General features: G+C 65.6%; 204 protein-coding genes, 4 tRNA genes, 2 other RNA genes, 5 pseudogenes and 1 riboswitch (2 of these 216 running past the window's edge). Of the genes and pseudogenes, 110 read left to right on the plus strand and 105 right to left on the minus strand.

Going from position 1 to position 229,762, the window contains the following annotated elements; translation table 11 throughout:
• Positions 1–152, plus strand: partial view of an MFS transporter gene (locus IGS74_RS08950; protein WP_192391120.1) — the end only. Its footprint begins 1,216 nt before the window's first position; only the last 152 of its 1,368 coding nucleotides appear in the window; its start codon lies beyond the left edge, outside the window; it ends in the stop codon at positions 150–152.
• 21 nt (positions 153–173) lie between these two features.
• Here the strand turns inward: IGS74_RS08950 and IGS74_RS20035 are convergent, their stop codons facing one another.
• Positions 174–704, minus strand: coding sequence for a response regulator transcription factor (locus IGS74_RS20035; RefSeq protein WP_280940203.1), 531 nt, complete (start codon positions 702–704; stop codon positions 174–176).
• A gap of 2 nt (positions 705–706) precedes the next feature.
• Positions 707–1,990, minus strand: a complete 1,284-nt coding sequence (locus tag IGS74_RS20040) for an ATP-binding protein (RefSeq protein WP_206688232.1) — start codon at positions 1,988–1,990, stop codon at positions 707–709.
• A gap of 237 nt (positions 1,991–2,227) precedes the next feature.
• On the opposite strand from IGS74_RS20040, the gene ssuD reads away from it, so the two are divergent.
• Both ssuD and IGS74_RS08965 read left to right on the plus strand, forming a co-directional pair.
• On the plus strand, positions 2,228–3,403 hold the full coding sequence (ssuD, locus tag IGS74_RS08960; protein ID WP_192391121.1) for an FMNH2-dependent alkanesulfonate monooxygenase: 1,176 nt from the start codon (positions 2,228–2,230) through the stop codon (positions 3,401–3,403).
• A gap of 2 nt (positions 3,404–3,405) precedes the next feature.
• The gene (locus IGS74_RS08965) at positions 3,406–4,836 is read left to right on the plus strand and encodes an FAD/NAD(P)-binding protein (RefSeq protein WP_192391122.1); all 1,431 of its coding nucleotides are present in this window, start codon (positions 3,406–3,408) and stop codon (positions 4,834–4,836) included.
• Here IGS74_RS08965 and IGS74_RS08970 read toward each other — a convergent pair.
• From IGS74_RS08970 to IGS74_RS09050, 17 genes are all read right to left on the minus strand, one after another.
• Positions 4,752–6,104, minus strand: a complete 1,353-nt coding sequence (locus tag IGS74_RS08970) for an LLM class flavin-dependent oxidoreductase (RefSeq protein WP_192391634.1) — start codon at positions 6,102–6,104, stop codon at positions 4,752–4,754. The two genes, IGS74_RS08965 and IGS74_RS08970, sit on opposite strands and share 85 nt — an antisense overlap.
• Before the next feature lie 9 nt (positions 6,105–6,113).
• Positions 6,114–7,334 (minus strand): SfnB family sulfur acquisition oxidoreductase, encoded by a 1,221-nt coding sequence (locus IGS74_RS08975; protein WP_206688233.1) that lies wholly within the window; start codon positions 7,332–7,334, stop codon positions 6,114–6,116.
• Between the two features lie 2 nt (positions 7,335–7,336).
• Positions 7,337–8,548 (minus strand): SfnB family sulfur acquisition oxidoreductase, encoded by a 1,212-nt coding sequence (locus tag IGS74_RS08980; protein WP_192391124.1) that lies wholly within the window; start codon positions 8,546–8,548, stop codon positions 7,337–7,339.
• A gap of 16 nt (positions 8,549–8,564) precedes the next feature.
• Entirely contained in the window at positions 8,565–9,218 is a 654-nt protein-coding gene (locus tag IGS74_RS08985) for a methionine ABC transporter permease (RefSeq protein WP_192391125.1), read from the minus strand.
• Complete coding sequence (locus tag IGS74_RS08990; protein WP_246723133.1) at positions 9,199–10,221, minus strand: ATP-binding cassette domain-containing protein; 1,023 nt, start codon at positions 10,219–10,221, stop codon at positions 9,199–9,201. The genes IGS74_RS08985 and IGS74_RS08990 overlap by 20 nt, the downstream gene beginning before the upstream one ends.
• A gap of 137 nt (positions 10,222–10,358) precedes the next feature.
• Positions 10,359–11,168 carry a MetQ/NlpA family ABC transporter substrate-binding protein gene (locus IGS74_RS08995; protein WP_192391126.1) on the minus strand — a complete coding sequence of 270 codons (810 nt, stop codon included), beginning with the start codon at positions 11,166–11,168 and terminating at the stop codon, positions 10,359–10,361.
• Positions 11,169–11,214: 46 nt separating this feature from the next.
• Positions 11,215–11,772 carry an FMN reductase gene (msuE, locus tag IGS74_RS09000; RefSeq protein WP_192391127.1) on the minus strand — a complete coding sequence of 186 codons (558 nt, stop codon included), beginning with the start codon at positions 11,770–11,772 and terminating at the stop codon, positions 11,215–11,217.
• A gap of 98 nt (positions 11,773–11,870) precedes the next feature.
• On the minus strand, positions 11,871–12,653 hold the full coding sequence (gene eutC, locus IGS74_RS09005) for an ethanolamine ammonia-lyase subunit EutC (protein ID WP_192391128.1): 783 nt from the start codon (positions 12,651–12,653) through the stop codon (positions 11,871–11,873).
• Entirely contained in the window at positions 12,650–14,044 is a 1,395-nt protein-coding gene (locus tag IGS74_RS09010; protein WP_192391129.1) for an ethanolamine ammonia-lyase subunit EutB, read from the minus strand. The genes eutC and IGS74_RS09010 overlap by 4 nt, the downstream gene beginning before the upstream one ends.
• Before the next feature lie 21 nt (positions 14,045–14,065).
• The gene (hisN, locus tag IGS74_RS09015; RefSeq protein ID WP_246723095.1) at positions 14,066–14,860 is read right to left on the minus strand and encodes a histidinol-phosphatase; all 795 of its coding nucleotides are present in this window, start codon (positions 14,858–14,860) and stop codon (positions 14,066–14,068) included.
• Positions 14,861–14,864: 4 nt separating this feature from the next.
• On the minus strand, positions 14,865–15,800 hold the full coding sequence (locus IGS74_RS09020; protein WP_192391130.1) for a phosphotransferase: 936 nt from the start codon (positions 15,798–15,800) through the stop codon (positions 14,865–14,867).
• Positions 15,797–16,768, minus strand: coding sequence for a phosphotransferase (locus tag IGS74_RS09025; protein ID WP_192391131.1), 972 nt, complete (start codon positions 16,766–16,768; stop codon positions 15,797–15,799). The genes IGS74_RS09020 and IGS74_RS09025 overlap by 4 nt, the downstream gene beginning before the upstream one ends.
• Complete coding sequence (locus tag IGS74_RS09030) at positions 16,765–18,057, minus strand: Zn-dependent hydrolase (protein WP_192391132.1); 1,293 nt, start codon at positions 18,055–18,057, stop codon at positions 16,765–16,767. The genes IGS74_RS09025 and IGS74_RS09030 overlap by 4 nt, the downstream gene beginning before the upstream one ends.
• Before the next feature lie 32 nt (positions 18,058–18,089).
• Positions 18,090–19,886 carry an ABC transporter ATP-binding protein gene (locus tag IGS74_RS09035; protein ID WP_246723134.1) on the minus strand — a complete coding sequence of 599 codons (1,797 nt, stop codon included), beginning with the start codon at positions 19,884–19,886 and terminating at the stop codon, positions 18,090–18,092.
• A 56-nt stretch (positions 19,887–19,942) separates the two neighbouring features.
• A complete protein-coding gene (locus IGS74_RS09040) occupies positions 19,943–20,863 on the minus strand; it encodes an ABC transporter permease (RefSeq protein WP_192391134.1) in 921 nt (306 codons plus the stop codon).
• A complete protein-coding gene (locus tag IGS74_RS09045; protein ID WP_039189509.1) occupies positions 20,863–21,843 on the minus strand; it encodes an ABC transporter permease in 981 nt (326 codons plus the stop codon). The genes IGS74_RS09040 and IGS74_RS09045 overlap by 1 nt, the downstream gene beginning before the upstream one ends.
• An 81-nt stretch (positions 21,844–21,924) precedes the next feature.
• Entirely contained in the window at positions 21,925–23,508 is a 1,584-nt protein-coding gene (locus IGS74_RS09050; RefSeq protein WP_192391135.1) for an ABC transporter substrate-binding protein, read from the minus strand.
• Between the two features lie 310 nt (positions 23,509–23,818).
• On the opposite strand from IGS74_RS09050, the gene IGS74_RS09055 reads away from it, so the two are divergent.
• Genes IGS74_RS09055 through IGS74_RS09065 form a run of 3 tightly spaced genes read left to right on the plus strand, consistent with a single transcriptional unit; the run spans position 23,819 to position 25,301 of the window.
• Positions 23,819–24,595 carry a DeoR/GlpR family DNA-binding transcription regulator gene (locus tag IGS74_RS09055; protein WP_206688234.1) on the plus strand — a complete coding sequence of 259 codons (777 nt, stop codon included), beginning with the start codon at positions 23,819–23,821 and terminating at the stop codon, positions 24,593–24,595.
• A gap of 11 nt (positions 24,596–24,606) precedes the next feature.
• Complete coding sequence (locus IGS74_RS09060) at positions 24,607–24,948, plus strand: hypothetical protein (protein ID WP_206688235.1); 342 nt, start codon at positions 24,607–24,609, stop codon at positions 24,946–24,948.
• A gap of 11 nt (positions 24,949–24,959) precedes the next feature.
• The gene (locus tag IGS74_RS09065) at positions 24,960–25,301 is read left to right on the plus strand and encodes a hypothetical protein (protein ID WP_192391136.1); all 342 of its coding nucleotides are present in this window, start codon (positions 24,960–24,962) and stop codon (positions 25,299–25,301) included.
• Positions 25,302–25,317: 16 nt separating this feature from the next.
• Here IGS74_RS09065 and IGS74_RS09070 read toward each other — a convergent pair whose 3' ends face one another.
• Entirely contained in the window at positions 25,318–26,973 is a 1,656-nt protein-coding gene (locus IGS74_RS09070; RefSeq protein ID WP_192391137.1) for an acetolactate synthase large subunit, read from the minus strand.
• A gap of 108 nt (positions 26,974–27,081) precedes the next feature.
• Positions 27,082–28,548, minus strand: coding sequence for a protein adenylyltransferase SelO (locus IGS74_RS09075; protein ID WP_192391138.1), 1,467 nt, complete (start codon positions 28,546–28,548; stop codon positions 27,082–27,084).
• Positions 28,549–28,771: 223 nt separating this feature from the next.
• Here IGS74_RS09075 and IGS74_RS09080 point away from each other — a divergent pair, with 223 nt between their 5' ends.
• A complete protein-coding gene (locus tag IGS74_RS09080) occupies positions 28,772–29,263 on the plus strand; it encodes a DUF6790 family protein (RefSeq protein ID WP_192391139.1) in 492 nt (163 codons plus the stop codon).
• 163 nt (positions 29,264–29,426) lie between these two features.
• On the opposite strand, the gene IGS74_RS09085 is transcribed toward IGS74_RS09080, so the two are convergent.
• Positions 29,427–29,501: transfer RNA gene (locus tag IGS74_RS09085), tRNA-Val, on the minus strand.
• An 80-nt stretch (positions 29,502–29,581) separates the two neighbouring features.
• Positions 29,582–29,947, minus strand: coding sequence for a response regulator (locus tag IGS74_RS09090; protein WP_039189534.1), 366 nt, complete (start codon positions 29,945–29,947; stop codon positions 29,582–29,584).
• 107 nt (positions 29,948–30,054) lie between these two features.
• Between IGS74_RS09090 and IGS74_RS09095 the strand changes: the two genes are divergently transcribed.
• Positions 30,055–30,966: an N-formylglutamate amidohydrolase gene (locus tag IGS74_RS09095; RefSeq protein WP_192391659.1), complete on the plus strand. Its 912-nt coding sequence runs from the start codon at positions 30,055–30,057 to the stop codon at positions 30,964–30,966.
• A 180-nt stretch (positions 30,967–31,146) separates the two neighbouring features.
• On the plus strand, positions 31,147–31,920 hold the full coding sequence (gene hisN, locus IGS74_RS09100) for a histidinol-phosphatase (protein WP_039190950.1): 774 nt from the start codon (positions 31,147–31,149) through the stop codon (positions 31,918–31,920).
• 4 nt (positions 31,921–31,924) lie between these two features.
• On the opposite strand, the gene IGS74_RS09105 is transcribed toward hisN (IGS74_RS09100), so the two are convergent.
• A complete protein-coding gene (locus tag IGS74_RS09105) occupies positions 31,925–32,908 on the minus strand; it encodes an alpha/beta hydrolase (RefSeq protein WP_192391140.1) in 984 nt (327 codons plus the stop codon).
• A gap of 378 nt (positions 32,909–33,286) precedes the next feature.
• On the opposite strand from IGS74_RS09105, the gene IGS74_RS09110 reads away from it, so the two are divergent.
• The 3 genes from IGS74_RS09110 to IGS74_RS09120 all read left to right on the plus strand — a co-directional run bounded on the left by IGS74_RS09110 (position 33,287) and on the right by IGS74_RS09120 (position 34,384).
• A complete protein-coding gene (locus IGS74_RS09110; protein ID WP_039190952.1) occupies positions 33,287–33,751 on the plus strand; it encodes an Hsp20 family protein in 465 nt (154 codons plus the stop codon).
• Positions 33,752–33,788: 37 nt separating this feature from the next.
• Positions 33,789–33,962, plus strand: a complete 174-nt coding sequence (locus IGS74_RS09115) for a hypothetical protein (RefSeq protein ID WP_192391141.1) — start codon at positions 33,789–33,791, stop codon at positions 33,960–33,962.
• Between the two features lie 284 nt (positions 33,963–34,246).
• Positions 34,247–34,384, plus strand: a complete 138-nt coding sequence (locus IGS74_RS09120) for a hypothetical protein (protein ID WP_192391142.1) — start codon at positions 34,247–34,249, stop codon at positions 34,382–34,384.
• Positions 34,385–34,455: 71 nt separating this feature from the next.
• Here the strand turns inward: IGS74_RS09120 and IGS74_RS09125 are convergent, their stop codons facing one another.
• Complete coding sequence (locus IGS74_RS09125; RefSeq protein WP_039189545.1) at positions 34,456–34,728, minus strand: Rmf/CrpP family protein; 273 nt, start codon at positions 34,726–34,728, stop codon at positions 34,456–34,458.
• Between the two features lie 68 nt (positions 34,729–34,796).
• Positions 34,797–35,834, minus strand: coding sequence for a low specificity L-threonine aldolase (locus IGS74_RS09130; protein ID WP_192391143.1), 1,038 nt, complete (start codon positions 35,832–35,834; stop codon positions 34,797–34,799).
• Between the two features lie 274 nt (positions 35,835–36,108).
• On the opposite strand from IGS74_RS09130, the pseudogene gltB reads away from it, so the two are divergent.
• A pseudogene (gene gltB / locus IGS74_RS09135) lies at positions 36,109–40,746 on the plus strand (glutamate synthase large subunit); the annotation flags it as partial.
• 41 nt (positions 40,747–40,787) lie between these two features.
• On the plus strand, positions 40,788–42,242 hold the full coding sequence (locus IGS74_RS09140; protein WP_192391145.1) for a glutamate synthase subunit beta: 1,455 nt from the start codon (positions 40,788–40,790) through the stop codon (positions 42,240–42,242).
• Between the two features lie 36 nt (positions 42,243–42,278).
• Here IGS74_RS09140 and IGS74_RS09145 read toward each other — a convergent pair whose 3' ends face one another.
• The 3 genes from IGS74_RS09145 to IGS74_RS09155 all read right to left on the minus strand — a co-directional run bounded on the left by IGS74_RS09145 (position 42,279) and on the right by IGS74_RS09155 (position 45,177).
• On the minus strand, positions 42,279–42,653 hold the full coding sequence (locus IGS74_RS09145) for a NirD/YgiW/YdeI family stress tolerance protein (RefSeq protein ID WP_039190954.1): 375 nt from the start codon (positions 42,651–42,653) through the stop codon (positions 42,279–42,281).
• 103 nt (positions 42,654–42,756) lie between these two features.
• Entirely contained in the window at positions 42,757–43,941 is a 1,185-nt protein-coding gene (locus IGS74_RS09150) for an SGNH family hydrolase (RefSeq protein ID WP_192391146.1), read from the minus strand.
• Between the two features lie 3 nt (positions 43,942–43,944).
• On the minus strand, positions 43,945–45,177 hold the full coding sequence (locus IGS74_RS09155) for a lytic murein transglycosylase (protein WP_192391147.1): 1,233 nt from the start codon (positions 45,175–45,177) through the stop codon (positions 43,945–43,947).
• A 239-nt stretch (positions 45,178–45,416) separates the two neighbouring features.
• On the opposite strand from IGS74_RS09155, the gene IGS74_RS09160 reads away from it, so the two are divergent.
• From IGS74_RS09160 to IGS74_RS09170, 3 genes are all read left to right on the plus strand, one after another.
• Entirely contained in the window at positions 45,417–46,514 is a 1,098-nt protein-coding gene (locus IGS74_RS09160; protein ID WP_192391148.1) for an enoyl-CoA hydratase/isomerase family protein, read from the plus strand.
• A 20-nt stretch (positions 46,515–46,534) separates the two neighbouring features.
• Positions 46,535–47,302: an enoyl-CoA hydratase-related protein gene (locus tag IGS74_RS09165; protein ID WP_192391149.1), complete on the plus strand. Its 768-nt coding sequence runs from the start codon at positions 46,535–46,537 to the stop codon at positions 47,300–47,302.
• 117 nt (positions 47,303–47,419) lie between these two features.
• The gene (locus IGS74_RS09170) at positions 47,420–48,358 is read left to right on the plus strand and encodes a ring-cleaving dioxygenase (protein WP_192391150.1); all 939 of its coding nucleotides are present in this window, start codon (positions 47,420–47,422) and stop codon (positions 48,356–48,358) included.
• A gap of 59 nt (positions 48,359–48,417) precedes the next feature.
• On the opposite strand, the gene IGS74_RS09175 is transcribed toward IGS74_RS09170, so the two are convergent.
• Genes IGS74_RS09175 through exbB form a run of 3 tightly spaced genes read right to left on the minus strand, consistent with a single transcriptional unit; the run spans position 48,418 to position 50,887 of the window.
• Entirely contained in the window at positions 48,418–49,380 is a 963-nt protein-coding gene (locus IGS74_RS09175; RefSeq protein ID WP_052194607.1) for an energy transducer TonB, read from the minus strand.
• Positions 49,377–49,832: a TonB system transport protein ExbD gene (gene exbD, locus IGS74_RS09180; RefSeq protein WP_192391151.1), complete on the minus strand. Its 456-nt coding sequence runs from the start codon at positions 49,830–49,832 to the stop codon at positions 49,377–49,379. The genes IGS74_RS09175 and exbD overlap by 4 nt, the downstream gene beginning before the upstream one ends.
• A gap of 5 nt (positions 49,833–49,837) precedes the next feature.
• On the minus strand, positions 49,838–50,887 hold the full coding sequence (gene exbB / locus IGS74_RS09185; protein WP_192391152.1) for a tonB-system energizer ExbB: 1,050 nt from the start codon (positions 50,885–50,887) through the stop codon (positions 49,838–49,840).
• Positions 50,888–51,139: 252 nt separating this feature from the next.
• Between exbB and IGS74_RS09190 the strand changes: the two genes are divergently transcribed.
• Positions 51,140–51,892, plus strand: a complete 753-nt coding sequence (locus tag IGS74_RS09190) for a cytochrome c oxidase assembly protein (protein ID WP_039189567.1) — start codon at positions 51,140–51,142, stop codon at positions 51,890–51,892.
• Positions 51,889–52,410, plus strand: coding sequence for a hypothetical protein (locus IGS74_RS09195; protein WP_192391153.1), 522 nt, complete (start codon positions 51,889–51,891; stop codon positions 52,408–52,410). Before IGS74_RS09190 ends, IGS74_RS09195 begins: the two co-directional genes overlap by 4 nt.
• On the opposite strand, the gene IGS74_RS09200 is transcribed toward IGS74_RS09195, so the two are convergent.
• Complete coding sequence (locus tag IGS74_RS09200) at positions 52,374–52,874, minus strand: DUF2231 domain-containing protein (protein WP_039189572.1); 501 nt, start codon at positions 52,872–52,874, stop codon at positions 52,374–52,376. The two genes, IGS74_RS09195 and IGS74_RS09200, sit on opposite strands and share 37 nt — an antisense overlap.
• A gap of 42 nt (positions 52,875–52,916) precedes the next feature.
• On the opposite strand from IGS74_RS09200, the gene coxB reads away from it, so the two are divergent.
• The 3 genes from coxB to IGS74_RS09215 are packed head-to-tail and all read left to right on the plus strand — an operon-like array spanning position 52,917 to position 56,481.
• Complete coding sequence (gene coxB / locus IGS74_RS09205; RefSeq protein ID WP_192391154.1) at positions 52,917–53,588, plus strand: cytochrome c oxidase subunit II; 672 nt, start codon at positions 52,917–52,919, stop codon at positions 53,586–53,588.
• The gene (gene ctaD / locus IGS74_RS09210; RefSeq protein ID WP_192391155.1) at positions 53,585–56,137 is read left to right on the plus strand and encodes a cytochrome c oxidase subunit I; all 2,553 of its coding nucleotides are present in this window, start codon (positions 53,585–53,587) and stop codon (positions 56,135–56,137) included. Before coxB ends, ctaD begins: the two co-directional genes overlap by 4 nt.
• Positions 56,134–56,481, plus strand: a complete 348-nt coding sequence (locus tag IGS74_RS09215) for a hypothetical protein (RefSeq protein WP_192391156.1) — start codon at positions 56,134–56,136, stop codon at positions 56,479–56,481. The genes ctaD and IGS74_RS09215 overlap by 4 nt, the downstream gene beginning before the upstream one ends.
• On the opposite strand, the gene IGS74_RS09220 is transcribed toward IGS74_RS09215, so the two are convergent.
• Entirely contained in the window at positions 56,482–57,438 is a 957-nt protein-coding gene (locus IGS74_RS09220) for a choline ABC transporter substrate-binding protein (protein WP_192391157.1), read from the minus strand.
• Between the two features lie 252 nt (positions 57,439–57,690).
• Here IGS74_RS09220 and betB point away from each other — a divergent pair, with 252 nt between their 5' ends.
• The 5 genes from betB (at position 57,691) to IGS74_RS09245 (ending at position 63,611) form a co-directional block, all read left to right on the plus strand.
• Positions 57,691–59,799, plus strand: a complete 2,109-nt coding sequence (gene betB / locus IGS74_RS09225; RefSeq protein ID WP_192391158.1) for a betaine-aldehyde dehydrogenase — start codon at positions 57,691–57,693, stop codon at positions 59,797–59,799.
• A gap of 10 nt (positions 59,800–59,809) precedes the next feature.
• Positions 59,810–61,471, plus strand: a complete 1,662-nt coding sequence (gene betA / locus IGS74_RS09230) for a choline dehydrogenase (protein ID WP_192391159.1) — start codon at positions 59,810–59,812, stop codon at positions 61,469–61,471.
• 158 nt (positions 61,472–61,629) lie between these two features.
• A complete protein-coding gene (locus IGS74_RS09235; protein ID WP_192391160.1) occupies positions 61,630–62,409 on the plus strand; it encodes a hypothetical protein in 780 nt (259 codons plus the stop codon).
• A gap of 82 nt (positions 62,410–62,491) precedes the next feature.
• On the plus strand, positions 62,492–62,722 hold the full coding sequence (locus tag IGS74_RS09240; RefSeq protein ID WP_039189602.1) for a DUF3072 domain-containing protein: 231 nt from the start codon (positions 62,492–62,494) through the stop codon (positions 62,720–62,722).
• 118 nt (positions 62,723–62,840) lie between these two features.
• Positions 62,841–63,611, plus strand: coding sequence for an alpha/beta hydrolase (locus IGS74_RS09245; protein WP_192391661.1), 771 nt, complete (start codon positions 62,841–62,843; stop codon positions 63,609–63,611).
• A 14-nt stretch (positions 63,612–63,625) separates the two neighbouring features.
• Here IGS74_RS09245 and IGS74_RS09250 read toward each other — a convergent pair whose 3' ends face one another.
• The 13 genes from IGS74_RS09250 to IGS74_RS09310 form a co-directional block, all read right to left on the minus strand.
• The gene (locus tag IGS74_RS09250; protein ID WP_192391161.1) at positions 63,626–64,393 is read right to left on the minus strand and encodes an electron transfer flavoprotein subunit beta; all 768 of its coding nucleotides are present in this window, start codon (positions 64,391–64,393) and stop codon (positions 63,626–63,628) included.
• The gene (locus tag IGS74_RS09255; protein ID WP_348641892.1) at positions 64,390–65,535 is read right to left on the minus strand and encodes an electron transfer flavoprotein subunit alpha/FixB family protein; all 1,146 of its coding nucleotides are present in this window, start codon (positions 65,533–65,535) and stop codon (positions 64,390–64,392) included. The genes IGS74_RS09250 and IGS74_RS09255 overlap by 4 nt, the downstream gene beginning before the upstream one ends.
• Positions 65,536–65,558: 23 nt before the next feature.
• Positions 65,559–67,451 (minus strand): DUF3483 domain-containing protein, encoded by a 1,893-nt coding sequence (locus tag IGS74_RS09260; RefSeq protein ID WP_192391163.1) that lies wholly within the window; start codon positions 67,449–67,451, stop codon positions 65,559–65,561.
• Positions 67,452–67,473: 22 nt separating this feature from the next.
• Entirely contained in the window at positions 67,474–69,513 is a 2,040-nt protein-coding gene (locus IGS74_RS09265; RefSeq protein WP_192391164.1) for an NADH:flavin oxidoreductase, read from the minus strand.
• Entirely contained in the window at positions 69,510–70,538 is a 1,029-nt protein-coding gene (locus tag IGS74_RS09270) for a GlxA family transcriptional regulator (RefSeq protein WP_192391165.1), read from the minus strand. The genes IGS74_RS09265 and IGS74_RS09270 overlap by 4 nt, the downstream gene beginning before the upstream one ends.
• A 10-nt stretch (positions 70,539–70,548) precedes the next feature.
• Positions 70,549–71,649, minus strand: a complete 1,101-nt coding sequence (locus IGS74_RS09275) for a hybrid-cluster NAD(P)-dependent oxidoreductase (protein ID WP_192391664.1) — start codon at positions 71,647–71,649, stop codon at positions 70,549–70,551.
• A 27-nt stretch (positions 71,650–71,676) separates the two neighbouring features.
• Entirely contained in the window at positions 71,677–72,969 is a 1,293-nt protein-coding gene (locus IGS74_RS09280; protein ID WP_039189619.1) for an aromatic ring-hydroxylating dioxygenase subunit alpha, read from the minus strand.
• Between the two features lie 146 nt (positions 72,970–73,115).
• Complete coding sequence (locus tag IGS74_RS09285; RefSeq protein ID WP_192391166.1) at positions 73,116–74,486, minus strand: L-serine ammonia-lyase; 1,371 nt, start codon at positions 74,484–74,486, stop codon at positions 73,116–73,118.
• 46 nt (positions 74,487–74,532) lie between these two features.
• The gene (locus tag IGS74_RS09290; RefSeq protein WP_192391167.1) at positions 74,533–75,099 is read right to left on the minus strand and encodes a sarcosine oxidase subunit gamma family protein; all 567 of its coding nucleotides are present in this window, start codon (positions 75,097–75,099) and stop codon (positions 74,533–74,535) included.
• Positions 75,092–78,073 (minus strand): sarcosine oxidase subunit alpha family protein, encoded by a 2,982-nt coding sequence (locus IGS74_RS09295; protein ID WP_192391168.1) that lies wholly within the window; start codon positions 78,071–78,073, stop codon positions 75,092–75,094. Before IGS74_RS09295 ends, IGS74_RS09290 begins: the two co-directional genes overlap by 8 nt.
• Positions 78,070–78,372, minus strand: coding sequence for a sarcosine oxidase subunit delta (locus IGS74_RS09300; protein WP_039189631.1), 303 nt, complete (start codon positions 78,370–78,372; stop codon positions 78,070–78,072). Before IGS74_RS09300 ends, IGS74_RS09295 begins: the two co-directional genes overlap by 4 nt.
• A 16-nt stretch (positions 78,373–78,388) precedes the next feature.
• Positions 78,389–79,645 carry a sarcosine oxidase subunit beta family protein gene (locus IGS74_RS09305; protein ID WP_192391169.1) on the minus strand — a complete coding sequence of 419 codons (1,257 nt, stop codon included), beginning with the start codon at positions 79,643–79,645 and terminating at the stop codon, positions 78,389–78,391.
• A gap of 123 nt (positions 79,646–79,768) precedes the next feature.
• Positions 79,769–81,733, minus strand: coding sequence for an acetoacetate--CoA ligase (locus IGS74_RS09310; protein WP_192391170.1), 1,965 nt, complete (start codon positions 81,731–81,733; stop codon positions 79,769–79,771).
• A 190-nt stretch (positions 81,734–81,923) separates the two neighbouring features.
• Between IGS74_RS09310 and IGS74_RS09315 the strand changes: the two genes are divergently transcribed.
• The 7 genes from IGS74_RS09315 (at position 81,924) to IGS74_RS09345 (ending at position 88,680) form a co-directional block, all read left to right on the plus strand.
• Positions 81,924–83,126 (plus strand): MFS transporter, encoded by a 1,203-nt coding sequence (locus IGS74_RS09315; RefSeq protein ID WP_192391171.1) that lies wholly within the window; start codon positions 81,924–81,926, stop codon positions 83,124–83,126.
• Between the two features lie 70 nt (positions 83,127–83,196).
• Positions 83,197–83,308, plus strand: a riboswitch (TPP riboswitch).
• A gap of 113 nt (positions 83,309–83,421) precedes the next feature.
• Positions 83,422–85,233 (plus strand): phosphomethylpyrimidine synthase ThiC, encoded by a 1,812-nt coding sequence (gene thiC, locus IGS74_RS09320; RefSeq protein WP_192391172.1) that lies wholly within the window; start codon positions 83,422–83,424, stop codon positions 85,231–85,233.
• Entirely contained in the window at positions 85,230–86,195 is a 966-nt protein-coding gene (locus IGS74_RS09325; RefSeq protein WP_192391173.1) for an FAD-dependent oxidoreductase, read from the plus strand. The genes thiC and IGS74_RS09325 overlap by 4 nt, the downstream gene beginning before the upstream one ends.
• Positions 86,192–86,389 (plus strand): sulfur carrier protein ThiS, encoded by a 198-nt coding sequence (gene thiS / locus IGS74_RS09330; protein ID WP_192391174.1) that lies wholly within the window; start codon positions 86,192–86,194, stop codon positions 86,387–86,389. Before IGS74_RS09325 ends, thiS begins: the two co-directional genes overlap by 4 nt.
• Positions 86,390–86,394: 5 nt before the next feature.
• The gene (locus tag IGS74_RS09335) at positions 86,395–87,162 is read left to right on the plus strand and encodes a thiazole synthase (protein WP_192391175.1); all 768 of its coding nucleotides are present in this window, start codon (positions 86,395–86,397) and stop codon (positions 87,160–87,162) included.
• Positions 87,162–87,767 carry a thiamine phosphate synthase gene (locus IGS74_RS09340; RefSeq protein WP_192391667.1) on the plus strand — a complete coding sequence of 202 codons (606 nt, stop codon included), beginning with the start codon at positions 87,162–87,164 and terminating at the stop codon, positions 87,765–87,767. Before IGS74_RS09335 ends, IGS74_RS09340 begins: the two co-directional genes overlap by 1 nt.
• 193 nt (positions 87,768–87,960) lie before the next feature.
• The gene (locus IGS74_RS09345) at positions 87,961–88,680 is read left to right on the plus strand and encodes a GntR family transcriptional regulator (RefSeq protein WP_192391176.1); all 720 of its coding nucleotides are present in this window, start codon (positions 87,961–87,963) and stop codon (positions 88,678–88,680) included.
• Between the two features lie 4 nt (positions 88,681–88,684).
• On the opposite strand, the gene IGS74_RS09350 is transcribed toward IGS74_RS09345, so the two are convergent.
• The gene (locus IGS74_RS09350; protein ID WP_192391177.1) at positions 88,685–89,632 is read right to left on the minus strand and encodes an alpha/beta hydrolase; all 948 of its coding nucleotides are present in this window, start codon (positions 89,630–89,632) and stop codon (positions 88,685–88,687) included.
• 52 nt (positions 89,633–89,684) lie between these two features.
• Between IGS74_RS09350 and IGS74_RS09355 the strand changes: the two genes are divergently transcribed.
• Positions 89,685–90,668, plus strand: coding sequence for a ribonuclease (locus IGS74_RS09355; protein WP_192391178.1), 984 nt, complete (start codon positions 89,685–89,687; stop codon positions 90,666–90,668).
• Positions 90,669–90,673: 5 nt separating this feature from the next.
• Here IGS74_RS09355 and IGS74_RS09360 read toward each other — a convergent pair whose 3' ends face one another.
• The gene (locus tag IGS74_RS09360; protein WP_039189655.1) at positions 90,674–90,958 is read right to left on the minus strand and encodes a Dabb family protein; all 285 of its coding nucleotides are present in this window, start codon (positions 90,956–90,958) and stop codon (positions 90,674–90,676) included.
• 136 nt (positions 90,959–91,094) lie between these two features.
• Between IGS74_RS09360 and ettA the strand changes: the two genes are divergently transcribed.
• The 4 genes from ettA to IGS74_RS09380 all read left to right on the plus strand — a co-directional run bounded on the left by ettA (position 91,095) and on the right by IGS74_RS09380 (position 98,281).
• Entirely contained in the window at positions 91,095–92,744 is a 1,650-nt protein-coding gene (gene ettA, locus IGS74_RS09365) for an energy-dependent translational throttle protein EttA (RefSeq protein ID WP_039189657.1), read from the plus strand.
• Between the two features lie 141 nt (positions 92,745–92,885).
• Positions 92,886–95,147: a hypothetical protein gene (locus IGS74_RS09370; protein WP_192391179.1), complete on the plus strand. Its 2,262-nt coding sequence runs from the start codon at positions 92,886–92,888 to the stop codon at positions 95,145–95,147.
• 108 nt (positions 95,148–95,255) lie between these two features.
• Entirely contained in the window at positions 95,256–97,481 is a 2,226-nt protein-coding gene (locus IGS74_RS09375; RefSeq protein WP_192391180.1) for a hypothetical protein, read from the plus strand.
• A gap of 176 nt (positions 97,482–97,657) precedes the next feature.
• The gene (locus tag IGS74_RS09380) at positions 97,658–98,281 is read left to right on the plus strand and encodes a DedA family protein (protein ID WP_192391181.1); all 624 of its coding nucleotides are present in this window, start codon (positions 97,658–97,660) and stop codon (positions 98,279–98,281) included.
• Here the strand turns inward: IGS74_RS09380 and IGS74_RS09385 are convergent.
• The gene (locus tag IGS74_RS09385) at positions 98,267–98,620 is read right to left on the minus strand and encodes a DUF2293 domain-containing protein (RefSeq protein WP_192391182.1); all 354 of its coding nucleotides are present in this window, start codon (positions 98,618–98,620) and stop codon (positions 98,267–98,269) included. The genes IGS74_RS09380 and IGS74_RS09385 overlap by 15 nt on opposite strands.
• Positions 98,621–98,745: 125 nt before the next feature.
• Between IGS74_RS09385 and IGS74_RS09390 the strand changes: the two genes are divergently transcribed.
• The 3 genes from IGS74_RS09390 to IGS74_RS09400 all read left to right on the plus strand — a co-directional run bounded on the left by IGS74_RS09390 (position 98,746) and on the right by IGS74_RS09400 (position 102,359).
• Entirely contained in the window at positions 98,746–99,741 is a 996-nt protein-coding gene (locus tag IGS74_RS09390; protein ID WP_246723097.1) for a metalloregulator ArsR/SmtB family transcription factor, read from the plus strand.
• 14 nt (positions 99,742–99,755) lie between these two features.
• Complete coding sequence (gene metF, locus IGS74_RS09395; RefSeq protein WP_039190975.1) at positions 99,756–100,670, plus strand: methylenetetrahydrofolate reductase [NAD(P)H]; 915 nt, start codon at positions 99,756–99,758, stop codon at positions 100,668–100,670.
• A gap of 468 nt (positions 100,671–101,138) precedes the next feature.
• The gene (locus tag IGS74_RS09400; RefSeq protein ID WP_192391183.1) at positions 101,139–102,359 is read left to right on the plus strand and encodes an ornithine decarboxylase; all 1,221 of its coding nucleotides are present in this window, start codon (positions 101,139–101,141) and stop codon (positions 102,357–102,359) included.
• A 3-nt stretch (positions 102,360–102,362) separates the two neighbouring features.
• Here the strand turns inward: IGS74_RS09400 and IGS74_RS09405 are convergent.
• The 6 genes and pseudogenes from IGS74_RS09405 to IGS74_RS09430 form a co-directional block, all read right to left on the minus strand.
• Positions 102,363–102,476 (minus strand): annotated as a pseudogene (locus IGS74_RS09405) (DUF4112 domain-containing protein); the annotation flags it as partial.
• Between the two features lie 39 nt (positions 102,477–102,515).
• Complete coding sequence (locus IGS74_RS09410) at positions 102,516–102,662, minus strand: DUF4112 domain-containing protein (RefSeq protein ID WP_192391680.1); 147 nt, start codon at positions 102,660–102,662, stop codon at positions 102,516–102,518.
• Positions 102,663–102,668: 6 nt separating this feature from the next.
• Positions 102,669–102,782, minus strand: a pseudogene (locus IGS74_RS09415) (DUF4112 domain-containing protein); the annotation flags it as partial.
• Positions 102,783–102,821: 39 nt separating this feature from the next.
• On the minus strand, positions 102,822–103,232 hold the full coding sequence (locus IGS74_RS09420) for a DUF4112 domain-containing protein (protein WP_245282956.1): 411 nt from the start codon (positions 103,230–103,232) through the stop codon (positions 102,822–102,824).
• 107 nt (positions 103,233–103,339) lie between these two features.
• Complete coding sequence (locus IGS74_RS09425) at positions 103,340–104,533, minus strand: lytic murein transglycosylase (protein WP_039190980.1); 1,194 nt, start codon at positions 104,531–104,533, stop codon at positions 103,340–103,342.
• Between the two features lie 87 nt (positions 104,534–104,620).
• Positions 104,621–105,391, minus strand: a complete 771-nt coding sequence (locus IGS74_RS09430; protein ID WP_192391184.1) for a GH25 family lysozyme — start codon at positions 105,389–105,391, stop codon at positions 104,621–104,623.
• 190 nt (positions 105,392–105,581) lie between these two features.
• Here IGS74_RS09430 and IGS74_RS09435 point away from each other — a divergent pair, with 190 nt between their 5' ends.
• From IGS74_RS09435 to IGS74_RS09565, 27 genes and pseudogenes are all read left to right on the plus strand, one after another.
• Positions 105,582–105,809: a hypothetical protein gene (locus IGS74_RS09435; protein ID WP_156122225.1), complete on the plus strand. Its 228-nt coding sequence runs from the start codon at positions 105,582–105,584 to the stop codon at positions 105,807–105,809.
• A gap of 162 nt (positions 105,810–105,971) precedes the next feature.
• On the plus strand, positions 105,972–106,682 hold the full coding sequence (locus IGS74_RS09440) for a DnaJ family molecular chaperone (RefSeq protein WP_192391686.1): 711 nt from the start codon (positions 105,972–105,974) through the stop codon (positions 106,680–106,682).
• Complete coding sequence (locus tag IGS74_RS09445) at positions 106,649–107,461, plus strand: N-acetylmuramoyl-L-alanine amidase (RefSeq protein ID WP_192391185.1); 813 nt, start codon at positions 106,649–106,651, stop codon at positions 107,459–107,461. Before IGS74_RS09440 ends, IGS74_RS09445 begins: the two co-directional genes overlap by 34 nt.
• Before the next feature lie 194 nt (positions 107,462–107,655).
• Positions 107,656–108,174, plus strand: a complete 519-nt coding sequence (locus tag IGS74_RS09450; RefSeq protein ID WP_192391689.1) for a transglycosylase SLT domain-containing protein — start codon at positions 107,656–107,658, stop codon at positions 108,172–108,174.
• Positions 108,175–108,223: 49 nt separating this feature from the next.
• An RNA gene (gene rnpB, locus IGS74_RS09455) (RNase P RNA component class A) lies at positions 108,224–108,616 on the plus strand.
• Between the two features lie 471 nt (positions 108,617–109,087).
• Positions 109,088–109,531, plus strand: coding sequence for a division/cell wall cluster transcriptional repressor MraZ (mraZ, locus tag IGS74_RS09460; RefSeq protein WP_192391186.1), 444 nt, complete (start codon positions 109,088–109,090; stop codon positions 109,529–109,531).
• Positions 109,528–110,520, plus strand: a complete 993-nt coding sequence (gene rsmH, locus IGS74_RS09465) for a 16S rRNA (cytosine(1402)-N(4))-methyltransferase RsmH (protein WP_192391187.1) — start codon at positions 109,528–109,530, stop codon at positions 110,518–110,520. Before mraZ ends, rsmH begins: the two co-directional genes overlap by 4 nt.
• On the plus strand, positions 110,520–110,876 hold the full coding sequence (locus tag IGS74_RS09470) for a hypothetical protein (RefSeq protein WP_192391188.1): 357 nt from the start codon (positions 110,520–110,522) through the stop codon (positions 110,874–110,876). Before rsmH ends, IGS74_RS09470 begins: the two co-directional genes overlap by 1 nt.
• On the plus strand, positions 110,873–112,519 hold the full coding sequence (locus tag IGS74_RS09475) for a penicillin-binding protein 2 (RefSeq protein ID WP_192391189.1): 1,647 nt from the start codon (positions 110,873–110,875) through the stop codon (positions 112,517–112,519). Before IGS74_RS09470 ends, IGS74_RS09475 begins: the two co-directional genes overlap by 4 nt.
• A gap of 83 nt (positions 112,520–112,602) precedes the next feature.
• Positions 112,603–114,054 carry a UDP-N-acetylmuramoyl-L-alanyl-D-glutamate--2,6-diaminopimelate ligase gene (locus IGS74_RS09480; protein WP_192391190.1) on the plus strand — a complete coding sequence of 484 codons (1,452 nt, stop codon included), beginning with the start codon at positions 112,603–112,605 and terminating at the stop codon, positions 114,052–114,054.
• Positions 114,051–115,511 (plus strand): UDP-N-acetylmuramoylalanyl-D-glutamyl-2,6-diaminopimelate--D-alanyl-D-alanine ligase, encoded by a 1,461-nt coding sequence (locus tag IGS74_RS09485; protein ID WP_192391191.1) that lies wholly within the window; start codon positions 114,051–114,053, stop codon positions 115,509–115,511. Before IGS74_RS09480 ends, IGS74_RS09485 begins: the two co-directional genes overlap by 4 nt.
• Before the next feature lie 2 nt (positions 115,512–115,513).
• Positions 115,514–116,596 (plus strand): phospho-N-acetylmuramoyl-pentapeptide-transferase, encoded by a 1,083-nt coding sequence (gene mraY, locus IGS74_RS09490; protein WP_192391192.1) that lies wholly within the window; start codon positions 115,514–115,516, stop codon positions 116,594–116,596.
• Positions 116,597–116,603: 7 nt separating this feature from the next.
• Positions 116,604–117,989, plus strand: coding sequence for a UDP-N-acetylmuramoyl-L-alanine--D-glutamate ligase (gene murD / locus IGS74_RS09495; protein ID WP_192391193.1), 1,386 nt, complete (start codon positions 116,604–116,606; stop codon positions 117,987–117,989).
• Between the two features lie 19 nt (positions 117,990–118,008).
• Positions 118,009–119,178, plus strand: coding sequence for a putative lipid II flippase FtsW (ftsW, locus tag IGS74_RS09500; protein WP_192391194.1), 1,170 nt, complete (start codon positions 118,009–118,011; stop codon positions 119,176–119,178).
• 14 nt (positions 119,179–119,192) lie between these two features.
• A complete protein-coding gene (gene murG / locus IGS74_RS09505) occupies positions 119,193–120,296 on the plus strand; it encodes an undecaprenyldiphospho-muramoylpentapeptide beta-N-acetylglucosaminyltransferase (RefSeq protein WP_192391195.1) in 1,104 nt (367 codons plus the stop codon).
• A 26-nt stretch (positions 120,297–120,322) separates the two neighbouring features.
• Positions 120,323–121,738: a UDP-N-acetylmuramate--L-alanine ligase gene (murC, locus tag IGS74_RS09510; RefSeq protein ID WP_192391196.1), complete on the plus strand. Its 1,416-nt coding sequence runs from the start codon at positions 120,323–120,325 to the stop codon at positions 121,736–121,738.
• On the plus strand, positions 121,735–122,685 hold the full coding sequence (murB, locus tag IGS74_RS09515; RefSeq protein ID WP_192391692.1) for a UDP-N-acetylmuramate dehydrogenase: 951 nt from the start codon (positions 121,735–121,737) through the stop codon (positions 122,683–122,685). The genes murC and murB overlap by 4 nt, the downstream gene beginning before the upstream one ends.
• 137 nt (positions 122,686–122,822) lie before the next feature.
• Entirely contained in the window at positions 122,823–123,746 is a 924-nt protein-coding gene (locus tag IGS74_RS09520; RefSeq protein ID WP_192391197.1) for a D-alanine--D-alanine ligase, read from the plus strand.
• The gene (locus IGS74_RS09525; RefSeq protein ID WP_192391198.1) at positions 123,734–124,642 is read left to right on the plus strand and encodes a cell division protein FtsQ/DivIB; all 909 of its coding nucleotides are present in this window, start codon (positions 123,734–123,736) and stop codon (positions 124,640–124,642) included. The genes IGS74_RS09520 and IGS74_RS09525 overlap by 13 nt, the downstream gene beginning before the upstream one ends.
• Positions 124,639–125,967, plus strand: coding sequence for a cell division protein FtsA (ftsA, locus tag IGS74_RS09530; protein ID WP_192391199.1), 1,329 nt, complete (start codon positions 124,639–124,641; stop codon positions 125,965–125,967). Before IGS74_RS09525 ends, ftsA begins: the two co-directional genes overlap by 4 nt.
• Positions 125,968–126,098: 131 nt before the next feature.
• Positions 126,099–127,628, plus strand: coding sequence for a cell division protein FtsZ (ftsZ, locus tag IGS74_RS09535; protein WP_192391200.1), 1,530 nt, complete (start codon positions 126,099–126,101; stop codon positions 127,626–127,628).
• A gap of 274 nt (positions 127,629–127,902) precedes the next feature.
• On the plus strand, positions 127,903–128,871 hold the full coding sequence (lpxC, locus tag IGS74_RS09540) for a UDP-3-O-acyl-N-acetylglucosamine deacetylase (RefSeq protein ID WP_192391201.1): 969 nt from the start codon (positions 127,903–127,905) through the stop codon (positions 128,869–128,871).
• Between the two features lie 141 nt (positions 128,872–129,012).
• Entirely contained in the window at positions 129,013–129,918 is a 906-nt protein-coding gene (locus IGS74_RS09545; protein ID WP_052194614.1) for an outer membrane protein assembly factor BamD, read from the plus strand.
• Positions 129,919–129,943: 25 nt separating this feature from the next.
• Positions 129,944–131,602 (plus strand): annotated as a pseudogene (gene recN, locus IGS74_RS09550) (DNA repair protein RecN); the annotation flags it as partial.
• A gap of 10 nt (positions 131,603–131,612) precedes the next feature.
• Complete coding sequence (ligA, locus tag IGS74_RS09555) at positions 131,613–133,769, plus strand: NAD-dependent DNA ligase LigA (RefSeq protein ID WP_192391203.1); 2,157 nt, start codon at positions 131,613–131,615, stop codon at positions 133,767–133,769.
• Between the two features lie 4 nt (positions 133,770–133,773).
• Entirely contained in the window at positions 133,774–134,463 is a 690-nt protein-coding gene (locus IGS74_RS09560) for an AzlC family ABC transporter permease (protein WP_039189701.1), read from the plus strand.
• On the plus strand, positions 134,460–134,756 hold the full coding sequence (locus IGS74_RS09565; protein WP_039189703.1) for an AzlD domain-containing protein: 297 nt from the start codon (positions 134,460–134,462) through the stop codon (positions 134,754–134,756). The genes IGS74_RS09560 and IGS74_RS09565 overlap by 4 nt, the downstream gene beginning before the upstream one ends.
• A gap of 55 nt (positions 134,757–134,811) precedes the next feature.
• On the opposite strand, the gene IGS74_RS09570 is transcribed toward IGS74_RS09565, so the two are convergent.
• Positions 134,812–135,825 carry a Tim44 domain-containing protein gene (locus tag IGS74_RS09570; RefSeq protein WP_192391204.1) on the minus strand — a complete coding sequence of 338 codons (1,014 nt, stop codon included), beginning with the start codon at positions 135,823–135,825 and terminating at the stop codon, positions 134,812–134,814.
• A gap of 252 nt (positions 135,826–136,077) precedes the next feature.
• On the opposite strand from IGS74_RS09570, the gene IGS74_RS09575 reads away from it, so the two are divergent.
• Positions 136,078–136,599 (plus strand): BA14K family protein, encoded by a 522-nt coding sequence (locus tag IGS74_RS09575; RefSeq protein ID WP_192391205.1) that lies wholly within the window; start codon positions 136,078–136,080, stop codon positions 136,597–136,599.
• A gap of 57 nt (positions 136,600–136,656) precedes the next feature.
• Here the strand turns inward: IGS74_RS09575 and IGS74_RS09580 are convergent, their stop codons facing one another.
• Positions 136,657–138,486, minus strand: a complete 1,830-nt coding sequence (locus IGS74_RS09580) for an aminopeptidase P family protein (protein WP_192391206.1) — start codon at positions 138,484–138,486, stop codon at positions 136,657–136,659.
• 167 nt (positions 138,487–138,653) lie between these two features.
• Here IGS74_RS09580 and IGS74_RS09585 point away from each other — a divergent pair, with 167 nt between their 5' ends.
• Entirely contained in the window at positions 138,654–138,857 is a 204-nt protein-coding gene (locus IGS74_RS09585) for a hypothetical protein (RefSeq protein ID WP_192391207.1), read from the plus strand.
• Between the two features lie 73 nt (positions 138,858–138,930).
• Here the strand turns inward: IGS74_RS09585 and IGS74_RS09590 are convergent, their stop codons facing one another.
• Positions 138,931–139,791, minus strand: coding sequence for a 50S ribosomal protein L11 methyltransferase (locus IGS74_RS09590; RefSeq protein WP_192391208.1), 861 nt, complete (start codon positions 139,789–139,791; stop codon positions 138,931–138,933).
• A gap of 22 nt (positions 139,792–139,813) precedes the next feature.
• Positions 139,814–140,440, minus strand: a complete 627-nt coding sequence (locus IGS74_RS09595) for an SCO family protein (RefSeq protein WP_246723099.1) — start codon at positions 140,438–140,440, stop codon at positions 139,814–139,816.
• A gap of 60 nt (positions 140,441–140,500) precedes the next feature.
• On the opposite strand from IGS74_RS09595, the gene IGS74_RS09600 reads away from it, so the two are divergent.
• The gene (locus IGS74_RS09600) at positions 140,501–141,163 is read left to right on the plus strand and encodes a DapH/DapD/GlmU-related protein (protein ID WP_192391209.1); all 663 of its coding nucleotides are present in this window, start codon (positions 140,501–140,503) and stop codon (positions 141,161–141,163) included.
• 10 nt (positions 141,164–141,173) lie between these two features.
• On the opposite strand, the gene IGS74_RS09605 is transcribed toward IGS74_RS09600, so the two are convergent.
• A complete protein-coding gene (locus IGS74_RS09605; protein WP_246723100.1) occupies positions 141,174–142,352 on the minus strand; it encodes an MFS transporter in 1,179 nt (392 codons plus the stop codon).
• Between the two features lie 84 nt (positions 142,353–142,436).
• Between IGS74_RS09605 and IGS74_RS09610 the strand changes: the two genes are divergently transcribed.
• Positions 142,437–143,240: a PhzF family phenazine biosynthesis protein gene (locus tag IGS74_RS09610; protein WP_192391210.1), complete on the plus strand. Its 804-nt coding sequence runs from the start codon at positions 142,437–142,439 to the stop codon at positions 143,238–143,240.
• 17 nt (positions 143,241–143,257) lie between these two features.
• On the opposite strand, the gene IGS74_RS09615 is transcribed toward IGS74_RS09610, so the two are convergent.
• The 3 genes from IGS74_RS09615 to IGS74_RS09625 all read right to left on the minus strand — a co-directional run bounded on the left by IGS74_RS09615 (position 143,258) and on the right by IGS74_RS09625 (position 146,349).
• A complete protein-coding gene (locus IGS74_RS09615) occupies positions 143,258–143,368 on the minus strand; it encodes a DUF3553 domain-containing protein (protein ID WP_192391211.1) in 111 nt (36 codons plus the stop codon).
• Positions 143,369–143,510: 142 nt separating this feature from the next.
• Positions 143,511–143,621, minus strand: coding sequence for a DUF3553 domain-containing protein (locus tag IGS74_RS09620; protein WP_192391211.1), 111 nt, complete (start codon positions 143,619–143,621; stop codon positions 143,511–143,513).
• Between the two features lie 139 nt (positions 143,622–143,760).
• The gene (locus IGS74_RS09625; RefSeq protein WP_192391212.1) at positions 143,761–146,349 is read right to left on the minus strand and encodes a UvrD-helicase domain-containing protein; all 2,589 of its coding nucleotides are present in this window, start codon (positions 146,347–146,349) and stop codon (positions 143,761–143,763) included.
• Positions 146,350–146,489: 140 nt separating this feature from the next.
• On the opposite strand from IGS74_RS09625, the gene IGS74_RS09630 reads away from it, so the two are divergent.
• Positions 146,490–150,170, plus strand: a complete 3,681-nt coding sequence (locus tag IGS74_RS09630; protein WP_192391213.1) for an AsmA-like C-terminal region-containing protein — start codon at positions 146,490–146,492, stop codon at positions 150,168–150,170.
• Between the two features lie 21 nt (positions 150,171–150,191).
• Here the strand turns inward: IGS74_RS09630 and IGS74_RS09635 are convergent, their stop codons facing one another.
• The 6 genes from IGS74_RS09635 to dgcA form a co-directional block, all read right to left on the minus strand.
• Positions 150,192–150,416 (minus strand): ribbon-helix-helix domain-containing protein, encoded by a 225-nt coding sequence (locus IGS74_RS09635; RefSeq protein WP_039189722.1) that lies wholly within the window; start codon positions 150,414–150,416, stop codon positions 150,192–150,194.
• Positions 150,413–150,604, minus strand: coding sequence for a DUF4169 family protein (locus IGS74_RS09640; protein ID WP_060606810.1), 192 nt, complete (start codon positions 150,602–150,604; stop codon positions 150,413–150,415). Before IGS74_RS09640 ends, IGS74_RS09635 begins: the two co-directional genes overlap by 4 nt.
• A gap of 14 nt (positions 150,605–150,618) precedes the next feature.
• Positions 150,619–151,200: an SspB family protein gene (locus IGS74_RS09645; protein WP_192391214.1), complete on the minus strand. Its 582-nt coding sequence runs from the start codon at positions 151,198–151,200 to the stop codon at positions 150,619–150,621.
• 167 nt (positions 151,201–151,367) lie between these two features.
• Positions 151,368–151,724: a transfer-messenger RNA gene (gene ssrA, locus IGS74_RS09650) on the minus strand.
• A 5-nt stretch (positions 151,725–151,729) separates the two neighbouring features.
• On the minus strand, positions 151,730–152,701 hold the full coding sequence (thyX, locus tag IGS74_RS09655) for an FAD-dependent thymidylate synthase (protein ID WP_246723101.1): 972 nt from the start codon (positions 152,699–152,701) through the stop codon (positions 151,730–151,732).
• 70 nt (positions 152,702–152,771) lie between these two features.
• On the minus strand, positions 152,772–153,755 hold the full coding sequence (dgcA, locus tag IGS74_RS09660; RefSeq protein WP_192391215.1) for an N-acetyl-D-Glu racemase DgcA: 984 nt from the start codon (positions 153,753–153,755) through the stop codon (positions 152,772–152,774).
• Positions 153,756–153,918: 163 nt separating this feature from the next.
• On the opposite strand from dgcA, the gene IGS74_RS09665 reads away from it, so the two are divergent.
• The 5 genes from IGS74_RS09665 to IGS74_RS09685 are packed head-to-tail and all read left to right on the plus strand — an operon-like array spanning position 153,919 to position 159,174.
• Complete coding sequence (locus tag IGS74_RS09665) at positions 153,919–155,085, plus strand: ABC transporter permease (protein WP_039191012.1); 1,167 nt, start codon at positions 153,919–153,921, stop codon at positions 155,083–155,085.
• Positions 155,066–155,950: an ABC transporter ATP-binding protein gene (locus IGS74_RS09670; RefSeq protein WP_192391216.1), complete on the plus strand. Its 885-nt coding sequence runs from the start codon at positions 155,066–155,068 to the stop codon at positions 155,948–155,950. The genes IGS74_RS09665 and IGS74_RS09670 overlap by 20 nt, the downstream gene beginning before the upstream one ends.
• A 5-nt stretch (positions 155,951–155,955) precedes the next feature.
• Positions 155,956–157,623 carry an MlaD family protein gene (locus IGS74_RS09675; protein ID WP_192391217.1) on the plus strand — a complete coding sequence of 556 codons (1,668 nt, stop codon included), beginning with the start codon at positions 155,956–155,958 and terminating at the stop codon, positions 157,621–157,623.
• A 20-nt stretch (positions 157,624–157,643) separates the two neighbouring features.
• Positions 157,644–158,237 carry an ABC-type transport auxiliary lipoprotein family protein gene (locus tag IGS74_RS09680; RefSeq protein ID WP_192391218.1) on the plus strand — a complete coding sequence of 198 codons (594 nt, stop codon included), beginning with the start codon at positions 157,644–157,646 and terminating at the stop codon, positions 158,235–158,237.
• 31 nt (positions 158,238–158,268) lie between these two features.
• A complete protein-coding gene (locus IGS74_RS09685) occupies positions 158,269–159,174 on the plus strand; it encodes an NAD(P)-dependent oxidoreductase (RefSeq protein ID WP_281413061.1) in 906 nt (301 codons plus the stop codon).
• A 75-nt stretch (positions 159,175–159,249) separates the two neighbouring features.
• Here the strand turns inward: IGS74_RS09685 and IGS74_RS09690 are convergent, their stop codons facing one another.
• Complete coding sequence (locus tag IGS74_RS09690) at positions 159,250–165,720, minus strand: hypothetical protein (RefSeq protein ID WP_192391219.1); 6,471 nt, start codon at positions 165,718–165,720, stop codon at positions 159,250–159,252.
• 411 nt (positions 165,721–166,131) lie between these two features.
• On the opposite strand from IGS74_RS09690, the gene IGS74_RS09695 reads away from it, so the two are divergent.
• Both IGS74_RS09695 and IGS74_RS09700 read left to right on the plus strand, forming a co-directional pair.
• Positions 166,132–166,515 (plus strand): hypothetical protein, encoded by a 384-nt coding sequence (locus IGS74_RS09695; protein ID WP_156122226.1) that lies wholly within the window; start codon positions 166,132–166,134, stop codon positions 166,513–166,515.
• A gap of 56 nt (positions 166,516–166,571) precedes the next feature.
• Positions 166,572–166,892 (plus strand): 2Fe-2S iron-sulfur cluster-binding protein, encoded by a 321-nt coding sequence (locus IGS74_RS09700; RefSeq protein WP_192391706.1) that lies wholly within the window; start codon positions 166,572–166,574, stop codon positions 166,890–166,892.
• A 12-nt stretch (positions 166,893–166,904) separates the two neighbouring features.
• Here the strand turns inward: IGS74_RS09700 and IGS74_RS09705 are convergent, their stop codons facing one another.
• Complete coding sequence (locus IGS74_RS09705; RefSeq protein ID WP_192391220.1) at positions 166,905–167,510, minus strand: DUF922 domain-containing protein; 606 nt, start codon at positions 167,508–167,510, stop codon at positions 166,905–166,907.
• A gap of 126 nt (positions 167,511–167,636) precedes the next feature.
• On the opposite strand from IGS74_RS09705, the gene folP reads away from it, so the two are divergent.
• Positions 167,637–168,521, plus strand: a complete 885-nt coding sequence (gene folP, locus IGS74_RS09710; RefSeq protein WP_192391221.1) for a dihydropteroate synthase — start codon at positions 167,637–167,639, stop codon at positions 168,519–168,521.
• Entirely contained in the window at positions 168,518–169,021 is a 504-nt protein-coding gene (gene folK / locus IGS74_RS09715; RefSeq protein ID WP_192391222.1) for a 2-amino-4-hydroxy-6-hydroxymethyldihydropteridine diphosphokinase, read from the plus strand. Before folP ends, folK begins: the two co-directional genes overlap by 4 nt.
• Positions 169,022–169,076: 55 nt before the next feature.
• On the opposite strand, the pseudogene IGS74_RS09720 reads toward folK, so the two are convergent.
• The 4 genes and pseudogenes from IGS74_RS09720 to IGS74_RS09735 all read right to left on the minus strand — a co-directional run.
• A pseudogene (locus tag IGS74_RS09720) lies at positions 169,077–169,526 on the minus strand (hypothetical protein); the annotation flags it as partial.
• A 129-nt stretch (positions 169,527–169,655) separates the two neighbouring features.
• Complete coding sequence (locus tag IGS74_RS09725; RefSeq protein WP_192391224.1) at positions 169,656–170,717, minus strand: TIGR01620 family protein; 1,062 nt, start codon at positions 170,715–170,717, stop codon at positions 169,656–169,658.
• Positions 170,714–172,162 (minus strand): YcjX family protein, encoded by a 1,449-nt coding sequence (locus tag IGS74_RS09730; RefSeq protein ID WP_192391225.1) that lies wholly within the window; start codon positions 172,160–172,162, stop codon positions 170,714–170,716. The genes IGS74_RS09725 and IGS74_RS09730 overlap by 4 nt, the downstream gene beginning before the upstream one ends.
• A 62-nt stretch (positions 172,163–172,224) precedes the next feature.
• Entirely contained in the window at positions 172,225–172,737 is a 513-nt protein-coding gene (locus tag IGS74_RS09735) for a histidine phosphatase family protein (RefSeq protein WP_192391226.1), read from the minus strand.
• 201 nt (positions 172,738–172,938) lie between these two features.
• On the opposite strand from IGS74_RS09735, the gene dksA reads away from it, so the two are divergent.
• Complete coding sequence (gene dksA, locus IGS74_RS09740; RefSeq protein WP_039189767.1) at positions 172,939–173,355, plus strand: RNA polymerase-binding protein DksA; 417 nt, start codon at positions 172,939–172,941, stop codon at positions 173,353–173,355.
• Positions 173,356–173,445: 90 nt separating this feature from the next.
• Here the strand turns inward: dksA and IGS74_RS09745 are convergent, their stop codons facing one another.
• The gene (locus tag IGS74_RS09745) at positions 173,446–174,768 is read right to left on the minus strand and encodes a hypothetical protein (protein WP_192391227.1); all 1,323 of its coding nucleotides are present in this window, start codon (positions 174,766–174,768) and stop codon (positions 173,446–173,448) included.
• A gap of 241 nt (positions 174,769–175,009) precedes the next feature.
• Here IGS74_RS09745 and IGS74_RS09750 point away from each other — a divergent pair, with 241 nt between their 5' ends.
• The 3 genes from IGS74_RS09750 to alaS all read left to right on the plus strand — a co-directional run bounded on the left by IGS74_RS09750 (position 175,010) and on the right by alaS (position 181,528).
• Positions 175,010–177,544 carry an ATP-binding protein gene (locus IGS74_RS09750; RefSeq protein ID WP_192391228.1) on the plus strand — a complete coding sequence of 845 codons (2,535 nt, stop codon included), beginning with the start codon at positions 175,010–175,012 and terminating at the stop codon, positions 177,542–177,544.
• Positions 177,545–177,689: 145 nt separating this feature from the next.
• Positions 177,690–178,754: a recombinase RecA gene (recA, locus tag IGS74_RS09755; protein WP_039189772.1), complete on the plus strand. Its 1,065-nt coding sequence runs from the start codon at positions 177,690–177,692 to the stop codon at positions 178,752–178,754.
• A 116-nt stretch (positions 178,755–178,870) separates the two neighbouring features.
• A complete protein-coding gene (gene alaS / locus IGS74_RS09760) occupies positions 178,871–181,528 on the plus strand; it encodes an alanine--tRNA ligase (RefSeq protein ID WP_192391229.1) in 2,658 nt (885 codons plus the stop codon).
• Between the two features lie 28 nt (positions 181,529–181,556).
• Here the strand turns inward: alaS and IGS74_RS09765 are convergent, their stop codons facing one another.
• Together IGS74_RS09765 and IGS74_RS09770 are read right to left on the minus strand one after the other, a co-directional pair.
• Positions 181,557–182,432 carry an NAD(P)-dependent oxidoreductase gene (locus IGS74_RS09765; RefSeq protein WP_192391230.1) on the minus strand — a complete coding sequence of 292 codons (876 nt, stop codon included), beginning with the start codon at positions 182,430–182,432 and terminating at the stop codon, positions 181,557–181,559.
• Positions 182,433–182,475: 43 nt separating this feature from the next.
• Positions 182,476–183,351 (minus strand): D-alanyl-D-alanine carboxypeptidase family protein, encoded by an 876-nt coding sequence (locus IGS74_RS09770; protein ID WP_192391231.1) that lies wholly within the window; start codon positions 183,349–183,351, stop codon positions 182,476–182,478.
• A gap of 179 nt (positions 183,352–183,530) precedes the next feature.
• Between IGS74_RS09770 and IGS74_RS09775 the strand changes: the two genes are divergently transcribed.
• Positions 183,531–184,277, plus strand: a complete 747-nt coding sequence (locus IGS74_RS09775) for a sulfite exporter TauE/SafE family protein (protein WP_246723136.1) — start codon at positions 183,531–183,533, stop codon at positions 184,275–184,277.
• On the opposite strand, the gene pta is transcribed toward IGS74_RS09775, so the two are convergent.
• The 4 genes from pta to IGS74_RS09795 form a co-directional block, all read right to left on the minus strand.
• Positions 184,187–185,254, minus strand: coding sequence for a phosphate acetyltransferase (pta, locus tag IGS74_RS09780; RefSeq protein WP_192391233.1), 1,068 nt, complete (start codon positions 185,252–185,254; stop codon positions 184,187–184,189). The two genes, IGS74_RS09775 and pta, sit on opposite strands and share 91 nt — an antisense overlap.
• A gap of 1 nt (position 185,255) precedes the next feature.
• Positions 185,256–187,031, minus strand: coding sequence for a sulfoacetaldehyde acetyltransferase (xsc, locus tag IGS74_RS09785; protein ID WP_192391234.1), 1,776 nt, complete (start codon positions 187,029–187,031; stop codon positions 185,256–185,258).
• A gap of 70 nt (positions 187,032–187,101) precedes the next feature.
• Positions 187,102–188,436, minus strand: a complete 1,335-nt coding sequence (locus IGS74_RS09790; RefSeq protein WP_192391235.1) for an MFS transporter — start codon at positions 188,434–188,436, stop codon at positions 187,102–187,104.
• The gene (locus tag IGS74_RS09795; protein WP_192391236.1) at positions 188,406–190,082 is read right to left on the minus strand and encodes a GMC family oxidoreductase N-terminal domain-containing protein; all 1,677 of its coding nucleotides are present in this window, start codon (positions 190,080–190,082) and stop codon (positions 188,406–188,408) included. The genes IGS74_RS09790 and IGS74_RS09795 overlap by 31 nt, the downstream gene beginning before the upstream one ends.
• Before the next feature lie 172 nt (positions 190,083–190,254).
• Here IGS74_RS09795 and IGS74_RS09800 point away from each other — a divergent pair, with 172 nt between their 5' ends.
• Complete coding sequence (locus tag IGS74_RS09800; protein WP_039189789.1) at positions 190,255–191,013, plus strand: IclR family transcriptional regulator; 759 nt, start codon at positions 190,255–190,257, stop codon at positions 191,011–191,013.
• Between the two features lie 101 nt (positions 191,014–191,114).
• On the opposite strand, the gene IGS74_RS09805 is transcribed toward IGS74_RS09800, so the two are convergent.
• The 4 genes from IGS74_RS09805 to IGS74_RS09820 form a co-directional block, all read right to left on the minus strand.
• On the minus strand, positions 191,115–194,105 hold the full coding sequence (locus tag IGS74_RS09805; protein WP_192391237.1) for an autotransporter domain-containing protein: 2,991 nt from the start codon (positions 194,103–194,105) through the stop codon (positions 191,115–191,117).
• A 109-nt stretch (positions 194,106–194,214) separates the two neighbouring features.
• Positions 194,215–195,954, minus strand: coding sequence for an ABC transporter ATP-binding protein (locus IGS74_RS09810; RefSeq protein ID WP_192391238.1), 1,740 nt, complete (start codon positions 195,952–195,954; stop codon positions 194,215–194,217).
• Between the two features lie 78 nt (positions 195,955–196,032).
• Complete coding sequence (locus tag IGS74_RS09815) at positions 196,033–197,133, minus strand: YihY/virulence factor BrkB family protein (protein WP_246723102.1); 1,101 nt, start codon at positions 197,131–197,133, stop codon at positions 196,033–196,035.
• Between the two features lie 33 nt (positions 197,134–197,166).
• Positions 197,167–198,081, minus strand: coding sequence for a LysR family transcriptional regulator (locus tag IGS74_RS09820; RefSeq protein ID WP_192391239.1), 915 nt, complete (start codon positions 198,079–198,081; stop codon positions 197,167–197,169).
• Between the two features lie 157 nt (positions 198,082–198,238).
• On the opposite strand from IGS74_RS09820, the gene IGS74_RS09825 reads away from it, so the two are divergent.
• The gene (locus IGS74_RS09825) at positions 198,239–199,255 is read left to right on the plus strand and encodes a YeiH family protein (RefSeq protein WP_246723103.1); all 1,017 of its coding nucleotides are present in this window, start codon (positions 198,239–198,241) and stop codon (positions 199,253–199,255) included.
• On the opposite strand, the gene IGS74_RS09830 is transcribed toward IGS74_RS09825, so the two are convergent.
• Both IGS74_RS09830 and IGS74_RS09835 read right to left on the minus strand, forming a co-directional pair.
• Positions 199,248–199,592 (minus strand): VanZ family protein, encoded by a 345-nt coding sequence (locus IGS74_RS09830; RefSeq protein ID WP_192391711.1) that lies wholly within the window; start codon positions 199,590–199,592, stop codon positions 199,248–199,250. The genes IGS74_RS09825 and IGS74_RS09830 overlap by 8 nt on opposite strands.
• Before the next feature lie 32 nt (positions 199,593–199,624).
• On the minus strand, positions 199,625–200,212 hold the full coding sequence (locus IGS74_RS09835; protein ID WP_039189797.1) for a transglycosylase SLT domain-containing protein: 588 nt from the start codon (positions 200,210–200,212) through the stop codon (positions 199,625–199,627).
• Between the two features lie 93 nt (positions 200,213–200,305).
• Between IGS74_RS09835 and IGS74_RS09840 the strand changes: the two genes are divergently transcribed.
• Positions 200,306–201,205 (plus strand): EamA family transporter, encoded by a 900-nt coding sequence (locus IGS74_RS09840; RefSeq protein WP_192391241.1) that lies wholly within the window; start codon positions 200,306–200,308, stop codon positions 201,203–201,205.
• Between the two features lie 310 nt (positions 201,206–201,515).
• On the opposite strand, the gene IGS74_RS09845 is transcribed toward IGS74_RS09840, so the two are convergent.
• The 3 genes from IGS74_RS09845 to IGS74_RS09855 form a co-directional block, all read right to left on the minus strand.
• Positions 201,516–201,590: transfer RNA gene (locus tag IGS74_RS09845), tRNA-Glu, on the minus strand.
• A 53-nt stretch (positions 201,591–201,643) separates the two neighbouring features.
• A complete protein-coding gene (locus IGS74_RS09850) occupies positions 201,644–202,129 on the minus strand; it encodes a DUF192 domain-containing protein (protein WP_192391242.1) in 486 nt (161 codons plus the stop codon).
• Positions 202,129–202,701: a cold shock domain-containing protein gene (locus IGS74_RS09855; RefSeq protein WP_192391243.1), complete on the minus strand. Its 573-nt coding sequence runs from the start codon at positions 202,699–202,701 to the stop codon at positions 202,129–202,131. The genes IGS74_RS09850 and IGS74_RS09855 overlap by 1 nt, the downstream gene beginning before the upstream one ends.
• A gap of 269 nt (positions 202,702–202,970) precedes the next feature.
• Between IGS74_RS09855 and IGS74_RS09860 the strand changes: the two genes are divergently transcribed.
• The 4 genes from IGS74_RS09860 (at position 202,971) to IGS74_RS09875 (ending at position 205,836) form a co-directional block, all read left to right on the plus strand.
• A complete protein-coding gene (locus tag IGS74_RS09860; RefSeq protein ID WP_192391244.1) occupies positions 202,971–203,411 on the plus strand; it encodes a VOC family protein in 441 nt (146 codons plus the stop codon).
• A 195-nt stretch (positions 203,412–203,606) separates the two neighbouring features.
• Complete coding sequence (locus IGS74_RS09865) at positions 203,607–204,599, plus strand: D-Ala-D-Ala carboxypeptidase family metallohydrolase (protein ID WP_192391245.1); 993 nt, start codon at positions 203,607–203,609, stop codon at positions 204,597–204,599.
• Between the two features lie 64 nt (positions 204,600–204,663).
• Positions 204,664–204,924: a hypothetical protein gene (locus IGS74_RS09870; protein ID WP_192391246.1), complete on the plus strand. Its 261-nt coding sequence runs from the start codon at positions 204,664–204,666 to the stop codon at positions 204,922–204,924.
• A 99-nt stretch (positions 204,925–205,023) separates the two neighbouring features.
• Positions 205,024–205,836 carry a serine/threonine protein phosphatase gene (locus IGS74_RS09875; RefSeq protein ID WP_192391247.1) on the plus strand — a complete coding sequence of 271 codons (813 nt, stop codon included), beginning with the start codon at positions 205,024–205,026 and terminating at the stop codon, positions 205,834–205,836.
• A 2-nt stretch (positions 205,837–205,838) separates the two neighbouring features.
• Here IGS74_RS09875 and IGS74_RS09880 read toward each other — a convergent pair whose 3' ends face one another.
• From IGS74_RS09880 to IGS74_RS09895, 4 genes are all read right to left on the minus strand, one after another.
• Positions 205,839–206,075: a hypothetical protein gene (locus IGS74_RS09880; RefSeq protein WP_192391248.1), complete on the minus strand. Its 237-nt coding sequence runs from the start codon at positions 206,073–206,075 to the stop codon at positions 205,839–205,841.
• 48 nt (positions 206,076–206,123) lie between these two features.
• Positions 206,124–206,405 (minus strand): hypothetical protein, encoded by a 282-nt coding sequence (locus IGS74_RS09885; RefSeq protein ID WP_192391249.1) that lies wholly within the window; start codon positions 206,403–206,405, stop codon positions 206,124–206,126.
• 174 nt (positions 206,406–206,579) lie between these two features.
• The gene (locus IGS74_RS09890) at positions 206,580–206,834 is read right to left on the minus strand and encodes a DUF2171 domain-containing protein (protein ID WP_039189817.1); all 255 of its coding nucleotides are present in this window, start codon (positions 206,832–206,834) and stop codon (positions 206,580–206,582) included.
• A 42-nt stretch (positions 206,835–206,876) separates the two neighbouring features.
• Positions 206,877–207,107, minus strand: coding sequence for a hypothetical protein (locus tag IGS74_RS09895; protein ID WP_039189820.1), 231 nt, complete (start codon positions 207,105–207,107; stop codon positions 206,877–206,879).
• Between the two features lie 125 nt (positions 207,108–207,232).
• Here IGS74_RS09895 and IGS74_RS09900 point away from each other — a divergent pair, with 125 nt between their 5' ends.
• Complete coding sequence (locus tag IGS74_RS09900; protein WP_192391250.1) at positions 207,233–208,291, plus strand: histone deacetylase family protein; 1,059 nt, start codon at positions 207,233–207,235, stop codon at positions 208,289–208,291.
• Positions 208,292–208,294: 3 nt separating this feature from the next.
• Here the strand turns inward: IGS74_RS09900 and IGS74_RS09905 are convergent, their stop codons facing one another.
• On the minus strand, positions 208,295–209,053 hold the full coding sequence (locus IGS74_RS09905) for a phosphatase PAP2 family protein (RefSeq protein ID WP_192391251.1): 759 nt from the start codon (positions 209,051–209,053) through the stop codon (positions 208,295–208,297).
• Between the two features lie 162 nt (positions 209,054–209,215).
• On the opposite strand from IGS74_RS09905, the gene IGS74_RS09910 reads away from it, so the two are divergent.
• From IGS74_RS09910 to IGS74_RS09920, 3 genes are all read left to right on the plus strand, one after another.
• Positions 209,216–209,292: transfer RNA gene (locus tag IGS74_RS09910), tRNA-Pro, on the plus strand.
• A gap of 44 nt (positions 209,293–209,336) precedes the next feature.
• On the plus strand, positions 209,337–209,642 hold the full coding sequence (locus tag IGS74_RS09915) for an ETC complex I subunit (RefSeq protein ID WP_039191043.1): 306 nt from the start codon (positions 209,337–209,339) through the stop codon (positions 209,640–209,642).
• Between the two features lie 25 nt (positions 209,643–209,667).
• Positions 209,668–209,743: transfer RNA gene (locus tag IGS74_RS09920), tRNA-Arg, on the plus strand.
• A 995-nt stretch (positions 209,744–210,738) separates the two neighbouring features.
• Here the strand turns inward: IGS74_RS09920 and IGS74_RS09925 are convergent.
• The 4 genes from IGS74_RS09925 to IGS74_RS20045 all read right to left on the minus strand — a co-directional run bounded on the left by IGS74_RS09925 (position 210,739) and on the right by IGS74_RS20045 (position 212,924).
• Positions 210,739–210,969 (minus strand): hypothetical protein, encoded by a 231-nt coding sequence (locus tag IGS74_RS09925; protein ID WP_192391252.1) that lies wholly within the window; start codon positions 210,967–210,969, stop codon positions 210,739–210,741.
• A gap of 40 nt (positions 210,970–211,009) precedes the next feature.
• Entirely contained in the window at positions 211,010–211,312 is a 303-nt protein-coding gene (locus IGS74_RS09930) for a hypothetical protein (protein WP_192391253.1), read from the minus strand.
• Between the two features lie 15 nt (positions 211,313–211,327).
• Positions 211,328–212,254, minus strand: coding sequence for a manganese catalase family protein (locus IGS74_RS09935; RefSeq protein WP_039189972.1), 927 nt, complete (start codon positions 212,252–212,254; stop codon positions 211,328–211,330).
• Positions 212,255–212,576: 322 nt separating this feature from the next.
• Entirely contained in the window at positions 212,577–212,924 is a 348-nt protein-coding gene (locus IGS74_RS20045; protein WP_206688236.1) for a hypothetical protein, read from the minus strand.
• Between the two features lie 55 nt (positions 212,925–212,979).
• On the opposite strand from IGS74_RS20045, the gene IGS74_RS09945 reads away from it, so the two are divergent.
• Positions 212,980–213,189 carry a cold-shock protein gene (locus IGS74_RS09945; protein ID WP_192391255.1) on the plus strand — a complete coding sequence of 70 codons (210 nt, stop codon included), beginning with the start codon at positions 212,980–212,982 and terminating at the stop codon, positions 213,187–213,189.
• A 241-nt stretch (positions 213,190–213,430) separates the two neighbouring features.
• Here IGS74_RS09945 and IGS74_RS09950 read toward each other — a convergent pair whose 3' ends face one another.
• Entirely contained in the window at positions 213,431–213,631 is a 201-nt protein-coding gene (locus IGS74_RS09950) for a BLUF domain-containing protein (RefSeq protein ID WP_192391256.1), read from the minus strand.
• Between the two features lie 146 nt (positions 213,632–213,777).
• Positions 213,778–215,376: an acyl-CoA dehydrogenase family protein gene (locus IGS74_RS09955; RefSeq protein WP_192391257.1), complete on the minus strand. Its 1,599-nt coding sequence runs from the start codon at positions 215,374–215,376 to the stop codon at positions 213,778–213,780.
• A gap of 211 nt (positions 215,377–215,587) precedes the next feature.
• Between IGS74_RS09955 and IGS74_RS09960 the strand changes: the two genes are divergently transcribed.
• From IGS74_RS09960 to IGS74_RS10005, 10 genes are all read left to right on the plus strand, one after another.
• Entirely contained in the window at positions 215,588–217,750 is a 2,163-nt protein-coding gene (locus IGS74_RS09960) for an autotransporter outer membrane beta-barrel domain-containing protein (RefSeq protein WP_192391258.1), read from the plus strand.
• A 99-nt stretch (positions 217,751–217,849) separates the two neighbouring features.
• Complete coding sequence (hemH, locus tag IGS74_RS09965; protein WP_192391259.1) at positions 217,850–218,923, plus strand: ferrochelatase; 1,074 nt, start codon at positions 217,850–217,852, stop codon at positions 218,921–218,923.
• 371 nt (positions 218,924–219,294) lie between these two features.
• Complete coding sequence (locus tag IGS74_RS09970; RefSeq protein ID WP_192391260.1) at positions 219,295–220,224, plus strand: helix-turn-helix domain-containing protein; 930 nt, start codon at positions 219,295–219,297, stop codon at positions 220,222–220,224.
• A 117-nt stretch (positions 220,225–220,341) separates the two neighbouring features.
• Complete coding sequence (locus IGS74_RS09975; protein ID WP_039189981.1) at positions 220,342–221,853, plus strand: alpha-N-arabinofuranosidase; 1,512 nt, start codon at positions 220,342–220,344, stop codon at positions 221,851–221,853.
• Between the two features lie 179 nt (positions 221,854–222,032).
• Positions 222,033–223,946, plus strand: coding sequence for an ABC transporter substrate-binding protein (locus IGS74_RS09980; RefSeq protein WP_052194646.1), 1,914 nt, complete (start codon positions 222,033–222,035; stop codon positions 223,944–223,946).
• A gap of 142 nt (positions 223,947–224,088) precedes the next feature.
• The gene (locus tag IGS74_RS09985; RefSeq protein WP_192391261.1) at positions 224,089–225,093 is read left to right on the plus strand and encodes an ABC transporter permease; all 1,005 of its coding nucleotides are present in this window, start codon (positions 224,089–224,091) and stop codon (positions 225,091–225,093) included.
• A gap of 5 nt (positions 225,094–225,098) precedes the next feature.
• On the plus strand, positions 225,099–225,956 hold the full coding sequence (locus IGS74_RS09990) for an ABC transporter permease (protein ID WP_039191092.1): 858 nt from the start codon (positions 225,099–225,101) through the stop codon (positions 225,954–225,956).
• 5 nt (positions 225,957–225,961) lie between these two features.
• Positions 225,962–226,990, plus strand: a complete 1,029-nt coding sequence (locus tag IGS74_RS09995) for an ABC transporter ATP-binding protein (RefSeq protein WP_192391262.1) — start codon at positions 225,962–225,964, stop codon at positions 226,988–226,990.
• On the plus strand, positions 226,987–227,913 hold the full coding sequence (locus IGS74_RS10000; RefSeq protein WP_192391263.1) for an ABC transporter ATP-binding protein: 927 nt from the start codon (positions 226,987–226,989) through the stop codon (positions 227,911–227,913). Before IGS74_RS09995 ends, IGS74_RS10000 begins: the two co-directional genes overlap by 4 nt.
• Positions 227,914–227,925: 12 nt before the next feature.
• The gene (locus IGS74_RS10005; RefSeq protein WP_192391264.1) at positions 227,926–228,873 is read left to right on the plus strand and encodes a family 43 glycosylhydrolase; all 948 of its coding nucleotides are present in this window, start codon (positions 227,926–227,928) and stop codon (positions 228,871–228,873) included.
• A 31-nt stretch (positions 228,874–228,904) separates the two neighbouring features.
• On the opposite strand, the gene IGS74_RS10010 is transcribed toward IGS74_RS10005, so the two are convergent.
• Together IGS74_RS10010 and IGS74_RS10015 are read right to left on the minus strand one after the other, a co-directional pair.
• Entirely contained in the window at positions 228,905–229,444 is a 540-nt protein-coding gene (locus tag IGS74_RS10010) for an enolase C-terminal domain-like protein (protein ID WP_192391265.1), read from the minus strand.
• 220 nt (positions 229,445–229,664) lie between these two features.
• On the minus strand, positions 229,665–229,762 hold the 3' portion of the coding sequence (locus tag IGS74_RS10015; RefSeq protein ID WP_192391266.1) for an ABC transporter ATP-binding protein. Its footprint extends 1,753 nt past the window's final position; only the last 98 of its 1,851 coding nucleotides appear in the window; the start codon falls outside the window, past its right edge — the gene reads right to left on this strand; it ends in the stop codon at positions 229,665–229,667.

The following is a 229,762-nucleotide window of genomic DNA, read 5'->3' on the forward strand; positions in this document are numbered from 1 at the left end:
CGCTCGTCGCGCTGCTTCTGACGTCACGGTTCGGCGTCGGCGCCATTGGCCTGTATCTGATGTCCGGCGCGATCTGTACGCTTGCAGCCCTGTGGTTCAACCGCAACCGCCGCGCCAACGAAATGTCCGGGCCTTCGCCCGACGGCGCCTGACCGGACATGCCGGGCGGCAGGTCAGCGGACCTGCCGCTTTTCCAGTTTGCGCGCCAGCGTGCGGCGATGCATGCCAAGGCGCCGCGCCGTTTCCGAGATGTTGAAATCGGCTTCCACCAGGGTCTGGTGGATGCGCTCCCATTCCAGGTTTTTCAACGATGTCGGGCGTCCGTCCACGGCAATGCTGGCATCGCCCTCGTCGCGGTCGAAGGCGAGCTCGATGTCGTCGGTATTCGCGGGCTTCGGCAGGTAATGGCTCGCGCCGAGCTTCACCGCCTCGACGGCGGTGGCGATGCTGGCAAAACCCGTCAGGACCACGATGCGCATATCGGGGTCGTGCGCATGCAGGCGCTTGACGCAATCGAGGCCGGACCGGCCGACGAGCTTCAGGTCGACGACCGCGAAATCGGGCGATGCCCCGGCCAGAAACTGCTCCATGGCATCATAATCGGCAACATGCGCCACCTGGTATTCCCGCCGCTCGAAAGAGCGTTTGAGCGCCTTTGCCAGCGCCATGTCATCCTCGACGATGAGTAATGAGCCCTTGGACACGTCTACTGCCCTTTCCCGATGGATGCCGACGGCAGGCGCAGCACCACGGTCGTACCGCCGCCATCGCCTGCGTTGCGTGCTTCGAGCGTTCCGCCCAGCTTGCGCACGACATTGCTGACGAGGAACAGCCCGAGGCCGGCGCCGGGCCGTCCCTTGGTGGAAACATAGGGACGGCCGAGCGATTCCAAAACCTCGGGCGAGAAGCCGGGCCCATCGTCCGAAACGGTTGCCAGCACATCGTCCCCGTCTCGTGACAGGGTGACCGTTATGGCGCGGCGCGACGCTTCGAGCGCGTTGTCGAGCAGGTTGAAGGCCACCTGGCGCAACGCAAGGTCGGCAACCATCGGCTGGTCCGGGGCGAAGTCGTTGAAATAGGTGAGCCGTCTTGCCGTCCCCACGCGGCTCCAGTCGGCGATCAGATCGTCGAAGAAGGTCCGCACGGTAGTCCGCACGGTGCCTTCGCCGCGCGTCTGTCCAGCCGAGGTCAGGATGCTGGATACGATGGTCTTGCACCTGTCCAGCTGGGCCTCCGCCTCTTCCAGCTCTTCCAGCAGCCCCGGGTCGGAGGAAAAACCGTCGGCCCGGCGCCAGTCGTTCATGATGACCGACAGCGTCGCCAGCGGGGTGCCGAGCTCGTGGGCGGCACCGGAGGCCAGCAGTCCGATCCGCACGATATGGTCCTCTTCCACCGCCTGCCGCCTCAGCTCCGCGACGCGGGCATCGCGGGCCGCGAGGTTGCCGTTGATGCGGATGATCAGATAGGTCAGGAGAACGGCGACCAGCAGGAAGCAGATGAACAGCCCCTGCACGTGCAGGCTTGCGATGGCGAGTTCGCCATCGTGGGGAATCTCGATCGGCCGGTAGAATATCGAAAGCGCGACGAAGCACCCGGTGGCGACCACCACGAGCGCCCAGGCGTATGACCCGGCCAGAAGCACCGCGCCGATGATGACCTGTAGCAGGAACAGGGAGATGAACGGATTGAGCGCCCCGCCGCTGAGATAGAGCTGGGCGCTGAGCGCCGTCACGTCGAGCAGCAATTGGGCGAACAGTTCGCGGTTGGATACGGCGGGGCTGCGCTGGTAGCGCAGGAAGCTGGCGATGTTCACCGCCGCCAGAAGCGCCAGCACCGAGGCCATCTCCCGCATGGGCAGGCCGATGCCGAGCCGGAAATGGACGAAGAGGATGGTGAACACCTGGCCGACGACGGCGATCCATCGCAACTGGATCAGCAGCAGGAGATTGCTGCGGTTGGCGACCTCCGTCGCGGAACTTTGGGGCCGCATGGCATCGCACCTCTGATATCTGCCGGCGGCCAGGGCATGGCGCAATTGCCGCCGCTTGTCAAAAATCGAGGCCGCCGGGAAACGCGACAAGAGGTCAGGCGCGACCGGCGGGCACAGCGACGCGCTGACGAGAAATAGTCTATTATTTTTGTGTACGATAACGGTAATTCTTGCCTCGCCGGCTCCCGGTCCCGGCCATTAGGCTTGCGGCATCGTCCAATATTCGGAAATGAGCTTATGTCGACTGCCGAGCCCGAGCGCATCAAGGTTCTATGGTTCTTGCCGACGCATGGCGACAGCCGCTACCTCGGCACATCCGAGGGCGGGCGGGCGGTTGACCTTCCGTATCTCTCGCAGGTCGCGCGCGCTGCGGACCAGCTTGGCTACTACGGCGTGCTGCTGCCGACCGGCCGCTCCTGCGAGGATAGCTGGGTGACGGCGTCGGCCCTGGTGCCCCTGACCGAGCGCCTTCGGTTTCTGGTGGCCGTCCGGCCGGGCCTGCAATCGCCCACCCTGGCTGCCCGCATGACGGCGACGCTGGACCGGTTTTCCGGCGGGCGATTGTTGATCAACGTGGTCACCGGCGGCGATCCTGTCGAGAATGGTGGTGACGGCATCTTCCAGTCGCATGCCGAGCGCTACGAGATCACCGAGGAGTTCCTGCAGATCTACAAGGCGGTGCTGGCCGGCGAGACCGTCGAGCATCAGGGCAAGCATTTCCGTATCGCGGATGGGCGGTTGCTGTTTCCGCCGCACCAGACGCCGCATCCTCCACTCTACTTCGGCGGCTCGTCCGACGCGGGTATCGACGTGGCCTCCCGCACGATCGATAAATACCTGACCTGGGGCGAGCCGCCGGAGGCGGTGGAGCGCAAGCTGGACACCGTCCGCGAAGCGGCGGCGAAGGCGGGCCGTGAGGTGACGTTCGGCATCCGGCTGCACGTCATCGTGCGCGATACGACGCAAAAGGCCTGGGCCGCCGCCAATGAGCTGATCAGCCGGCTGGATGACGCCACCATCGCCTCGGCACAGCAGATCTTCGCGCGGATGGACTCGGTCGGGCAGAGCCGCATGAGCGCCCTGCACAAGGGCGACCGCGCGCGGCTGGAGGTGAGCCCCAATCTCTGGGCGGGGGTCGGCCTGGTGCGCGGCGGCGCGGGCACGGCGCTGGTCGGCGATCCCGATACGGTGGCCGAGCGCATCGACGCCTACCGGCGGCTCGGGATCGACACGTTCATCATGTCCGGCTACCCTCATCTGGAAGAAGCCTACACGTTCGGAGAACTGGTCTTGCCCAGGCTGCCTCTCGACCACGCCATACCGGGGCGGGACCGGTCGGTGAACACCGGGCCCTTCGGCGAGACCATCGCCGGCTCCGAACGCCCGGCCGCCCGCAGCGCGAGCGCCTCCTGACCGTGGGCGGCGGCCATCGCGGTGTCATCATCGTCGGCGGCGGTTTCAGCGGAGCCGCCATCGCCTATCATTTGTGCCGCATGTCCCATCTGGCAGGGCTTCCGATCCGGATCGTCGAGCCAAGGGCCCGGCTGGGTTGCGGGCTGGCCTACTCGGCCACCGATCCTGCCCACCGCATCAACGTGCCGGCCGCGCGGATGAGCCTGCTGCCGGACGAGCCCGGCCATTTCCAGGCCTGGCTGGATGCCGGCGCCGCCTGCCGGGACGACCCGGCCGCATTCTGGCCGGCAACCGGCGCGCTCTTTCCGCAGCGCGGCCTTTTCGGGCGCTACGTGGCGGAACAGCTCGCCCCCTTCGTGGCGGATGGGCGTGTCCGGCACTTGCGGCAATGGGCGGTGCAGGCAGGCCGCGATTGCGACGGCTGGGACGTTACTTTGTCGGATGGATCGTCGGCCAAGGGGGAACTGCTGATCCTGGCCGCGACGCACCCGCGCCCCGGTACGCCCGCGCAACTGGCGACCATTGCCGGTTCGCCGTCCTATGTTGCTGATCCCTATGCGGTCGGCGCGCTCGATGCCATCGGAAGCGAGGCACGAATCCTAATCGTCGGATCGGGTTTGACGGCCGCCGACATGGTGGCGACCCTCGATGGGCGCGGCCATCGCGGAGAAATCCTGTGCCTGTCGCGCAATGGGCTGCGCTCCCGGGGGCACTGCGTCCAGACCGGTGCGTGGACGACCGATTTCCATGACGCGGCGGCACAGGGTGCGCGGCCGCTGGTCGGGGCGATCCGGCAGGAGATTTCCCGTGCGGCCCAGGCCGGCGCGCCTTGGCAATGGGTGATGGATCATATCCGCGACAGCGGGTCGGAGCTGTGGACCGCGCTGGCGCCGGCCGAGCGTATCCGGCTGGTGCGTCGGCTGCGCTCCTACTGGGATGTGCATCGCTTTCGCGTGGCGCCGCAAATAGAGGCGGTGCTGGACCGGCGCGAGCGGGCCGGGACGTTCCGCCATGTCGCCGCGCGCCTGGTTGCCAGCACCGAGCGAGACGGAAGGCTCGAGGTGCGCTACCGCCAGCGCGGCGAAGGCCAGGTACGGACAGGTCGTTTCGATGCCGTTATCAACACGACCGGTCCATCGCATGGCGATATCCTGTCCGGCGAAGGGCTGCCGGCCCGTATGGCGGCGGCGGGACTGCTGCGGCGGGATCCGACGGGCCTCGGTATCGAGACCGATCGCGCAGGACGGGCCATCGCGGCCGACGGACGCGGCCAGCCGGACCTTCTGGTCGGCGGTCCGCTGGCGCGCGGAACCTTCGGCGAACTGATGGGGCTTCCCGAAGTGTCGCGCTATGCGAAGGCGGTGGCGGACAGCGCGGCAGACCGCCTGTCGCCCTTGCCGAACAGTTTGTTGCGCAGCGTGCCGGGCGTATAGGCGGTCTTGTAGCGCCCACGCTCCTGCATCTGCGGCACCACATGGCGAACGAAGGTCTCGAAGCTTTCGGGGACGACGGTCCTGGTCAGGTTGAAGCCGTCGATCTCGCCTTCGTCGATCCACCTGGCCAACTCGTCGGCCACCTGTCCGCCATCGCCAACGATGGTCGCGTAGCGGCCGCCGAGCGCCAGCTCGGACAAAAGCTGGCTCTTGGTCAGTTGCCTGTCGCGGGCAAGGCTGGTGGCCGATTGGATGGCGTTCGAGCCGCCATAGGCAATGGGTTCGTCGAGGCCGAACCTGGAAAAGTCGATGCCGGTGCTGGCCGAGAAATGCGCCAGTCCCGCCTCTGGGCTGGCATAGGCAAGGTAGTCCGCGTGCCGTTCGCGGGCGAGCGCCTCCGTTTCGTCCGCAATGACACTGATGCCCACGAATATCTTCACATCGTCGGGATGCCGGCCCGCGTCCGCAACGGCGGCGCGAAGCTGTCGCGACAGGGATCGCGCCCGAGCCTTGTCGGACGCGGCGATGAAAACGCATTCCGCCTCGGCGGCCGCGAAGCGAAGGCCGCGCCCCGAGGAACCCGCCTGGTAGATGACCGGGGTGCGCTGCGGAGAGGGCTCGGACAAATGGTATCCCTGCGACCGATAGAACGGCCCGTCATGATGTACGCGATGCAGCTTTGCCGGATCGGCATAGACGCGGCCGGTGCGATCGCGGCGGACGGCGTCGTCTTCCCAACTGGTCTCCCACAGCTTGCGGGCCAGCGCCAGATAGTCTTCGGCCCGGTCGTAACGGCTGTCGTGCTCGGCCTGCGCATCCTGCCCGACGGCGCGCGCCGCACTGTCGAGATAGCCAGTCACGATGTTCCAGCCGATGCGGCCATCCGTCAGGTGGTCCAGCGTGGAAAGGCGGCGCGCGAACGTATAGGGATGCTCGACATTGACGTTGGCCGTGACGCCGAAACCGAGGTTTCGGGTTACCGCCGCCATAGCCGGAACCAGCAGGAGCGGGTCGTTGACGGGGAGCTGGATCGATTCCCGCGACGTCACGTCGATATTGCCGCCATACACGTCATAGACGCCGACGATGTCGGCCAGGAAAATGCCGTCGAACAGGCCGCGCTCCAGCGTCTGCGCCAGGTTCGTCCAGTATTGCAGCGAGGTGTAGTCGGTGGACCGGTCGCGCGGATGCGTCCAGAGCCCATGGTTGATATGGCCAACGCAGTTCATCGAGAAGGCGTTGAGCCTGATTTCCTTGGTGCCGGGCATCATGGCCTTTCAGATCGCGCCGTGGCGGGGTGGACGCCGGTTGTTGAGGTGGAATTGGCCGACGGCCTGGTACTTCCAGCGGACGGGGTCGTGCAGCGTATGGGTGCGGACGTTTCGCCAGTGGCGGTCGAGGCCGTCGGCCTCCATGCTGGCGGAGGTTCCGCCCAGCTCCAGCAGCCGGTTGGCCGCGTCCAGCCCGGCGCGGGTCGAATGGATGCGCGCTTCGGCCACCGCGATGGATGCGCGCGCGACGCTCTCGTCGTCCGGGGCAGCCTGCGCCTCGGCCACGATGCGCCCGGCACGCGCCAGCATCGCTTCCGCCGCCCTCAACCCCACGCGCACCGCACCGACCCGGTGGATCGTCAGCGGGTCTTCGGCCGCCGTCTCCACCTTTGCGTCCAGCCACGGGCGGGCCCGGTTGCGTATGAAGTCCAGCATGTCGCGGTAGGCGGCTTCGCCGATGCCGAGGTCTATGGCGGCGTGCATCAGCTGCGCGAAGGGGCCGATGGTCGTCGGCCGCTCGAACGACGCCTGGAAGGGCACGACCACCGCTTCGTCCACACTGACCTCGTCGAAGGTGACCGTGCCGCTGCCGGTGACCCGCTGCCCGAACCCATCCCAGTCGTCGACGATATCGACGCCCTTTGCGCTGCGCGGAACGAAGACCAGGTAGGATACGTCGCGTCCGTCCTCCTGTGCGACGGCAAGCGTGGGGATGGTCTGGGCGTAGAGCGCCCCGGTGCAGTAGAATTTGCGGCCCGATACGATTGCGCGTCCGGCCTCGCGCCGCAGGCGCGTGGTGCGCTTGAAATCGCGCCGGCCGATCTCGGCCAGCGCGTTGCCGAAGCGGTGCCCGGCCAGCGCCTTGGCATAGAGGTTTTCCTGCTGCTGCGGCGTACCGCCGACACGCAGCACCTCCAGCGCGTAGAAGTGGTTTTGCGGTATCTGCCCGATGGAGCCGTCGCCGCGCGACAGGATGGCGATGACGCGGGCAAGCGTTGCCGGCGAAACGGCCGCCCCGCCGTAGATGCGCGGTACCGTGATGCCGAAAAGGCCGGCCGCGCTCATCCGGTCCAGCTCCTGCCACGGCAGGCGCCTGTCCCTGTCGCGCTCCACCGCGCCGGCGGCGAACTCTTCGGAAAGCCGCGTCGCTACCGCGATGGCTTCCGCGTCGGTTGCGATGATGGCCGCGGCCCGCGTGGCGGAGGTCTGTTCATGCGCCAGCGACATGGTCAATTCCATTGGTGGCGCGCCGGCAACGCGCCGTTCAATTGATGATTGCCGATCAGATGGTATTTCCAGCGGACCGGATCGTGCAGCGTATGCACCCGGGCATTGCGCCAGTGTCTGTCCAGCGCATGGCCGGCCCGGGTCGAGGCTGCACCCGCAAGGTCGAACAGGGTTTCGGCGGCGGCGAGGGCGCTTTGCGTGGTCAGGATCTTGGCTTCCGCCACCGCCACGGATGCCGCCGCGCTGCTTTCCGCCGTCACGGGGCGGGAGCCGATGGCGTCGAGCGTCGCGGCCGCCTCGTACAGCACGGCCTGGGCGGCGTGATGATCGGCAATGAGGGCCCCGAAGCTGTGGATGATGGTGGGATCGTCCTGTGCGCTTTCCAGTCCGGAATCCATCCACGGCCTTGCCCGCGTACGGACGAAGGCGGCCGCATCGTCCAGCGCGGCTTTGGCGATGCCGCTGTCGATGGCGGCCTGGATCAGTTGCGAGATCGGACCGGCAAGCCCGGGACGGTCGGCGAATTTCCAGACGGGGATGATGTCGGCCGGCTCGACCGCGACATGGTCGAAAACCACGGTGCCGCTTGCGGTGGTGCGCTGGCCGAAGGAACGCCAGTCGTCTTCCACCCGCACACCGGGCGCGTCGTGGCGTACCCACACCTGCACGGGGCGGCCCTCCTCGTCGGCGGCGCGGGTGGGAATCCAATGGGCGAAGATGGCGCCGGTGGAGTAGAAGCGTTCGCCGGTCAGCACCAGCTTTCCGTCCAGCCGGCGCAACTGCGTCTTGTTGTGCGTCACGGCGCGGCGGCCTTTTTCCGGCCCGGCATTGCCGATGCGGTGGCCGGCCAGGATATCGGCGAAGAAGCGCCTCTGCTGCTCCGGGGTGCCGAAATCGCGCAGCAGCGCGACGACGCCGAACTGGTTTTGCGGGATCTGCCCCAGCGAGGCATCCGCCGCGGAGATGATCTCGAACACGTCCACCAGCGTCCTGAGGCCGAGTTCCGGCCCGCCATGCGCGCGTGGCACCGTCAGGGTGCCAAGGCCACTGGCCGTATAGGCGGCGATCTCATCGAAGGGGAGCCGCCGGTCGCGGTCGCGCTCGATAGCACCTTCGGAAAAGCTCGCCGCAAGCCGGCGGGCCGCCTCGATGGCGTCCAAATGGCTTTCGATGCGCTGCGGGCGCACCGGAGCCTCCGGGCGAGGTTGCGTCATGAGGGTCTCCTTCGGCTCAACGGTCGGACAGGGCGCGTACGGCGCGGTCGCCGATGAACTGCACGCTCATCACCATGGCGATCAGCACGGCGATGACGGCCAGCATCACCGTGGTATCGAAACGCTGGTATCCGTAGCGGATCGCCATGTCGCCGAGGCCGCCGGCGCCCACCGCGCCCGCCATGGCGGATGCGCCGATCATCGTGACGACCGTAATGGTGAAGCCGCCCACGATGCCGGGAAGCGCCTCCGGCAGCAGCACATGACGCACGATGTGCCGGCGTCGGCAGCCCATGGCCTCGGCCGCCTCGATCAGGCCGCGATCGACGCCCCGGATGCTGACTTCCGCGATGCGTGCGAAGAACGGTGTCGCGCTGATCGACAATGGCACGATGGCGGCCCAGACCCCGATGGTGGTGCCGGCGAGAAGCCGGGTCAACGGAATGAGGGCAACCAGCAGCACGATGAAGGGTGTTGCCCGGAACCCGTTCACGATGGCGCCAAGGACCGCGTTGAGGCGCGGCGCGGGGCGGATGCCGCCCGGCGCCGTCGCCACCAGCAGGACGGCCAGCGGAATACCGAACAGGACGGCCACCCCGGCCGACACGCCCACCATGAGGCTGGTATCCAGGAAAGCGTTCCAGAGGCGTTCAAGCATCGTCGCGGACATAGCCGATCACCTTTGTGGTTGGAGACAGGCGGGCAAGGGTTTCCGGTGCCGGCTCGCCGGAAACGGCCAGCAGCAGCCGGCCATGGGTATGACCCTGCGTCCGCTCCAGTGCCGCGTGCAGAAGGGTGACCGGGGCCTTCAGGGCTGCGGCGATGGCGGACAGGTCGGGCGTATCGTCGGCGCCGGTGTACTGCACCGCGATGAGCGCGCGGTCGCTCGGGTCGTCGCGCGTCTCATGCAGGCGGGCGGCGATGTCCTCGGGCAGGTCACGCGTCAGCGGCTGCAACAAAGCGCGCGTTGCATCGGCCCGCGGGTCGCCGAAAACCTGCCAGACAGGTCCGCTTTCGACGATACGCCCCTTTTCCAGCACCACGACGTCGTCGCAGATTTCGCGGATGACGCTCATCTCGTGCGTGATCAGGATGATCGTCAGGCCCAGGCGGCGGTTGATGTCCTTCAGCAGCGACAGGATCGACAGGGTCGTTTCCGGATCGAGGGCGGAGGTCGCCTCGTCGCACAACAGGATTTCCGGATCGGAGACGATGGCGCGGGCAATGCCGACGCGCTGCTTCTGCCCGCCGGATAGGCGCGATGGGTAGACACGGTGCTTTTCGGACAGGCCGACGAGGTCGAGCGCCCGCGTGACGCGCGGGCCGATGTCCGCCTTCGGCACGCCGGCGACGGAAAGGGGCAGGGCGACATTGTCCCATACCGTCTTGGCGGACAGAAGGTTGAAATGCTGGAAGATCATGCCGATCCGCCGACGCAGCGCCACCAGCCCCTCGGTATCGAGCCCGGAAATATCCGCACCGTTGACCAGAACGCGCCCGCTGCTGGGCGTCTCCAGCCGGTTGATCAGGCGGATCAGGCTGGATTTCCCGGCCCCGCTGCGGCCGATGATGCCGCAGATCGAGCCGGGATGCACCGTCAGGTCGATATCGGCGAGTGCGGCGACGTTGCCGGTCCTGGACGCATAGGTTTTGCCGACACCCGCCAGTGTCACGGAGCCGGCGGCGCGTGCCGCCGGGTCTGCAGACAGGCCTGCCGCCGCCGGGCGGACGACCGGCGGCTTGCGTTGGGGTAGCGTTTCGAGCGTATGCCGCTGCAGCGGCTCGAACAGGATGGTCAAGCGCCGCTCCCTCAATTCTTCCAGGCCAGGACGTAGAGCTGCGGATCCTTGGCAAAGGCGGTGTCGATCACCTCCGCCACCTCGGGCGATGACTGGTAGATCTCGATGAAGCGCTTGATATCGGCGCGCTCCACGTCCTCGCTGCGCGTCACGAAGCGGATGGCGAACTGGCGATCCTCGATGCCGGAATAGATCAGCCCTGCCGACGGATCGAACGTGCCCGACGCGACGATGAAATGCGGGTAGCCGACCGACAGGTCGACGTCGGGCGTCACCCGGACGAGCTGCGGTCCTTCCACCTCGTTGAAGGTCAGGTTGCGCGGATTATCGACGATGTCGTCGAGGCTGCCGAGGAAGCCGACACCCTCTTTCAGCTTGATCAGCCCGGCGCGCTCAAGCAGCAGCAGGCCGCGACCCTGATTGACCGGGTCATTGGGGATCGCGACGGTTCCGCCATCCGGGATCTCGTCGAAGCTCTTGTGACGCAGGGAATAGAGACCGATGTTGGACAGTGCACCGACACCGGCGATGGCAAAGTCGTAGCCGCGCTCCTCGATGGCGTTATCCAGAAAGGGCTTGTGCTGGAAGTAGTTGACATCGATGTCGCCCGATTGCAGCGCGACGTTGGGCGTCGTCCAATCGGTGAATTCGATCACCTCCACCTCGATGTTTTCGCCCCGCGCGATCTCGGCCGCCTTGGCGACGCTGTCTCCGTAGGCGCCGGGCACGACGCCGATGCGAAGATCCGCCGCCAGGGCCGGCTCGAGCGGTAGAATGGACATTCCGACTGCAAGGATTGTCCAGAGGGAGCGGTAGTTCATCGCGGTTGGCTTTCCTGCTTCGTGGGTGGGGGCGACGGTCGGCCGGTCATTCGGCGGCGATTGCCGTCGCCAGACGGGGAAAGAAGGCTCCGATATCGGCGACCGCTTCGTCGATCCGAGCCGACAGGGCCGGGGCGGATACGCGGTAATCCAGGAAGTCGGAGGTGGAGGCGTAGACGGCCGTCGGCAGGGTATGCGCCATGAAGAAGCCGAACAGCGGCCGCAGCTGATGCTCGACCATGAGGGCATGCCGGTCGCCGCCGCCGGTTGCCGCTATCAGCACCGGTTTTCCGCGGAGCGCCTCCGGCTCGATCAGGTCTATGAAGTGCTTGAAGAGGCCGGGGTAGGAGCCCTTGAAGGTCGGCGATCCGATCAGGAGCAGATCGGCCTGCGTTACCTGCGCAACGATGTCGGCGGCCTGCGCGTCGAGTTGCGAAGGCCACTGCGCCGCCCCGAGAGAGGGGCCGACATCGCCGAGGTCGTGGACGGTGCTCGAAAAGGCATAAGCGGACGACGCCCGACCCGCGATCTCCTCCAGAAGCGAAACCGTCCGGGATGGCCGGTTGTAGGAGCCGGCAAATGCCACGAGCCTTGGTTTCGTCATGTCGCCCTCTTCGTCCTCGTTCATGAAGACAGGCTAGGCGGCCGCGAAACCCAAGGAAAAGAAAAATCTATCGATTTTATGGATTAAAGGGAAAAGCGTTACCCCGGTCCGCCCTCGGACAGAAGGTCCTGGCGCTTGAGCTTAACGCCGCTGATCTTCTGGGCCATCATCAGGGCGATAAGCCCGACGATCTGCGCCGCCGCGGCATCCACGGGCAATCCGCCGCTGCGTATGTTGGAGACGCAGTTGCGGGCGGAGTCCGGCGTGCCGGGCCGGGCATCGAAGGTAACGTAGGCGCCAAGGCTGTCGGCCGCGGACAGGCCGGGCCGCTCTCCCACCAGAACGACGACAGAGCGCGCATCGAGTTCGGCGCAGATCCAGTCGCCCAGCGCAACGCGCGCCTGATGGGCGATCACCAGGGGCGCCACCGTCCAGCCGGCGGCGGCTGCCTTGTCGCCCAGCACCCTGGCCAGGGGCGCGGCGTTGAGCGCGACGGCGGTGGCCGAGAGCCCGTCCGCGACGACGAGGGCAATGTCGAAGCCGCCTTTGCCAGCCGCCGCACGCAGGGCCGCGCGGCTGTCCGCCGACAAGGTGCGTCCAAGGTCGGGCCGTCTCAAATACTCGGCCCGGTCGGACGCCGCCGAGTGCACTTCGATCGCACTGTCGCCGGCCGGCCCCAGTGCGGTGCGCAGGGCTGCCGCGTCCATGCCGGTCCACACGGCTTCGCGCGCGCGGGCATGGTCGAGGTTGAAGCGCAGCGCCGCGCGTGTGGGGATGCCGGAGCCGGCAGCGCCAAGCGAGATGCGTGCCTCGGTCCGGTCGCGCAGTTCGTCCAGCCGCGTCGGCGCAACGGCTTGCGGGTCTTCAGGCTCGATGGTCATGCGGCAAGGCCGATCATACGCGTGGCATCGCGCAGCGCCGGCGGTATCAGGGCGGGGTCGGCGGCCAGCCGGCCGTGCCGATCGACGATGCCGGTCTCGTGCAGCCAGGCCTCGAATTCCGGGGCAGGGCGGCGGTGAAGGCATTCCCGCGCGAAGACGGCGTCATGGTGGGACAGCGACTGATAGTTCAGCATGATGTCGTCGGCGCCCGGCACGGTGATCACGAAATGCACGTTGGCGGCGCACAGCATGGTCAGGAGAACGTCCATATCCTCGCCATCGGCATCGGCATGGTTGGTGTAGCAGACATCGACACCCATCGGCAGGCCGAGCAGCTTGCCGCAGAAATGGTCTTCGAGCCCGGCGCGCACGATCTGCTTGCCATTGTAAAGATATTCCGGACCGATGAACCCGACGACCGTGTTGACGAGCAGCGGAGAGAATTCGCGCGCGACCGCATAGGCGCGCGCTTCCATCGTCTGCTGGTCGATACCGAAATTGGCGTCGGCCGACAGGGCGGCGCCCTGGCCCGTTTCGAAATACATGAACTGTCCGTCGGCAGGGCAGCGTCCTAGCGTCCGCCCGGCGTCGAAGGCTTCCCGCAGGATGGCGAGATCGATGCCGAAGCCGGCATTGGCCTTCTGCGATCCCGCGATGGACTGGAAGACGAGATCGACGGGGGCGCCGCGCGCCATGGCCTCGATGGCGACGGTGACGTGGCCCAGGCAGCAGCTCTGCGTCGGAATGGCCAGGCGCAGCCGCAGCGCTTCCAGAAGCTCGACGATGCGGATGTAGTCTTCCAGCGTATCGGTGGCCGGGTTGACGCCGATCACCGCATCGCCTGACCCCATCAAAAGGCCGTCGAGCGCCGAGACCAGGATGCCATCGGACGCGTCGCGCGGATGGTTCGGCTGGTTGCGGGTGGACAGCCGTCCCGGCAGGCCGATCGTGCTGCGGAACCGCGTGACGACGCGGCGCTTGGCGGCGATGGCGACAAGGTCCTGCAGGCGGCAGAGCTTCGACACGGCCGCGACCATTTCCGGTGTCAGGCCCCATGTCAGTCTTTCCAGCGCATCGGCATCGGCGGCGGGGGACAGCAGCCACTCGCGAAACTCGCCCACCGTCAGGCCGGCGACGGGGGCGAAGGCCGCCGGATCGTGCTGCCGGGCTATGAGGTCGGAGACCTCGTCATCGTCGATCAGGGCCTCCCGCAGAAACGCGTCGAGCGGCAGGTCGGCAAGGCACATCTGCGCGGCAAGGCGTTCCACCGGGCCTTGCGCGGCAAGCCCGGCAAGCTGGTCGCCGGACCGTTCCGGCGTAGCCTTGGCCAACAGGTCGCGCAGGTCGGCGAAGGCGAAACGCGTTCCCTCGATCGTCGTGGCGTAACCCATGCGTCTCCCTTTCCGCGACCGTCAGCCCCGCAGCAAGGCCATCGCCGCGTCGTGCAGTTCGGGCGTCGCCGCCGCAAGGACGCGTCCGTCCGAATCCAGCCCCAGCGGAGCGCCGTTCCAATCCGTCACCACGCCGCCCGCGCCTTCGATGACGGGCACGAGCGCAAGGTAATCATAGGGCTGCAATCCGCATTCGGCTATCAGGTCGCAATGGCCGCACGCCAGGAGCGCGTAGGCATAGCAGTCGCCGCCGAAACGGCGCAGCCCGACGGCCGCCGAAAGCCGGCGATAGGCGGCCTCGTCCGGGCCATGGAACCCTTCCGGGGAGGTTGTCATGAAACGGGCCGACGCCAGCGCGCGGCAATCGCTGGCGCGGACCGGCGCGCCATTCAGCAATGCCGGCCCTTCGGCCTCGGCGGTCCACCTTTCGCCCAGCACGGGAATATCCACGACGCCGAGAATCGGCACGCCGTGGCGCAGATGTGCAAGCAGCGTCCCGAACAGGGGGATTCCCGTGACGAAGCTTTTGGTGCCGTCGATCGGGTCGATCACCCAGAGCGAACCGTCGCCCGGCGTTGCGCCTGTTTCCTCGCCGAGGATGCCGTGGCCCGGGTAGCGCTGCTCGATCATGGCGCGCAGGCGTGCCTCGATCGCGCGGTCGGCGATGGTGACGGGGCTGTCGTCCGCCTTGGATTCCACGTCGAGGCGCGTGCGGAAATGCGACAGCGCGATGGGCCGCGCCGCATCGGCAAGGCTTTCCGCGAAGGAGAGGAGGGTGCCCTGGGGCATGGCGGCGGGGGCCGGACGCAGGCTCATCGGATCACAGTGCTTTCAGGTAATGGGGCCAGCGCGGGTCGCTCATGATGGAGCGCGCGCGCATGTGCTTCCAGATGCCGTATTTGTAGAAATCGAATTCCAGGGTCGATAGCCGGTTCTGCACCATCGCCCAGGTCGACCACTTGATGTCGGCCAGGGCCTTGTGCACGACCAGCCGTGCATGGAGCGACTCGGTGCACTGCCCGAAATACAGTTCGATCAGCGACCGTTCCACGCTTTCGGGGAAGAACATCTCGCTGCTCCAGATGGCGAGATCGTACATCCGGTCGTTGTTGGAGGCATATTCGAAGTCGATCAGGAGGATCGTTCCGTCGTCGCCGATGAGGAAGTTGCCGGGCATCGGGTCGTTGAAGCAGGGCACGAGATCGAGACCCGAGGCTTCCAGCGCCTGCCGCGCGATCCGGTACTGCCGGCTCAGCCATGCGTGATCGGGGGGCAGGCGGGCGCCGAGGTCGGCTGCCTGCCGGTCGTGTTCGTCGATCATGTCGAAGACGGTCTTGGTCAGGGGCAGCAGCGGCGCCGCGTGGAACTGCCTGTAGACCCGCATCGCTTCGGCACGCATCGCCGGCGCGGCGAAGTCGCGATGGGTGGAGGGACGACGCCCTTCGACGAACTGCGCGATCTCGACATCCAGCCGGTCCAGATAGTCGAAGGTACGCGGGCCGAGGCCGATGTCCTCCGCCTGGCGGCTCGCCGCGCGGGCGGCGGCCCGGTCGATGAACATTTCCGTGCCGCGGCCCGGGATCTTCACGAAATAGTCGTGCGGCTCGCCGTCCACCGCCACCCGCCAGTTGACGTTGCTGATGCCACCGGTGACGGGGGCGTAGTGTATTGCCCGGTTGTGCCACGGGGCGACTTCCGCCACGGCGCCTTCGAGCATGCGTTCCGCCTCCGTGGCGGCATGGCCCACAGCGATCATCCAAGCCTCCTCAGCGTTTCCTCGAACCCTGGACGGTTGATACGCATCCGGCAGCGCAAAAGGCGCCAGGCCGCATATTTGCGGAACTCGAGCGAGGTTCGTGGCGAAAGGCGATCGAACAGAAGGGCTCTCAGTCCCCAGTAGAGATCGTCGGCTGCCGCATAGGCGAGGCAGCGATTGTACAGCGCCTCGCTCCACGCCCCGTTCCACATTTCGATGCCCGCCCGCATCTCGCTGTCGAACTGGCACGCCTCGTTGAGAAGCGCCGCGAGTTGATAATGGGGGTCCGTGTCGCACGCCATGTCGAGATCCACGAGGCGGACCGCGCCATCGGGGCCCAGCATGATGTTCGTGGCATGCGGGTCGCCATGGGCGGGCCGGCTGTCGGCGCCTGCCGCCGCCAGCGCCTCGGCAATGGCGGCAATGCCGTCGAACAGCCACCAGGCATCGTCCGGAAGCGTGTCCGCTTCCGGGCCGAGACGCTCACGCATGTCGGCAATACCGTCGAAGACCGTCCAGCGTTTCCCCATGGGAGGGCCTTCCGCGATGGTACGGAGCGTCGCGACCACGGTGGAAAGGCATGCCTCCTCTCCGAGCGCGTCCAGTGTCGCCGGCCGCCATTCCGGCCCCAGCAGGCGAAACAGGATCGCCCCCTGATCCGCCGCCAGATGCAGCGGCTCGGGCGTCAGGCCCAATTGCGCAAGCGCCTTCCCGGCCCCGAAAGTGCGGGCCGGGTCGAACAGCTCGGCGCATTCGGCCTGATGCACCTTCAGGAACAGGGATGGCTGTTCGCCCTCAGCCTGCGTGACGCGATAGAGCGTCGACTCGACCCCCTGGTAGGAGGGGGACGCGGCACCGGACAGGGCGGGCTCGTAGCGCAGTGCGCGCGCGTCCAGGAACGGCACCGACGACAGGGCAGCTTCCGCCAATCTTTCCTGGCCGTCCTTCGGTGCGCCGAGCGGCTTCATACAGGGGTTTCCTCCACGGCGATGGCGGCCATGCCCCTGGTGGCGAGGATTATCAGCATGTCGGCCAGGATCTGCGTGCCGAACGCCTGGTCCTCGGGCCGCGTATATTCCGTTGGATGGTGGATGACGCCGCCGACGCTGGGTACGGCCAGCACGATGGCCGGGCATACGGCCGAAAGGCTGACGGCATCATGCCCGCCGATCGTGTCGAGGTGGCGCGTCCCGGCGCCGCGCGCCTCTGCCGCGCGCTCGGCCAGCCGTATCAGGCCGGTGTCCATGCGGCCGGCGGCGCGCCTGTCGATGGAGCGGACCTCGTAAGAGATGCCGACCGCCTCCGCCGCATCGGCGATCATGGTCTTCAAACTGTCCTCGGCCGCTTCCAGCACCTCCGGCGAGCCGGAGCGCAGCTCGATGAACAGGACCGCCTCGCCGGGTACCGTGTTGGGTGAATTGGGGTAGACCTCCAGGCGGCCGACCGATGTATGCAGTTCCAGGCCATGCTCGCCCGCCAGCGCCTTCAGGCCGGTGATGACATGCGCGGCGGCCAGCAGCGCATCCTTGCGTTCCGCCATGGGCGTCGGCCCGGTGTGGGCCTGGCGGCCGATGAAGGCCAGCCGGTACTTGGTCGCGCCCCAGAACCGCGTGAAGGCGCCGAAACGCTCGCCGGCGCGATCCAGGAACGGCCCGCCCTCGATATGAAGCTCGATCAGCGCGTCCGGCACGCGCACTGTATCTGTGCCCGCATAGCCGATGTCGGCAAGGGCGTCCCGCACGGTGATGCCGTTGCCGTCGCGCCGGTCCAGCGCCCAGTCCAGTGCCGTGGCGCCGGTGAACACGCTGCTGCCGAGAAGGCTGGGCTGGAAGCGCGCGCCCTCTTCGTTGGTCCAGTTGGCCACCGCGAAGTTGCAGGCGGCGGCGCTTCCGTCTTGTGCCAGCGTGTCGCGGACGGCCCGGATGGCCTCGCAGGCGGACAGGACGCCGAGCGTCCCGTCGAAGCGGCCACCATTGGGCTGGCTGTCGAGATGCGAACCCACCATGACCAGCGGCGCGTCCCGGCCGGCAAGGTCGACAAGGCCGAACTGGTTGCCGATCGCGTCCACCTTCGGCGTAAATCCATTGGCGGAAAACCATGCTGCCAGCCAGTCGCGGGCCCTGCCATCCTCACGCGACAGGGTCAGGCGGGTCATCGCCCCGCCTTCGCCGCCGCCGAAGGGCTGCACGGCATCCATCATGGCCTGCAGCCGGTCTGCATCGATGTGGGCGGAATGTGTGGCGTGGCTGTCTGGCATCGGACGATCCGTTCTCGATATGGAATGCGTGGTCAGGCGGTGGCGGGAAGGTGGCGCGGCTCATCCCGCGGGAGAGGGCCCGAAACCAGGTGGCAGGCCGCGAAATCGCTGTCGCTGCGGGTGGTCAGATGGGGGCTCCGGCTTGCGCACGGGGCAAAGGCCTGCGGGCAGCGGGACCGGAACGAACACCCCTGCGGAAGGTCGATCGGGCTTGGCGGCTCGCCCTCCATCAGGCAGTCCTCCGGCCTGTAGCGCCGCCTCTCCAGCGTCGGCATCGCCGACAGGAGCGCCTTCGTGTAGGGGTGCCCCGGATCGAAGAAGAGCCGCTCGTTGTCGGCCAGCTCGACGACCTCTCCTAGGTACATGACCGCGATGCGGTTGCAGGCCTTCCGGACCATGCCGAGGTCGTGGGATATGAAAATGTAGGTGAGCGAATGTTCGCGCTGCAGCTTGTCGAACAGGGCCAGAAGGCGGAACTGCTCGGTCTGGTCCAGTGCGGACAAGGTCTCGTCCATCAGCAGGATTTCCGGGTCCAGCACCATGGCGCGCGCCACGTTGACGCGTTGCCGCTGGCCGGCCGACAGGCCGGTGGGCAACTCGTCGTACAGGGATACGGGCAACCCGACGTCGTCCATGACCTGCCGGACCTTATCGCGGATGCGCGCCGCCTCGCGCCAGCCATGCACGCGCAGCGGCGCCTCGATCATCGCGCCGATCGAGGTGCGTGGCGGAAGAGAGCCGAACGGATCCTGCAGCACGAGCTGCAGCTTCCGGCGGAAGCCCAGAAGCGCACGTCCGGTCAGGCGCGAGATGTCCTGGCCTTCGCACAGGATCTGCCCTCCTGACGGCTTTTCCAGCCGGCTCAGGAGCCGCATCAGCGTGGACTTGCCGCAACCCGATTCCCCCACCACGGCGAAGCTGTCTCCGCGATGCACGTCGAACGTCACGTTGCGGACGGCCCGCAGGGCATCCGTCTTGCCGAAGGAGCCGCGCCGCCGCACGTCGTAGGTCTGCGATACGTCGTTGAGACGGATGACCGGCTGGCGGTCGTTCGCCACGCTGGCCGGAGGGCGCGGAGCCCCCGCGCCCCAGATCACCGGTATCTGCGCCACCAGCTCGCGCGTGTAGGCATGGCGCGGCGCGGCCACGAGCGCCTCGCTCGGCTGTTCCTCCACGAGCCGTCCATCGTCCATGACGAGAATGCGGCCGGCGGCCTCCCGGGCGACGGGAAGGGAAGACGAGACGAACAGGACCGCGGTATCGAACGTATCGGACAACTCGCGCATCAGGCGTATCACCTGCGCCGCCACGGTGACGTCGAGCGGTTGGGTGACGTTGTCGGCCACCAGCAGGGTCGGGTTTGCCACCATGGCATCCACGATCAGGGCACGCTGCATCATGCCGCCCGAATATTGCGATGGATAATCGTGGAAGCGCGCGCGCGCCGAAGGGATGCGCACCGCTTCGAGCAGTTCGATCGCACGGGCCTGCGCATCCGTCTTCGAGATTTCGGGCGCGACCGCGCGCAGCTTCTCGACGATCTGGGCGCCGACCGGCAGCGTCGGGTCCAGCGCGCCCATCGGGTTGGCGCCGACATAGGCGATGTCGCGGCGCCGCCGCCGCATGTCGCCTCCCGAGAGCGCCAGTATATCGCGGCCCTTGAAGACGACCTTGCCCGACGAGATGCGAAGGGGACTGTCGATCCAGTTGACGATAGCCTTCGACAGGACTGTCTTGCCGGAGCCGGAGGCCCCGACGACGCCGACGATCTCGCGCGGGGCCACGGTAAAGGTGACATTCTTCAGGATCGCATGTTCGCGGCCGGGCATGGCCACGTCCACGCACAATCCCTCGACGGACAGGACGGGCTGGGCTGTCGCGTTCATCAGGCGCCTCCATGGATGGAGTTGCGGGCGCGCTCGAAGGCGGATCCCATCAGGTTGATGCTGGTCAAGGTGAGGCAGAGGAAGACGCCCGGCATCGTGGCGATCCACCATGCGTTCAGGAGGTACTTGCGGCCATCGGCAATGATGTTGCCGAAGGTCGGCGTCGGCGGCTGCACGCCGAGTCCCAGGAAGCCCAGGATGGATTCGAAGATCATCATGCGCGCCACGTCCAGGACGGAGGTAAACAGGATGGGCGGGATCAGCAGCGGCACGAGCAGCGTCAGCAGGATCCGCGCATGCGTGGCGCCCGATACCTGGGCCGCGCGCACATATTCCTGCCCGCGCTCGGCCATGACGACGGAGCGCATGATGCGGGCGTAGACCGGCCAGTTGGAAAGACCGAGGACCAGGACGATCGCGGGAATGGTCGGACGCGAGACGCCGAGGACGGCGATGGCCAGGATGATCATCGGAATGGCCAGTTGGGCATCCGTGATCCGCATGATGACGGTGTCGGAGCGCCCGCCGAAATATCCGGCCAGCGTGCCGAGGGTGCAGCCGATGGCAAGCGTTACGGCCACGGACGCCACCCCGATCAACAGGGAGTAGCGCAGGCCGACAAGGCTTCGCACCAGCATGTCGCGGCCGATCTGATCCGTGCCCAGCGGATGGGCCCAGCTCCATTTTTCTCCCAGGAAGATCGGCGGCAGCAGGCGGGCCCGCACGTTCATCGCCGTGGGATCGATCCCGCTGATGGCCGGATACAGGGCCGCGGCGAGGACGAGCACGAGAAAGACGGCGAAACCGATGCGGAATTCCGTGGAGCGCGCGGCCCGGCCCAGAATGCGCCGTGCCACGGAACGGCCGGCGGGGGCGGTGCGTGCCACGCCCGTTACCAGAGTGGGGTCGATGGCGCTCATCAGTATTCGAGCCTCGGGTCGATGGTGGTGGCAGCGAGATCGACGAGAATGTTGATGATCACGAAGATCGCGGCGGTGACGATGGCTATGCCCTGGATCAGTGGAAAGTCGCGTTGCAGGACGGCGTTGATCGTCAGCAGGCCGAGGCCGGGATAGTCGAAGATGTATTCGACGATGATCACGCCGCCGAGCAGCGAGGAAAACTGGACACCCAGCAAGTTGAGCAACGGCACGGCCGCGTTGCGCAACGCATGGTGCGCGACGATGCGGGGCCGCGACAGACCCCGGACATGGCCGACGCTGACATAGGAGGCGCTCATCTGCGCCGCGACGGCGCTGGACAGGGTGCGGATCAGCACCGGCGACAGTTCGACCGCCAGCACGATGGCCGGCAGGATCGTATAGGCGAAGCCGCGGTAGCCGATGGCGGGCAACCAGCCGAGATGTGCCGAGAACAAGAGCGCCAGGACGATGCCCAGCCAGAAGTTGGGGATGGAGATGAAGACCGACGAGATGGCGAAGGCCAGCTTGTCGGCGATGCCGCCGGGCCGCAACCCGGCCGCGATCCCGACGATGGACGAGAAGATCAGCGCGAATACCAGCGCCAGGGCCGCCAGTTGCAGCGTCATCGGCAACGCATCGAGGATGAGCGTCATGACGTCGGCCCGCTCCCCGCGCGTCGTGTCGCCGAAGCTGGCGCCGCCCGTTGCCGCGCCGCTGGCCGGCCGCACGAAGGATTGCCCGAGATTTCCCTGGACGACATCGCCCATGTAACGGCCGAACTGTACGATGATCGGGTCGCGGAGGCCCATTTCAGTCGCGATCTGCTCGATCAGGGCTTCCGGCGCCATGCCGCCCGCCATCAGGCGCACCGGATCGCCGGGCACGACGCGCAGCAGCGTGAAGATCAGCAGCGACACCAGGAAGATGATCAGCGCGCCTTGCGTCAGGCGACGCGCGAGGAAGCTGAGGACGAACATCGGGCGACAAGCTCCGGTCTTGCATTCGGGAACGATGCGAGGCCCGCCGCGATCCTGGCGGCGGGCTTCCCGGGGCCCTGGTCAGGCGACCTTGCCGGTGGCGTCGATGGAGCCGTCCGGGTAGATGTAGAGTCCGGTAAGCTCCTTGCGCATCGCGTGGATCATGACCGATGTGAACAGCGAGAGCGCAGGCATCTTCCGCGCCAGCAGAGGCATCGTCTCGGTCTGCAGGATCGCCTGGCGTTCTTCCAGCGTGGAAGCATTGCGCTCCTTGTCGAGGCTGGCATCGATTTCGGCGTCCTCGATGCCGGTGATGCGGTGCGAAGAGGAGTGGAAGTGCGTCCGCAGCACGAGGTCCGGCTCCGGCGAACCGGTCGACCAGCCGCAATCCACCATGTGGCCCGGGCCGCCGCCGGGGCGATGATACAGGCGCTCGTTCCATGCGGCCGGTTCCAGCACGGTCAGGCTGACGTTGAAGCCCTGTTCGTTCAGCATGGCCGTGATGACCTCGCCGTATTCCACCGTCTTCGGATAGAAGCCGACAGATGTGATGTATTCCAGCGGCGGCAGGCCTTCGCCGCCCGGGAAGCCGGCTTCCGCCAGCAATGCCTGGGCGCGCTCGGGGTCGTAGGCGGGATAATTCTCCAGCTCGATGTAGCCGAACTTGACCGGCGAGACGAAGTTGCTGGACGCGTGTCCGGCCGTCCCCAGAAGCTCCAGGATCAATTCGCGGTCGATGGAATGGCATGCCGCCATGCGGATGCGCGGATCGTCGAAGGGGGGCTTGGAGCACCGGAACCAGAGATATTTGTTTTCGACGGATACGACCTCGTTGATCGCAATGTCCGCATTGCCGGACACGGTGTCGACCTGCTCCGGCTCCAGCCGCTCGACGATGTTGGCCTGGCCGTTCATCAGGGACAGCATGCGCGTCGTGGAATCGCCGACGAAGGTGAAGTTGATCGACGGGATCGACGGCTTGCCCTTGAAGTAGCCGTCGAAGGCCTCGAGCACGGTATCGTTGCCGCGCTGCTCCACGAAGCGGAAGGGGCCCGTGCCGTTGAGCCGCTGGGACAGCGGGCCGCCGGGCCCCTCCGCGATATCCTTGGCGGACATCATCGGCAGGAAAGAAGCCAGGAACATGAACAGGTGGGCGGGATAGCCGCCCTTGCTCGTATCGACGATCACCGTGTGGTCGTCCGGGGTCTCGATGGTCAACGTCTCGGTGGGGCCCGGATACCACTGGGCCGGACGGTCGGGCTGCGACCCGTACTCAAATGTCGCCTTCACATCCTCGGCCAGGAAGGGCTTTCCGTCGTGAAACTGCACGTCATCGCGCAGCTTGATCTGCAGGCGATGCGGATCGAGCAGCTCGATGGAGGTGGCGAGCTCGTAGACGACCGCGCCCGGATCCTCCAACGTCATCGGGGTGCGCGTCAGGAAGCCCATGACGAAGCCCTCGATGTTCTTCTGGGACAGCGTCGTGTGCGCCGTCGGATCCCAGTTGCCGGTGATGTTCTCCGCCGACAGGAACACCATCGGCTGCGCCTCCTGGGCAAAAGCCGACGAAAGGAGGAAGTCGGGGTCGATCTGTGCGAAGCCGGCCATTCCGGCAAGCGCGGCACCACCCTGGAGAATGCGTCTGCGAGTGACGAAGCTGGTCATAGAAAGTCCCCTGACACCAAGACGAACGACGATCGCGAGCGGTGCGGCGCACGCTCGCGCGGCCGCTCGATCCATCCCGTCCCGATAGCGGCACGGGGCATGTCCTAAGAATGTCGCCGAGTGGCAATGTGTGGTGTTTTGCTATCGGCTGGGGTAAGTATGCACACCTTCGGTAGTGAATCCACACGAAAACAGAAGATACGGATAAAAAAAGCGCAGTGATTAATGTATGTGCAAAATGCGTGGGGTTGGGGCTGGCAATTGCACAGGCGACGTGCGTTTATCGGTGTGTCAGCAAGGGAGCGTCTGCGTGAGTGAGGGCGGGTTGATGTGGCCGCATGAGCGCCACTCGAAGATTCTGGAACTCCTGAACGAAGAGAAGCGCATCTCGACGCAACGGCTGGCCGGCGTTCTGGATGTCTCGCGGGAGACGGTCCGGCGCGACCTTGCCGAGCTGGAGCAGGAAGGGGTCCTGAGGCGGGTGCATGGCGGCGCCGTGGCGCCCGAGCGCACGGTGGAGCCGGAGCGCGTCTTTGCCGAACGCCTGCAGGCCCACGCGGAAGAAAAGCGTGCCATCGGCGAGGTCGCATGCGAGATCATCCCGCGCGGTGCGACATTGTTCATCGATGCCGGCACCACGACGCTGGCCTTCGCCACGCAGATCACGCGCCGCGGCGACGTCAACATCATCACCAACTCACTCGATATCGCACGGCTTGCGGAAAGGGGGCCGGGTTGCGACATCCTGCTGCTCGGCGGCCGTCCTCATATCACGGTTCCGGCGACATACGGCGAAACGACGGTTCTGGAGATCGGGCGCTATCTCGTGGATTACGCCGTGATTTCGCCCGTCGGCCTGCATCCGGTGCGCGGCGTGACCTACTATGAAATGCACGAAGCCGATGTCGCGCGCAGCATGATCCGGCAAGCACGCAAGGTGATGCTGCTCTGCCAGTCGGGCAAGGTTGGCGTGGAAAGCCGGGTCTCGGTCGGCCGGCTCGACGATATCGACCATCTCGTGACGGATGGCGGCAGCGAGCTCCAGATCGCGCTGGCGAACGGTCGCATCCATTCGTCCAGGCGCTGACCAGCCGTCGCGTGCTGCCCGGCGGCCGTCCTCATATCGCGGTTCCGGCGACATACGGCGAAACGACGGTTTTGGAGATCGGGCGCTATCTCGTGGATTACGCCGTGATTTCGCCCGTCGGCCTGCATCCGGTGCGTGGCGTGACCTACTATGAAATGCACGAGGCCGATGTCGCGCGCAGCATGATCCGGCAAGCACGCAAGGTGATGCTGCTCTGCCAGTCGGGCAAGGTTGGCGTGGAAAGCAGGGTCTCGGTCGGCCGGCTCGACGATATCGACCATCTCGTGACGGATGGCGGCAGCGAGCTCCAGATCGCGCTGACGAACGGTCGCATCCATTCGTCCAGGCGCTGACCAGGCGTCGCGTGCTGCCCGGCGGCCGTCCTCATATCACGGTTCCGGCGACATACGGCGAAACGACGGTTCTGGAGATCGGGCGCTATCTCGTGGATTACGCCGTGATTTCGCCCGTCGGCCTGCATCCGGCGCGTGGCGTGACCTACTATGAAATGCACGAGGCCGATGTCGCGCGCAGCATGATCCGGCAAGCACGCAAGGTGATGCTGCTCTGCCAGTCGGGCAAGGTTGGCGTGGAAAACCGGGTCTCGGTCGGCCGGCTCGACGATATCGACCCTCTCGTGACGGATGGCGGCAGCGAGCTCCAGATCGCGCTGGCGAACGGTCGCATCCATTCGTCCAGGCGCTGACGAGGCGTCGCGTGCCTCAGGTCAGTTCGATGTCGGGAACGCGGTTGCGCAATTCGTCGACCAGCACCCGGGTATTTTCGGAATAGTCGATCGGCACGTCGACGAGATGCACGCCGCCCCCGGCAAAGGCCGCCTCCAGGGTCGGCACCAGATCCTGCGCCGCGCCGACGCGCGAGCCTTTGGCGCCGTACGCTTCGGCATAGCGTACGAAGTCCGGATTGCCGAAGCTCATCCCGAAATCCGGGAACCCGTCGATGGCCTGCTTCCAGCGGATCATCCCGTAGGCGCTGTCGTTCAGGATGACGACGACGAGGTTGAGCCGAAGCCGAACCGCCGTCTCCAGTTCCTGCGAGTTCATCATGAAGCCGCCATCGCCGCAGACCGCCATGACGCGTCGACCGGGATGGAGCATGGCCGCCATCATGGCCGAAGGCAGTCCGGCCCCCATGGTGGCGAGCGCATTGTCCAGGAGCAGCGTGTTGGCGACATGGGTGCGGTAGTTCCGCGCGAACCAGATCTTGTACATGCCGTTGTCGAGGCACACGATGCCGTCTTCGGGCATCACGGCGCGGACGTCGTGGACGATGCGCTGCGGCGTGATCGGGAACCGGTCTTCCTCGGCGCGGTCGTTGATGCGGGCAAGGATGGTCTTGCGCAGGTCGAGCATGGCATCGTCCGGCCGCAACCGGCCTTCGAGCCGTTCGCCGAGCGCCGTGACGGTGGCCGCGATGTCGCCGATCACCTCGATGTCGGGATGATAGACCTGCTCCACCGTGGCGGACTGGTAACCGATATGGACGACCTTCGGCCCCCCGGCGCTCTTCATCAGGAAGGGCGGCTTTTCCACCGTATCGTGGCCGATGGCGATGATCAGGTCGGCGCGCTCGATGGCCTCGTGGACATAATCGCCCTCGGACAGCGCCGCGGTGCCCATATAGAGGTTGGAGCCGCCCGTCACCGCGCCCTTGCCCATCTGGGTGTTGAAGAAGGGCAGGCGGGTGCGGGCGACGAAATCGGACAGTGCGTCGACGAGCGAGGGCCGGTTGCCGGCGGCGCCGATCATGACCAGCGGGCGTTTTGCCGCCAGGATGGTCCCGGCGGCCGCATCCAGGACGCTGGCCCGTGCCACAGGCAGGACCAGTTCGTGCGGCGGAATCAGCGGAACGCTGTCCACCTCTGCGCCGGCGACATCTTCCGGCAGTTCCAGATGGACGGGGCCGGGCCGCTCTTCGGTGGCCACACGAAACGCGTCCCGCACGATGGCCGGGATGCTCGCCGGACTGACGATTTGACGCGTCATCTTGGTGAGGGGCTTCATCGAGCCGACGATATCGACGATCTGGAATCGCGCCTGCTTGGCGCTCATCACCGGCTTCTGGCCGGTGATGAGGATCATCGGCATCGCGCCGAGATGGGCGTAGGCGGCGCCGGTCGAGAAATTCAGCGCGCCGGGGCCGAGCGTGGCAAGGCAGACGCCGGGCTTGCCCGTCAGCCGTCCGTGCGTCGCCGCCATGAAGGCGGCTGCCTGCTCGTGACGCGTCAGCACCAGTTCGATGCGCGAGTTCCGCAGCGATTCCAGGACGTCGAGGTTCTCCTCTCCCGGTACGCCGAAGATCCGGTCGACGCCTTCGTTCTCCAGTGCCGCTACGAACAGGTCGGATCCCTTGGGCATGTTTGGTATCCTCTTTACTGTGGGTTGCGGCAGCTTAGGGAAATGTCTGCTCATGTTCGAGTGAAGATGCGTCCGCAACATCGTTTTGCTGTCAGGCGGCCGACGCCGCTATGTGCCGCAGAATGTCCGGTATGGCTGCGCGGGAGGCGGCGGGGCGGCCTCGTGATCGGGGCTTGCCTGGTAAGGCGCGGACAACGCGCGGGAGAGGTCTTCGAAGGGTTTGAGATCGCCTTCGCCTGCCGCGGCCAGGACGGTTTCCACAAGATGATTGCGTGGTATGATCGCCGGGTTCACGCGGTCCATTGCATGCCGGCGCGCTCCCGGCTCCATCGGCTCTTGATCGAGGCGCGCACGCCAACCCTCAGCCCAGTCGATGAAGACGGCGGGATCGTCGAACAGGGCGGCGACAGCTTCGAACGCGTCGGTGCTCTCGGCGGCGGGGCCGAGCCGCCGGAACGTCAGGGTGAAGTCCGCCCGCTGCTGCGCCATCCGCTCCAGAAGCGACTCGATCAGGGCCGCGTCACCGTCACGCTGGGTTTGCAGGCCCAGTTTCGCGCCGAAGCCTGAAAGATAGGCCGATTTGAACGTCTGCGTGAACCCGTCCAGAATGCGATAGGCCTCTTCGACGGCAGCATCCGGGCCGGCGTCGAACAGCGGAAGCAGGCATTCGGCCAGACGCGCCAGATTCCATTTCGCGATCATCGGCTGGTTGGCGTAGGCATAGCGTCCGGTGCGGTCGATGGATGAGAAGACCGTGGCCGGGTCGTAAGCATCCATGAACGCGCAAGGCCCGTAGTCGATGGTCTCGCCGGAGATCGACATGTTGTCGGTGTTCATGACGCCATGCACGAAGCCGACCTGCATCCACTGCGCCACCAGCCGGGCCTGACGCCGGCAGACGCCTTCCAGCAGGGCCTGATAGGGGTTCGTCGCCTCTGCCGCCCCGGGATCGTGGCGGGCAATGACGTAGTCCGCAAGGCGGCGAACGGACTCCTGGTCCCCACGGGCTGCGAAGAACTGGAACGTGCCGACGCGCACATGGCTGGATGCGACGCGTGTCAGCACCGCACCCGGCAGGACCTCGTCCCGGTACACGGCCTCCCCGGTGGCAACGGCCGCAAGGGCGCGGGTGGTCGGCACGTTGAGTGCGGCCATGGCCTCGCTGACGAGATACTCGCGCAAGACCGGGCCAAGGGCCGCGCGCCCGTCGCCGCTTCGCGAAAAGGGCGTGGGGCCGGATCCCTTCAGCTGGATGTCGCGGCGATGTCCGTTGCGATCGACAACTTCCCCGAGAAGGATCGCCCGCCCATCGCCGAGTTGCGGAACGAAATTGCCGAACTGGTGCCCCGCATAGGCTGCAGCAAGCGGTTCCGCGCCTTCGGGAATTTCGTTGCCGGCAAGGATGCGCGTGCCTTCGTCCGTCGCGAAGGCTTCGGGGTCCAGGCCCAGTTCTTCGGCAAGCGGGCGGTTCAACAGCAGGAGCCGGGGCCGGTCGACGACCGTCGGATGCGTCCGGCGGTGGAAGGAGGGCCCCAGCCGGGCATAGCTGTTATCGAAGGCAAAATGTCGGGTCATGGGTTGCGCACCGCTTTTCTGGCGTCGCCGGTCGGTATCGCCGGTCTCGACACCGCAGATGGCGTGCCGGATCCACATGTCGAGAAGATGGTCATGCCGCCCGGGAGTGCCCACCTGGGCGGGATCGGTCGAAAGCCGTTCTCACCCGTTGCCGCGCAAGGTTCCACTGCGACGTTGTAGCTTGCCCTTTCAGAAGGTAGCATAGCTGTCCTGGAGAGGCATCATGATCGCATCCGGTATCCAGCTTCTGTTGAAAAACATCCCTCTCGTGATGCTGGTCGCAGCGTTGGTGATTGCCAGCCTGCGCTCCGAGCCGGATCATGCGCCGACGCGCTTTCTGAACTGGCTTCTGCTGTTATCGATTGGTGTCGAGTCCACATGGGGCGGCTTCTTCCATGTGTTCTTCCCGCATATCGCCTCAGCCCAGATCGGCTGGGAACCGAGCCCGTTCGAGTTCGAGATCGGTATTTCCGACATGGCGCTCGGTCTGACCGCAATCGCTTCCTTCTGGAGGTCGCTGTCGTTCAAGAGCGCCGTCGTGGCGATGGCGACGCTTTCATATGCGGGTGTACTGATCGGCCATGTGCAGCAGGCAATGGCCGGCGACTTTGCGCCGGACAACATGGGCATCCTGCAGGCCATCACGCTCCTGCACGTGATCCTGATGCCGACGCTCCTGTATCTGTCGTGGAAAGCCCGCTCCGAGCACATTTAACTGCGGCATCGCCGTATGATCCCGCTCGGCTTGGGCTGGACGGGCCTTTGTCGTCCGGCATGCGCACACGGAGGCCGAAGCGCTCGCCTGGACGCGCCAAGGTCCGATGACCATGGCGGGAACTTCGTGTCTTGACATACACCGTACAAAGAAGGGGATCGAATGGTGGGCGTGACAGGGATTGAACCTGTGACCCCTACGATGTCAACGTAGTGCTCTCCCGCTGAGCTACACGCCCATTCGATGGAGCGGCATAGACCATAGGGTCGCCGTCCGGTCAAGTGATTCCAGGGCCACTTTTCGGCCCCGGACAAAAAATCATGCGGCGTCCTGCAGCAGCTTGCCGACCTCTTCAACCAGCTCGCGGAGATGGAACGGCTTGGACAGGATCTTGGCGTCCTTGGGAGCCTTGGAATCGGGGTTCAGGGCCACTGCCGCAAAGCCCGTGATGAACATGACCTTCAGGTCCGGGTCCAACTCCGTGGCCCGGCGGGCCAGCTCGATTCCGTCCATTTCCGGCATGACGATGTCGGTCAGCAGCAGGGAGAATGGCTCTTCCCGCAGGCGCTCATAGGCGCTGGCACCGTTGTCGTAAGACGTCACCTCGTACCCGGCCTTCTCCAGCGCCTTGGCGAGGAAACGCCGCATGTCGTTGTCGTCTTCGGCCAGCAGAATCTTCGACATTGCCTTTTCCCGTTGGGCCGGCCATCGGCCGGCAGATGACGGATTGTATAGCCTCCGTGCCTGACATTAGATAGACGATGTAGCCTGTGCGAAGCCAGTGGGTGAGTATGACGATCACGGCAAATGACGTGCCTTACTTCGAAACCTCTGCGGGGCCGTGCCCGGCGTTCGAGGTTCTTGGGCCGTCGCGCCAGACCGTGCCGCTTGTCTTCTGCTCGCCCCACAGCGGCAGGGCCTACCCCGCCGACTTCATCGCCCTGTCGCGGTTGAAGGGCGATGCCGTCCGCCGCTCCGAAGACCTTTTCGTCGACCGTCTCTTCGACTTCGTACCCGAGATCGGCGCGCCGCTGCTGGTGGCGCGGTTCCCGCGCGCCTACCTCGACCTCAACCGCGAGCCCTACGAGCTCGATCCGGCCATGTTCGACGGCGCGCTGCCGGCCCATGTCAACGCGGTGTCCCCCCGCGTCGCGGGTGGGCTCGGCACGATTCCGCGCATCGTCGCCGAGCGACAGGAAATCTACAATGGCCGCCTGTCGGCAGCCGAGGGTCTCGGCCGCATATCGCGGATCTACTTCCCCTTCCATCGCCAGCTCGAGCAGCTCGTGGAAGCGACGGTGCAGCGGTTCGGCATGGCGGTGCTGGTGGATTGTCATTCCATGCCATCCTCCGTCCGGCCGCTTCCCGGTAACCGCCGCCCGGACATGGTTGTCGGCGATCGCTTCGGCACCAGCGCCGATGCGCGCTACGTCGCCGCGGCCATCGCAGAGCTGCGTGGCCTCGGCTACGATGTCGTGCGTAACAAGCCCTATGCCGGCGGCTACATAACCGAGCATTACGGCAGGCCGCGCAACAACGTCCATGCCATCCAGATCGAGATCAGCCGCGGCCTCTACGCCGACGAGGCTGCCTTCGCGCCGTCGGACGGCTTTGCCCCCATGCACGAAAATCTCCGCCGCTTCGTGGAAGCCTTCGCCGGCGATCTTGCGGCCGAGGCGTCGCGGCCGGCCGCAGCGGAATAGGAAAAAAAATACCGCGCGACGCAAAGGCGTGGCGCGGTCAAGTCTAGGGAGGAACGCCCGAAAAGGGCGCCGACAAATCGCTTTGTCGCGTTGCAATATAATGATGCGATGCGACATGTGTCAAGAATCGTACTATTGACGCGCGAAGCATTCACGCATTCTTCGGGGCCGCCCATCATGATGACCATGCCAGACGCCGACTTCCTGTTCCGTATCGCCGATGCCGCCGCTGGCCAGACACTTCCGCGCTTCCGGCAGAAGCTGGCCATCGACAACAAGGTGCCCGGTGCGTTCGACCCCGTGACGGAAGCGGACCGGCAGGCCGAAAGGGCGATCACCGCTCTCATCGCCGCCGAGTTTCCGGACCACGCCATCCTGGGGGAGGAGTTCGGACGGCAGGGCGACGGTGATGCGCTTTGGGTCATCGATCCCATCGACGGGACGCGTCCCTTCATTTCGGGCGTGCCGGTTTGGGGAACGCTCGTCGGATTGACGGTCGGCGGCAAGGCGCGCGCCGGCATCATGAGCCAGCCCTATATCGGCGAACGGTTCTGGACGGTGGGTGACGGCGCCTTCATGGACGGCCCCGCAGGCCAGGCCACCCTGCATGTGCGCGATGTCGGCGCGCTGGAAAACGCGACGCTCACCACCACCAATCCCCGCATGTTCGACGGCCCGATGAAGGAGCGTTTCGCGGCGCTGGAGGACAAGGTCCGCCTGTCACGCTACGGCCTCGACTGCTATGCCTTCGCCATGCTGGCGGCCGGCCATATCGACCTGTGCGTGGAAACCGGCCTGCAGCCCTACGACATCGTCGCCCTGATCCCCATCATCGAGCAGGCCGGTGGTATCGTCACCACCTTCGACGGCGGCAGGGCCGAGGGTGGCGGCGATGTCATCGCGGCCGCGACGCCGCAATTGCACAAAGCGGCGCTTGCCCTGCTGAACGGCTGACGCCTCATACGGCAGGCTCGGGCAGAACGCCGTTCCGGTCGGGCATCGGCATGGAGCTTTCCACGAAGCCTTCGAAGGCCGCCAGGAAGGGCGCGCGGAAGAGGTCCTGCTCTTGGAGCAGCTCGTGCCGCGCATGCGGGATCGACAGGACATGGCCGGAGCGCATGCGCCAGGCCAGACGCTCCGCCGCGGCGGAATCCACAACCCTGTCGGCTCCGGCGGTGACGATCAGCGTCGGAACGTGCAGCCCTGCGATGAAATCGGCATTCTCCAGCCGACGCATCGCCCGGAAGGTGGCGTTGAGCCAGGCCGCCGTCAGCGCGTTCACGCTGAGATGCGGCGCCGCTTCGACGATGGCGCGGTTGCGCTGAAACCGGGCCGGATCGCTGGTCAGCGGGTTCGTGGCGATGTTCCAGTCCGGGCCGAGCCGCTTGAGCCGGCGCAGGGACAAGCGGCCCATTCCGGTCCATCGCATGGCGGCCGCCATCGCTCCGATGACGCTTCCGCGTGCCGGCAGGCCGACCAGCGGGGCCGAGCAGACGATGCGCTCGATGCGGTTGGCAAGGCGCGGCATGAAGCGCAACGCGATCAATCCACCGAGCGAATGGGCAAGGATCACGTAGGGCCCCGGGCAATCGGGCAGCGCGACGTTGCGGAAGATGAGCTCGAAATCGGCGTAATAATGGTCGAGCCGGCTGACATGGCCCTTCTGAGGGTTCTTCAGAAGGCGGTCCGAGCCACCCTGTCCGCGCCAGTCGAAAGTCAGCACGGTGAAGGCGCGCGCGGTAAGGTCGCCCAGCGTCTCGTAATATTTCTCGATGCACTCGTTGCGGCCGGGCAGAAGCAGAACGGTGCCACGGGAGGGCCCTTTCGGACGCGCCACGGCATAGCGCAGGCGGCGGCCGTTCGGGGCGGCGACATACCCGCCGGAAAGGCGATCGGGTGCCGGGTTGCCGGGCGTATCGAAGAATGTCGGGCGATCGTCCATTATCTACCTATGCCGGAAAGGCAGGGTGGAGAACTACCCTGGATTTGGTTTCCGCATGGTTTCCAGAAAAAAAGGCCGGAAACGCTCTTCGAACGTTTCCGGCCTGAACGATCGCAGCGGAAGGGACGGGACGCCGCGATCGGTTTTCCATTTCGGACCCGACCCTGCATCTCCGCGCCTGAACGAAACGGGAAGGGCGCGTTCATCTACCGTTCATCGCAAAAAGCGGGCCGCGGACCCTTGAAAGCCGATTTTACAGCCACCACCTCGATCATGCGGTCGCCGAAATGGGGCCGCTGGCCGGAAGGGCCCGCCGTTTCAGGGGGTTCGCACTCCGTCCATCACGCAAGTTGCTCGATGATCAAGAGGACACTCACCATGCGTAACGTTGATTTTGCCCCGCTGTATCGTTCCACCGTCGGCTTCGACCGCCTGTTCAAGATGCTGGACACTGCCGGAGGGGTCGATAATTCCCAAAGCTACCCGCCCTACAATATCGAGCGAACGGGCGACAACGCCTACCGCATCACCATGGCCGTCGCGGGCTTCGAGGACAGCGAACTGTCCATCGAATCGCGCGAGAACGTGCTGACCGTCCAGGGCGAGCGCAGCGAGCCGGAAGGCGAAGCGAACCGGTTCCTCCATCGCGGCATTGCAGGACGTGCTTTCGAGCGTCGTTTCCAGCTTGCCGAGCATGTCGAGGTCAAGGGCGCTACGCTGAAGAACGGGCTCCTTCATATCGACCTCGTCCGCATCATCCCCGAGGCCATGAAGCCCCGTCGCATCGAAATCGCAATCGCGGACAACGCGAATGCGAAGTCGCTCGAAGCGAATGCCGCCTAAGGTCGACACCAGGCGATAGATAGGATGACGGCGGCCGATGGGCCGCCGTTTCAGTGTCGGCCGGAAGCGGTCAATGCCGCCCGAAGGCGTCACGGACCTCGCCTTCGGTGATGCGGGCCGATTGGCCGCCCTTCTGGTTCAGGTTCTACTCTACAAAATCGGAATCGCGGATAACGCGAATGCGAAGTCGCTCGAAGCGAATGCCGCCTAAGGTCGACACCAGGCGACAGATACGATGACGGCGGCCCCGTGGGCCGCCGTTTCAGTGTCGGCCGGAAGGGTCAATGCCGCCCGAAGGCGTCGTGGACCTTGCCTTAGGTGATGCGGGCCGATGGGTGGCCCTTCTGGTTCAGGTTCTGCTCTTTAAAATCGCAATCGCGGACAACGCGAATGCAAAGTCGCTTGAAGCGAATGCCGCCTAAGGTCGACACCAGGCGATAGATAGGATGACGGCGGCCCCATGGGCCGCCTTTCAGTGTCTGCCGGAAGGGGTCAATGCCGCCCGAAGGCGTCACGGACCTCGCCTTCGGTGATGCGGGCCAATGGGCCGCCCTTCTGGTTCAGGTTCTGCTCTTCGAAATCGCAATCGCGGACAACGCGAATGCGAAACCGCCCGAAGCCGATGCCGCCTGAGGTCGACACCAGGCGACAGATACGATGACGGCGGCCCCATGGGCCGCCGTTTCAGTGTCGGCCGGAAGGGGTCAGTGCCGCCCGAAGGCGTCACGGACCTCGCCTTCGGTGATGCGGGCCGATGGGTCGCCCTTCTGGTTCAGGTTCTGCTCTTCGGTTCCGTCACCCATCATTCCAGGGTGCGGGTCCGCCTTTGCCGCGGATTTGCGCGAAAGATTGCTGGCTTCCGTCCAGCCGGACATCCAGTCGGCCCGCAGGCTGGATCCAACCGGGAACTCGCAGGACGACATGGGCAGGTTGTGCGCGAAGGCCAGCTTACCCTGGGCAAATGCATCCTTGGACATTGTAGAACCTCCTGATGAGATGGTGTCCACCAGGAAAAACCATCAAGTCCGGGCGAGGTTCCGGAACATCAGCCGATCAGGCGGATCAAGTTTTCGACCTCCTCCAGGCTCGTGCTCCAGCTTGCGACCAGCCGTACCAGGACCTCGTCGTCGCCCACTGGCGTATCCCCGCCGACATGCCAGTCGTAGAAGAGGGCGCCTTCGGCGCGCGCGCGGTCGGCGGCGTCGCGTTTCAGAACCGCAAAGACCTCGTTGGCGGCTGTCGGCCAGGCGGAACGGGCGTTGTCGGCCGTCTCGATACCCCGGCGAAGGCCATCAGCCATGGCATTGGCATGGCTGGCCAGCGAGAGCCATAGATCGTCGGTAAGATAGGCGTCGAACTGGGCGGATACGAAGCGCGACTTCGAGAAAAGCTGTCCCGCGCGCTTGTGATTGAAGGCGAAGTCGGCGGCTTTGTCCGGATCGAAGAACACGATCGCCTCGGCGCACCAGCAGCCATTCTTCGTGCCGCCGAACGACATCACGTCCACGCCGGCCTTCCAGCTGGCCTCGGCCGGCGATATCCCCAAGGCAGCCACCGCGTTGGCAAAGCGCGCGCCATCCATATGGACGGCAAGGCCGTGGCCGTTGGAGGCAATCTCCCCGACCGTCGCAGGCGCATAGAGCGCCCCGGATTCGGCCGACTGGCTGATCGATACGGCAACCGGCCTGCCGCCGTGGACGAAAGCAGGGTCGAAGCCTTCCAGGGCTCGCTTCAGGGCCGCCGGCTCCATCATTCCGCCCGGTCCGGCAACGGGCGCAAGCCGGGAGCCGTGGGCGAAGAACTCGGGCGCACCGCACTCGTCCACCATGATATGGGCCTCGCCGTGGCACAGCACCACGCCGCCAGGACGATTGAACGCCGATAGCGCGAGCGAATTGGCTGCCGTGCCGGTGCCGACGTAAAAGACAGCCACCTCGCGCTCGAAGAGGGCGTCGAAGCGGCGCGCCACCTCCGTATCGAGCGGACTGCTGCCATAGGCGGCTGCCATGCCCTCCGCATGACGCGCGAGGGAGGCGGAGATTGCCGGATGAGCACCGGACCAGTTGTCGGAAGAGAATATCATGGGTGGTGATTACTCCGGTCAATCCAGCGCGTAAAGCGCATTCTAATCGATTTAATTGCATTTTTAGAATGTATCTTTAATTTTTGAACCGTTTGAAGTAAGACATTGTCAGTCGCAATCGAAACCTGTAATAAGAGCGATAGGTCAGTGGTGCTGTCGTATCTGGCGGCGCTCGGTCATGCAAGCTTGCGCGGCGCCCGGCCGGGCGAGGGGAGAGAACGCCATGAAGAGATTGACGTCCAGCTTGAGCGGCAAGGCGCGGGGAGAGGGCTACGGCCTGCCCGCCGCAACCGGTCTCTACGACCCGGCGAACGAGCATGACGCCTGCGGCGTCGGCTTCATCGCCAGCATGAAGAACCAGCGGTCGCACGATGTCGTTCAGAAGGGGCTGAAGATCCTCGAGAACCTCACCCATCGCGGGGCGGTGGGCGCCGACCCGCTGGTCGGAGACGGCGCGGGTATCCTTGTTCAGCTGCCGCACGAATTCTTCAAGGCGGAGATGGCGGCCCAGGGCGTCGACCTGCCCGAGCCGGGGCATTACGGCGTCGGCTTCGTGTTCATGCCGCAGGACGAGGCACGCCGGCTGCACTTCAAGGAAGTCTTCGAGAAGGCCGCCGCCGAAGAGGGCCAGCAGGTCATCGGCTGGCGCGAGGTGCCGGTGGACAATTCATGCCTGTCGAAGGCGGAGGAGATCGTCGCGACCGAGCCGGTGCACCGGCAGGTCTTCATCCGCCGCTCGCCCGGTTGTGCCAGCGACGCGGAGTTCGAGCGCAAGCTCTTCATCATCCGCAAGGTGGTGTCCAACCGCGTCTATGACGAGATGAACGCCGTCGACACCGACTTCTATGTCGTGTCGCTGTCCTCGCGCACCATCGTCTACAAGGGCATGTTCCTGGCCTACCAGGTGGGCGCCTATTACACCGACCTTCGCGACGAGCGCTTCACCAGCGCGCTCGCGCTCGTGCACCAGCGTTTTTCCACCAACACCTTCCCGTCGTGGCGGCTGGCGCATCCCTATCGCATGGTCGCCCACAATGGTGAGATCAACACGCTGCGCGGCAACGTCAACTGGATGGCGGCGCGCCAGGCGTCGGTGGATTCGGAACTGTTCGGAAACGACATCTCCAAGCTCTGGCCCATCTCCTACGAGGGGCAGTCCGACACCGCCTGTTTCGACAACGCGCTCGAATTCCTGACACAGGGCGGCTACTCGCTTGCCCATGCCATGATGATGCTCATTCCCGAGGCGTGGGCCGGCAACAAGCAGATGTCGCCGGAGCGCAAGGCCTTCTACGAGTATCACGCGGCGCTGATGGAGCCATGGGACGGGCCGGCCGCCGTCTGCTTCACCGATGGACGGCAGATCGGCGCGACGCTCGACCGCAACGGCCTGCGCCCCGCGCGCTACGTGGTCACGGACGACGATTACGTCATCCTGGCGTCCGAGGCCGGGACGCTGGAAGTTGCCGAAGAACGTATCGTCAAGAAGTGGCGGCTGCAGCCCGGACGCATGCTGCTGATCGACCTGGAGAAGGGTCGGATCGTGTCGGACGAGGACGTGAAGTCCGAGATCGCCACGGCCAACCCCTATCGCGACTGGTTGAAGCAGACGCAGCTTATCCTGGAGGACCAGAAGCCCGTTGCGCCCCGCGCGTCGCGCTCCGACGTGTCGCTGCTCGATCGCCAGCAGGTGTTCGGCTACACGCAGGAAGACACGCGCATCCTGATGGCGCCGATGGCGACCACCGGCCAGGAGGCCATCGGCTCGATGGGCACCGATACGCCGATCTCGGCGATGTCGGAAAAGTCGAAGCTGCTCTATACCTATTTCAAGCAGAACTTCGCGCAGGTCACCAACCCGCCGATCGACCCGATCCGCGAAGAGCTGGTGATGAGCCTGGTCTCCTTCATCGGGCCGCGCCCCAACATCTTCGATCTGGAAGGCACGTCGCGCCGCAAGCGGCTGGAGGTGCGCCAGCCGATCCTGACCAATGGCGACCTGGAGAAGATCCGCAACATCGGCCATACGGAAGACCGGTTCGACACCAAGACGCTCGACATGACCTACCCGTCCGACCAGGGCGCGGATGGCATGGCGGGTGCGCTTGAGCGCCTGTGCGAGCGCGCCGAGGCGGCCGTCGTGGGCGGCTACAACATCATTATCCTGTCCGACCGGCAGGTCGGCCCGGACCGCATCCCCATTCCGGCGCTGCTGGCCTGTGCCGCCGTGCACCACCACCTCATCCGCAAGGGCCTGCGCACCGCGGCCGGGCTGGTGATCGAATCCGGCGAGCCGCGCGAGGTACATCACTTCGCCTGCCTGGCCGGCTATGGCGCAGAGGCGATCAACCCGTATCTGGCCTTCGACTCGCTGCTCGGCATGCATGCGCGCGGCGATTTCCCGCCCGAGGTGGACCAGAAGGAAATCGTCAACCGCTTCATCAAGTCGGTCGGCAAGGGCATGTTGAAGGTGATGTCCAAGATGGGCATCTCCACCTACCAGTCCTACTGCGGCGCGCAGATTTTCGATGCCATCGGCCTGAAGACCGAGTTCGTGCATCGCTATTTCGCCGGCACGGCCACGACCATCGAGGGCGTCGGCCTGGAAGAGATCGCCCGTGAGACGGCGGTGCGCCACGCGCTGGCTTTTTCAGCCGATCCGGTTCTGGCGCGCTCGCTGGAGGTGGGCGGCGAATATGCCTACCGCACGCGGGGCGAAGCGCATATCTGGTCGCCGGAAGCGGTCGCCACGCTGCAGCATGCAGTGCGGCTGGAAAGCTGGGAAAAGTACAAGGAATATGCCGCGCTGGTGAACCAGAGCGCGGTCGCCAACTCCACCATCCGTGGCCTGTTCCGCATCCGCATGGCCGAAGAGGCGGGCGTCAACCCGGTGCCGCTGGACGAGGTCGAGCCAGCCCGGGACATCGTCAAGCGCTTTTCGACCGGGGCGATGAGCTTCGGCTCGATCTCGCGCGAGGCGCATTCGACGCTGGCCATCGCCATGAACCGTATCGGCGGCAAGTCCAACACCGGCGAGGGCGGCGAAGAGCCGGATCGCTATCAGCCGCTGCCCGATGGCAGCATGAACCCCGAGCGGTCCGCCATCAAGCAGATCGCCTCGGGCCGCTTCGGCGTGACGACCGACTATCTCGTCAATGCCGACATGCTGCAGATCAAGGTTGCGCAGGGCGCCAAGCCCGGCGAGGGCGGACAGCTTCCCGGCCACAAGGTGGACGCGACCATTGCCAAGACACGGCATTCCACGCCGGGCGTCGGCCTGATCTCGCCGCCGCCGCACCACGACATCTATTCGATCGAGGATCTGGCCCAGCTCATCTACGATCTCAAGAACGTCAATCCGGAAGCGGACATATCGGTCAAGCTGGTATCCGAAGTGGGTGTCGGCACGGTTGCGGCGGGCGTCGCCAAGGCGCGCGCCGACCACATCATCGTATCGGGCTACGACGGCGGCACGGGCGCTTCGCCGCTGACCTCCATCAAGCATGCCGGCTCCCCCTGGGAGATGGGCCTTGCCGAAACCCAGCAGACGCTGGTGCTGAACGGGCTGCGTTCGCGCATCGCGCTACAGGTGGATGGCGGGCTGCGGTCCGGCCGAGACGTCGTCATCGGTGCGTTGCTGGGCGCCGACGAGTTCGGCTTTTCCACTGGGCCGCTGATCGCCGCCGGCTGCATCATGATGCGCAAGTGCCATTTGAACACCTGTCCGGTCGGCGTCGCCACGCAGGATCCCGTGTTGCGCAAGCGCTTCAAGGGCCTTCCCGAGCACGTCATCAACTTCTTCTTCTACGTGGCCGAGGAAGTGCGCGAGATCATGGCCGCAATGGGCGTGCGCACCGTTTCGGAGCTGATCGGACAATCCGACCGGCTCGACAAGAAGCCGATGATCGATCACTGGAAGGCAAAGGGCCTCGACTTCTCCAAGGTCTTCTTCAAGCCCGATGCGCCGCGTGAAGACCTGTTGTGGACGCGCCGGCAGGAGCATCCGATCGCCGATATCCTCGACCGCAAGCTGATTGCCGAGGCCGAGCCCGCTTTGTCGCGGCGTCAGCCGGTGGTGGTGGAAACGCCCATCACCAACGTCGACCGTTCGGCCGGGGCGATGCTGTCCGGCGCGGTTGCCAGGAAGTACGGCCTCAAGGGCCTGCCCGACGACACGATCAGGGTGTTGATGACGGGCACGGCCGGACAGAGCTTCGGTGCCTTCCTGATGCGCGGCGTCACCTTCGAGCTGGTCGGCGACGGCAACGACTATGTCGGCAAAGGGCTCTCCGGCGGGCGCATCATCGTGAAGCCGCGCGCCAACACCCGTATCGTACCCGAAGAGTCCATCATCATCGGCAACACCGTCCTCTACGGGGCGATCTCCGGTGAATGCTACTTCCGCGGCGTTGCCGGCGAGCGTTTCGCCGTTCGCAACTCCGGCGCCATCGCGGTGGTGGAAGGTGTCGGCGACCATGGCTGCGAGTACATGACCGGCGGCGTCGTCGTCATCCTCGGCCAGACCGGGCGCAACTTCGCGGCCGGCATGTCCGGCGGCGTCGCCTATGTCTACGACGAGGTCGGCGATTTCGCCGAGCGCTGCAACATGGCGATGGTGGACCTGGAGCCCGTGCCCGAAGAGGACGACCTGCTCGAAAAGCTGCACCATCATGGCGGCGACCTGCAGCACAAGGGGCGGGTCAACGTGTCGTCCGACATGACGGGCCACGACGACGAGCGGCTGTACCAGTTGATCTCCAATCATTTCCACTACACCGGCTCGTCGCGGGCCAGGGAGATGATGGCCAACTGGGAAAGCCACCGGCCGAAATTCGTGAAGGTCATGCCTGTCGAATACCGCCGCGCGCTGCAGGAAATGGAGCGCATGCGCATGGCCGTCGCGGCAGAATAACCCGGCGTTGTGGAACTGATTGAGACTGGACGGAGCAGGGCATGGGCAAGGTTACGGGTTTTCTGGAAATCGACCGGCAAACGGCGAAGTATCAGCCGGCGTCGGACCGCATCCGGCATTTCCGCGAGTTTACGCTGCCCATGTCCGACGAGGAGGTGGGCAAGCAGGCGGCGCGCTGCATGGATTGCGGCATACCGTTCTGCCATGGGCCGACCGGCTGCCCGATCCACAACCAGATCCCCGACTGGAACGATCTCGTCTATTCGGGCGACTGGGAAACGGCGATCCGCAACCTGCACTCCACCAACAATTTTCCGGAGTTCACCGGGCGCATCTGCCCGGCTCCCTGCGAGGAGGCCTGTACGCTCAACCTCGAGGACATGCCCGTCGCCATCAAGACGGTGGAGCAGGCCCTTGCCGACAAGGCCTACAAGCTGGGGCTGATCCAGCCTCAGCCGGCCCTGACGCAAAGCGGAAAGCGCGTTGCGATCATCGGGTCCGGGCCGGCCGGGCTGGCGGCTGCGCAACAGCTTGGCCGCGCGGGCCACGCCGTGGACGTCTACGAGCGCGAGTCCCGCCCGGGCGGCCTGCTGCGCTACGGCATCCCCGATTTCAAGATGGAGAAGCACTGGATCGACCGGCGTGTCGAGCAGATGAGCGGCGAGGGCGTCACCTTCCATTGCGGCGTCTGGATCGGCAGGGACAAGCCGCTGGAAGAGCTTCTGGCCACCTATGACGCGGTCCTGTACTGCGGCGGCGCCGAGCGCCCGCGCGAGGCCGGCATACCCTCCAACGGGCTCAACGGCATCTACGACGCCATGCCCTATCTGGTGCAGCAGAACCGCCGCGTCGGCGGCGAAAACATCGCGAGCAACTTGTGGGACGCGCCCGAAATCTGGGCCGCCGGCAAGCATGTCGTGGTGGTTGGCGGCGGCGACACCGCCTCCGATTGCGTCGGCACGGCCTTCCGGCAGGGCGCGGTCAAGGTGACGCAGCTGGATATCCGGCCCATGCCGCCGCAAAAGGAAGACAAGCTGGCGACCTGGCCCTACTGGGCCACCAAGATGCGCGTTTCGTCCAGCCAGGCCGAAGGTGCGGTGCGCGAGTTCCAGATTGCGACGCTGGACTTCGTTGGCGAGGATGGCCAGCTGACGGGCGTCCGCTGCGCACAGGTGGACGAGAAGCGGCGTCCGGTCGAGGGCACGGAATTCGTCATCCGCGCCGACCTCGCCTTTATCGCCATCGGCTTCGCCGGGCCCGATCCGGAGGGGCTGCTGGCCGAGATGGGAGAGCGGCTCGAAACCGTGGTGGATCGTCGGGGCAACGTATCTGTGAAAGCCAACGATACCGACTACGCTACGTCCGTCGAGAAGCTCTATACGGCGGGCGACGTCCGGCGTGGACAATCTCTGGTCGTGTGGGCCATCCGCGAGGGGCGGCAGGCCGCACGCGCGATCGATCTTGCACTGACGGGCATGACCACCCTGCCGCGCTGACCCGGAAAGGGGGGGCGGTGGCCACCCCGCTGCCCGTTACGGGAGGATCGTCATCCGGTCGACGTCGAAGTCCACCTCCTTGTAGCGGTGGGTGTCGACCTCACCTTCCAGCCTTACGCGCGTCGTCTCGGACACGGGCTGGCGCGGGAAGTCGTCATCGTCGATCTCGACGCGAATTTCCCCCGTGTCGTCGCTGAACAGATACTCTTCATCCGCGACCTTGCGCAGAATGCGCCCTTCCAGGGTTGCCTTCATCTCGTCCTTCGGGTCGGCCTTGATGTCCTGGACCGTGGTCGGGGGATATTGGCGGCTCTGCGCCTGCGCGACATCGGATGGGCCGGTAAACTGCGCCATTGCGCCCGTCGTCAGCAACAGTGCAATCGCGGCGGGCGTAAGAGTCTGTCGTAGCATCATCGGTTCCCTGCGGGTGGATCGTCCAAGCCAAATGCGTGCCGACGAACCCCGGTTCCGCTACCAAGCCAGACCGACGGCCGCGCGGACGGTTGGTCGAAATCTAACCACCGTCGCGCGGCCAGGCGAAGCTGTCGGCACGACCGGCTCCCGGCTCGGAAGTGACGCCCGAGCGCACCAGCCTCTCACGCGGGGAAGGCGTCTCGCTGGGGCCCGGTCGCTGGGCCGGTGCAGCCAGCAAATCGTCGGCGCCATCGAAGGCCGGGTCGCCGAAGGATACGGGCGCAACGCGCGTGGCGTTGGCCGGGTCGACCGTCGGCGCCGCTTCGAGAAGGCCCGGCGTATCGCCGGCTGCGGGTGCCAGCGCCGGGTCGGTCAGGCCGAGAATGCGCTGAACGGGCTTTTCCACGAAGAAGGCGAGCTTCGCCGCGCCGGCGGGCGTCATGGTGATGCCGTCGGAATTGCGCAGCCGGCGTTGCTGCCCCTCGACGTCCGGCCCGGACGAGATGTACGAGCCGGCGGCATCGGTGAAGCCGCCCCAGACATCGACGAACTCGCCGCCGGCCGCGGTCGCGGCCTTCTGGTAGATGCCGTTCAGGTAGACCATGTCCTCGGCCATCCTGTCGGACTGATAGGGCGGCTGGCCGATCCAGACGAGTGGGATGCCCGCCCCGGCGACCTGCTCGGCCAGCGCTCCGGCCCGTTTTTCGTATTCGGCGGTCCACTCCTGCGTGCGGACGGGGATGGAGCCCTGCGGCCCTCTGATCGCCTGCCTGTCGTTGCCGCCCAGCATGAGGACGACGAGCTGGGGCTTTTCGCCCTCGATCAACCGGGGAAGTTGCTCGTTCCAGTTGTAGAAGTCGTCACGCACCAGCCCGGAGGAGCCGTTGGCCTTGCCGATCACCAGGGCGTTCGGATCGTCGGCGAAGGCATCGGCAAGGCCGCGCGCCAGCGAGGCGGCCATGAAATCCCCGACGACGAGGATGCGACGGGCATCCTCGGCCTTGGCAACCGCGACCGGCGCCGGCGCAACCGGGCGGCTCGCCTGGCTGCGCGACGGCTGGGCCGGCCGCCGCTGGCGCGTCTGCTTGCGCGGGGCCTTCTGGCGGCGGATGGTCCTTGGAGGCTCTGCCTGCCGCGGCGCGCCAAACAGCATTTCCAGTATGTTGCGGGGGCGTTGCTCCTGTGCGGCCACCGGCGCGGGCAGCGCCACGCCGGTTATGAGGACGGCGGCGGCGAGCGCCAGGGACAGCCCGGTCTTCAGCCCGGCCGGCTTGGCGCGCCGCATGCCTCAGTGCCTCCGCAACAGGTCCAGCAGCGCGCGTGACGCGTTGCCGTCTTCCGCCACGCCACGCTGGCGCTGATAGGCGCTGATGGCCCCCCGCGATCCGGAGCCGATCTTGCCGTCGATCACACCATCGTAGAAGCCGTGCTGCGACAGGCGCTGCTGCAGTTCGTAACGCTCGGCGACGCTGAGCGGCGTATAGCCACGCGGCCAGCTCCGGGCAAACTCGCCGCCGCCGGCGATGCGATCCGCCAGATGGCCGACCGCCAGGGCGTACCGGTCGGCGTTGTTGTAGCGCTTGATGACGAAGAAATTGCGCGTCATCAGGAAGATCGGGCCGTTGGGGCCGCCCGGCATGAGAAGGTTGGCATTGTCGGAGGGCGCGGCGAAGGGCTGCCCGTTGACGCGGCGGAAGCCGAGTTGCTGCCATTGGGCCAGCGTCTTGTTGGCGCGCTCCAGACCGGCAAGGTTCGTGCCGCGCGGGGCCGCCACCTCGTATCCCCAGGTGCGCCCGGTGCGCCAGCCGTTCTTGGACAGAAGGTTGGCCGCCGTGCCGAGCGCATCGGGCACGGATGTCCAGATGTTGGGGTGCCCGTCGCCGTCCATGTCGACGGCATAGGCCAGGTAGCTGGTCGGGATGAACTGGGTATGCCCCATCGCCCCGGCCCACGAGCCGGTGAGCCCCTTCGGGGATACATGGCCCGCCTGCACGATCTTCAACGCGCCGATCAGCTGCTGGCGCGCGAAGCCGGCCCGCCGCTCGTCCAGATAGGCAAGGGTAGCCAGCGCCTGCGGCACGTGCTTCAGCGAGCCGGGCTTTTCCAGCGCCTTGCCGTAGCTGGATTCCATCGACCAGATGGCAAGGACGATGTAGCGGCTGACACCGAAACGCTGCTCGATCACGTCGAGAAGGCGCTTGTGCTGCTGCGCCAGGCGACGGCCGTCGGCGACGGTCTCCTCGTTGACGCGATTGTCCATGTAGTCCCACGCATTGTCGCGGAACTCGGGCTGGAAGCGGGCCGAGCGGATCACGTCGTGGTCGGGCTCGGTCACGCCGGCGAACACCGCGCGATAGGTCTGCCGGCTGATGCCGTTGGAGGTGGCCGTCTTCTCGAAGTTGGCGATCCAGCGTTGAAAGCCGGCATCCGCATAAGCCGGCATGCCGGTGCCGGCCAGAAGGGTCATGGACAAGAGCGCGGTCTTGATGAAGCCTCTTCTCGATGGTGCGATTCCCAGCATAGGTCTCCTCCGGTCGGGATCAGATCGTCAGCGAGGCTCCAGGGTAGGACGAGGTCGTAAAGGTTTCCTTTACCACAGATGAATTCAGTCGCACATTCTCTGACCGTAAGTAACTTTTCTGTGGGGCTTATGCGGCAAAATCGCGACGCCCGGCCAGGGTGCTCCCTCCGACTGTTGAAAAAGCGTGGTCATCCGGCTCTAAGCTTACGCTCCGGAGATCGAAACAGGGAGGAATGTCGATGACCGGACATGACGCGGAAGCGCCCGTTCTCGCCTTTGTCGAGGGTCGGGCCGGCGTTATCAGGCTCAATCGCCCGGCCGCCTTGAACGCGCTCAACATCGAGATGGTCGATGCCGCGCTGCGGGCGCTCGCCACCTTCCAGACCGACATGGAGGTGGAGCTGGTCCTGCTCGAGGGTGCCGGCGGGCGCGCATTCTGCGCGGGCGGCGACATCCGGTTCGTGGCGGCCAGCGCGCGCGCCGGCGACGGGCAGGCGGAGGAATTCTGGCGGCGTGAATATGCGTTGGTGCTGGCCCTGGCGCGATCGGCAAAGCCGGTCGTGGCGCTGATGGACGCCATCGTCATGGGCGGTGGCGCAGGGCTTGGCATCCATGTCCGGCATCGCATCGTCACCGATGCGACGCGCTTCGCCATGCCCGAAGTCGGCATCGGCTTCGTGCCGGACGTCGGCTCGACCTTCCTTCTGGCACGCTCGCCGGGGGAAACGGGACGTTACATAGCCCTGACGGGCGATACATTCGGCGCGGCGGACACGATCCATGCCGGGCTTGCCGATGTCCATGTGCCGGCCGAAAGCCTGCCCGCTTTGCGGCGGGCGCTCGTCCACGGCGAGGGCGGCCTCGACGAGACCATCCAGCAATTCGCCACCCGGCCGGAGCCGGGCCTGTTCGCCGAGGAGGAGGCCGCGATCGCGCGCATGTTCGGTCACGACGCCGTTGCGGACATCGTCGAGGCGCTCGGCAATCGCAGCACGGAATTCGCGCGGCGGACCCTGGATACCCTGAACAGGCGCTCGCCGCGCAGCCTGCTGGCGACGATGGACCTGTTGCGCCGTGCAAAGCGCGCGACGGATCTTCCGGAATGCCTGGTCAACGAATTCCATGCCGCGTGCCGCTGCCTGGCCGCCGCCGACTATCATGAGGGCGTCAGGGCGGCCGTCATCGACAAGGACCGGAACCCGAAATGGGCTTCCGAGGGGCTGGACGGTGCGCTGGAAGCCGATGGCCTCGACCCCGTACCCGGCGTCGCGGACCCGGACTTCGCACCCGGCCTCGGTCCGGTCGAACTGCCGGCAGCCCTGCGCGCGGCGCATTGAAAGCAGACGGAAAGAACGAGATGGCAACCATCAGGACTGAGACACAGGGCCGCGTGGCCATTATCCGCCTCGACCGGCCCGAAGCCTTGAACGCGTTGAACCGCGCCGCCGCCGAGGAGATCGCCGCCGCCGCCGAAGGCTTCGACCGCGACCCCGAGGTCGGCTGCATCGTCGTGACCGGAGCCGACAAGGCTTTTGCCGCAGGGGCCGACATCAAGGAAATGCAGGCAGCCGATTTCCGCGACATGATCCGCGAAAACTGGTTTGCCACCTGGGACCGTTTCACCGCCATACGCATCCCCACCATAGCGGCCGTAAACGGCTATGCGCTGGGCGGTGGCTGCGAACTGGCCATGATGTGCGACATCATCCTCGCCGGCGACAAGGCCCGCTTCGGCCAGCCGGAGATCCGCCTGGGGGTGATGCCCGGCATGGGCGGCACGCAGCGGCTGACCCGGCTTGTCGGCCGCTGCAAGGCGATGGAGCTGTGCCTGACCGGACGCATGATGGACGCCGCCGAGGCAGAACGCATCGGGCTGGTGGCCCGCGTCTTCCCTGCAGCGGACCTGGAGGCCGAGGCCGTTGCGATGGCCACCGAAATCGCCGAGCGGTCGCGCCTGGTAGCCATGATGCTGAAAGAGACCGTGCACCGCGCCGACGAGGTGTCGCTTTCGGAAGGGCTGCGTTTCGAACGCCGCCTGTTCCACGCGATGTTCGCGCTGGAGGACCAGAAAGAGGGCATGGCCGCCTATATCGAGAAACGCGCCCCCCAGTTCCGGCGCGATTGATCGGTTGCATTGAACAGTCTGTTGAGACGATGAACAATGTTAGGGTCCGGTCGCCGGGTCCATATGCCATCCAACAAGGACAGCGCGGTTTCGGCCGCCAGCAACGGAGGCAAACCCATGCAACTGACCGGAATTCATCATCTGACCGCCGTGACGGCGGATGCCAGCGGCAACCATGATTTCTACACGCGGGTCCTTGGCCTGCGCCTGGTGAAGAAGACGGTCAACCAGGACGATGTCAGCGCCTATCACCTTTTCTACGCCGATGGCGAGGCGAACCCCGGCACCGACATCACCTTCTTCGACTGGCCGGTCGAGCGGGAGCGGCGCGGTACCCACTCCATCAACCGCACCGGCCTGCGCGTCGCGGGGCGGAAGGCGCTGGAATACTGGGTCGCCCGTCTTGCGCAAGAGGGCATCGCCAATGGCGGCATCGTCCTGCGCGACGGCCGGTCGACGATCGACTTCGAAGACCCTGAGGGCCAGAGGCTGTCTCTTGTCGACGATGGCGGAGCGGGCCCGTCCACGCCATGGGATGCGTCCACCGTGCCGGCCGAGTTCCAGATCCGCGGCCTCGGGCCGATCACCATGAGCGTACCGGATGCAAGCCGGACGGAGCTGGTGGTCAAGGAGGTTCTCGGCATGCGCAAGGCGCGCGAATACGAGGGCATCGACGGCGCGCAGACGCTGGTCTTCGAGATGGGCGACGGCGGTCCCGCAGCGGAGCTGCACGTCGCCGTGGAGCCGAACCTGCCCGCGGCGCGGCCGGGGGCCGGCAGCGTGCATCACGTCGCCTTCCGCATTCCGGACGGGGATTATGATGCATGGACGCAGCGTCTGGCGCATCTGCGCCTGCCGCAAAGCGGGCCGGTGGACAGGTTCTACTTCAAGAGCCTCTACTTCCGCGAGCCGAACGGAATCCTGTTCGAGATCGCAACGGACGGGCCGGGCTTTGCGACAGACGAGCCGTTGGAAACCCTGGGGCAAAGCCTGTCCCTGCCGCCCTTCCTGGAGGGCCGGCGGGCCGAGATCGAAGCCGGCCTGAAGCCGCTTTGAACCCTTGAGACATTGAAAGCGCACGCCCGCCGCCGGACACGGCGGCGGGCCCTTTTCCGTCAGTCGAAGCGGATGGGCACTGTCAGGGATACAGGGTTGCCGCCCGGAGGCGCCGGATAGGGGCTGGCACGGCGCACAAGCTGCAACGCGGCCTGGTCGAGCACCGGGTTGCCCGCTGAGCGGGAAACACGCGCGCCCGTCAACCGGCCGCCGCCATCCATGCTGAACGCGATGGATACGGTGCCGCGGCCGCCGCCCGGCGGTGTCCGCTTGAAGCGGTTCAACCGTGCCTGGACCTGGGATTGCCACCGTGCCGGCGACACCGATGACGCGCGAGAGCCTTGGCTGGCCTCGCGGTTGCGCTGGCCCTGCGAGGCAGCCGACGCCTCCGACGCGGCCGGCCGCCGCTGCGGCTGCTGACGTTGCGGCTGCTCGCGCCGCGTTTCCCGGCGTGTTTCCTGGCGCGGACGCTCCCGTTGTGCCTGCCGCACCGGAGGGGGCGGCGTTGGGCGTGCCGTCGGCCGGGGCGCGTTCAGGATCGCGTCCGACTGGGTTTCCATCTCCGGCAATTCCGGCGGAACGACTTCCGGTTCCTCGACCGGCTCCGGCTCGGGTTCGGGCTCAGGCTCAGGCTCAGGCTCGGGTTCCGGCTCTGGTTCGGGTTCGGGTTCCGGCTCTGGTTCCGGTTCGGGTTGAGGTTCCGGTTCGGGCTGCGGCTCTTCCACCGGCTCGGGGGGTGTCGGTTCCGGAGGCTCGGGCAGGGGCTCGGCTTCGTTCGGCTGTTCCTCGACGTCCCCTTCGACGGCTGCCGATGCCTGCGAGGCCGCCGGCGGTGCGAGATCGATCAGCACGGCCGCTTCCGGAGCACCGGGCGGCGTGGCCGCTTCGGGCGGCCGGACCAGGCCGTACCAAGCGGCCGAGGAATGGAGCGCAAGCACGACGGCGCCGGCGGCACCCCAGCGCAGCGCCGACAGACGCCCATGGCTTTCGAGTGAGCGTGCGTGGAGGCCTTTGCGGGTCATTGCGGGGCGGGCTCTCCAGCGCCGGCCGCGGCGTTGGTATCTTCCAGCCCGACAAGCGCGATTTTCAGGTATCCCGCCGCGCGCAGCGCGTTCATGACTTCCATGAGGTCGCCATAGGCCACGGCCCCGTCCGCGCGCAGGAAGATGCGCTGCTCGCGGTTTCCTTCCGTACGCGCGTCGAGCCGGGCCTGCAGATCGGTTCTCTCCAGTTCCGACTCGCCCAGAATGAGCCGCAGATCGTCCTGCACGGTCAGGTAGACCGGCTCATCCGGCCTGTCCGCCGGACGGGCGTTGGATACCGGCAGGTCGACGGGAACGTCGACCGTGGACAGAGGTGCGGCCACCATGAAGATGATCAGCAGCACCAGCATCACGTCGATGAAGGGCGTCACGTTGATCTCGGCCATCTCGCCGATGTCGTCGCCGCCGGATTCCTTCAGGTTCACGCCCATGGAGCTTACTCCGCCGCCGCGTGGAACCGGTTGGGCGTCCCGGCGGCGTCGCGCCGGTCCAGCCCCCGCGACAGATGCTGCATGACCGCGGCGGACCCGTCGGCCAGGAGCGCGCGGTAGCCTGCGGTGGAGCGCGCGAAGCTGTTATAGATGATGACGGCCGGGATCGCCGCCACAAGGCCGATGGCCGTGGCCAGAAGCGCCTCGGCGATACCAGGGGCGACGACCGCAAGGTTGGTCGTGTTGGCCTGGCTGATGCCGATGAACGAGTTCATGATGCCCCAGACGGTGCCGAACAGCCCGACGAACGGGGCCGTTGCACCGATCGTGGCAAGTACACCCGTGCCCTTCGTCATCGAGCGGCCGGCGCGGGCCTCGATCCGGGAGACGGCGATGGCCACGCGTTCCTTGACGCCGTCGGCAGGCAGGCCGCCGGAGCGGGCAAGCTCGTCCTGCGCCGTCTGCAGGATGGCGGCAACCGGGCCGCGCCGCAGCGCGCCCGAGCGGCCGGCCTCCAGGCTGGAAAGCTCGGGCGCGGCCTCGATCTGGCGCACGCTGCGTGTTGCCTTGCGCATGGCCAGACGAAGCTCCAACGCCTTGGCCAGCCAGATGGTCCAGGTCACGAGAGAGGCGAAGGCCAGGCCGATCATCACGCCCTTCACCACCCAGTCGGCCGCCATGAACATGCCCCAGGGCGACAGATCGTGCGGCAGCGCGGGGTTCTGCTCTGCCACCGGCTCCAGCGGCGTCGCAGTAGTAGCGGTGGCCGGGGCCGGGGAAACCGTCGTTGCAGGTGCGGCGGACGACGGCGTCTGCTGTACGGGCTGCGCCTGCTGTACTGGCTGCGCCTGCTGTACTGGCTGCGCCTGCTGTACGGGCTGTACGGGCTGCGCAGGCTGCGTGGGCTGTACGGGCTGCGCGGGCGCGGTCTCGACGGATGCCGGAGCCTGCGGCGCAGCCGGCGGCGTCGGAGTACCGTCCTGCTGGGCGAATGCCGTGCCTGCGGCCAGGGTGAGGGACAGGGCAAGAGCGCCTGCGCGGATTCGTTCGATCATGATCCCGCATCCTTCGATGGGTCTGGAGTGGTCGGGCCGCAAGAGCCCCGGTAACCTCGTTGCCGGTGTTATGAAATCATGAATGGAAAAGTCAACTAATCCTCACGTTCAAATAGCGCTTAATGGCCATCTAACCGCCAGAACCCCACCGTTTTTTTATCGATTTGTTCCAGGTCTACATGGCGACGGACCGTGCCGCCGCTCTAGTTGTCCCTCTCGGAGAGGCAGAGGCAGCACGAGGGACACGCCCGCATGGAGACGACGATTTCGGTACCGTTCTGCGGCACACCGCCTGTTCCGGCAGAACTCCTGACGCGTTGGGCGCTGGACCCGGCCCTCCTGGCCGGCCTCGCCGCGTTGCCCGTCCTGTTCCTGTGGCTGCGGCGGTACAGCGGACGTCCCGGGTCCGTGCCTTTGTTCACTGCCGGCTGGGTGGTGCTGGTTGTGGCTTTCGTATCGCCGCTCTGCGCGCTCAGCGCAGCTCTTTTCTCGGCGCGGGTGGCCCATCACGTCCTGCTGGTGGCCGTCGCCGCGCCGCTGTTCGCGCTGGCCAACCCGCTGCGCGGCCGCATGCGCCTGTCCCATCCCGGCTTCTGGCTGCTCTTCCATGCGCTTCTTCTGTGGTTCTGGCATGCGCCGATGCCTTACGCCGCTGCCCTGGCCGATGACGGCCTCTACTGGCTCATGCAACTCAGCCTGATCGCCAGCGCGTTCCTGTTCTGGGCCGCCGTGCTGGAGCCGCGCAATGCCGGCCTCGAAGCCGGCCTCATGATGCTGGCCGCGATGATGCAGATGGGGCTTCTCGGCGCCCTCATCACCTTTGCGCCGCGCCCCCTGTATGCCGCGCATTTCCTGCCGCCGGAGGCTTTCGGCATGACGGCGCTGGCCGATCAGCAACTGGCGGGGCTCATCATGTGGGCCCCGGGCGCCTTGCCCTACCTGCTGGCGGCGTTGATCATCGTCGCACGGGCACTCGGCCGCGACGAAGCGGATGCCCGCCCGTGACGGTCGTCTGGCTCAAGGTCGCGCATATCATCGCCCTGTCGATCTGGTGTTCGGGGCTGATGGCCGCGCCCTTCATGCTGGCGCGGCGCGAGATCGGCGCGACAGGGGAGCCTTTGTTCCGCGTTCAGAAGGTGACGCGCTTCGTCTTCGTGTCCATCGTCTCGCCGGCCGCCTTCATCGCCATCGGCACCGGCACGGCCCTCATCTTCGCCATGGAGACGTTCACCGCGTGGTTCGCCATCAAGCTGGTGCTGGTGGGCCTGCTGGCCAAGCTGCACATCCGCGTCGGCAGCGCCGTCATCGAGGTCTTCAAGGAGGGCAATCACATGCCGGCCTGGAAGATGATCGCCATCGTGGCCATCGGTGTCCTGATCGTGACGGGCATCCTGACGGTCGTGCTGTGGAAACCCTCGCTGGCCGCCCTGTCGCTGCCGGAATGGCTGATGCGGCCGGGCGGCCTGGCCGAGCTGCTGGGCCTCGATCAGTGGTCGTCGGAAATGAGGATGCCGACGCCATGATCGAAGATCAGCTTGCCTCCGTACCATCCGGCAACGCCCGTGACGGCCGCGCCGACCACCGACAGGAACAGGCCCAGCGGCAGGACCGCATCCGGGTTGACGAGACGCAGGCCCCAATTGGTGCCGGCGATGGAAATCAGCGTCATGGCCGCAACGGCGTGCGACCAGCTTGCCGCGCGGATGCGGATGCCCTTCACCAGGATCAGTTCCGCCGTCCCGACGATGCCGGCGCCGACGCCCGTCAGGAAGGCGGCTCCGGCCGCCCATGTGCCGGCCCGCAGGAAGAACGGATCGGCGAAGAACCAGTAGAGCAGATCGAGGACCAGCGTGCCGATCACCAGGGCAATGGGGAAATGAACGCTCATCGCATGCAAAGGGTGGCCCGCCACCGCGATGGCGGATTGCAGATCGTGCTTCTTGACATCCGCAATGACCGGGTTTTCGGCTCTGGCTTCGTCGGACATATGCGGGCTCCTTCGTCTGATGGCCTGAACATAGGCCGCGCCATGCGCTTGGGGAGCCTTGCCGCACCGATGATGCTGGCCGGATGCGCCGGACCTTTGTCGACGCTCGATCCCGCCGGCCCGGCAGCCGGTACCATCGCAACCATCTGGTGGGTCATGCTGGCCGGGGCGACGGTGTTGATGGCGCTGGTGCTCGGTCTTTTCGCCTATGCGTTCCGGGGCACGGGCGCCGCCTGGGCGCGGGCCGGTCACACGCGTTTCATTTTGTGGGGCGGCCTCGTAATGCCGATGACGGTGCTGACGGCGCTGATGATCTACGCGCTGATCGCCGGCGAGCGCCTTCTGGCGCATCCCGCGCCGGACGTCTGGCGCGTCGAGGCACGGGGCGAGCGCTGGCAGTGGCGCTTCAGCTATCCCGACCGACCGGACCTTGCCGAGACGATCGACCTTGCAAGCATCCCGGCCGGGCGGCCGGTGGATGTCGAAATCGTATCGGAAGACGTCATCCACAGCTTCTGGGTGCCGCGGCTGGCGGGCAAGCTCGACGCGATCCCGGGCCACCGCAACATATTGCGCATCGAGGCGGACAGGCCGGGCCGTTTCAGCGGCGTCTGCGCCGAATATTGCGGGGTCGGACACGCCGGAATGACATTCACCATCGAGGCCCTGGCGCCCGAAGATTTCGCCGCCTTCGCGGGGGAGGCCGCCCGATGAGCGCCGAACGGGAAGACATCGTGCGGGCCGCGGCGCAGGCGCCGGTTGCCGGCAGCCCCATCCAGCTTCACAAGGCGCTGCATGCCATCTGGCGGACGCAGCATGGCTGGGGCCGCCTGGCTGCCGTCAACCACACCATCATCGGCCGACGCTTCATGGTGGCGGCGTTTATCTTCTTCGGTATCGGCGGCGTCCTGTCGATGATCATCCGCGCGCAGCTTGCTACGCCCGGAAGCGCATTCGTCGGGCCGGAGATCTACGGGCAGATCTTCACCATGCACGGCACGGTGATGATGTTCCTGTTCGCCATACCGATGTTCGAGGGCTTCGCCATCTACATGCTGCCCAAGATCCTCGGTGCGCGGGATCTCGCCTTTCCGCGCCTCGGCGCCTATGGCTTCTGGTGCTACGTGTTCGGCGGCTCCATCCTGATCGTGGCGATGCTGGCGGGCGTTGCCCCCGATACGGGCTGGTTCATGTATACGCCGCTGTCGTCCGGCGTCTACTCGCCCGGCATCAACGCCGATGTCTGGCTGCTTGGCATCACCTTCGTCGAGATTTCGGCCGTCGCCGCCGCGGTGGAAATCACCGTCAGCATCCTCACCATGCGTGCACCGGGCATGTCGCTGGTGAAGATGCCGCTGCTCGGCTGGTATCTGCTCGTCACCGCCGGCATGATGCTGGTCGGCTTTCCGCCGCTGATCCTCGGCTCGATCATGCTGGAAGTGGAGCGCGCCTTCGACATTCCGTTCTTCGACCCGACGCGTGGCGGCGACTCCCTCCTGTGGCAGCATCTGTTCTGGCTGTTTGGCCATCCGGAGGTCTACATAATCTTCCTGCCGGCAGCCGGCGCGATATCGACCATGCTGCCGGCGCTCGCCCGCCGGCCGATGGTGGGCTATAGCTGGATCGTCGTCGCCGTGGTGGCCGTGGGCTTCCTGTCGTTCGGCCTCTGGGTCCACCACATGTTCACCGTGGGTATCCCGCATCTGGCGCTGGCCTTCTTTTCGGCGGCGAGCGCGCTGGTGGCGGTGCCGACGGCGGTGCAGATATTCGCCTGGCTTGCGACGCTATTGTCGGGCAGGCCGCAATTCTCCCTTCCGATGCTGCATCTGTCCGGCTTCTTCTTCGTGTTCGTCTGCGGCGGCCTCACGGGCGTCATGGTGGCGGTGGTGCCCTTCGACTGGCAGGTGCACGACAGCCATTTCGTGGTAGCGCACCTGCACTACGTTCTGGTGGGCGGGTTCGTGTTCCCCATGCTCGCCGCGGTATATTACTGGCTGCCGCACGTAACCGGACGCACCACATCCTTCGGACTCGGCAAGGCGGCGTTCTGGCTGATCTTCATCGGATTCAACCTGACCTTCTTCCTGATGCACCTGACGGGCCTGCGGGGCATGCCCCGGCGCGTCGACACCTATCCGGACTCGGTCGGCTGGACGCTCTTGAACTTCCTGTCCTCGGTCGGCGGCTTCATCATGACGATGGGCTTTGCGCTGTTTCTGGTGGATGTCGTGACGCAGGTCGGCTTCGGCAGACGCACGCGGCGCAATCCATGGGGCGCGACCACGCTGGAATGGGCAACGCCGGTGCCGCCGCCTACCTATGCCTTCGCATCGCTTCCGCATGTGGACAGCCGGGATCCGCTGACACCGCAACTGGGGCCGGAACTGGCACGCGGCGAGGGATATCTCGGTTTCGCCCGCAACGGCTGGCAGGAAACGCTGGGCATCCACCCCGTGACCGGGGCGATCAAGAGCGTCATCATCCTGCCGCGACCCACATTCCTGCCGCTGTGGAGCGCGCTGGTCACGTCGACCATCTTCCTGTCCCTGCTGTTCGGCTTCTACTGGGTCACCCCTCTGGCCTTCGCCGCAACCATTGCCGTCCTGTTGCTCTGGACGCGCGGGCAGGGTGCCCGCGTGGATTACGGCCCGCTGCCCATCGGACGCGGAGAAACAGCGCCGACGGCCGGCGAAACCGCCGACCCGCCCAGCGTCTGGGCGATGGGCGCGACGCTGATCGCAAATCTGTCGCTGTTTTCCTCGCTCGCCTTCGGCGCTCTTTTCCTGTGGCTGGTCGCGCCCGGTTGGCCGCCACCGCAACTGATGCACAGCGGGTTCGGGCTCGTCGCTTTCGTCATCGTGTCGGCCGGCGCGGCCATGGTGGCAGTGCGCATGGCCGCAGCGGCAAACCGGGCGAAGCGCGATACGCGTCAGCTATGGCTGGCCGTCGGCTTCGGAAGCAATCTTGCGATGATCGCCATCCTGGTGGCGCTGATCCGCTATCATCTGCCCGATCCGTTCGTGCATGCCTATGCGGCCACCAATCTGGCACTGGTCTGCTATGGGCTGATGCAGGCTTTCGTCGGGGCGCTGCTCTGCGCCGTCGCCTTCTTCCGGGCGCGCTCGGGCCTGGTGTCTGCATCACGCGCGGCGCCGATCACCATCGCCAGGCTGTGGCAGGATTTCACCCTGTTGATCGCGATCCTGTCGAGCGTGCTGATCGCCGTCATCCCGATGCTGGTGGAAAGGGTGCCGCTGCCATGACCGGGCCGGAACGCAATTCCCGCGCTGTCTTCTGGATGCTGACCGGCGGTTTCGCCTGGTGGGCGGTGGTCTTCGTGGCGCTCTATGCGCTGTTGTCCGTCGGCTGCGCCTATGGCTGGGACATGAGGCCCTTTGCGGGCACCTCGCTGCAACGGGCGGTTCTGGTTGGCACCTGGCTGGCGTCGCTGGTGCCACTGGCGGCAATGCTGCTTTTGCAATATCGCCTCTGGGCGGCCCGGACCGCATCGACCCTCCTGATGGTCGGTGCGGTCCTGACGGCGCTGGCGCTTGCCACCACCGTCTGGAATTTCGGCATGGTCACATTTCTGTCGACCTGCCGCTGACTACGAGCCAAGCTTGGCCTTGACGGCTTCCAGCGCCGGCTCGCCGGAGAAGGTCGTCACGCCTTCCAGCCACGGGCCGAGCGTATCGGGATGGGCGGCCAGCCATTCGCGTGCCGCCTGCTCGGGCTCCTTGTTGTCGTCCAGGATGGAGCCCATGATCTCGTTTTCGAGCGGCAGCGTGAACTCCAGGTTCTTGAGGAACTGGCCAAGGTTCGGGCAGGCTTCCACAAGGCCCTTGCGGGTGTTGGTATCCACGGTCGCGCCACCGAAATTGGGGCCGAAGACGTCGTCGCCGCCCTCCAGATAGGCGAGCTCGAAATTCGAGTTCATCGGGTGCGGCTCCCAGCCAAGGAAGACGATCGGCTGTTCGCCCCGCGTCTGGCGCGATACCTGCGACAGCATGCCCTGCTCGGAGGATTCCACAAGCTCGAAGCCCGAAAGCCCGAACGTGTCCTTCTCGATCATTTCGAGGATCAGCCGGTTGCCGTCGTTTCCAGGCTCGATGCCGTAAATGCGATTATTGAGCTGTTCGCGGAACTTGGCGATATCGGCGAAACTCTTGAGGCCGGCGTCGTACAGATAGCGCGGTACGGCCAGCGTATATTTCGCGCCTTCGAGGTTGGTGCGCAGCACCTCGATCTCGCCCTTGTCGCGATAGGGGCCGATATCGGCTTCCATGGTGGGCATCCAGTTGCCCAGGAACACATCGATATTGCCGTTGGCGAGCGACGTGAAAGTGACGGGCAGGGCCAGGATGCTCGTCTGCGGCTGGTAGCCAAGCCCCTCCAGCACGACCGAGGCGGTGGCCGTCGTGGCGGTGATGTCGGTCCAGCCGACATCGGCCAGGCGCACCGTTCGGCAGGACTCCGGCTCGGCAGCCAGCGCCGCCGCCGGAAGGGCGGCGAGGGCCAGGGCGGCCAGAAGGGCAGGGGTGCGACGACGCGTTCCGAAATCCATTGTATCTCCTTCAGATCACTTGGTATGACGACGTGTCGACCCTTATGTCCGATCCGCCGGCAGGGTGCATTCATTGTTGCGGCAAGTCTGTCACGATCTTGCCATCTGTCAACCTCCTGAACGGCCGTTCAGGGGACTCAGCGGGCCAAAGGCAGCGAAATGACGGACATAACCGCGGCTTAGTAGCTGTGGGCAAGTTTTGTTGAATGATCGTTCAACGCCTGCTATCCTTGCCGGCAGCAAGGAGTTGTCATGAGCAGAGCATTGAACGCAGCGCGCTCCGGCGTCGAGGAAGAGCGCCGTCGCCAGTTGATCGAGGCCACGGTCGACGCGCTTGCGGCGGTAGGGTTTGCCGCTGCAAGCCTGTCGGAGATCGCGGGCCGGGCAGGTTTTGCCCCCAGCCTTGTCTCTCACTATTTCGGCGACAAGGACGGCCTGCTCGAGGCGACGTTGCGCCATCTGGCCAACCGCGTGTCCGATGCCGTTCTCATCCGCCTGCGCGATGCCGGCTCCCCACGGGAGCGTATCCAGGCGGTCATCGACGCCAATCTTGCGCCGGAAGAGTTCGACCAGCGTACCGGCAGCGTGTGGCTGGCCTTCTGGGGCCAGGTCCTGCATTCGGCCAAGCTGCGCCGGGTGCAGCGCATCTATCAGCAGCGGATGCTGTCCAATCTCCGGCATGATTTGCGCCAGCTCGTGTCGGGCGAGGATGCCGAGCGCGTGGCGCTGTCCATCGCGGCGGTCATCGACGGCCTGTGGCTACGCTCCACCCTGTCGCAGACGGTGGAGACCGATAGCGAGGCGGCGCGCCGCATGGCCAGCGACTTCGTCGACCGCGAGATCGCGGCGGCGCGTCCGGCGGCTCCGCAGCCGGAACTGGCACGGCCGCATATCGGCGAAAGCCTGCCGCTGGTATCCAGCCATATCGCAGGGCGCTCCGTGCGCGCCACGCGCGGGCGCAGCTTCGCGAACGTCAATCCGGCAACCGGCGAGGCCATCGCCGAGGTGGCCATCGCCGGCGCGGACGAGGTGGATGCCGCCGTATCCGCCGCCCGCAAGGGCCAGGCGGTCTGGGGCGCCATGACGGGGGCGGAGCGTGGCCGCGTGCTCAACCGCGCCGTTGCCCTGCTGCGCGAGCGCAATGACGAACTGGCCGAGCTGGAGACACTGGATACCGGCAAGCCGGTGCAGGAAACGCGCGCCGTGGACATTGCCTCCGGCGCGGACTGCCTGGAGTATTTCGCCGGGCTGGCCGCCGGCCTCGCGGGCGAGCATGTCGATCTTGGGCCCACGGCCTTTGGCTACACGCGGCGCGAGCCTCTGGGTATCGTGGCCGGTATCGGCGCGTGGAACTATCCGATGCAGATCGCCTGCTGGAAGGCGGCGCCGGCGCTGGCGGCCGGCAACGCGATGATCTTCAAACCGGCAGAGCTGACGCCGACGACGGCGGTGCGTCTTGCCGAGATCCTGACCGAGGCCGGCCTGCCGCACGGCGTCTTCAACGTGCTGCAGGGTGACGGCTCGACCGGGCGTCTTTTGACGCGCCATCCCGATATCGCCAAGATTTCGCTGACCGGCGAGGTCGGCACCGGCAAGAAGGTCATGGCCGATGCAGCCGCGACGTTGAAGCAGGTCACGCTGGAACTCGGCGGCAAATCGCCGCTCGTCATCTTCGACGATGCCAGCCTGGACGATGCGGTATCGGCGGCCATGCTGGCCAACTTCTATTCCGCCGGGGAGGTCTGTTCCAACGGAACGCGAGTCTTCGTGCAGGAGGGGGTGCACGCCGAATTCCTGAAGCGCCTGAAAGAGCGGACGGAGCGGCTGGTGGTCGGCGATCCGCTGGACCCGGCCACGCAGATCGGCGCGCTGATCTCGCACCAGCACATGCAGAAGGTCTTGTCCTACATCGATATCGGCCGGCGCGAGGGCGCCCGTGCGATTGCCGGCGGCAGCCGCGTAACGGAGGGTGCGCTGGCCGCGGGGGCCTTCGTTGCGCCCACCGTCTTCGACGCATGCCGCGACGACATGCGCATCGTGCAGGACGAGATTTTCGGACCGGTCATGGCGGTGCTACCGTTCCGCGAGGAGGACGAGGTCGTCGCGCGCGCCAACGACACGGATTACGGGCTGGCGGCAGGCGTATTCTCGCGCGACATCTCGCGCGCCCACCGTGTCATCGCGCGGCTCGATGCCGGCACGACCTGGATCAACCATTACAATATCACGCCCATCGAACTGCCCTTCGGCGGCGTCAAGCGCTCCGGCCTCGGCCGGGAAAACGGGCGCGCTGCGCTGGATGCGCATACCCGCGTGAAGAGCGTCTACGTCAATCTCGGTTCGGTCGAGTCACCTTATTGAGGTCTTCCCCATGGCTGTCGAACATTTCGATTACGTCATCATCGGCGCGGGCTCGGCGGGCTCGGTGCTGGCGGCGCGGCTGAGCGAGGATCCGTCCACGCGCGTTCTGCTGCTGGAGTTCGGCGGTTCGGACCGCTCGGTGCTGATCCAGATGCCGAGCGCCCTGTCCATCCCGATGAACATGGACAAGTACAATTGGGGCTACGAAAGCGAACCGGAGCCCGGCCTTGGCGGGCGGCGGATGAACCTGCCGCGCGGCAAGGTGCTGGGCGGCTCTTCCTCCATCAACGGCATGGTCTATGTGCGCGGCGCCCCACAGGATTTCGACCGCTGGCAGGCCGAGGGCGCGGACGGCTGGTCCTATGCCGACGTCCTGCCCTATTTCCGCCGGGCGGAAGCGCGGGAGGACGGCGGCGACACCTATCGCGGCGGCGAGGGAGCGTTGCATACCAGCTATGGCCGCATGACCAACCCGCTTTACACCGCTTTCGTGGAGGCGGGGCGGCAGGCCGGCTATCCGGTGACGGACGATTACAATGGCGCGCGCTTCGAGGGGTTCGGGCGCATGGATATGACGGTCCATAATGGCCGCCGCTGGTCCACCGCCAACGCTTATCTGAAGCCGGCGATGTCGCGCGCCAACCTGAAGGTCGAAACGCACGCCTTTGTCGAGCGTATCCTCTTCGAAGGGCGGCGCGCGGTGGGGGTCTCGTGGCGGCGCGACGGCACCAGCCATGTGGCGAAAGCCGACCGGGAGGTGATCCTGTCGGCCGGTTCGATCAACTCACCCAAGCTGTTGAAACTGTCGGGCGTTGGCCCGGCGGCCGAGCTTGCCAGCCACGGCATCGAGGTTGTGGCCGACAGGCCGGGTGTCGGCGAAAACCTGCAGGATCACCTGGAATTCTACTTCCAGATCGCCTCGAAGGAGCCGATCACGCTCTATTCGGCGCAGGGGCTGGTTGCCAAGGGGCGTATCGGCGCGCAGTGGCTGCTGATGAAGAACGGTCTGGGCGCGACCAACCATTTCGAAAGCTGCGGTTTCATCCGCTCGCGGCCGGGGATCGATTATCCCGACATCCAGTTTCACTTCCTGCCGCTGGCCGTCACCTATGACGGCAAGGGCCTGGCGTCCGAGCACGGGTTCCAGGCGCATGTCGGGCCGATGCGCTCCAAATCGCGCGGGGCCGTGCGGCTGGCCTCGGCCGACCCTGCCGCCAAGCCATCGGTCCGGTTCAACTACATGAGCCACCCGGACGACTGGGTGGAGATGCGCGCCTGTGTGCGGCTGACACGGGAAATCTTCGCGCAGGCGGCCTTCGACCCCTATCGCGGCCGCGAGATATCGCCCGGCGCGCATGTGCAGAGCGACGCCGAGATCGATGCTTTCGTGCGCGAGCATGTCGAAAGCGCCTATCATCCGTCTTGCAGCAACCGCATGGGCCGCGCCGACGACCCGATGGCGGTGGTGGACGAAACGACACGGGCGATCGGCCTGGACGGGCTGCGCATCGTTGACTCGTCCATCATGCCGTCGATCACGACCGGCAATCTGAACGCACCGACGATCATGCTGGCCGAAAAGGCCGCCGACCATATCCGCGGTGTTCCCATGCTGCCACGGATGGAAGTGGACTACGAGCGGGCCGAAAACTGGCAGACTGCGCAGAGGTAGTCGCGAGAAAAAGTTGCGTCCGCAACGAACGGGCGATGACGACCCGCGCTTCGGCATGTTAATCCACATCCAACAGATGTGGATGTTATATGATATATTATATTTTAATTGCGCCGAACGGGTGTCTTGGTATGGTATTCGGCGCGATGGTTGCGGGCTTGGCCAGCGTGATCGTTGCGGCAATGGCCCGCTTTGGCTTCAAGACGGTACGCTACGCTGCGATCATGCCGGTAATCATGGGCGCAACGGTCGTCGGCAGCGGCCACATCGGCGGATTTCTGCAATGGCAGCTGCTGACGCCTGAAATTGCCGGCCAGTTCCTGAAGGATCAGAGCCCGGAATTCATCGATCTGCTGGAGACGGAGTTTCCTCAGGATTACGCGTCGATGATGCAGCAGATGACCGAGCTGATAGCATCCGGCGCGACCATCGACGAGCTTATGCAGCAGTCGGCATCCGTAACGCAGCAGATGCGGCACAAATATGCTCCGATGGTCAGGCTGGCCAGCGATGCGGACCAGGCCGCCCTTCTCGATACGCAAATCCGCACATACCAGGCCGTGTTGGGCGCCGACCCGGACAAATGCTCGGCCTTCGCAACCGCGGGGCCATCGGCGCTTGCCGCATGGGTGCAGAAGGGGCCGATCATGGATAGTTTTAACGATCAAGCGCTTTCGCTCTTCCGTGCCATCGCAGGTGCGAAGCGCGTGCCGACCCATCGTCGCGATCCGACCGACGACGATTTCAGGCAAATCATCGCCCTGATGCTTGCGCGCGGCGCGACCGCAGCCCAGCTTGGCGCCCTGACAAGTCCGCAACCGGATTCACCGGATTTGTGTCCGGCGATGATCATGATGATGAAGACGATGAACGAGGACGACAGCGAAGGCGTCAAGGCCGTACGCGCGCAATTTCTGGCGGATGTCGCAGCCGACTGAATGTCGCGAGGGGTTGTCTACCGTCAGCACGGGGAACGGAATTCGCAGGTGAACATTAGGGGAACAACAAAGGAGTTTCCCGATGTCTGCCAACGACAATCCCAAGGTCGAGCCCGGCCCGAATTCCAACCTTGAAAAAGACCCGTCCGACTGGACGACCGGCGACGATCCGATGACGGACGCCCAGGCGTCCTATCTCAAGACGCTGTCCGAGCAGGCGCATGCGCCGGATCAATTCGATGCCGACATCAACAAGGCCGAGGCATCCAAGCGCATCGACGCGCTTCGCCAACAGCTCAAGCTGGACTCCTGATCTCAGGACGGATCCACCAAGGAACGTCATCCTCCATTGACAGTTGTTGTCACTCAACGAGGAGTTCTTTCATGGCATTCATAGAGGCAAAAGCGGCACGAACCTGCATGTGAAGGACATGGGGCAGGGCCGGCCCGTGGTTTTGATCCACGGCTGGCCGTTGACGGGCGACATGTTTGAATACCAGTCGCTTGCCCTGCTGGAAGCGGGTTTTCGGGTGATCACCTATGATCGCCGCGGCTTCGGCCAATCCGGCCACCCGTCCACGGGCTACGACTACAATACGTTTGCGGACGACCTGGCGGCGGTTCTGGAGGGTCTGGACCTCAACGACGTATCGTTGGTCGGCTTTTCCATGGGCGGCGGCGAGATTGCACGATATCTCAGCCGCCGTGGCGCATCGAGGGTCGGCAAGGTGGTGTTGATCGCCTCGGTGGCAGGTTATCTCCTGAAGGACGACACCAACCCCGATGGCGTCGATGCCAGCGTCTTCGAAGACATGAAAAGCCAGATCCGCAAGGACAGGTTCGCCTTCCTGCAAAGCTTCGCCAAGCAGTTCTACGGCGTCGGGCTGGTCAGCCGGCCGGTCAGCCAGGGCATTCTGGACTGGTCCTTCGTGCTGGGTGTCATGGCAAGCCCGAAGGCGACGATCGATTGCGTCGACGCGTTCAGCCGGACGGATTTCCGCCCCGACTTCGCCTCCTTCACGGTGCCGACACTGGTGATCCACGGAACGGGAGACGACACGGTGCCGATCGACCTGACGGGCCGGGCTGCGGCCGGCGCGATTTCGGGCGCGCGGCTCATCGAATATGACGGCGAGCCGCATGGCCTGTTCGCCACGGTTCCGGACCGCCTGAACGCCGATCTGATCGAGTTTCTACGCTAGGGGCGCGCGCCCCCTCAAGGCGGCGGCAGTGCGCCGATGCGCCGAAGATGGCTCAGGATAGCGCGTGCGGCGGTTTCCGGATCGGGGTCCACTAACAGGTCTCCGCCGCCGCCGGCGGCGGACGCTGTCGCCGCCTTGAGCCGGTCGGCCGCACTGCCGCCGCTGACCGCGCCGCGCATGATGCGGGCGCGGGGCCGGTGCGGCCGCATCCCCAGATCGTCTTCGACTTCGGTCGGAACAGGTGAGGCAGCCACCGTTTCGATACGCCCGCGCCGGGCCTGCCCGAAGGCATAGGGCAGGGCGGCCGGCGCCGAAGGGTGCACCGTCACGACCATCGGAAACCTTTGATGGACGCGCCGCCGCATTCCCTTCGGCAATGCCTGTTCCACCGTTAACGCCCCGTCGCCTGCCTGGGAAAGGCGCACGGCATCCGAAAGGATCGGCCAGCCCAGCGCCTTGGCCAGAAGATAGGGCAGAAGGCCCGTGTCGCCGCTGCCCGTGGCGCGGTTGCCCGCCAGCACGAGATCGGGTCCGATGCGTAAAATCATGTCTGCAAGAACGGGCAGGACGTCCGCCTGCGCCGGCACCATCAGATGCCGGATTGTACTTAAGCCATGGCCAAGCGCCGGCCGCACGGCATCGGCGTGCGGGCCGGCATGAAGCCCGGTCGTTTCCGCACCCAGATCGGACGCAAGTCGTATGGCGCAAAGCTCTGCCATCGGTGGAGCGGGGTTGCCGGTGGTTGGGCTATGCCCGGCGGATAGCAGCACCAGTGCCTTCATGACTGCCGCTCCGCTTCCAGCAGGCGCTTCAGCGCCTCCATTACCGGCTGGGCATCGGCAACGATGGCAAGTCCGGCCCGCTCGATCATGGCTGCGTGCAGGTCGGTATTGACCGCCACGACATGCTCGCAACCGGCGATGCCCTGGAGATGCTGGGGTGCGCCGGCGATACCGAGCGCCAGGTAGCAATCCGCCGCCAGCACGGTGCCGGAGGCGCCCACTTGCGCCGCGCGTGGCATGAGGCCGGCATCGCAGACGACGCGGCTCGCGCCCGGCGTCGCCCCCAGCAAGGCGGCAACCTCTCGGAACAGGTCGAAATCATGGATTCCGTTGCCGGCCGAAACCACGAAGCCGGCCTCGCCCAACGGCAGCGAGCCCGCTTGCGGACGGATCACCTCTGCCATCCGCTTTCCCCCCGGAAGATCGCCGATGACCATCGACCGCGCCTCGCGGCGGTCGGCGCCATGCGGCAGGATCATCTCTGGCGCGATCGTCATGACCGGCGTGGCTTCGGCCACCTGGTCGAGGCCCCGGCCGGGCAGGGCGCGGACGACGCCGCGCGCCGATATCTGCTCGACGCCCGCAAACAGCGCCTGCCCCCGCTCCACGGCGATGCGGCGGGCAAGGTCCCCGCCATCGCCGGTTTCCGCCGCCAGCACATGACGGGGCCGGAGGGCCTCGATGAGGGCGAGCGCAAGCTGCGCCCTGTCTTCCGGATGGGCTGCTTTTGGCAGCGCGATCACCCTGTCCGCGCCCGCACTTCCAGCGTCAGCGGGCGGCCCTTCCGCCGCCAGGACGACGCCGCCCCCGGTGCCGGCCAGTTGCCGCGCCGCGCCGAGCACCTGCCGGTCGACGGGCGACAGCCGTCCATCCCCGGGATCGGCGAAAACGAGAACCCAGAATGCGGGGTCTTCGACGCTCACCACGCGATCGGTGCCGGGGCTGGTGGCCTGCGTTGGCGCCATGCCGGTCACCGGGCCTGCGCGCTGGCCACGATCCAGCCGCAACCGTGGGCCGGCCGCAACCATCTGGGCAATTATCCCGGCCCTCGGGTCCACCCGTCGTCGCGGGGCCGCTTCGCCGCCACGCCGGTCGTAGCGCGGCCGCGCCGTACCCGGCACCAGCAGCCGCGCAAGCTCCAATCTCGGATCTTTCCGCTGCCGGGTCATGCGGGCACCGGCATGCGGTTTTCGGCGCGCTCCGCTGCGCGCAGCACCAGCTCCGCTATGTCGAGGACATCGGGCCGGTCGCCGACGACGCCTTCCAGCATGGCCGTGCATTGCGGGCAGGCCACGGCCACCACCGCCGCGCCCGTACCGCGCGCCTGCTCCATGCGGATATCGGGGATGCGGCGGTCTCCCTCCACATCCGCCAGCGGCGCACCGCCGCCGCCGCCGCAGCACATGGAGCGGCGTCCGTGCCGGCCCATTTCCTTCAGTTCGATACCAAGGCGGGAAAGCAGCCGGCGCGGCGCTTCCACCTCCCCGTTGTAGCGGCCGAGATAGCACGGGTCGTGGTAGGTGACGGCCTGCCCCAACAGGTCGGACAGGGACAGGGCGCCACTTTCGGCCAGCGCGTCCAGGAAGGCGGTGTGGTGGATGACCTCGTAATGTCCGCCGAAGGCGGGGTATTCGTTGCGAAGCACGTGCAACGCATGGGGATCGGCGGTCAGGATGCGGCCGAACCGATAGCGCGACAGCGTTTCGACGTTCAGAAGCGCCAGTCGCTGGAACGTCGCCTCGTCACCCAGCCGACGCGCCGTATCGCCGCAGTCGCGCTCTTCCGTGCCGAGCACGGCGAAATCGACGCCGGCGCGGTGCATCAGCCGCACCAGCGCGCGCAGGGTGCGCTGGTAGCGCAGGTCGTAGGCGCCTTCGCCAAGCCACAGCAGGATATGGGCCTCTTTCTTTTCGGCCATGAGAGGCAATGCCAGCCCCCCGGCAAAGTCGCCGCGCGCCGAAAGCGGCCGGCCGCCGATTTCGTCGGCGGTGCGCAGGCGAGCCAGAGTTTCCTCCGCCTTGGGCGGCACGGCGCCGAGTTCCAACGTCTGGAAGCGCCGCAGACCCACGATGGCGTCGACATGCTCGATCATCATCGGGCATTCCTCCACGCAGGCGCGGCATGTCGTGCAGGACCACAGCGTATCCGGATGGACCAGGCCCTCCGCACCGACGATGGGCGCGTGCATGCCGCTGATGCCGGCCACGGGGCGCGCATTGGGGTAGGGGCTGCCGGCATAGGCAGGGTCGCCGCCCGGGGTCGATGCGGCGGCCAGGTCCTGAATGAAGCGCTTCGGATTCAGCGGCTGGCCCGCCGCGAAGGCCGGGCAGGCCGTTTCGCACCGGCCGCACTGTATGCAGGCATCGAAGGACAGGAGCCGGTTCCACGCCATATCGGCCGGCGTTTCGATGCCGAGCCTGTCATCGGCCAGATCCAGCACCGGAAGGGCGGTGGATAATCCGCCGTCGAAACGCCCCGGCCTTGGATGGGCGGCAAGGTGCAGCGCACCGGCAACGGCATGCCGCATCGGGCCGGCGCCCGTCTGGTAGGCAAGGCCGAGCCCGCCGGCCAGCGCCAGCGCAAAACCGAATAGGTTGACTGCCGGGGACAGCGGCAGCGCCGCCATCGTCCCACCCGCCGCATAGGCCAGCAACAGAACAGGCAAAAGCTGGAACGCCCCTTTGGACAGGCGCTTCGGTGTGGGCGGACGACGCCGCAGGCCCACCATCACCGCGCCCGCCAGCATGGCGGCGAAGACGAGGGCGGTCAGCCAGCTAAACTCCGGCAGCGCACCCAGCGGCGTCGCAAGGCCGACAAGGGCGAGGGCGGAGCCGGCCAGCAACCCACCCGCCACCAATGCGTGCATCCGCGCGGTGAACGGGTCGCGGGCAACCACGGCATGGACGTCGTGCAGGTAGCGGCGCGGCATCGCCGCAAGGCCGGAAGCCCACGCCACCCCGGCCGGAGCCCCCCGACGCCAGATGGCGATGCGCGGCGCCAGCCGCAGCGCGGCGACGATGAGCATGGCGATGACGGCGATGCCGAGGGCGGAGGTCATTCGGTGCGCCCCCGGTCCATGGTCAGATATCCTTGCAGAGGCGCAGCGCGTCGTAGATGGCGGCGTGGATGTTGCGGCCGGCTACGGCATCGCCGATGCGATAGAGCGCGAACCCTTCGCCGTCACCCGGTTGCGCCCGGCCGGCCACCAGCGCCTCCTGGTCGGTCTGGCCGTGGTTGCGGGATTTTGCCTTCAGGCCGAAATAGAGCTGGTCCACCGGCAGGCTGCCATAGTCGACCACGACGCGGTCCACGACCCGCTCTTCTTCCGCATCGGTATAGGTGTTGCGCAGTGCCGCAACCAAACGGTTGCCCTCGGGATAGATCTCGATCAGCTCCATGTTGGGCGACATCACCACGCCGAGCTTGTAAAGCTCGCGGAGATGGATCGGCTGGTTGGTCGTGCCGATTTCCTCTCCCACCATCCGGTCATGCGTGGCGATCTCCACCAGGCAGCCGCGCTTTGCCAGATGCTCGGCGGTCGAGGACGCGTTGTGCTGGCCCTGCTCGTCGTAGACGAGGACGGAGCCGGTCGGCTCAACGGCCCCGGTGAGCACATCCCAGGTGGACACGGCGAAACTGTCGGCGCCCTTGGCATGGCCCAGATTGGGCCTGCCGCCGGTAGCCACGATGACGATGTCGGGCTTTTCCGCAAGGACCGCTTCCTCGGTCGCTTCCTGCCCGATCCGCATATCGACGCCCAGCTTCACCACCTGGGCATTCAGCCATCGCGAAATGCCGGACAGGGCCTCCCGCCACGTGGCCTTGGCGGCAATGGAAATCTGCCCTCCGGTGGCGGCCTGCTTCTCGAACAGGACGACGGAGTGGCCGCGCAGCGCCAGAACACGGGCGGCCTCCAGCCCGGCCGGGCCGCCGCCGATCACCACGGCCTTCTTGCGCGTCGTGCCGGGGGCCACGTCATGCGGCATCGTCGCCTCGCGCCCGGTGGCGGCGTTCTGGATGCAGAGGGCATCGCCACCGACATAGATTCGGTCGATGCAGTAGCCGGCCCCGACGCATTGCCGGATATCGTCGGCACGGCCCTCCTGCAGCTTGCGGATCAAATGCGGGTCGGCGATATGGGCGCGCGTCATTGCCACCATGTCGACATGGCCCTCGGCGACGGCACGGGCCGCGCTGGCAAGATCGGTCACGCGCTGGGCGTGGAACACCGGTATGTCCACCTCGCGCTTGATGGCGCTCGGCAGGTACAGGAAGGGTGCGACCGGAAAGCTCATGTTCGGCAGGGATACGGCGTGGGCGATATGGTCGCGTGCCTGCCCGCCGATGATGTTGAGAAAATCCACCAGGCCGCGCCGCGCATAGTCCGTGGCGATCGCCATCAGGGCGTCCTGCGACAGGCCGTCGCCAACCATTTCGTCGCCGGACATGCGGATGCCGATGACGAAGTCGTCGCCGGCCGCCATGCGCATCGCTTCCAGGACCTCGATGCCGAAGCGCATCCGGTTTTCCAGGCTGCCGCCATAGGCGTCGGTGCGCTGGTTCGAGGAGGGGCTCCAGAACTGGTCCACCAGATGCCCATGCGCCGCCGAAATCTCGCAGCCGTCCAGCCCGCCCTCGCGGCAGCGACGCGCCGCCTCTGCAAAGGCCCGCACCACACGGTCGATATCCTCCTGCTCCATTTCCTTCGGAACGGAGCGCGACGCCGGTTCGCGGCGGATGGATGGCGCGATGGTGGGCATCCAGTTGTCCGTATCGGACTTTGTCCGCCGTCCCATATGGGTCAGCTGGATCATCAGCCTGGCGCCGTGCCGGTGGATGCGGTCGGAAAATTCCCGGAAGAACGGGATGACGGCGTCGTCCGCCACCGAAACCTGCGCCCAGGGCGTTGCCGGACTATCGATGGCAACCGAGGACGAGCCGCCGAACATCGTAAGGCCGATGCCGCCCTTGGCCTTTTCCTCGTGGTAGAGCTGGTAACGCTCCTGCGGCTTGCCGTCCTTGCCGTAGCCGGGCGCATGGCTGGTGGACATGACGCGGTTGCGGATGGTGAGGCCCTTGATCGTCAGCGGCTTCAGGAGCGCGTCGGCATTGGCGATCATGACAGGACATCCTCGGTTGGGCGCGCCGCCCCGTGGGCCGGGCGCGCCCGCTTGTCGGGCTGCGGGGGCAGGGCCCGTTCGCTGCGCGGCGCGTGGCCGAAGCGCCGCCGGTAGGCCGCCGAGAAATGGGCGGGCGAAACGAAACCGCAGGCAATGCCGACCGCCGTGACGCTCATGTCGGACTGACGCAGGAGATCGCGCGCATGGGACAGGCGAAGCGACAGGTAGTATTCTGCCGGGCCGACGCCGGTATGCTGGCGGAACAGGCGCTCCAGCTGGCGCGAAGACAGGTTGACGCGCGCGGCGATGGCCGTGACGGCCAGCGGCGCATCCATCGTGCGCCGCATCAGCATGGCGGCGTAGTCGAGGGCAGGGTGGGCAGGGCCGTGGCGCGCAACCGGGGGCTGCTGGCTTTCGCCTTCGCCGCGCAGCCTCTCCAGGATGAACTGTTCCGCCAGCCGCTGCTTGACGCCGCGTCCCAGCCGCGCCTCCACCAGCGCCGCCATCATGTCCATGGGGGCGGTGCCGCCGGTGCAGGTGAAGCGGTCCCCGTCGATGACGAAGATATCCTCCACGAACTCGACATCGGCGAATTCCTCGCGGATGGCCGACAGGTTCTCCCAATGGATGGCGCAACGATATCCGTCCATCACGCCGGCTTCCGCCAGGGCGAAGCTACCAGTGCACAAGGCGCCCAGCGGCTGGCCGCGACGCGCCATGCGGCGCAGCTCCTCCAGCGTCCGGCGGTCGACCGACGAGCGGATATCCACGCCGCCGCAGACGAAGAGGATGTCCGGGCGGAACGGTCCGGATAGCGCGCCGGTGCGCGCCAGCGACAGGCCGTTGGACGCTTCCACCGGCTCGCCGGACAGGCTCAGGACCTGCCAGCGATAGATGTCGCCGCCGGCCACGTAATTGGCGATACGGCAGGCCTCGATGGCCGAACTGGCGGCGATCATCGAATAGTTCGGCAATGTCAGGAAGCCGAAGCTCGTCAGGGATGCGATGTCGGGCGGGGCTCCCATGCGATATCCCCTACCGGTCTATGACGACGTCGGAGCGCGGCTTGGAGCAGCAGATCAGCACCATGCCCTGGTCGATCTCGCGCTGGCGGATGCCGCCCTGATGCGTCATGTCAACCTCGCCGGAAAGCTTCTTCGACTTGCAGGTTCCGCACAGGCCCTTGGCGCAGCTCGATGGCAGGCGCATGCCGGCCCGCCGCGCCGCATCGAGGATGGTCAGGTTTTCCGGGCATTCGACGACGCGGCGCGTCTTGGCAAATTCCACCCGGTAGGTGACCACCTGGGTCGACAGCTCTTCGGCGGCTTCCTCCACCGCCTCCCGGTCCTGCGTCGGCAGCTCCTCGAAGTTGAAGCTCTCTTCGAAGTGGCGGGTCATGTCGAAGCCCACCGCCTTCAGCATATCCCGGACGGCGGCCATGAAGGGTGCAGGGCCGCAGACGAAGACGATGCGCTCCATGAAATCGGGCGCGACCGCCTCCAGCATCGGGCGCGTCAACCGGCCGCGCAGGCCGCTCCATGCTTCATGCGGGCTGTCTTCCTCGCAGATATGGGCGACGCGGATGGAGCGGTTGCGGCGCGACATGAAGTCCAGCTCGTCGCGGAAGATAATGTCGGCCGGCGAGCGGGCGGCATGGACGAACAGGGTATCGCGGATCTCGGCGAGATCGTATGCGCTGCGCGCCATGGACATCATCGGCGTAACGCCGCTGCCGCCGGACAGGAGAAGATATTTCGGCTGCGAGGGCGCCTCCGACCAGGAGAAGTCCCCCATCGGGCCCGTTGCCCGCAGCATCATGCCGGGCCGGAAATGGTCGTGCAGCCAGTTGGAGACGGGGCCGCCGGATACGCGCTTGACGGTGATGGAAACCGTATCCGGCCGGGTTGGCGACGATGAGATCGTATAGCAGCGATAGATCGCTTCGCCGTCGATCTCGAACTCGAAGGTCAGGAACTGGCCCGGCCTGTAGGTGAAATGCCGCCCCTTGCGCGGCGCGAAGACGAAGGTCTTCACGTCGTGCGTCTCGGCGCGCACGGCGCGGCAGATGAGGACGTCGTCCTCGTTCGGGTCCCACTCGTAATAGCCGGTGGGGGCGGGCAGGAGGGCGGTATCCATGGCGCTCAACTCAAGGCCCTTCCCGTCTCAGGCCGCGCGCGGCGCGTCGATGCCGGCGCGGCCCGGCGTGAAATGGGCCTTCATGCGCTGGATGTACCAGTTGCAGAACTTCTCCACGAGCATCTCGGTATGCGGGGAGTAGGGGCCGGGCTGGTAGGCAGCCGACATCGCGCCCTGCTGGCAATAGCCGACCAGGTCCGAATCCTGCTGGTTGGTCGCCATCCAGACGCCGATGAGGTTGTCCAGATCGTAGTCCACCCCTTCGACCGCATCCTTGTGCACCAGCCATTTGGTGCGCAGAAGCGAGCGATGGGCATCGAGCGGGATGACCGAGAAGACGACCGCGTGATCGCCCATGAAATGGTGCCAGCTATTGGGCTGCGTCCAGAAATGCAGCGCGCCCATCTTGTCGCTCGGCATGGTGCCGAGGCGCTTGCGGCATGCCGCCTTGGTATCCATCGTGTGGCTTTCGCCCGCACCGTCGAGAGGCAGGCGCTCGGTGCGATAGCCCGTCACCATGTCGTCCAGATGCTCCACGCAGGCGGAGGGCACGCCCGCCGCCTCCCATTCGCCGTGGCTGTCGCTGACCATGCACCCATAGCGTTCGGCCTGGGCGCGTTCCACCTCGTCGAGCTCTTCCGGGGCGAAGCCGAAGCCGTAGGCGAACAGCGGAACCGTCAGTTCCGGATGGTTGGCCCCGCAGTGATAGCACTCGCGGTTGTTCTCCATCGTCAGCTTCCAGTTGCCCGGCTCGATCAGATCGTGCTGGTAGGCAATCCGCGTATCGCGCAGGTTGTGCGGGGCAAGATAGGGTCCCATCACGGCGGCCATGGCATCGAAATCGGCCGGCGGCTCGTCCGCGAGGCAGATGAAGATCAGCCCCTCCAGCGAGCGGATATGAACCGGCTTCAGGCCATGGCAGGAGCGGTCGAAGCCTTCGCCCATATGCTCGGCATGGATGAGATCGCCATCCAGGTTGTAGGTCCAGGAATGGTAGCGGCAGACGAGGTTTCCGACCGTCGCCTTTTCTTCCAGCACCAGCCGCGCGCCGCGATGGCGGCAGACATTATGGTAGGCGCGGACGTTCATGTCGTCGTCGCGCACGATCAGGATGGAGTTGCGGCCGATATCGACCGTCATCACATCGCCAGGCTCGGGCACGTCGGGCTCTACCCCGACGAACAGCCATGTCGTTTCGAACACGGCCTCCATGTCGGCCGCGAAGACCTCTTCACTGGTGTAGAAGGGCGCTTCCAGCGAGTAGCCCGGAACGCGCCGGGCGATGAGGGCGGCAAGGGATGTGTCGCTGCGGTCTAGCATGGGCTTCGCCTCCAGAAAGCGCCCGGCGGATCGGCTCAATCTGGAGCCATTCTTATCCGGTTACTTTACTGCAAGCGACGAATATTGGCGCTTTCGCGACATGCCCTAAACTTGGGCAGAATGGAGGTGCCTGGATTGCGGCTCCATCAGCATTCCGGATGGTTGACGGCAAGGCCGCCTTGCGAGGTTTCCTTGTACTTCGAGGCCATGTCGCGCCCCGTCTCGCGCATGGTCACGATGACCTTGTCCAGCGACACGATGTGCTGCCCGTCGCCGCGCATGGCCAGCGAGGCGGCCTGTACGGCGGCCACGGCACCGAAGGCGTTGCGCTCGATGCAGGGAACCTGCACGAGGCCGCCGATCGGATCGCAGGTCATGCCCAGATGGTGCTCCATGCCGATCTCGGCCGCGTTCTCGATCTGCTCGTTGGTCGCGCCCAGCGCTGCAGCCAGCCCGGCCGCCGCCATCGAGCAGGCAACGCCCACTTCGCCCTGGCAGCCGACCTCCGCGCCGGAGATCGAGGCATTCTGCTTGAAGAGCGCGCCCACCGCGGTCGCCGTCAACAGGAAGGTTTCCATGCCGGCATGGGAGGCCCCGGCACAATGATCGCGGTAATAGCGCAGGACCGCGGGCACCACTCCGGCCGCGCCGTTAGTCGGCGCGGTCACCACACGCCCTCCGGAGGCATTCTCCTCGTTGACGGCGATGGCATAGAGGCTCACCCAATCCATGATCTCGTGGGGGTGGCGGGCATTGCGCAGGTGGTCGGCCTCCAGCTTGGCCTTCAACGCCTTGGCGCGCCGCCGCACGAACAGGCCGCCGGGCAACTCTCCATCGGTGGAAAGCCCCCTGTCGATGCAGGCCATCATGACATCCACGATACGGGCCAGATGGGCGGAAACGGCCTCCGGGTCGCGCAGGGCATGCTCGTTGGCGCGGACGATCTCGGCGATGGACAGGCCGGTGCGACGGCCGACGTCGAGGAGGATCCGGCCGCTGGCAAAGCCGAAGGGCACCGAAGCCGCGTCCTCCGACGGCAGGCCGACATCGGCCTCCGGCACTACGAAGCCGCCGCCGATGGAGCACCATCGTTCCGCGGCGACAGGGGCGCCGGCGGCGTCGAAGGCGGCGAAGCTCAACGTATTGGGGTGCACCGGCGCCTCGGTGACGAAATCGAAGAGAAGGTCTCTTTCTTCGTCGAAATCGATGGTGGCGCCGCCGGGCAGGGTGAGCCGCTTTCGCTCGCGGATCTCAGCCACGAGCCCATGGACCGCGTCCGGGTCCACGCTTTCCGGATGCTCGCCGCACAGGCCCAGCAGCACCGCCTCCGCCGTCCCATGGCCGCGCCCCGTCCAGGCGAGGGACCCATAGAGAACGACTTCCACCCGGGCCGGTTCGTTATTGCCTGGCCGCTCGCCGAGCCGCTGGACGAACTGCGCGGCCGCCCGCATCGGCCCGACCGTGTGCGACGAGGACGGGCCGATGCCGACCTTGAAGAGTTCGAACAGAGACACCATCGCGCACCGACCTCGAGCAATCCGGATTTTCGCCGGCGCGGAACGATCAGACGAACTCGCGCCGCGCTTCTTCCAGCCACGACCAGGCGTAGGGCGCAAAGGAGCGCCAGACATCCACCAGGAAGCGGTCTTCCGCGGTGCGTAGCAGAATTATCTCCGTCTTCGCCAGCACCGTGCGCGTACACATGCCGACCGGAAACGCGTCCGCCGACAGATCGAGTGGGCAGCCGGAATTGAGGATCGCCGCGGCCTGCGGTCCGGCTACCGTAAAGGCGAGCGAGCGGTGGCTGACATCCACCAGCGAACAGGGCTTGCCGGCAAGTGCCTTTTCCAGCGCTTCCAGATGGCGCGGGCCGTCCGCCAGCGGCATCGTGAGCAGCCACTCGTCCGGCCCGAGCCACAAGGCGCGCTTGTTGTCGGCTTCCTCGAAGCGGCAGGACTGACGGGGCAGGGCAACGCCGAAGGCCGCACCGGCGGCGTCCACGGCGGCGCCGGCGCGCGCCCTGAAGCTGAAGCGCGCACGCGCCTGGACGAGGTCCAGCGATACGGCAGGGGAGCGGCGGCTGGTCGCGGCGAGCGCGTCGAGCGGGTTCTGCAAACGGGACTCAGGCATTCAGTCGCTCATTGGCTGCGTCGTAGAAGACGGGGTCCACGATGGTGACGCCGATTCGTCCGGAGGGCATCGGCACGTCCAGCCGCTGGCCGAGGCGCGCGCGCCCGCCCTTGACCAGCGCCAGCGCGATGGATCGGCCCATGCTGGCCGATGGATAGGAGGACGTGACATGGCCGAGGGAGCGGCCGAGAGACGATATGCGCGCCGGTTCGGCCGGGTCGTCTGCATGCTCGACGAGTTGCGCGCCTTCCTCCAGCACGATGTTCGGATTGTCGGTCAGAAGGCCGACGAGCTGCTTGCGGTCGGCGGCCTGGAGGGCCGGTCGCATCAGCGACCGCATGCCGACGAAGTCGTCCTTCTTCTTGGCGACGGCCCAGCCGAGGTTGACGTCGTCGGGAACGGCGGTGCCGTCCGTCTCCTGCCCGATGATGATGTAGCCCTTCTCGGCCCGCAGGACGTGCATCGTTTCGGTGCCGTAGGGCGTGATGCCATAGGGTTGTCCCGCCGCGTGGACGGCTTCCCAGACGGCCCGGCCATAGCCGGCCGGCACGTTGATCTCGAAGCCGAGCTCGCCGGTGAAGGAGACGCGCCAGAGCCGCGCGGGGACGCCCGCCACCGTGCCTTCCCGCCAGCTCATGTGCGGCATCGCCCCGAACGAGATGTCGATGCCTTCCACCAGCGGCTCCAGCACCTTGCGCGCATCCGGACCCTGAACCGCGATGGTTGCCCATTGCTCGGTGATCGAGGTGAGCCAGACGTCCAGATCCGGCCATTCCGTCTGCAGATAGTCTTCCATGACATGCAGCACGCGGGGAGCGCCCCCCGTCGTCGTGGTGACGTGGAACCTGTCCTCCGCCATGCGGGCGATGACGCCGTCATCCATGACGAAACCGTCTTCGCGCAGCATCACGCCATAGCGCAACTGCCCGGTGGCGAGCTTGGCGAAGGGGTTGGTGTACATGCGGTTGACGAATTCGGCCGCGTCCGGACCGACGACCTCGATCTTGCCGAGGGTGGATGCGTCGAACAGGCCCACCTTGCCACGGACGGCGCGGCATTCGCGGGCGACGGCGGCATGCATGTCCTCACCGGCGTGGGGGAAGTAATGCGCCCGCTTCCAGATGCCGACATCCTCGAAGACCGCGCCATGCTCTGCCGCCCAGTCGTGGATCGGTGTGCAGCGGACAGGATCGAACAGCGCGCCGCGTGACTGCCCGGCGAAACTGCCGAACGTGGTCGGCGTGTAGGGCGGACGGAAGGTGGTGAGGCCGATGGCCGGTTCCGGCCGCTTCAGTTCGTCGGCCACGATGGCCAGCGCGTTGATGTTGGACAGGCGGCCCTGGTCCGTCGCCATGCCGGTCGTGGTGTAGCGCTTCACGTGCTCGATCGAGTGGAAGCCCTCCTGCGTGGCCAGCTTGATATCCTTGGATGTCACGTCGTTCTGGAAGTCCACGAAGGCCTTGACGGAAGACGGCTTGCGCCGGTGCGGCGTCGCGCCCCGGAAGCCGTCTTCGCCGACCGGGTCGGCCTCGACGGAAAACGCGCGCGTCGCGCCGCCACCGGCGGCCCAGCCCTCGGCGAGGGCGGCGGCAAGGCCGAACGTGCCGCGGCACGCCCCGACGGAGCTGTCCCCTTCGACGGAATGGGCGGGCAGGTAGGCGCCGAGCGTCTCGCTCCATTTCAGCTTGCCGCGCGTCTGCGAGAACAGCGACACCGTGGGGGTGAAGCCCGCCGACATGATCAGCGTATCGCAGGGCACCGTCTCTCCGCTTCGCCAGCCGACCCGTCCGAGGATGGCGCTGCCGAGGCGCAGCCGGCCGCGCGTGCCGACAACGGCCGTCTCCGCATAGACCGGGATACCGGCCGCCCGGATACGCTCGACCCACAAGCCGGCCGGATTGGCGCGCAGATCGGCGACGGCGGCGATCTCCATTCCCGCCTGCTTCAGGTCCCATGCCGCGCGGTAGGCGCTGTCATTGGCGGCGAAGACGGTGGCCGTCTCTCCCGGAATGGCTCCGTAGCGGTTGAGATAAAGCCTTGCGGCCTCGGCCATCATGATGCCGGGCCGGTCGTTTTCCGGGAAGGTAAGCGGGCGCTCGATGCTGCCGGTGGCGAAGATCACGTGGCCGGCCCGCACCTGCCACAGGCGCTCGCGCGGCTGGTTGGAGGCCGGGTTTGCCAGATGGTCGGTCACACGCTCGTTCAGGCCGACGAAATTGTGGGGGTAGAAGCCGAAGGCGGTCGTGCGCGGCAGAAGCGTGACGTTGCCGCGCCCCGTCAGTTCGCGCAGGGATTCCGCCAGCCAAGCATTGGCGGCCATGCCGTCGATGACGGCGGCGTTTTCATGCAGGAGGCTGCCGCCGGGCTCGGCCTGCTCGTCGCACAGGATCACGCGCTTGCCCTGTTCCGCGGCGGCCAGCGCCGCCGCCAGCCCGGCGGGGCCGGCCCCCACGACGAGCACGTCGCAATGAGCATAGCGTTGCGCGTAGCGGTCCGCGTCGGGCGCCCGCGCCACGCGTCCAAGTCCCGCCGCCTTGCGGATGATGGGCTCGTACAGCTTGTCCCAGGCGGCACGCGGCCACATGAATGTCTTGTAGTAGAAGCCCGCCGCGAAAAAGCGTCCGAGCGCGTCGTTGACCTCTCCCGCATCCCATTCCAGGGATGGCCAGCAGTTCTGGCTTTCGGCCTTCAGCCCCTCATAGAGCTCGACCTGCGTCGCGCGCAGGTTGGGCGTGTAGCGGGTCTCGTCCCGGCCGACGCCGACAAGTGCGTTCGGCTCTTCGCTGCCGGCGGTCAGGATGCCGCGCGGGCGATGATACTTGAACGAGCGGCCCACGAGATGCGTGCCGGAGGCGATCAGCGCCGACGCCAGCGTATCGCCCGCGAAGCCCGACAGGGGCTTGCCGTCGAAGGTAAAGGACACCGGCTTGTCCCGGTCTATGCGGCCGCCATGCGGGGTGCGGAACGTGCTCATCGGCCATCGCCTCCGTCACCGGTGGGTCGGTCGGGCCTCGGCTCGCCGGTCTTGTATGTGGCGGTGAAAAAGTCGGTCTGGGTGTCGCGCAAGGCGTTGAAGAAGCGCCCGCAGCCGTGGATATGCCGCCAGCGCTCCGCGTGCAGCCCGCGCTCGTTGCTGCGCTGGTAGAGATAGTCTCCCCATTCGTCCGTGGACGTGGCGGAGGGCCGGGCCGGGCGGGCGATATGCGCTTCGCCGGCATGGCGGAATTCGAGTTCCGGGCGCGGGCCGCAATAGGGGCAGTTTATCAGAAGCATGGATCGGCCCGTCCTGTCAGTGCGCCACGGCCGCTGCGGCGGCCTCGTCGATAAGGTGTCCGTCGCGGAAGCGCTCGATGGTGAAGGGCGCATTGATCGGATGCGGCTCGCCGCGCGCCATCGTATACGCCATGAGGTGCCCGGCGCCCGGCGTCGCCTTGAAGCCGCCCGTGCCCCAGCCGCAATTGACTGTCAGCCCCGGCACCGGCGTCTTCGCGATGATGGGGGAGCGGTCCGGCGTCACGTCCACGATGCCGCCCCAATTGCGCAGCATCCGCAGCCGGCGATACTGCGGGAAGAGTTCGCAGATGGCGTCCAGCGTATGGTTGGCGATGTGCAGTCCGCCGCGCTGCGTATAGGAGGTATAGGCATCGGTGCCGGCGCCGATCACCATCTCGCCCTTGTCCGACTGGCTGATATAGGCATGGATGGTGTTGGACATGACGACGCAGGGGAAGTCCGGTTTCACGGGCTCGGACACCAGGGCCTGAAGCGGGAAGCTTTCCAGCGGCATGCGCACGCCGGCCATGGCCATGAGCACCGACGAGTTGCCGGCGGCGGATACCCCGATGCGCCGCGTGCGGATGGCGCCGCGCGTGGTTTCAAGGCCCGTCACGCCGCCATCCGGCCCCCGCGTGATGCCGGTGACCTCGCAATTCTGGATAATGTCGACGCCGCGCGCCGACGCTGCGCGGGCATAGCCCCAGGCCACGGCATCGTGCCGCGCCGTGCCGCCGCGTCGCTGCAGCGCGCCGCCCAGCACCGGATAGCGCATGGTCGCGGCATCGATGTTGAGCGGCGGGCAATACTCCTTGCACTGCTGCGGATCGAGCCACTCATTGTCCACGCCGGCCAGCCTGTTGGCATGGACATGCCGCTTGAAGACCTGGATGTCGTGAATGTTATGGGCCAGCATGAGCACGCCGCGCGCCGAATACATCACATTGTAGTTCAGGTCCTGCGACAGGCCCTCCCACAGCTTCAGGGCGTGGTCGTAGAGCGCGGCCGATTCCTCGAACAGATAGTTGGAGCGGATGATGGTGGTGTTGCGGCCGGTGTTGCCGCCGCCGATCCAGCCCTTTTCCAGGACGGCGACATTGGTGATCCCGTGCTCTTTCGCCAGATAGTACGCGCAGGCCAGCCCGTGGCCGCCGCCGCCGACGACGACGGCGTCGTATTCCGGCTTCGGCTGCGGGGAGCGCCATTGCGGCCCCCAGCCCTTGTTGCCCGACAGGCCCTTGGCGAAAATCTTGAAGCCGGAAAATCTCTGCATGTCAGCCGTACCCGTTCCTGTGTGCCGAGCATGGCATCGTTGCATCCCATGCGGCGATGATGAAAGCGGCTTGCCATTTGTATAAATGCGACATCGCCGTCTTCCGCCGCGCTCGGCGTCCGCTCAGCTTGCCAGTTCCGGCAGGTCGCGGAACAGCTCCAGCGCCTCGGGGTTGGCCAGCGCCTCCTGGTTGCGCACCGGCCGCCCATGCACGATGTCGCGCACAGCCAGTTCCACGATCTTGCCACTCCTGGTTCGTGGGATATCCGCCACCTGCACGATACGGGCCGGCACATGGCGGGGCGAGGCGCCGCTGCGGACCTCCTGGCGAATCCGCTTTTCGATCTCGGGCGTGAAGGCGGCACCCTCGCGCATTCGGACAAACAGGACGACGCGCACGTCGCCGTCGAAATCCTGGCCGATCGCGATGCACTCCATGATGTCGGGTATCTTCTCAACCTGCGCGTAGATCTCGGCGGTGCCGATGCGGACGCCGCCGGGATTCAGCGTCGCATCGGAGCGGCCATGGATGATGAAACCGCCACTCTCCGTCAGCTCGGCGAAGTCGCCATGGCACCAGACGCCCTCGAACCGCTCGAAATAGGCGCTTTTATATTTCACGTCGCCGGGGTCGTTCCAGAATTGCAGCGGCATCGCCGTGAAAGGCTTGGTGCAGACGAGTTCACCCTTCTCGCCGGTCGGCGCCTTCTTTGCGTCCTCTGTCCACACCTCGACGGACAGGCCAAGGCCAGGGCCCTGGATTTCGCCGCGGCGGACGGGCCGCGTGGGATCGCCCAGCACGAAACAGGAGACGATATCGGTGCCCCCGGAGATGGAGGCCAGATGCAGGTCCGACGCTATGGAGCGATAGACGAAGTCGAAGCTTTCGGCGACCAGCGGCGAGCCGGTGGACATCATGGCGCGCAGGCTGGACAGATCATGCGTCATGCACGGGGTCAGGCCGGCCTTCTTCACGGCGTCGATATATTTCGCCGAGGTGCCGAAATGCGTCATGCGCTCCTTTTCGGCGTAGTCGAACAGCACCGCCGGCCCCGGATGGAAGGGCGATCCGTCGTAGAGCAGAAGGGTCGCGCCCGTTGCAAGGCCCGAGGCCAGCCAGTTCCACATCATCCAGCCAAGCGTGGTGAAATAGAACAGCCGGTCGCCGGCCCGCAGGTCCGCATGCAGTGCATGCTCCTTGAGATGCTGCAGCAGTACGCCGCCGGCACGATGGACGATGCATTTGGGCACGCCGGTCGTCCCGGACGAGAAGAGGATATAGACCGGATGGTCGAAGGGCAGCCGCTCGAATGTCGGCTGGCCAGCCTTGAACGGCGCAGTATACGCCTCGAGAGTTGCGCCATTGGGCAGGCTTTCGGCTACCTTTGCGGCGTCGCCGCACAGATCCGCCACGACCACCTGGCCGACGCTCGGCAGCGCCGCCACGATCTCCGCCAGGCGATCGCCCAAGGGGTTCTTTTTGCCGGCATACCAGTAGGCATCGACGGTAATGAGCACTTTGGGCTCGATCTGCCCGAATCGATCGAGAACGCCGCGCGGTCCGAAATCGGGCGAGGCGGAACACCAGACGGCACCGAGGGATGTCGCGGCCAGCATTGCGGCGATGGCTATGGGCATGTTCGGCAGGTAGGCGGCAACCCTGTCGCCCGGCCCGATGCCGGAAGCCGCGAAAGCCTGTTGAAGCCTCGACATCTCGGAAACGAGTTTGGACCAGCTCCAGCGGTCGGCCGCCTTGTCTTCGGCGATGAAGACGAGCGCATCCTCGCCGTCCTGGCCGCGCCGTGCGAGGAGGTTTTCCGCAAAGTTCAGGCGCGCTTCCGGAAAGAAACGCGCGCCGGGCATCCGTGCGCCATCGGCGAGGATGGTTGCGCCCTTGTGGCCGATCACGCCGAAATAGTCCCAGATCGCGCTCCAGAACGCGTCCGGCTTGTCGACGGACCAGCGGTGCAACTCGGGCGTTTCGCCGAAGACCTGGCCGGTCCGTTCCCCGATGAAGCGCCGAAAATCCGCCATCGCGGTCTTGGCCGCGCGCTCAGGCGTGGGTTGCCAGAGTAGTTCGCCGTTCATCGATGCCCTCCCAGCCGATCGGTGGGCGCAAACTAGAACATCGCACCGCCGGATGGAAACAGTTCCGGCTGCCGCGGAGGCGCCACTGCCACGACATTTCAGGCTGAAACCATAAGTAATTGCGGGTCGGCTTGAATGGCGTCCGGGTTGCTGACACTGGAGCGGCATCCACAAGGCGGGAGGGCAGGGAATGGATGGTCGCGAACAGGTGTCGGCGAAGGCGCCGGCCGTCGGCATGTTCATGCTGCTCCTCCTGTATCTCGGCTTCGTTTCCATCGGCCTTCCGGATGCGGCATTCGGCGTGGCGTGGCCTTCGCTGCGCGATGCATTCGCGCTGCAGCAGTCGCAGTTCGGCGTGGCGCTTGCCTTCATCGGTACGGGCTTCCTGGTCGCCAGCAGCTTCGCGGGCCGGTTTCTGGCGGCAATGGGCGTCGGACGCCTGCTGGCTCTGGCGACGACAATCACCGGCATCGGCCTTGCCGGATTTGCCCTGGCACCCGGCTGGCCCGTCTTCCTGGCCTTCGGCCTGCTGGTCGGTTTCGGTGGCGGAGCCATCGATTCGGGGCTCAACGCCTACGCCGCCAGCCGCCTGTCGGCCCGGCACATGAACTGGCTTCATGCTGCCTTCGGCCTTGGAGCCGGGCTCGGCCCCTTTGCCATGACGGCGGCCGTGGGGCTTGCATCCTGGCGGTTCGGCTACGGTGCACTGGCCCTTGTGATGCTGGCGCTTGCGACGCTTTTCGTGGTGACACGCGGTGTCTGGGGCGCGGCCGTCGGCCATGACACTGCCGACGACGAAGCCAGCATCTCGGCCGGGCAGGCGATGCGGATCGGCCTGGTCTGGCTGCAGGTCCTCGCCTTCTTCACCTATGTCGGGGCAGAGATATCGCTTGGACAGTGGACCTACGCGATCCTGACCGAATCGCGCGGCTATTCCATCGAGATGGCCGGCTTCTGGGCCGGAGCTTTCTGGCTGGCCCTGTTTGCGGGCCGCATCGTCCTCGGTGCGCTGGCGGAAAGGATCGGCCCCGAGAGGTTGCTGCGGATCGCGGTGCTGGGCGCCTTCGTCGGCTATGTGCTGTTTGCCGTGGACCCCGCCGGACTCGGACCGGCGGGCCTGGTGATCGCAGGGTTCATGCTGGCGCCGATCTTTCCGCTGCTGATGCATCGCACGCCCCGGATGCTCGGGCTGGCGGCGCCGCACGCCATCGGCTTCCAGGTGTCCGCCGCCATGCTGGGCGGCATCGTGACCCCGGCCGTGGCCGGCATCATCGCCGACTATGCGGGACTTTCCGCGATACCCTACTTCCTGCTGGGCGTCGTCGTCATCAACGGCATTCTGATCGTGGCCTGCCTGAGCATGCCGCCATGGAAGGCCGCACGGGAAGGCTGACCCGGCTGGGCCAGGGGCACGGGCATCGGCGCTCAACCACCTTGACTTAGGTGCCCCAATGGTTAGCGTAGCCGCGTCCAAGGGGAGTTCCGGCAAGGAACTGAGAGGCCGACATCAGCGCGCGGCGACCCTACGAACCTGATCCAGTTGACACTGGCGTAGGGATGGAGTGAGCCGCTCTTCCGTGCATCGTGTCGCCGTACATCGGGCCTTTGGCCGATGCAGCGGCGTGCGCTCGGCCCGGCGGCCCCTTTCGATCGCTGCCCACGGCTGGATCTCCAATAGGGAGATTCACATGGATGCCATCACCCCCACCGTCACCTGCGGGCCGCTGCCCGCATCCACCAAGGTTCACCGGCCCGGCACGCTGAACCCGGAAATCCGCGTGCCGCTGCGGCAGATCGCCGTGCATCCGACGGCGGACGAGCCGCCCGTCACCGTCTACGACGCGTCCGGCCCCTATACCGACCCGTCCGTCACCACCGATATCGCGGCCGGCCTGCCGCGGCTTCGCCATGGCTGGCGCGGGCTCGAGGGCCGCGTCGAGCAGTATGAGGGCCGGCATGTGAAGCCGGAGGACAACGGCTTCGTTTCCGCCGCCAAGGCGACACCCGTCTTTCCGCTGGTGCACCGGCCGTATCGTGCCTTGCCCGGCAAGGCGGTGACGCAACTGGCGCTTGCGCGTCAGGGCATCGTCACGCCGGAGATGGAATTTGTCGCGATCCGCGAAAATCTCGGCCGGGAGCGCATGCGGGGCGCAGCGACGCGGGACGGCAATCCCTTCAGCGCCACGATCCCGGATTTCATCACGCCGGAATGGGTGCGCGACGAGGTGGCGTCCGGCCGTGCGATCATTCCAGCCAACATCAATCATCCCGAGCTGGAACCGATGGCCATCGGCCGCAACTTCCTGGTGAAGATCAACGCCAATATCGGCAATTCGGCGGTGACTTCCTCCATGGCGGAAGAAGTCGAGAAGATGGTGTGGGCCATCCGCTGGGGCGCCGATACGGTGATGGACCTGTCCACCGGCCGCAACATCCACAATATCCGGGAATGGATCATCCGCAACGCACCCGTGCCCATCGGCACCGTGCCTCTGTACCAGGCGTTGGAAAAGGTCGATGGCATCGCCGAGAACCTCACCTGGGAGGTCTATCGCGATACGCTGATCGAGCAGGCGGAGCAGGGAGTGGACTATTTCACCGTCCATGCCGGCGTCAGGCTGCAGCATATTCCGCTGACCGTCGACCGCGTGACCGGCATCGTCTCGCGCGGGGGGTCCATCATGGCGAAATGGTGCCTGCATCATCACCGCGAAAGCTTCCTCTACGAACATTTCGAGGAAATCTGCGAAATCTGCCGCGCCTACGATGTGTCGTTCTCGCTCGGCGACGGGCTTCGGCCCGGCTCGATCGCCGATGCCAATGACGCCGCCCAGTTCGCCGAGCTGGATACGCTGGGTGAACTGACGCAGATCGCCTGGGCGCACGACTGCCAGGTCATGATCGAGGGTCCGGGCCACGTGCCCATGCACAAGATCAAGGAGAACGTCGACAAGCAGATGGCCACCTGCGGCGAGGCGCCCTTCTATACGCTTGGACCCCTCGTCACCGACATCGCGCCCGGATACGACCACATCACCTCCGGCATCGGCGCGGCGATGATCGGCTGGTTCGGCACCGCCATGCTCTGCTACGTGACGCCGAAGGAGCATCTGGGCCTGCCGGATCGCGACGACGTCAAGGTCGGTGTCATCACCTACAAGATCGCGGCCCACGCAGCCGACCTCGCCAAGGGGCATCCGGCGTCGCGCCTACGCGACGATGCCCTGTCGCGCGCGCGCTTCGAATTTCGATGGGAAGACCAGTTCAACCTGTCGCTCGATCCGGAAACGGCACGCGCCTACCACGACGAGACGTTGCCGAAGGAGGCGCACAAGCTGGCGCATTTCTGCTCCATGTGCGGTCCGAAATTCTGCTCCATGCGCATCAGCCACGACATCAAGGCCGAGGCGCGCGCCGCAGGCATGGCCGCGATGGCGGAACGCTATCGGGACGGCGGCGATCTTTATATCGAGGCGCGGCCGGGAGAGGCTGCCGAGTGAGCGAGGTTACCGTCGTCGGCGCCGGTGTGTGCGGCCTCGTCGCCGCGACGGCCTTTGCCGAGGCCGGCTTTCGCGTGCGCCTGTGCGAAGCGACGGCGGAGCTGGGGGGCGACGCCGCCTCCTGGCTGGCCGGCGGGATGCTCGCCCCCCATTGCGAGGCCGAGTCGGCGTCCAGCGCCATCGTCGCGCCCGGGCTGAAGGCGATCGACTGGTGGCACGATCATGCAAGCTCGGTATCGCGCAATGGCACGCTCGTCGTCGATCCGGGGCGCGGCGGCGCCGAGTTGCGGCGCTTCGCGGCCCGCACGCAAGGGCATGAAACGCTCGATGCAGAGGCCGTCGCTTCCCTGGAACCGGCCCTCGATGGCCGGTTCCGGCACGCGCTGTTTTTTCCGGATGAAGCGCATTTGCAACCTCGGGTCGCTTTGACGGAGCTTGAATCCCGGCTGCGCCGGCACGGGGCGTCGATGGAGTTCGGCACGGTGGCCGATCCCCGGCAGATGGACGGCATGGTGCTGGATTGTCGCGGCGCGCGGGCCGATGCGCCGGGACTGCGTTGCGTGCGCGGCGAAATGCTGCTGTTGCGCTGCCCGGACGTTTCGCTAACGAGGCCGGTGCGGATATTGCATCCGCGCTGGCCCGTCTACGTCGTGCCGCACGGCGACGACAGGGTCATGGTGGGAGCCAGCATGATCGAAAGCGATGACAGACGCGGCATTACCCTGCGCTCCACGGTGGAATTGATGAATGCCGCCTACGCGCTGCATCCGGCCTTCGCCGACGCCGAGCTGCTGGAGGCCCGGTCCGGCCTGCGGCCGGCCTTTGCCGACAACATGCCCAGACTCGTCAGGAACGGGCCGGTACTGGCGCTGGCCGGCGCTTATCGCCACGGATTTCTGCTTGCCCCGGACCTTGCCGGGCAGGCGGTCCGCATGGCGCTTCAGGAAGGAATCGTAGCATGAGACTGATTATCAACGGAGAATATAAGGACTGCACCGCGACGGACATCGCCGGCCTCTTGCAGGAACTCGGGCATGACGAGGCCGTCGTCGCCACGGCGCTCAACGAGGATTTCGTACCGCGCGCGGCGCGCGGCCACACCCGGCTCAACGAGAATGACGCGGTCGAAATCGTGTCTCCGATGCAGGGAGGCTGAGGCCGATGCGCATCTACGGAACCGAGTTCGCATCCCGGATGATGTTGGGCACGGCGGCTTATCCGTCCCCGGCGGTCATGGTCGAGGCCCTCGAGGCCGCGCAACCGGCGATGGTGACGGTGAGCCTTCGGCGCGAGGCAGCCGGGGGCAAGGCCGGCGCGGCCTTCTGGGCCCTTGTGCGGGAGGCGGGGTTTCCCGTCCTGCCCAATACGGCGGGGTGCTTCGGCGTGCGGGAGGCGGTCACCACCGCGCAGATGGCGCGCGAGGTTTTCGCCACCGACCTCGTCAAGCTGGAGGTGATCTGTGATGCGCAGACATTGCAGCCCGATGTGTTCGGACTGGTGGAGGCTGCGCGAATCCTGGTTTCGGAGGGCTTCAAGGTGCTGCCCTACACCACCGAAGATCTCGGTGTCTGCGACAGGCTGGCCGCGGCCGGGTGCGAGGTGTTGATGCCGTGGGGCGCGCCGATCGGCTCCGGGCTGGGATTGAACAATCTGCACGGCCTGCGCAGCCTGCGGGCACATTTTCCAGACCATTGCCTGATCGTGGATGCCGGGCTGGGTGTCCCCTCGCATGCGGCGCAGGCAATGGAGATCGGCTATGACGGGGTGCTGCTCAACTCTGCGGTTGCGCGGGCACGGGAGCCGGCCGCCATGGCGCGCGCCTTCGCCAGGGCTGTCGAGGCCGGGCGCCTGGCCTTCGAGGCCGGCGCGATGGAGCCCCAAGACATCGGAGTGCCGTCGACACCGGTATTGGGAAGGGCTTTTTCATGATCCGGTTGCCGCGTTTCTACCTGATCGTCGATAGCGCCGACTGGTGCGAGCGCCTGGTGCCGCACGGGCTCGAGCTCGTGCAACTGCGCATCAAGGACATGGACGAGCAGGCGTTGCGGGCCGAGGCGCGCCGCGCGCGGGACGTCTGTGCCCGCCACGGAACGATACTCGTCATCAACGACTATTGGCGGATCGCGATGGATGAGGGCTGCGACTTCGTCCACCTCGGGCAGGAGGATCTGGCTGAGGCCGACATACCGGCAATCCGGCGCGCCGGCATGCGGCTCGGCATTTCCACGCATGACCGGGCCGAGCTCGAGGCGGCGCTGGCCGCCCGGCCGGATTACGTGGCGCTGGGCCCGATCTGGCCGACGATCCTCAAGGCCATGACGTGGAATCCCCAGACCCCGCAGCGCCTGCGCGACTGGAAGAATGCGATCGGAGGACTACCATTGGTAGCAATCGGTGGCCTGACGGTCGAACGCGCCGATGCGGTCTTCGACAATGGTGCGGATTGCGCAGCAGTCGTGACGGACGTGCTGCGGGCGGCAAGCCCCGAAGCGCGCCTGGCGCAATGGCTGCAGAAAACGCATACGCCTCAATAAAAAATACGATAAAAGATAGGTGTATCCCAGCTTTCGCGTCGCAGCGGCGCGGACAGGGCGGCGCGCGCATCGACGGTTGTATAGACTGCCAATTCATAGCTATGACTATTGTCAACATACAATTAGACGTTGATTTTCTAACCTATAGGTATATTCTTGGTCGCATTCAGAGTGATTGAGAGGGAAAGAGGCGATGCCCGCACTTAAGCAATTCAACGTCAAGCCGCTGTACCAGCAGGTGGCGGACGAGTTCATTTCGCGGATCGTGTCGCGCCAGTGGGTGCCGGGGCAGATTATTGAAAACGAATCCGACATAGCACGTTCTCTTGGTATCAGCATCGGCACCGTGCGCAAGGCATTCGATGTGCTGGCCGATTATGCCGTTCTGGAGCGCCAGCAGGGTCGTGGGACGATCGTTGCCGACCTGAGTTCGGAGAGCATGCAGTCCAAGTTCTGCAATGTCGTGACGGCCGATGGAGAGCGCATTCTTTTTGCAAGCGAGGTTTCGGAGCCGGAGATCGTCAAGGTCGAAGGCGAGGTGGCCGCGGCGCTCGAGGTTCCTGAACAGAGCAGCGCGCTGCGCTTCCGTCGCATGCGCAGCCATGAAGGCAGGCCCGTCCTGTCCGAAATCGTCTATATGCGTTACGAGCAGGGCAAGAAGGCCCTGTCGGAGGACAAGCTGATGGCCCTCGCCGAAGTGGGGTGGACGGCAACCGGCCTGGCGACCCGCAAGCGCGAGCGCGTGTCTTCGGGCAAGGCGACGGCGGACGATGCCAAGCGGCTCAAGATTTCCGCCGGCACCCCTGTCCTGATGCTGGAGCGGGTCATCTACTCTTACGAGAACACGCCGCTGGAGCTGCGTTACGCCGTATGCCATCTCGGCGACGACCTGATCTACTCCGCCAGCGTGTAACGGCTTATCGGCGGGGCTCGACGTCGATGATGGCGTCGAGCCAGGATAGAAGGGCGGCCATGGCCGGGGCGCGGTAGGGCCCGGTTTCGTTCAGCGTTTCGTGTCGTGCGCCGTCGATGATCGACAGGGTCGCATTGCGGCGGCCTGAACGCCCGATCCTGTCGTGCAACGCGGCAAGCGCTTTGCCGCCCCTTGTGGCCGGGTCGGCAGAGCCGGCAAGAAGATGAACCGGCATCTGTTTGGGCCAGGCAGACAGCGCAGATGGCGCGCAGGCGCTGCGGATCAGGTCCAGAATATCGACGGCCATGGAATTTGTCGGTGTCCAGCCGCAGAGCGGGTCGGCGCAATAGGCGTCCACGACCGCCGGATCGTGCGTCAGCCAGTCGAAATCCGTTCGCCTGTCCGGAACCGACCGTTTCCAGACGTCGAATGTCGCGCGACGGAAGGCCATGCTGGCCGTGTCGGAGCCCTTGAGCGCCCGTTCCGCTTTCAAAAGAATACGCCCCGTCGCAAGACGCAGATCGTCGACAAGATCGCTGTTCCAGATTGCGACGCCCGCGAAAGCGTGCTCCCGGCGCGCTGCCAGATTGGCCGCGACCAACCCACCCATCGAGTGGCCGAAAACCACTTGCGGTAACGGCCCGAAACGCGCGCGCGCCCATTGCCCGACGAACGCGCTGTCCGCGACGACGCAGGCCGCGCCCTTCCGGGCGGCAAAGCGGCGCGGCGGCGCATCCGGTGCCGTCGTTGCGCCGTGGCCCCGGTGATCGTGGGCTACGACATGGAGGCCCCGCGCCGCCAGCTCCACGGCGAACCGGCCATATCGGCCGGAGTGCTCCGCAAGCCCGTGCTGTATCAGAAGGATGCCGCGCGGGCGGCCCGATGCTTCCAGGCTGCGGATCGCCAGATGTGCGCCGCTTGGGCTCTTCGTCGTCTCGATGTCGTCGAACATCGCCGCTCTCCAGGTATGGCGGCGTCCGGCGCGGTCGCCTATGATCTGCGCCATGCGTATCACAGGACTTGCCATCGCCATCTGGATAATTGCGCTTGCCGGCGCCTCGGCGCAGCAGCCGATGACGGGCAGCTTCCGGGCGGAGGCCACATGCGCCGCGCCCCCCTCGATCCGCACGCCGGACGACAATCCGGGCAATGTCCGGGTGGTTGCGGGAGAAAGCTACGAACTTCTCGGGCGCAATGCGACGCCGGGCAGCCATTACCTGATCCGCGTTCCCGGCGCGGTGCCCGAGCGTCGATGGGTCGCCTATGGCTGCGGGCGGGTCGGCGACTCTGCGCAGCAGGTGGCCGACGCGGGCGGCGGCTCCGCGCGGCAGGAGGCGGACGCGGTCGAAGGCTATGTGCTCGCGGCAAGCTGGCCCTCCGCCTTCTGCGAAGAGCAGCCGAATGCGCGGGAATGCCGTGCCGGCCGCTCTTTCAGCCGGTTCGCCCTGCATGGCCTGTGGCCGCAGACCGCAGACGGGCGGGCCTATTGCGACCTGCCGCGCGCGGCGGCCGACCGGATGGAAGAGACACGCTGGCGCGACCTGCCGGCGATCCCGGTCGGCAACCGGACCGAAAGCGAACTGGCGCGCGTCATGCCGGGGGTTCAGTCGGGCCTCGACCGGCACCAGTGGGCCAAGCACGGGACGTGCTCGGGCATGGCCGCCGACGCCTATTTCAGCGAGGCTGTCCGGCTGATCGACGCGCTCAACGCATCGCCGGTCCGACGCCTGTTTGCCGGCGCGATCGGGGACGATCTTTCAGCCGCGCTGATCCGCGACACCTTCGACGAGGCGTTCGGGGCGGGGGCGGGGCAGCGCGTGCTGGTGGACTGTAACGAGGTGCGCGGCCGCAGGCTCATACGCGAATTGCGTATATCCCTGGGGCCACTGTCCGATGAGCCGCTGGAGCGGTTGATCGCTAAGGGCGAGCGCCAGCCGCCGGGCTGCCGCGGCGGCGCTGTGGACGCACCCGGCCCCGAGCGCGACTGAAACGGTCAGGCTTCGAAATCGGCAGAGTAGCGAATGTCGCGCAGGGGGCGCACGGTCCGGGTCGATTCGGCGTAGATCGGGTCGGCCTTGTACGCGGCAAGGGCCTCTGCATCGTCGAACTCGGCATAGACGATGACGTCCACATCATTGCCCATCGGGTCGACCTTGCCGTTCAGGCGCACCTCGAAATGGCGGGAATGGGGGATGTCTCCCAGTTTGCTCAAGCCGGATACGATGGCCGGTATGTCGGCCTTGTCCCGGGCACTGAAGAAGACGATGTGACGTATCATTCAACCATTCCGCTTCGAACTGTCATGCATCAAGGGCCTCGTGTAGCGCCCGACACGCAGCTTTTGCAATCCGCCGCGGGCTCCTCCATATAGGGCGCAACCCAACGAACCGATTTTCAGGATTGCGGAACGGCCCATGGCTCGTCAGTTCATCTATCACATGTCCGACCTTTCGAAGGCCTATGGCAACAAGAAGGTCCTCGAGAATATCAACCTGTCCTTCTACCCCAACGCCAAGATCGGCATTCTCGGTCCCAACGGCGCGGGTAAGTCCACCCTCCTGAAGATCATGGCGGGCACCGACACCGAATTTACCGGAGAGGCGTGGGCCGCCGAGGGGGCCACGGTCGGCTACCTCGCGCAGGAGCCGAAGCTGGACGAGACGAAGACCGTCTTCGAGAACGTCATGGAAGGCGTTGCCGACAAGAAGGCCATCCTCGACCGCTATAACGAGTTGATGATGAACTATTCCGACGAAACGGCGGAAGAGGGGGCAAAGCTTCAGGACGTCATCGACAGCCAGAACCTGTGGGACCTCGAGAACCAGGTCGAAATGGCGATGGACGCGCTGCGTTGCCCGCCGGGCGAGGCCAATGTTTCCGCCTTGTCGGGCGGCGAGAAGCGGCGCGTGGCGCTGTGCAAGCTGCTCCTGTCGAAGCCGGACATCCTGCTTCTGGACGAGCCGACCAACCATCTCGACGCCGAGACCATCTCCTGGCTCGAAAAGCACCTTCGCGAATACGAAGGCGCCGTGCTGATGATTACCCACGATCGCTACTTCCTCGACAACGTGACGGGCTGGATCCTGGAACTCGATCGCGGCCGCGGCGTGCCCTACGAAGGCAACTACTCGACCTATCTCGAGAAGAAGTCGAAGCGCATGGAGCAGGAGGGCCGCGAGTCCGACAGCCGCATGCGGGCCCTGTCGCGCGAGCGCGAATGGATGCTGCAGGGCGCCAAGGCCCGGCAGACCAAGTCGAAGGCGCGTATCCGCGCCTACCACGAGCTGGTCGAGCTGGCCGAGAACCGCAAGCCGGCGGACGGCAAGATCGTCATTCCGACCGGCGAGCGTTTGGGCAACCGGGTGATCGAGGTCGAAAACCTGACCAAGAGCTACGGCGACCGCGTCCTGATCGAGAACCTGACCTTCAAGCTGCCGCCGGGCGGCATCGTCGGCATCATCGGTCCCAACGGCGCCGGCAAGACCACGCTGTTCCGCATGCTGACCGGCAAGGAGCAGCCGGACTCCGGCACGATCTCGATCGGCGAGACGGTCGATATCGGCTATGTCGACCAGAGCCGCGACGATCTGGACCCCTCCAAGAACGTCTGGGAGGAGATCACCGGCGGCGTCGATATCATGAAGCTCGGCAAGTACGAGATGAACTCGCGCGCCTATGTCGGCAACTTCAACTTCAAGGGCCCGGACCAGCAGCAGAAGGTCGGCACGCTTTCGGGCGGTCAGCGCAACCGCGTGCACCTTGCCAAGATGCTGAAGTCCGGCGCCAACGTGATCCTGCTGGACGAGCCGACCAACGACCTCGACACCGAGACGCTGGCCGCGCTTGAGGACGCGCTCGAGGAATATGCCGGCTGCGCGGTGGTCATCAGCCACGACCGCATGTTCCTGGACCGGCTTGCGACGCATATCCTGGCCTTCGAGGACGACAGCCACGTCGAATGGTTCGAGGGCAACTTCGAGGATTACGAGAAGGACAAGATCCGCCGGCTCGGGCCGGATTCGGTCAATCCCAAGCGGCCGACCTACAAGCGGCTCACGCGCTGATGGGCCTGGGCCCGGCCGTATGGACCGGGCCATGCAACCTGTACGTGCGGCGGGGGGCCGAGTGTCGGCCACCCCCTTGACGGTGCCCGGAATATCGCATCCCTTCATGTGAAATCATATTCACTATGAAGGAATATTGTCATGTCATCAGAATATAATCCTATTGCGCCGGCCGGTTTTGCGGACGATGCCGGGCATCTCGCCGCCGCGGCGGATGCCGCGGCCCGGTCGGGCGACTGGCGCGCCGCCGCGCGCCTGTACGAAAGATCGTTCAGGGCCGACCGACGCCTCGAGACCGCGGCGATATCCGCGTGCCGATGCTCCATGCGCGACGGGGACGCGCCATCCGCGATCTCCATCCTGTCGGAGCTTCTGGCCGCCGCGCCCCGGCACTACATGGCACTGATGGAGCGCGGCCGGCTGTATGCGGCAGCGGGCCGGCAGCAGGATGCCCTGATCGATTTCCGCAACGCCGGCGCCGCAGCATCGTACAAATTCGAGCCGATGCTGGAACTCGGCCTGTTGCTGGAGGACATGCAGGACGATGAGGGGCCGGCTGCGCTGCGCACGGCTGTCGCCCAGGCCGGCCGGCAGAGCGCGGCAGCCCTGTCGGAGGTGCTTCGCCTCGTCGCGACACGCAGGCTGGCGCGGCGTGACGGTGCCGGCGCGCTCGAGGCATCGGACATGGGCCTTCAACACGCCACGACGATCAGGTCCGACGAGAACGAGATCTGCCGATGGTTGATCCGGCGGGGCGAGGCGCTTCTGATGCTCGGTCGCTCCGAAGAGGCGTGGAGCGCGTTCTCGGCCGCTTCGGCCGCCACCGCGCAGGATGTCCTCGCCCGGCTTGGGGACGTGTCCTACCAGCACGGCCTGATGGAAGAAGCGGAAGAGGTGTTCCGCCGGGCCTGGCTTCTGCATCCGGACAGCGCGCATGCGGCCTTCAATCTCGGCAAGATCCTGTCCACGCGGTGGAAGGTGGTGGAGGCCCAGGCGGCACTCGACCGCGCGGAGCAACTTTACCGGGCTGCCGGCAATCAGCCGATGCTGGCCGAGATCGGAATCACGAAGGCGGCGATGCACTGGCGAAGCGGCAACGCCGACGCGGCCTTCAACGCATACTCGGCACTGCGCAAGGGGCTCGTCGGCCACGCGGAGGTACCGGCAAGCATTGCAATGACCAGCCTCTACCGCGACCGGCTGTCGGCGGCCGAAATCCGTGACACCCACAAGGTGCTGTTCGCCGAGATGGGAAGCGGCGCCCGCAAGGCCGGCTCGTTCGTCCGTCCGCCACTGGATGGCCGGCGGCTGAGGGTGGGCATGCTCGGCGCCGACATGAAGCGCTTCCACCCCGTCAACATTTTCATGCAACCGGTTCTGCGGGAACTCGACCGGAGCCGGATCGAGGTGTTCTTCTATCATTGCAGTACAGGCTACGACGACCAGACGCATCTGGCCCGCCAGCGTGTCGAGCACTGGCTCGAAGTGGCCGAATGGTCCGACGAACGGCTTGCCGTGCAGATGGACAGGGACGGACTGGACCTCTTGATCGACCTCGTTGGTCACACCAGCACAAACCGCGCCCAGGTGCTGGCCCGGCGCGCCGCCCCGGTGCAGGCGATGTATCTGGGCTATCCCGGCACCACCGGGCTTCCCAATATCGACTGGATCATCGGTGACGATGTCGTCACGCCGCCGGAACTGGAGCACCTCTATACCGAACGGGTGTTCCGTCTTCCGGGAACGGTCTTCTGCTTCGCGCCGGAGACCGATTTTCCTCCGCTTCCCGCCGGCAAGCGTACGGGGCCGATCGTGTTCGGCTCGATCAACAACGCGCCGAAACTGAACACCCGGACCCTCAAATGCTACGCGGGCGTGCTTTCGGCCGTTCCGCAGTCCAGGCTTTCGCTCCGCGCGCCCAGTTTCGTCGACGCGGCCGCGGTCGATCATTTCCGCGCCGGCCTGCGGGCGGCCGGGGCCGATCTCGACCGGGTCGAGTTTCATCCGCCGCTGCCTCTGCCGGACATGATGGCCGCCTTTGCCGACATCGACATCGTCCTGGATTCGGTGCCCTATTGCGGCGGCACGACGACACATCAGGCATTGTGGATGGGCGTGCCGGTGGTCAGCATGATGGGTGAGGGCTTCGCCGCCCGAATGGGGGCGAGCTTCCTTTCGGCCGCCGGCCTATCGGACCTTATCGCACGCGACGACGCCGAATATCGGGCCGTGGCCGAAACCCTGGCCAAGGATCGCACCCGCCTTGCCGAACTTCGGCGGAACCTGCGCTCACGGCTGATCGGGCACGATGCATGGAACGCGGTTCGACATACGCGCGCCCTCGAGGGCGCGATGTTCGCCATGGCGCAGGGCGGAGCACATCGCGATGCCAACGATCAATAACTCCAGGGTTACTATGTCGGATAAAATGCAATCAGAGATAGCGGGACAGAAAAGTCATGGATACTGTAACCTGCATCGTATGTTTAATGTGACGGTACGATAATCATTATGTCGCAGAGTTCAGAAGCCGGACAGGAAATCGCGGCACGCTTCAACGGCGCGAACGCGGCCTTCAGGGAGGGTCGATGGGCCGTTGCCCTCGAAGGGTTCGAAGCGGCGCTCGTCCTGGACGAGCAACTCGAGCCGGCCGGCATCCAGGCTGCCCGCTGTCATGCCAATCTCGGAAACTGGGCTGCGGCGCGCGATGCCTTCGCGCGTGTGCTCATGATCAACCCGGCAAGCTACACCGCGTGGCTGGAAAGCGGCCACGCCTGCCGCCGCCTGGGCCTGTTCGACGACGCGGAATCGGCGTATCGCCGTGCGGCCGGGCTGGCGCCGAACCGGCACGAGGCGTTCGTTTCGCTTGCGCGTCTGCAGGAAGAGTTCGGGCATTTCGACGCATCCGACGAAACGCTCGCCAAGGCGCTGGAATCGGCCCGTGCGACATCCATGCAAACCGTTGCGCTTGTGCATCGGATGATGGCCCGATACCGGATCGAGCAGAAGATGCCCGAGCGGGCGCTCGCCTCCCTGGAGGTGGGTATCCGCATCGCCGCCGACGCTGGCGCCGATGTCAACGAATTGTGCGAATGGCAGCTCGACCGCGGTAACGCGCTCATGCTGATGGGCGATAAGGAACGCGCCTACAAGGCTTTCGGTGCGGCGTCGGCCTCGACCGCGGAAGCGACATTGCAGCGTCTTGCCCAGGTATCCTACGCGCATAATCTGTGGGTCGAGGCGGGCGACGTCCTGCGGCGCAGCGCCGAGCTCAACCCGACCAGTTCGCACTCGCTGCTGGCGCTTGCCAAGCATCTGGCCGAGTGCTGGAACATAACCGAGGCCGAGCAACTGCTGGACAAGGTCGATACGTTCGGTCCCAACGCGGAATCCGCAGGTATCCGGGCCAACATGGATATCCGCCGGGGGGATGCGGAAGCCGCCGTCAAGATCCTGATCGAGGAGGCAAAGGCACATCATACGGGTGGGCGCGAGTGCTCGCGTGTCGCGATGACGTCCCTTTATTGCGACACCTACGACGCCAAGGGCATTCTCGATCTGCACCAATGGCTTTTCGAGCCGCTTGCCGCACAGGCCCGCGACCGTTCGTCGCTGCGCCGAAAGCCGTTGAAGGGGCGTCGCATACGCCTGGGCTTCATTGCCGCCGACCTTCATTACCAGCATCCCGTCAACATCTTCATGCAGCCGATCCTGCGCGAGCTCGATCGTGAAAAGTTCGAGTGCTTCGTCTATGCGTGCGGCGGTCTCTTCGACGACCAGACACGGCTGGCGCGCGAGCGGGCCGAACACTGGCTCGAGGTCGAGGCCTGGTCCGACACCCAGCTTGCCGCCCGTATCGAGCAGGATCAGATCGACATACTGGTCGATCTTCTGGGCCATACCGCCCATTCTCGCGGGGCGATGCTGGCACGCCGGGCTGCGCCCTATCAGGTCAACTATCTCGGCTATCCCGGCACCACGGGCTTGCCGAACATGGACTGGCTCATCAGCGACGGCGTCGTCACGCCGGATGGCGCCGAAGAGTTCTACTCCGAAAAGATCGCGCGACTGCCCGGAACGGTGTTCTGCTACGCGCCCGAGGAAGAGTATCCGCTTCCCACCTTCAATTCCGAAATGGAATCCCGGCAGCTCACGTTCGGCGCCGTCAACAACGCCGCGAAGTTCAGCCGCAAGACGCTGGCGCTGTATGCGCGCGTGCTGGAGGCGGTACCCGGTTCCCGGATGGTCATCCGGGCTCCGAGCTTCGGCGACAAGCAGGCTGTCGCCCTGTTCCGGCAGCGTTTCGAGGAGTTGGGAACCGACCTTTCGCGGCTGACCTTCCTGCCGCCCGTCGCCATGCCGGAGATGATGGCCGCTTACGCCGATATCGATATCGTCCTGGACCCGCATCCATACAATGGCGGCACCACCACCATGCAGGCGCTGTGGATGGGCGTGCCCGTCATTACCCTGGAGGGCCGCCAGTTCGTGTCGCGGATGGGCGCCAGCTTCGTCCGCGCCGCCGGCCTGGAAGATTGGGTGGCAGCCAATGAAGATGCCTATGTGGCGATTGCCGTTGCCAAGACAAAGAACCGCAAGCAGTTGCTGAATCTCAAGAAGGGCATGCGCAAGAAGCTTCAGGCTCGCCCTGCCTGGGATCCCGTTGCGCACACGCGCAATTTCGAGAAGGCGCTTATCGACATCATCGCCAGCGAAAACGTGATCCCCGCCGAATAACAGGCGTTCCCACGTCTTTCATCCACTGATCCAAAAGGGCCGACCGGCCTTGTCCGGTTGGCCCTTTTCCTGTCCGGAAGGGCGATCTCGCCCCCTGGATGCCGGAAGGCGGTTTCAACTCGTGCCGCATTGCACTACAGGCTGCAACTCCAAACAACGCGTGGCGAGGAAGATCCGTGGACGAGTTCGTCAAAAGCCTGATGGAAAATTACGGGGCCTTCGGTATCGGACTGCTCATGTTCCTGGAGAACATCTTTCCGCCCATACCCTCGGAAATCATCATGCCGCTGGCAGGCTATCAGGCCGCCCAGGGGCAGATGTCCATCTACACGGTCATCCTGTCCGGCACGATCGGCACGGTGCTCGGCATCATGCCCTGGTACTATCTCGGCTATTTCTTCGGCGAGCATCGTATCATCCGCCTGTCGGAGCGCTTCGGCCGCTGGATGACACTGGCACCGTCCGATGTCCGTGCCGCCGACCGCTGGTTCCGCAAATACGGTTACCTCGCCGTGTTCCTTGGCCGTCTGGTGCCCACCGTGCGCACGCTGATCTCCATTCCGGCTGGCCTTGCGGAAATGCCGCTCCCGGCCTTCCTGCTGTTTTCCACGATCGGCAGCCTGATCTGGACTTCGTTCCTGGCGCTGTCGGGATATCTCCTGGGACAGAGCTACGAACTGATAGACCAGTATGTCGGCCCGGTGTCGAACCTCATCGTCCTCTCGATCGTGGTCCTTTATGTCTACCGCGTCATCACCTTCAAGCCGGAAAGCCGGCGGACATCGTCACGCTCCGAGTGACCGGACGGAAGGCTGCGGCGCGCCGTCTTCGGACTCCGCCTCCGGGTAGGAGTCCAGCCTGCGGGTGGAGCCCCAGCGGTCGAGCACGTCGTTGATGGCATCCAGTATGAAGTACAACGCCGCATCGCGGTCGTAGCCTTCATCGCGAAGCTGGTCGTAATCGGTGTAGCTGTGGCGGATATGGGCGATGGCCGCCAGCCAGAACGCCTGGTCCGGCCCGACGGTGCGCAGGTGCCGCGAGCGCGCGGCGGAGCGGACCGTCTCGGCATCCAGATAGGGAATGCGCGGTGTCGTCGCCCGCATGGCCCTGTCGATCGCCCGCTGACGTTCCGTCGCCATATCGCTCTCCACCGCTCGAGTTCTTCAGGCATGATGGCACGGGGCCGGGGCTGCTTGAAACAGGCTTGCGCGTTCACGACAGGAGATATAAGGATTTCCTTATATCATAATGCAACGGAGATGTCGTGGCATCCTCACTGCCATTCGACGAAACGGTCAGCATGCTGAAGGCGGTCGCCGAGCCGACCCGGCTGCGGCTTGCCCTTCTGTTGCTGCAGGGTGACCTGACGGTCAGCGATCTGGTGACGATCCTGGGGCAATCGCAGCCCCGCATCTCCCGTCATCTCAAGCTGATGGTGGATGCCGGCGTCGTCTCGCGCTACCAGGAAGGGGCCTGGGCCTATTTCCGGCTGAGCGGAGACGACAGTGCCGAGCTCGTGCGGCGGATGCTGCCGCTGGTCGGCGCAGCGGATGGCCCTCCCGCCCATGACAGGGACAGGCTGGCCCTCGTACGTGCGCGGCGCGCCGAAAGGGCGGCGGCCTACTTTGCCGACAACGCCGCCGAATGGGACCGTATCCGCGCCCTGCATGTACCCGATGCCCTTATGGAAGCGGCGTTGCTGGAGGTTCTGGGCGACGATCCGGTGGACAGGTTTCTGGATATCGGCACGGGCACCGGCCGGATGCTCGAGCTTATCGGCCCGCGCGCCCGTCAGGCAGTCGGTGTCGACGCCTCGCGCGAGATGCTGGCCATCGCCAGAGCCAAGCTGGATGGGGCGGCGCTATCCCATGTCTCGGTCCGGCTGGGTGATGCCTATAATCTGCCGGTCGAGCCGCTCAGCCACGATCTGATCGTCCTGCATCATGTGTTGCACTTCCTGGACGAGCCGGCCGCGGCGTTGCAGGAAGCGGCCAAGGCATTGCGCCCCGGCGGCCGCCTGGTCGTTGTGGATTTCGACGCGCATGACTGTGAATTCCTGCGTGAGGACCATGCCCACGCGCGGCTGGGCTTCAGCCAGACGATGCTGGCCGGCTACTTCGAAGCGGCCGGCCTGGAGGCGACGGACGTCCGGGCGCTGCATCCCGGAGAGCGCGGACAGCTGACCGTACTGATATCCACCGCCTGCAAACCCGCCCGCTCCAACCAGGTCGACGCGGCGCTGCCGGCTCGATTCGCATGACAGGAACGAACCTCATGTCCGCTACGTCATCGGCCCAACGGTCGAACCTTCGTGTTTCCTTCGAGTTCTTTCCGCCGAAGACTCCGGCGATGGAGGAGACGCTCTGGTCTTCCGTCCAGCGCCTTGCGCCGCTGGAGCCGAGCTTCGTTTCCGTCACCTATGGTGCGGGAGGATCGACCCGCGAGCGCACCCACCAGACGGTGAAGCGCATCCTGGAAGAGACCCATCTCGCGCCGGCCGCGCACCTGACCTGCGTGGACGCCTCGAAGGACGAGGTGGACGAGGTCGTCCGACAGTACCGGAATACCGGCGTGCGCCACTTCGTGGCGCTGCGGGGCGACAGCCAGGCAGGGGCGGGGGCCGCATTCGTGGCGCGCCCGGATGGCTACCGGAATGGCGCGGAGCTGACGGCGGGCCTCAAGGCGATCGACCCCTCTTTCGAGATATCGGTTTCCGCCTACCCGGAGAAGCACCCCGAAAGCCCGGATTTCGCAACCGACATCGACCTGTTGAAGCGCAAGGTCGACAATGGAGCCAGCCGGGCCATCACGCAGTTCTTCTTCGATAACGATACCTATGAGCGGTACGTCGAGCGCGTGCGCCGGGCCGGCATATACGTTCCCATCGTGCCGGGGATCGTCCCCATCCACGACTTCACCAAGATCCGGCGTTTCTGTTCCGCCATCGGGGCCAGCATTCCGACCTGGCTTGCCGAGCGGTTCGAAGGGCTCGAAAACGATCCGCAGACACGGGCGCACGTCGCCGCGGCCGTGTGCGCCGAACAGGTGCTCGACCTGACGCGGCGGGGCATTTCGGATTTCCACTTCTACACGATGAACCGCGCCGACCTCGTCTACTCGATCTGCCATATCCTCGGCATGCGCCCCAGATCGGAAGCCGCGCCGGCGTCGGGCGAAGCTGCGGCCTGACGGGCAAGGACCCGGAAGCCATCCGGGCATCAAAAAACCGGGGCCAGTACATGACCCCGGTTTCTCATCGTTAATCGTCAGGAGCAGCGGCAATAGCCGAAAGGGGTATCAGGAGATGACCCCGGTGACCAACGCACCGATAAAAATGAATGCGGCCCCAATCATAACCATATTGAGCGATCGCGTGATTTCCATCGGATGTAACTCCCTTCTCACGGTGTGTTACAGTGTTAATCAATCCTGAATGACGGTAAAGGGCAAAACGTTGCGGCAGGGCGGCATCGATGGGCGCAAATGTCGCAATAGCCTAATTTAAAACGATAATATCGGACGATATTTTTCCGTGACCGACATGGGTGGACGGCGTGTTTTGCGGTGCGAAAGCACTGCGTCGGTCACGCAATCGGCTTCATCATGTCGCAGTATGCATCATCTAGGGTGACAGGATTCGCATGAGAGAGGGTCGCGTTGCAGAAGTTCGATACAGCCATCGAGGCCGTCCACACCTTGCGTCCGGACGTACCCGTCTACTGCTTTAGGCCAGAGGTCCTGGCGCAGGATGCCCGCTCGTTCCTGGAGGCGTTCCCCGGCGAAACGGCCTATGCGGTGAAAACCAACGGCGAACCGATGGTTCTGGAGACGCTGGCGAAGGCGGGCGTAAAGCTGTTCGACGTCGCTTCGCCGGGAGAGTTTGCCGCGGTGCGTGCCGTGGCCCCCGATGCCGGCATGCTATACATGCACCCCATCAAGGCGCAGTCCGACATCAGGCTGGCGCTGGAGACCTATGGTATCCGGGTCATGTCCCTCGACCATGAGGACGAGGTGGCGAAGATACTGCGCGTCGTGCGCGCGCTGGACATGGATCCCGGAACGATCACCCTGTTCGTCAGGCTACAGACGAAGGGTCATGCCGCCTACGAACTGTCGAAAAAATTTGGCGCCGCGCCCGCCCACGCGGTCGAGCTGCTGCAACGTTGCCACCGGATCGGCTTTCGAACCGGCTTGTGCTTTCATGTCGGCTCGCAGATCGAAGACCCTGAGACCTACGAGCGCGCTCTCGCCTCGGCCGACTGGGTGCGCAACCGGGCCGATGTGCCCTTGGCCGGGCTGGATGTCGGTGGCGGCTTCCCGGCCGAGTATGGATACGATCCGAAGAGGCGCAAGCCGGACATGCCGGGCTTTCCGGAGATCATGGCGCGGTTGCGTGCCGACCTCGACGAATGGGGATTTGCGGATGTCCCCCTGGTGGCGGAACCGGGAAGGGTCATCGTTGCCAGGGCCTTTTCGCTGATCGTGCGCGTGCTGCTGCGCAAGGGGCGCCGGCTCTACATCAACGACGGCATCTGGGCGTCGCTGTCGGATTCCTGGACGGGCAAGATCACCCTGCCGGCGCGCTTCATCCCCGATCCGGCGCGCAAGAGGCGCAATGGCGATCCGGGCAACATCGCCGCCTTCAAGGTATGCGGGGCAACCTGCGATAGCGTCGATATCCTGTCCCGGCCGTTCTGGCTGCCCGAGACGGTGGACACCGGCGACTGGATCGAGATCGGCCACATCGGCGCCTATTCGCTGTCGCTGCGCACACGCTTCAACGGCTTCTATCCCGATACGTTCGTCCATGTGACGACGCCGTTCGGTGCGGGCGATGCCGCCGAAGGCTATGCCAGCCTGGAGACGATGGCTGATTGAGCGTCAGCGCCGGACGTCGCCATCGTCCAGGCCATGGTGATCCAGGATGATCTGGATATTGCGGCGATGCGCCTTGAAGTAGACGTCGAATGCATCGCCCACGAAGGGGACCGCGCCGAAGGCGATGCCGGCCTGGAGACGATGGCTGATTGAGCGTCAGCGCCGGACGTCGCCATCGTCCAGGCCATGGTGATCCAGGATGATCTGGATATTGCGGCGATGCGCCTTGAAGTAGACGTCGAATGCATCGCCCACGAAGGGGACCGCGCCGAAGGCTATGCCAGCCTGGAGACGACGGCCGATTGAGCGTCAGCGCCGGACGTCGCCATCGTCCAGGCCATGGTGATCCAGGATGATCTGGATATTGCGGCGATGCGCCTTGAAGTAGACGTCGAATGCATCGCCCACGAGGGGGACCGCGCCGAAGGCTATGCCAGCCTGGAGCCGATGGCCGATTGAGCGTCAGCGCCGGACGTCGCCATCGTCCAGGCCATGGTGATCCAGGATGATCTGGATATTGCGGCGATGCGCCTTGAAGTAGACGTCGAATGCATCGCCCACGAGGGGGACCGCGCCGAAGGCGGTGTCCACGCCGATATTGTACAGCATGGACATCAGCTTGCGCTTCGGCAGGCCAAGCTGCCGCGCCTCGTTGACGATCAGCAGGCCGACAAGGGCGCCTGCGGCGTCGCCGAAAATCGGCACCATGCCCATCAGCGCATCCGCGCCAAAACGGATGTTGGTGCCAGGCAGGCGCAACGCTGTGTCCATGACGCGCGCCAGCATCGCCAGGCGGCGGATGCGACGCAGCTTCTCGTCACGGCTCATGCCGCGGACGGCTTCACCCGGAAGAATATATTCGACAGTGGCCATTCGGCGCTCCCATCCTCAACTGGACGTCGAAGATGTGGGCATTGCAACCAGGGGTAAAAAGGGGGCGGCGACCGGATTTCGGTTCCGGTCGCCGGTCGGGCCTCATCTCAGAGTGCGGACAGCAACTGGCGCGTCGGCCAGCCATCGGCCGGCATGCCCAGCCGGATCTGCTCCTGCCGTATGGCGGCGCGCGTGTTGGCGCCGAGGATGCCATCCACCTTGCCGACATCGTACCCGCGCGCCACCAGGCGCTGCTGAAGCTGCTTCATCTGGTCGCCGTCCAGGCCCGGCTGGGGGTTGCCCTCATGCACGGCGGGCGCCCCGGCAAGGCGTGTGCCGAAATAGCCGGCCGTCAGGGCATAGACGAGCGAGTTGTTCCACGTCAGGTAAACGTCGAAATTGGGGAAGGCCAGGAAGGCCGGCCCGCCGCGTCCCTGCGGCAGCACAATGGAGGCGGGGACGTTGTCGCGCTCCAGCGGCGTACCGTCCGCCTTGGTGACGCCCAGTGCCGCGAAATTGCTGCGTGGCTCCTTGGAGACAAGGGCGGCCCGGTCGAAGGGGAAGTCGGCGGGCAGGCGCACTTCCTCCAGCCAGGGCTGGCCCCGCTGCCAGCCCAGATGCTGGATGAACTTGCCGGTCGTCATCAACACATCCGGCACGTCGGTCAGCAGGTTGATACGGCCGTTGCCGTCGGCATCGGTTCCGAAGGCCAGGTAATCCTCCGGAAGCATCTGCGTCTGCCCGAGCTCTCCTGCCCAGGCGCCGCGCATCTCCGAAGGCCGCAGATAGCCGCGGTCAACCAGCGCGATCGCGCCCATCAGGTGCGGACGGAACAGGTCCGGCCGGCGGCAATCGTGCGACAGGGTGGCCAGCGCGTTCAGCGTGTCGAAATCGCCCAGCACTGCGCCGTAATCTGTTTCAAGGCCCCAGAAACTGGTGATGACGGCCGCGGGAACGCCGGTCTGCGCCTCCACCTCGCGGAAGACGGAGGCATATTGCTGCATGCGCTGCTTGCCGTTGGCCAGACGGTTCTTGTTCACCATGCGGCCCTGAAACTGCAGCCACGCCTGCTGGAACACGCCCTGGGCCCTGTCCCGCTGCAGGACCTTGGGGTCCTGCCGCACCGAAGCCAGCGCCCTGTCGACACCCGCCTCTGAAAGCCCGCGGCCGATGGCCTCGCTGCGCACACCCTGGATAAAGGCGCTGAAGTCGCCGCCGCACGCGGCGCCCTGCGCCATGGCGATCGAGGAACTGGCCCCAAGAAGTAGAAGCGCGGCGCCGAGCCGCTTGACGGTGTTCATGATTTCCGTTCCCGACATGTCGAATTCACCCGCCTGAACGCCGCGATCATGGCCGTTTGAAGATGGCCATTGGATTGCCGGCCCGGTTTATCGCCTTGTGTGTGACGACAGCCACTTCTGCCATTCCTGGCGCGATCCGGAAAATGCATTGCGGTCGACGTCTCCGTCGATACCGGCCACGGTGCCAGTTGCCGTATACTGCCAGAAGTGGAAATCACGCGCTTCGTAGACGTTGTCCGGGTGGTCTGCCACGGCCCGCAGCCAGAAGCGGTGATTGGGATAGGTCCCCACCAGCCGATCGCGATGGATATCGATCGGCGCGTAGATAATGGGGCGCATTCCGTAATGGCGCTCCAGCGCGTCCATGAAGGCGCTCATTTCACGCAGCATTTCGGCCCTGTCGGGCCTGCGGGTGCAGGTGGGCGAATGGGGCGTCCACTCCACGTCGAGGACCGGCGGCAGGGACAGCGCGTCCTGCGGCACGTTCTTTATGAACCACCGCGCCTGTTCGATGCCCGGCCGGCACCAGTAGAAGAAATGGTACGCGCCATGCGGAATACCGGCGTCGCGTGCGCCACGCCAGTTTTCATGGAAGCGCTCGTCGAGGCGGTCGCCGCCTTCGGTGGCCTTTATATAGACGAACTCGACGCCGCCGGCCTTTGCGGCACGCCAGTCCACGGTGCCCTGGTATTTGGAGATGTCGATACCGTGGACGGGGTAGTGATCCGGCCGCTCTCCGGCGATGCGGGTAAGGCCCAGCTCGACCGGGTCGAGGCTCGCCGTGCGGCATCCCGTGATGCCGAGCGCGCCCACCAGAGCCAGGATTGCGAAGGCGATGACGCGCCGGTTGAGTGTCATGCGGTATCCCGATCCTGCCCGATACCCCGGAAAATGGCCAAGCAGCCTTTCGTCAGCCTTGAGCCGATTTTGCGGCCTCCGCGATCACGATTGTAAGATTGTGCAACATGCTTTGATCTATGGGCTGCAACTTGAGCCTGTCCGCCGCGGTTCTGTTGCTGAAGGACGAACTGAACAGGACAAGAAAATCATGAGGACACCCCTTATCGCTCTTGGCGCAGCTGCGCTGCTTGGCCTTGCAGCGTGCTCCGACAACAATTCGGCTGAGCAGCCCGCACCGCCCGCCGGCGGCACGACTCCCCCCGCGGCGACGACGACCACCCCGCCAGCCACGACGGCTCCGCCTGCGGCCGAGCCGGCGCCGGGCGGGACGACCGGTGGCACCATGGGTGGGTCCACCGGCACGACCAACCAGTAATCGAATCCGTCTGCACACGTAATGGAACCGGCAGCGGCATCGCTGCCGGTTCTTTGCTATCGGTGGTAGGTTTCAATCCAAGGCGCCAACCGTTTATGATGGGCCTCGACGATTCCGGGCCGGCCTATCCGGCGTAAGGGTGCAAACTGCCGCATGTCGATACTGTCCACTCTTGGCGCCCTGATGCGGGATATTGCCATTCAGGGTCTGTCGGCGCTGGAGGCAATTTTCGAACGGCTGCGCGCTTTGTACGAGCGCGACGCGGAAACGCGCCGCCGCGTGGCCTTCTCGGTTGCGATGATCGCCCTTGCCGCCAAGATGGCCAAGGCGGATGGCGTCGTCACCCAGAACGAGATTTCCGCCTTTCGCCGTATCTTTGCGATACCCGCCGAGGAAGAGCGGAACGTCTTCCGGCTCTACGATCTTGCGAGGCAGGATACGGCGGGCTTCGAGCTTTATGCCGCCAAGCTTCGCGGCCTTTGCAGCAATTCCTGCGACGGCGAGTGCGCCATGCTGACGGATGTCCTGGACGGGCTCTTCTTCATCGCCGGCTCCGACGGGATCGTGCACGAGCGGGAGCTGGCGTTTCTGGAGCGGGTCGCCCAGATCTTCGGCCTGAGCGAGGCGGAGTTTGCCCGCATCAAGGCGTTGCATGTCCATGAGGGCGAGGGCAGCTCCTATGCGGTGCTGGGCGTTTCCCCCACCGACCCGATGCCCGTGATCCGCCGCCGCTATCTCGAACTGGTGCGCGAGAACCACCCGGACAGACTGGCGGGCAGGGGTGTGCCGCAGGAGTTTATGGCCATCGCAGTGGAGCGGATGAAAGCCATCAACGCCGCATGGGACAGCATCTCGCGGGTGCCGGCCGCGTGATCTTTGCAAGCGACAGCGCGCATGTCGACCGGGTCGTGCCGTCTCCCAATCACGGGGAGCGTCGCGGGGGCCAAAAGCCCGATATCCTGGTGCTGCATTACACCGGCATGCGGCCGGACGATCCTCCCTTGGACCGCCTGACCGACCCGCGAAGCGAGGTATCGGCCCATTACCTGGTGATGGAGGATGGCGAGATCGTCCAGATGGTGCCGGAGGCGCGCCGGGCCTGGCACGCGGGGGAGAGCTTCTGGCGCGGCGAGCGTGACGTCAATTCCAGGTCCATCGGAATCGAGATCGTCAATCCGGGCCATAATCATGGCCTGCGGCCGTTTCCCGCGGTGCAGATCGACCGCCTGATCGAATTGTGCAGGGATTGTGTCGCCAAATGGGCGATCCCTGCCGCAAACGTGGTGGGGCATTCCGACATCGCCCCCTCCCGCAAGGAAGATCCGGGCGAATTGTTCCCCTGGGATCAACTCTCGGCAGCCGGTATCGGCATGACCGTGGAGCCCGTTCCGATATCCGGCGGGCGGTTCCTTTCGCCCGGTGACAAGGGAGACCCCGTCGCCGCCTGGCAGGCCATGCTGGCCGCCTACGGTTTCGATGTGACGGCAGACGGAAACTACTGCGATACAACGCGTCTGGCTACATTGGCCTTCCAGCGCCATCATCGCCCGTCGCTGCTGGACGGCATCGCCGATACGAGCACGGTGGGCACCATGCACCGGCTTTTGTCGCGGCGGATTTCGGAAGAACAGGGCCGTCACCTCGCGCCGTAACTGTAACAGGCATTAATATTCCGTGAACGCGCCGACACATTGCCGTTTCTTTTCCTGACGAGAAACTGCCCTAACGGCACCGGCGTCGCCTGCGACGCCGATGCCGCTCGGCGTCGCAGCGTTTCTTGCCGCCGCAACAACCAGTGTGCCGGCATAATGCGTGTTCTGCAGCCGGCGATATCGACAGGACGATGATGAACAGACTGCCCCTTTTGGCTGGGGTCGTGATGATGTCGCTTGCCCTCATCCCAGCCGCTCGTGCCGATACCGCCTCTTCCACGTCCACCGCACCGGTGGAAACCGGAAAGCCGGAAAGAACCGTGGAAACCCCCTTCACCGACATGCCCTATGCGGAACTGATCGCCACCGAGGCCGAACGTGCCGGCGTGCGACTGGAACTGGCCCATGCGGTGATCTTCGTGGAAAGCAATTACCGGCCCGACGTGACCGGTTCCGCCGGCGAAGTCGGCCTGATGCAGATCAAGCTCGCCACTGCCCGCGACATGGGCTTCAAGGGCACCCGCAAGCAATTGTACGATCCGGCAACCAACCTTCGCTACGGCATGCGCTATCTGGCGGGTGCGAAGGAAAAGGGCGGGGGCACGCTGTGCGGCACGATCCTGAAATACAATGCCGGGCACTATGCGAAGCGTTCCAACCCGACCTCCCGCCAGTACTGCCGCAAGGTGCAGGTGCAGATGGCAAGCTATTGAGCGTCCCGCTCGCTTGACATTGAAGGCGCGCGGGCACAGGTTCCGCGCGCCAGCCGGCCGGGCGACCGCTGCCGCAAGGGCCGAAAGGCCGCGGGAGAGGAAAGTCCGGGCTTCACGGAGAAACGGTGCCGGGTAACGCCCGGCGAGGGTGACCTCAGGGAAAGTGCCACAGAAAGCAAACCGCCGGCGCGCCGCATGGCAGGCCGGTAAGGGTGAAAGGGTGGGGTAAGAGCCCACCGCGCGCCTGGCAACAGGCGTGGCTAGGTAAACCCCACCGGAAGCAAAACCGAATAGGAACGACACGGCGTTCGCGCCAGCCTTCTCCGGGCCCGTCGTTCGGGTAGGTTGCTTGAGGCGCGGTGCGAGCCGCGTCCCAGATGAATGGTCGCCGCCCGGCCGCAGGGCCGGTGCACAGAACCCGGCTTACAGGCCGGCTGGCTCCTCGACCCCCAATTCCCGGTCCGTCCGTCACCATGCGGCCCACGCTCAAGGTGGGCGGCCATGGGACGGCTGCAGCCGCCAGCCCCAGGCACATGAAATATTTCAGTTTTTTACAATGTCCGGAATGCAGCCAAGCGTGCGCGCGATCCTGACGTTCGCCGCCTATCAGTAGTTTTAAGTATCTGTTTTTACGGCATTTACCTTGGATTGAACGGTGATCCTGATCCGTGGACACACCGGTTTGTGGGGGCAAATCCCATTGACGCCCACGTGATCCCATGGTAAACCAAATGACAATTCGGGGTGCCTGCTTTGGCGGGCAAATATCAGTTCGAAATTTCGGCATTCGGGCGCGGACGGCGCGGGGTGCGGTGCGTTCATGCGTGCCGCTGCCGGAGGTGCTTTGCCGGATTTTCGCTGAAGCGGGGGTGGCATGAGATGCAACCGGTCGGAAAGGCAAGTGTGACGCTTGATGAACCGGTTTCTCTCCAATGCGGTCAACAACATCGACTCCAAGGGGCGGGTCTCCGTGCCGGCGATGTTCCGCCAGGTTCTGGCGGCAAAGGGCTTTTCCGATCTCTATGCGCTGCAGTCCATTGCCCATCCCGCCATCGACGTCGGGGGCATGGACCTTCTGGAGCGCTACGAATCCAGGATGGCCCGGGAGGACCCCTTCGGCGAAACCTTCGCCGACATGTCGCTCTTCGCTTATGGCGACGGGGCGTTTCTGAAATTCGATGCCGAGGGGCGGATCACGGTGACGGACTTCATTCGCGCCCATACGGGGATAACGGACAAGGTCGTCTTCGTTGGGCGCAACGATTTCTTCCAGCTCTGGGAGCCGGAGCGGTTCGAGGCGCATCGCTCCGAGGCGCGTCGGCGCCTGCAGGCCCTGCGGCCGGGGGCTGCGCAATGAGCGGGCCCCGCCATCTCCCCGTATTGCTGAACGAGGTGCGTGCGGCCGTGGCCGCGGCGCCCGGCGACGTCATCGTAGACGGAACATTCGGGGCCGGCGGCTACAGCCGGGCCCTTCTGGATGCCGGCGCGACGGTGATCGGCATCGACCGCGACCCGACCGCCATAGCCGCCGCCAGCGCCATGCGCGCGGAATTCGGCGCCCGCCTGCGACTGGTGGAGGGACGCTTCTCCCGCATGGGAGAGTATGTCGAGGGGCCCGTCGACGGCGTCGTGCTGGATATCGGCGTCTCTTCGATGCAGATCGATACGGCCGAGCGTGGCTTCTCCTTCCAGAAGGACGGCCCGCTGGACATGCGGATGGAAACGGCCGGCCCCTCCGCGGCCGATGTCGTCAACCGTCTCAAGCCGGGCGACCTTGCCCGGGTGCTGTCCTTTCTGGGCGAAGAGCGTCAGGCCGGTCGCATCGCCCGCGCCATCGAGGCGCGCCGCGCCGAGCGACCCTTCGAGACCACCGCGGACCTCGCCGGGCTGGTGGGCAAGGTGCTGGGCCGCCGCCCGCAGGACAAGATCGATCCGGCCACCCGGACGTTTCAGGCGCTGCGCATCTACGTCAACGACGAGCTGGGAGAGTTGATGAACGCGCTGGTTGCTGCCGAGGCCATCCTGAAGCCGGGCGGGCGACTTGTGGTCGTGACCTTCCATTCGCTGGAAGACAGGATCGTAAAGCGGTTTCTGCGCGATCGCTCGCAAGCTGCTTCACAGTCAAGGCATTTACCCGATCTTAGCCATGAGGATGCGACATTCGCGACGCGCAACAAGGCTGAAGGCGGCACGGCGGAAGAGATCGCGGAAAACCCGCGTGCCCGCTCCGCCAAGCTTCGTTCCGCGGTGCGCACCTCCGTGCCGGCGCGGCAGGGGCCGCATGCCTACCGGTTTTTCGATCTACCCGCGCTGGCGGCACTGCCGCAATCCGGAGCACAACGCTGATGCTGAAGACGCTCGATATCATCCTCGTCGCCATCATGCTCTGCGCGGCCACATGGACGTTCAGCGTCAAGCACGAGGCGGAATCCATCGAGGAGCGTTTGCGCAAGGTCGATGCCGAGATCGCCATGGAGCGCGAGACCATCTCCCTGCTGGAGGCCGACTGGAGCCTGCTCAACCAGCCCTACCGGCTGCAGCGGCTGGCCGACGTCTTCGCCGCCGACCTGAACCTGAAGACCATTTCGCCGACGCAGATCGTCGGTCCTGAAGATCTGCCGTCCGAGCCGGTGCCGGCAGCCCTGGAGCCGAGCGCCCTGGAAGGCGGCCTGGCGGCCAATCAGCGAGGTGTCCTTCGATGAAGCTGCGGCGCCGCCTTCGCGATGAGCCACCGTTGAACAAGTCGCGGCTCGCCATTGCCATGATCGTCTTCTGCGGCGTCTACGCGGTGATCGGCGGGCGGCTGATGGCATGGGGCACGATGCCGGAGGCCGAGGCGTCGGCACAGAGCCGGACGGAGCCGGCACCGCGTCCGAACCTTCTGGATCGCAACGGCGAAGTGCTGGCAACCGATATCCGCAGCGCATCGGTCTTCGCGGAGCCGAGCCGCATACGCGACATGGACGTGGCAACCGAGCGCCTTGCCGCCGTGTTGCCCGGTCTGGACGGAGAAGCCGTGCGCAAGCGGCTGTCCGAGGGCGGCGGCATTGCGTGGATCAAGCGGAACGTGACCCCGGCGGAAGCACAGGCCGTGTCGAAGCTGGGCCTCGCCGGCATCGGCCTTCGAACGGAAAAGCGACGCTACTACCCCGGCGGCAGCACGGCATCCCATGTGGTCGGCCACGTCGATGCCGACAATCGCGGCGTCGCGGGCATGGAAAAGTTCGTCGACCTGGAGGCCCGCAAGGGGCGGCGCACGAATGCAGCCGGCCAGCCGGAACCGGTGCGCCTGTCGGTCGACCTGCGGGTGCAGCATGTCCTGCGCGACGAACTCGCCTCCGCGATGAAGAAATACCAGGCCACGGCCGCCGGTGGTGTCGTCCTCGATGTCGAGACGGGAGAGGTCGTCGCCATGGCTTCGCTGCCGGACTACGATCCGAACAACCCGGACGGCGCCATGGCCGACGGCGGCATCAACCGCATGTCGGCGGCGACCTACGAGATGGGGTCCACCTTCAAGACGTTCACCACGGCGATGGCGCTGGAAAGCGGCAAGGTGGACCTGACCGATACGTTCGACGCACGCGCGCCGATCCGTATCGACGGCTTCACCATTTCCGACACGGGCGGACAGAAGCGTTCGCTGACCGTGCCCGAGATCTTCATGTACTCGTCCAATATCGGTGCCGCGCGCGAGGCCGAGGCCGTCGGCGTCGCGGGGCATCGTGCCTTCCTGTCGCGCATCGGCCTCCTGGCGCGCCTGGAAACGGAACTGCCCGAGACGGCGACGCCCGTGCAGCCGCGCCAGTGGCAGGCGGTCCATTCGATCACCGCCTCCTTCGGGCATGGCGTGGCCACGACCCCGCTGCAGACCGCGGCGGCCGGTGCCGCGCTGATGAATGGCGGCTATCTGGTCCGACCGACCTTCCTGGCCCGCTCCCGGGCGGAGGCGGAAGCCGTCCGCGTTCCCGTGGTCAGCAGCCGGACATCCGACGAAATGCGCTATCTGTTCCGGCTCAATGGCGAGCAGGGCTCCGGCAAGTCGGCCCGGGTGGAGGGTTTCGACGTCGGCGGCAAGACCGGAACGGCCGAGAAGATGATCGATGGACGCTATCGCGCGGACAAGCGGTTGAACGCCTACATGGCCGCATTCCCGATGGCGAGCCCGCGCTACGTCGTCTTCGTCATGATCGACGAGCCGCAGCGCGCCGCAGGAGATCCCTACGCCACGGCCGGCTGGAACGCCGCGCCGACGACGGCCAATATCATTCGCCGTGCCGCCGCCTTTCTGGATATCCGTCCCGATTTCGGCAATGCCGGACGACAGCTTCTGGTGAGCTACTGATTCTATGCTATCGGGCGAATCGTTTGCCGGCAGCCGCATGTCGGAGCCCGGCATGAGAGAAGAGAACGCCCGAGATGCCAGACATGACGCTATCTGACCTCGCTCAAGGCCTCGCCGATCTGCCGCCGGATGCCGGGGGCATCGCGGTGGCCGGGATCTCGGCCGATTCGCGCAAGGTAGAGCCGGGTTTCCTGTTTGCGGCCTTGTCCGGAACGCGCCTCGACGGCTCGGTCTTTGTTGCCGAGGCGCGGCGCAAGGGCGCCGTGGCGGTGCTGGTGGATGCCGATGTGCACGTGGCCGAGGGGCTGCCGGTGCTGCGGTCGGCGGATGCGCGCCACGCGCTGGCCGTCATGGCTGCCCGCTTCCATCGGCGCCAGCCCGCCACCCTTGTCGCCGTGACCGGCACGAGCGGCAAGACGTCCATCGCCGCTTTTACCCGGCAGATCTGGGCGCGCTGCGGACAGGCCGCCGCCTCGATCGGGACGACGGGGGTCGTCAGCCCGACGCGGGACGAATACGGAACCTTGACGACGCCCGACCCGGTCGATCTGGCTAGGCTTCTTGCGGAACTGGCCGACGAAGGCGTCACGCATGCCGCCATGGAGGCATCCAGCCATGGGCTGACCCAGCGTCGGCTGGACGGCGTGCGGCTGTCCGCCGGCGGTTTCAGCAACCTCGGCCGCGACCACATGGATTACCACCCGACGGTCGAGCATTACTTCCAGTCCAAGATGCGGCTTTTCGATACGCTGCTGCCCCGGGGTGCCCCCGCCGTGATCTTCGCCGACGACGCCTTCTCCGAGCCGGCGACGCGGGCAGCGCGCGAGGCCGGGCTGACGGTGCATCTGGTGGGACGCGGCGGAGACCTCCTCCGCCTGAAGCGGCTGGAGCTCGAGCGCGCACGGCAGATCGCCGAGATCGATGCCGGCGGCGCCATCCATCGGGTCGTGCTGCCGCTGGCCGGCGAGTTCCAGATGTCGAATGCCCTCGTGGCCGCGGGGCTTGCCATCGCGACCGGGACGCCGATCGGCCAGGCGCTGGCCGCACTGGAGCATATCCAGGGTGCGCCGGGCCGCCTCGATCTTGCCGGCACCAAGCCGGGCGGCATCCCGATCTTCGTCGACTATGCGCACAAGCCGGAGGCGCTCGAGAACGTCCTTTCGTCGGTGCGCCCCTTCACAACCGGCAAGGTCATCGTGGTGTTCGGCTGCGGGGGCGACCGGGACAGGCTGAAGCGGCCCATCATGGGCGAGATCGCCACGCGTCTGGCCGATACGGTCATCGTCACCGACGACAATCCACGATCCGAACATGCCGATGCCATACGGGCCGAGATACTGGCCGCCGCACCGGGCGCCATCGAGATCGGCGACCGCAGGGCCGCCATCGGGGAAGCGGTGCGGCTGGCGGTACCCGGCGATACGGTCGTCGTTGCCGGCAAGGGGCACGAGGTGGGGCAGACGGTTGGCGAAACGACCCACCATTTCAGCGACCACGAGGAAGTGGCGCGGGCTATTGCGGAGAACAGCCGATGACGGAGCCGCTCTGGACAGGCGAGGCGCTGCTGGCGGCCACGGGTGGCCGCCCCATCGGCAGCCTGCCGCCCTCGGTAACGGGCATTTCCATCGATTCGCGCAGCGTCGGGCCGGGCGAAGCCTTCTTCGCGATCAAGGGCGACCGCTTCGACGGCCATGATTTCCTGAGTTCGGCCGCGGCCGCCGGGGCGAGCCTGCTCGTCGTGTCCGAGCGCAAGCTGCCGGCCCTGCAGCGGCTGACGACCCCGCTGCTGGTGGTGGACGACGTGTTGAAGGCGCTGGAGCGGCTTGCCGCTGTCGCGCGGATGCGCGCGACAGGGCAGGTGATCGCCGTAACCGGCAGCGTCGGAAAGACGACGACAAAGGAGGCGCTGCGCCATGCGCTGGGGGCCTGCGGCACGGTGCATGCCTCCGCCGCCTCGTTCAACAATCATTGGGGCGTGCCGCTGTCGCTGGCGCGGCTGCCGCAGGATACCGACTATGCCGTCTTCGAGATCGGCATGAACCATCCCGGCGAAATCCGCCCGCTGGTCAAGCTCGTGCAGCCGCACGTGGCCATCGTGACGCTGATCGCGCCGGCGCATCTTGGCCATTTCCGCGACCTCGAAGAGATTGCCGACGCCAAGGGCGAGATCTTCGAAGGCGTCGTGCCGGGCGGCAGTGCGATCATCAATGCGGACGACCCTTATGGGCCGCATCTGGCCGACCTGGCCCGGACGGCGGGCGTGACGCGGATCGCCCGGTTCGGCGAGGCCGGCACCGCCGATTTCCGCCTGGTCCGCTTCCAGAAGCTGGATGACGGAGCCAACATGGAGGCGCGGATCGACGGCACCAATGTCGATGTGCGCATCGCCTCGTCCGGGCGCCATATCGCGCAGAACATGCTGGCCGTGCTGGGCGCGGTCGACCTTGTGGGGGCCGATCTCGGCAAGGCGGCCGAGGCGCTGTCGGGCTGGCGCACGGGCAAGGGGCGCGGCGCGCGCCACGACGTGCCGGCCGGTAGCGGCATCATCCGCGTCATCGATGAAAGCTACAACGCCAATCCCGCCTCCATGCGCGCGGCGATCGCCGTCCTGGCGGGGGCGGAACCGCGCGCCGACGGACGGCGCGTCGCGGTCCTTGGCGACATGCTGGAGCTGGGTGGCGAAAGCGCGCGCCTGCACGCAGAGCTGGCGGAGCCGCTGCTGGCGGCGGCGGTGGATGCTGTCTTTCTGACGGGGCCTGAGATCCGCCCGCTGCTGGATACCATCGCGGGCCAGGCCGACGCGCAATGGCTGCCCGACCTGGATGCGCTGGGCAGGGCGCTGGCCGTCTACCTGCGCCCCGGCGACGTGGTGATGTTCAAGGCATCCAACGGCATCGGCCTTTCCAGGCTGGTCGACGCGATGGTAGAGCCCCGGACCGATAGTTCGAAAAGACAGGAAGCGGCGCCGCGCGTGTCCGCGCCGGAGGCCTGAGCGTGCTGACATACCTTGCCCATTTTGCGGAAGACGCGCAGATCTTCAACGTCTTCCGCTACATCACCTTCCGCACCGGCGCGGCGATGATCACCTCGTTCATCGTCGTCTTCCTGTTCGGCCCGTCCATCATCGCCACGCTGCGCATCAGGCAGGGGCGGGGGCAGCCGATCCGCGCCGACGGTCCGCAGACACATTTCAAGAAGGCCGGCACCCCCACCATGGGCGGGCTGATGATCCTGTCGGGCGTGATCGCGGCAACGCTGATCTGGGCCGACCTGCGCAACCTCTATGTCTGGGCGGTGCTGCTGGTGACGGTCGGCTTCGGGGCGATCGGCTTCTACGACGATTATCTCAAGGTGACCAAGCAGAGCCACAAAGGCTTTTCGGGCAAGGCGCGCCTGGCGCTCGAATTCCTGATCGCGGGCATCGCCTCGGCCATCATCGTCTATGCCGGGTCCGATGATCTGGCGACGTCCATTCCGGTGCCCTTCTTCAAGCAGTTCCTGCTGGATATCGGCATCTTCTACATCGGTTTCGCCGCCTTCGTGATGGTCGGCGCGGGCAATGCCGTCAACCTGACGGACGGGCTGGACGGGTTGGCCATCGTGCCGATCATGATCGCCGCCGCCGCGCTGGGCCTGATCGCCTACCTGGCCGGGAACGTCAATTTCGCCAACTATCTGCAGATCCACTTCGTGCTCGGCACGGGCGAGCTGGCCGTGCTCTGCGGCGCGGTCCTGGGCGCCGGGCTTGGCTTCCTGTGGTTCAACGCGCCGCCGGCCGCCATCTTCATGGGCGATACGGGCTCGCTGGCGCTCGGCGGGCTGACCGGCGCCGTCGCCGTCGCCACCAAGCACGAGCTGGTGCTGGCCATCATCGGCGGCCTGTTCGTCATCGAGGCGCTATCGGTCATCATCCAGGTCGCCAGCTTCAAGCTGACGGGCAAGCGCGTCTTCCTGATGGCGCCGATCCACCATCATTTCGAAAAGCTCGGCTGGACGGAAAGCCAGGTCGTGGTGCGGTTCTGGATCATCGCCTTCATGCTGGCCTTCGTCGGCCTGTCCACGCTCAAGCTGCGGTGAGGCGGGTATGATCGCGGCACACAGCTTCAAGGACCGCACCATCGCCCTGTTCGGCCTCGGCGGCTCCGGCATCGCCACGGCGCGTGCGCTGGCAGAAGGGGGCGCGCTGCTGACCGCCTTCGACGACAATCCCGCGGCGGTGGCCGCCGCCGAGACTGCCGGCCTGCCGGTCGGCGACCTGCACGACCTGGACTGGAACAGGATCGACGCGCTGGTTCTGGCGCCGGGCGTGCCGCTGACGCATCCGCGCCCGCACTGGAGCGCGGAGCTTGCCCATAAGGCGGGTGTCGAGATCATTGGCGACGTGGAAATCTTCTCGCGCGAGCGGGCCGCCATGGCCCCCGAAGCCCCCTTCATCGCCATCACCGGCACGAACGGCAAGTCCACGACCACGGCGCTGATCGCCCACTGCGTGGCGGCCAGCGGCCGGGATGCGCAGCTCGGCGGCAATATCGGCGTGCCGGTGCTGACGCTTGCCCCGCCGGAAGGCGGCCGGTGCTACGTGGTCGAATGCTCGTCGTACCAGATCGACCTTGCGCCTTCGCTGCGCCCGACCGTGGGCATCCTCATCAACCTGTCGCCCGATCATCTGGACAGACACGGGACGATGGAAAACTACGGGGCCATCAAGGAACGGCTTGTCGCGGGCGCGCAGACCGCCGTCATCGGCATCGACGACCCCTATTGCGCCGCCATCGCCGACAGGCTTGAGGCTGCCGGCCATGCCGTGCTGCGCATTTCGCGCGATCTTGCGCCGGCCGATGGATACGGCTTCGACGGAACCGATGTCGTGCGCCGGAGCGGCGGCGCAGAATCGGGGCGTTTCCGCATTGCCGGCATCGGCTCGCTGCGCGGGCGCCACAATGGGCAGAACGCCGCCGCCGCCATTGCCGCGTTGTCGGCCATCGGCCTTTCGGACGCGGAAATCGCCGCCGGGCTGGCCGGCTTTCCGGGGCTTGCCCACCGGATGGAACAGGTGGGCCATGTCGGGCAGGTGCTATTCATCAACGATTCGAAGGCAACCAATGCCGATGCCGCAGCGCCGGCTCTTGCCAGCTTCGACAGGATCCACTGGATCGCCGGAGGCCTGCCTAAAGAGGGCGGTATCGGTCCGCTGGAGCCGCTCTTCGATCATGTGGCGAAGGCCTACCTGATCGGCGAGGCGGCTCCGGCCTTCGCCGCCACTCTTGGTAAACGAATTCCTTACGAAATATCCGGTACGCTGGATCAAGCGGTGGCAAGCGCCGCGCGTGATGCGTCGGGCACGGGCGGGGAGGAAGTCGTTCTTCTGTCTCCGGCCTGTGCGAGTTTCGATCAGTTCCGCAATTTCGAGGTTCGTGGCGCGGCCTTTCGCGATGCGGTTTCCGCATTGCCGGGTTTTCGGCCCATCTGACACGACAAGGGGGTGTGGCATGGCCGTGAGCCGCGCGAAAAAAGGCCTGATTGCCGATTGGTGGTGGTCCATCGACCGCTGGCTTCTGGCCGCCTTCCTGATCCTGATGCTGGGCGGCATGATGCTGTCCTTCGCGGCCAGCCCACCCGTTGCGGAACGAATCGGGCTGGAGCCGTTCCACTTCGTCAAACGGCATGCCCTGTTCCTCTTCCCCTCGATCGCGGTGATGCTGGCCACGTCGCTTCTGACGCCGCACGGCATCCGCCGCATGTCGCTCATCATGCTGTGCGTGGCGCTGGTGACGATGGTGCTGGCATTGTTCTTCGGCATGGAGGTCAAGGGCGCCCGGCGCTGGATGTCGTTCGGCCCGTTCAGCGTCCAGCCGTCCGAATTCATGAAGCCGGCCTTCGTGATCGTCTGCGCCTGGCTGTTCGCCGAGCGTGCGCGGCGGCCCGACGTGCCGGGAAACCTCTTGTCCCTGATGCTGCTGATCGTCGTGGCGGCGCTGCTGGTGGCGCAACCGGATCTTGGCCAGACGATCCTCACGGCGGGCGCCTGGGGTGGCCTTTTCTTCATGGCGGGCATGCCGTGGCTGTGGATCATGGTGCTGGGCGGTATCGGCGGGGTCGGCTTCTTCGGAGCCTATGTCGCATTTCCGCACGTCGCCAGCCGCATCGACCGCTTCCTGACGGGAGAGGGCGACACCTTCCAGACCGACACCGCGCGCGAGGCGATCATGCGCGGCGGCTGGCTTGGGCAAGGCCCGGGCGAGGGAACCGTCAAGCGCATCCTGCCTGACAGCCATACTGACTTCGCCTTTTCCGTCATCGCGGAAGAATTCGGCATCATCACCTGCATGCTTCTGGCGGCGGTGTTCTGCTTCGTCGTCATCCGCGGCCTGCAGGTGGCCTTCCAGCAGCGCGACACCTTCGCCAGGCTGGCCATATCCGGCCTCGTCATGCTGTTCGGCATGCAGTCGATCATCAACATGGCGGTGAACCTGCAATTGATGCCCGCCAAGGGCATGACGCTGCCCTTCATTTCCTATGGCGGCTCGTCGATGCTGGCGGTGGCCATCTCGGCCGGCTTCGTTCTGGCGCTGACGCGCAAGCGCGCCGAAAACTCATCGCAGATCGACAGGCTGATGACACGCACGCTGGCCCTCGGCGCCACGTTGCAGCCGCGTTGACTACAGGCTCGTCCATGACAAAACGCATCCTTCTGGCCGCTGGGGGAACCGGCGGCCATCTCTTCCCCGCGGAGGCGCTGGCGCACGAACTGGCCCGGCGTGGACACGAGGTGCATCTGGCGACGGACGAACGCGCCGGGCGGTTTTCCGGCCGTTTTCCGGCAGCGGAAACACATGTCGTACCCTCGGCCACCTTCGGATCGCGCAATCCCCTGGCCGTCGCGCGCTCGCTGCTGAAGCTGTGGACGGGCCTGCGTACGGCCAGCGCCCTGCTGCGCCGACTGAAGCCGGATGTAACGATCGGCTTCGGCGGATATCCGTCCGTTCCGCCCGTGCTTGCCGCCACGCAGGCCGGATGGCCGAGCATGATCCACGAGCAGAACGCCGTGATGGGCCGTGCCAACCGCTTCCTGGCCCGGCGGGTGGGGCGCATCGCCGCCGGTATCCCGCAGGACGAGGCGCCGCAGGACCTGCGCGACAAGATCGTCGTAACCGGCAACCCGGTGCGACCGGCCGTGCTGGAGGCAGCAAAAACACCATACCGGCCAAGCGGTTCGGGTGAAGCGTTCAACCTCGTCGTGTTTGGTGGAAGCCAGGGCGCCGCGTTCTTCTCACAAATTCTGCCGGAGGCGATCTCGCTTCTCGAACCGTCCGTGCGCGAGCGCCTGCGGGTGACGCAGCAGGCGCGCACCGACGACGAAGCGCGCGTACGGACGTATTATGCCGACGCCGGTATCCCGGCGGAGGTCTCGCCTTTCTTTGCCGATATGGCCGACCGGTTGGCCGCCGCCCACCTCGTCATCAGCCGCTCCGGGGCGTCCACCGTCTCGGAACTGGCCGTCATCGGCCGCCCGTCCATCCTGGTGCCGTATCCCTATGCGCTCGATCATGACCAGGCCGCCAACGCGGCACGGCTGGAATCGCAGGGCGGCACCATCGTCGCGCGGCAGGTCGACCTTACGGCCGAGCGGCTGGCCACGATGCTGGCGCGGTTGGCCGAAGCGCCGGACGAGGCCGCCCGCATGGCCGAGGCGGCACGCGCGACCGGCATTCCCAATGCGGCGGAGTTGCTCGCCGATCTCGTAGAAGCTATGCCGCCGCGAACTGCCCGCACATAGATCGAACGCTTGGAAAGGAAATTCCCATGAAGATGCCGCGCAATATCGGCCCGGTGCATTTCATCGGCATTGGCGGCATCGGCATGAGCGGCATTGCCGAGGTGCTGGTAAATCTCGGCTATACGGTGCAGGGATCGGACCAGAGCGAAAACGCCAATGTGCAGCGTTTGCGCGCCAAGGGCGTGACCGTGCATGTCGGCCACGACGCGGCCAATCTCGGCCAGGCGGAAGTTGTGGTCGTGTCGACGGCGATCCGCCGCGACAACCCGGAATTGGCCGCCGCGCGCGAGCGCCTCCTGCCCATCGTCCGCCGTGCCGAGATGCTGGCCGAGCTGATGCGCTTCCGGCAGGCCATCGCCATCGGCGGTACGCATGGCAAGACGACCACGACATCGCTGGTCGCGACGCTGCTGGATGCCGGCGGAATGGACCCGACCGTCGTCAATGGCGGCATCATCAATGCCTATGGCACCAACGCCCGCATGGGTGGCGGCGACTGGATGGTGGTGGAAGCCGATGAATCGGACGGCACCTTCCTGAAGCTGCCCGCGGACGTGGCCGTCGTCACCAATATCGACCCGGAGCATCTCGATCACTACGGCACCTTCGACAAGGTACGCGAAGCCTTCCGCGCCTTTGTCGAGAACGTGCCCTTCTACGGTTTCGCCGTCATGTGCCTCGACCATCCGGAGGTGCAGAAGCTGGTGGCCCAGATCGAGGACCGGCGCGTCATCACCTACGGTGAGAACCTGCAGGCGGATGCGCGTTTTCACAATGTCCGTGCCTCCGGGGCGCGCTCGACCTTCGATGTCGTCATCCGCGACCGCATCACCGGCGAGGCCATCGAGATGCGCGATCTGGTGCTGCCGATGCCGGGCCGGCACAACGTGTCCAATGCCACCGCCGCCATCGTGACGGCGCATCGCATCGGCATGTCGGAGGCCGATATCCGCAGGGGCCTCGGGCAGTTCGGTGGCGTCAAGCGCCGCTTCACCCACACCGGGACGGCCAACGGCATCGAGGTGTTCGACGATTACGGGCACCATCCGGTCGAGATCCGCGCCGTGCTGTCGGCCGCGCGTTCGGCGGCCAAGGGGCGGGTGATCGCGGTCATGCAGCCGCACCGCTTTTCACGCCTGCAGAGCCTGTTCGACGATTTCGCCGCATGCTTCAACGATGCCGATACGGTCCTCCTCGCACCGGTTTACGCCGCAGGCGAGGAGCCGATCCCCGGTGTGGATTCGCGCGCGCTGCTGGAAACGCTGAAACTCGGCGGCCACCGCGACGCACGGCTGATCGACGGTCCGGCCGAGTTGGCGCCCCTCGTGGCCAGCATCGCGACGCCGGGCGATATGGTCGTCTTCCTCGGTGCCGGCTCCGTCACGCAATGGGCCTATGCGCTTCCGAAGGAACTTGAGGCGCTGGCTTCGGAACCGGCCTGATGGATGGCGCCAGCCTCGAGGCGCGCCTGCGCCTGCCGCCGCCTCGCGGGCGGCTGACGCCGGACGCATCCATGGAAAAGGTCACGTGGTTCCGGACGGGCGGTCCGGCCGAGCTCCTGTTCCAGCCCGCCGACGAAGAGGATCTGGCGCAATTTCTGGCGCTCGTCCCGGTCGACATTCCCGTCACCGTGGTCGGCATCGGCTCCAATCTCATGGTCCGGGATGGCGGCATCGGCGGCGTCGTGATCCGCCTGCCGCCGAAGGGGTTCGGAAAGGTCGAGGCCGCCGGTGAAGGCCGGCTGCGGGCCGGTGCCGGCGCATCCGACAAGCGGGTTGCCGCCGTTGCGCTGGACCTGGGGCTTGGCGGCTTTCACTTTCTGCACGGCATACCCGGCTCCATCGGCGGCGCCTTGCGCATGAATGCGGGGGCCAACGGCGTCGAGACATCCGAGCGGTTCGTTTCCGCAACCGCCGTCGACAGGCGGGGGCGGCTGGTGGACCTGTCGCCGGGCGACATGGCGTTCCGCTACCGGCATTCCGGCGCGGATGATGGGCTGATCTTTACCTCGGCTCTTCTGGCGGGTCCGTCCGACGGGGCCGATTCCATCCGCGCGGCGATGGAGGCGGTCCAGCATCACCGCGAGACGACCCAGCCCGTACGGGAAAAGACGGGAGGCTCCACCTTCAAGAACCCGCCGGGCACCTCGGCCTGGAAGGAGATCGACCGGGCCGGATGCCGGGGGCTGCGGATCGGCGATGCGCAGATGTCCGAGATGCACTGCAACTTCATGATCAATGCCGGCTCGGCAACCGCCCACGACCTGGAGCTTCTGGGAGAAACGGTGCGCCGCCGGGTATTCGAAACGTCCGGCATCCTGCTGGAATGGGAAATCCAGCGCGTCGGCCTGTTTCGGCCGGGGCAAGAGGTTACACCGTTCGAGCCTTGAGCGACGCGCACGGCCGGCGCTTCCACGCAATTGGCTTACGATTTTATTGCCGACGCCGCGCCGGATTAACCACCGCTTAACCATCCGCACAGCATGAATGGGGGTGCGTAACCTTCTGTTGATGGAGTGCGGAGTCGATGCAGCGGCACGTGGCGGTTCTGATGGGCGGCCTTTCCAGTGAAAGACCCGTCAGCCTTTCCTCTGGCAAGGCATGTGCCGATGCCCTCGAGGCAGAGGGCTACCGTGTCACGCGCATCGATGTCGGGCGCGATGTCGCTTCCGTCCTGTCCGAGCTGCGTCCTGACGTCGCCTTCAACGCGCTGCACGGCCCGTTCGGCGAGGACGGCACCATACAGGGCATCCTCGAATATCTGGAAATTCCCTATACGCATTCTGGCGTTCTCGCCTCGGCCCTTGCGATGAACAAGGAGAAGGCGAAGGCAGTCGTGGCGGGCTTCGGCGTCAAGGTGGCCGCGTCCATCCTTGTCGATCGAATGGAGATCGCCAGGCAGCATGCGATGCCCACGCCCTACGTGGTGAAGCCGGTGGCGGAGGGCTCCAGCTTCGGTGTCGTCATCGTGCGCGAGGGCGAGGCCCATCCGCCGCAGCATCTGTCGGCCGTGGACTGGACCTTCGGCGATACGGTGATGGTGGAGCGCTACGTGCCAGGCCGGGAGCTGACCTGCGCCGTCATGGGCGACGAGGTTCTCGGCGTCTGCGAGATCGTCTCCAATGACCATGCCTTCTACGATTTCGACGCCAAATATGCGCCGGGCGGCTCTTCCCACATCGTGCCGGCCGAGCTGCCGGACGAAATCACCGCGACGGTGGCCGAATTTTCCCTTGCCGCGCACCGCGCCGTCGGCTGCCGGGGCGTTTCGCGATCCGACTTCCGTTACGACGACCGCAACGGTGCGGCGGGCGAAGTCGTGTGGCTGGAGGTGAATACCCAGCCCGGCATGACGCCGACATCGCTGGTGCCCGATATCGCCCGCGCCCGCGGCCTCGAATTCGGAAAGCTGCTCGACTGGATGGTGAGGGACGCGTCATGCCGCCGGTAAGACAGCGCCCCGACCATTCCGACATGCGGCCCGCCGGCCGCATCGCGATGCGCGTCCAGATCGCGCTGCGCCGGGTTTCCGGCTATGCGCGCCGCCTGCAGGCGCTGCCGCTGCCGAGCTTTTCCGTGCTGGCAACCGTGGTGCTGGGCTCCAGCGCGCTTTACGGCATGTCGAGTGGCGGGCACACGACCAAGGTTATCGACACGCTGGCCGAGCCCGTCGGCTTCGCCATCGACAGGGTCGATGTGACCGGCGCGTCGGAAACCTCGCAGATCGACATATTGCAGACCGTGTACGGCGTGGGCGCCCAGACGCTGCCGGCGCTCGACGTGGATGCAGCCCGCACCGCGCTGGAAGCGATGCCGTGGATCGAGACGGCATCCATTTCCAAGGTGTATCCCGGGCAATTGCGGGTCGAGGTGGTCGAGAAGCAGCCTTTCGCCATCTGGCAGCGCGGGCAGGACCTGACCATCATCGACCGCCATGGCGTGCCGATCGTGCCGTTTGCAACGACGCGCTACACCGAATTGCCGCTGGTCGTTGGCGCCGGGGCGGATACCGCCGCGGCCGACCTTCTGGACGAGATCGAGCTGGTGCCGGAATTGAAGCCGCGTATCCGCGCCTATGTCCGCATCGGCGAGCGGCGCTGGGACCTTCGGCTCGACAATGGCGTCACCGTGCGCCTGCCGGAAGACCATCCCGTGGAGGCGGCCGCCGAAGTGGTGCGCATGGACCGCAGCTACGGGCTTCTTGCCCGTGATATCGCGGCGGTCGATATGCGTCTTCCCGACCGCATCACCATCAAGCTGACGCCGGAGGCGAAGCAGCGGCGCGACGACGCGGCCGCCGAGCGCGCAAAGCTCGCACGCCAGGCCAAGAGGGGGAATCCGGCATGAGCCTGTTTTTGGGCGGAAAGGGTGCGCTGCCGCGCATCGAAAAGCTTTCGCAGCGGCGGACGCACCTGTTCTCCATCCTCGACGTCGGATCGTCGAAGGTTACCTGTCTCATTGCGCGGTTGCGTCCACGGCCCGAAAGCGAAGTCCTGCCGAACCGTACGCATGTGGCCGAGGTCATCGGCATCGGGCATCAGCGCTCGCGCGGGATCAAGTCCGGCGTCGTGGTGGACATTGCAGCGGCGGAACAGTCCATTCGCGCCTGCGTCGATACGGCGGAGCGCCAGGCCGGCCTGACCATCGAAAGCCTGATCGTGTCGGTAACCGCGGGCCGGCTCAAGAGTCTGCGCGGCAAAGCCGAGCTGACCGTAGCGGGAGCCGAGGTCAGCCCGGCCGATCTGCGCCGCGTTCTCAACCAGGCGGCGCGCACGCAGATGTCGCAGGGCCGCGTCGCCCTGCACTCCGTGCCTTTCGATCTTTCGCTCGACGGCGAGGGTGGACTGGACGATCCCATCGGCATGGTGGGCGAGGTACTGGGCGCCGAGCTGCATGTGCTGACGGCGGAAGAAACGCCCCTGCGCAATCTGGAGGCCGCCATCAACCGCGCCCATCTGGTGGTCGAGGCCTTCGTGGCCGCTCCCTATGCCTCGGGCCTTGCGACCCTGGTGGACGATGAGGCGCGGATGGGATCGGCATGCATCGACATGGGTGCCGGCACCACCACCATCTCCATCTTCCAGAACGGGCACTTCGCCTATGCCGACGCCATCGCCATGGGCGGCCAGCATATCACCATGGATCTGGCGCGCGGCCTGTCGATCCGTCCCGAGCAGGCCGAGCGGCTGAAGGTGATGCACGGTAACGCGCTGACCCAGCTGATGGACGATGGCGAGCCGGTCACGGTGGAGCCGCTGGCCGAGGATGACGGCGAGGGGGAGGTGCATGTGTCGCGGTCTCTCATCGCCCGCATCGTCCGTCCGCGCGTGGAAGAAACGCTCGAACTGATCCGGGACCGCATGGCCAGCTCCGGCCTCGGCCACGTCATCGGCAAGCGCGTCGTCCTGACCGGTGGGGCCAGCCAGTTGGCGGGCATGGCCGGTGCCGCCCACGACATCTTGCAGCGGAACGTGCGGTTGGGGCGCCCCGTCGGGGTGGCCGGGCTGAGCACTACCAACAAGAGCCCGATCTTCGCAGCGTCGGTCGGGCTGCTGATCTACCCTCAGATCGCGTGGCAGGAATATGTCGCCGAATCGTCCCCGCTGGATTTCGCCTTTGACGAAACCACGCGGGTCGGTCGGATCGGCTCCTGGCTCCGGCGCAGTTTTTGAGGCTCGCGTAACCGGTCCGCAAGTTTCAGGCGGGCCACCGATTGTACGGTGCACCCATACGCACTGGCAAAACTTTGAAACGAACTGAGGCGCGCGCCGAGGCGGCCAACTGCGAAAAGGAAACCTTTGACATGAGCATCAACCTGCAGAAGCCGGACATCACGGAACTCAAGCCCCGCATCACCGTGTTCGGCGTTGGCGGCGGTGGCTGCAATGCCGTCAACAACATGATCAACGCCGGCCTCGAAGGCGTCGAGTTCGTCATTGCAAACACCGATGCGCAGGCGCTGCGCTCGTCGCGCGCCGAGCGCGTGATCCAGATGGGCGTCGCCGTCACCGAGGGACTTGGCGCGGGTTCGCAGCCGGAAGTCGGTCGCGCCGCAGCGGAAGAATCCCTCGACGAGATCTGCGATCACCTGCTTGGCTCTCACATGTGCTTCGTGACGGCCGGCATGGGTGGCGGCACCGGCACCGGCGCCGCGCCGGTGGTCGCCAGGGCCGCGCGTGAAAAAGGAATCCTCACCGTCGGCGTCGTGACCAAGCCCTTCCACTTCGAAGGCCAGCGCCGCCTGCGCATCGCCGAGCTGGGCATCGAGGAACTGCAGAAGAACGTCGATACGCTGATCGTCATTCCGAACCAGAACCTGTTCCGCATCGCCAACGACAAGACCACCTTCGCCGATGCCTTCGGCATGGCCGACCAGGTGCTCTACTCGGGCGTCGCCTGCATCACCGACCTGATGGTCAAGGAAGGCCTCATCAACCTCGACTTCGCGGACGTGCGCTCCGTCATGCGCGAGATGGGCAAGGCCATGATGGGCACCGGCGAAGCCTCGGGCGAAGGCCGTGCCATGGCTGCCGCCGAGGCGGCCATCGCCAACCCGCTCCTGGACGAGACGTCCATGAAGGGCGCCAAGGGCCTGCTCATCTCCATCACCGGTGGCCGTGACCTGACCCTCTTCGAAGTGGACGAGGCGGCAACCCGCATCCGCGAAGAAGTCGACCAGGACGCCAACATCATCCTGGGCGCGACCTTCGACGAAAGCCTGGAAGGCGTCATCCGCGTGTCGGTCGTGGCGACCGGCATCGACAAGACGGCAGCCGAAGCTTTCGACCGTCAGCCGGAAACGCGTCCGGCCGCCGTCGCCCGCCAGGCCGCGGCAGCCGCGGCCCCGGCCGCTCGCCCGACGCAGGAGGCTCCGGCCTACCCGCAGCCGGCCGCCCCGGCGCCGCAGCCCGCTGCGTCCAACTTCGACCTGGACGATGATTTCAGCCGCATGCTGACCGAGGAGATCTCGGAAGTCGCACCGCAGGTCCCGGCCCGTCAGGCCGTTCCGCAGCAGACCCGCATGCCTCGCGTGGACGAGTTCCCGCCGGTCGTGCAGTCGGAGATGGACCGTCGCGGCGGCCACGATCACGATAATGCGGAAGAGCGCGGTGCACTCGGCCTCATCCGCAAGCTGACCAGCGGCCTTTCCCGCCGCGAGGTGGAAGATGTGGAAGCCCATCACGGCGAGCGTCGTCAGCAGCCGGAACACAGCCCCTATGCGCCGCGGCGCGTTGCGGCGGACTCGGCCGCGCGCCCCGTCAGCCAGGTGCGGCCGCAGTCGGAAGACGAACAACTGGAGATTCCGGCTTTCCTGCGCCGTCAATCGAGCTGAGGTTTTTCAGCGGTCTTCACAAAATAGTCGCATGAGATGACCGGGTCCGCCCTGAAAGGGGCGGGCCCTTTCTTTTAACGGTTTGAAAATATTGGATTTTACACTCGGTTAAGCTTGTCGCCGGTAACATGGGGAAAAGAAGCGTGATTTGGCCCGAAAGGCCGTAACTCCTAGTTTCCCGGCAACAAATCGGTTTCGGCTGCGCGTATATGGCGGCCGGCGCCCGGGCCACAGCCCGACATGCTTTTCACTAAATGCATGCCATTGGCGGACCATGGGCGATTTCAAGGATACGAGTGTGGCGAAGCAGCAGCAAACGATTGGAGCCAGCATCGGTTTTCGCGGTGTCGGCGTTCACTCCGGTTCAGCCGTGGAAATGACGCTTCATCCGGCCGATGCCAATACGGGTATCGTCTTCCATCTCGGCAACGGGTCTGGGCGCGTTCGTGAGATCGCCGCCGTTTCCGCCAACGTTTCCTCTACCGACCTCGCCACCGTGGTCGGAGAGCCGGGCGGACCGCACGTCGCCACGATCGAGCATCTTATGGCCGCGCTGTACGCCATGGATGTCGACAACGTCATCGTCGAGATGGATGGCGGCGAAATTCCCATCATGGACGGCTGTTCGACAGCTTTCGTGGAAGCCATCGACGAGGCGGGCCTCGTGTCCCAACTGGCGGCGCGGCGTCATATCCGCGTGCTGAAACCCGTTCGGGTCGAGATGGGCGGCGCCTTCGGCGAGTATCGGCCGCATGACGGCACGCGATTCGAAATCGATATCGATTTTGCTTCCGGCGCCATCGGGCGGCAGAGCTTCGCGGGCGACCTGACCCCTTCGCTGTTCCGCGACGAAATCTCCCGGGCGCGCACCTTCGGTTTCATGAAGGACGTCGAGCGCCTGTGGGCATCGGGCTATGCGCTCGGCTCCTCGCTCGAGAACTCGGTCGTCATCGGCGACGACGACAAGGTCATCAATCCGGGCGGACTGCGTTACGTCGACGAGTTCGTGCGCCACAAGACGCTGGACGCGATCGGCGACCAGGCGCTTGCCGGTGCCCGTATCCTGGGGTGCTACCGGTCCTATCGGGGTGGCCACCGCCTCAACGCCATGGCGCTGCAGGCGCTCCTGTCCGATCCGGCGGCGTTCGAGATCGTCGAGGTGCCGGTGCGCTCCGGCGGCCGCACCCGCGCGGAGCCGGCCGTGGCCGTCGCCGTGCCGGCTTTCGAAGCCCAGAAAATCTAGTCCTCTCATGGATGGCTATGGGGGCCGCCTCAAAAAAGGCGCGTTGAACGGCCTTGAAACATTGTCGGCTCCCTTCGCTGCAAGTAGAAGGGCGTCAGGGCGGGCGATCCGCCGCCGGGGATGCAGCAGGGGAACGTTCTAATGCGCCAATTCTTGCCCACAATCGGCCGGTCGAGCATCGTCAGGCCGCTCGCCGTCGTTCTACTGGCGGGCGCCGTGTCCGGACTCGCCGGCTGCATGTCCGGCAAGGACAACGACATCGACGCGCTGGCCCTCGCTTCGCAGACCGAGCCGGCCGACGTCCTCTACAATCAGGGGCTTGCCAATCTGGAAGCCGGACGCCTGGGCGAGGCTGCCGCCAAGTTCGAGGCGATCGACCGTCAGCACCCCTATTCGGAGTGGGCGCGCAAGGCGCTGGTGATGCGCGCCTTCACCTCCTACCGCAACGGCGACTACGACGAGGCCGTGTCCTCGGCGCGGCGGTATCTGTCGCTCTATCCCGGTTCGGAGGAAGCGGCCTACGCCCAGTACATCATCGGCCTTTCCTACTTCCGCCAGATGCCCGAGGTCACGCGCGACCAGACCGATACCGCCCGTGCGGCGCTGGCCATGCAGGAGGTGGTCGACCGCTACCCCGATTCCGAGTACGCCGAAGATGCGCGCACCAAGCTGCGTCAGGCGCGCGACCAGCTTGCCGGCAAGGAAATGCAGGTCGGCCGCTATTACCTGGAGCGGCGCAACTACATCGGCGCGGTGAACCGCTTCAAGAACGTCGTCGACAACTACAGCCAGACACGTCACGTCGAAGAGGCGCTCTACCGCCTGGTAGAGGCAAACCTGGCCATGGGCATCCGTCCGGAAGCGCAGGCCGCGGCGTCCGTGCTGGGCCAGAACTTCCCCGAATCCGAATGGTACAAGGATGCCTATGCCCTGCTGCAGCGTGACGGCCTCTCGCCGCAGGCGGGTAGCGCCGGCTCCTGGTTCAGCAACGCCTCGCGCCGGCTCGTCGGCGGTGGTGCACAGGCCCCGGCCGCGCCACAGGGCTGACGGTTCGGCGGGCATGGCGCGATAGATGCTCGTACACCTGGCGATCCGTGACATCGTCCTGATCGAAAAGCTGGATCTCTCCCTAGCGGGCGGCCTGTCCGTCCTCACGGGGGAGACCGGCGCCGGAAAATCCATTCTTCTCGATGCCCTGTCGCTGGCCCTCGGCGGGCGCGGCGACGGCACTCTCGTCAGGCATGGTGCCCAGCAGGGCGAGGTGACGGCCGTCTTCGACGTTCCGGCAGGCCATGCCGCCCGGCTCCTGCTGGCCAGCAACGGGCTGGACGACGATGGCGACATCATCCTGCGCCGGGTGCAGAATGCCGACGGCCGCACCCGGGTTTTCGTCAACGATCGTCCTTCCAGCGTCGCCCTCATGCGGGCCTTCGGCGAGACGTTGGTGGAAATCCACGGCCAGCACGACGACCGGGCGCTCGTGGATACCGGCGCGCACCGCCTTCTGCTGGATGCCTTCGGTGGCCTGACACCCAGGGCCGAATCCGTTGCCGCCGCCTTCGAGGCATGGCGCGGCGCGCAAGCGGCCTTGCGGCACCAGCGCGAGCGCATCGACGCCGCCGCACGCGAGGCGGACTACCTGCGCGCCGCGGTCGAGGAACTGTCCGACCTGGCTGTCGAGGCGGGCGAGGAGGAAAACCTTGCCGAGCGGCGGCAGACGATGATGCGCTCCGAGAAAATCGCCGGCGACGTCAACGAGGCCAACGAAGAGTTGTCCGGGGCAGGCTCGCCCATTCCAGGGCTTGCCAGCCTGCTGCGCCGGCTGGACCGGCGGCGCGACGAGGTGCCGGGCCTTCTGGACGGCGCCATCGAACGGCTGGATGTCGCACTGGACGCGCTTTCGGATGCGCAGACCGCACTGGACGAGGCGCTGCGCCGGATCGAGTTCGATCCACGTGCGCTCGAGGCCACGGAAGAGCGGCTGTTCGCGCTGCGCGCCGCCGGACGCAAGCATTCCGTGCCGGTGGACGAGCTTCCCGCCCTGTGCGCGCGGATGACGGCGGAGCTGGCCGAGCTCGACGCCGGGGAAGAGCGGTTGGCCGCCCTGGAGCGCGAAGCCGCGGAAGCGCTCGATGCCTATCGCGCGCTTGCGTCGGACCTGTCGGAACGGCGGACGGAAGTGGCGGCCGACCTGGAGCGCGCCGTAATGGCCGAACTGCCCGATCTCAAGCTCGAGCGGGCGGCCTTCATCGTGAACATCGCCACGGACACCCAAACACCGTCGCCCTTCGGCTTCGATACGGTGGAGTTCTGGGTGCGGACCAACCCGGGCTCGCGCGCGGGACCGATGATGAAGGTTGCGTCCGGAGGCGAGTTGTCGCGCTTTCTGCTGGCGCTCAAGGTGGCGCTGGCCGACAGGGGCTCCGCGCCGACACTGGTCTTCGACGAGATCGACACGGGCGTCGGCGGCGCCGTTGCCGATGCCATCGGCCGCAGGCTTGCCCGCCTGGCGCAAGGGGTGCAGGTTCTATCCGTTACCCATGCGCCGCAGGTTGCGGCGCGCGCCGACACGCATCTGTTGATTTCCAAATCCGGAGAAGAACGCGTGTCGACACGCGTCGCGGAAATGGACATGGATGCGCGGCGGGAGGAAATCGCCCGCATGCTGGCTGGCGAGCGCATCACCGAGGCTGCGCGCGCTGCTGCCGCGCAATTGATGGGCGAAGGAGGCGGGGGCGGTGATGCTGCGGGACAAGCCGGTGGAAAACCTGACGCTGGAGGAAGCGGCCGAGGAACTCGCCGCGCTGGCCGGTGAAATCCGGCATCACGACCAGCTTTACTATCTGCAGGACAGCCCGCAGGTATCCGACGCGGCTTACGACGCCCTGCGTCAGCGCAATCTGGCAATCGAGGCGCGATATCCGGAGCTGAAGCGCGCGGATACGCCGTCCGAAACGGTCGGCGCGCAGGTGTCCGAGAAATTCGGCAAGATTACCCATTCGGTGCCGATGCTGTCGCTCGACAATGCCTTCTCCGACGAAGACGTCGCCGCCTTCGCAAAGCGCGCGCGCCGCTTTCTGAAGCTTGCGGACGATGCACCCCTGGCCATTACCGCCGAGCCGAAGATCGACGGCCTTTCCTTGTCGCTGCGCTACGAGGGCGGCGCGCTGGTCAGCGCGGCAACGCGCGGCGACGGCAATGTCGGCGAGGACGTGACCGCCAACGCACGTACCGTGGAGGACATTCCGGAAAAGTTGAAAGGCAAGGTCCCGGACATCCTGGAAGTGCGTGGAGAAGTCTATATGAGCCACGCGGACTTCGCCCGGCTCAACGAAGGACGCGCGGAGGCTGGGCTTCCCCTGTTCGCCAATCCGCGCAATGCCGCTGCCGGTTCTCTCCGGCAACTCGACCCGTCCGTCACCAAGGCGCGTCCGCTGCGGTTCTTCGCCTATGCCTGGGGCGAATGCAGCGCCGTCCCCGGCGATACGCAGACCGAGGTGGTCGCCACATTGGGCCGCATGGGCTTTCCGATCAACCCGCTGATGCAACGCTTCGATGGCATCGACGGGCTGATCGGGCAGTACCATGCCATCGAGGAGCAGCGCGCCGCGCTCGGCTACGATATCGATGGCGTGGTCTACAAGGTGGACGACCTTGCGCTGCAGAAGCGGCTGGGTTTCGTATCCCGCTTTCCGCGCTGGGCCATCGCCCACAAGTTCGCGGCGGAGAAGGCGATGACCGTGCTGCGCGCCATCGACATCCAGGTCGGGCGCACGGGCGCGCTGACGCCGGTTGCCAAGCTGGATCCCGTCACCGTGGGTGGCGTCGTCGTTTCCAATGCCACCCTGCACAACGCGGATTACATCAAGGGTACTGGGCAGGGCGGCCAGAGCCTGCGCGAGGGGCGAGATATCCGCGTCGGCGATACGGTGGTGGTGCAGCGGGCCGGCGACGTGATCCCGCAGGTGCTGGACGTCGTCCTGGAAAAGCGCCCGACGGACTCCGCCCCCTTCGTCTTTCCGGATCGTTGCCCTGCCTGCGGCAGCCACGCCGCGCGCGAGGAGGGCGAGGTGGTGACACGCTGTACGGGCGGCCTGATCTGCCCGGCGCAGGCGGTGGAGCGCATCCGCCACTTCGTGTCGCGCAACGCCATGGACATCGAGGGGCTTGGCGACAGGCAGGTGGAGTTCTTCTATGGGCTGGAAGACCCTGCGCTGTGGATACGCTCTCCGGCCGATATCTTCACGCTGGAGAAGCGGCAGGAAAAATCGCTGACCCGGCTGGAGAATTTCGAGGGGTTCGGTGCGCGCTCGGTGCGAAATCTCTTCGAGGCCATCAATGCGCGGCGCAATCCGCCGCTGCCGCGCTTCCTCTACGCGCTCGGCATCCGCCATGTGGGTGAAACCAACGCAAAGCGCTTCGCCCGCCATTACGGCAGCCTGGAGGCGTTTCGTGCCGGCGCCGAGGCCGCGATCATACCCGACGATCGAAAGGACCCCGGCAACGACGCCTGGCAGGAGTTGAACGGCGTGGAGGGCATCGGCTCCATCGTCGCCGGCGCCGTGGTCGAGTTTTTCCACGAAGCGCATAACAGGGACGCAATCGACGCGCTGCTTGAGGCCGGGGTACGGCCGCAGGACGAGGCGCGGCCGGCGGCTTCGATCGTGTCTCCGGTTGCCGGAAAGACGATTGTCTTCACCGGCGCATTGGAGCGCATGTCGCGGGAGGAGGCGAAGGCGATGGCGGACGAGCTTGGAGCCAAGGCGGTGGAATCCGTCTCGAAGAAAACGGACCTCGTCGTGGCCGGACCGGGGGCCGGCTCCAAGCTCAAGAAAGCAGGTGAGCTCGGCATCGAGATTATCGACGAGGATGGCTGGTTTACCCTTATCGGGCGCTGAGGGGATGCTGGACACCCGTGAATTGCGTGCGGCGCTCCGCGACGTGGCGCCCGTGCTGGTGCCCATGCTGCCCTTCGGGGCGCTGTACGGCACGCTGGCCATGGATGGCGGCTTCACCGCGGCAGAGGCCATCGGCATGTCGGCCTTCGTTTATGCAGGCGCCTCGCAACTCGTGGCACTGCAACTGCTGGCGATCGAATCCCCGCTTTGGGCGGTGGTCCTGTCGATGTTCATCCTCAATTTTCGCCATGTGCTGTATTCGGCGTCCATCGGCCGGCACCTTGGCGCCTTCGGTCCGATCCAGAAGACGATCGGCTTTTTCTTTCTGGTCGATCCGTCCTATGCGTCAGCGGAGGCCCGCGCCCTGCGCGGCCGGCTCACGAAAACCTATTATTTCGGCTATGCGCTGGCGCTCTATGTCGTGTGGCAATTGTCCACCGCCATCGGCGTCGTCTTTGGCGGATTGATCGAAGATCCGCGCGTCTTCGCACTGGATTTCGTGCTGCCGGTCTACTTCCTGGCGCAAACCATGGCCTTCCAGAAGCGGGATGGCTTCTTTCCGGTGGCCGGAGCAAGCTTCGCTGCCTCCGCACTTGTCTATATGACGCTGGGCGCGCCCTGGCATGTGACGCTGGGCGGGCTGGCAGGCCTGGTCGTGGCGGCGGTCCGGCCCCTGCCGGGAGACCGGGAATGAGCGAGATCTGGCTTCTGGTGATACTGGCGGCGGTGACGACCTACGCGACGCGCGTGGGCGGCTATCTCGTGCTGCAGCGGATGGGGCGCATATCGCCGCGCCTCGACGCCGTGCTGAACGCCGTTCCGGCAGCGGTACTGCCCACCATCTTCGTACCGGCTTTCGTGGATGGCGGGTGGCTGGAGCGCAGCGTGCTCATCCTGTGCGGCGTGCTGGCGCTTCGCCTGTCGCTTCTGTCCACCGTCGCCATCGGAACCGCCATCGTGATCGTCGCGCGGCTCGCCGGGATATGAGAAAAGGGCCGGTCGATGGCGACCGGCCCTTCTGTCTCAAGCGTCCGGATGAGCCTCAGGCTTCCTGGATCGCGGTCAACTTCCATTCGTCGTGGTGGTCGCGCAGGAACGTCCAGACTTCCGTCGATTCCACCGGCTCGCTGTCCGAGCCCTCGACGATGCTGCCGCTCTGCCTGTCCCGCAGGAACTGGATCATCGAATAGCGCATCGCGACGGTGGCGAACTCGCGCGAGCCTTCCTTCCAGCTTTCGGCGATGTCGCCCTGCAGAAGCTTGACGTCGCGTACCTCGCTTTTCACACCGCGCGTGGCGTTCTGCGACAGCTCTTCCGACAGATAGGACATGATCTCCGGCGTCGTGATTTCCCGGATCGCGGCATAGTCTTCGCGGCCGAAGGCATCCTGCAACTGGTACAGGCGCTGCTCGAAGATGCCGAGATCGTCCGGGGTGATGCCAAGCTCGTCCGGGTTGCCGCCGCGCGCCGCCGCCTGTGCTGCCGCGCCGGTAGCCGCTGCGCCGCCGCCGCCGCCGAGGCCCGCACCGAGATGACGGAAATCGCGCCCGCCGCCGGCAGCGGGATCCTGCCCCTGATAGTTCATCCTGGAGGCGGCGCGCTGGTTGCCGGCCGCCGCTGTCTGCGGCCGCGAGCGGAACAGACGCATCGCCAGCCAGATGACGCCGGCGATCAGTGCGATCTGGACCAGAAGCGCCATGAAGCCGCCAAAGCCGCCGAAACCGGCGCCCATCAGGAGGCCGAAGAGGCCACCCAGCATCAGGCCGCGCATCAGCGGGCTGCCGAGCAGGCCGCGATTGGCCGCGGCGCCGGCGGCGGCACCGGTGGCAGCGCGGCCGGCATTGGGCTGCGCCGCGGTGCCGGGCGTGATCGAGCGCTGCACGGGTGCGGCCGAAGGCGCCGTATTGGTGGCGGGCGCCGACTGGAACGTCCGTGCCCCACGGCTACCGAAGCTCCCGCCCCGGCGTGCCTCCGCATAGTCCACCGCCACGACCGAAAAGACGAGCGTGAAGATCGCGAGCAAGGCTCCGAAACGATATTTGTGCAGTGCAGCCATGCTGCGGCCTCCGATTCTTGTAACTGCTTGTCGGGATATAGGATCGAGCCGGCCTCCACTTGAAGGGCCGGGGGGAAAGTTCCGGGGCGATGGCGATCAATTTATCGCTAGCCGAGATCCATTTGGCCGCTGGCGCGTTAACCAGCATCGGGATCTGCGTCGGTGCCTCTTGGCGGGTCCGGTGTCCGCATTCAGCGGCCATTCAGGTGACGGATGGTTAATAGGGGCGAACGATCTCCAAGGAGACACGCCATGTCATTGGTTAAGAAGTTGAGTGGAAAAGCCCTGATCGTCGCGGTGGCCATGGCGATGTTGCCGGCCAGCGTGGCCGTGCCGCAAAACGTCAACGGCGCGATGGGCAACGTCGTCGCCAGCCTGTTCGGGGCGACCGAGGCCAAGGCCGATCCCTGGCGGCATCGCCACTGGGACCGTGGCGGCTATCGTGGCGGCGGATATTATGGGCGTCGCGACTGGCGCGATTCCCGTCGCTGGGATCGTGGCCCGCGCTACTATCGCCGCGACCGTGGCAACGCCGCAGGCGCCGCGATCATCGGCGGTATCGTCGGGCTTGGGGTGGGCGCGGCAATCGCCAGCGCCAACCAACCGCGCTATGTGGAGCCGGCGCCGCGCCGATATGTGGAGCCGGGATATTCCTATGCGCCGCAGCCCTGGACGCGCGAGTGGTATCAATACTGTTCGCAGCGCTACCGGAGCTTCGATCCCGGCAGCGGGACGTTCCAGCCATATAACGGGCCGCGCCGCATGTGCCGCTAACACCCGGGTACAGTGAAAGAGGCCCGCCGTCCGGACAGGACGGCGGGTCTTTTCGTGTCAACTGCCCAGCGGCGCCGTCGCGCCGGCCAGCCATGCGCGGTCGGCCTCGTCCGGCAGCAGCGGAGCCAGCCTGCCACGCACCTCGGTGTGATAGTGGTCGAGCCAGGCCCGCTCATGCTCGTCCAGCAGATCGGCCATGACCAGCCGACGGTCGATCGGGGCGAAGGTCAGCGTCTCGAAGCCATGCATGGGCATGTCACCGCCTTCGATCGGGGCCGGCGGCGTTACGAGAATCAGATTCTCGATCCGGATGCCGAAATGCCCCTCGCGGTAATAGCCTGGCTCGTTCGAAAGGATCATGCCGCTTTCGAGCACGCTCGCGCCGCGCTTGGATATGGATTGCGGCCCCTCGTGAACGGCGAGATACGAGCCGATCCCGTGCCCCGTGCCATGCGCATAATCGCAACCGGCCTTCCACAGGGCCACGCGGGCAAGCGGATCGAGGTCCATGCCTCGCGTACCGACCGGAAAGCGGATCGTCGATATGGCGATCATGCCCTTGAGGACCAGGGTGAACTTGCGGCGGCGCTCCGCATCGACCGAGCCGATGGCGACGGTGCGGGTAATGTCCGTGGTTCCGTCCCGGTACTGCGCCCCGGAATCGATCAGGAACAGTTCGCCATCGCCAAGTGTCCGGTTGGACCGCGTATTGACCCGGTAGTGCGGCAGCGCGGCGTTGGGCCCGGCCCCGGCGATGCTGTCGAAGGAGATGTCCAGCAGCGGCATGCCGTCGTTGGCCGCCGTCTCCGCGCGGAACGCTTCCAGGCGCCGGGCCGCGTCGATTTCGGTGACGGTGCCGCCGGGCTGAAGGTCGAGCCAATGCAGGAAGCGCACCATGGCCGCGCCGTCCCGCAGATGCGCCGCGCGGCTGCCGGCAATCTCGATGTCGTTCTTGCGGGCCCGGGGCAGGCGTGCCGGGTCGGGCTTCAGCACGACGCTCGCGCCGCCTTCCTCGATCAGTTCGACGATGCGTTCGGCCGCAAGGGCAGGGTCCACGAGAACCCTTTCGCCGGCCCGGAAGCCGCGCAATGCCGCCTCGAAGGCTTCCGGTGCGGCAAGGTCGGCAAGGGCGGAAAGATAATCCCTGACCGAGCCGTCGAGCTTGTCCGCATCGATGAACAGGGTTGGCCTGCCATCGCTCTTGAGAAGCGCGAAGGACAGGGGCAGCGGCGTGTGCGGCACGTCCTGGCCACGAATGTTGAACACCCAGGCGATCGAGGACGGGTCCGTCAGGACTGCCGCCGTGCCGCCGGCCGCGCGCATGGTTTCTGCCATCTCTTCCAGCTTGGCGGCGGCGCTTCGACCGGCGAGCGTTTCGGGGTGCTGCACCACCTTGCCCTTCGGCGGCAGCGGCCGGTCCTGCCAGATGCGGTCGATGGGGTTGTGCGGCAGGGGCACCAGCTTGAAACCGGTTTCCTCGGCCGCCTTGCGCAGCGCCGCCGCCTCCGCCTGCGTATGCAGCCAGGGGTCGAAGCCGATCGTCAGTCCGGCAGCGACGCCGGACAGGTATTTGGCCAGCGGCGTATCGATGGAACTGGCAGTCCGCACCACCGCGGGGTCCACCTGATCGCGCGCCTGCGTCGTGTATCGGCCATCCACGAACAGCGTGGCCGAATCGGGCAGGACCACGGCGTAGCCCGCCGAACCCGAAAATCCTGTCAGCCATGCAAGGCGTGCCGCCGCATCCGGGATGTATTCGCCCTGATGTTCGTCGGCGCGCGGAACGATGAAACCGTCGACGCCAAGATGGGAAAGCTCTGCGCGGAGAAGTTCGAGGCGGTTGGCGCTGGCGGCCGAGCTTGCGCTCTCTTCGAAGGACTGGAACACCGCTGATGGCCTTTCGAAATTTATGAACAATTGATGAAGACGATGCGAGAATCGCCTTGCGGTTTGCGAAACGGACCTATGCAACGGGTGATATAGCTCAATCCGGCGCGATGACGCATATAGGGTGCATGAGAGGTTACGAAGACCTTTCCGCAGAGGCTTCAGACATGTTGACGACCCAGACCCACCGCCCCACGCCCGTTTCCCCGCGCCTTGTCTTCACGTCGCGTCGGATCGCCAGCGCGGAAGGCCGCCGGATCCCGTCTCGTCTGCAGGTTACCGGCGGACGCGGCCTCCAGATGGACGAAATGGTGAGTCTTCTGGGCCGCCGCGGTTCCTTCTTCGAGGTTGCCGCTCCCGAACGGCACTAGCCCTCAGGGGCCACCGTATCGAGCCGAATCGATTTCGCGCCGCGTCGCCCCGTGCAACGCGGCGCCTTTCGTTTCAGCGGCTAAGGTGCAGCGTCACCCAATCACCGATGCGGATCGTGCGCCGGTGATAGAGCGCCTGGTCCCGGTAGGCGGCCAGCACGGCCTGGCGCTGCCGGGCGAGTATGCCCGACAGGACGATATCGCCGCCCCGCTCCAGCCGCCGCTCCATGGCAGGGGCCAGCCGCATCAGCGGGCCGGCAAGTATGTTGGCGACGATCAGGTCGAAACGCGTTCCATCGGCAAACGCCGGACCGTTGAAACCGATCGCAACGGCGGTTCGTACGAGCGCCGAAACGCCGTTGGCCCGCACATTGCCGCGCGCCACATCCACGGCCACGGGGTCGATGTCCGTCGCCAGCACGGGAATGCGCGCAAGGCGCGCCACCGCGATGGCGAGCACGGCACTGCCGGTTCCAAGGTCCAGCGCATTGCGCGGCGCCTTGCGGCGCAGGATATCGCCGATCATCGTCAGGCATCCGGCCGTGGTGCCGTGATGGCCGGTTCCGAAAGCCTGCCCCGCCTCGATCAGGATGCCGATATCGTTGGCCCCGACGCGCGCCCGGTCATGCGCGCCATGCACGAGAAAGCGGCCGGCCCGCACCGGCTTGAGGTCGGCCAGCACGCTCTGCATCCAGTCGATGGAGGCGTCGATATGCTCCGTCTCCGGCGACAAGGGCTCGAAAAGCGCGAGGACGTCCGCCGCCTGGGCCGGCGCCTCCTCGAAGTAGATCGACACTTCGAAGATCTGTTCTTCTTCGTCGGCCTCGTAGATGGAGACCGGCGCACCGAACGCCTCGAAAGCGGCGTCCAGCCGGGCATAGGCCGCTTCGGCGGCTGCACGCGGGCCGCGCGCGAAATATCGTAACTGGCTCAAGCGCCGCTCCGCATTCAAATCGTTAAAGGGTCGTCAGGCGGTCCAGCTTCTGGAGCGCCGTTTCAGGGTTCTCCTGATAGGCGATGGTGCCGACGAACTGGCCTTGCGTTCCCAGCATGATGACGCTGGCCGTGTGGTCCATCGTGTAGGTGCTGCCGCTTTCGACCCTGGCATGGTGAATTCCCCAGCCGTCGAGCATCGCGTTCACCGCCGCCGGATCGCCGGTTACGCCGGTTATGTCGGCGTCCATCGCTTCCACGTAGCGCTTCAAGACGTCCGGCGTGTCGCGCTCCGGGTCGACGGTCACGAAGACGACCTTCAGCTCCTTGCCTTCGTCGGCCAGCTGGCGCTGATAGCCCGCCAGCTCGTACAGCGTGGTCGGACACACGTCAGGACAGTGCGTGAATCCGAAGAAGACAGCGGTGGCGCTGCCCTTCAGGATGCTTTCGGTAACGGGCTGCCCGTCCTGATCGATAAGCTGGAACGGCGTTCCGTAGGGTTCCGCCGCCTGCTCGGCGGTGGAAAACTGGCGTATTCCGACCGCCCAGACAAGGACCAGCAGGGCGGCGACGAGGCCGACCAGAACCCAGAGGCCCATGCGCAGGGCGGCCATACGGCGCGGGCGGGGCCTGGGCGGATCTTGGGACATGAGGCTTCTCCAATCTTGTCCATCGCGATACATGAAGCCAGCGCGGACGGGAAGGCGGGCATGACGAAAACGGAATGGGACGCGACGGATATCCGCTTCCGCTCGGAGACGGCGCGGATCCACGGCAGCGCCGAGGTAAAGCAATGCACCATCGGGCGCTATTGCGAGATCGGTCCGCGCTGTGTGCTGCGCGAAACGGCACTTGGGGATTTCAGCTATTTCGAGCGCGGCGGCGAAGCCATCTATGCCCGTATCGGGCGTTTCTCGTCCATTGCCGCGAACGTGCGGATCAACGCGCTGGACCATCCGATGGAGCGCCTGACGACCCACAAGATCAGCTATCGCCCGAACGAATATTTCCGCTTCCTGCCCGTGGACGGCGCATTCCGCGAGCGTCGGCGCGGCCGCGCCGTCATCGTGGGGCACGATGTCTGGATCGGGCACGGTGCCGTCATCATGCCGGGCGTCACCATCGGCAACGGCGCGGTCGTCGGCGCCAACGCGGTCGTGACACGGGATGTGGCCGCCTACACCATCGTAGCGGGCGTGCCGGCCAAGGTCCTGCGGCGGCGCTTCCAGCAGCCGGTAGCGGCCCGCATCGAGGCGCTCGGCTGGTGGGACTGGCCGCCGGAGCGCCTGTTCGAGGCGATCCCGGATATGCAGGATCTGCCGATCGAATCCTTTCTCGACAAGTGGGAGGCGGCCGCCGCCGCAACGCGCTGACCGGCCCCGGTCAGCGGCTGTGTTTCTCGGTCATTACGAAAGCCAGCGCCGTTGCGGGAAAGGCCGCTCCCATCAGGGCGACGGCCGGCCAGCCGAAGGCCTCCAGCACCGGGCTGGTGAGCGCCGACCCGACAGCGCCCCCCAGAAAGAAGATCGCCATGTAGACGGCGTTCAGCCGGCTTCGGATACTGTCGTCGAGCGCGAAGATCTCGCGCTGTCCGATGACCAGATTGGCCTGCACGCCAAGATCGACGAGGATACCCGCCAGGATGAACAGCGCCATGGAGCCGCTGGCCACCGAGGCTGCCAGCAGCGCGGCGACGGCCAGCGACATGGCTGCGATGGTGCCGGTACGGATATATCCGCGGTCGGCGAGGCGGCCGGCAACCGGTGCGGCACACACGCCGAATACGCCGCTGAGAGTGAACAGCGCTACGGCGTGGCCGCTGTAGTTGTAAGGCGGGCTCATCAGGACGATGGGCGCGCCCGTCCAGAAGATCGCGAAGGATGCAAACATCGCCGCATGGTACAGGGCGCGCCGCCGCAGCACGGGCTGGCTGCGGAACAGATGCCCGAGAGACCGGATAAGCGCGGGATAGGACTGCCGCGCCGGAGGCACGCGGCGCGGCAACGCCAGCGCACAGAGGATGGCGAGAGCCAGCATGAGGCCGGCGGAAACGAGGAACACCCCGCGCCAACCGAGATATTCGGCGGCGAGGCTGGAAACGGGCCGCGCCAGAAGGATGCCGCCGAGCAGGCCGGCCATGACGTTGCCGACGACGGCGCCGCGCCGCTCCGGCGGAGCCAGGTGGGCGGCCAGGGGTACGATCATCTGGGCGGCACAGGCCGTGACGCCGACGACGGCCATGGACAGGAACAGGGTCGGCAAAGACCCGGCTGCCAGGAGGCCGAAGCAGCCGATGACACAACAACCCATCGTGGTCAGGATAAGCCGTCGATTCTCCACGACATCGCCCAGCGGGACGAGCAGGACGAGGCCGAGCGCGTAGCCGAGCTGCGATGCCGTGACCACGCCGCTTTCCAGGGCGGGCGGCATGGAGACATCGGCGCCGATCAGCGACAGCACGGGCTGCGCATAATAGAGGTTGGCGACTAGGACCCCGCAGGTCACCGCCATCAGGATGGTCAAGGCACGGCTGATGCCGACGGTGGTGGACAAGTCGATCACGGCCTATGTTGCGTCGCGCGATGCTTACTGGATCTCGGTCCGGAAGACGATAGGCGCCTGGCAGGCAGAGAGGGAAACGACGGCATGGCCGAATTTCGGATGTTTCAGGTGGACGCCTTCACGCGAACCCGGTTCGCCGGCAATCCGGCGGCTGTCGTCCTTCTGGATTCATGGCTGCCCGATTCCGTTCTGACGGCGATCGCCGCCGAGAACAACCTTGCCGAGACGGCCTTCCTGGTTTCCGCGGCCGAAGACGGGCACGAGCTTCGCTGGTTCACGCCGACGACCGAGGTTCCGCTGTGCGGCCATGCAACGCTTGCCAGTGCGCTCGTGCTGGCGGACGAGATCGGACTTTCCCCGCCCTTCCGGTTCCACACCCGCAAATCGGGCACGCTGCGGGTGGACCGTTCGGAGGCGGGGTTCTCCATGCGTCTGCCGCGTCGCAGGGTGGATCCCGGCGGCGATCCGGCCGAAATCGCCGCGGTACTTGGCATACCGGTTCTGGAAACGCGTTTCGTGCCGGTGGATGGCGACGATACGGTGCTGGCACTGGTTGCCGACGAAGGCGCCCTGATGACCATGCGGCCGGATATCCGCGCCATCGCGGCACTGGATGCGCGCAGCCTGCTGGTGACGGCGAAGGGCGATAGCGTGGACTTCGTATCGCGCTATTTCGCGCCGCGCTTCGGGATAGACGAAGACCCTGTCACCGGTTCGGCGCATTGTGCGCTTGCCCCGTTCTGGGCGGCGAAACTGGGCGGGACGACGTTCACCGCGCGCCAGCTGTCCCGACGCGGTGGCAGCCTGACCTGCCGGCTCGAAGACGATGCCGTCATCATCGGCGGTCAGGCCGTGCTTTATCTGCGCGGTACGATCATCGTCGAATAGGGCAGGCGGCTCCCGCCTCAGACCGGTTGAACGAAGCCGTCCAGCACCCGCTTCTGGCCGGCTTTGTCGAAATCGATGGTCAGCTTGTTGCCTTCGACCGAAGCCACCGTCCCGTTGCCGAACTTCATATGGAAGACCCGGTCGCCGGTTGTCCCGACGTGGCGGCAGCCTGACCTGCCGGCTCGAAGACGATGCCGTCATCTTCGGCGGTCAGGCCGTGCTTTATCTGCGCGGTACGATCATCGTCGAATAGGGCAGGCGGCTCCCGCCTCAGACCGGTTGAACGAAGCCGTCCAGCACCCGCTTCTGGCCGGCTTTGTCGAAATCGATGGTCAGCTTGTTGCCTTCGACCGAAGCCACCGTCCCGTTGCCGAACTTCATATGGAAGACCCGGTCGCCGGTTGTCCCGACGTGGCGGCAGCCTGACCTGCCGGCTCGAAGACGATGCCGTCATCATCGGCGGTCAGGCCGTGCTTTATCTGCGCGGTACGATCATCGTCGAATAGGGCGGCGGCCCGCCTCAGACCGGTTGAACGAAGCCGTCCAGCACCCGCTTCTGGCCGGCTTTGTCGAAATCGATGGTCAGCTTGTTGCCTTCGACCGAAGCCACCGTCCCGTTGCCGAACTTCATGTGGAAGACCCGGTCGCCGGCCGCAAAGGCGCTTGCCACCTCGGCCACCGATTTGGCCACCAGTTCTCCCGAGATTTCCCGGGGGCCGCCGTCGCGGGCGGACGAGTACAGGCCCGCGCCCTTGCGCGGCGGCTGGTTGGAGCCGCGCGACGGGCGCATGGAATGGGCCTCCGTCATGCGGCCGGCAAAACCGGGCGTGCCATCGTCACGCAGGGTTCCGTCGCGGTTGATGTAACGGTCGGCCTGCGCGGCGGCACGGTCCTGGGCGCTGGTCGGGCCCTTGTCGGCATAGGCGATGCCGCCGCCGCGTCCGCCGGAATAGCCACCCGCACCGCCTGCCGCCTGGGCGCGCCGCCAGCCCGGCGTCTGGTAGCTCGTCGTCGAGAAGCTGGACTGGTCCCATCGGCTGGCGCCGTAGCCGCCATAGGTGGACGGCGCCTCGACGACTTCGACATGCTCTTCCGGCAACTCGTCGAGGAAGCGCGACGGGATGGTGCTCTGCCACAGGCCGTGAATACGCCGGTTGGAGACGAACCAGATCTTCACGCGTTTCTTGCCGCGCGTGAGGCCGACATAGGCCAGCCGCCGCTCTTCCTCGAGGCCGGAGCGCCCGCCCTCGTCCAGGGCGCGCTGGTGGGGGAACAAGCCTTCCTCCCAGCCGGGCAGGAATACCGTTTCGAACTCCAGCCCCTTGGCCGAATGCAGAGTCATGATGGAGATCGCGTCCATCTGCTCGTTCTGCTCGGAATCCATGACGAGCGCGATATGCTCCAGAAAGCCCGGAAGGCTTTCGTAGTCGTCCATGGAGCGGATCAGCTCCTTCAGATTTTCCAGCCGCCCGGGCGCTTCCGCCGACCTGTCGTTCTGCCACATGGCGGTATAGCCGGACTCGTCCAGGATCATCTCGGCCAGGTCGGTATGGCGCATGGTGGCCACGAGGTCGCGCCAGCGATGGAAGTTCGCCACCACCTCGGCCAGCGCGGCACGGGGGCGCGGCTTCAGTTCGTCGCCTTCCAACAGCTCCGCGGCGGCGGCAAGAAGCGGCACCTGCTTGGCGCGCGCATATTCGTGGATCAGCCGGATCGCAGCTTCGCCGAGGCCGCGCTTCGGCGTGTTGACGATGCGCTCGAAGGCAAGGTCGTCGGCCGGCTGCACGGTGGCGCGAAAATAGGCCAGCGCATCCCGGATCTCCAGCCGCTCGTAGAAGCGCGGGCCGCCGATGACGCGATAATTGACGCCGAGTGTCACGAACCGGTCTTCGAACTCGCGCATCTGGAACGAGGCGCGTACAAGGATCGCCATGTCGTTCAGCGCATGGCCCTTGCGCTGCAACTGCTCGACTTCCTCGCCGACGGCGCGCGCCTCCTCTTCCGAATCCCAGCCGGCGTTGACGCTGACGAGTTCGTCCTCGGGGTCGGCCCGCTCGGTGAAGAGGGTCTTGCCGAGCCTGTCCTCATTATGGGCGATCAGGTGGCCGGCCGCTCCCAGAATATGGGCCGTGGAGCGGTAGTTGCGCTCCAGCCGGATCACGACCGCGCCCGGAAAATCTTTCTCGAAGCGCAGGATGTTATCCACTTCGGCGCCGCGCCAGCCATAGATGGACTGGTCGTCGTCGCCCACGCAGCACACGTTGCGCGCGCCGTCCTGCCCGGTGCGCTGGGCCAGCAGGCGCAGCCACAGATACTGGGCGACATTGGTATCCTGGTATTCGTCGACGAGGATGTAGCGAAAGCGCCGGTGATACTCGTCCAGCACGCTCGCATTGTTCTTGAAGATCTCGATCGGGTGCATCAGCAGGTCGCCGAAATCCGCCGCATTCAACTGGCGGAGCCGCTCCTGGTAGGCCTGGTAGAGCAGGCGCCCCTTGCCATCGCCGAAGGCGCGGGCGTCACCCTCGGGTATCCGGTCCGGCGTCAGTGCCTTGTTCTTCCAGCCATCCATGAGGTTGGCGAAGGTGCGCGCCGGCCAGCGCTTGTCGTCGAGGTTTTCGGCCTGGATGAGCTGCTTGATCAGCCGGACCTGGTCGTCCGTATCGAGGATGGTGAAATTCGGCTTCAACCCCACAAGCTCGGCGTGGCGGCGCAGAATGCGTACGCCAATGGAGTGGAAGGTGCCCAGCCACGGCATGCCTTCGACTTCTTCGCCGACGAGCAGGCCGATGCGCGTCTTCATCTCGCGCGCGGCCTTGTTGGTGAAGGTGACGGCCAGGATCTGCGAGGGGTAGGCGCGCCCGGTCGCCAGGATATGGGCGATCCGCGTCGTCAGCACGCGCGTCTTGCCGGTTCCGGCGCCGGCCAGCACCAGAACGGGGCCTTCCGTCGTTTCCACGGCTGCGCGCTGCTCGGGATTGAGCCCGGCCATATAGGCCGCTTCCTGCGCGGCGGGCGTGCGCGAGCGCATGCCGGCAAGGGCCCGCGCGGCGATCCCCGCCTTGGGTGATGCGGGCGGCGCGCCCGGATTGTCTGAGGAATCGGTCATCGCACCATATCTAATGAAATTTGCCGCCAACACTAGGTGAGAACACGGGGAAAGCCCTTTGGCGACCCTCGACAATGTCGCATTCTCGTGGCCTATCTGCCTTCTGCCGGCAACGCCAAGAGGGAAGGAGGCTGCAAGGGGTGCGACTGTTCATCGCCATAGGCGGCCTCGTCGTCGCACTGCTGATCGCGGCCCTCGTCGCACCGCTGTTCATCGACTGGACATCGTGGCGCACCTCCTTCGAGGCGGAGGCCAGCCGCCTCCTCGGGCAGAAGGTGGAGGTTCGGGGCGAAGCCCATGCACGCCTGCTGCCGTTTCCCAGCCTGACATTCACCGATGTGACGGTGGGCGAGCCGGGTCGCGGCGAAGCGTCGATGACGCTCGACAGCTTCCGGATGGATGCGGAACTGGCGCCCTATATTTCGGGCGAGATCCGCATCTTCCAGATGGAGCTCGGGCGGCCGCATCTGACGGTGCCCTACGGAGCGGGCTCGCGGCCGCCGCGCCTGGCCGAGGGGCTTGGCGCCGGCGGGGCGAACGTCGTTCTGGAAAACGTCGTGATCACGGATGGCACGTTGAGCCTCAACAATGGCAGCAACGGCCAGCGGCGCGAATTCGGCGATATCGATGCAAGCTTTTCGGCGCGCACGCTGCGCGGTCCCTTCCGTGGCGGCGGCACGCTGACCAACCGGGGCGAGCGGCTGGAGTTCACCCTCAGCTCCGGCGCCATCGAGGATGGCGGCCACTGGCCCTTCCGGATCGCCATCCTGTCGCAGCGGCTGGCAAGCTCCTTTACCCTGGATGGCGCGACGCAACTGGGCGACGGCGTCGCCGATTTTGCCGGCGCCGTCGAGATCGCCTCTCCGGCGCAGGGGTTGGAGCCGGTGGCCGACATGCCGGTTCTGCGTGCGACGGGCCAGGTCACGTCGCAGAACGGCGGTGCGGCATTCCAGAAGATCCGGGTGGAAGTGGGGGAAGGCGAAGCCCCGTATGTTCTGACCGGCGAAGGCACGCTCGCCTCCGGCCCCATTCCGCATTTCAGCCTGAAGCTCGCCGGCGAGCAGATCGATATGGACCGGCTGACGCAGGAAACCCTGGAAAAATCCGGTGGATTGACACTGGCGGACCGCGTGGAGGCGGTACGGCGCACGCTCCGTGCGGTGCCCGTCCTGCCGGTGGCTGGCGAGCTGGAACTGAACCTTCCGGTCTTCACCGTCGGCGATACGACCGTGCGCGGCCTGTCCCTGACGGCATCGCCCAGTACGGATGGCTGGGCGCTGCGCCGCCTGAACGCGGAATTGCCCGGGCGCACGCTGGTGGAGGCCTCGGGGCTGGTCACCGTCGGCGATACGCTGGCCTTCCGTGGGCCGCTCCTGTTCGCCTCGCGGCAACCCGCCGGGCTGGTCGCATGGCTCGGGGGTGAAGGCGGACAAAGCCTCGCGCAGATCCAGCGCGCCGGTTTCTCGGCCGACGTCCAGCTTTCGCCGACGCGCCAGGTCTTCGAAAATCTGGAAGCGGACGTCGCCGGGCAGAGCCTGCGCGGGCGGCTCGAACGCGCCACGGCGGGCGACGGGGTCGCCGTGTCCGCCGACCTGGCCGGCGATGCCGTCAACCTCGACAATTTCTCCGCTTTCGCGGAGCTGCTTGCCGGCGAGGACGTGTTCGCCTCCGGTGTCGACAGCATCGATCTGCGACTTTCTGCCGGGCCTTTGCAGCTATCCGGTCTCGCCGCCGAAACGGGCGAGGTGGACCTGACCTATTCCGGTAACGTGCTCGACCTGCGCAACCTGTCGCTTGGCGGCTTTGCCGGCGGCAACCTTGAGGCTAGGGGCACCATCGGCCGCCCGGACAGTGGCCTCGTGCCCGACCTCGCCTATGAAGTGGCTTTGAGCGATCCTGCGCGGCTGGCAGCCATCGTCCGCACCAACCGGGCGATGGTCGCCCCGCGTCTGGGTGGCGCCCTTGCCGACTTTCTCGCGCGGTCCGGCCAGGTGACGGGCAGCGGGCGCGTGGCTCCCGGCAGCGAAGACGACAGGCTTGCCCTGACGTTCAACGGCACGGCGGGCCCCAGCGAGATAACCGCCAGCGTGGCGCTTCCGGCATCGATCGAGGAGGCGCGGGCCGACTGGCCGACCGACGTTTCGCTGCTCCTGGCCAGCGACCGCCCGGTCGAGATGCTCAGCCAACTGGGTGCCGCGGGTATCGACCTTGGCGTCACCGCGCCCCTGGAGCTGCGCGCCCGCATGTCGGGCCCGGCGGACAGGGTTGCCACAAGCCTCGGCGCCCACGCACCCGGCCTCGACCTGACCGTCGAGGGCACGACGACCTGGAGCGCCGACAGCCTGTCCGGGGCCGATGCGACGGCCACCCTGCAGTCCGGCGATCTTGGCCCCTGGCTCTCGGCGCTCGGCATTGCCGCGGGGCAGGGCATCGACCGCCTGCCGGCCGATGGCAGGATGCATGTCGCCTGGCGTCCCGATGGCTGGACCGTGGATGAAATGTCCGGCTCCATCGCCGATACGGCGATCGAGGCGGCGGAATTGACGCGAAGCGGCAATGGCCCCGTCACCGGTGCCGCAACCATCGGCGCGATATCGCTGCCCTGGCTGGCGACAACCGTCCTCGGCGTTGCGCCGGAGGCTGTCGACGGGGCGGGCGGCTGGCCGGACACGGCCTTTGGCGGCTCCTTCACCGCGCAATTGCCGCCATTCGAACTGGCGATGACCGTTCCACGTATCGACCTGTTCGACGGGGCGGTTCTGCGCGATACGCGCTTCGGACTGCAGGGAAGTGCGGAGGGCCTGGCCGCCGACGGGCTGGAAGGCACGATGGGCGATGGATCGCTGACCGGGCGCGCAAGCCTTGCCAATAATGGCGGCTTCGCCCGCGCACAAGTGGACCTCTCTTTGGATAGGATTTTACTCGATCCTGCCATCGTGCCGCTTCGAGGCAAGGCTGCGGGCCGGCTCGCGGTGGAGGCTGCGGGGCAATCCTGGTCCGAACTGTTCGCCTCGGCGGATGGCGGCGGCTCGATGAGCATCATGGACGCCGTGCTTGCCGGCGTTTCCGTCCCAGCCCTCGGCGCGGTCCTCGATGCGGCGGACAGCCAAGGGTTCGAGGCGACGTCCGAACAGGTGTCGCTGCTGCTCCGCGACCTGCCTTCGCAACCGTTTCAGGTGGACCGGCTGGATGCGCCCGTGGACATTGCACTCGGCTCCATACGGGTCGGCCCCATCACTGCTACTGCGCCCGGCGCCCGCCTGTCCGGGGAGGGCACGTTCAGCCTCGGCTCGCGGCGCGGAGAGGCGCGGGCCACCATCGTCTATGCGCCGGCGGCGGAAGAGGAGATCAAGGATACGGCTCCTTCGGTGTCCTACGTCGCCGCCTTGCCGGGAAGTGCGGCGTTCAGCCTTGCAGGCGCCGACCCTTTGACGAGCTATCTGTCGATCCGCGCCTACCGTGCCGAACAGGCGCGCCTGCAGGCCATGCGTGACGACCTTCAGGAGACGCTGCGCCTGCGCCGCGAGGCGCGTTACTTCAACCACCTGGCGCGGCTGCGCACCGAGCGTGCGCAAGCCGCTGCGGCGGAAGCGGAGCGCCAGCGGGCCGAGGAAGCGCGTCAACGGCAGGAGGAGGCTGCCCGCGCGGCGGAAGAGGCGCGGCGCACAACCCCCGCACCGGCGCTTCCAATGCCGGATTTGCGGGTGCCGCCACCGTCGCCCCGGGCTCCGGGAGAGGTCGTACCGCCATTCGAATATGAGCTGGCGCCGGGCCAGGCACCGCTTTCAGACCTGCCGGGCGTCGATCCCAGCCTCCGCTGAGACGGCCGGACGAAGACATGTTCAGGCCTGGTCGCGGTCCTTGTTCAGGGCATAATCCAGGACCGCAAGGCGCAGGCTGGAGGACAGGTTCTGCTCCGGCTCCCGCGCCGTGTCGATGTCGGCGACAAGCCGCGCCAATGGCAGGCCGCGGCGCTCGGCCATCTCGCGTAGCAGCGTCCAGAAGGCATCTTCAAGGCTGATGGAGGTGCGGTGTCCGCGTATGGACAGGGACCGTTTGACGATCATTCGTCAGGCCCGGGCTTCTGGAGCCGGGCGCCATCCAGCTCTTTCAGGATTTTCTCCCGCTCGCTGCCGGCCTTCGCCTTGTCCTTGCGGGACATCCCGAAGGTCACGCGGTTTTCCGCCGACGCCTTTTCCGCCTTTTCGCGTGCAATGCGTTTGCGGGCCTGTCGCAGATTGACGATTTCGGCCATGGGCAATGCGCTCGTCAGGGTTTCTTGCGGAAGGCATCCAGTGAAACGACATCGGCGGATGGCTTGTTGCCTTCGTCGCCTTCGGCCTCGGCATCGCCGGTTGCGTCATCCTCGGAAGCCCTGGCATCGGCCTTGGCGCGCGCGGGCTCGGCGGTCGGGCGGCGAAGCGGTACCTCGGTCACGGAGGCGAGCGGCGCCTCCGACCCGGTTGCCTCGGGCTGGCCGTTGGCCGCCTCCACCTCGCGTACGTCGAACTCCAGTTCGAAATTGACCGCCGGATCGTAGAAGCCGCGAATGGCGCTGAATGGGATCAGAAGCCTTTCGGGAATGTCGGAGAAGGAAAGACCGATCTCGAATGCGGTATCGGTTACCGAAAGGTCCCAGTACTGGTGCTGGATCACGATCGTCATCAGCTCCGGATACTTTTCGCGGAGGCGGGATGAGATTCGCACGCCCGGCGCAGACGTGAGGAACGTGATGAAGAAATGGTGCTCCCCTGGAAGACCCGTCTTCACGACTTCGGATAGAACCTTCCGGATCACGCCGCGTAGCGCGTCCTGCGCCAGAATGTCATAGCGGATAAGATCCTGACCCATTGGCCACCTGTGTTCGAACCGACATGCCCGATAATTCGGGCTGATTTGTATGGCCGGGGTGGTGCCCCCAGCCTGGACAAACGTTTCATAGCCGGAGTTTGCAGCGCATGAAAGTCCTGTCGCGGGCGCAAGCGACACAATGAGCGAACGGTGCGTGAGGGAATTAAAGTGGAGGCTTCTGTTGCCAGGCGCCTCCGGGCCCCGCCTGAAGGTGCGAACCCCCAGGGCTTAATTGAAGCTATCGCACCGCGTTAAGCGGCGAGACGTGCTTCCGCATAGTTGTCGTTGGCAACTATTTTAACAGCCCGATAACGGCGGTACCATGCCGAGCAAAAGTCCGATCTTTACACCCTCGTCGATCCTATTTCGCCCCCGCCTCAGCCCCTGCGGGGGCAGGGGTTCAGGTGGAGGCGCCGGGTACCGCCCCCGGGTCCGAATGGTTTATTTCATCGGCAGTTTATCGCCATAGTCGGGTCAAGCCCGACGCCGCGAATATAGGCATGTACGCGCCAAATGAAAAGGGCTCGCCTCAGGCATCCCGCTCCAGGACGGCGCAGAGTTCGCTCCATTCGCGCTTCGTCAGGCCGCTCGTCTCGGCGGTGACGGCCTCGCCGTCGATCATGCGGCGTATGACCTTGACGGCGGTTGCGGAAAGCTGGGCAGCGCCCATGCGATGCTCCAGGAACGCTTCGTGCGTTACCGGCACCCAGCGCTTCAGAATGTCGATCATCACGTCGGCATAGGCCCGGATTTCGTACTGCGCATGCGGATCGGCCCGCAGGCGCAGGAAGCCCATGAAATTATGCAGGTCGGCCTTCCAATACCACTGCGTGTAGAAGTTCAGGGGCAGGTTCATGCGCGCCAGCTCCCGGGCAAGACCCTGCCTGTCCTCGCGCTTCGCCTCGCCGTCGCCTTCGTTCAGCATCAGGGCGTAATGATCGTAGGCCTGCATCGCATCGTTGCGCAGAAGGTCGAGGACTTCCTCCGCCTCGGCGCCCTCGAGGATCTCGCCACGACCCTGTCGGTTGGACGCCGACTGCGCAGCAAGGTGGTTCGGCTGCGGAATGTAGAATTCGCGGTCCAGGACGGAGTAGCGTGCCGAGTACTCGTTGACGCTGGCCATGCGATGGCGGATCCATTGGCGGGCGACGAAGATGGGCAGCTTCACGTGCAGCTTGATCTCGGCCATCTCGAATGGCGTCGTATGCCAGTGGCGCAGCAGGTAGTTTATGAGGCCGCGATCCTCCTGCACGCGCTTGGTGCCCCGCCCGTAGGAAACACGCGCCGCCTGCACGACGGCATCGTCGGTGCCCATGTAGTCGATGACGCGCACGAAGCCGTGGTCCAGAACCGGCAGGGGCTTGTAGAGGATCTCTTCGAGCCCGGGCGCGACGGGCCTTGCCGTTTCAGCCCGTTGGTCGCGCAGCGCGGCGATCTCGGCTTCCTGTTCTGCCGTCAGACGAGACTTACCCGAGGCTTCCATAGCCGCCACCCTGTTCATGATCCAAATGCCATCTGCCTTAAAACGGATCGCATGGCCTGAGAACCCTCGCCGGGGAAACACAGTCCCCTTATCCCCATAAGGTGCGATCGGGCGGCGAGACGAGGGAGGGGCCATAGACCAGCCCGTTCGGCCTGTCGCGCGCCAAGAGCAGCGGCCCGTCCAGATCGACCAGGTCGGCCGTCTGGGCCAGCAGCACGGCAGGGGCCATGGCAAGCGACGTGCCCACCATGCAGCCGACCATGACGCCGAAACCCAGGCGCCGCGCCTCCCGCACGAAGGCGACCCCTTCGGTAAGGCCGCCGGTCTTGTCGAGCTTGACGTTGACGTAGTCGTAGCGGCCGCAGATGCCCTGCAGGTCGATCGTGGAATGGACGGATTCGTCCGCGCAGATGGGCACGGGGTGCGGAATGCGCGTCAGGATTTCGTCGGCACCGGCCGGCATGGGCTGTTCCACCACCGTCGCGCCGATGGAGGCGGCGACCAGAAGGTTCTGGCGCACCGTTTCTTCCGTCCACCCCTCGTTGGCGTCGATGATGAGGCGGGCGTTGCGTGCGGCACTGCGCACCGCGCGCATGCGGTCGGCATCGCCTTCGCCGCCCACCTTGATCTTCAGGAGGCTGCGATGCGAGACGCGCGCCGCGGCAGCCGCCATGGCCGACGGCGTGTCCAGTGAAATCGTATAGGCCGTCTCCAGCGGGCGCGCCGGCAGGCGGCAGATCGCTTCCTCGACCAGCGTGCCGGTGGATTTGGCCTCGAGATCCCAGAGGGCGCAATCAAGTGCGTTGCGCGCGGCGCCGGCCGGAAGCCGCGTCGACAGCGTCCGCCGCGACATGCCGGACTCGATCGCGTCGCGGACCGTCTCCATGGCTTCCACGACCGATTCCGGTGTTTCGCCATAGCGTGCATAGGGCACGCATTCGCCGCGGCCCGTGCCGAACTCGTCGGATATGGTCGCCACTACGACGATGGCTTCCGTCTTGGAGCCGCGCGAAATGGTGAAGGCCGCAGCCAGTGGAAAACGCTCTACTGTGACCGAAAGACGACGCGCCATGAAAACCTCTGCGGATTAAGATCGGTGTGATTGAAGCTTCGGTGACAAGCTCTATTGCTATCGGTAGCGTCACGACGACGAAGAATCGGTTTGCGCTGCCCCGGGGGGCGCCGCTTCCCGGCAGGTGAAGCAGATAGCCCATGGCAGGATTTTCCGCGACGGCATGTTGGACGAAGAGACCGATCAGCGCAGCATAAGTAAGCCGGAAATCTCCGCCGAGAAGGCGGAGGGCGGCGTTGCGGTGACCCTGTCGGGCGACTGGATCGCCCGCACGGTCGGGCCCGTCGAGGACGCCGTCTACAAGACGCTTGGGTCCGATCTCGGCAAGTCCATCACGCTGAAGTGCGACCGCGTCGACCGCATGGATACCGCCGGTGCGCTGCTGATCGAAAAACTGGAGCGCGGCTTCGCCGAAAAGGGTGTCGAGGTCAATGTCCAGGGCCTTCGGCAGGGCAATGGCGCGCTGTTCGACGCGGTGCGCCGCTCGCTCGACATGGAGCGGCCCGTCCCCGAAAAGAGACGCGGCAATGTCGTGCTCAACGGGCTCGAAGGGCTCGGCCGCTGGGTGGTCGGCATGGCGGGCGAATTCGTCGACGGCCTCAACATCCTCGGCGCATCCCTGTACGGCGCCGGCCGGCGGCTGACCGGCAAGACGCAGTTTCGGCCCGCGGCCATCGTTGCCCAGATGGACCACATGGGCGTGCGCGCCCTGCCCATCATCACGTTGATGAGCTTCCTGATCGGTGGCGTCATCGCCCAGCAGGGCGCGTTCCAGTTGCGCTACTTCGGCGCCGAGATCTTCGTGGTGGACCTTGTCGGCATCCTGCAGCTCCGCGAGATCGGCGTGCTGCTGACGGCGATCATGATCGCCGGCCGCTCGGGCAGCGCCATCACCGCCGAAATCGGCTCCATGAAAATGCGCGAAGAGGTCGACGCCCTGCAGGTGATCGGCCTCAATCCCATCGGCGTCCTCGTCTTTCCGCGCCTCGTGGCCCTCGTCATCGTGCTGCCCCTTCTGGCCGTCGTCGCCGACCTTGCGGGCATAGCGGGCGCCATGGTGGTGACGTTCTTCTATTCGGGCATCACGCCGGAAGCCTTCCTGATGCGCCTGCGCGGCGCGATCGACGTGGCCACAATCTTCGCCGGCCTCATAAAAGCGCCCTTCATGGCCATGGTGATCGGCGTCGTCGCCGCATCGGAGGGGTTGAAGGTGGGCGGAAGCGCCGAAAGCCTGGGCCTTCACGTGACAGCCTCGGTCGTCAAGTCCATCTTCCTCGTCATCCTGATGGATGCCATGTTCGCGATCTTCTATGCCGCAATCGGATACTGACCTTCCCCGCCCGGACGAGACGCGGGCCGGCCATAAGGCCAGCGAGCCGGAGGTGATCATCACCTGCCGGGACGTCACCGTGCGCTTCGGCGCCAAGACGATCCTGGACGGGCTGTCGATGGATGTCCGGCGGGGCGAGATCCTCGGTTTCGTCGGTGCATCCGGCACAGGCAAGTCGGTCCTGCTGCGCACCATCCTCGGCCTCAACGCCAAGCAGGCCGGTACGATCGAGGTGTTCGGCATCGACTACGAGCGCGCCAGCGACGCCGAGCGCCTGTCCGTGGAGCAGCGTTGGGGTGTCCTTTTCCAGCAGGGCGCACTGTTCTCCTCGCTGACGGTGCTGGAAAACATCCAGGTGCCGATGCGCGAATACCTCGACATGTCGCCCAGGATGATGGAAGAGCTGGCCCGGCTGAAGATCGACCTCGTCGGCCTGGCGGCCGACGCCGCCGGTAAATACCCGTCGGAGCTTTCGGGCGGCATGATAAAGCGCGCCGCCCTGGCGCGCGCTCTTGCGCTGGACCCGGACATCGTCTTCCTCGACGAGCCGACCTCCGGCCTCGATCCGATCGGTGCGGCCGAATTCGACGAACTCATCATGACCCTGCGCGATACGCTCGGCCTGACCGTCTACATGGTGACGCACGATCTCGACAGCCTTTTCCAGGCCTGCGACCGTATTGCGGTTCTCGGCAAGAAGAAGGTCCTGGTAGAGGGCGACCTGCAGACCATGCTGGACAATGATGATCCCTGGGTGCGCAGCTACTTCCACGGCAAGCGCGCCCGAAGCATCGTGACGGACGAGGACGAACCGGCTGAGAAGGCGGAAGCGGCCCGGCCCGGCCCGGCGGACGGAGAAGCTTGAGACCCATGGAAAACCGCGCAAACTACATTCTGGTCGGTGTCTTCACCCTGCTGATCCTGGCGCTGAGCTTCGGCTTTATCTACTGGTCGGCGAATATCTCGGATTCCAACCGGCGCGTACCGCTGCTCGTCCGCATCGACGGCTCGGTCTCCGGCCTTTCCGTCGGCAGCCAGGTGCTGTTCAACGGCCTTGCCGTCGGCGTGGTCACCAACCTCCGGATCGACCCCAACAATCCGCGTGTGGTCATCGCCACGACGCAGGTGGACCGGACCACGCCCATCACCACCTCCACCACGGCCTCGCTGGGCTCCCAGGGCCTGACCGGCGTCAGCTTCGTCGGCCTGAGCGGCGGCAACGTCAACGACCGCAACATCATCGAATCCGCCATGCGCGAAGGTGTGACGCCGGTGATCCGGGCGAATGCGTCCGATGTGACGGACATCCTGGCCACGGCACGCGATATTTCCGAACGCGCCAACAACATTCTCGGCGAGTTCGAATCCCTGGTGCAGGAGATCGGGCCGGCCGTGCGCACCACGGCGGGCAACATCGCCTCGACCTCCGAGCATGTGGAGGAGTTCACCGCAAGCCTTGCCGCCAACGCGGACCAGATACCCGATTTCGTCGCCAGCCTCGGCCGCCTGTCGGAAAGCGCCAACGCCGTCGCCTTGCGCCTCCCCGACCTGATCGACAGGGCGTCCGAATTCATCACCGCGCTCAACGTCGAATCCGTCAACGCCTCCATCGAGAACGTCGCGGCGATCACCCAGTCCGTACGCGAGCAGACAGGCAACTTCTCCGCCGCCATCGAAAGCGTGTCGACGGCGGCCCGCAGCTTCGGCGCGGTGGGCGAGACGATCAGCAACAACATGCCTTCGGTGGAGCAGTTCATGGCGTCGCTGGGGCCGATCTCCACGCAGGCGCAAAGCGTCGCCGGCCGCCTGGACACGACGCTGGAATCGGCCGAGCAGTTGATCAGCGCGATCGATCCGGCGCAGGTTCGCGCCACGGTCGACGGCGTCCGCGGCTTCGCCGACGCGCTCAACGCGCAGTCCGGTGCGCTCAGCTCGATCTTCGGCGGCACGCAGACGGTGCTGTCGTCGCTCAATACGGCGCTTAACGGTATCAACGGCACCCGCGCGCAGATCGACGAACTGATCGCCGGCATCGATGCGGACGACGTTTCGCAAGCCTTCAACGACATAACGGCGGCAACGGCCAATATCGCCAGCGCCGCCGATGCCGTCGGCGGGGTCGCGCGCGATATCGGCAATCGCCGGGAAGATATCGACAGCATCATTTCCAACACGCAGGACGTGACGGAAAACCTGCGCACCGCTTCCCAGCAGGTGCAGACGATCCTGAATTCGGTGAACGGCATCGTCAACAGCCCGGACGGGCAGGGCCTGACGGCCGAGGCGCGCGCCACGCTGCAGTCGATCCGCCAGACGGCGGACATCGTCCGCGCCAATATCGGGCCCATCGCCGCCAACCTGCAAAGCTTCTCGGGCCAGGGCCTCAACGACGTGCGCACACTGGTGCGGGACGCTTCCGGGGCGATCACACGGATCGAGAGGGCAATTACCAACCTCGCCAACAACCCGAGCCGCATCATCTATGGTGGGACGGGATCGGGGCAGGTGCGTGAGTTCGACGGGCGGAACCGTCGATGAGGATCGGGGAGACACGGACGATGACGCTTTTTGCCAGATCGCTGCTTCCGGCGGCGCTTGCCGCGACGTTGGCCGGCTGCGCTTCGCTTTCGCCGCCGCCGCAGACCTTCGATCTGACCGCGCCTGCCGGGGTCGGTGGCTCCGCGCGTGTCCAGCGGTCGCAGATCCTCGTCCCGGAGCCGACGACAACGGGCACGCTGGACAGCGAGCGGGTCGTGGTCATGCCGGCGCCATTGACGGTCGAGTATCTCGGCCAAAGCCAGTGGAGCGACAGGCTTCCACGCCTCGTACAGCTCCGCCTTGTCCAGGCGTTCCAGAATTCGGGCCGCTTCAGCGCCGTCGGTGTGCCGGGCCAGGGCCTGGCCATCGACTACCAGGTCGTCACGAATATTCGGAACTTCGAGATATCCTACGAGACCGGGCAGCCCGTCGCCAAGATCGCGATTGCGGTTACCGCGCTCGACGACAAGACGGGCACGGTCCGCGCCACGCGCGTCTTCACGGTGTCCGAGGCCATTGCCGGCCAGGGCAACGCGGCGCTGATCGCAGGCTTGAACGGCGCCTTCGAGCGAATCTCCGCGGAAATCGTGGGATGGTTCGCCCAGGTCGCCTGAACGGGAGCGTTATTTCGAGGGAGGGAACGGAGTGACGGCAGACGACAAGAACCTGACCATCGGCTTTATCGGCCTCGGCTACATGGGCCATGGCATGGCCAAGAACATATTGGAGGCCGGCTACCCGCTCGTGGGGCTGGCAAACCGCAAGCGCGAGGCGATCGAGGATCTTGTCGCACGCGGTGCGCGGGAAGCCGCTTCCGTAGCCGATCTGGCGCGGCAGTGCGACGTCATCGTGCTGTGCCTGCCGGGCTCACCCCAGGTCGAGGAGACGGTCCTGGGGGGAGACGGCATTCTGGCCCATGCGCGTCCCGGCACCACGATCATCGATTCCTCCACCTCCAATCCGGTGTCGACACGCCGCATCGCCGCCATGGCGGCTGCCGCCGGCCTTCGCTTCGCCGATGCCCCGCTTAGCCGGACGCCCGTCGAGGCCTGGGCCGGTACGCTGGATTCGATGGTGGGGGCGGACGACGAGACGTTCGAGCATATCCGCCCGGTGGTCGACTGCTGGTCCGGCCGTATCGTACGCACGGGCGACGTCGCTTCGGGCCATACGATGAAGCTGCTCAACAATTTCGTTTCGCTGGGCTACGCCGCACTCTACGCAGAGGCGCTGGCCATCGGGGCGAAATCCGGTGTCTCGGCGCAGACCTTTCATGAGGTCATCAGCGGCGGACGCATGGATTGCGGCTTCTACCAGACCTTCATGAAATACGTCGTCGGGGGCGACCGTGAAGCCCACAAATTTACCCTGCGCAACGCGCACAAGGATACGCGTTACCTGGTGTCGCTGGCCAATGAGAGTGGCATCGCAAGCCATGTTTCGAGCGCCGTGAAGAATTCCTACGCCACGGCGGAGGCTATCGGGCGCGGCGACGACTTCGTGCCCTTCCTTGCCGATATCGTGGGCGAGTTGAACGGCATCAAACGCTAGCGACAGAGGCAACCCTGCCGATACGAAAAGGCCCCCGCCATGTTCTGGCGGGGGCCTTTTTCATGCGCGGCGGCTTCAGGCCTGGCCGAAGCGGCCGGAGGCGTGGGCCAGCATGGTGTAGACCTTGCCCGTGTCCGACGTCAGGTATTCGCGCACCCGCTGCCCATCCGGCTCGCGCTTGCGCAGGTCGTTCATCATGGCTTCGAAATCGCCGATATAGCGGTCCACCGCATGACGGAACTCCTGTTCCCGGTGGTACTTGCGGCGGATTTCGTCGAAGGTTTCCTGGCCCTTCATCGTGTAGAGGCGGCGCGTGAAGGCGTTCTTCTCGCCGCGGCGATACTTGTCCCAAAGCTCGACCGAGGCGTCATGGTCGATGGCCCGGACGATCTCGACCGACAGGGAGTTCAGGGATTCGACGACGTGGGCGGGATTGCGTGCCGCCGGCGCCGCCGGCTCCGGCTGGTCGGCTTCGAAGGCGGCGTTGAGTGCGGATTCCAGCTCGTCCGACTGGGCTGCCGCGGCCGCTTCCTCTTCGGCGGACGCACGACGGATCAGGTCGGACACCCAGCTGCGGCCTTTCGGGGCGCCCGCGGCCGGCGCCGCCGGACGGGCAGGATAGGCGCTCTCCACCGGGCGGGCGGGCTCTACCGTGCCGCGCATGTCGCGTGCGAGATTGCCCTCCGCCTGGAACGAGCCGACGGCCCGGCGCTCCTGCTGCTCTTCCTGTGCCCTGGCCTGCACGCGCGGTTCGGCAACCGGCTGCTGACGCGGGGCCACCACGGCCTCGCGCTGCGGCTGCGCTGCCTGCTGCGGTGAGCGGGCGGGACGGACGTCCAGCGCGCGGCCCGACTGCGAGACGATCTCTCCGAGTTCCTTGAGGGCGCGGATCTGGTCGGATACCGCGCGGCGCATGGCCTGCGTGCTCTGCTTGGCTTCCTCGGGCAGCTCGAAAACGCCGCGCCTGAGTTCTTGCCGGGTCGAATCCAGCTCTTCCTTGAGGCCGGAGGCGGTGTGCCGCATCTCTTCGGTGGCCTGCATGAAGCGGCGGTTGGCGTCATCCAGCGCACTGGCCAGCGCCTCGCGCACCTTGTCCACCGCGGTCGCGGAGTTGCGCTGCGTCGCCTCTATGCGGCGGCTGACGATCTCTTCCAGGCCGCGCACCGTCTCGGCGATTTCGCCGGAGCGGTCCGAAAGGCCCTTGGCAAGGGCTTCCAGACCTTCGCGCTTCTCCTGCAGAGAATGGTCCATGCCGGTCTGCAACTGCTCCAGAAGCCGGGCGGCTTCCTGCAGAACCTCGCTCTGCTCCGCAAGGCGCCCTGCGATGGCGTCGACACGCCCGGCGGATTCTGCCGACAGGACGTCGAGCCGCTGGATGTTGTCGTCGAAGCGGCTGCTGGAATTCTCGATCACCGATACGGCCTTGTCCGTGCCGCTGGTGAAGCGGTCGGCGGTCTCGGTGAACGTCTTTTCCACAGCCGACAGTTCGCCCGTGGCCTCGCCGACCAGCTTGCCCAGCATGCCGCTCACATTGCCGATGCGCTGGATCAACTGGCCGACCTCGAGTACCAGGTTCTCCTGGGCCTCGTTGACGACGCCCGCGGCATCCTTCGTGCGGCGCTCGAGCTCGCCGGCAACCTGCGAGGACGACGAGGAGATCTCCTCGACCAGTTTGTGGGCATGCCGCGTGAAGGAGGCCAGAAGCGCGGAGTTTTCCTGCTGCAGGCGCTCGGCCGCGCTGCGGGCGCTTTCACCGATGGATGCCGCCAGGCTGTTGCCATCTTCCGAAAGACGGTCGAGCAGGGGCCGCGCCTCCTCGTCGAGCAGACGGGCGATCTCGGCGTTTCGGCGCCCCAGCATCTCTTCCAGTTCCTGGACGCGCTCCGCGAAGGCCGCGCCAAGGTCGGCCGCGCGGCCGGCAAGGGCCGTCTCGTTGGCTTCCACCCTGCGGGTCAGCTCTTCCGCGAAGGCGCTGGTCGCGTCGAACACCTGGTCCCGTGCGCGGTCCGCTTCGAGCCGGATGGCGGTCGAGACGCCGGCCAGCGCAGTGGAGATGTCCCCCGTGTTGCTCAGCAGAATTTCATGCGCCTGACGCGCGTCGTCGACCAGCTTGGTGGAGATAAAGCGCGAGGTTTCCTCGGCTTCGCCGCGCAGCGTGCCGCCCACCTTGCCGATCTCCTGGCCGATGGATGCGGCAAGACCGTCCATGAAGGTGGCGAAATCCCGGGTCCGCTCCTCGAGGTCGTTGCGCAGCGTCTGCGCACGGCCATCCATGGTTTCCATGGCATCGGCAATGCCGTCCAGCATCCTGGAGGCACCGTCGCCCAGCGTCTCGCGGGCCTCCGTGGCGATGGCGCGGACGCGCTCGGCCACCCGGTCCATGTCGCCCGTCATGTCGACGGACTGCTCGGCCAGTTCGCGGCGGATCGCCTCGACCTTCTGGTTCAGCATGCGGGCGGCTTCTTCCACGCCCTGCGCCATCTGGCGCGCATTCTGCGACAGGGAGTCGCGCGAGGCGCCCCCGACATCCGTCAGCATGGCACCGGCAGAGCGTATGGTTTCCGCCAGCGCCCCGGCTTCCTCGGCCAGCTGGCCACGGGCGCTTTCGGTTTCGACGCGGAACTGCCCGGCCAGGGAGTCGAGGCTCTGCACGAATTCGCCGGCCATCGAGGCCAGCTTCTCGCGGGCGCTTTCGGCCTCCGTGCGCATGGCAAGCGAAGCGCCGGCCAGATGCGTGACGAACTGCTGATTGTCTCCGGTAAGGCTCTGGCGCGTTTCCTCGGCCGTGGTGCGCAGGCGTCCGGTGGCCGCTTCCACTTCGGCCGCAAGGCGCTCCAGCTCGCCGGACAGGCGCGAATGGGCTTCCTCGCTGGAAGCGGCCAGCGCGGCGCCGAGTTGTTCGACGCTTGTGGTGAAGCGGCTTGCCTGCTCGTCCAGCTCGCCGCGGGCGGCGGAAGCATCGCGGATCATCTGGCCCGTCGCGCCCAGGATGGAGTCGCGCACGGCCTCGGCAATCTGCGTGGTGCGGCCGGTGAGCGTCCTTTCCACATTGGCAAGGCCGCGATCCAGCGTCTCCGACATGGAGGTGGTGCGCTCCTCGAAGAAGCTGTTGATGTTGTCCGTGCCGGCGGCAAGGACGGTCTCGAACTCGCGCTGGCGGTTCTCCAGCGCCTTGCCCAGCCGTTCGTCGGCCTCTGAGAAGGCGGCGCGCAGTTCGGCGACGCGCTCGTCGAGCGTCTGTGCGATGTCGGCATTGTTGCGCGACAGCTCGGTCGACAACAAGGCGGCCTTTTCGTCCAGGTCGGCGAAGAAGCTGGAGTTTGAGCCGTCGAACAGGCTGCGGATGGCAAAGAGCCGCTCATCCAGCCCCTGCATGAAGCCGCCCTTCAGATCGCCACCGGCGCTGCGAAGCTGTGCCGTACGGGCCTCGATCCCGGACATGAGGGTCTGCAGGGCCGTCTCGATCTCGCTGACGGCCTGCGCCGCGGAGCTTTCCACGCCGGCCGTGAAATTGCGGTTGCCGTCCTCGAGGTGGCGGGACAGCGAGCCGGCAGAGCGATCGATATCGGCAAGAAGGCTTTGCCGCGAGGTTTCCACCGTATCGCGCAGCAGGTCCACCTTGGCGCCGAGTTCGGCGACAACGCTGTCGAACATCCCTTCGAAGCCCGCTTCCATGCGGACCGCGTGTTCCGCCAGCCTGTCGGCCAGGGCCTGCCTGTCGTCCTCGGAACGCGCCAGCGCCGCCTCGAGCCGGCGGATGGCATCGATGTCGATTGCGTGGCTTTGTTTCTCGAGCGTATCGATGATGCGACGCCCGGCCGTTTCCAGCGCTTCTTCCCCGCCGGACATGCTGCGGGAGATCTCGTCCGAGATGGCGCGGGCACGCGCATCCATGTTCTCGTAGAGGCGCGTGGCTTCGCCGTCGAGCGAGGCCGCGAGAGATTTGGCGCCTTCCTCGATGAAGAGGGTGATGGCGTTGCGACGCTCGTCCAGAAGCGAGGCGATGAGGCCAATGCGCTGTTCCAGCCCGCTTTCCAGGAGCTCGCGATTTTCCTCGACGAGGTTGATGATCTCGCGCGAGCGCTCCCCGATCTTGTCGGCAAGCACTTCCGTCTTGCCTTCGAAGCCGCGCATGAGGCGACCGTCGACATCCTCCAGCAGCATGGCCAGGCGGTCGACATTGCGGTCGATCGCGCCGGTCAGCGCATTGCTGTGCTGGTCCAGCGTCGAAACCATCGTCTCGCGCGCCGTGGCGAGCGAGGTGTCGAGGCCGGAGACGCGTTCCGAAAGGGTCGCCGTGATAAGCTCCACGCGCTCGCCGATGCGGCCCGCAAGCTGGCGCGAGCGGTCGTCGAAATCGTCCAGCATCCGCTCGTCCAGGCTGGACAGCAGCTCGGACAGTTTCTCGATACCGGTCTCGATGGATGTCGTCACCGCTGCGCTGCGCTCGTCCATGGCGGAAGACAGCGTCTGCTGCGCGAAAGCGAGCGAGGTTTCGATGTCGCTGATGCGCTCCACCGCCAGCATGTCGAAGTTGCCGGTGCGCTCGTCCAACAGAGCCTGGATTTCGCCCGACCGCTTCTCGAACACGGCCTCGGCGCGTGACAGGGCGTCCGAAGCGCGCGCCGCAAAGCTGGCCTGGCCCTCGGCAAAGGCGCGGCCCAGCTTCTCGCTTTCCTCGTCGACCGAGCGGCCGATGCGCTCGACGCCGCCGGCGAGCGAAGTGTCCATCCGCTCGATCGAGCTTTCGATGGCGCCGACATGCTGGCCGAGAGTCTCCACGAGGGGTTGGCCATGGCGGTCGAGAACGGCCTCCAGATGGATCAGGCGCTGCTCGAACCGTTCGAGGATATCCTCGCCCTTGCCCTCCAGCAGGAGCGAAGTGCGAAGCATCTTTTCGTCGAAACGGTCGTCGATCATGGACAGGAAACGATCGACCTCCTGGTTGAGGACGCCGAGGCGCTCTTCCATGGAGCCGGTGATGCGGGCAGTGAACCCCGCTTCCTCGGCGCTGATCCGATCCGCCTTCTCGGCCAGCATGGCCTCCAGGGAGGTGAGGAAGAGCGTGTTGTCCACCGTCCAGCTTTCGGATCCGACCCGCAGCGCCTCTGCGATACGCTCGTTGGCGCTGGTGATCGCGCCGTGAACCCGGTCGCTCAGCTCCGTGGCGCCGCGCGTCAGCTCTTCGGCGCGCCGCTCCAGCTCGCCCGACCGTTCCTCGATCAGGCGGTTTACGGCTTCGGTGGCCTGCTGCAGGCGTGCGCCGGCCTCATCGGCGGTCGAGGCGATCCGTCGCGCCAGTTCCTCGCCCGTCGCATTCAGCGCCGATTGGGTGGACTGGCTCTGCTCGGTGAAGAAGTCGGCGAGCTGGCGTCCCTGGTCTTCATAGCGGCGGGAGATCTCGTTGGTGCGGTCGTCCAGCAGGGCGGTAAAGCTCTGCGCCGCGGCCTCGATGCGCTCCGCTGCGTGTTCGGAAGCGCCCTCCACATCGTTGGACAGGCGCTGATGCGAGCCGATCAGCAGCGCGCGCACCTGTTCGGCGTGGTTGAGCATGGCATCGCGCTCGGAGCTCAACTCCCCGACCAGGCCGCGCACGCGCACCTCATTGTCGGCGAATGTGCGTTCCAGTGCCGCGACCTCGTCGGCGATGCGCCGCTCCAGCGCGGCGATCTGGTCGGCCGGCAGCACGGTGGCAGGCGTGGCAAAATCGGCCTGCCGTTGCTGGGCCGTATCCCCGAGGCGCAGAGCCACCTCCGCGAGGGAGCGGCTCATCAGCCGCAGATCCTGCATGCGACGGACCATGACGCCGAAGCCGAAGATCATGAAGGCTGGCAGCACCCCGCCGGCGATGAACGCGGCGGAGGCGTTCAAGGCGTTCTGGCCGGTCAGGCCCTGGCCGCCGAACAGCCCGAACGCCGAAACGCTGGCAAGGCCCAGCCAGGCGATGCCGCCGAGGCCGCCCAGTAGCACCGGGCGGCTGGAGGAACGGCGGCCGAGCATTCCATCGGCCATGACGGGCGCGGAGCGCCGCTCGTCATTGGCGGCATTCTGTTGGTAGGGCGGGGTCTCCACGCGCGTACGCGACGGTTCCGGGCGGGGCCGCGAGGCTCCGGCGGCGGCACCCGCCGCGGCGGCGGTTCCAGCGACATAGGCGGGTGCACCGACATCGAAGAGCCCGTCCTGGTCGGTGATGGTGTCCGGTGCGTCCGGCCGGCCGGCGCCAACCGGCTCTATATCGGATTCCCAGTCGAATTCGGCCAGCTCTTCGTCGAACGCGCCGGGCGCTTCGTCGGTGGCAACAACAGCAGCCTCGGCCTCGGGCGGCTGTTCGGAGAAGGCCGAGGCCGCCTCCTTTATGGTGCGGTCGAATTCATCGAAGACGAAGTCGAAATCGCCGTCGTCCGCATCGGCGGCCGCGGCAGCGTTGCCGGCGGCCGTGGGCGGTGCGGGGGCCTGGTCGGAGAAATCGGCATCACGGAACGCTTCTTCGAGTTCCAGCTCGATCATCGCTTCGTCGGAAAGCTCGACCGTTTTGATCTTCGACATACTGCGCCGCCTTACTTCGTGAAGTCACATCCGCTCAACGGCCTCCCGGACCGATGCGCGAAACGGTCCCTTTCATCACGAAGCGCGCGAAAAAAGGGCAATACCGCGAGTCTATGGTAGAGAGGCCCCCCATCGTTGGGAACCGCAAAAGCGGAAGGCCTGCCCAAAGTCTGAACATAAGGTTAACGCCGCTCGCCAAAAGCCACCGATCCGGGGCCACGCGCCTTATGCGTCAATGCGTTAGCCGTTACCGCCTTGTTTACCATTCCGCCAAGTCGGGGCCCCCGAAGGGGATCCGGCCGCAAATCGGTCCGTTTTCCCACGGCAGGATGAAGTCAAAGGCGATTTACCAAAAATTACAAGGGGGTGGCGCAAGCTGCCTTATCGGGTCGCCGTCGAGGAAGTAGAGCCATGACGCGTAGTGCCACTGCCCTGAAACGTATTTTGCCCATACCGGCCGTGCCGACCGAGCCGCGTCCATCGCGGACACGTCCGGTCGACCTTGTCTTCCTGTCTCAGAAGACGGGGGGCGACCGACAGATCGAACGCGACGTGCTGGCGCTTCTGCGCTCGCAGGTTGCGTTGATCATCCAGCGTGCGCCGCACGCCACGCGTGACGAGGTGCGTCAGATGGCCTGTGCGATCCGTGGAGCCGGCCGCCATGTCGGCGCATTCGCCGTTGCCGAAAGCGCGGCCGAACTGGCGCTTGCAGGCGACGACCGGTACGCTGGCGCCTACGCTGCATTCATGGACGATCTCGAGACGACGGCACGCTTCCTGAAATCTCTGGATTGAGCCACCGTGCAAAGGCCGATTGACTCCGGCGTGAGCGCCGGTCCAAACCCATGCCCATGACCGAGATCACCTTCGTTTCCCCTGACGGTACACGCTATCCCGTCGAGGCCGCCGACGGCGCAAGCGCCATGCAGGCGGCAATTCGCCACGACATCCCCGGCATCGATGCCGATTGCGGCGGCGCATGCGCCTGTGCGACGTGCCATGTTTATGTCGACGAGGCTTTCGTCGATTCCCTTCCGGGCCCGGAAGTCATGGAAGAGGATATGCTGGATTTCGCCTACGATGTCCGGCCCAACTCCAGGTTGTCGTGCCAGATCCGGATCGCACCTGAGCTCGCGGGGCTGGTGCTGCACGTTCCCACGCGCCAGGGTTGAGGCGCCGGGCCTTCAGTCCGACCCGGCGCGCAGGCGGTCGCGCAACTGCCGCTTCAGCCTGAAATCCATCTCGCGCGCCTCCTGCCGGTCGAAGGCCTGCTGTTCGCTTTCATGCTCGGCGAGGTAGCGCTGCGTCGTCGCCGCGACGGCGTCTTCGAGCTGCTTGCAGGTGCGCCGCGTACCGAGATTGCGCACGGCCATCTCCATGCGTTTGACATAGGTGACGGCGATCTCGGCATGGCGTTCTTCGTGGCGCTTCACGTCACGTTCCAGCGTCTCCCAGATCAGGACCGTGTCGGGATCCGGCTTTCGCGGTTTCTTCCAGCGTGGAAGGATCACCTCGACATCCAGCATGAAACGGGCATCGCCCAGGCGGCAGCCGGTGTCCGTCGGCACATAGGCGACATGGCCGTCGAAGGTGACGGAGGTTGCCCCGGGGTGGCCGGCATCACCGCCGCCGGCCAGCGGCCCGTGGCGGGCCAGGGCGGCATCCAACTGCTCGAGCGTGCTGCCGGTGACGGTGAAATACGTGGTATGCACACGAATGTCGGCGGCGGTGGCGGGCAGGGCGCCGAAGGCAAGCGGCGCCGCTATCAGGAGTACGAATGCTGTCTTCACGTATCGACTCCTGCCGTGGCTTGCTGCATCACGCGCAAAAGTTAGCGCATCGAACTCCGGTTACGAAGCGCCGGGGTCCAAATGGGCGATCAGATTGCCGGGATCGTTAATGGGGGGTGACGATAAATGACGGTTCTGCCTCTGGAAAATCCTGTCTGGCATGTCGCGCATGGGCGCTCGCTCGACCTTTCGGGGCCCGCCCGCATCATGGGTATCCTCAATGTCACGCCGGACAGTTTTTCGGATGGCGGTCGTTTTGGCGGAAGCGTCGAGCGGGCGGTCGAGGCGGCATTGCAGATGGTGGAGCAGGGCGCGGACATCATCGACATCGGCGGGGAATCCACCCGGCCGGGCGCAACGCCCGTGACGCCGGAGGAAGAGCAGGCGCGTATCCTGCCCGTCATAGAGGCGCTCGTCCGGGCCAGCGACTGTCTCGTCTCTGTCGATACCTACCGCGCGCAGACCGCCGAGCGGGCGGTCGCCGCCGGCGCCCACATCATCAACGACGTGTTCGGCGCCCAGAAGCAGCCGGATATCGCCCATGTCGCGGCCCGGACCGGCGCCGGCATGTGCCTGATGCATACGGGGCGCGAGCGGGAAAAGCTGCCCGACGTCATCGAAGACCAGTTCTTTTTCTACAATCGCTCCATAGAGATCGTCACGGCCGCGGGGGTGGAGCGCAGCCGCCTGGTGTGGGACCCGGGTTTCGGCTTTGCCAAGGAGCGCGACGAGAACATGGCGCTGATGGCTCGCTTAAGCGAACTGGCGGCGCTGGGGCTTCCTCTGCTGGTGGGCACATCCCGCAAGCGTTTCGTGCGGGGCGCGATCGGCAGGGAGGACCCGGAGGCCGACATCGCGACGGCGGCCACCAGCGTTCTCCTTCGTGAGCGGGGTGCGCGCATTTTCCGCGTCCATGCGGTGCAGGCAAACCGCGATGCGCTGCGCGTCGTCGACGCCGTCCTCGACGCTGTACGCGATGGCGACCTCGATGTCGGCGGGGCGGCGACATGACCCGGGCTCAGATCGGCCTTGGCGGCAATATGGGCGACCCGGCCGCGACGATGGCGGAGGCGCTTCGGCTGCTCGACGATACGATGGGCGTCAGCGTCACAAAGGCATCGCGCCTCTACCGCACGCCCCCATGGGGCAAGCTAGACCAGCCGGAATTTATGAATGCCTGTGCAGAGTTGGAAGTAACTCTTGAACCACAATCTTTGCTTGATCTGGCATTGCGGCTGGAGGCGCGGCTGAAGCGTGTGCGCGTGGAGCGATGGGGACCGCGCACGATCGATATCGATGTGCTGGCCTATGGGCAGTCCAGCATCCAGACACCCACATTGACGTTGCCGCATCCGCGCATCCGCGAGCGCGCCTTCGTCCTGATGCCGCTGGCTGAACTGGCCCCGGACCTGACGATCGAGGGCCAGACCGTCCGCCATTGGCTGGCGCAACTGGATGTGTCGGGGATCGAGCCCGTCAGCGAGGACGGGGAGTGGTGGCACCGCCTCTAGCGGCGCCACGCCGTTGCCGGTGCGGGGCCCGGCCGATATTGCGCCGCTGGCTTGCTCAGTCCTGGAGAGCGGTCTGGCGCACGGCGCCGTCGCGTTTCAGCACCATGCCGATGACGGGGACGAGCTCGCCGTCGACCTTGACCGAGATCGTCACGTTCAGCGCGTCGCCATCGTCCAGCCGGGCGACCATCGCGCCGTTCAACTGCTTGCGGTCCAGGCCGAAGACCATCCGGTCGCCTTCGACGACGCCCGACACGATATCGAGGCCGGTCCCCTTGGCGCCGTCCAGGAACGCGCCCTTGTAGGTGCGACCGTCATGCGTGACGCGGGCCGACATTTTCTGCGAGAACAGGCCGACGCGGCAGCTACCGTCGAGCTGCATCGCGGACGGTGCCTTTTCGGTGCCGCCCGCAAGATCGCAGGTGAACCGCGTGCCCTTGTACTTGCCCGCAACGATCTCGCCCGGGCCGACCCACCGCCCTCCGATCGTTTCCATGAAACCCTTCGAAGAGCCGGCAGAGGCGCTGCCCATGCCCGCCGTCAATGCAACGGCAAGAGAAACCCCGGCGATGACGGTGCGGAACATGGTGAACCCTCGATGCAAGTTATCTTCGGTGATAATCTCCGTTAAGGGTTAACCCTTCCTTTCCGGCGCGGTGTCCGTCGATGCGGCAAGCGCGCGCAGGATTGCGCCGACGCCCGGGCGCTCCACGCTCATGAAGGGCATCGGGCGGCAGATATCCATGGCCGACAGACCAACCCGCGCGGTCAGGAGGCCGTTGACCACGCCTTCGCCCAGCTTGGCGGACAGCCTCTGGGCAAGGCCCTGGCCCAGAACCTGCTGCACCAGACCGTCGCCCAGGGCGATGGTGCCGGTGACCGCCAGATGCGCAAGCACATCACGGGTCAGCCGGATCAGGCCCAGCGTGCCGGGCCGCGCGCCATAGAGCTCGGACATGCGCCGGATGAGGCGAACGGTCTCGAAGAAGACGAAGGCAAGGTCGACGATGGCGCGCGGGCTGACCGCGGTAACGACGGAGACGCGCTTCGCCGAAGCCAGAAGCAGCGCGCGGGCGCGGGCATCCAGGGGGGCCAGCAACTCACGCTCGGCCAGTGCGATCCTGTCGCGCCCGTCTATGATCTCGTCCTTCCACCCTGCCAGCCGCTGCCGGCCGGCATAGGTATCGGCATGGGCGCCGAGCATGGCGGTGAGCCGCTCCGTGACCTTGATCGCCGCGGCCTCGTCATTGTCGTCGAATGCCTTTTGCGCATCGCGGCGCTCGCGCTCCACAAGGCGCAAGCGCGATATGGCATGAAGCTCTCGAATGGCGACCCCGACCGCACCGAGCACCAGGAGGGCGGAGGCTCCGGCCGCCACGTATCCGAGCCATTCGGCCCTTGCGAAAAAGTCGCGGATCAGGCTGTCCAGCGCCAGCCCGGTGGCCAGCGATACGACCAGACCAAGCCCCGCCATGAACACCTTGCCGAAGGTCAGACGCCGGCGCCGCGGCCGCATGACGGCCGGCGCCGCGTCCAGTGCGTCCAGCGCTTCCTGCTCCAGCGCCTCGTCGGGCTCGATGGTTACCGAAGCAAGGTCACGGAAACCGCGCGGGCTGCGCCCGGCCGCCTCCACGACGGGCTGCGGCGGTGCCGGGTGCGCGAAACTACGCGGGTTGCGGGGGTGATCTTCGCTCATGCGAGGCGATCTCCGATCAGGAACTGCATTGCGCGGTCCAGCCTGATATGCGGCAGCGACAGGGTCAGGCCCGTGTCGTCGCGTTCCAGCCGGGGCGGCCGAAAGCGCACGAAGTTCAGCGGATCGGCCCTGCCGCCCGGATCGAACAAGCGGTTGGGGTCGCGCGGGAGATCGCCCGGAAAAATCGCCGTTTCCGTTTCGCCGTCGAAGGTTTCGCCGCCGATCCTCTCGCCGGCCAGGGGCGTGCCCACGATGACCGGCAGGCGCTCGCCGCCATCCTCGACGGTCGCTTCACGCGTGGCGCGCACGGCGGCCATGGCGACGACCTCCGACTCCGCGCCCGAAAAGCGGGCGCGCTCCACCGCCGAGGCGACGATACGGCGCACGATGGCTTCCAGCCGCTTGTGACTTTCGCGGTGCAGATGGTCGGCCTTGGTGGCGGCAACCAGAAGCCTGTCTATCCGCCGGGTCAGGAGCCCGCCCAGCCAGCTTGCCCGTCCCGGCCGGAAGCAGGAGAGGATGTCCGCCAGCGCCGTTTCGAGATCCTGTACGGCTTCCGGGCCGGCGTTGATGGCCTGCAGGGCGTCGATCAGGATGATCTGCCGGTCCAGCCGGGCGAAATGATCGCGGAAGAAGGGTTTCACCACGACGCTCTTGTAGGCTTCGTAGCGGCGCGCATGGACGGCGGCAAAGCTGTTCCTGGGCGCGGAGGCGCCGTTGGCCGGCAGCACGAGCGGCGCGAATGTCAGCGCCGGAGACCCCTCCAGATCGCCCGGCATCAGGAAGCGGCCGGGCGGCAGCGTCGACAGGGCAGTGCCGTCCTCTCGGCAGCGGCGCAGATACTCGGTGAAGGCCATGCTCAGCCGCTGGCTTTCCATCTCCTCGGCCGGCGCCATCGGATCGAGCGCATCGACAAGCGCAAGGAAGGGCGCAGCCATCCCGGCCCGCGACGGGAGGCGCGCGCGGGCCAGGGACTCGGCCGAGAAGGTGGCGAAATCCTTGTCGAGCAAAGGCAGGTCGAGAAGCCATTCGCCGGGGTAGTCGACGATGTCGAGCGAAAGCTTGCCGGCCGAGAAGAAGCGCGACCAACCCGATGCCGACTGATACTCGATCGTCAGCCGCAATTCGGAAATGGCCCGGGTGGATTGTGGCCAAAGCCGCTCCTCCACCATCGTGCGTACATGGTCCTCGTACTGGAAACGAGGCACGGCATCGTCCGGCTGCTCCTCCAGGTAGGTGCGACCGATGCGTCCTTCCGCCTGCGCCGAGAAGACAGGCAGGCGGCCGCCATGCAGCAAATTGTGCACCAAAGCGGTGATGAAGACCGTCTTGCCGGCACGCGACAGCCCCGCAACCCCCAGCCGCAGCGTCGGGTGGAACAGTTCGGTTGCCCGGTCCGTCAGATTGTCGATGGCGTAAAGCGCCTCATCCATCAGGTTGGGCATCGGACCTCGAATGGCGGTGAAAATTCATCTGGGGCTCAAAGATAGGTATTCCGGGCGCCCTGTCACGGACGCGGCGGCATCAACAGCGACGAAAGCCGCCCCGAACCGGCTGCGAACGCCTCGCGTCCCATGGCGACATCGATGCCGGCAAACCCGCCCGTGGCCAGGCCGCGAGCCTGCAACTCCGCATTGCTGCCGGCGTTGCGGCAGAGCGCGAAGATGAACTCTTCCATGCCGGGATTGTGGCCGACGATCAGGCTGCCATCGGGTGCGCCACCGCGCAGCAGATCGAAATACGCTTCACTCGGCGCTTCGTACAGCGTGGGAGAGACGACGATTCGGGGATCATCCGCAGCGACGCCGATCAAGGCCGCCGTTTCCATCGTGCGCACCGATGGCGATACGAAAACTGTGGAAAATCGGATCGCCTGACTGATTATTTTTGAGGCTATTTGCCGGGCCTGAGCCTGTCCGCGGGCATCCAGCGGCCTGTCGAAATCGCGCTGGCCCGGAAGTGGCCTTGCCGCGTGAAAGTGTCTGAGACAATAAAGGCGTAGGGATGGATTGGTCGACATGACGCCATCATGCCATTTTTCGAGGGCGCGGCAATCCGCCTGTCTGCCCCATGGTCACCTGCATCTCCCAGATTAGAAAAAGACCAGTGTTTGCCTGTATTTATGGCAGAGACTTGAGTTGGACATGCAACCTATTTGCACCTTGTAGGCACCGGTTTCCAAAGTTATAAGCAGCGCCTCGACGGTTAGAGAGGAAGCGAGATGAGCGAAACTCTGCAAATCGGAGGCGATCTTCGGGAGGAGGAGCCTTTCATGAACGACCGTCAGCGGGATTATTTCCGGAAGAAGCTACTCGCCTGGAAGAGCGAGATTCTCCGCGAATCCCGTGAAACGCTCGAAGCGCTCGCAACCGAAAACCCGAACCTCGCCGATGCTGCCGACAGGGCCTCCTCGGAAACGGACAGGGCAATCGAATTGCGCGCGCGCGACCGCCAGAGAAAGTTGATCGCCAAGATCGACGCGGCTCTGCAGCGGATCGAAGACGGCACTTACGGCTATTGCGAAGAAACGGGAGAGCCCATCAGCCTCAAGAGGCTGGACGCTCGTCCCATCGCGACGCTGTCGCTGGAGGCACAGGAGCGCCACGAACGGCGCGAGAAAGTGTACAGGGACGAATAGCCAGGTCCGCATATCCCGAACATGAAACGCAAAGGGGCCGGCAATGCCGGCCCCTTCGTCGTGTCGGGGTGTCCGAGCGGGCCGAAACCGTCAGCGCTTCTCGGGCGGGTCGAGGGTAAAGTCGCGCAGGAGCGCGTCCATTTCTTCTTCCAGGCTCATCATTGCCGGCCTGTCCTGAGCGGGCTTTGTCGCGGGCTCCGGCCGGGCGACAGGCTCGCCAGGCTCGGACGGCTCGTCCGCGACGGGCGAAGCGGGGGGCGTATCGACCTTTTCCTTCGACAGTTCGGCCATGAGCAACTGGTCGATATCGCCATCGGCCGCGGTATCGTCTTTGGCGGGTTCGACCGCCACCGGCTTCGTCTCCGGAGCGGCGGCCTTGGTTGCCGCCGCCGCGGATGCGGCGCCCGCCGTAGCGCCCAGCGGCGGGAAGGGGGCTGCCTTGTCACTGCGATGCGTCTGGACGCTGGTGGCGAAGCTCTTGACCTGCAATGGCCCCAGGGAGCCCTCGGCCTTCGCAGCCGGTGCCGGTGCCGGTGCAGGTTTCGTTGCAGGCTGGGCGACGGGCCCGGCCGGCGATGCGGGCGACTCCGGCTTTGCCGCGCCGGCCTGGGACCCGGATGGGCGGCCGGGAAGCGGCGAAGCGCCGCCGTTCCGCACGGTGGAAACCTCGGTCGCCGCCGGCGATCCGGATGCGACGGTGACAGCCGGTGACGGCTGCTGGGCGCGAGGGCCTTCGGCCGCTTCGATCGGGTACGCGGCAGGGCGCTGCGGCAGGGTGGGCGTCGCCATCGAGCGTGGCTGCGCGGGCTGTGCCGGCTGTGGGCGCGGCGCCGGGGGCTGCTGCGGCCGGGACGGCGCAAGGGAGGGCTCGGTCCGGCGCGGCGGCAGGGGGCTGGAGACTTCCGGCGCGGCAGGACGTGCCTGGGCGGGCGACGGCGCAGTTGCCTGAGCGGGCGAATGTGCCGGCGAATGTGCGGGCGCCGGGCGCGGCTCGCTGCGTACGGGTTGCGGCGGCTCGACGGGCCGCGCGGCCGGAGCTACGGGCGTCGCCTCGGGGCGTGGCGGCTGTGGGGTGTCCGTGAAGCTCGGCTCGACGCGCCGGGTGCGCACCGGAATGCGGCTTATGCCGGCCTCGACCACAAGGTCGTTCTGGCCGCCGATCAGCACCAGATGTTCGACCTCGTCCCGGCGGAGCAGCACGAGCTGGCGCTTCTGGTCCACCGGCACGATGTCGAGGACCGCGACGCGCGGCGCGGCGCTGCGGCCTGCGCCCAGACGGCCTCCGGATGTAAGGCCGCGCACTATGGCGAGCAGAACATAGCCGAGGATCACAAGCACGGCGATGACGATGATGGCGATCACCACCGTGGCGATGCCTTCACCGCCGAGAGCGTTTACGAGTCGCTCGTACATTTTGCCAGTCTCCCTGGTCGTTTGCCCCGCCACGGCTTGCCGTCCGCGTGCGATGACCGTTACGTCATGTCGGATACGTGCGGGCGCCGCTATGGACAACCCTGTTCCGTTGGATAGGTTCATGTGCCGAAAACGTCGCGGCTTCAAGGGCTGCGACAGTTTCATGCCGTATAATGCGCAAATGTGCTGAACGATATCTTCTACACGAGCGGGGCTCGAAGCGACTTGGTTTCCATCCGATATGACGGCTGACACGCGCCTGGCCAACCGCAAGCCGCTGGTGGATCGCAGCGCCGCTCATTCGGGCGTATGGCGCCTTCTGGCCCTGTCCGCCTTCATGCTGGTCGTGGCGGCCGCGCTGGCGATCGCCGGGCACGTCTCGGGCGGAATCGCCGTCCTCGGGATTTTCGGGCTTCTGGCGGTCTTCGGCATCCTGTCCTGCTTCGCGCTGGCGCTCGGCTTCCTTCAGGTATCCAACAGGCTGTCCGATGCGGGCCTCGGCCGCGATTTCCTGGATGCACTGCCGACGGGCACGCTGATGACGGATCGCAAGGGCAGGATCGTCTATGCCAACCGCGCCTATGCCGAGACGGTCGGTATCGAGGAGCTGGCGGGTGCGCGTACGCTGGAGCAGCTCCTGTCGCGCGAGGGGGAGGCGTCCGAGGCGATCTACAGGCTGGCCAACGCTGCGCGGGACGGGCGGGAGGCGCAGGAGGAGTTCCGCCTGTCGCGCCGGCTTTCCGGCGGCGCGGGTGCGGGCTGGTATCGCGTCGTGGTGCGCCCGATGGACAGTGGCGGCCGCAGCCTCAACGTGTGGCAGGTTGCCGATATCAGCGACGAGCGGGCGGAGCAGGAAGGCTTCTTCCAGGAGTTGCAGAACGCCATCGACTATCTGGACCATGCGCCGGTCGGTTTCTTCTCGTCGGCGCGCGACGGGTCCATCGTCTACCTCAATGCGACGCTGGCGGGCTGGCTCGGCTTCGATCTTGCCACCTTCGATCCCGGCAGCGTGACGGTGCCGGAACTGGTGGGCGAGGAGGGCCGTGCCTTCCTGTCCGCGACCGGCGAATCGGAGCCGGATCGGATCCATGTCCTGGACGTGGATCTGGTGACCCGCTCCGGACAGCGGCTTCCCGTGCGGCTGATGCGGCAGGCCACGGCCACCGCCGACGAGCGGCTTGGGCATATGCGCACAGTTGTCCTGAACCGTTCGGGGCAGGTGGCCGGCGCGGGCGACACGCTGGAAAAACTGGAGATGCGCTTCAACCGCTTCTTCCACACATCGCCCATGGCCATAGCCTCGCTGGATTCCCGCGGCCATGTCACGCGCGCCAACGCGGCCTTTTCACGCCTGTTCGGCGCCAAGGTGGCCGAGGGGACGGCCAGCCTGGAGGGCGCATTGCGCGACGAGGGCCGGGAAGCGATGCGCGGCGCCATCGACGCGGCGGCGCGGGGGCAGGCGGGCATCCCGTCGCTCGACGTGGAGATCGCAGGCGATCCGGCGCGCTCCGTGCGCCTGTATTTCAGCGCGGTCGGGGATGTCGCGGACGACGGCTCGGAGGCCGCGCTGGTCTACGGCATCGACTTTACCGACCAGAGGGCCCTGGAGGAGCAGTTCGCCAAGGCACAGAAGATGCAGGCCATCGGCAATCTCGCCGGCGGCATCGCGCATGACTTCAACAACGTGCTGACGATCATCACCGCCTCCGTGGATTTCCTGCTGCTCAACCACCGGACCGGCGATCCCTCGTTCCAGGACCTGCTGCTCATCAAGCAGAGCGCCAACCGTGCCGCCTCTCTCGTGCGGCAACTGCTTGCCTATTCGCGGCGGCAGACCATGCGGCCCAAGATGCTGAACCTCACCGACGTGGTGGCGGACATGCATCTTCTGCTGCGCCGCATATCGGGCGACCTCGTCAAGCTGGAACGCCACCACGCGCGCGACCTGTGGCCCGTCATGGCCGATATCGGCCAGTTCGAGCAGGTGGTCACGAACCTCGTGCAGAACGCGCGCGACGCCATGCCGGACGGCGGGCGGATCGACATCGCCACGCGCAACGTGCCGGCAACCGAGACGGCAGCCTTCAATTATCCGGAGCTGACATTCGGCGACTATGTCCTGGTGGAGGTGTCCGACACCGGTTCGGGAATGCCGGCGGAGGTGGCGGAGCGCATTTTCGAGCCGTTCTTCACCACCAAGGAAATCGGCAAGGGCACCGGGCTCGGCCTGTCCATGGTCTACGGCATCATCAAGCAGTCCGGCGGATTCATCTACGTCGACTCCAGGCCCGGAGAAGGCACGACGTTCCGCATATTCCTGCCGCGTCACGTGCCGGCGGAGGTGGCCCAGTCTGCGCCGGAAACGCTGGCGGCCGCCACCGTGCCCGCCGGCAAGCTGGACCTGTCGGGTACGGCGACGATCCTTCTGGTCGAAGACGAGGATCATGTTCGCGCCGGCAATGTCCGCGCATTGAAGATGCGTGGCTACGACGTGCACGAGGCGTCATCGGGTGTCGAGGCGCTGGCCATCATGGAAGAACTCGGCGGCCGTGTGGACCTCGTGGTCTCGGACGTGATGATGCCGGAAATGGACGGGCCGACCCTTCTGCGCGAGATGCGCAAGGAGCGTCCGGAGCTGAAGTTCATCTTCGTGTCGGGCTATGCTGAGGACGCTTTCGCCAAGAACCTGCCCGAAGGAGCGCGATTCGGCTTCCTGGCCAAGCCGTTCTCCCTGCGTGAGCTGGCCGTGGCCGTTAAGGAAATATTAGACGAATAGAGAGTCGATCTGTCGCAGCGAATCACGCGCATTGACCAGAACAAAACAAGAATATCTGTTGAATAACGGGAACAAAAAGGGTACATGGAGGGTCCCTGCGGAAGCGTTGCGTGTCACCACGCCGCGTGAAATAAGGACCATGCCGATGGCACAGAATTCACTTCGTCTCGTTGAGGATACTTCCGTGGACAAGAACAAGGCGCTCGACGCCGCTCTTTCGCAGATCGAAAGGGCCTTCGGCAAAGGCTCCATCATGCGGCTCGGGGCAACCGAGAAGCTCGATATCGATACCGTGTCCACCGGCTCTCTCGGGCTCGACATAGCGCTTGGCATCGGCGGGCTGCCGAAGGGCCGCATCGTCGAGATCTACGGTCCGGAAAGCTCCGGCAAGACCACGCTTGCGCTCCATACCATTGCCGAGGCCCAGAAGGGCGGCGGCATCTGCGCCTTCGTCGACGCCGAGCACGCGCTCGATCCGGTCTATGCGCGCAAGCTGGGCGTCAACCTGGACGAACTGCTGATCTCACAGCCCGATACGGGCGAGCAGGCGCTCGAGATCACCGATACGCTGGTGCGGTCGGGCGCGATCGACGTCCTGGTCGTCGATTCCGTCGCGGCGCTGACGCCGCGTGCGGAAATCGAGGGTGAGATGGGCGACGCGCTGCCCGGCCTCCAGGCCCGGTTGATGAGCCAGGCCCTTCGCAAGTTGACCGGATCGATCTCCAAATCGAAATGCATGGTCATCTTCATCAACCAGATCCGCATGAAGATCGGCATCGTCTACGGATCGCCCGAAACCACGACCGGCGGCAACGCGCTGAAATTCTACGCCTCCGTGCGCCTGGATATCCGTCGCACCGGCGCCATCAAGGAGCGGGATGAGGTCACCGGCAACCAGACCCGCGTCAAGGTGGTGAAGAACAAGCTCGCGCCGCCTTTCAAGCAGGTCGAGTTCGACATCATGTATGGCGAGGGTGTCTCCAAGATGGGCGAGCTGGTCGATCTCGGGGTCAAGTCCGGCATCGTCGACAAATCCGGCGCCTGGTTTTCCTATAACAGCCAGCGGCTGGGGCAGGGACGCGAGAACGCCAAGTCCTTCCTGCGCGACAATCCGGCCATGGCGGCCGAGATCGAAAGCGCCATCCGGCAGAATTCGGGCCTGATCGCCGAGAAGCTTCTCGAAGCCGACAGCGAGGGCGACGAAGAATAGCCGTCTCCCCCGGGGTGCATCCGATTTCGCAGGGGCTTTCGATTTAGGTTGAGCCAAAAGCGCGACTTCCTGTATCGGTTCCTGCGAATGAAGATTGCCTGTCAGGGGTTCTGGGAATGAACGGCGTTAATGAAATCCGGTCCACCTTCCTCGATTACTTCGGGAAGAATGGCCACGAGCAGGTTGCCTCATCGCCGCTCGTTCCCCGCAACGATCCGACATTGATGTTCACCAATGCCGGCATGGTGCAGTTCAAGAACGTGTTCACCGGGCTTGAAAAGCGGCCCTATGACCGTGCGGTGACGTCGCAGAAGTGCGTGCGCGCCGGCGGCAAGCACAACGATCTCGACAATGTCGGCTACACGGCACGGCATCACACCTTCTTCGAGATGCTCGGCAATTTCTCGTTCGGCGACTATTTCAAGGAAACCGCCATCGAACTGGCGTGGAACCTGATCACGCGCGAGTTCGGGCTGGCCAAGGACAAGCTCCTCGTCACCGTCTATCATACCGACGATGCCGCGGCCGACTACTGGAGGCGCATCGCCGGCCTGCCGGAAGAGCGGATCATCCGCATCGCCACGAGCGACAATTTCTGGGCGATGGGCGATACCGGCCCGTGCGGTCCCTGCTCCGAGATATTCTACGACCACGGTCCGAGCGTCTGGGGCGGCCCTCCGGGCAGCCCGGAAGAAGACGGCGACCGCTTCATCGAGATCTGGAACCTCGTCTTCATGCAGTTCGAGCAGATGGCCGGCGGCCAGCGGGTCGATCTGCCGCGGCCCTCCATCGATACGGGCATGGGGCTGGAGCGCGTCGCCGCCGTCCTGCAGGGCGTGCACAACAATTACGACATCGACCTGTTCCGCCAGCTCATACGAGCCAGCGCCGACATCATCGGGGCACCCGCCAGTGGCGAGCAGCTTGCCAGCCACCGGGTCATCGCCGACCATCTGCGTGCGACGTCCTTCCTGATCGCCGATGGCGTCCTGCCGTCCAATGAGGGCCGCGGCTACGTCCTGCGCCGCATCATGCGGCGGGCCATGCGCCACGCCAAGCTTCTGGGCGCACGCGAGCCGGTCATCTACAAATTGCTGCCCACGCTGGTCGCGGAGATGGGCCGCGCCTATCCCGAGCTGGTGCGGGCGGAGGCCCTGATCTCCGAGACGCTCAAGCTCGAGGAAAAGCGGTTTCTTGCCACGCTCGATCGGGGCCTTACCCTCCTCAACGACGCGACCCTGTCGCTCGGTGCGGGCGACATGCTGGATGGCGAAACGGCGTTCAAGCTGTACGACACCTATGGTTTTCCGCTGGACCTGACACAGGATGCCTTGCGCGCGCGCGGCATCAACGTCGACATCTCCGGCTTCGAGGACGCCATGGCCCGCCAGAAGGCGGAGGCCCGCGCAAGCTGGGCCGGCTCGGGCGAGGTTTCGGACGAGGGCATCTATTTCGGGCTGCGCGAGCGGCTCGGGGCCACCGAATTTCTGGGGTACGACACCGAGAGCGCCGAGGGCCAGGTTCTGGCCCTGGTGAAGGACGGCAAGGAAGTGGCATCCGCGTCCGAGGGCGAGGAGGTGTCCGTCATCCTGAACCAGACCCCCTTCTACGGAGAATCCGGCGGCCAGGTGGGCGATACCGGCGTGATGAAGGGCGAGGGGGTCCGCTTCGACGTCGCCGATACGCAGAAGGTTGCCAACGGGTTGTTCGTGCATCGCGGCACGGTCGCCTCGGGCGCGCTTGAACCGGGCATGGCGCTGGAGCTGGAGGTCGATCATCGTCGACGCGGCAGTATCCGCGCCAATCATTCGGCGACGCACCTTCTGCACGAGGGCCTGCGCGAGATCCTGGGCAGCCATGTCGCCCAGAAGGGCTCGATGGTGTCGCCAGACCGCCTGCGCTTCGACTTTTCGCACCCCAAGCCCCTGGAGCCGAACGAGCTGGCCGAGGTGGAGCGGATGGCCAACGCCATCGTGCGGCAGAACGCCCCTGTCGAGACGCGGCTGATGGCCGTGGACGATGCCATCGAAATGGGTGCCATGGCGCTCTTCGGAGAGAAGTACGGCGACGAGGTGCGCGTCGTGTCCATGGGCGTCGGCGAGGAGGGCGCAAAGCAGGGCAAGACCTTCTCGATCGAGCTGTGCGGCGGAACCCATGTCGGCGCGACGGGCGATATCGGCCTTGTCCATGTCCTGTCGGAATCGGCGGTCGGTGCCGGCGTACGGCGGCTCGAGGCGCTGACGGGCGATGCTGCCCGCGCCTACCTGCAGGAGCAGGATGCACGGGTGCGCCGCATCGCATCCGCGCTCAAGGTCGGGCCGGCGGAGGTGGCGGACAGGGTGGAAGCCCTGGTCGACGAGCGCCGGAAGCTGGAACGCGAACTGGCGGATGCCCGGCGCAAGCTGGCACTGGCCGGTGACGGCGCCGCCGCGCCCGCCGCGCCGAAGGAGATAAACGGGGTTTCCTTCCTGGGCCGCGTCCTGGAAGGCGTTCCGGCCAAGGACCTGAAGGGCATCGTCGACGGCATGAAGCAGGGGCTCGGCTCCGGCGTTGCGGCGGTGGTCAGCGTTGCCGAAGGCAAGGCCAGCATCGTCATCGGCGTGACGGACGATGTCTCGGCGCGCTTCAGCGCCGTGGACCTGGTGCGGGTGGCGTCGGCGGCGGTTGGCGGCAAGGGCGGCGGCGGCCGTCCGGACATGGCGCAGGCCGGCGGCCCCGACGGGGAGCATGCGCAAGCCGCCATCGATGCGGTCGAGGCGGCGCTTGCCGCCTGAGCGGCTGGCGCGGCCTCCTGTAAGGGAGTTACTGGCCGAGGGCGGCGTAGAGATCGTCCTTCGGCCGGTAGCCGATCAGCCTGTCCGCCTCTGAAAGGTCCCAGCCGGTACCGCGGTTGCCCGATACGCCGTTGATCGTGATGCAGCGGGCAGGCCAGCCTTCGGCGGATGCGGTGATGGCGGCGGTGAACAGCCGGGCGAAATCCCGGTTCGACAGCCACATGGCGCGGTACCAGGCCAGGTCGCGCTTTCCGTCCGCATCGGCAGGCTCCTGGGACGAGACGAAGGCGGCGTCGCCCGACACATTGATTGTCTGTGGCAGGTTTTCGCCCGGCTGCACCCAGCCGATGCGGATGTTGATGCCCGTCATGCCCGTCGTCCGCGCCACGAGCGCATGGAGTGCACGTTCGCCCATCAGCTTGGCGGTGGCATAGGCGGTGGAATCCATCCACTGCGTGCCCGTGTTCCAGCGCGTGCCGGGCGCCGGCGCCAGCTTCGATGTCAGGAAACCCGGCGCGTCCCGGGCCAGCGGCGCATCCTTGTAGCCACCCATCACATGGTTGGACGATGCGAACACCACCCGCGATACGCCATGGAAGGCGGCGCGGTCGAAGACCGCCATCGTCATGTCGAATGAGGCGGCTGCGTCCGCCCAGCTTGCGTCCGTATGCGGGTTCTGCGCTGCGAAATGTATGACGGTGTCGCACCCGGCCATCGCCCGGGTCCATTCGCCGTCGACGTCGAGAAGGCTGCCGGCAGCCATCTCGATCCGCGCATCCTCCAGGTCGTAGGGCGGGGTCAGGTCCGCCGCTACGATACGGCTGCATGCGGGGTCCGCCAGAAGTGCGGCGATGAGTTTACGGCCGAGGCCGCCCCCTGCGCCGGTGATGAACGTCGCAACCATGCTTTCCAGCCCGTATCTTGGAGTTTCGGTTTGGCGGCGGGATCTAGAACCAGGTTTCCAGAAGCTCCTCGACGCGGGCGTCGCGCGCCCTGCCGGTTTCCCCACCCATGACCACGGCGATCAGCCGCCTGTTGCCACGTTGCGCGGTTGCGACCAGATGGAACCCCGACGCGCGAATGTAGCCGGTCTTGAGGCCATCGACGCCCGGCACCTTGCCGAGCAGCTTGTTGGTGGCCTCATAGCGGCGCCCGTTGAAGCGGAATTCCTTGAGCGTGAAGAAGTTCTGGTAGGCCGGAAAGCGCGTGCGCAGCTGCAGCGCCAGCAGCGCCATGTCGCGGGCAGTGGATATCTGCCCCTCGTCCGGCAGGCCCGACGCGTTCACGAAATGCGTGCGCGACATGCCGATGGCGCGCGCCCGCGCGTTCATCTGCCGGGCAAACGCCTCCTCGGACCCGGCGACGCCCTCGGCCACAACCACCGCCACGTCGTTGGCCGAGCGGACGGCCAGCGCGGTTGCAGCCTCGCGCACCGTGATCGACGTACCGGCCGGAAGGCCAAGCCTGGCCGGCGGGCGCGAGGCAGCCTCTGCCGAGACGGTCAACGGGCTATCAAGGTTCAGTCGTCCGCTTTCGACGGCCTCGAACAGCAGATACAGCGTCATCAGCTTGGTCAGCGAGGCGGGATAGCGCAACTCGTTGGCATTTTCCTGCCACAGGATCCGCCCCGTCGAGGCGTCGAGCACCAGTTCGGACTGGCCACGCTCTTGCACCGCCGCCATAACGCCGGTGGTCGGCATGGTTCCGGCGGGCGGGGTGCTGACCGTCAGCACGTCGCCGCTGCGGCAGGCTGCCAGGGCAAGGGCCAGGGATGCGATGAGGGCGACCCGGCGCAGGCTGCGGGTCAGGCGGGGGTGGAGCATGGACGGACTCGATCTGGCTGAACGCAGGCGGCAATATGCGATGTCTCGCAGATTATGACTAATAAGCCCCTAAAACCAATTGCATGAGGCGGGACGGGGTGGCATCACCCGGGCATTGTTTCAACCCTTCCGTCTCCGGTTCGGAGCCATCGTCCCCAGGGTTTCCATCCGTGCCCGAAATGGCAACCATCCTGTCGATGAGCGGGATCATCTTCCTGTCGGCCGTGCTGCGCGGATTTACCGGCTTTGGCTTCGGGCTGGCCGCCGTGCCGCTGATGGGGCTGGTGATCGAGCCGGCCGGGGCGGTGCTGATCGCACTGGCCCTGCAATTCCTGGGGGGTGCCGCGGATCTGCGGGAAGGCCGCAAGAGGGCCCATTGGCCCACCTTGCGCTGGCTGATGCTCGGCGCGCTGGCCGGAACGCCCGTCGGCATGGCGGCCCTGATGGGCGTTTCATCCGGGGTGGCGCAGCTTCTGATCGCGGCCGTGTGCCTCAGCGCGGTCGGCCTGCTGGCAGCGGGTCGCAGCTTCGTCGGCCTGCCGGGGCGCGGGGCGACGGTTGCCGTCGGCGCGCTGGCGGGTCTGTTCAACGGGCTTGCCGCCATGCCTGGCCCGCCCGTCGTGGCCTTCTACCTTGCCGCGCCCGTCAGTGCGCTGGTGGCGCGCGTGTCGCTGGTCGTCTTCTTTACGGCAACCGCGGCCCTTGCGCTGGCGCCCACGATCCTCGGCGGCTGGTGGACGTCGGACCTCGCCCTGAGCGCGGCGGCCGGCCTGCCGCTGATGATCCTCGGCACGCATGCCGGAAACCGGCTCTTTCGACACTACGGGGCGCGGCATCACCGCGCGGCTTCGCTGGCGGTGTTTGCCTGCATTGCGCTCGTCAGCGGGGTGCACGGCATCGCAGAGGTGCTTTCCGCAGCCGCCTGAACCACCGTAACCGCGATCATGTGGCGCACGTCCTCTGCGGTGCAGCCGCGCGACAGGTCGTTGGCCGGCCGGGCCAGCCCCTGGAGGATAGGGCCGATGGCCTTGGCCCCGCCGATGCGCTGGGCGATCTTGTAACCGATGTTGGCTGCGTCGAGATTGGGGAATACGAAGACGTTGGCGTCGCCATGCAATGGCGAGGCCGGCGCCTTCACTGCGCCGACCGCCGCGACGAAGGCGGCGTCGAACTGCAATTCGCCGTCGATCACCAGTGCAGGGTCGGCCGCCCGGGCCAGGGCCACCGCTTCCACGACCTTGGATACGCGGGCATGGCTGGCGCTTCCGGCCGTCGAGAAGGACAGCATGGCCACCCGGGCCGGTTCCCGCAGCAGTTCCTGCGCCGAGCGGGCGGAGGCGATGGCGATATCGGCAAGCTCGGCCGCGTCGGGGTCGATCACCAATCCGCAGTCGGCAAACAGGAAGGCGCCCTTGTGCGTATGATGCGGCTCGCACAGCATCATCAGGAAGAAGCTGGAAACGCGTGCCGAGCCGGGCGCAAGCCCGATGATCTGCAGGGCGGCGCGCACGGTGTCGGCCGTGGTGGCGACGGCGCCACCGACCGTGCCGTCGGCATCGCCCATGCGCACCATCATCGCCGCGAAGTTCAATGGCCGCCGCATGGCGGCATGGGCGTCCGCCTCGGTCACGCCCTTGTGCGACCGTGCGCAATGGTAGGCGGCGGCGTAGGCGCCCAACCGTCCATCCCGCTCGGGATCGACGATGGTGACCGGTGTCTGTCCGGCGACGTCGCGCCAGCGGCGCGCCACCCGGTCCCGGGGACCGAGGAGCGCAATCTCCGCCAGGCCTTCGGAAGCGGCACGCGCCGCCCCCGCCACGATGCGCTCGTCCATGCCCTCGGGCAGGACGATGCGCCGCGGCGAAAGGCGCGCCGTGTCGACGATGCGGTCGAGCGCCAGCATGTCAGCGCGGCGTCTGCGGCTGCATGTCGGCGCGGTCTATGCCGGCCACGGCGACGGGCTTCTTCATGGCGTCGCGCCGGAACGGTTCTCCCAACTCCTGGTTCAGCACCACTTCGATGAAGGTGGTGATGCCGGCGTCCTGGTCGGCTGCTGCTTGCGCAATGGCGGCCGACAGGGCCGCCGTGTCCTCCACGCGCACGCCCTTGAAGCCACAGGCTTCCGCGATGCGCGCATAGGACAGTTCGGGGTCGAGTTCGGTGCCGACGAAGTTGTTATCGTACCACAGGGTCGTGTTACGCTTTTCCGCGCCCCATTGGTAATTGCGGAAGATCACCATGGTCACGGCCGGCCACTCCTTGCGGCCGATGGACGTCATTTCGTTGATGGAGATGCCGAACGCGCCGTCGCCGGCAAAGCCGAACACGGGCACGTCGGGGCAGCCGATACGCGCGCCGATGATCGCCGGGAAGCCGTATCCGCACGGGCCGAACAGGCCGGGGGCCAGGTATTTGCGCCCCTGTTCGAAGGTCGGATAGGCGTTGCCGATGGCGCAATTGTTGCCGATGTCGGTGGAGACGATCGCCTCCTTCGGCAAGGCGGCCTGGATGGCGCGCCACGCCTGGCGCGGCGACATGCGGTCGGCATCGCGCGTGCGTGCCTGCGCGTTCCATTCCGTGCCGGGATCGTCGTCCTCGTGGTCCATGGACGACAATTGCTGCAGCCAGCCGGACCGCGTCTGGTGGATGAGCGCCTTGCGTTCTTCGCGCCCGGCATCGCCAGCCGTGGGCGACAGTTGCGCCAGGATGGACTCGGCCACCTGCCTGGCGTCGCCACAGATGCCGACGCTGATCTTCTTGGTCAGGCCGATGCGGTCGGAGTTGATGTCCACCTGGATGATCTTCGCCTGTTTCGGCCAATAGTCGATGCCGTAGCCGGGCAGGGTCGAGAACGGGTTGAGGCGCGTGCCGAGCGCCAGGACCACGTCCGCCTTCGCGATCAGCTCCATCGCTGCCTTCGAGCCGTTGTAGCCCAGCGGTCCGACGGCCAACCTGTGGCTGCCGGGAAAGGCATCGTTGTGCTGGTAGCCCGAGCAGACCGGCGCATCCAGCCTTTCGGCCAGCGCCGCGGACTGGGCGATCGCATCGCCGATGACGACGCCCGCGCCGTTGAGGATGACCGGGAATTGCGCTTCGGACAGAAGGCGCGCCGCCTCGGCGATAGCCTGCGCGCCGCCGGCCGGCCGTTCCAGCCGGACGACCTGCGGCAGCTCGATGTCGACGACCTGCGTCCAGAAATCCCGGGGGATGTTGATCTGGGCCGGGGCGCAGCCACGCCACGCCTTTTCGATGACGCGGTTGAGCACTTCCGCCACGCGGGAGGCGTCGCGCACCTCTTCCTGGTAGCAGACCATGTCCTCGAACAAGGCCATCTGGGGCACTTCCTGGAAGCCGCCCTGGCCCATCGTGCGGTTGGCCGCCTGCGGCGTGACCAGCAGCATCGGCGTATGGTTCCAGTAGGCGGTCTTGACGGCCGTGACGAAACCGGTGACGCCCGGGCCGTTCTGGGCGATGGCCATGGCCATCTGCCCGGTGGCGCGGCAATAGCCGTCGCAGATCAGGCCGGCATTGGTTTCATGCGCGCAATCCCAGAATGTGATGCCTGCGGCGGGGAACAGGTCGGAAACGGGCATCATGGCCGAACCGATGATGCCGAATGCCTGGTCGATACCGTGCATCTGCAGGACTTTGATGAATGCTTCTTCCGTCGTCATCTTCATGGCGTGCAATACCTTGTCGGGTTTTCTTGAATCGGGATGCGGGGGGGCGGCATGGCCGCCCCCCGACGCCTCAGCGAAGGCCCTGCGGCGTCGCGGAGGGGGCGTAGGGCGCTTGGGGCGTTGGCGCGGCCGATGGCTTCGGCACGCGGATGGCCATGGCCGATACCATGCTGACGAGGGCCGCGAAGACCACGTAGCCGCAGACCAGCCAGGGCGAGCCGTCGCCCCTGGCCAGAAGCCATGTGGCGATGATGGGGGTGATGCCGCTCGCGAAGATGCCGGAGAACTGGTAGACGAAGGATATTCCCGTGTACCGCACCCGCGCATCGAAGAGGTCGGAGAACAGCGCCGCTTCCGGCCCGTAGCACATGGCGTAGAGAATGCCGAAGGGCACGACGATGCCGAGCGCGATCAGCGGCAGCGAGCCGGACGAGAAGAGCCAGAAGGCCGGGTAGGCCGACAGCGCCAGCAGCAGCGAGCCGACTGCATAGGTTTTCGGCCGACCCCATTTGTCGGAGAGCTTGCCGAAATACGGGATGGTGAAGATCATGATGAAGGCGCTGATCGTCACCAGCCACAGGGCGGACGTGCGTTCCACGCCGACATATTGGGACAGGTAGACGATGGAGAAGACGGCGAACACGTTGAAGAAGACGCCGTCGATATAGCGCACGCCCATGCCGAGGATGACGTTTTTCGGGTAGGTGCGGATCATGTCCATGAAGGGAATGGTCGCTTCGCTCTTCGTGGTCTTGACCTGTTGAAACTCCGGCGTCTCGTGGACTTTCAGGCGGATATACATGCCGACGACCACCAGCAGCACGCTGGCGATGAAGCCGACGCGCCAGCCCCATGCCATGAACTGCTCGTCGGGCAGCATGGACATCAGCGCCGTGACGCCGGAGGCGAGGCAGAGCCCGAGCGCCAGTCCGATCTGCGGCAGGCTGGCGAAATAGCCGCGCTTGTTTTCCGGCGCGTATTCGTAGGCCATCAGCACCGCGCCGCCCCATTCGCCCCCGATGCCGATGCCCTGTGCGATCCGCAGCAGCAGCAGCAGGATGGGCGCGGCAAGTCCGATCTGGTCGTAGGTCGGCAGGAGGCCGATGGCGACGGTGGCGACGCCCATGATCATGAGCGTTATGACCAGCATGCTCTTGCGGCCGAGCTTGTCGCCGAAATGGCCGAAGATCAGCCCGCCGACCGGCCGCGCCACGAAGCCGATGGCAAAGGTGGTATACGCCAGCAGAATGGATACGACCGGATCGTCGGCCGGAAAGTACAGCTTGTTGAAGACGATGCCCGCGACGATTCCGTACAGGAAGAAATCGTACCATTCGATGGTGGCGCCGATGACGCTGGCGCCGATGACCCGCCTTAACTGGCGGTCTGTAGTTCCCTCTGCCATTCTTGTTTCCTCCCAGCATTGATCGTGTTTTGGTTGTTCCAGTCTTCCCGGATCATGTCCGACGCCTTTTCGCCGATCATGATGGCGGGGACGTTCGTATTGCCCGAGACGAGCGTCGGCATGATCGAGCAGTCGGCCACCCAGAGGCCGTCCACGCCGCGCACCCGGAGCCGCGCGTCCACCACGGCGCCGGCATCCCCTTCCGGACCCATCCGGCAAGTGCCTGCGGGATGGAAGATCGTCGCGCCGTACTGGCGGGCGAAGGCCAGGAGGTCGCTTCCCGTACGCACGTCCGGTCCGGGCAATTTCTCTTCCGCGACATAACCTGCCAGCGGTTCGGTCGCCGCCAGCCGCCGGGCGAACTTCAACGATTCGACCGCGCAGCGCCTGTCCGTGTCGGCGGCCAGATAGTTGGCCTGGATCAGCGGCGCGTCGGCCGGATCGGGAGAGGCCAGGCGGATCGAGCCGGTGCTTTCCGGCCGCAACTGGCAGACGGACAGCGTAAACCCGGGGTAGTCGTGGACCTGCCCGCCAGCCATGTCCGCCGACAGAGTGGCGATATGGAACTGGATGTCGGGCGTGCGCGATTCCGGCAGGACGCGGGTAAAAAGCCCACCCTGATTGATGCCGATGGCCAGTGGACCACCCCGGAACAGCGCGTATTCCAGGCCCATCCGCAGCTTGCCGGACCACGAGCGCAATTGATCGTTGGTCGTGACGGGCCGCGTGCATCGATACAGGAGCCGCAGTTGCAGGTGATCCTGCAGATTGCCTCCCACGCCCGGAAGATCGGCGACCACCGGCAGGCCGAGGGACGCCAGATGCCGGGCCGGCCCGATGCCGGAAAGCATGAGGAGATGCGGCGTTTGCACGGCGCCGGCCGAAAGGACGATGCCGCGCCGTGCGCGGATCGTCGTGGAGGCGCCTTTGTGCACCACCGATAGCGCCGTGGCGCGCCGCCCCTCGAACACCAGACCCATCGCCTGCGTCTCCGTCAGGATGGTCAGGTTCGGGCGTCGTTCGGCCGGGCGCAGATAGGCCTTGGCCGCGCTCATGCGCAGGCCGTTGCGGGTTGTCAGCTGATAGTATCCGACCCCCTCCTGGGAGGCGCCGTTGAAATCGTCGGTGCGGGGTATGCCGCAGGCTTGCGCCGCGTCGCAGACCGCTTCGATCAGCTCATGCCGGCGGGGAATGCTGCTGACGTGCAGGGGGCCGTCCTGCCCGTGCAGTGCATCTCCGGCGAAGCGCGTATTGGTTTCGAGCTTGCGGAAATAGGGCAGGACCGCGTCCCATTCCCAACCGGCGTTGCCGCGCTCCGCCCATCCGTCATAATCCTCGCGCTGGCCGCGAATGACGATCAACCCGTTGATGGAAGAGCAGCCGCCAAGCACCTTGCCGCGTGGCCAATAGATGCTCCGGCCATTCATCGTCGGCTCGGCCTGCGTGTTGAAGCGCCAGTTCAGCCGGTCGTTCCACATCGTCTTGCCGTAGCCGATGGGAACGTGAATCCATGGATTCGTGTCGCGCGGGCCGGCTTCCACCAAGGCTACCGTGCTGCGGCCGTCTTCCGTCAGGCGGCTGGCGAGCACGCAGCCCGACGACCCCGCGCCGACGACGACGTAGTCGAATTCCCGATCGATATGCATGTGCAGTTTCCTCCCTGCGAACGGAAACCTGCGCCGCGATGAAATGCGAGTCAATCAATTTTTGAGATGCATCGTCTCACTAAATGAGATATATGTCGCAAAGGGCTTGGTGCGCGCTTGAAAACCCCTGCCAATGCGGGCTTTTCGAGAGACGAATTTTTTTGGAGACGGCATGGAAGAGAAAGAGTCTGGATCGGCCATGTTGCGGGCGCTGGATATTCTGTCCGCCATCGCAGGCGAGGGGGCATCGGTGACGGCGCCGGAATTGTGCGATCGGTTGTCGCTGCCCAAGCCGACGGTTCACCGGTTGTGCCAGCGCCTGGAAATCGAGGGGTGGCTGCTGCGGGAACCGGACGGACGCAGCTTCGCGCCCGGGCCGAAACTGTCCCGGCTGGCCTTCGATACGGTGCGCAATTCCACCAGCGCCGAACGGCGCCATATCCTGGAACAACTGGTGGAGGTCGCGGGCGAAACCTGCAACTTCGTGGCGCGCGCCGGCGACAGCGCCGTCTATCTCGACCGTGTCGAGGCGCGTTGGCCGCTGCGCATGCATCTCGATGTCGGCTCCCGGGTGCCCATGCACTGCACGGCGAGCGGCAAGCTGTTCCTGTCGGCCATGCGCGCGTCACAGCGGCGCCGGATGCTCGAGGCGCTGGATCTCGGCCGGCATACGGCCAACACGCTGACCAGCGTCGACGCCCTGGAAGAAGAGTTCCGCCATATCGCAGCGCAGGGCTACAGCGTCGACGATCAGGAATTCCTCGAGGGGTTGTGCGCCATTGCGGTGCCGGTGCGCGACAAGCGCGGCGTCATCCTGGCCGCCGTGGCCTGCCACGGGCCGGTGCCGCGCTTCGATCTGGTGAAGGCGCGGTCGCTTCTGCCGCATCTTCGGCAGGCGGCGGAGCGGCTGTCCGCAACCCTGCCGGCCTGACGTTTGTCGACACTCAATGGCGGAAGACCGTTTGCGGCTGTCAAACGGGGGACGACGTCTGGCGCCCGGCGTTTGGCGTCATCGCTGCGATGTCGGCGTCGTCAGAACCTGTAGGCGACGTTCACGAGGCCGCCATGCACGCTTTCGCCGTCACCGAAGGCGCCCTGGTAGGTCAGGCCGAAAGCGAGCTGACGGGACAGGAACAGGCGCAGGCCCGCCTCGATCGAGACGGTGTCTTCGGCCAGCCCCACACCCTGTGTCGTAAACGGCAGCCCTCCCAAAAACGACAACTGCGTTTGCGGCGTCGTATCCCCGAAGGCATGGTTCCATGCCGCCCGGGCGTGGACTTCGCCCGGCATGGCATAGCCGAGGGATATGGGCAGGCCGGCACGCAGCCCGAGCGTTGTGAAGGTAACCTGGTCGCGCGATTTTTCCGCCGTGAGCGCAGCGTCTCCGCCGCTTTCCGCGAACCGCTCCGTTTCGACCATCACATGCGAAAGGCCGGCGAAGGGCTCAAGGCGCAGCCGGCCGGCCTGGACCATATAGCTCGCCTCGATAAAGGCGGAGGCGCTGCTGGCGTCGTATTCCGCCGCAAGCGTGTCCGCAAAGAAGGGAAAGCTCACGCTTCTTGCCGCGTCGATCTGGTGCCAGCCATAGGAGACACCGGCGCTGAGGCCGAAATTGCCGAAGCCGCCGCCGCCGTAAAGGCCGACCAGAAGACTGTCGACGTCGGCGCTGGAGCCGCGTCGGTCCACATCGACGGAGCCCTGGCCATAGGCGGCGGCAAAGCCGAGCCGGACGGTGTCCCCCACCGTTGCGTCGACGCCGCCCATGACACCCGAAACATCGCGCGTCGTCTCGGCCGCGTTGCCGTCGCCATCCTGCGTGCCGTGTGCCGCATAGGCGCGCGCCCATCCGGCGGGACGCGACACGAATGCTGCGTCCGCGCCGGGCTGCAGGGCGGCCGGCGCGCGGCCACGGTCCAGCATGGCGCGTTCGAGCTGTCGGCTGGTGGCGATCAGCGTGGAACGCATCGAGGCATGCATTTCGCCGGACAATTGGTCGAAGGCGGCGCGCGCATTGTCCGCATTACCGGAAAGGACGGCCCGTTGCGCAAGATTAATGGCGGGGGCGCTATCCAGCCCTGCGCCCGCATTGCGCTGGTTGAACGTCTCTCCGATATCGGCAAAAGCCACCGCATTGCGAGACAGGCCCAGCGTCACCGCGCCGGGGCCATAGGAGAGCACGGGGGTGAGAAAGGCATAATCCTCCACCACCGAGCCGAAGGTGCCGGCGACGCCGCCCTCTGCCGTCAGGATGGTGGCAGTGGCGCCCGGCAGGTAAAGCCCTGTCTGGGTAAGGGCCAGGGTGGCGCCGTCGATGGCCGCGGCGCCCGTCGCGGCAATGGCGTCGGCTGCACCCTCGCCATTGTCGAGGCGGTAGACGGCGCCTGGCGACAGGCCGAGATCGCCGGCGATCTTCAGCGTGCCGATGCCCGGTCCCGGCGATATGGCGCCACCCGGCTCGACCCGTGTCGGCCCTGCCGTGCCCGTGCCCGCAAGGGTTGCCCCGGCGCCGACGTCCAGCGGCGACAGCGCCAGGGCGCCGTCCACCTGAACTGTGCCGGCGCTGACGCGGGAGGCACCGAAGATCGCGCTGTCGCCGGACAGGCGGAATGTGCCGGCCCCAACCTTGTCGAAGCCGCCGGCGCCGGTGAAGCTGCCGGAAAAATCGGTGGACGTGCCGTTGCCGCCGAGGGTCAGCGTATTGGCGGCGAGGTCGACCGTGCCGTCGCCGGCAAGGGAGCCGACCGTCTGGTCGAAGCCCGCTATATCGAAGAGCGCGCCCGATCCGACCATGACGGCCGACAAGGGCGCGAAGGCGTTTGCATTGGCCGCCTGCAGTACGCCGCCGCTGACGATGGTGGCTCCTGTATAGCTGTTGGCGCCCTGAAGCCGCAGCGTACCGGGTCCGACCTTTTGCAAGGAGCCGCCCGTGCCTCCGGCCACACCGCCGTCCGCAAGGCCGCCGACCGCGGTGTCGAGGCCATTGCCACCGACCGTCAGCCGGTTCGCGCCCAGCAGGACCTGGCCGGTTCCGAGCAGTGACCCGAAGCTGGTGCCGCCATTGACCAGCCCGGAAATGTCGATGACGGCACCATCGTCGAGCCGCATCTCGGCCAGCCCGCCCGAGGCGTTGCCCGAAAAAATCGTGCGCCCTCCCGTCTGCGTCAGGATGATGGCGGTGCCGGCATCGGCGCTGTCGACGAAATCGAGGGTCCCCGCATTGGCGATCTCGCCGCCGGCTGCCGAGGCCGAGCCGGAAAAGCGCACCGCACCGCCCGCATTGTTGACGATGGTGCCATCGGCAAGGCTGGACTGGCCGCCGAACCCGAGGGTGCCGCTGTTGCCGATATCCGCGCCGGCCGCCGTGGCGCTGTCGGTGAAGGCGACCGATCCGCCGATATTGTTGGCGATGAAGCGCGTTCCGGCCGAGCTTGCGCCAGCGAAGGTCACCGTGCCGCTGTTGGCCAGAAGGTTGGAGCCCGCATCGGCATTGGCGGAAAACTCGATGCGCCCGCTCTGGTTGTTGGTGATACTGGCGTTGCCGGCGCTGGCATTGCCTCGGAAAGCGGCAAAGCCACTATTGCCGATCCGCGCGTTGCCCGCAGTGGCCGCGCCATCGAAGGTCAGTTGGCCCGAACTGTTGTTGACGATGTCGGCGTCGGCGGCGCTGGCGGACCCGGCAAAGGCGGTTTCGCCATTGTTCGCCAGGCGGGCGGTGCCGGCGCTGCTGGCGTCGAGGAAGCGCGCGGCGCCGCCGGCATTGGTGATGATGCCTGCATTGCCGGCCGTGGAGGAATCGCGAAACTCCACCGCCTGCCCGGTATTCCGCGTGATGCTGTCCTCGCCGGCGCTCTGCGTGCCCGAGTAGACGACAAGGTCGCTGTCGGTAATGGCGAACGGAGCGGCGGCGGCTTCCCCGGACATGTCGAATGGCGGCGCGGACTGGCCATAGGCCGGCAGGGCGACCAGCATGGTGGTGCCGAGCAGGACGACGCGATAGGCCCCGGTGCCCCCATGCCGAATCATCAACGCCCCCAGGTAAACTCAACTACAGGTTTGAGTTAACCATGGCGTCGCCGGCCGTGGAATTGTGGCCCGGACGAATTCGGTTGCGCTGTTGCGGGTTCGCCGCTGCCTATTCGGCAACCTGCATGAACGGGGGCAGGGCGTCCTGCGCGGCGCTGAGACGCGCATAGTGTCCGCCACTCGCCACGAGCGCATCGTGGCTGCCCTGTTCCACGATGCGGCCCTTGTCGATGACGACGATGCGGTCGGCATGGCGGATGGTGGACAGGCGATGCGCGATGACGAGCGAGGTTCGCCCGCGCGACAATTCGGCGAGAGCGCCCTGGATGGCGCGCTCGGTTTCCGTGTCGAGCGCCGATGTCGCCTCGTCGAGAATGAGGATTTCCGGATCCTTCAGGAACATGCGGGCGATGGACAGGCGCTGCTTCTGCCCGCCCGACAGCTTCACCCCCCGTTCGCCGACGATGGTATCCAGGCCTTCCGGAAGCGCGGCAACGGTTTCCGTCAGATTGGCGCGGCGCACCGCTTCCAGGATGTCCTCCTCGGTGGCGTCGAGCCGTCCGTAGGCGATGTTCTCGCGGACGCTGCCGCCGAACAGGAACACATCCTGCTGAACCACGCCGATATGCTGGCGCAGGGACGCCATGGTGATGTCGCGGATATCGATGCCGTCGATGGTGATGGAGCCGCTCGTCACATCGTAGAAGCGTGGCACCAGCGAGCAGATGGTCGTCTTGCCGGCCCCGGAAGGGCCGACGAAGGCCACCGTTTCGCCGGGCTGCACGGCCAGGTCGACGCCGTTCAGAACCGGCCGTCCGGGGACATAGGCGAAATGCACGCGGTTGAAGCTGACCGCGCCGCTTATGCCCTGCAGCTCACGGGCATGCGGCCGGTCGACGATATCGGGCCGGGTGTCCAGAAAGTCGAGGTAGCGGCGAAAGCCCGCAATGCCCTTCGGATAGGTTTCCAGCACGGCCGCGATCTTTTCCACGGGCCGGAAGAAGACGTTGACCAGCAGGAGGAAGCTGACGAAGCCGCCGATGGTCAATTCGCCCCGGACGACGAACCACGTTCCCGCCACCATCACGATGATCTGGGTCAGACGCATCGACATGTAGTTGAGCGACTGGCTGGCCGCCATGATGCGGTAGGCATCCAGCTTGCGGGCCCGATAGCGCATGTTGTCTTCGCGGAAGAGATTGCGCTCGTGCTCTTCGTTGGTGAACGACTTCACCACGCGGATGCCGCCGACATTCTCTTCTATACGGGCATTGAAGTCGCCGACGCTTCGGTAGATGGCGCGCCATGTATCGGCCATGCGCGCCCCGTAGCGCGCGGTCAGCCAGGTGCCGAAGGGCACGATGACGGCGGTGATCATCGCCAGCGGCGGATGAATGAACAGCATCAGCAGGAAGGCGCCGATGAAGGTCATGATGGCGATGAAGAGGTCCTCGGGCCCGTGATGGGCGATCTCGCCGATCTCTTCCAGATCCTTGGTCAGGCGGGCCACCAGATGGCCCGTCTTATTGTTGTCGAAATAGCCGAAGGACAGTTTCTGCAAATGGTCGAAGGCGCGCGCGCGCATCTCCGTTTCGATGTTGATGCCCAGCATGTGCCCGAAATAGGTGACGACGGCCATCAGCCCGGTATTGACCGCATACAGGACCAGGAGCCCCGCCGTTGCCAGCAGCACCAGCCCCCATTCGCCACGGGGGAGCAGGTCGTCCACGAAGAGCTTGACCGCGATGGGAAAGCCGAGTTCCAGAAGGCCAGCCAACACGGCACAGCCGAAATCGACAGCGAAAAGGCCTTTCCACGGAGCATAATAGGCGAAGAAACGTCTGAGCATGGAATGGCCACCGTAATGTCTACCGGCAGGCTCTAGTATTCATGAATCAACGTGTCAACTTGGCCGCCGGAGAGCGCCTCAGGCCGGATCGCCCAGCGTATCGGCCATCCGTGCGCCGCGCATGCCCATCGGCTTCGGAGGGCTTTTCGTCGTGTCCAGCGCGGTCTGGTGCTCCATCTCGGCGTTCAGCTCCGCCCCCAGGAGCACCACCATGGCCGATACCCACATCCAGGTCATGAAGCCGATGGCAGCACCGAGCGAGCCGTAGGTCTCGTCATAGGAGCCGAAATTCTGCGCATACCAGGAGAAGGCGATGGAGAACGCCACCCACAGGACAGCCGCCACCACGGCGCCCCAGGAAACCCAGCGCCAGCGCGCGCGGACACGGCTGGGCCCGAACCGGTAGATGATCGAAAGCCCGCCCGCGACGACGGCCAGAAGGATCGGCCAGCGCAACAGAAGGAGCCAGCCTTCGACAGGGCCAAGGCGCAGGAAATCCAGGACGAGGGGCAGCAGGATGACGCCGGAGAGCGCCAGTATCAGGAACAGGATCGTGGCAAGGGTGAAGCCGAGCGTGACCAGCGTCAGCACCACGAAGCTGCGCTTCTCTTCCTCTTCGTAGACGATGTTCATCGCATCGAAGAGCGTCTTCATGCCGGCATTGGCGCTCCACAGCGCGATGCCGAGACCGAAGACAAGTCCGAATCCGAGCTGGCTTGTGCCCTTGCTGGCAACGCGCTGCATCTGCTCGCCGATGATCTCCATCGCGCCCGATGGCAGGACATCGTTGAGCACCTGCAGCTGTGAGTTGAGCGCCGCCGCATCGGTAAACAGGCCATAGATGGAGACGAGAGCGGTGATGGCCGGAAAGATCGCCAGCAGGGCATAAAAGGTCACTCCCGCCGCAACGAGCATCAGCCGGTCGTTCATGAACTCCTGGACGGTGCGCCACAGGATATCCTTCCAACCCTTGGCCGGGATCTGCTGCGGCCGTATCACCTGGCGGCCATGCGGATCGGCCAGCGGGTCGTGGCGGTTCGGCGTTCGGGTCTGTCGTTCGGCGTTGCGTACATCCTGGCCGACCGTCCAGGCGATTGCGCCGATGGATGCGATAGAGGCGATACCAGCCGCGATGCCCGCCCAGTTCGCCGCTGTCCGGCTGTTCCGATGATTCCGCAAAAGCCCGTTCCCCGTCCTACGCCGAATGGAGGCTCAACGCATTACGCCGTGAAGCGATCCATCCCCCTGGCGCGCCACCAGAAGGTCCATCAGGCTTCGGGTGGCCCGCGTGTGGTGCCGCTCTCGATGAAGGAGCGCCGTGAACGCCCGGCCCATATGCGGGATGGCGATGGCCCGCACGCGGCCGGCCGCCACGGCAAGTTCCACAGCCCGGCCCGACAGCACGCTGGCCGCATCGCTGCTCATCACGGCGGCGAGGATGGATTCGTTGGAAGGTTCTTCCAGCATGACGCGCAGCCGATGCAGGGCAATGCCGTGGCTGGCGAGATGCTCCTCGAAACGGGCGCGCGTGCCGGATCCCGGTTCGCGCAGCACCCAATCCGTCTCGCCATAGCGCCCTGTGTCGATGCGTTTCAGCCCGGCCCAGGGGTGCCCGATCCCCACGACAAGGCACAATTCGTCGTCCGCGACCTTGGTTGCCTTCAGAGCGGGCTCGTCTACCAGGCCCTCGACCACGCCGATATCCGCCTCGCCCTGCAGGAGAGCATGGGCAGCCTGCCGGGTATTGCCGACCGTCAGTTCCACCTGCACACGCGGATACAGCGTCCGCAGCCGGACCAGGTGCGGCGGCAGCCAGTAGCTGGCAACCGTCTGGCTGGCATGGATGCGCACCCGGCCCATCACCTGATCGCTCCAGTCGGCCAGCGAAAGCTCCGCTGTCTCCACCCGCGCCAGGATCGCCCGTGCTTCGTCCACGAAATGCCGGCCGGCCTCCGTCAGTTGAATCCGCCTGCCGACCCGGTCGAAGAAGCGGACGGCGTAGCGCGCCTCAAGAGCCGCCACCGAGGCGCTGACGGCGGATTGGGTCAGGTTGAGCGCCGCGGCTGCGCGGGTCATGTGCTGACTATGCGCGACGGCCAGGAAAATGCGCAGCTGTTCGAGCGTCATGCGTACACCTATCGATAAAATCGATCGAAACGAGAATAATTATCCGTTGGATTTGTTGATAGGGGCGCAGCACATTTGGATGGATTTTCCACGATCGGACCATTTGACGATGACAATCGACCGCCATCCCGGAAATATACGCAAAACAGCACCCGTATTGCCCGCTGTCAGGCAAAATGACGTCCTGCGTTTTCTGGCGTCGATCCTGCCGGGGCTTGCGTTGACATTCGGCATCGCGCTTGTCGCGCTTCTGGTCCAGCGTCTGTCGGGCATCGCGGCGCTCAGCCCTCTGATCGTGGCCATCGTGCTCGGCATGGCCATCCGGAACGTGGCGGGCCCCATCGCCATCGCCAAGCCGGGGATCACCTTTTCGCTGCGGCGCGTCTTACGCTTCGCCATCGTGCTGCTGGGCATGCAACTCACGATCTGGCAGGTGATGGAAATCGGCCCGACGGGCTTTGCAATCATCGTCGCGACGCTCGTCTCCAGTTTCGTATTCATCAAGGCTACCGGGCGCGCGCTCGGCGTGGACCGCAAGCTGGCCGAACTGATCGCGGCGGGCACATCCATATGCGGCGCCTCGGCGGTGATCGCCACCAATACGGTGACGCGTGCCCATGAAGAGGACGTCGCCTACGCCATCGCCTGCGTGACGGTGTTCGGCTCCATCGCCATGCTGCTACTGCCGGTGCTGGCGCCGATGCTGGACCTTGCTCCCAATCTGTACGGCCTGTGGGCCGGTGCAACCATCCACGAAGTCGCTCAGGTCGTGGCGGCGGCCTTTCAAGGGGGCGAGGTTGCGGGCCAGTTCGGCACGGTTGCCAAGCTCAGCCGCGTCATGCTGCTGGCGCCGCTCATCCTGGCCCTCGGCTTCATGCAGATGCGCCGCGCGCGCAGCGAGCCGCAAGGCGGCGCCGGCGTCCCCGTTCCCTGGTTCGTCTTCGGCTTCATCGCGATGATGCTGGTGAACAGCGTCGTCAGCGTGCCGGCCGACATTCACTCCGGCATCGTCACCGCAACGAGTTTCCTGCTGGCCGCGGCTCTTGCGGCGATGGGACTGGAAACCGACATCGGCAAGCTGCGCGCAAAGGGCATTCGCCCGCTGGCGCTGGGCGCCATCGGAACCGTGTTCATCACCGGTTTCGGCCTGACGCTGATCCTCCTGTTCATGTAAGGCGCAGGGCGCGTATACGGGCGATGGCACTGCCCGCAAGCGCGCCAAGGCAGGCCCCCGCCGCCTTGAAGAGAGCATCGTCCACCCGGCCATGACGGCCCGGAACGAGGTTCTGCAAAACCTCCAGGCCAACCGACCCGACCACGAGCAGGCCCAGCACAAGCGGAATGCGCTTCGGGTAGGCTGCACCGAACAGGACGCCCAGAACCAGATAGGCGCCGAGCCGCTCGATATTGACCGGCGCGGAGGACACGGGCCGCATGGAGATGGGGCTCAGCGTCACGAAGGCGATGAGGGCGAGCGCGCCCCATGCGGCGACCTTGACGAGGATCTTCAGCTTCATGTGTTCCGGTATGGACCGGAACGCCGCTATCGGCAATTGCGCAATTGCGCTTCGTACCGGTTGGCCATCGTAGCGGTGCGGCGCGCCGCGCCCTGTATGGCGCTGTTGCTGCGCCAACTGCCGCGCGCATAGCCGGCATGCCCCGAGTAATAGGCGAGATAGAGGTTGTACGGGTCGGTGCGGCTGATGCCGTTCCGCCGATGGCTTGTATAATGATACCAGCCGACGAAATGGATCGCGTCGGAAAAATCGCTGCGGCGGGCCATGCTTCGCCCCGTGCTGCGCTTGTACTCTTCCCAGGTGCCGTCAAGCGCCTGCGCATAGCCGTAGGCCGTGGATTTGCGCTTCCATGGAATGAACCCCAGAAGCTTGGTGCGCTGCGGACGGGCGCGCGCCTCGAAGTTGGATTCGGCCTGGATCGTCGCCATCAGGATCGGCACGGGTACACCGAACTCCTGGCGGGTACGCTCGGCGGCGCGCTCCCAATTATTGAAGAGGCCACCCTTCTGCTGGAAGATCGCACAGCTATTGGCGGTGTTGGTGGGTGCGGAGGCGCATGCAGCCAGCGGCAGGACAAGCGCGAGCAACAGATACTGCTTGGCAACTCTTATCATGCGGGCAGGGTAGGGCATCGCGCTTAACGGCCTGTTTCGCCATTCGTTAGAATTGCTTGGCTTTGGTTAAGGTTCGGGCGTAAAGCGCTTTGCATGAGCGCATCGACCATGCCCCTGCGGCACCTGTTCCTGGCCCTCTGCGTCGTCGCGGTGTGGGGAACGAACTTCGTCATCATCCGCATCGGGCTGGATCACCTGCCACCGCTGCTCTTCGCAACGCTTCGCTTCGTGCTGGCGGCCTTTCCGCTGGTCTTCTTCCTGCCGCGCCCGCGGACCGCGCCCGGCAATCTGGCGGCCTACGGAATCCTGATCGGCGCCGGCCAGTTCGGCATCCTCTTCATGGCCATGCGGGGGCACATTTCGCCGGGGCTGGCCTCGCTTGTCATTCAATGCCAGGTCTTCTTCACGATCGGGCTCGCCATCGTGCTGACGGGCGAAAAGGTGCGCGGCTTCCAATGGGCGGCGCTGCTGCTTGCAGCCAGCGGCATCGTCGTCATCGCACTCAATACGGACGGCGATACGAGCCTTCTCGGCCTGTGTCTCGTGCTGGTGGCCGCGATGTGCTGGGCCAGCGGCAACATCGTCGCCAAGCGCAGCGGGGTCACCGACATGCTCCCCTATGTGGTCTGGTCCTGCCTGTTCGCCATCCCGCCGCTCGCCGCGCTCAGCCTCATGCTGGAAGGATGGCCCGCCATCCGCGCCGGGCTTGCCAATGCGGATCCCTACACATGGGCAGCCGTGCTCTGGCAAAGCGTGGGCAATACGATGTTCGGCTACGGCGCGTGGGCCTTCCTGCTGGGGCGTTACCCCGCCGCGACGGTGACGCCTTTGGCGCTGCTCGTGCCTGTCTTCGGCATGGGTGCTTCCTACGCCTTTCTGGGCGAGCCGCTACCGGCGTGGAAGCTTGGAGCGGCCGGACTGGTGCTGTGCGGGTTGGCGGTGGGAATTCTCTATCCGCGCTGGCAAGCGAGGCGCCTGGCCCGGCAGGCCTGAGAAGGCCCCGGCATGGCAGGCCTGGGAGCCTGCCGCCATCCCGTCTGGGCGAGCCGCTACCGGCGTGGAAGCTTGGAGCGGCAGGACTGGTGCTGTGCGGGTTGGCGGTGGGAATTCTTTATCCGCGCTGGCGAGCGAGGCGCCTGGCCTGGCAGGCCTGAGAAGGCCACGGCATGGCAGGCCCATGAGCCTGCCGCCATCCCGAGGATGGCCGAGACCGCCGAACGCCGTCGGGACCGAGGATGCCGGTAAAACCACCTGCGACCGAAATCGCGGCCTGTAAGCCGCATACTGGAATAAAATGGGAATATGGTACGCCCAAGGGGAATCGAACCCCTGTTTGCGCCGTGAAAGGGCGCCGTCCTAACCGCTAGACGATGGGCGCGGCACGAGGGTGTATAGGGTGAGTCGTTTTCCGACGCAACCCGCCCGGAAAACTTATTTGGCCCCGTTTCCAACCAGCGGGTGGTGCACGCGATCACCCGGCTCTACGCCGTATTCGGCGGCGGCACCGCCATTCAACTCGAGCACGTAGCGTATCGGCTCACCGGAGGGGATGGGCGTCAGCGACAGGGGCGTTGCATGGCGGGCGACCCGGGCGACGGTGCCGTCCTGCCGAATGAAGAGCATGTCGAGGGGGATAAGCGTGTTCTTCATCCACATCGACACCTCGCGCGTCTCTCCGAAGTCGAAGAGCATGCCGTGGTCTTCATCCATGCTGTTGCGGTTCATCAGTCCGGTCGCCCGGCTTTCCGGCGTATCGGCGATTTCGACGGAGATGCGATGCGCGCCGCTGCCGGTGAGCAGGGTTGCCGTGGACCCGATGGAGCCGGAGGTGAAGACGAAATAGGAGACGACCGCGAGAACGAGAATGAAGGCGCCGGCGATCAGCCGGTTACGACGCCCCTCGGTGGTGGATGACATCAATGCTCTACCCTGTTGCCCGCCCCCGAGGCCGGCCGGATCTCGGCTGCCATCAGGCCCTTGGCCCCGTTGCCGAAGCGTACGAACACTTCCTGGCCGGGGCGCAGTTCGGTCATGCCATAGCGCCGCAACGTTTCCATGTGAATGAAAATGTCTTCCGTGCCCGCGCCGCGTGACAGAAAGCCATAGCCCTTGGTGCGGTTGAACCACTTCACGGTGGCCAGCTCCAGATCGCTGGTCGGCTCCACTTTCAGGCGGGTTCGGGCCGGCGGCATCTGGGACGGGTGGGTGGCGGTGGACTGGTCCATGGACAGGATGCGGAAGGCCTGCAGGCCGCGCTCGCCCTGCTGGACCTCGCAGACGATGCGCGCGCCCTCGCTGACCGTCGTATATCCGTCCCGCCGAAGGCAGGTCACATGCAGCAGGATGTCGCCCGGGCCATCGTCGGGCACGATGAACCCAAAGCCTTTTGCGATATCGAACCACTTGATGTGGCCGGATACGACGATGCTGTCCACGCCACCCGCCTCCGGTCGCAGCTCCCGTTCGGTAGAGGATGCGCGTTCTGTCATCACAAAGGTCCGCCGTGCTGTCCAAGCCGAATCAAGCATGAATGCGGCCACGCGCCAAGCCGTTTTGTCAGCGCGTAGGCCGTGTGCCCGATCCCTGCGCACATATCGGCGATTTGTGGCAAGGCAAGGTGCGCGCATCCCCCGCTTCCAACGCGCCGAAAGCCTGGCGTATGGTTTGCCGCCGTGCGATGCAGTCCATCTTTGCCGCGCGGCGGGGGACGCTCTACTTGTGGCGGCGAACCTTCAACGCATACAGGGAAGTGGGTATCATGCGCTATCTTCATACGATGGTCCGGGTCAGCGACATCGACAAGGCCCTTGAGTTCTACGAAGGCGCCCTCGGCCTGACCGAGGTGCGGCGGATCGAAAACGAAAAGGGCCGGTTCACGCTGGTTTTCCTGGCCGCGCCGGACGACATCGAGGCCGCCCGTCAGAACAAGGCGCCGCTGGTCGAGCTGACCTATAACTGGGATCCGGAAGAGTATTCGGGCGGCCGCAATTTCGGGCATCTCGCCTACGAGGTCGACGATATCTACGACACCTGCGCCAGGCTGCAGCAGGCCGGAATCACCATCAACCGTCCCCCGCGCGACGGACACATGGCCTTTGTCCGCTCGCCCGAGGGGATATCGATCGAGCTTCTGCAGAAGGGCGAGGCAAAGGCCCCGGCGGAGCCCTGGGCCTCCATGCAGAACACCGGTGTCTGGTAACGCTATTGTTTCGCGCAAGCGTTATGGGTTAACTTCCGGTTGATCGGGCCGGAATTCGGCCCGAATGCTCATGGCATACAGCGCGGCAGCCGGCCCATGTCGGCGCTGCGCGGGGACAGGAGCGGCGTAGAAGCCGTGCCGTTAATGCATGCTCTGCCTCTGGGGCGGCCGGCATGCCAGAGGGTGGAACGGATCTTGATCGGACATGGTATTTCGGGCCTGCGGTCGGCCCTGCGCAACGGCGTCGTCCTAATGGGCATCATCGCCTTTCCCGCGCTTTCCGGTTGCATGTCCGCAATCGACGATACGTCCGCCTTCGGGTTCAACACATCAGCGCCGGTCCAAACGGAACCTGCCGTCGAAACGGCGGAGCTCAAGCCGGAAGGGCAGGACGACAAGGAACCGTCGGCCATTGAACAGCCCGCAGACCCTTCCGCCGCCACGCCCGTCCAGCCGGCGGCGGCCTCAGCAGAGAAGGCCCTGCTGAGCCGGGCATCGGCGACGGTGCCCGGGCGGCCGGCCGAAGCGCTTGCGGCATACTCGCCGCCGGCGCAGCCCGAGCGGCAGGCCGACACCTCGCTTTTCGCCGCGCTGTCGCAGCGCGCCGAAACCGAGCAGCCGGAGCCGGAAGCCGTCGCGGAGGCCGTCGCTTCGCGCGTCGTGGTGACCCATACCGACGGCATGGGCAAGCCTTCTCCCAGTGCGGAGCTCCCCGGGGTGGACGCATCCTCGCTGTTCAAGATAGGCAAGCGAGCGTCCGTCGACAGCGAGGAGCTTCTTGACGATATCGGCGGTGAATATCAGATCGCATCGTTGGGCGGCATGGCCCGGCTGGCACCCAGCGGACTTATGGTCGCCCGCGAGGATGTGAATACAAGCTGCTTCGGAAGCGATCTGGTGCGGATGCTCCGGCAGGTCGAAAGCCGCTTCGGCAAGAAGGCCGTCATAACTTCGGGCTACCGGTCGCCGCCACACAACCGCCGCGTCGGCGGCGCCAAGGCCTCCATGCACATGGCGTGCAAGGCTGCCGATTTCCATATTCCGGGGGTCAGCGGTGTCGAGGTTGCACGCTATGTGCGCTCTCTTCCCACACGTGGTGGCGTCGGCACCTATTGCCATACGGCTGCCATCCACATCGACACCGGCAAGCAGCGCGACTGGAACTGGCCCTGCCGCCGGCGCAGTTGATATCGCCACTTGGGAACCTTGACGACAGGCCGCGAATTTCTGGGATGTCGAAAAGGAGGCCGACATGGCTGACAAGAGATCTGAAACCGAGCATGAGCTTCCCGATGATGCCGGTCCCGAGGAGCGTGTCGACGTCCTGACCAATGCCGTGCGGCGCCTCGACAACCGCTTCCGCGGCCGTCCCAACGATCCGTCGCTCATCGGCGAGGACATGCCGGAAGAGGACGAGGACACGGACGACGACACCGGCGATGACGCCGACACGGACGACGATCCGGACAAGGACGACGACTGGCCGGAGCCCAAGGGTACCAAGCTCTGGTAAAGCTGCCACACGGCCGTCATAAAAGCGTCATCACACTTGACGAAACGCAACCTTAGATAGAGTTCTCAGCCATTCCCGGAACAATGCCAGGGGATGGCTGTGGCTTTTCAGAATGTGTCCATCACTACGCGCCGGCACGCGCCGGCGGGCAGGTCCGGCCAGCGCCTTGTCCGCGCGCGTCGGGGCGGGGTGGATGTCTGGATCAAGGATTTCAGCGTCGAGACGGTAACGGCGGGGCAACGCTTCCATCGTCTTGTTTCCGCGTTCATCCGGCTCGAGCTCCTGCGCCCGTCCCCATCCGTCGACGCAGCCGGACTGGTCGACCGCGAGTTGCGCAAACGACATGCCTTCGCCACCTCCGGTGTTCCCGTGCCGGACATGGAGAGGCTGTCCGTCACCCGGCTTGCGGTGGCGGATGCCGGCGAGACCTTGATGGCGCGCATGGACGCGTTGCGGGCGGCCGGGCATGCGGAACGCCACGACGATCTTCTCGTGCTTGCTGCGGATGCCCTGTCGCAAGCCCATGCGGCGGGGGTGTGCCACGGACGGCCGCATCCGCGCGACATGGCGCTGGTGGATGGGCAGGTGCTGTTCTTCGACTTCGAGGAAGAGCCCGAGGCTGTCATGTCGGTGGCCTGTGCGCAGGCGCGCGATACGTTATTGCTGTTTACACAGGTCGTGGCGCTGGCCATGAACCCGGCGACGGCCCAAAAGGCCTTCGACGTATACCGCGCCGGTGCCCCTGCCGAGACGCTCAAGGTGCTTGCGAGCCTGCGCAGGCCCGTTCGTCATGGGGCCCGCCTGGGACGCGTGGCGGCGCGGCTTCATGCCGGCAAAGACCTTGTCCGTTTTCTTGACTCCGTCGCGTTTTTCGAACGCGCACTCCCGCTGGCTGCGCGGCTGGGCGTCTGATCTCAGGCGGACGGTTCCGTGCCTTCCGGCGCGTTCGCCGCGCGAATCCGGGGTGCGCCGCGCTTGCGCTCGTAGGCGAAGCCATCCGCCCACAAGCCGTGCTCGTGGGAGCCGGCAGGGTTGGGGTTCATGGCGATCTCGCCGCGCTCCCGAAAGGCGAAGCGGCCCGCGTTCCAGGCCTGCTTTTCCCGCTCCGCATCCAGCATGGACTGGGCAAGTTTCCTGACGGCGTCGTTCATTCCGGTCGGCCCCGCTGCTATGAGGCCGCCATACTGGCGGAAGGGCAGTTAACGGGCTGTTTCGCCGCCGCGCGATTGCCGCAGATCCTGTCGCTCTTCCATTGCCGATATGGCCTGCCGGCCGGCACGCGTGATGGTGAATGTGATGGCCTGGCGCGCCTGGTCATAGGACGAACGGCAGAAACCGGCATGCGCAAGCTGCTCCAGCGTACGCAGCGTGCGAATGCCATGCGGCAGGCCGTGCCAACGCTGGTCGTTGCGGGACACAAGGATGGGCGATTGCTCCAGATGGCGCAGCGCCTGAATTTGAGATTCGGATAAGATGCGCATGTCACCAAAGCTAGCGGCGGCGCTGCCGGGGGTCTCTTGGCTCTAGGGTTGAACCGGCTCACCCTTAATGGCCTGTCGCCTACGCCAACAGGTGAAGGGTCAGGCCTGAAAGGAATCAGAAGGGGCTGTCGCAATGCGCGGCAGCCCCTTGAAAAACCCGGTGGGAAAGACCTCTCAGATGCCCTTGCCGCTCTCTTCTTCCTCGAACGTCACCGCCACGTCGCCGTTTGCCGACAGGCGCACCTTGTCGCCTTCGACATCGGCAACGAGCCCGACCGAGATGTAATGATGGTGGCCCTTGTGGCCCTCGGGATTTTCTTCCCGGGTCAGTTTGATGCGTTCGCCTTCGACCCGATCGACCCTGCCCACATGGACCCCATCGGCGCCGATCACTTCCATATGTTCACGAATGGATTCCAAACCGCTCATGTCCTGTCTCCGTTACGGGAATGGTTGCCTGACATAGATGCATCAGGCAGCGTGACCGCCAAGGCCTCTTGCCGGCTTTTCCTCGCGCGTGAAACTGATGCGGCTGCGGCAACCCTTCCATCGGGACGGGTCGAAGGTGCGGGCGTTGATCTGATCGAGGGCGATTTCCGACTCCTCGAAAGTCAGTCCGTCGAGGAAATAGATTCCCCAGCGAAGATTGTACCGGCCATCCACATTGCGGATGTCGACTTTCGGGGTCAGCCGTCTGATCATTGGTTCCTCCCGCGGATTGCGTCGGAGAAACGTCTGTGGAACCCTCAGGTTCCGCCGCAAGCGGCTAAATTCGTGCTAGGCTAACGGTTATGCCTCTGCACGATGTCTCACTCGGGACTTTCGCCTTGAAGCTCTTTTTCCACGACGCGCAGTCGCGCCATCGCCCCACGCAGTACCTCGTCCATGGAAAGATCGTCGAGCCCCTGGAACGCCCGGAGCGGCTGGCGGTCATGAAGCAGAGCCTGGAAGGGTGCGGGCTCGAGGCGGTGACGCCCGACGACGCCGGTCTGGAGCCGATACGCGCCGTCCATGCCGGCCACTATCTCGACTTCCTCGCCTCGGCCTATGACGAGTTCCGCAAGCTTCCGAACGCCGGGCCGGAAGTGCTGCCGAACGTCCATCCCTATGGCACCGGGAGCATCGGGCCGGAACCGCGTCCCGAGCCGCGCAGCAAGGGCATCCTCGGCCGCACCGGATGGTATATCGGCGACCTTTCCTGCGCCATGATGGCCGACACCTTCGAGGCGGCACTGCGTTCCGCCGACAGTTCCGTGGCGGCTGCGCGCGCCGTGGCGGCCGGAGCGCCGGCAGCCTATGCGCTTTGCCGTCCGCCCGGTCATCATGCCTATGCCGACCGGGCCTCCGGCTTCTGCTTCCTCAACAATGCGGCCATCGCCGCCGAGGAACTGCGCAGGCGTTTCGAGCGGGTCGCCATTCTCGATTTCGATACCCATCACGGCGACGGCACGCAGGCGATCTTCTACCATCGGGACGATGTCTTCTTCGCATCCACCCATACGGATCCGAGCAATTACTACCCGCATTATTTCGGCTACGCGGACGAAGAAGGAGCCGGGGCGGGCAGGGGCTGCAACCTCAATCTGCCGCTGCCGCCGGGAAGCGGCGACGATGCCTATGCGGACGCAGTCAGGCGGCTCGCCGACGCCGTGAAGGCTTTCGGAGCGCAGGCCCTGGTGATTTCGGCCGGCTGGGACGCTCATCGGGACGATCCACTGTCACGCCTTGCCGTGACGACTTCCGCCTACGAGGTGTTGGGCGGCCTCCTCGCGCAATTGGCCTTGCCGAGTGTCATCGTGCAGGAGGGCGGCTATTCCCTTGCCGCCGTCGCCGAGGCCGCGCCGGCCTTCGTCACGGCCTTTCGCGCCGGGCACCGCATCGCCTGATCGTCAGCGCGGCACCGGCAGAAGGCCGCGCAGGCCGGTGCCGCCGGCGGCGAAGCGATAGCCCAGCCCCCGCTCGGCCATGAAGCGTGCGACGACCAGGGAAGTGACGATGCCAATGGCAAACCCGGCAAGGACATCGCTCGGGTAATGCGCGCGGACCACGATACGGCTGAGCGCAAGGCAGAGGCCGACGATGAAGATCGGCACGCGCACCGGCGGCGCCAGTACCATGAAGGTGGCGGTCACGGCGCCCATGGTGGTGGCATGGCCGGACGGAAAACTGGCGAACTGGTCTCCGAAGCGCACCAGCCGGAAGGCAAAGCTGCCGTAGTCTTCCAGAAGGGCCGGCCGCGCCCGGCCAAAAGTCACCTTGAGAATGTTAGTGACGATTCCGGCAAGGACAACGGAGCCGAACAGGTGGCCGGCATAGGCGTAGGTGCGGGCCAGGCGCAGGCGTCCGGACCTTTCCAGCCGTCCCCAATCAACCATGGTCAGCGCGACGATGAGCGCCAGCATCGGCCAGAGATACCAGCGTACCAGGCCGATATCGGTGGCGATGCGCAGGAAGGCGAGGCTTCCCGCCGGCTCGTCGAGCATGGCCAGGCTGATACGCCTGTCGACGGGGAAGCTGGCGATCGCGAGGGCCGCGCCGATGCCTGCGATGCAAAACAGCGGAGCGGAAAAGACGGGGGGGTGGCTACGGGATGGTGCGCGGCGGACATCGTGCCAGACCTGACGCAACTGGGAACCGATATGGCGCAAGCGAGGACCTTTCCGATGGCTCTTCGTCACGTGGTTCCAGCCCAGATAGGCGCGGGGTATCGCAGAAACAGGGTTTGGGCACGTTCGGGTGCAGACGGAGGCTTGCCAAGCCGCATCGGCAAAGCTAGTAAGCCCAAGGCCCTCCGGCGTGCGGGCCTTGAGCGGAGCGTAGCGCAGTCTGGTAGCGCATCTGGTTTGGGACCAGAGGGTCGCAGGTTCGAATCCTGCCGCTCCGACCATGGCATCCAATCGCCGATCGGTCAGCGACAAGAAGGATGCCGCCATGGTTGCCCGTATCTATCGTCCAGCGCGTACCGCGATGCAGTCCGGCAAGGCGCGCACGCGGGTCTGGATCCTCGATTTCGAGCCGGCCAAGCCCAAGGTCGTGGAGCCGCTGATGGGCTACACCTCCAGCGGCGACATGCGGCAGCAGGTGCGTCTGACCTTCGATACGCGCGAACAGGCAGTCGAATACGCCGAGCGCAACGGAATCGCCTACGAGGTCGAGGATACGCCGCGTATCGCGCGTTCGCGCGTGTCCTATTCCGACAATTTCAAGTACGACCGGGTCCAGCCCTGGACGCATTGATCGAAGCGGCCCCTGCCGCTTCCATGGCCCCGTAGCTCAGTGGATAGAGCACCGGCCTTCTAAGCCGATGGTCGCAGGTTCGAATCCTGCCGGGGTCGCCAACGATTTCAACGGCTTAGAAAGTTTGTTTTCGACGCCGTTCCAACTTTTTTGTAAAGCGTTCCAACTTTTGTTCGTCATTCCTTCCCCGATGACATGATTTTTCGGCGTTCTCGGTGTGCTCTATTCGCCTGTCGGACCGATGCGATGTCTACCAGCTGGTATGCTTTGTGAAGCGCGTTTGACATGGAAATGCTATTCGCAATTTTCGCCGACAGCGTTGATGGGTCTGCAAAAAGCGTTTCTCTTCTCGCGTGAATGCCGGGAACTGCGCTTGGATGTCCTTTGGCAGGACCGCGCCCGATGCTACCCGTGCGGAGTCGGGAGTACCGAGGTTGATCACATTCTGCCAATGTCGGAGCACTAGGAACGCCGCTTGGACCGCTCGGATCTTTAGGTTTTCCGCCGTCCTTGTAACCAGGGCAAACGGAACCGACATCCGCCAGGATCTGGCTAGGAGCCTTCCCTCACCAGCCCTCAAAAACTTGAGGATTTAGGCTGGCGAGGAACAGGCTGAAAGAAGCGTCACAGAGTAGCATTGGAAACTCAGTGCGCATGCGTAGGATGCAGATGCAGTACGCGCCTGATTCAATCACTAACAAGGACAAAATGTTGGCACGTCAGTCGTAGGCAAGGATATCTGCAAAGTCGTCGGCAGCGTTAATGAGCCTTTCGTACGTAGTCTTCTGGATGGTCACCATCGGTCGTAGAACCACCGCACGAGGAGGATGCTCAGAACGTCTAGAACTTCACTAACCTACTTGATCACACGCCGGTCGCCCACACGGAGCCGAATGCAATTGCGGCCCTGCAGCTACTTTACGTCGTTGGCCTGACGCGCTGGGTCCGAAGCATGAACCGATCTTGCCGACAATTTGGCAAGCCGTATTCGCGGGCATTCTGCGACTGCGCTTGGAGTCGCGGTATCGACGGGCGCGGAAGAACCTTTGGTTCGACTTCAGCGCCCGTCGAGCTTCTCGATAGGGTCATCGGACCCTTATCCGACCTGGGTGAGCCGTCGGATATTCGCCTGCACAACGGCTCGATAGTCGCCGATTACGGTGTCAGTGGGCTGGCCGCTCATCACCGACGCGCAGGCATCGCCGAACGCCTGTACTTTCTCCGATACCATCAGCGTGGCTTCGTCGATGGCCGCAACGCCGCCGAGTCCGAGGCGGCAAAGCCGCAACTGGGCGGCCTGCTGCGACTCCAGGGCGAGCATCATCATGTTCGCCCCCATTGAAAGTAACAGGTGCACGCAGCTAACCTCAGGCAACGGCGTGGCCATCGAATTCCGCAAATGCGGACCTGATCGCCTCAGCCTTGGCATCGTCGTCGATATCGACCGAAACGGCAATCATACCGTCGAGAGCCTGATCGTATCGCTCATCCGTGCTCGGCTGGCCGCCTCGGGCATCGCTGCCAGCCGGTTCCTCGCCGGCGGAATTGCCGGCGCCGACCGGTGAGATGAAAATCGACGTCCGCTCGACCTCATACTCCTGCACCAGGCGCTCGACTGCCATTTCCGCGTTGCGGCGGGTTTCAAACTCCGCCTTCAGGTTCATGCCCATCGTGCGCGTCTCCGTTTACCGTGAGGCCTTGTAGAGCTTTTGAGCGATTTCAAACATTTCCTCCGGGGCGTAGTCCGGGGTGAACGCGGACGGCACGCCGACGAGCTGGGCGATCTTTCCGCCTTCGGGATGACCTTCGACGACTTCCAGCTCCCCGGGAGGATCGTCCGGAAGCGCTACCTCGCCATTGCCCCATATGCCGGCCATCTCGCGATAATCATCCGGGCTGAAGGTGTAGAGGCGGCGGTGCGACCCCTCGTCGAGATACTTCTGGCATTCCGGAATCTTGGACAGCGGAATGTTCGGTGTCGGCAGGAATTTATCGAGATCCACGCCTGTCACCTTCTTCAGGGCCAACGCGTAGGCGTGTGCATGCACGGAACCCCGAACCAGGAGATAGCCGCAGACTTCTCGCCCCGTTGGATCGGTGAGCGTTTCATAGACCCGGAGCTTGTGAAGCCGGGCGCCGCATTCCAGATGGAAATTATGCAGCAGATCGACGATCACGTTCCCGGTCGTCGTGACGAAATCGTTGTTCCACGAAACTCCGTTCGAATTGACCGGCATTGCGCCGCCGGCACCCGACAGGAACGCTGCGGCGTTGCGTATATCCTTCATGTCCTCGAACGGCGCTCCGGAAATGTCGCCCCCGTCGCCGGCATCACCATTCGGCTTGTCCGGGCCGTTGGCAAGCATCGCAACACCATTGGATACGAGCTCCACATGCCCCAGTTCCTCGGCGGTAATGGAAGCCACCAGGCTGTAGAACGGCTTCAGCTTATCCTTGGACCGAAAGTTGAAGCTCTGAAACATGTAGTTTCCGAGCGTCGACATCTCACCATACTTTCCGCCCAGCAATTCCTGCAGCGCGGCAGCGGCATTGGGGTCTGCTCGTTTCGGGGCAGGCAATTCCGCTTGCAGTCGATCGACACGCATGAACATGGCTGTACCTCCGTTGAAAGGAAGACAACAAAGCGCAGGTGAGGCCGTTCCAATTCATCCGGTGTGACGTATGAGCCCACCGCAGGACCCAGGATCGTCGATATCGCTATTCCGATGCCAGGCGATTGCCAGAATGGTGCGGCTGCCCCATATTGCCATGAGCGGCCATTGCCGCACCCGGGTTTTCCGCGCAGTTGCGCGATCAGATCACACACCCGGCCCGAAAGATTTCATGAAAAATTCTGCGCATCAGCGTTTGCTCGCTGAACGGCTGTTCATGCCGATCGTAAGCTCGGCAGGGGCAAGTGCACTTGCCATTCCGTCAGCCCGGACGGAAACAAAGGAAAAATCCGCGCGGCTTAGGGCGCTGCGGCTTGCCCGCGATGCTGAGCAGCGGGTGCAAAAGATTCCCATCATGATCGCCGCCCGGAAACGAGGCCGCGACTGGCGACGCTCTCTGGCTGTCGTCGCATTCATCATGATCTGTGCGGGAACAAGCTACCTCTCTCTGCTGCAGTGAGCACCGCGCCATTTGCGGCCGATCCGATTGCGCCCGGATCAGTTTGCCAAACAGGCTGGCATGGCTTATATATGCGGCATCGATCTTGTTACGAATGATGTTTCTGCGCTTCGGCGCCTTCTCACTCTCCTCTTCAATTTCGAGCAGCATGGCGACGGCTTCCGGCCGGGCGCTGGCACATAACGCCGGTTGAAAGGAATTCATCATGGCTACTGGAACGGTTAAGTTTTTCAACACCACCAAGGGCTTCGGCTTTATCGAGCAGGACAATGGCGGCGCCGACGTGTTCGTGCACGCTTCTGCGGTAGAGCGCAGCGGGATGAGCAGCCTGGTCGACGGCCAGAAGATCAGCTTCGAGATCGTCACGGATCAGCGCAACGGCAAGAGCTCTGCCGAGAACATCCAGGGCGCCTGAACTCTTCCAAAAGGGTCCATGGTAATGAAAGGGGCTGCTCTGCGGCCCCTTTTCTGTGTCTGCATCCGTCACGCCGCTGCAGGTCGCTTTAGCGTCCGTGAATTCCGCGAATCTGATCCGCGACCGCAACGACCGCGCCATACGGCAGCTCGGTCATTCCCCAGCCGTCGAACCGGCGCCGCAAGATACCCGTGCTGACCATCAAGGTGATTCGGGCATGTCGGGAGTCCACCTGAATGCGTCAATAGAGGTCCTCGACGACATCTCGCGGGCCTTCCAGAACCTGCATCACCTCCCGCCGGCGTATTCCCATGCAGCCGGTGATGCCGACCTCAAGGTTCGAGGCAGAGAACGTGGCGGCGAGCCGCTTCACATCCCTTTGCGGGATTTCCTCAAGCAGCATGCTTATGTAGCAGATCGTATGAAGCGGCTCTTCGTTCATGCGGCACTCCCCAAACCAGATGGCAGTGCTACACGACGCTGCGTGATGAACCGTCCGCACTGGCAGACCTGCAACCAGCGGATCCGGATATCAAAAGCAGACGATAAACCGATCGTTCCACGACCGCCTTGCGTTTCAACGTGCGGTTACGGCGACTGTGTATTTGCTGCAACGGGCCGGGCGCGCTCCAGCAAGAGTGCCTGTCCGGAACCGTCGTAACCGCCGAGGCCGCCCTGCCTGGCCCGCGACATGGCCATTGCGAACGCATCGGCCACGACCGTTTGCGGATTGCGCCTGAGTTGCTTCAACGCGGCAAGGATCGCAAGGTCCGACGCCGCCGTCCGGGCCAGGGCCTCCTGTCCGCCGCCGGCAAGGCGCTGCCATCGCTCCATCATGGGGGCGCCGTCTTCGGCCGTCGGTCGCAGGCTGTCGACGATGTGTTCGAATGCGTCGGGCGATCGGGTGCGTGCTCTTAGGACATCCAGCGCGATGACATTGCTGGTGCCTTCCCAGATTGCGTTGACAGGAGCCTCGCGATAGGCGCGCGCCAGCAGCCCATCCTCGATATATCCGTTGCCACCCATGCATTCCATCGCTTCGTACAGGATCGTGGGGGCGAGTTTGCAGATCCAGTATTTGGCTGCGGGTGTCATGAGCCGCGCGAAGGCTGCCTCGCTCTCATCGGCCTCCGCGCGATCCCATGCGCGGCACAGGCGGAAGACGAGGGCGGTCGATGCCTCCACCATGATTGCGATTTCGGCAAGGATGGCACGCATGAGCGGCTGATCGACGAGCAGGCGTCCGAAGGCCTTGCGCTGGTCCGCATGGTGCAAGGCAACCGAAAGGCCAACGCGCATCAGCCCCGCTGAAGCCAGAGCGCAGTCCAGGCGGGTCAGGTTGACCATGCGCAGGATGGTGGAGATGCCGGCGCCTTCCTCGGACACGGGATAGGCGGTTGCGTCGACGAGGTCCACTTCCGCAGACGCGTTGGAGCGGTTGCCGAGCTTGTCCTTCAGGCGGCGCAGGTGAACTCCGTTGCGCGTGCCATCTGCCAGGATGCGCGGCACCAGATAGACCGTCAGGCCTGCGTCTGCCCCTGCCAGCATCAGGAAGGCATCCGACATCGGCGCCGACAGGAACCATTTGTGCCCGTTCAAACGATAGCCGCCGTCGGTCCCGCGTGTCGCAAGGGTGCGGTTACTGCGTATGTCGGAGCCGCCCTGCCGTTCCGTCATTCCCATGCCGATGGTCAGTCCCGCCTTTTCAGTCGCCGGGCGTGAGGACGGGTCGTAGTCTCGGGAGAGAATTCCATGGCGCCAGACGCCCGCTTGCGCGGATGCGCCGTCCAGCACCGCCAAGCTGGCATGGGTCATGGTCAATGGGCAGAGGTGGCCGCATTCCGCCTGCGCCGTCATGTAGAAGCGCGCCGCGCGTGCGACATGGCTGCCGCCTGCATGGGTAGAGGAATGCAGGCCGGCGGCGCAGCCGCGTTCCATCAGGGCGTGATAGGCGGGATGAAATTCCACCATCCCGATTTCCACGCCCTTCTCGTCGTAAGGGCGGAACCTCGGAAGCCATTCATTGGCAGCACGCCCGAGTTGCAACGACTCGGGGCTCCCCATGGCCTGCCCGAAAACCGCGAGCCCGGACGCGTCGTCGGCATCGCCGACCGCTTCCCTGAGGCCGGCGTCGCTTCGCCAGAAGTCGATATCCTCGAATATGTCGGACTGATTATCCCGAACCATTTTCACCTCGCCCTCCCGAATTCGGCCGATTGGCGGACCGCCGGGGGCAGTTCACAGCGCGAAAGTCTACACCCTTTAGCTCTCTTTTGGGGGAGGATTGAGACTTTCGGAGCGCTTCAACTCCGGCAGCACCGCTGTAGGTTGCCGGCAGATGCTCAATTTACGAGCAAGTCGTCCAAGCTATTGTTATAACGTTATAGAAGTAAGTATAATGTTTCAGTTGCGTCGTTTTCGCCAGATGGTGCTGGCCTCTTCCTGCCTTGTCCTCATCTCTGGACACTATGCCCTGGCACAATCTTTGGTCGTCGACAGTCCGCCGGACTACAGTGTTGGGGTAGGGGGCGAATCCTATGACGACGTCGAGATCGGGCCGGATAATGTCGGCATGGTCATCGTAGGGCCCGGAGCCTCGCTGACCTCGACGGCCCCGATCGTGATCGGCCGCAATACGAGTTCCAGCGGCACGCTCGTCATCGGCGCACCGGCCGGCGGCTCGCCGACGGGCGCAGGCGTCGTCAACGCTCCGACGATCAATTTCGGCGCCGGCTCGGCCCTGCTGGTCTTCAATCACGACGATCCGGCCTATGATTTCGGCGCCGGCCTCGTCGGCGGGCCGAATGCCCTCGTCCGTCTCGAATCCGGACGGACGATCCTGTCGGGGGATAGTTCGGCATTCAATGGCGTGGTCGAGACCGTCGCCAACGTCTACGACAAGGTCATCCAGGTCGACGGTATTCTCGGCGGCACACTGAATATTGCGCCGGGCTCCGAGCTGGAGGGGATCGGAACCGTGCAGAACGTCGTTGTCGCAGGCTCCATCAGGCCGGGTGGCAACGGTGCGTTCGGCACACTCACGATCAACGGCGATTATGTCGGGCAGGACAACTGGGTTGAGATGGATACGGTTCTGGGCGACGACGCATCCGTAACCGACCGTCTTATCATCCGTGGAAACAGCAGCGGCGACTCTACGCTGATCGTCAACGACCGCTCCGGCATCGGGGCGCCGACGAACGAGGGCATACTCCTCATCCAGGTCGATGGCGCCTCCAACGCCAATTTCGTACTGGATGGCTATTATATCGACCAGAACAACCGCAGCGCGATCATTGCCGGCGCCTATTCCTACTCGCTGTACAAGGGCAGCGTCAGCGACCCGACCAACGGCAACTGGTACCTGCGTTCGATCGCCAAGGATGCGCCGGCAGACCCGACCGACCCAACCGACCCGACTGACCCCACCGACCCGACAACCCCGACCGATCCGACGGATCCGACCGTGCCCGGCACGCCAGCCGATCCGGACGGCCCCGGCTTTCCGACCGGCCCCATCGGTTCGGACCCGGCTGCCGATCCGCTCTACCAGCCCGGGGTGCCGCTCTACGAGGCGTATCCCTCGCTGCTTCTCGACATGAACCGCCTGCCGACGCTGCGCCAGCGCGTCGGCAACCGGATATGGTCGGGTACGGCCGATCCGAAGCCATTCCACAAGGGCGCGCTGACAAATACGCCGCCGCAGGATCTGGTCGATGGGCGGGCCGTCTGGGGACGTATCGAAGGCCGCGGATTCGATATAACGCCGGATCGGTCGGCAAGTGGCTGGCAGTCGGACGGCTCTCTCTGGCGTATCCAGGCCGGCGTGGACTTTCCCGTCTACGAGGCTGCGGGCGGGGACGTTCTCGTTGGCGGCGTCTGGCTGCATCACGGACGCGGCTCGGCCGATGTCGACTCCTTCGCCGGTTCGGGCACGATCGACACGACAGGGTCGGGCGTCGGCGCCTCGCTGACCTATTACGCCCAGAATGGCCTGTATGTCGACGGGCAGGTGCAGGGCACCTGGTACCAGACGGATATCTGGTCCGACACGCTCAACATGGTCGAGGCCGATGGCAATGACGGCTTCGGCTGGTCGGCCAGCGTGGAAGTGGGGCGCAGCTTCGACATCGCCTATGAGTGGTCGGTGACGCCGCAGGCACAACTGATCTACAGCAGCGTCGATTTCGACGACTTCACCGATGCCACGGGTGCCGGCGTCCGGCTGTTGCGCGGCGACAGCCTGGTCGGTCGGCTGGGCATATCGTTGGATCACGAGACGACGTGGGAGTCCGCCAGCGGCGATACCCGCCGCCTGCAGACCTACGGTCTCGTCGATGTGCGCCAGGAGTTCCTGGATGGCACTCGGATCGAGGTCGGCGGCATTCCGCTCGACTCCAGCACCGGCGATACGTGGCTCGGCGGCGCGCTGGGCGCCACGTACAACTGGTCGGACGACGCATGGTCGGTGTACGGGCAGGTGGGTGTTGCCAGCGATCTTGGCGATTTCGGCGACAGTATCGAGGTGTCCGGAACGGCGGGGTTGCGCGTCAGGTTCTGACGCGCCCCATCCGGCGAGTTGCGGCTATGGCCGCCTCGCCATATATCCAGCCATTCCCGAAAGGCATCGATGGCCTGAAGCATGACTGGACCAGCATACATGGACGACTTGACCTCGACCACCCGAACACCGTCGATGCCCGCCGGGCATCCAAGGGTGGCGCCGGCGCGTGTCGGCATCCTCCTGGCCAATCTGGGGACACCCGACGGGTACGACTATTGGTCCATGCGCCGGTATCTCAGCGAGTTTCTGTCCGACAGGCGCGTGATCGACTACCCGCGGTGGAAGTGGCAGCCCATTCTGCAGACGGTGATTCTTGCCAAGCGGCCGTTCAGTTCCGGTGCCAACTACAAGTCGATCTGGAACGAAAGCCTGAACGAAAGTCCGCTGCTGACAATCACGCGTCGGCAGACCGAGCGCGTGCGCGAGACGCTTGCCGAACGCTACGGCGACTCCGTAATTGTCGATTTCTGCATGCGTTACGGCAATCCGTCAGTGGAGTCGGTGGTATCGCGGATGGTGGAAGAGGGATGCACGCGCATCCTGTATTTTCCGCTGTATCCGCAGTATGCGGGCGCCACCACCGCGACCGCCAACGACCAGTTCTTCCGCGCCCTGATGAAGCAGTTCCGGCAGCCGGCCGCGCGCACGGTCGACGCATATTTCGAGCATCCCCTGTACGTGGAGGCACTGGCGCAATCGGTTGAGCGCGCCTACGCGGAAGCGGGCAGCCGGCCCGAGAAGCTCGTCGCCTCCTATCATGGAATGCCGAAGCGCTATTTGATGCAGGGTGACCCGTATCATTGCCAATGCCAGAAGACGACGCGGCTGCTTCGTGAACGACTGGGATGGGCGGACGACAGCATCGACACCACGTTCCAGTCGGTATTCGGCCCGGAGGAGTGGCTCAAGCCCTACACGGTGGAGCATGTGGCCGAGCTGGCCAAACGGGGTATCCGCCATATCGCGGTGGCATCGCCTGCCTTCAGCGCGGATTGCATCGAGACGCTGGAAGAGATCAACGGGGAGATCCGCGAAGCCTTCCTGCATGCCGGCGGAACGGAATTCACCTACATCCCATGCCTCAATGATGACGATGCCCATATCAGGGCGTTGTCAGAGATCATCGGAGAAAACCTGTCCGGATGGGTGGCCGCAGGGGAGGCTGCCTGAACCTCCGTAAGGCCTGCATGATCGTCCCTGTCGTTTCTGGACCTCGACCAGGATGTCTCGGCGAGCCACATGCGGCGCAAGGCTGAGGCATGCTGAGCTCAGCACCCATACCAGAATGTCGACTGCGACACAGCTAGGCCGTAGGAAGAGTTGCTTCATCTCCCGGGCCGGCCGGATGCCTTGAAAGACAGGTGGCTGTTCGGGGCCTGGGGCAGCTATTTCCGTGGACACAACGGACCTTGGGCACTCCTTCCCGATCGAAAAACTGCCGCTCGTAAACACCAGGGGAAATTTTCATACCCGAAAACTTGATATGTAACGAGCAGTCACTTATGACCAGGGTGTGCATACTCGGGTTGTGAGGTAGGATCGTGAGCCGCAATTTCCTCGTCGTCGATCCGGAAGAAGGTCAGGAGATCATAAGGGGCCTCGCATCGGAAACCCGCGTGCGTATCCTCAAGCTCCTGCATACCGAAGGCGGCATGAACGGAAACGATATCTCCGAGCGGCTGCGTCTGCCGCAATCGACCGTATCCACGAACCTGCAGATACTGGAGGCCGCCGGCCTGATCCGCACCGATGCGCAGAAAGCGCGCAAGGGCAGTCAGAAGATCTGTTATTCGCTGTTCGATGAAATCCTCGTCACGTTCAAGGACGAGGTGGCCGAGCAACGTGAGAACATGATCGAGGTGAGCATGCCGCTCGGCCTCTATACGAGCTGCGAGGTGACGGCGCCTTGCGGGCTCTGCTCGCCCAGCGGCATCATTGGCCTGCTCGATGTGCCCGACACCTTCCTGAACCCCGAACGCATGAATGCCGGGCTGATCTGGTTCACGCGCGGCTATGTCGAGTATCAGTTTCCCAACAACGCGCATCTGACGCGCAACACGGTCGATGGGCTGGAGGTATCGCTGGAACTGAGCTCGGAAGTCCCGGGCACCGCCTCAGACTGGCCGAGCGACATCACGATGTCGATCAACGGCCGCGAGATCGGCACCTGGACATCGCCGGGGGACTTCGGCGACAAGCGCGGCGTCTACACCCCGAGCTGGTGGAAGCTGAAGGGCAGTCAGTACGGCAAGCTGAAGACCTGGCGGGTTACGGCCGACGGCACCTATGTCGACGGTCTGCGCGTCTCTCCGGTCGCCATCGCGGATCTCGATCTGGTCACCCATCACTCTATCCGGGTGCGTATTGCCGTGAAGGCGGATGCGCACCGCCCTGGCGGCATGAATATCTTCGGGCGTGGCTTCGGTAATTACGACCAGGATATCGTCCTGCGCCTGCAGACAGGCCATTAAAGAAAAACGCGATCGCATGCGCGGAGACTGCGGCCCAACCCTTGCCAAACCCATGGTTCCTGTTGCACAACAGATTTTCTGATACGTATCAGGTTATTTGCTGCAAGGGAGGGCGGTATGAAAGCTTATGCCATCGCCAACGCCGATTTCGTTGTTTCCAGGATCGACGACCGGCTGTATGGCGCGTTTCTGGAGCATCTGGGACGCGCGATCTATGAGGGCATCTACGAGCCCGACCACCCGACGGCCGACGCGAACGGCATGCGCGGCGACGTGGCCGAACTGGTGCGCAAGCTGAACTGCCCTGTGGTACGCTATCCCGGCGGCAATTTCGTCTCGGCCTATAACTGGGAAGACGGCATCGGCCCGCGTGAGGAGCGGCCCGTCCGGCTGGATCTCGCCTGGCACACGGCTGAAAGCAACGCCGTCGGCATCCATGAATTCGCCGACTGGTGCGCAACCGTCGGTACTGAGATGATGCTGGCTGTCAATCTCGGCTCGCGCGGTGTCGACGAGGCCCGCAACTTCCTGGAATATTGCAACCATCCGGGCGGCACCTACTGGAGCGACCTGCGCATCAGGAACGGGCGTGCCGAGCCCTGGAACGTCAAGATGTGGTGTCTCGGAAACGAAATGGACGGCCCCTGGCAGGTCGGCCATAAGAATGCCGACGAATATGGCCGGCTGGCCGCCAACACGGCGCGCGCGATGCGCATGTTCGACAGCTCGCTCGAGCTGATCGTCTGCGGCTCATCGCATTCGGACATGCCGACCTTCCCCGATTGGGAGCGGATCGTGCTCGAGCATACCTATGACCACGTCGACTACGTCAGTCTCCACATGTATTTCCGCAACCCGGAAAGCGATACGGCAAACTACCTCGCCCTGAGCGAAAAGCTCGATCGCTATATTGAAACGGTCGCCTCCACGATCCGGCAGGTCAAGCATAAGAAACGCTCGAAGCGCGATGTGCGCATTTGCTTCGACGAATGGAATGTCTGGTACCATTCGATGCAGCAGGACCGTGCGATCCGGGAAGGGCGGCACGGCTGGCCGCACGCGCCGGCGCTTCTGGAAGACATCTACAATTTCGAAGACGTGCTGATGGTCGGGCTGGTGATCAACACCTTCATCCGCCGATCCGATGTGGTGCGCATCGCCTGCATCGCCCAGCTCGTCAACGTGATCGCCCCGATCATGACGGAAAAGGGCGGCCCGGCCTGGGCCCAGACGATCTACTACCCGTACTACTTCGCATCCGTGTACGGGCGCGGCGTGGCGCTGCAAATGCCGGTCCGCTCCCCATCCTATGAAAGCGCGCACGCAGCCGAAACCCCTTACGTGGACGTTGCGGGCGTCCATGACGAGGACGGCGGCACGCTTACCTTCTTCATCGTCAACCGCAATCCTGACGAGGCGATCGACATCACCATCGACCTTCAAGGCTTTACCGGGCGCGAGATCATCGACCATCAGGTCATGACGCACCCCGATCTGCGGGCGGTCAATACCGCCGGCAAGCCGATGGAGGTTGCGCCGCGCAAGGAAACCGGGGCGCGGCTCGGGGCGGACGGATTGTCGCTCCCGCTGCCCTCCTATTCCTACCAGATGGTGCGCATTGCCGTCTGACGGGACCGTTCCATTCCAGGCATGCCGGGAGGCTCGGCATGCCGCAATTAAATATCATGAAAACGGGTGTATACCTGAATGTTTGTTGACCATTTGGCCACCTTCAATTAGATTTGCTGCAAGAACGGCGAAGACCGTTTGTGCAGGTAGAGGGCGGGCCCTGCCCGCGGGGAGGAACAATGCGCAGACGAGAGTTTCTGACGGGGACGGCATCCGGCGCCCTGTTGATCGCATCCGGCGGTTGGACCTGGGCACAGGACGCAGCGGCGCCGACGCTCGGGGATGTCCCGCGCGAGCGTACGATCATCATCCAGAACCCCGAGACCGCTATCCGCAACCCCGGCTGGTTCAATATCTGGGTCAGCGCCGGCGGCGGGATCATGAATGGGCTTCAACAGCTCGCGATGGACACCCTGTGGTACATCGATCCCGATGCAGGGATCGAAGGCCAGTCCGAGAACGCCACCTATCATTCGCTGGCGGCCGGTCCATGGGAATATTCCGACGACTTCAAGCGCATGACGGTCCGCCTGCGCGACAATCTTCTCTGGAGCGACGGCACGCCCTTCACGGCCGACGACGTCGTCTATACCGTTACGAAGCAGATGGAAACGCCGGGCATGATCTGGTCCAGCGCCTTCTCGACGCAGGTGGACTCCGTCACCGCGCCGGACCCTGCGACGGTCGTTTTCGAGCTGAAATCACCCAACTCCCGCTTTCACACCATCTTCGCGGTGCGCTGGGCGGCCTGCTGGATCATGCCCAAGCATGTCTTCGAAGGTGTCGACGACGTTCTGAACTTTCCGTTCAACCCGCCGGTGACGCTCGGCGCCTATACGCTCGACAGTTTCGACCCCAACGGCACCTGGTTCATCTGGAACAAGCGCCCGGACTGGGATCGCACCGCGCTTGGAGTGGTGGGCGAGCCCATGCCGGAAAGGGCGATCTACCGAAACAACATCTCGATCGACAATCGCCTGATCGAGATGCGCAACGGCAACCTGGACATGATCCACGATCTGACGCCGGAAGGCGCCTTCTCGATCATCCAGCAGGACCCGCAGACGCAAGGGTGGTTCAAGGGCTTCCCGTATGCCCATCCGGACCCGACGCTGATCCACGCTATGTTCAACCAGCAGGGCATGCCTGTTTTCCAGGACAGGCGTGTGCGCTGGGCACTGACGCTCATGCTGGATGCGCGCGCGATGAGCATGGCCAGCTATCGCGGCGCGGCCACGCTGTCGGCGATCGCCGTCCCGCCAACCGGTACCCATCCGCGCGACTATCACGAGCCGCTGCAGCAATATCTGATGGATTACGAGCTGGATCTCGGCACGCGCAAGATCAAGCCCTACGACCCGGCGGTGCCGCTGCAGATCGCCGACATGGTGCGAGGCCAGTTCGGAGACGGTGTTCCGACCGACGAGGCGGAGGTGCGGCGCGCCTTCGGCTATGGCTGGTGGAAGCAGGATATCGAGGCGGCTACGGAGCTTTTGACGGCCGCCGGACTGACGCAGTCGGGCCGCCAGTGGCTTCTGCCCGACGGGCAGCCGTTCCGCTTCAGCCTGATGATGCCCACCGACGGGGTCGTCAACCGCCTCGGTAGCCTGATGGCGCAGTTGTGGTCGCAGCAGGGGATTCAGGTGACGCCTGAGCCGGCGCCCGATGTTCGCGAACGGCTGACGGCGGGCGATTACGTCGCCTGTGTTCGCTGGGCCGTGGAAACCTACGGTGGCCATCCGGACCTCAGCTACTTCCTCGACAGCTATCATTCGAGCTTCGTTTCGCCACGGGGCAAGGCGCAGCCGCCGCGCAACCTCATGCGCTTCACGACCCCGAGGCAGGACGAGATCATCGAGGAGATCCGGCGGATCGATTTTTCCGACCCGAGGGCAGTCGAACTGGGGCACGAGTTCGCCAAATACTACGTCGATGAAATGCCGATCATCCCGATCATGGCGTACAATGTCTTTGCCATCCAATCGAACCGGTACTGGACAGGGTGGCCGAACGCCGATCGGCCCTACGCCAACCCCGTCACCAACTGGGGCAACAGCCGGTATATCCTGACTCAGATCCGGCCGGCCGGCTGAGGCTCGCGCTTCCCCACGCATCGGCGGTCGGGGCGCGACGCCCGCCCTGCCGCCGGACGCACCGATACGTCGCGTGGTCGCCTTTCGCGTTTATGACGACGCGCTCTTCTGCCGTTCGGGCGCCTCCCAGTGGAGCACCACGATGAATCCTTACCTTCGCTTTGTGGCAGGGCGCCTGCTTCTTCTGTTCGCAGTCGTCTTCTTCGGCGTCTCGGCGGCATTCTTCATAACCCATTTGTCGCCGATCGACCCGGTCGAGACAGCGCTCGGGCGCATCATCAACCAGGCGAATTTCAGCCCCGAGGCCGTCGAACAGATGCGCGCCACGCTAACGGACCTCTACGGGCGCGACTCGTCGATGGCCGGGCAATACATCACCTTCTGGAAGCGCGTCGTCGTTGGTGATCTCGGCCCCTCCATCATCGCCTTTCCGACGCCGGCCATGACGCTGGTCTGGCAGGCCCTGCCATGGACGTTCTGCCTGCTCTTCGTATCGACGCTGATCACCTTCGCCGTCGGCAATATCCTGGGCGGCATGGCCGGCTACCGCCAGGACAGCCGCATTCTCAAGGCGCTCGGCATGTTGGCCGTGACCTTGCAGCCGATACCCTATTACGTGGTCGCATTCATTCTGCTGCTTATCTTCGGCTTTGTCTGGCCGGTCCTGCCGATCTCCGGCGGGTTCGCCATGAATGTAACGCCGGGGCTGAACTGGACGTTCGTTTCGTCCGTTCTGCTGCATTCGCTGCTGCCGGCCATCTCGCTGGTGCTGGTGGGGTTCGGTAGCTGGTTTCTCGGCATGCGGGCGCTGGTTTCGAACATCGTGACGGAGGATTACGTCACCTATGCCGAACTGGCCGGAGTAAGCCGGCCGCGCATTATCCGCTCCTACGTCATGCGCAACGCGCTCGTGCCGCAGATCACCGGCCTTGCCATGGCGCTTGGAACGGTATTTTCCGGCACCATCATCACTGAGCAGGTCTTCAACTATCCGGGCCTCGGCTCGCTGCTGATCGATGCCGTGTTCGGCGGTGACTACTCCGTGGTCCTGGCGGTTTCCACCGTATCCATCGTTGCGGTGGCAACGACGATCTTCATCGTCGATCTGCTTTATCCGCTGCTCGATCCTCGCATTCGCACGGAGTGACCGGCATGTTCGCTGTCCTGCGCGATCTCATCCGATACAATATCGAATTTGCGTTCGGTCTTCTTCTGCTGGGAGCCATCGTCCTCTTTTCGGCCGCCAGCCTGTTTTCGCCGGTCGATCCGTCGATGCTCTATACGGTGATGCCCGATCAGCCGCCCTCCTGGGAGCACTGGTTCGGCACGAATTCGCGCGGGCAGGACCTGTTCTGGCAGCTGTCGTTCGCGTTTCGCAACAGCCTGATCTTCGGCTTCACCGTGGCGCTGATCAGCCGGATCATTTCCATCTGCGTCGGGCTTGCTTCGGGCTATCTCGGGGGGTGGGTGGACCGGGCTCTGATGTTCGTCAACGATATCTTCCTTGCCCTGCCGATCTTTCCGGTGCTCGTGCTGTTCTACTTCGTCCTGCGCGACAGCATGGACAGTTTCACCCTTGCGCTGCTGATGGCCTGTTTCGGCTGGCCCTATGATGCGCGGTTGATCCGCTCCGTCGCGATCGGCCTGAAGCACCGCGAGTTCACCCGGCATGCCGTGTTCTCCGGCATGTCGACGCCCCGCGTGCTGGCGCAGGAGCATCTTCCCTACGTCATGCCGATCGTCTTTTCGACCTTCATGAACAACATGCTCTGGTCGATCGGGCTCGAGGTCACGCTGGCCGTTCTCGGCTTCACCAATATCAACGAGCCGACGGTCGGTACGGTGATCTATTGGGCCAACTCGCATTCGGCCATGGTCGTGGGCGTGTGGTGGTGGCTGGTGATCCCGATCATCCTGGTCATGATGACCTTCCTTGGCCTGTTCCTGCTGGCCGTGAGCACCAACGAATATATCGATCCACGAAGCCGATTGCGCAGGATGGGAGGCTGACGGCCATGAGCGAGAACATCCTGACCGTCGAAGGCCTCAAGGCCTATTATCAGGTAGGCTATTTCGGTGTGAACCGCGAGGTTCGCGCGGTCGATGGGCTGACGATGGCCGTGCGCCGCAACGAGGTCTACGGCATCGCAGGCGAAAGCTCGTCCGGCAAGTCGAGCCTCTTGAAGGTGCTGGCCGCCGCGATCCGTCCGCCCATGCGTGTCGTGGGCGGTACAGTCACCTATGATTTCGGCGACCTGAGCATCGACCTGACGAAAGCATCGTCCGAGCAGGTCGATGCGATCCGGTGGAAGCGCCTGTCCTACATCATGCAGGGCTCGATGAGCGTGCTCAATCCCGTGCGGCGTATCGGCAAGACCTTCGAGGATTTCGCGAGCCGGCCGCTCGGCCTGAAGGGCGAGCCTTTCAGGAAGCGCGTTACGGAACATCTGGCGATGCTTGGCCTGGGCCCGGAGGTCCTGCTGGCCTTTCCGCACGAACTGTCCGGCGGCATGCGCCAGCGCGTCACGATCGGGCTGGCGACGGTGTGCCACCCGCAGTTCATTCTGGCGGACGAGCCGACGACGGCTCTCGATGTCGTCGTTCAGAAGGAAGTGCTGAGCCTGATCAGGGATCTGCGGAAGGCCATGGGCGCATCCGTGATCTTCGTGACGCACGATATGAGCGTTCATGCCAACATCGCCGACAGGGTGGGCATCGTCTATGCCGGCAAGCTGGTCGAGGATGGTCCGACGCGCGACATGTTCTTCGCGCCGAAGCACCCTTACACCGCACATCTGGTGGCCAGCCTGCCGCGGATCGGCGATACGTCGCAGCGACCTTCGCTGGAGGGCCGGCCGCCCAACCTTTCCGATCCGCCGAGCGGCTGCCGCTTCCATCCGCGCTGCCCGCTGGCCGTCGAAAAATGCCGCGGCAGCGCGCCACCCCTCGAAACGGTGGCGCGAGACCACAGAACGGCCTGCTGGCGCTGGCAGGATGTGAAGCCGCTTGTCGGCAATGCCCATCGGGCGGGGGTGCCGGCATGACCACCTTGCTCGATGTCGCCGGGGTTTCGAAGCGCTTCTCCACCGGCGGGCTGCTTGGGCGCCGTGTCGTCAATGCGGTGGAGGACGCATCATTTTCGCTGAGCGCCGACAAGCCTGAAATCTTCACGATCATCGGGGAAAGCGGTTCGGGAAAGACGACGCTGGCGCGAATGATCCTCGGTCTCGAAGACGCGACCGAAGGCGAAATCCGCGTTCGCGGAGATCGTGTCAGCCGCAAGGACGGGCGGCGCAAGCGGCTGGAGTACATGTCGCACGTTCAGCCCGTGTTCCAGAACCCGTTCGAGGCGTTCAACCCGCTGAAGCGCGTAGACCGTTATCTCGAAAGCACCGCGCGCCGCTTCCTGAAGACGAGAGACCGCAATGTGATCGCGCAGGCCAGCGATACCGCCCTGCAGAAGGTGGGCCTGAGCCTTGCCGAAATCGGCGGCCGCTTTCCCCATGAGATGAGCGGCGGCCAGTTGCAGCGCACCGCCATCGCCCGGGCGCTGATCCCCAACCCGCGTCTGCTGATTGCCGACGAGCCGGTGTCGATGGTGGATGCATCGCTTCGGATGAGCATTGTCAACCTGCTCCGAAGCCTGCGGGACGATCATGGCGTATCGGTCATCTACATCACGCACGATCTGGCGACCGCCTACTACATCTCCGACCGGCTGATGATTATGCAGCGGGGCCGCATCGTGGAGATGGGTCCGGCGCGCGCCGTTCTGGATGCTCCCGAACATGCCTATTCGCGCCTGTTGAAAGACAGCGTCCTTTCTACCGAAGATGCCGGCGAAGGGCGGCTCAACACCAACCGTGCGGCGATCCGCGAGGTCACGGCGCTGGCCGGGCGTCCGAGCCTTCTGGTGGAGCAGCCGGACGGCCGCCTGCTTCGCGTCTACGACAATACCGAAAACTAGGGTCGGCTTTCCGTGTCCAGGCAGATTTTTCGCGATCCGGTCGAGGATGGTGCAGCCGACCCAAGCGTTATCCAGAACCGGGAGACCGGCGACTGGTGGATGTTCTACACCAACCGACGCCCTTCGGTGGAGGGCGGAAAACGGTGGATCCACGGCACGGAAATCGGGGTGGCGGTGTCACCTGACGATGGCGCTTCTTGGCATTATCGCGGCACGGTCGATGGTCTCGACGATCCTGGCCATCCCGGCCTGAACACCAAATGGGCACCCGAAATCATCCGGGACGGCGGCCTGTATCATATGTACCTGACCTATATCGAAGGCGCGCCCGACTCCACCACCGCCGGCCATGACCGCTCCATCATCCATCTGACCAGCCCCGACCTGGAAAGCTGGACGCGCCACGGAAGCGTCGAGCTTTCCAGCAGACGGGTTATCGATGCCTGCGTTTTCCGATGTCCCGATGGCCTATGGCGCATGTGGTACAAGGACGAGGCGGATGGCTGCAGTACCTGGAGCGCGACCAGCCGCGACCTCTTTTCATGGGCGGTCGAATCCAGGGTAATCGCAGGGTTGCCGGACGCCGCACCCCATGAGGGCCCCAATGTTTTCCGGCTGGGTGGGTGGTACTGGATGTGCGTCGACGAATGGCGGGGGCAGGGCGTCTACCGTTCGGAGGATTGCCGCAACTGGCGTCGACAGGGCATGATCGGCAGTAGCCCAGGCGCCGACGCCGGCGACCGGCGTTACGTGCGCCATTCGGATATCGTGGCTTTCGACGATCATGCTGCGCTCTATTACTTCACGCACCCCGAATGGGACGAACTGGTTCAAGCGGCCGGGCCGCAGGATGAAGTAGCGCGCCGGACGGCCATCCACCACGCACGCCTGACCGTCGAGAGGGGCGAGCTTCGGTTCGAGCGGGATATTGACGGAAACCATCCGATCCTTCGTCGATGAATCAAGCCTGGTGACGACCATGCAAAAGAGGTCACTGATCGACTACGGAGCCGTCCTTATGCAATCGCGTATGGATCGTCCGCGGCCGGTAAGGATAGCGTTCCGCCGCGTCGGGCCGTAAGCTGATGCCGATTCCGGGTTCCTCGCTGATCATCAGGAAACCCTCGCCGTCGTGCCGGGCAGCACCAACCAGAAACCCGTCTGTATCCGGCCGTTTGTCGGTGACATCCCAGATGTCGTTCGGAAACTCCTGCAGAATGAAATTGGGTGCGGTCGCGGCGATCTGCAGGCAGGCGGCCGTTGAAACGGCGCTAAGCGGATTATGCGGGACGACACCTGCATGGCTGGCTTCTGCGAGCGCGGCGATCTTGCGGGCGCCGGAAATGCCCCCGACGATGCAGACATCGGGGCGGACGAGCTGGACGGCGTTGCGCGCCAGCAGCATCTGAAATTCCCATATCGATGTCATGCGTTCGCCCGTGGCGATGGGTATGGCGATCTTATCCGCCACGTAGGCCATCTCGTCCAGATTATTGTAGTCTCCATGATGAAACTCCCGTTCTTCATCCATGGAAAGCCGATCACAGATCACACGGCACCGATCAATGTAGAACCGGCACACCGGTTACAGTTCACTTACACGCCATGCCTCAATGATGACGATGCCCATATCAGGGCGCTGTCCGCGATCATCTCGGAAAACCTGTCCGGATAGGTGGATAGCCAGGGCTTAGCCGCTGGACCATCCGTAAGTGCTGCGCAGTTCTCGTGACGAGGCTTCGCGAGGCCGATTAGCCATGCGCGGATGTGACCTGGTCGAGCAGGACGAAATGGCGATCCCCATGCTCCCGGTAGACAGGACGGGGCGGGGTGTAATGTGGGCTCCGCA

This window comes from Aureimonas sp. OT7, from assembly GCF_014844055.1.
Classification (GTDB): Bacteria; Pseudomonadota; Alphaproteobacteria; order Rhizobiales; family Rhizobiaceae; genus Aureimonas; species Aureimonas altamirensis_A.

Bases quoted from the DNA above. Each gene is read 5' to 3' on its own strand.
- IGS74_RS20040 (WP_206688232.1), bottom strand. From the start codon at position 1,990: ATGCGGCCCCAAAGTTCCGCGACGGAGGTCGCCAACCGCAGCAATCTC.
- ssuD (WP_192391121.1), top strand. From the start codon at position 2,228: ATGTCGACTGCCGAGCCCGAGCGCATCAAGGTTCTATGGTTCTTGCCG.
- IGS74_RS08970 (WP_192391634.1), bottom strand. From the start codon at position 6,104: ATGCCCGGCACCAAGGAAATCAGGCTCAACGCCTTCTCGATGAACTGC.
- IGS74_RS08975 (WP_206688233.1), bottom strand. From the start codon at position 7,334: ATGTCGCTGGCGCATGAACAGACCTCCGCCACGCGGGCCGCGGCCATC.
- IGS74_RS08980 (WP_192391124.1), bottom strand. From the start codon at position 8,548: ATGACGCAACCTCGCCCGGAGGCTCCGGTGCGCCCGCAGCGCATCGAA.
- IGS74_RS08985 (WP_192391125.1), bottom strand. From the start codon at position 9,218: ATGTCCGCGACGATGCTTGAACGCCTCTGGAACGCTTTCCTGGATACC.
- IGS74_RS08995 (WP_192391126.1), bottom strand. From the start codon at position 11,168: ATGAACTACCGCTCCCTCTGGACAATCCTTGCAGTCGGAATGTCCATT.
- msuE (WP_192391127.1), bottom strand. From the start codon at position 11,772: ATGACGAAACCAAGGCTCGTGGCATTTGCCGGCTCCTACAACCGGCCA.
- eutC (WP_192391128.1), bottom strand. From the start codon at position 12,653: ATGACCATCGAGCCTGAAGACCCGCAAGCCGTTGCGCCGACGCGGCTG.
- IGS74_RS09010 (WP_192391129.1), bottom strand. From the start codon at position 14,044: ATGGGTTACGCCACGACGATCGAGGGAACGCGTTTCGCCTTCGCCGAC.
- hisN (WP_246723095.1), bottom strand. From the start codon at position 14,860: ATGAGCCTGCGTCCGGCCCCCGCCGCCATGCCCCAGGGCACCCTCCTC.
- IGS74_RS09020 (WP_192391130.1), bottom strand. From the start codon at position 15,800: ATGATCGCTGTGGGCCATGCCGCCACGGAGGCGGAACGCATGCTCGAA.
- IGS74_RS09025 (WP_192391131.1), bottom strand. From the start codon at position 16,768: ATGAAGCCGCTCGGCGCACCGAAGGACGGCCAGGAAAGATTGGCGGAA.
- IGS74_RS09030 (WP_192391132.1), bottom strand. From the start codon at position 18,057: ATGCCAGACAGCCACGCCACACATTCCGCCCACATCGATGCAGACCGG.
- IGS74_RS09035 (WP_246723134.1), bottom strand. From the start codon at position 19,886: ATGCCCGGCCGCGAACATGCGATCCTGAAGAATGTCACCTTTACCGTG.
- IGS74_RS09040 (WP_192391134.1), bottom strand. From the start codon at position 20,863: ATGAGCGCCATCGACCCCACTCTGGTAACGGGCGTGGCACGCACCGCC.
- IGS74_RS09045 (WP_039189509.1), bottom strand. From the start codon at position 21,843: ATGTTCGTCCTCAGCTTCCTCGCGCGTCGCCTGACGCAAGGCGCGCTG.
- IGS74_RS09050 (WP_192391135.1), bottom strand. From the start codon at position 23,508: ATGACCAGCTTCGTCACTCGCAGACGCATTCTCCAGGGTGGTGCCGCG.
- IGS74_RS09070 (WP_192391137.1), bottom strand. From the start codon at position 26,973: ATGCCCAAGGGATCCGACCTGTTCGTAGCGGCACTGGAGAACGAAGGC.
- IGS74_RS09075 (WP_192391138.1), bottom strand. From the start codon at position 28,548: ATGACCCGACATTTTGCCTTCGATAACAGCTATGCCCGGCTGGGGCCC.
- IGS74_RS09080 (WP_192391139.1), top strand. From the start codon at position 28,772: ATGATCGCATCCGGTATCCAGCTTCTGTTGAAAAACATCCCTCTCGTG.
- IGS74_RS09090 (WP_039189534.1), bottom strand. From the start codon at position 29,947: ATGTCGAAGATTCTGCTGGCCGAAGACGACAACGACATGCGGCGTTTC.
- IGS74_RS09095 (WP_192391659.1), top strand. From the start codon at position 30,055: ATGACGATCACGGCAAATGACGTGCCTTACTTCGAAACCTCTGCGGGG.
- hisN (WP_039190950.1), top strand. From the start codon at position 31,147: ATGACCATGCCAGACGCCGACTTCCTGTTCCGTATCGCCGATGCCGCC.
- IGS74_RS09105 (WP_192391140.1), bottom strand. From the start codon at position 32,908: ATGGACGATCGCCCGACATTCTTCGATACGCCCGGCAACCCGGCACCC.
- IGS74_RS09110 (WP_039190952.1), top strand. From the start codon at position 33,287: ATGCGTAACGTTGATTTTGCCCCGCTGTATCGTTCCACCGTCGGCTTC.
- IGS74_RS09115 (WP_192391141.1), top strand. From the start codon at position 33,789: ATGGGCCGCCGTTTCAGTGTCGGCCGGAAGCGGTCAATGCCGCCCGAA.
- IGS74_RS09120 (WP_192391142.1), top strand. From the start codon at position 34,247: ATGCCGCCCGAAGGCGTCACGGACCTCGCCTTCGGTGATGCGGGCCAA.
- IGS74_RS09125 (WP_039189545.1), bottom strand. From the start codon at position 34,728: ATGTCCAAGGATGCATTTGCCCAGGGTAAGCTGGCCTTCGCGCACAAC.
- IGS74_RS09130 (WP_192391143.1), bottom strand. From the start codon at position 35,834: ATGATATTCTCTTCCGACAACTGGTCCGGTGCTCATCCGGCAATCTCC.
- IGS74_RS09140 (WP_192391145.1), top strand. From the start codon at position 40,788: ATGGGCAAGGTTACGGGTTTTCTGGAAATCGACCGGCAAACGGCGAAG.
- IGS74_RS09145 (WP_039190954.1), bottom strand. From the start codon at position 42,653: ATGCTACGACAGACTCTTACGCCCGCCGCGATTGCACTGTTGCTGACG.
- IGS74_RS09150 (WP_192391146.1), bottom strand. From the start codon at position 43,941: ATGCGGCGCGCCAAGCCGGCCGGGCTGAAGACCGGGCTGTCCCTGGCG.
- IGS74_RS09155 (WP_192391147.1), bottom strand. From the start codon at position 45,177: ATGCTGGGAATCGCACCATCGAGAAGAGGCTTCATCAAGACCGCGCTC.
- IGS74_RS09160 (WP_192391148.1), top strand. From the start codon at position 45,417: ATGACCGGACATGACGCGGAAGCGCCCGTTCTCGCCTTTGTCGAGGGT.
- IGS74_RS09165 (WP_192391149.1), top strand. From the start codon at position 46,535: ATGGCAACCATCAGGACTGAGACACAGGGCCGCGTGGCCATTATCCGC.
- IGS74_RS09170 (WP_192391150.1), top strand. From the start codon at position 47,420: ATGCAACTGACCGGAATTCATCATCTGACCGCCGTGACGGCGGATGCC.
- IGS74_RS09175 (WP_052194607.1), bottom strand. From the start codon at position 49,380: ATGACCCGCAAAGGCCTCCACGCACGCTCACTCGAAAGCCATGGGCGT.
- exbD (WP_192391151.1), bottom strand. From the start codon at position 49,832: ATGGGCGTGAACCTGAAGGAATCCGGCGGCGACGACATCGGCGAGATG.
- exbB (WP_192391152.1), bottom strand. From the start codon at position 50,887: ATGATCGAACGAATCCGCGCAGGCGCTCTTGCCCTGTCCCTCACCCTG.
- IGS74_RS09190 (WP_039189567.1), top strand. From the start codon at position 51,140: ATGGAGACGACGATTTCGGTACCGTTCTGCGGCACACCGCCTGTTCCG.
- IGS74_RS09200 (WP_039189572.1), bottom strand. From the start codon at position 52,874: ATGTCCGACGAAGCCAGAGCCGAAAACCCGGTCATTGCGGATGTCAAG.
- coxB (WP_192391154.1), top strand. From the start codon at position 52,917: ATGCGCTTGGGGAGCCTTGCCGCACCGATGATGCTGGCCGGATGCGCC.
- ctaD (WP_192391155.1), top strand. From the start codon at position 53,585: ATGAGCGCCGAACGGGAAGACATCGTGCGGGCCGCGGCGCAGGCGCCG.
- IGS74_RS09215 (WP_192391156.1), top strand. From the start codon at position 56,134: ATGACCGGGCCGGAACGCAATTCCCGCGCTGTCTTCTGGATGCTGACC.
- IGS74_RS09220 (WP_192391157.1), bottom strand. From the start codon at position 57,438: ATGGATTTCGGAACGCGTCGTCGCACCCCTGCCCTTCTGGCCGCCCTG.
- betB (WP_192391158.1), top strand. From the start codon at position 57,691: ATGAGCAGAGCATTGAACGCAGCGCGCTCCGGCGTCGAGGAAGAGCGC.
- betA (WP_192391159.1), top strand. From the start codon at position 59,810: ATGGCTGTCGAACATTTCGATTACGTCATCATCGGCGCGGGCTCGGCG.
- IGS74_RS09240 (WP_039189602.1), top strand. From the start codon at position 62,492: ATGTCTGCCAACGACAATCCCAAGGTCGAGCCCGGCCCGAATTCCAAC.
- IGS74_RS09245 (WP_192391661.1), top strand. From the start codon at position 62,841: ATGGGGCAGGGCCGGCCCGTGGTTTTGATCCACGGCTGGCCGTTGACG.
- IGS74_RS09250 (WP_192391161.1), bottom strand. From the start codon at position 64,393: ATGAAGGCACTGGTGCTGCTATCCGCCGGGCATAGCCCAACCACCGGC.
- IGS74_RS09260 (WP_192391163.1), bottom strand. From the start codon at position 67,451: ATGACCTCCGCCCTCGGCATCGCCGTCATCGCCATGCTCATCGTCGCC.
- IGS74_RS09265 (WP_192391164.1), bottom strand. From the start codon at position 69,513: ATGATCGCCAATGCCGACGCGCTCCTGAAGCCGCTGACGATCAAGGGC.
- IGS74_RS09270 (WP_192391165.1), bottom strand. From the start codon at position 70,538: ATGGGAGCCCCGCCCGACATCGCATCCCTGACGAGCTTCGGCTTCCTG.
- IGS74_RS09275 (WP_192391664.1), bottom strand. From the start codon at position 71,649: ATGGATACCGCCCTCCTGCCCGCCCCCACCGGCTATTACGAGTGGGAC.
- IGS74_RS09280 (WP_039189619.1), bottom strand. From the start codon at position 72,969: ATGCTAGACCGCAGCGACACATCCCTTGCCGCCCTCATCGCCCGGCGC.
- IGS74_RS09285 (WP_192391166.1), bottom strand. From the start codon at position 74,486: ATGGTGTCTCTGTTCGAACTCTTCAAGGTCGGCATCGGCCCGTCCTCG.
- IGS74_RS09290 (WP_192391167.1), bottom strand. From the start codon at position 75,099: ATGCCTGAGTCCCGTTTGCAGAACCCGCTCGACGCGCTCGCCGCGACC.
- IGS74_RS09295 (WP_192391168.1), bottom strand. From the start codon at position 78,073: ATGAGCACGTTCCGCACCCCGCATGGCGGCCGCATAGACCGGGACAAG.
- IGS74_RS09300 (WP_039189631.1), bottom strand. From the start codon at position 78,372: ATGCTTCTGATAAACTGCCCCTATTGCGGCCCGCGCCCGGAACTCGAA.
- IGS74_RS09305 (WP_192391169.1), bottom strand. From the start codon at position 79,645: ATGCAGAGATTTTCCGGCTTCAAGATTTTCGCCAAGGGCCTGTCGGGC.
- IGS74_RS09310 (WP_192391170.1), bottom strand. From the start codon at position 81,733: ATGAACGGCGAACTACTCTGGCAACCCACGCCTGAGCGCGCGGCCAAG.
- IGS74_RS09315 (WP_192391171.1), top strand. From the start codon at position 81,924: ATGGATGGTCGCGAACAGGTGTCGGCGAAGGCGCCGGCCGTCGGCATG.
- thiC (WP_192391172.1), top strand. From the start codon at position 83,422: ATGGATGCCATCACCCCCACCGTCACCTGCGGGCCGCTGCCCGCATCC.
- thiS (WP_192391174.1), top strand. From the start codon at position 86,192: ATGAGACTGATTATCAACGGAGAATATAAGGACTGCACCGCGACGGAC.
- IGS74_RS09335 (WP_192391175.1), top strand. From the start codon at position 86,395: ATGCGCATCTACGGAACCGAGTTCGCATCCCGGATGATGTTGGGCACG.
- IGS74_RS09345 (WP_192391176.1), top strand. From the start codon at position 87,961: ATGCCCGCACTTAAGCAATTCAACGTCAAGCCGCTGTACCAGCAGGTG.
- IGS74_RS09350 (WP_192391177.1), bottom strand. From the start codon at position 89,632: ATGTTCGACGACATCGAGACGACGAAGAGCCCAAGCGGCGCACATCTG.
- IGS74_RS09355 (WP_192391178.1), top strand. From the start codon at position 89,685: ATGCGTATCACAGGACTTGCCATCGCCATCTGGATAATTGCGCTTGCC.
- IGS74_RS09360 (WP_039189655.1), bottom strand. From the start codon at position 90,958: ATGATACGTCACATCGTCTTCTTCAGTGCCCGGGACAAGGCCGACATA.
- ettA (WP_039189657.1), top strand. From the start codon at position 91,095: ATGGCTCGTCAGTTCATCTATCACATGTCCGACCTTTCGAAGGCCTAT.
- IGS74_RS09370 (WP_192391179.1), top strand. From the start codon at position 92,886: ATGTCATCAGAATATAATCCTATTGCGCCGGCCGGTTTTGCGGACGAT.
- IGS74_RS09375 (WP_192391180.1), top strand. From the start codon at position 95,256: ATGTCGCAGAGTTCAGAAGCCGGACAGGAAATCGCGGCACGCTTCAAC.
- IGS74_RS09385 (WP_192391182.1), bottom strand. From the start codon at position 98,620: ATGGCGACGGAACGTCAGCGGGCGATCGACAGGGCCATGCGGGCGACG.
- metF (WP_039190975.1), top strand. From the start codon at position 99,756: ATGTCCGCTACGTCATCGGCCCAACGGTCGAACCTTCGTGTTTCCTTC.
- IGS74_RS09420 (WP_245282956.1), bottom strand. From the start codon at position 103,232: ATGGCCACTGTCGAATATATTCTTCCGGGTGAAGCCGTCCGCGGCATG.
- IGS74_RS09425 (WP_039190980.1), bottom strand. From the start codon at position 104,533: ATGAACACCGTCAAGCGGCTCGGCGCCGCGCTTCTACTTCTTGGGGCC.
- IGS74_RS09430 (WP_192391184.1), bottom strand. From the start codon at position 105,391: ATGACACTCAACCGGCGCGTCATCGCCTTCGCAATCCTGGCTCTGGTG.
- IGS74_RS09435 (WP_156122225.1), top strand. From the start codon at position 105,582: ATGAGGACACCCCTTATCGCTCTTGGCGCAGCTGCGCTGCTTGGCCTT.
- IGS74_RS09445 (WP_192391185.1), top strand. From the start codon at position 106,649: ATGGGACAGCATCTCGCGGGTGCCGGCCGCGTGATCTTTGCAAGCGAC.
- IGS74_RS09450 (WP_192391689.1), top strand. From the start codon at position 107,656: ATGAACAGACTGCCCCTTTTGGCTGGGGTCGTGATGATGTCGCTTGCC.
- mraZ (WP_192391186.1), top strand. From the start codon at position 109,088: ATGAACCGGTTTCTCTCCAATGCGGTCAACAACATCGACTCCAAGGGG.
- rsmH (WP_192391187.1), top strand. From the start codon at position 109,528: ATGAGCGGGCCCCGCCATCTCCCCGTATTGCTGAACGAGGTGCGTGCG.
- IGS74_RS09470 (WP_192391188.1), top strand. From the start codon at position 110,520: ATGCTGAAGACGCTCGATATCATCCTCGTCGCCATCATGCTCTGCGCG.
- IGS74_RS09475 (WP_192391189.1), top strand. From the start codon at position 110,873: ATGAAGCTGCGGCGCCGCCTTCGCGATGAGCCACCGTTGAACAAGTCG.
- IGS74_RS09480 (WP_192391190.1), top strand. From the start codon at position 112,603: ATGACGCTATCTGACCTCGCTCAAGGCCTCGCCGATCTGCCGCCGGAT.
- IGS74_RS09485 (WP_192391191.1), top strand. From the start codon at position 114,051: ATGACGGAGCCGCTCTGGACAGGCGAGGCGCTGCTGGCGGCCACGGGT.
- murD (WP_192391193.1), top strand. From the start codon at position 116,604: ATGATCGCGGCACACAGCTTCAAGGACCGCACCATCGCCCTGTTCGGC.
- ftsW (WP_192391194.1), top strand. From the start codon at position 118,009: ATGGCCGTGAGCCGCGCGAAAAAAGGCCTGATTGCCGATTGGTGGTGG.
- murG (WP_192391195.1), top strand. From the start codon at position 119,193: ATGACAAAACGCATCCTTCTGGCCGCTGGGGGAACCGGCGGCCATCTC.
- murC (WP_192391196.1), top strand. From the start codon at position 120,323: ATGAAGATGCCGCGCAATATCGGCCCGGTGCATTTCATCGGCATTGGC.
- IGS74_RS09520 (WP_192391197.1), top strand. From the start codon at position 122,823: ATGCAGCGGCACGTGGCGGTTCTGATGGGCGGCCTTTCCAGTGAAAGA.
- IGS74_RS09525 (WP_192391198.1), top strand. From the start codon at position 123,734: ATGCCGCCGGTAAGACAGCGCCCCGACCATTCCGACATGCGGCCCGCC.
- ftsA (WP_192391199.1), top strand. From the start codon at position 124,639: ATGAGCCTGTTTTTGGGCGGAAAGGGTGCGCTGCCGCGCATCGAAAAG.
- ftsZ (WP_192391200.1), top strand. From the start codon at position 126,099: ATGAGCATCAACCTGCAGAAGCCGGACATCACGGAACTCAAGCCCCGC.
- lpxC (WP_192391201.1), top strand. From the start codon at position 127,903: ATGGGCGATTTCAAGGATACGAGTGTGGCGAAGCAGCAGCAAACGATT.
- IGS74_RS09545 (WP_052194614.1), top strand. From the start codon at position 129,013: ATGCGCCAATTCTTGCCCACAATCGGCCGGTCGAGCATCGTCAGGCCG.
- ligA (WP_192391203.1), top strand. From the start codon at position 131,613: ATGCTGCGGGACAAGCCGGTGGAAAACCTGACGCTGGAGGAAGCGGCC.
- IGS74_RS09560 (WP_039189701.1), top strand. From the start codon at position 133,774: ATGCTGGACACCCGTGAATTGCGTGCGGCGCTCCGCGACGTGGCGCCC.
- IGS74_RS09565 (WP_039189703.1), top strand. From the start codon at position 134,460: ATGAGCGAGATCTGGCTTCTGGTGATACTGGCGGCGGTGACGACCTAC.
- IGS74_RS09570 (WP_192391204.1), bottom strand. From the start codon at position 135,825: ATGGCTGCACTGCACAAATATCGTTTCGGAGCCTTGCTCGCGATCTTC.
- IGS74_RS09575 (WP_192391205.1), top strand. From the start codon at position 136,078: ATGTCATTGGTTAAGAAGTTGAGTGGAAAAGCCCTGATCGTCGCGGTG.
- IGS74_RS09585 (WP_192391207.1), top strand. From the start codon at position 138,654: ATGTTGACGACCCAGACCCACCGCCCCACGCCCGTTTCCCCGCGCCTT.
- IGS74_RS09595 (WP_246723099.1), bottom strand. From the start codon at position 140,440: ATGTCCCAAGATCCGCCCAGGCCCCGCCCGCGCCGTATGGCCGCCCTG.
- IGS74_RS09600 (WP_192391209.1), top strand. From the start codon at position 140,501: ATGACGAAAACGGAATGGGACGCGACGGATATCCGCTTCCGCTCGGAG.
- IGS74_RS09610 (WP_192391210.1), top strand. From the start codon at position 142,437: ATGGCCGAATTTCGGATGTTTCAGGTGGACGCCTTCACGCGAACCCGG.
- IGS74_RS09615 (WP_192391211.1), bottom strand. From the start codon at position 143,368: ATGAAGTTCGGCAACGGGACGGTGGCTTCGGTCGAAGGCAACAAGCTG.
- IGS74_RS09620 (WP_192391211.1), bottom strand. From the start codon at position 143,621: ATGAAGTTCGGCAACGGGACGGTGGCTTCGGTCGAAGGCAACAAGCTG.
- IGS74_RS09625 (WP_192391212.1), bottom strand. From the start codon at position 146,349: ATGACCGATTCCTCAGACAATCCGGGCGCGCCGCCCGCATCACCCAAG.
- IGS74_RS09635 (WP_039189722.1), bottom strand. From the start codon at position 150,416: ATGATCGTCAAACGGTCCCTGTCCATACGCGGACACCGCACCTCCATC.
- IGS74_RS09640 (WP_060606810.1), bottom strand. From the start codon at position 150,604: ATGGCCGAAATCGTCAATCTGCGACAGGCCCGCAAACGCATTGCACGC.
- IGS74_RS09645 (WP_192391214.1), bottom strand. From the start codon at position 151,200: ATGGGTCAGGATCTTATCCGCTATGACATTCTGGCGCAGGACGCGCTA.
- thyX (WP_246723101.1), bottom strand. From the start codon at position 152,701: ATGAACAGGGTGGCGGCTATGGAAGCCTCGGGTAAGTCTCGTCTGACG.
- dgcA (WP_192391215.1), bottom strand. From the start codon at position 153,755: ATGGCGCGTCGTCTTTCGGTCACAGTAGAGCGTTTTCCACTGGCTGCG.
- IGS74_RS09665 (WP_039191012.1), top strand. From the start codon at position 153,919: ATGTTGGACGAAGAGACCGATCAGCGCAGCATAAGTAAGCCGGAAATC.
- IGS74_RS09670 (WP_192391216.1), top strand. From the start codon at position 155,066: ATGCCGCAATCGGATACTGACCTTCCCCGCCCGGACGAGACGCGGGCC.
- IGS74_RS09675 (WP_192391217.1), top strand. From the start codon at position 155,956: ATGGAAAACCGCGCAAACTACATTCTGGTCGGTGTCTTCACCCTGCTG.
- IGS74_RS09680 (WP_192391218.1), top strand. From the start codon at position 157,644: ATGACGCTTTTTGCCAGATCGCTGCTTCCGGCGGCGCTTGCCGCGACG.
- IGS74_RS09690 (WP_192391219.1), bottom strand. From the start codon at position 165,720: ATGTCGAAGATCAAAACGGTCGAGCTTTCCGACGAAGCGATGATCGAG.
- IGS74_RS09695 (WP_156122226.1), top strand. From the start codon at position 166,132: ATGACGCGTAGTGCCACTGCCCTGAAACGTATTTTGCCCATACCGGCC.
- IGS74_RS09700 (WP_192391706.1), top strand. From the start codon at position 166,572: ATGACCGAGATCACCTTCGTTTCCCCTGACGGTACACGCTATCCCGTC.
- folP (WP_192391221.1), top strand. From the start codon at position 167,637: ATGACGGTTCTGCCTCTGGAAAATCCTGTCTGGCATGTCGCGCATGGG.
- folK (WP_192391222.1), top strand. From the start codon at position 168,518: ATGACCCGGGCTCAGATCGGCCTTGGCGGCAATATGGGCGACCCGGCC.
- IGS74_RS09725 (WP_192391224.1), bottom strand. From the start codon at position 170,717: ATGAGCGAAGATCACCCCCGCAACCCGCGTAGTTTCGCGCACCCGGCA.
- IGS74_RS09730 (WP_192391225.1), bottom strand. From the start codon at position 172,162: ATGCCCAACCTGATGGATGAGGCGCTTTACGCCATCGACAATCTGACG.
- IGS74_RS09735 (WP_192391226.1), bottom strand. From the start codon at position 172,737: ATGTCGACCAATCCATCCCTACGCCTTTATTGTCTCAGACACTTTCAC.
- dksA (WP_039189767.1), top strand. From the start codon at position 172,939: ATGAGCGAAACTCTGCAAATCGGAGGCGATCTTCGGGAGGAGGAGCCT.
- IGS74_RS09745 (WP_192391227.1), bottom strand. From the start codon at position 174,768: ATGTACGAGCGACTCGTAAACGCTCTCGGCGGTGAAGGCATCGCCACG.
- IGS74_RS09750 (WP_192391228.1), top strand. From the start codon at position 175,010: ATGACGGCTGACACGCGCCTGGCCAACCGCAAGCCGCTGGTGGATCGC.
- recA (WP_039189772.1), top strand. From the start codon at position 177,690: ATGGCACAGAATTCACTTCGTCTCGTTGAGGATACTTCCGTGGACAAG.
- alaS (WP_192391229.1), top strand. From the start codon at position 178,871: ATGAACGGCGTTAATGAAATCCGGTCCACCTTCCTCGATTACTTCGGG.
- IGS74_RS09765 (WP_192391230.1), bottom strand. From the start codon at position 182,432: ATGGTTGCGACGTTCATCACCGGCGCAGGGGGCGGCCTCGGCCGTAAA.
- IGS74_RS09770 (WP_192391231.1), bottom strand. From the start codon at position 183,351: ATGCTCCACCCCCGCCTGACCCGCAGCCTGCGCCGGGTCGCCCTCATC.
- IGS74_RS09775 (WP_246723136.1), top strand. From the start codon at position 183,531: ATGGCAACCATCCTGTCGATGAGCGGGATCATCTTCCTGTCGGCCGTG.
- pta (WP_192391233.1), bottom strand. From the start codon at position 185,254: ATGCTGGCGCTCGACCGCATCGTCGACACGGCGCGCCTTTCGCCGCGG.
- xsc (WP_192391234.1), bottom strand. From the start codon at position 187,031: ATGAAGATGACGACGGAAGAAGCATTCATCAAAGTCCTGCAGATGCAC.
- IGS74_RS09790 (WP_192391235.1), bottom strand. From the start codon at position 188,436: ATGGCAGAGGGAACTACAGACCGCCAGTTAAGGCGGGTCATCGGCGCC.
- IGS74_RS09795 (WP_192391236.1), bottom strand. From the start codon at position 190,082: ATGCATATCGATCGGGAATTCGACTACGTCGTCGTCGGCGCGGGGTCG.
- IGS74_RS09800 (WP_039189789.1), top strand. From the start codon at position 190,255: ATGGAAGAGAAAGAGTCTGGATCGGCCATGTTGCGGGCGCTGGATATT.
- IGS74_RS09805 (WP_192391237.1), bottom strand. From the start codon at position 194,105: ATGATTCGGCATGGGGGCACCGGGGCCTATCGCGTCGTCCTGCTCGGC.
- IGS74_RS09810 (WP_192391238.1), bottom strand. From the start codon at position 195,954: ATGCTCAGACGTTTCTTCGCCTATTATGCTCCGTGGAAAGGCCTTTTC.
- IGS74_RS09820 (WP_192391239.1), bottom strand. From the start codon at position 198,081: ATGACGCTCGAACAGCTGCGCATTTTCCTGGCCGTCGCGCATAGTCAG.
- IGS74_RS09835 (WP_039189797.1), bottom strand. From the start codon at position 200,212: ATGATAAGAGTTGCCAAGCAGTATCTGTTGCTCGCGCTTGTCCTGCCG.
- IGS74_RS09840 (WP_192391241.1), top strand. From the start codon at position 200,306: ATGAGCGCATCGACCATGCCCCTGCGGCACCTGTTCCTGGCCCTCTGC.
- IGS74_RS09850 (WP_192391242.1), bottom strand. From the start codon at position 202,129: ATGTCATCCACCACCGAGGGGCGTCGTAACCGGCTGATCGCCGGCGCC.
- IGS74_RS09855 (WP_192391243.1), bottom strand. From the start codon at position 202,701: ATGACAGAACGCGCATCCTCTACCGAACGGGAGCTGCGACCGGAGGCG.
- IGS74_RS09860 (WP_192391244.1), top strand. From the start codon at position 202,971: ATGCGCTATCTTCATACGATGGTCCGGGTCAGCGACATCGACAAGGCC.
- IGS74_RS09870 (WP_192391246.1), top strand. From the start codon at position 204,664: ATGGCTGACAAGAGATCTGAAACCGAGCATGAGCTTCCCGATGATGCC.
- IGS74_RS09880 (WP_192391248.1), bottom strand. From the start codon at position 206,075: ATGAACGACGCCGTCAGGAAACTTGCCCAGTCCATGCTGGATGCGGAG.
- IGS74_RS09885 (WP_192391249.1), bottom strand. From the start codon at position 206,405: ATGCGCATCTTATCCGAATCTCAAATTCAGGCGCTGCGCCATCTGGAG.
- IGS74_RS09890 (WP_039189817.1), bottom strand. From the start codon at position 206,834: ATGAGCGGTTTGGAATCCATTCGTGAACATATGGAAGTGATCGGCGCC.
- IGS74_RS09895 (WP_039189820.1), bottom strand. From the start codon at position 207,107: ATGATCAGACGGCTGACCCCGAAAGTCGACATCCGCAATGTGGATGGC.
- IGS74_RS09915 (WP_039191043.1), top strand. From the start codon at position 209,337: ATGGTTGCCCGTATCTATCGTCCAGCGCGTACCGCGATGCAGTCCGGC.
- IGS74_RS09925 (WP_192391252.1), bottom strand. From the start codon at position 210,969: ATGATGATGCTCGCCCTGGAGTCGCAGCAGGCCGCCCAGTTGCGGCTT.
- IGS74_RS09930 (WP_192391253.1), bottom strand. From the start codon at position 211,312: ATGGGCATGAACCTGAAGGCGGAGTTTGAAACCCGCCGCAACGCGGAA.
- IGS74_RS09935 (WP_039189972.1), bottom strand. From the start codon at position 212,254: ATGTTCATGCGTGTCGATCGACTGCAAGCGGAATTGCCTGCCCCGAAA.
- IGS74_RS20045 (WP_206688236.1), bottom strand. From the start codon at position 212,924: ATGCTGCTCGAAATTGAAGAGGAGAGTGAGAAGGCGCCGAAGCGCAGA.
- IGS74_RS09945 (WP_192391255.1), top strand. From the start codon at position 212,980: ATGGCTACTGGAACGGTTAAGTTTTTCAACACCACCAAGGGCTTCGGC.
- IGS74_RS09950 (WP_192391256.1), bottom strand. From the start codon at position 213,631: ATGAACGAAGAGCCGCTTCATACGATCTGCTACATAAGCATGCTGCTT.
- IGS74_RS09955 (WP_192391257.1), bottom strand. From the start codon at position 215,376: ATGGTTCGGGATAATCAGTCCGACATATTCGAGGATATCGACTTCTGG.
- IGS74_RS09960 (WP_192391258.1), top strand. From the start codon at position 215,588: ATGTTTCAGTTGCGTCGTTTTCGCCAGATGGTGCTGGCCTCTTCCTGC.
- hemH (WP_192391259.1), top strand. From the start codon at position 217,850: ATGGACGACTTGACCTCGACCACCCGAACACCGTCGATGCCCGCCGGG.
- IGS74_RS09975 (WP_039189981.1), top strand. From the start codon at position 220,342: ATGAAAGCTTATGCCATCGCCAACGCCGATTTCGTTGTTTCCAGGATC.
- IGS74_RS09980 (WP_052194646.1), top strand. From the start codon at position 222,033: ATGCGCAGACGAGAGTTTCTGACGGGGACGGCATCCGGCGCCCTGTTG.
- IGS74_RS09985 (WP_192391261.1), top strand. From the start codon at position 224,089: ATGAATCCTTACCTTCGCTTTGTGGCAGGGCGCCTGCTTCTTCTGTTC.
- IGS74_RS09990 (WP_039191092.1), top strand. From the start codon at position 225,099: ATGTTCGCTGTCCTGCGCGATCTCATCCGATACAATATCGAATTTGCG.
- IGS74_RS09995 (WP_192391262.1), top strand. From the start codon at position 225,962: ATGAGCGAGAACATCCTGACCGTCGAAGGCCTCAAGGCCTATTATCAG.
- IGS74_RS10000 (WP_192391263.1), top strand. From the start codon at position 226,987: ATGACCACCTTGCTCGATGTCGCCGGGGTTTCGAAGCGCTTCTCCACC.
- IGS74_RS10010 (WP_192391265.1), bottom strand. From the start codon at position 229,444: ATGGATGAAGAACGGGAGTTTCATCATGGAGACTACAATAATCTGGAC.